The sequence below is a fragment of the Bradyrhizobium sp. HKCCYLS2038 genome, assembly GCF_051167655.1.
Lineage (GTDB): Bacteria > Pseudomonadota > Alphaproteobacteria > Rhizobiales > Xanthobacteraceae > Bradyrhizobium.
In genome coordinates this window covers 224,194-451,012 of record NZ_JBNPTM010000006.1, presented here as the reverse complement: position 1 = coordinate 451,012, position 226,819 = coordinate 224,194, and the positions used below count along the sequence as shown (strand labels likewise).

The 226,819-nt window shown below is 66.1% G+C and carries 201 protein-coding genes and 1 tRNA gene (1 of these 202 cut by a window edge); 96 read left to right on the top strand and 106 right to left on the bottom strand.

Annotation, left to right across the window (positions count from 1 at the left end; translation table 11 throughout):
• Positions 1-101 precede the first annotated feature (101 nt).
• From ACQR1I_RS27225 to ACQR1I_RS27210, 4 genes are all read left to right on the top strand, one after another.
• Complete coding sequence (locus tag ACQR1I_RS27225; RefSeq protein ID WP_434869324.1) at positions 102-362, top strand: PepSY domain-containing protein; 261 nt, start codon at positions 102-104, stop codon at positions 360-362.
• A gap of 8 nt (positions 363-370) precedes the next feature.
• Positions 371-1,162, top strand: coding sequence for a cytochrome b/b6 domain-containing protein (locus ACQR1I_RS27220; RefSeq protein ID WP_434869189.1), 792 nt, complete (start codon positions 371-373; stop codon positions 1,160-1,162).
• A 577-nt stretch (positions 1,163-1,739) separates the two neighbouring features.
• The gene (locus ACQR1I_RS27215; protein ID WP_434869190.1) at positions 1,740-2,081 is read left to right on the top strand and encodes a cupredoxin domain-containing protein; all 342 of its coding nucleotides are present in this window, start codon (positions 1,740-1,742) and stop codon (positions 2,079-2,081) included.
• A gap of 210 nt (positions 2,082-2,291) precedes the next feature.
• Entirely contained in the window at positions 2,292-4,154 is a 1,863-nt protein-coding gene (locus ACQR1I_RS27210) for an outer membrane beta-barrel protein (RefSeq protein WP_434869191.1), read from the top strand.
• Positions 4,155-4,527: 373 nt separating this feature from the next.
• On the opposite strand, the gene ACQR1I_RS27205 is transcribed toward ACQR1I_RS27210, so the two are convergent.
• The 7 genes from ACQR1I_RS27205 to ACQR1I_RS27175 form a co-directional block, all read right to left on the bottom strand.
• The gene (locus ACQR1I_RS27205) at positions 4,528-5,316 is read right to left on the bottom strand and encodes a TonB family protein (protein ID WP_434869192.1); all 789 of its coding nucleotides are present in this window, start codon (positions 5,314-5,316) and stop codon (positions 4,528-4,530) included.
• 26 nt (positions 5,317-5,342) lie between these two features.
• Complete coding sequence (exbD, locus tag ACQR1I_RS27200) at positions 5,343-5,792, bottom strand: TonB system transport protein ExbD (RefSeq protein ID WP_434869193.1); 450 nt, start codon at positions 5,790-5,792, stop codon at positions 5,343-5,345.
• Positions 5,793-5,795: 3 nt separating this feature from the next.
• Positions 5,796-6,950 carry a tonB-system energizer ExbB gene (gene exbB, locus ACQR1I_RS27195; protein ID WP_434869325.1) on the bottom strand — a complete coding sequence of 385 codons (1,155 nt, stop codon included), beginning with the start codon at positions 6,948-6,950 and terminating at the stop codon, positions 5,796-5,798.
• Positions 6,951-7,775: 825 nt separating this feature from the next.
• On the bottom strand, positions 7,776-8,465 hold the full coding sequence (locus tag ACQR1I_RS27190; protein WP_434869194.1) for a Fe2+-dependent dioxygenase: 690 nt from the start codon (positions 8,463-8,465) through the stop codon (positions 7,776-7,778).
• A gap of 45 nt (positions 8,466-8,510) precedes the next feature.
• On the bottom strand, positions 8,511-11,039 hold the full coding sequence (locus ACQR1I_RS27185) for a TonB-dependent receptor (protein ID WP_434869195.1): 2,529 nt from the start codon (positions 11,037-11,039) through the stop codon (positions 8,511-8,513).
• Positions 11,040-11,431: 392 nt separating this feature from the next.
• Positions 11,432-13,825 (bottom strand): TonB-dependent receptor, encoded by a 2,394-nt coding sequence (locus ACQR1I_RS27180; protein WP_434869196.1) that lies wholly within the window; start codon positions 13,823-13,825, stop codon positions 11,432-11,434.
• 297 nt (positions 13,826-14,122) lie between these two features.
• Positions 14,123-15,238, bottom strand: a complete 1,116-nt coding sequence (locus ACQR1I_RS27175) for a ring-opening amidohydrolase (protein ID WP_434869197.1) — start codon at positions 15,236-15,238, stop codon at positions 14,123-14,125.
• 125 nt (positions 15,239-15,363) lie between these two features.
• Between ACQR1I_RS27175 and ACQR1I_RS27170 the strand changes: the two genes are divergently transcribed.
• The 3 genes from ACQR1I_RS27170 (at position 15,364) to ACQR1I_RS27160 (ending at position 17,385) form a co-directional block, all read left to right on the top strand.
• Positions 15,364-16,167 carry an MBL fold metallo-hydrolase gene (locus ACQR1I_RS27170; protein WP_434869198.1) on the top strand — a complete coding sequence of 268 codons (804 nt, stop codon included), beginning with the start codon at positions 15,364-15,366 and terminating at the stop codon, positions 16,165-16,167.
• A 108-nt stretch (positions 16,168-16,275) separates the two neighbouring features.
• A complete protein-coding gene (locus tag ACQR1I_RS27165) occupies positions 16,276-16,764 on the top strand; it encodes a DUF427 domain-containing protein (protein WP_434869199.1) in 489 nt (162 codons plus the stop codon).
• Between the two features lie 138 nt (positions 16,765-16,902).
• Positions 16,903-17,385 (top strand): hypothetical protein, encoded by a 483-nt coding sequence (locus ACQR1I_RS27160; protein WP_434869200.1) that lies wholly within the window; start codon positions 16,903-16,905, stop codon positions 17,383-17,385.
• Positions 17,386-17,666: 281 nt separating this feature from the next.
• On the opposite strand, the gene ACQR1I_RS27155 is transcribed toward ACQR1I_RS27160, so the two are convergent.
• The 7 genes from ACQR1I_RS27155 to ACQR1I_RS27125 form a co-directional block, all read right to left on the bottom strand.
• Positions 17,667-18,320, bottom strand: coding sequence for an HAD family hydrolase (locus ACQR1I_RS27155; protein ID WP_434869201.1), 654 nt, complete (start codon positions 18,318-18,320; stop codon positions 17,667-17,669).
• Positions 18,321-18,384: 64 nt separating this feature from the next.
• The gene (locus tag ACQR1I_RS27150; RefSeq protein WP_434869202.1) at positions 18,385-18,819 is read right to left on the bottom strand and encodes a bleomycin resistance protein; all 435 of its coding nucleotides are present in this window, start codon (positions 18,817-18,819) and stop codon (positions 18,385-18,387) included.
• Positions 18,820-19,443: 624 nt separating this feature from the next.
• Complete coding sequence (locus ACQR1I_RS27145) at positions 19,444-19,854, bottom strand: hypothetical protein (protein ID WP_434869203.1); 411 nt, start codon at positions 19,852-19,854, stop codon at positions 19,444-19,446.
• A gap of 126 nt (positions 19,855-19,980) precedes the next feature.
• Positions 19,981-20,637: a hypothetical protein gene (locus ACQR1I_RS27140; RefSeq protein WP_434869204.1), complete on the bottom strand. Its 657-nt coding sequence runs from the start codon at positions 20,635-20,637 to the stop codon at positions 19,981-19,983.
• Positions 20,638-20,884: 247 nt separating this feature from the next.
• Positions 20,885-21,079, bottom strand: coding sequence for a DUF2783 domain-containing protein (locus tag ACQR1I_RS27135; protein WP_434869205.1), 195 nt, complete (start codon positions 21,077-21,079; stop codon positions 20,885-20,887).
• Entirely contained in the window at positions 21,076-22,713 is a 1,638-nt protein-coding gene (locus ACQR1I_RS27130; protein WP_434869206.1) for an FAD-dependent oxidoreductase, read from the bottom strand. Before ACQR1I_RS27130 ends, ACQR1I_RS27135 begins: the two co-directional genes overlap by 4 nt.
• A gap of 51 nt (positions 22,714-22,764) precedes the next feature.
• Positions 22,765-23,307: a VOC family protein gene (locus ACQR1I_RS27125; RefSeq protein WP_434869207.1), complete on the bottom strand. Its 543-nt coding sequence runs from the start codon at positions 23,305-23,307 to the stop codon at positions 22,765-22,767.
• A 129-nt stretch (positions 23,308-23,436) separates the two neighbouring features.
• Between ACQR1I_RS27125 and ACQR1I_RS27120 the strand changes: the two genes are divergently transcribed.
• Positions 23,437-23,931, top strand: a complete 495-nt coding sequence (locus tag ACQR1I_RS27120) for a MarR family winged helix-turn-helix transcriptional regulator (RefSeq protein ID WP_434869208.1) — start codon at positions 23,437-23,439, stop codon at positions 23,929-23,931.
• Positions 23,932-24,049: 118 nt separating this feature from the next.
• Positions 24,050-25,921, top strand: coding sequence for a molecular chaperone HtpG (htpG, locus tag ACQR1I_RS27115; protein WP_434869209.1), 1,872 nt, complete (start codon positions 24,050-24,052; stop codon positions 25,919-25,921).
• Positions 25,922-25,948: 27 nt separating this feature from the next.
• Here the strand turns inward: htpG and ACQR1I_RS27110 are convergent, their stop codons facing one another.
• Positions 25,949-26,935, bottom strand: a complete 987-nt coding sequence (locus tag ACQR1I_RS27110) for a Bug family tripartite tricarboxylate transporter substrate binding protein (protein WP_434869210.1) — start codon at positions 26,933-26,935, stop codon at positions 25,949-25,951.
• A gap of 176 nt (positions 26,936-27,111) precedes the next feature.
• On the opposite strand from ACQR1I_RS27110, the gene ACQR1I_RS27105 reads away from it, so the two are divergent.
• The 5 genes from ACQR1I_RS27105 (at position 27,112) to ACQR1I_RS27085 (ending at position 33,787) form a co-directional block, all read left to right on the top strand.
• Positions 27,112-28,914, top strand: a complete 1,803-nt coding sequence (locus ACQR1I_RS27105) for a long-chain-acyl-CoA synthetase (protein WP_434869211.1) — start codon at positions 27,112-27,114, stop codon at positions 28,912-28,914.
• A gap of 126 nt (positions 28,915-29,040) precedes the next feature.
• Positions 29,041-29,286: a phosphopantetheine-binding protein gene (locus ACQR1I_RS27100; RefSeq protein WP_434869212.1), complete on the top strand. Its 246-nt coding sequence runs from the start codon at positions 29,041-29,043 to the stop codon at positions 29,284-29,286.
• On the top strand, positions 29,273-30,661 hold the full coding sequence (locus ACQR1I_RS27095) for a class I adenylate-forming enzyme family protein (RefSeq protein ID WP_434869213.1): 1,389 nt from the start codon (positions 29,273-29,275) through the stop codon (positions 30,659-30,661). Before ACQR1I_RS27100 ends, ACQR1I_RS27095 begins: the two co-directional genes overlap by 14 nt.
• On the top strand, positions 30,654-31,385 hold the full coding sequence (locus ACQR1I_RS27090; RefSeq protein ID WP_434869214.1) for an SDR family NAD(P)-dependent oxidoreductase: 732 nt from the start codon (positions 30,654-30,656) through the stop codon (positions 31,383-31,385). Before ACQR1I_RS27095 ends, ACQR1I_RS27090 begins: the two co-directional genes overlap by 8 nt.
• A gap of 107 nt (positions 31,386-31,492) precedes the next feature.
• Positions 31,493-33,787 carry a heavy metal translocating P-type ATPase gene (locus ACQR1I_RS27085; protein ID WP_434869215.1) on the top strand — a complete coding sequence of 765 codons (2,295 nt, stop codon included), beginning with the start codon at positions 31,493-31,495 and terminating at the stop codon, positions 33,785-33,787.
• A 1-nt stretch (position 33,788) separates the two neighbouring features.
• On the opposite strand, the gene ACQR1I_RS27080 is transcribed toward ACQR1I_RS27085, so the two are convergent.
• Positions 33,789-34,178, bottom strand: coding sequence for a hypothetical protein (locus ACQR1I_RS27080; protein WP_434869216.1), 390 nt, complete (start codon positions 34,176-34,178; stop codon positions 33,789-33,791).
• 149 nt (positions 34,179-34,327) lie between these two features.
• Between ACQR1I_RS27080 and ACQR1I_RS27075 the strand changes: the two genes are divergently transcribed.
• Positions 34,328-35,044, top strand: a complete 717-nt coding sequence (locus ACQR1I_RS27075; RefSeq protein ID WP_434869217.1) for an MgtC/SapB family protein — start codon at positions 34,328-34,330, stop codon at positions 35,042-35,044.
• A gap of 277 nt (positions 35,045-35,321) precedes the next feature.
• Positions 35,322-36,470, top strand: coding sequence for a DUF3095 domain-containing protein (locus ACQR1I_RS27070; protein WP_434869218.1), 1,149 nt, complete (start codon positions 35,322-35,324; stop codon positions 36,468-36,470).
• Between the two features lie 7 nt (positions 36,471-36,477).
• Here ACQR1I_RS27070 and ACQR1I_RS27065 read toward each other — a convergent pair whose 3' ends face one another.
• Both ACQR1I_RS27065 and ACQR1I_RS27060 read right to left on the bottom strand, forming a co-directional pair.
• Positions 36,478-36,912, bottom strand: a complete 435-nt coding sequence (locus tag ACQR1I_RS27065; RefSeq protein WP_434869219.1) for a DUF2147 domain-containing protein — start codon at positions 36,910-36,912, stop codon at positions 36,478-36,480.
• Positions 36,913-37,972: 1,060 nt separating this feature from the next.
• A complete protein-coding gene (locus ACQR1I_RS27060; RefSeq protein WP_434869220.1) occupies positions 37,973-38,506 on the bottom strand; it encodes a GNAT family N-acetyltransferase in 534 nt (177 codons plus the stop codon).
• Between the two features lie 105 nt (positions 38,507-38,611).
• Here ACQR1I_RS27060 and ACQR1I_RS27055 point away from each other — a divergent pair, with 105 nt between their 5' ends.
• From ACQR1I_RS27055 to ACQR1I_RS27015, 9 genes are all read left to right on the top strand, one after another.
• On the top strand, positions 38,612-39,211 hold the full coding sequence (locus tag ACQR1I_RS27055) for a superoxide dismutase (RefSeq protein ID WP_434869221.1): 600 nt from the start codon (positions 38,612-38,614) through the stop codon (positions 39,209-39,211).
• 170 nt (positions 39,212-39,381) lie between these two features.
• Complete coding sequence (gene crcB, locus ACQR1I_RS27050) at positions 39,382-39,768, top strand: fluoride efflux transporter CrcB (RefSeq protein ID WP_434869222.1); 387 nt, start codon at positions 39,382-39,384, stop codon at positions 39,766-39,768.
• A gap of 272 nt (positions 39,769-40,040) precedes the next feature.
• Complete coding sequence (locus tag ACQR1I_RS27045) at positions 40,041-40,268, top strand: hypothetical protein (RefSeq protein WP_434869223.1); 228 nt, start codon at positions 40,041-40,043, stop codon at positions 40,266-40,268.
• Positions 40,269-40,276: 8 nt separating this feature from the next.
• Positions 40,277-41,029, top strand: coding sequence for a metal ABC transporter ATP-binding protein (locus ACQR1I_RS27040; protein ID WP_434869224.1), 753 nt, complete (start codon positions 40,277-40,279; stop codon positions 41,027-41,029).
• Positions 41,029-41,898, top strand: a complete 870-nt coding sequence (locus ACQR1I_RS27035; RefSeq protein ID WP_434869225.1) for a metal ABC transporter permease — start codon at positions 41,029-41,031, stop codon at positions 41,896-41,898. The genes ACQR1I_RS27040 and ACQR1I_RS27035 overlap by 1 nt, the downstream gene beginning before the upstream one ends.
• A gap of 11 nt (positions 41,899-41,909) precedes the next feature.
• Entirely contained in the window at positions 41,910-42,785 is an 876-nt protein-coding gene (locus ACQR1I_RS27030; protein WP_434869226.1) for a metal ABC transporter substrate-binding protein, read from the top strand.
• A gap of 69 nt (positions 42,786-42,854) precedes the next feature.
• Positions 42,855-43,895 (top strand): CobW family GTP-binding protein, encoded by a 1,041-nt coding sequence (locus tag ACQR1I_RS27025; RefSeq protein ID WP_434869227.1) that lies wholly within the window; start codon positions 42,855-42,857, stop codon positions 43,893-43,895.
• On the top strand, positions 43,895-44,914 hold the full coding sequence (locus tag ACQR1I_RS27020; RefSeq protein ID WP_434869228.1) for a WD40 repeat domain-containing protein: 1,020 nt from the start codon (positions 43,895-43,897) through the stop codon (positions 44,912-44,914). The genes ACQR1I_RS27025 and ACQR1I_RS27020 overlap by 1 nt, the downstream gene beginning before the upstream one ends.
• 106 nt (positions 44,915-45,020) lie before the next feature.
• Positions 45,021-45,341, top strand: coding sequence for a hypothetical protein (locus tag ACQR1I_RS27015; protein ID WP_434869229.1), 321 nt, complete (start codon positions 45,021-45,023; stop codon positions 45,339-45,341).
• A 190-nt stretch (positions 45,342-45,531) separates the two neighbouring features.
• Here ACQR1I_RS27015 and ACQR1I_RS27010 read toward each other — a convergent pair whose 3' ends face one another.
• The 6 genes from ACQR1I_RS27010 to ACQR1I_RS26985 form a co-directional block, all read right to left on the bottom strand.
• Positions 45,532-46,956 (bottom strand): homospermidine synthase, encoded by a 1,425-nt coding sequence (locus ACQR1I_RS27010; protein WP_434869230.1) that lies wholly within the window; start codon positions 46,954-46,956, stop codon positions 45,532-45,534.
• A gap of 56 nt (positions 46,957-47,012) precedes the next feature.
• Positions 47,013-47,402, bottom strand: coding sequence for a RidA family protein (locus tag ACQR1I_RS27005; protein WP_434869231.1), 390 nt, complete (start codon positions 47,400-47,402; stop codon positions 47,013-47,015).
• A gap of 96 nt (positions 47,403-47,498) precedes the next feature.
• Positions 47,499-47,657 carry a hypothetical protein gene (locus tag ACQR1I_RS27000; RefSeq protein ID WP_434869232.1) on the bottom strand — a complete coding sequence of 53 codons (159 nt, stop codon included), beginning with the start codon at positions 47,655-47,657 and terminating at the stop codon, positions 47,499-47,501.
• A complete protein-coding gene (locus ACQR1I_RS26995; RefSeq protein WP_434869233.1) occupies positions 47,645-48,238 on the bottom strand; it encodes a GNAT family N-acetyltransferase in 594 nt (197 codons plus the stop codon). Before ACQR1I_RS26995 ends, ACQR1I_RS27000 begins: the two co-directional genes overlap by 13 nt.
• 170 nt (positions 48,239-48,408) lie before the next feature.
• Positions 48,409-49,551 carry a type III PLP-dependent enzyme gene (locus ACQR1I_RS26990; RefSeq protein WP_434869234.1) on the bottom strand — a complete coding sequence of 381 codons (1,143 nt, stop codon included), beginning with the start codon at positions 49,549-49,551 and terminating at the stop codon, positions 48,409-48,411.
• Between the two features lie 676 nt (positions 49,552-50,227).
• Positions 50,228-50,488, bottom strand: a complete 261-nt coding sequence (locus ACQR1I_RS26985) for a hypothetical protein (RefSeq protein WP_434869235.1) — start codon at positions 50,486-50,488, stop codon at positions 50,228-50,230.
• A gap of 125 nt (positions 50,489-50,613) precedes the next feature.
• On the opposite strand from ACQR1I_RS26985, the gene ACQR1I_RS26980 reads away from it, so the two are divergent.
• From ACQR1I_RS26980 to ACQR1I_RS26970, 3 genes are read left to right on the top strand one after another with little or no spacing between them, the layout of a single operon-like run.
• Entirely contained in the window at positions 50,614-52,695 is a 2,082-nt protein-coding gene (locus tag ACQR1I_RS26980; protein WP_434869236.1) for a M3 family metallopeptidase, read from the top strand.
• Positions 52,696-52,717: 22 nt separating this feature from the next.
• Positions 52,718-53,347, top strand: a complete 630-nt coding sequence (locus ACQR1I_RS26975; RefSeq protein ID WP_434869237.1) for a DUF1007 family protein — start codon at positions 52,718-52,720, stop codon at positions 53,345-53,347.
• Positions 53,344-54,570 carry a nickel/cobalt transporter gene (locus tag ACQR1I_RS26970; RefSeq protein WP_434869238.1) on the top strand — a complete coding sequence of 409 codons (1,227 nt, stop codon included), beginning with the start codon at positions 53,344-53,346 and terminating at the stop codon, positions 54,568-54,570. Before ACQR1I_RS26975 ends, ACQR1I_RS26970 begins: the two co-directional genes overlap by 4 nt.
• A gap of 258 nt (positions 54,571-54,828) precedes the next feature.
• Here the strand turns inward: ACQR1I_RS26970 and shc are convergent, their stop codons facing one another.
• Together shc and ACQR1I_RS26960 are read right to left on the bottom strand one after the other, a co-directional pair.
• Complete coding sequence (shc, locus tag ACQR1I_RS26965; protein ID WP_434869239.1) at positions 54,829-56,883, bottom strand: squalene--hopene cyclase; 2,055 nt, start codon at positions 56,881-56,883, stop codon at positions 54,829-54,831.
• A gap of 206 nt (positions 56,884-57,089) precedes the next feature.
• Positions 57,090-57,497: an MAPEG family protein gene (locus ACQR1I_RS26960; RefSeq protein WP_434869240.1), complete on the bottom strand. Its 408-nt coding sequence runs from the start codon at positions 57,495-57,497 to the stop codon at positions 57,090-57,092.
• A gap of 95 nt (positions 57,498-57,592) precedes the next feature.
• Here ACQR1I_RS26960 and hemH point away from each other — a divergent pair, with 95 nt between their 5' ends.
• From hemH to ACQR1I_RS26945, 3 genes are all read left to right on the top strand, one after another.
• The gene (gene hemH, locus ACQR1I_RS26955; protein WP_434869241.1) at positions 57,593-58,675 is read left to right on the top strand and encodes a ferrochelatase; all 1,083 of its coding nucleotides are present in this window, start codon (positions 57,593-57,595) and stop codon (positions 58,673-58,675) included.
• A 202-nt stretch (positions 58,676-58,877) separates the two neighbouring features.
• Entirely contained in the window at positions 58,878-59,882 is a 1,005-nt protein-coding gene (locus tag ACQR1I_RS26950) for an SPFH domain-containing protein (protein ID WP_434869242.1), read from the top strand.
• 14 nt (positions 59,883-59,896) lie between these two features.
• On the top strand, positions 59,897-60,343 hold the full coding sequence (locus tag ACQR1I_RS26945) for an NfeD family protein (protein ID WP_434869243.1): 447 nt from the start codon (positions 59,897-59,899) through the stop codon (positions 60,341-60,343).
• Between the two features lie 139 nt (positions 60,344-60,482).
• Here ACQR1I_RS26945 and ACQR1I_RS26940 read toward each other — a convergent pair whose 3' ends face one another.
• Entirely contained in the window at positions 60,483-62,192 is a 1,710-nt protein-coding gene (locus ACQR1I_RS26940) for an outer membrane beta-barrel protein (RefSeq protein WP_434869244.1), read from the bottom strand.
• Between the two features lie 170 nt (positions 62,193-62,362).
• Here ACQR1I_RS26940 and ACQR1I_RS26935 point away from each other — a divergent pair, with 170 nt between their 5' ends.
• Positions 62,363-63,364, top strand: a complete 1,002-nt coding sequence (locus ACQR1I_RS26935) for a KpsF/GutQ family sugar-phosphate isomerase (protein WP_434869245.1) — start codon at positions 62,363-62,365, stop codon at positions 63,362-63,364.
• A 203-nt stretch (positions 63,365-63,567) separates the two neighbouring features.
• Here the strand turns inward: ACQR1I_RS26935 and ACQR1I_RS26930 are convergent, their stop codons facing one another.
• On the bottom strand, positions 63,568-64,122 hold the full coding sequence (locus ACQR1I_RS26930) for a carboxymuconolactone decarboxylase family protein (RefSeq protein WP_434869246.1): 555 nt from the start codon (positions 64,120-64,122) through the stop codon (positions 63,568-63,570).
• Between the two features lie 91 nt (positions 64,123-64,213).
• Here ACQR1I_RS26930 and ACQR1I_RS26925 point away from each other — a divergent pair, with 91 nt between their 5' ends.
• From ACQR1I_RS26925 to ACQR1I_RS26915, 3 genes are all read left to right on the top strand, one after another.
• On the top strand, positions 64,214-64,540 hold the full coding sequence (locus ACQR1I_RS26925) for a winged helix-turn-helix transcriptional regulator (RefSeq protein WP_434869247.1): 327 nt from the start codon (positions 64,214-64,216) through the stop codon (positions 64,538-64,540).
• A gap of 88 nt (positions 64,541-64,628) precedes the next feature.
• Complete coding sequence (locus ACQR1I_RS26920; protein ID WP_434869248.1) at positions 64,629-65,444, top strand: arylamine N-acetyltransferase family protein; 816 nt, start codon at positions 64,629-64,631, stop codon at positions 65,442-65,444.
• Positions 65,445-65,446: 2 nt separating this feature from the next.
• Positions 65,447-66,262 (top strand): arylamine N-acetyltransferase family protein, encoded by an 816-nt coding sequence (locus ACQR1I_RS26915; RefSeq protein WP_434869249.1) that lies wholly within the window; start codon positions 65,447-65,449, stop codon positions 66,260-66,262.
• A gap of 890 nt (positions 66,263-67,152) precedes the next feature.
• Here ACQR1I_RS26915 and ACQR1I_RS26910 read toward each other — a convergent pair.
• Complete coding sequence (locus tag ACQR1I_RS26910; protein WP_434869250.1) at positions 67,153-68,601, bottom strand: glutamate synthase subunit beta; 1,449 nt, start codon at positions 68,599-68,601, stop codon at positions 67,153-67,155.
• Positions 68,602-68,964: 363 nt separating this feature from the next.
• Complete coding sequence (gene gltB / locus ACQR1I_RS26905) at positions 68,965-73,701, bottom strand: glutamate synthase large subunit (protein ID WP_434869251.1); 4,737 nt, start codon at positions 73,699-73,701, stop codon at positions 68,965-68,967.
• Positions 73,702-74,264: 563 nt separating this feature from the next.
• On the opposite strand from gltB, the gene ACQR1I_RS26900 reads away from it, so the two are divergent.
• Entirely contained in the window at positions 74,265-75,305 is a 1,041-nt protein-coding gene (locus tag ACQR1I_RS26900) for a hypothetical protein (protein ID WP_434869252.1), read from the top strand.
• Positions 75,306-75,539: 234 nt separating this feature from the next.
• Here the strand turns inward: ACQR1I_RS26900 and ACQR1I_RS26895 are convergent, their stop codons facing one another.
• Positions 75,540-76,019: an Hsp20 family protein gene (locus tag ACQR1I_RS26895; RefSeq protein ID WP_434869253.1), complete on the bottom strand. Its 480-nt coding sequence runs from the start codon at positions 76,017-76,019 to the stop codon at positions 75,540-75,542.
• A 193-nt stretch (positions 76,020-76,212) separates the two neighbouring features.
• Between ACQR1I_RS26895 and ACQR1I_RS26890 the strand changes: the two genes are divergently transcribed.
• Positions 76,213-77,160 carry an alpha/beta fold hydrolase gene (locus tag ACQR1I_RS26890; RefSeq protein ID WP_434869254.1) on the top strand — a complete coding sequence of 316 codons (948 nt, stop codon included), beginning with the start codon at positions 76,213-76,215 and terminating at the stop codon, positions 77,158-77,160.
• 78 nt (positions 77,161-77,238) lie between these two features.
• On the opposite strand, the gene ACQR1I_RS26885 is transcribed toward ACQR1I_RS26890, so the two are convergent.
• A complete protein-coding gene (locus ACQR1I_RS26885; RefSeq protein WP_434869255.1) occupies positions 77,239-78,438 on the bottom strand; it encodes an ABC transporter substrate-binding protein in 1,200 nt (399 codons plus the stop codon).
• 151 nt (positions 78,439-78,589) lie between these two features.
• Here ACQR1I_RS26885 and ACQR1I_RS26880 point away from each other — a divergent pair, with 151 nt between their 5' ends.
• Positions 78,590-79,264 (top strand): GntR family transcriptional regulator, encoded by a 675-nt coding sequence (locus ACQR1I_RS26880; protein WP_434869256.1) that lies wholly within the window; start codon positions 78,590-78,592, stop codon positions 79,262-79,264.
• 59 nt (positions 79,265-79,323) lie between these two features.
• On the opposite strand, the gene ACQR1I_RS26875 is transcribed toward ACQR1I_RS26880, so the two are convergent.
• Positions 79,324-81,012: a sensor histidine kinase gene (locus tag ACQR1I_RS26875; protein WP_434869257.1), complete on the bottom strand. Its 1,689-nt coding sequence runs from the start codon at positions 81,010-81,012 to the stop codon at positions 79,324-79,326.
• Positions 81,013-81,752: 740 nt separating this feature from the next.
• Between ACQR1I_RS26875 and ACQR1I_RS26870 the strand changes: the two genes are divergently transcribed.
• Positions 81,753-81,902 (top strand): hypothetical protein, encoded by a 150-nt coding sequence (locus ACQR1I_RS26870; protein ID WP_434869258.1) that lies wholly within the window; start codon positions 81,753-81,755, stop codon positions 81,900-81,902.
• Positions 81,903-82,129: 227 nt separating this feature from the next.
• Here the strand turns inward: ACQR1I_RS26870 and ACQR1I_RS26865 are convergent, their stop codons facing one another.
• Positions 82,130-83,017: a LysR family transcriptional regulator gene (locus ACQR1I_RS26865; protein ID WP_434869259.1), complete on the bottom strand. Its 888-nt coding sequence runs from the start codon at positions 83,015-83,017 to the stop codon at positions 82,130-82,132.
• A 111-nt stretch (positions 83,018-83,128) separates the two neighbouring features.
• Between ACQR1I_RS26865 and ACQR1I_RS26860 the strand changes: the two genes are divergently transcribed.
• Both ACQR1I_RS26860 and ACQR1I_RS26855 read left to right on the top strand, forming a co-directional pair.
• Positions 83,129-84,721 carry an NADH-quinone oxidoreductase subunit L gene (locus ACQR1I_RS26860; protein WP_434869260.1) on the top strand — a complete coding sequence of 531 codons (1,593 nt, stop codon included), beginning with the start codon at positions 83,129-83,131 and terminating at the stop codon, positions 84,719-84,721.
• A 13-nt stretch (positions 84,722-84,734) separates the two neighbouring features.
• The gene (locus ACQR1I_RS26855) at positions 84,735-87,275 is read left to right on the top strand and encodes a YbcC family protein (protein WP_434869261.1); all 2,541 of its coding nucleotides are present in this window, start codon (positions 84,735-84,737) and stop codon (positions 87,273-87,275) included.
• Positions 87,276-88,678: 1,403 nt separating this feature from the next.
• Here the strand turns inward: ACQR1I_RS26855 and ACQR1I_RS26850 are convergent.
• From ACQR1I_RS26850 to ACQR1I_RS26840, 3 genes are all read right to left on the bottom strand, one after another.
• Complete coding sequence (locus ACQR1I_RS26850; RefSeq protein ID WP_434869262.1) at positions 88,679-91,486, bottom strand: di-heme-cytochrome C peroxidase; 2,808 nt, start codon at positions 91,484-91,486, stop codon at positions 88,679-88,681.
• Positions 91,487-91,628: 142 nt separating this feature from the next.
• Positions 91,629-93,422, bottom strand: a complete 1,794-nt coding sequence (locus ACQR1I_RS26845) for an adenylate/guanylate cyclase domain-containing protein (RefSeq protein ID WP_434869263.1) — start codon at positions 93,420-93,422, stop codon at positions 91,629-91,631.
• 114 nt (positions 93,423-93,536) lie between these two features.
• Positions 93,537-95,282, bottom strand: coding sequence for an adenylate/guanylate cyclase domain-containing protein (locus tag ACQR1I_RS26840; protein ID WP_434869264.1), 1,746 nt, complete (start codon positions 95,280-95,282; stop codon positions 93,537-93,539).
• A 164-nt stretch (positions 95,283-95,446) separates the two neighbouring features.
• Here ACQR1I_RS26840 and ACQR1I_RS26835 point away from each other — a divergent pair, with 164 nt between their 5' ends.
• A complete protein-coding gene (locus ACQR1I_RS26835; protein WP_434869265.1) occupies positions 95,447-96,091 on the top strand; it encodes a LysE family translocator in 645 nt (214 codons plus the stop codon).
• On the opposite strand, the gene ACQR1I_RS26830 is transcribed toward ACQR1I_RS26835, so the two are convergent.
• Positions 96,092-96,844 (bottom strand): sulfite exporter TauE/SafE family protein, encoded by a 753-nt coding sequence (locus ACQR1I_RS26830; protein WP_434869266.1) that lies wholly within the window; start codon positions 96,842-96,844, stop codon positions 96,092-96,094. It lies immediately after the preceding gene.
• 86 nt (positions 96,845-96,930) lie between these two features.
• Between ACQR1I_RS26830 and ACQR1I_RS26825 the strand changes: the two genes are divergently transcribed.
• Positions 96,931-97,821, top strand: coding sequence for a LysR substrate-binding domain-containing protein (locus ACQR1I_RS26825; RefSeq protein ID WP_434869267.1), 891 nt, complete (start codon positions 96,931-96,933; stop codon positions 97,819-97,821).
• Between the two features lie 2 nt (positions 97,822-97,823).
• On the opposite strand, the gene ACQR1I_RS26820 is transcribed toward ACQR1I_RS26825, so the two are convergent.
• The 3 genes from ACQR1I_RS26820 to ACQR1I_RS26810 all read right to left on the bottom strand — a co-directional run bounded on the left by ACQR1I_RS26820 (position 97,824) and on the right by ACQR1I_RS26810 (position 102,108).
• Entirely contained in the window at positions 97,824-99,794 is a 1,971-nt protein-coding gene (locus ACQR1I_RS26820) for a methyl-accepting chemotaxis protein (RefSeq protein WP_434869268.1), read from the bottom strand.
• 155 nt (positions 99,795-99,949) lie between these two features.
• Entirely contained in the window at positions 99,950-100,738 is a 789-nt protein-coding gene (hisN, locus tag ACQR1I_RS26815; RefSeq protein WP_434869269.1) for a histidinol-phosphatase, read from the bottom strand.
• Between the two features lie 485 nt (positions 100,739-101,223).
• The gene (locus ACQR1I_RS26810; protein ID WP_434869270.1) at positions 101,224-102,108 is read right to left on the bottom strand and encodes an N-formylglutamate amidohydrolase; all 885 of its coding nucleotides are present in this window, start codon (positions 102,106-102,108) and stop codon (positions 101,224-101,226) included.
• A 365-nt stretch (positions 102,109-102,473) separates the two neighbouring features.
• On the opposite strand from ACQR1I_RS26810, the gene cpdR reads away from it, so the two are divergent.
• Positions 102,474-102,833 carry a cell cycle two-component system response regulator CpdR gene (gene cpdR, locus ACQR1I_RS26805; protein WP_006610087.1) on the top strand — a complete coding sequence of 120 codons (360 nt, stop codon included), beginning with the start codon at positions 102,474-102,476 and terminating at the stop codon, positions 102,831-102,833.
• Positions 102,834-102,952: 119 nt separating this feature from the next.
• Positions 102,953-103,027, top strand: a tRNA-Val gene (locus ACQR1I_RS26800).
• A gap of 897 nt (positions 103,028-103,924) precedes the next feature.
• Here the strand turns inward: ACQR1I_RS26800 and ACQR1I_RS26795 are convergent.
• From ACQR1I_RS26795 to ACQR1I_RS26770, 6 genes are all read right to left on the bottom strand, one after another.
• Positions 103,925-104,401: a GNAT family N-acetyltransferase gene (locus ACQR1I_RS26795; protein ID WP_434869271.1), complete on the bottom strand. Its 477-nt coding sequence runs from the start codon at positions 104,399-104,401 to the stop codon at positions 103,925-103,927.
• Between the two features lie 225 nt (positions 104,402-104,626).
• Complete coding sequence (locus ACQR1I_RS26790) at positions 104,627-104,923, bottom strand: DUF7660 family protein (RefSeq protein ID WP_434869272.1); 297 nt, start codon at positions 104,921-104,923, stop codon at positions 104,627-104,629.
• Between the two features lie 105 nt (positions 104,924-105,028).
• Positions 105,029-106,222 (bottom strand): lanthionine synthetase C family protein, encoded by a 1,194-nt coding sequence (locus tag ACQR1I_RS26785; protein ID WP_434869273.1) that lies wholly within the window; start codon positions 106,220-106,222, stop codon positions 105,029-105,031.
• A 179-nt stretch (positions 106,223-106,401) separates the two neighbouring features.
• Positions 106,402-107,070: a GNAT family N-acetyltransferase gene (locus ACQR1I_RS26780; protein WP_434888850.1), complete on the bottom strand. Its 669-nt coding sequence runs from the start codon at positions 107,068-107,070 to the stop codon at positions 106,402-106,404.
• Between the two features lie 362 nt (positions 107,071-107,432).
• Positions 107,433-107,594 (bottom strand): hypothetical protein, encoded by a 162-nt coding sequence (locus tag ACQR1I_RS26775; protein WP_434869275.1) that lies wholly within the window; start codon positions 107,592-107,594, stop codon positions 107,433-107,435.
• 255 nt (positions 107,595-107,849) lie between these two features.
• Positions 107,850-108,404: a hypothetical protein gene (locus tag ACQR1I_RS26770; protein WP_434869276.1), complete on the bottom strand. Its 555-nt coding sequence runs from the start codon at positions 108,402-108,404 to the stop codon at positions 107,850-107,852.
• 345 nt (positions 108,405-108,749) lie between these two features.
• Between ACQR1I_RS26770 and ACQR1I_RS26765 the strand changes: the two genes are divergently transcribed.
• Entirely contained in the window at positions 108,750-109,649 is a 900-nt protein-coding gene (locus ACQR1I_RS26765) for an NAD-dependent epimerase/dehydratase family protein (protein ID WP_434869277.1), read from the top strand.
• A gap of 159 nt (positions 109,650-109,808) precedes the next feature.
• On the opposite strand, the gene ACQR1I_RS26760 is transcribed toward ACQR1I_RS26765, so the two are convergent.
• The 5 genes from ACQR1I_RS26760 to ACQR1I_RS26740 form a co-directional block, all read right to left on the bottom strand.
• The gene (locus ACQR1I_RS26760) at positions 109,809-110,588 is read right to left on the bottom strand and encodes an ABC transporter permease (RefSeq protein WP_434869278.1); all 780 of its coding nucleotides are present in this window, start codon (positions 110,586-110,588) and stop codon (positions 109,809-109,811) included.
• Positions 110,585-111,697 (bottom strand): ABC transporter permease, encoded by a 1,113-nt coding sequence (locus ACQR1I_RS26755; RefSeq protein WP_434869326.1) that lies wholly within the window; start codon positions 111,695-111,697, stop codon positions 110,585-110,587. The genes ACQR1I_RS26760 and ACQR1I_RS26755 overlap by 4 nt, the downstream gene beginning before the upstream one ends.
• A gap of 35 nt (positions 111,698-111,732) precedes the next feature.
• Complete coding sequence (locus ACQR1I_RS26750) at positions 111,733-112,827, bottom strand: ABC transporter ATP-binding protein (protein ID WP_434869279.1); 1,095 nt, start codon at positions 112,825-112,827, stop codon at positions 111,733-111,735.
• A 92-nt stretch (positions 112,828-112,919) separates the two neighbouring features.
• Positions 112,920-113,960 carry an ABC transporter substrate-binding protein gene (locus ACQR1I_RS26745; RefSeq protein ID WP_434869327.1) on the bottom strand — a complete coding sequence of 347 codons (1,041 nt, stop codon included), beginning with the start codon at positions 113,958-113,960 and terminating at the stop codon, positions 112,920-112,922.
• 384 nt (positions 113,961-114,344) lie between these two features.
• A complete protein-coding gene (locus ACQR1I_RS26740; protein WP_434869280.1) occupies positions 114,345-114,776 on the bottom strand; it encodes a winged helix-turn-helix transcriptional regulator in 432 nt (143 codons plus the stop codon).
• Positions 114,777-114,921: 145 nt separating this feature from the next.
• Between ACQR1I_RS26740 and ACQR1I_RS26735 the strand changes: the two genes are divergently transcribed.
• On the top strand, positions 114,922-115,809 hold the full coding sequence (locus tag ACQR1I_RS26735; RefSeq protein WP_434869281.1) for an SDR family oxidoreductase: 888 nt from the start codon (positions 114,922-114,924) through the stop codon (positions 115,807-115,809).
• Positions 115,810-115,873: 64 nt separating this feature from the next.
• Here the strand turns inward: ACQR1I_RS26735 and ACQR1I_RS26730 are convergent, their stop codons facing one another.
• From ACQR1I_RS26730 to ACQR1I_RS26720, 3 genes are all read right to left on the bottom strand, one after another.
• A complete protein-coding gene (locus ACQR1I_RS26730; protein WP_434869282.1) occupies positions 115,874-116,077 on the bottom strand; it encodes a hypothetical protein in 204 nt (67 codons plus the stop codon).
• Positions 116,078-116,320: 243 nt separating this feature from the next.
• A complete protein-coding gene (locus tag ACQR1I_RS26725; RefSeq protein ID WP_434869283.1) occupies positions 116,321-116,497 on the bottom strand; it encodes a hypothetical protein in 177 nt (58 codons plus the stop codon).
• Positions 116,498-116,530: 33 nt separating this feature from the next.
• Positions 116,531-117,388: an adenylate/guanylate cyclase domain-containing protein gene (locus ACQR1I_RS26720; RefSeq protein WP_434869328.1), complete on the bottom strand. Its 858-nt coding sequence runs from the start codon at positions 117,386-117,388 to the stop codon at positions 116,531-116,533.
• 64 nt (positions 117,389-117,452) lie between these two features.
• Between ACQR1I_RS26720 and ACQR1I_RS26715 the strand changes: the two genes are divergently transcribed.
• A complete protein-coding gene (locus ACQR1I_RS26715) occupies positions 117,453-118,928 on the top strand; it encodes a M81 family metallopeptidase (protein ID WP_434869284.1) in 1,476 nt (491 codons plus the stop codon).
• Between the two features lie 246 nt (positions 118,929-119,174).
• On the opposite strand, the gene ACQR1I_RS26710 is transcribed toward ACQR1I_RS26715, so the two are convergent.
• The 3 genes from ACQR1I_RS26710 to ACQR1I_RS26700 form a co-directional block, all read right to left on the bottom strand.
• Positions 119,175-120,767 (bottom strand): OprO/OprP family phosphate-selective porin, encoded by a 1,593-nt coding sequence (locus tag ACQR1I_RS26710; RefSeq protein WP_434869285.1) that lies wholly within the window; start codon positions 120,765-120,767, stop codon positions 119,175-119,177.
• Positions 120,768-121,011: 244 nt separating this feature from the next.
• Positions 121,012-122,637: an MFS transporter gene (locus ACQR1I_RS26705; RefSeq protein WP_434869286.1), complete on the bottom strand. Its 1,626-nt coding sequence runs from the start codon at positions 122,635-122,637 to the stop codon at positions 121,012-121,014.
• Positions 122,624-123,757: an HlyD family secretion protein gene (locus ACQR1I_RS26700; RefSeq protein ID WP_434869287.1), complete on the bottom strand. Its 1,134-nt coding sequence runs from the start codon at positions 123,755-123,757 to the stop codon at positions 122,624-122,626. Before ACQR1I_RS26700 ends, ACQR1I_RS26705 begins: the two co-directional genes overlap by 14 nt.
• 480 nt (positions 123,758-124,237) lie before the next feature.
• Here ACQR1I_RS26700 and galE point away from each other — a divergent pair, with 480 nt between their 5' ends.
• On the top strand, positions 124,238-125,233 hold the full coding sequence (gene galE / locus ACQR1I_RS26695; RefSeq protein WP_434869288.1) for a UDP-glucose 4-epimerase GalE: 996 nt from the start codon (positions 124,238-124,240) through the stop codon (positions 125,231-125,233).
• Positions 125,234-125,261: 28 nt separating this feature from the next.
• Here the strand turns inward: galE and ACQR1I_RS26690 are convergent, their stop codons facing one another.
• The 7 genes from ACQR1I_RS26690 to ACQR1I_RS26660 all read right to left on the bottom strand — a co-directional run bounded on the left by ACQR1I_RS26690 (position 125,262) and on the right by ACQR1I_RS26660 (position 133,648).
• A complete protein-coding gene (locus tag ACQR1I_RS26690; protein ID WP_434869289.1) occupies positions 125,262-125,555 on the bottom strand; it encodes a hypothetical protein in 294 nt (97 codons plus the stop codon).
• 51 nt (positions 125,556-125,606) lie between these two features.
• Positions 125,607-127,061 carry a dihydropyrimidinase gene (hydA, locus tag ACQR1I_RS26685; protein ID WP_434869290.1) on the bottom strand — a complete coding sequence of 485 codons (1,455 nt, stop codon included), beginning with the start codon at positions 127,059-127,061 and terminating at the stop codon, positions 125,607-125,609.
• Between the two features lie 131 nt (positions 127,062-127,192).
• A complete protein-coding gene (locus ACQR1I_RS26680; protein WP_434869291.1) occupies positions 127,193-128,446 on the bottom strand; it encodes an acyltransferase family protein in 1,254 nt (417 codons plus the stop codon).
• Positions 128,447-128,536: 90 nt separating this feature from the next.
• A complete protein-coding gene (locus ACQR1I_RS26675; protein WP_434869292.1) occupies positions 128,537-129,670 on the bottom strand; it encodes a helix-turn-helix domain-containing protein in 1,134 nt (377 codons plus the stop codon).
• A 72-nt stretch (positions 129,671-129,742) separates the two neighbouring features.
• On the bottom strand, positions 129,743-130,762 hold the full coding sequence (trpS, locus tag ACQR1I_RS26670; protein WP_434869293.1) for a tryptophan--tRNA ligase: 1,020 nt from the start codon (positions 130,760-130,762) through the stop codon (positions 129,743-129,745).
• Between the two features lie 258 nt (positions 130,763-131,020).
• Complete coding sequence (locus tag ACQR1I_RS26665; RefSeq protein WP_434869294.1) at positions 131,021-132,649, bottom strand: ABC transporter substrate-binding protein; 1,629 nt, start codon at positions 132,647-132,649, stop codon at positions 131,021-131,023.
• Between the two features lie 381 nt (positions 132,650-133,030).
• Positions 133,031-133,648 carry a TetR/AcrR family transcriptional regulator gene (locus tag ACQR1I_RS26660; protein WP_434869295.1) on the bottom strand — a complete coding sequence of 206 codons (618 nt, stop codon included), beginning with the start codon at positions 133,646-133,648 and terminating at the stop codon, positions 133,031-133,033.
• Between the two features lie 103 nt (positions 133,649-133,751).
• Between ACQR1I_RS26660 and ACQR1I_RS26655 the strand changes: the two genes are divergently transcribed.
• The 4 genes from ACQR1I_RS26655 to ACQR1I_RS26640 all read left to right on the top strand — a co-directional run bounded on the left by ACQR1I_RS26655 (position 133,752) and on the right by ACQR1I_RS26640 (position 137,261).
• Positions 133,752-134,450: a PspA/IM30 family protein gene (locus ACQR1I_RS26655; RefSeq protein ID WP_434869296.1), complete on the top strand. Its 699-nt coding sequence runs from the start codon at positions 133,752-133,754 to the stop codon at positions 134,448-134,450.
• A gap of 51 nt (positions 134,451-134,501) precedes the next feature.
• Positions 134,502-134,777: a YiaA/YiaB family inner membrane protein gene (locus ACQR1I_RS26650; protein WP_434869297.1), complete on the top strand. Its 276-nt coding sequence runs from the start codon at positions 134,502-134,504 to the stop codon at positions 134,775-134,777.
• A gap of 265 nt (positions 134,778-135,042) precedes the next feature.
• On the top strand, positions 135,043-136,047 hold the full coding sequence (locus ACQR1I_RS26645; protein WP_434869298.1) for a hypothetical protein: 1,005 nt from the start codon (positions 135,043-135,045) through the stop codon (positions 136,045-136,047).
• Positions 136,047-137,261 (top strand): hypothetical protein, encoded by a 1,215-nt coding sequence (locus ACQR1I_RS26640; protein ID WP_434869329.1) that lies wholly within the window; start codon positions 136,047-136,049, stop codon positions 137,259-137,261. The genes ACQR1I_RS26645 and ACQR1I_RS26640 overlap by 1 nt, the downstream gene beginning before the upstream one ends.
• On the opposite strand, the gene ACQR1I_RS26635 is transcribed toward ACQR1I_RS26640, so the two are convergent.
• Together ACQR1I_RS26635 and ACQR1I_RS26630 are read right to left on the bottom strand one after the other, a co-directional pair.
• Positions 137,246-138,835: a hypothetical protein gene (locus ACQR1I_RS26635; protein ID WP_434869299.1), complete on the bottom strand. Its 1,590-nt coding sequence runs from the start codon at positions 138,833-138,835 to the stop codon at positions 137,246-137,248. The genes ACQR1I_RS26640 and ACQR1I_RS26635 overlap by 16 nt on opposite strands.
• A 397-nt stretch (positions 138,836-139,232) precedes the next feature.
• The gene (locus ACQR1I_RS26630; protein WP_434869300.1) at positions 139,233-140,084 is read right to left on the bottom strand and encodes an SDR family NAD(P)-dependent oxidoreductase; all 852 of its coding nucleotides are present in this window, start codon (positions 140,082-140,084) and stop codon (positions 139,233-139,235) included.
• A 259-nt stretch (positions 140,085-140,343) separates the two neighbouring features.
• On the opposite strand from ACQR1I_RS26630, the gene ACQR1I_RS26625 reads away from it, so the two are divergent.
• From ACQR1I_RS26625 to ACQR1I_RS26585, 9 genes are all read left to right on the top strand, one after another.
• Entirely contained in the window at positions 140,344-141,465 is a 1,122-nt protein-coding gene (locus tag ACQR1I_RS26625) for an alkene reductase (protein WP_434869301.1), read from the top strand.
• Between the two features lie 215 nt (positions 141,466-141,680).
• A complete protein-coding gene (locus tag ACQR1I_RS26620; protein WP_434869302.1) occupies positions 141,681-143,345 on the top strand; it encodes a thiamine pyrophosphate-binding protein in 1,665 nt (554 codons plus the stop codon).
• 858 nt (positions 143,346-144,203) lie between these two features.
• Entirely contained in the window at positions 144,204-145,586 is a 1,383-nt protein-coding gene (locus ACQR1I_RS26615) for a M20 family metallopeptidase (protein WP_434869303.1), read from the top strand.
• Positions 145,587-146,160: 574 nt separating this feature from the next.
• The gene (locus tag ACQR1I_RS26610; RefSeq protein ID WP_434869304.1) at positions 146,161-147,075 is read left to right on the top strand and encodes an amino acid ABC transporter substrate-binding protein; all 915 of its coding nucleotides are present in this window, start codon (positions 146,161-146,163) and stop codon (positions 147,073-147,075) included.
• 196 nt (positions 147,076-147,271) lie between these two features.
• The gene (locus tag ACQR1I_RS26605; RefSeq protein WP_434869305.1) at positions 147,272-148,003 is read left to right on the top strand and encodes an amino acid ABC transporter permease; all 732 of its coding nucleotides are present in this window, start codon (positions 147,272-147,274) and stop codon (positions 148,001-148,003) included.
• Position 148,004: 1 nt separating this feature from the next.
• Positions 148,005-148,697 (top strand): amino acid ABC transporter permease, encoded by a 693-nt coding sequence (locus ACQR1I_RS26600; RefSeq protein ID WP_434869306.1) that lies wholly within the window; start codon positions 148,005-148,007, stop codon positions 148,695-148,697.
• A gap of 9 nt (positions 148,698-148,706) precedes the next feature.
• The gene (locus ACQR1I_RS26595) at positions 148,707-149,438 is read left to right on the top strand and encodes an amino acid ABC transporter ATP-binding protein (RefSeq protein WP_434869307.1); all 732 of its coding nucleotides are present in this window, start codon (positions 148,707-148,709) and stop codon (positions 149,436-149,438) included.
• Positions 149,439-149,685: 247 nt separating this feature from the next.
• Positions 149,686-150,546 carry a D-amino-acid transaminase gene (locus tag ACQR1I_RS26590; RefSeq protein ID WP_434869308.1) on the top strand — a complete coding sequence of 287 codons (861 nt, stop codon included), beginning with the start codon at positions 149,686-149,688 and terminating at the stop codon, positions 150,544-150,546.
• Positions 150,547-150,644: 98 nt separating this feature from the next.
• Positions 150,645-151,244 carry a 3-keto-disaccharide hydrolase gene (locus ACQR1I_RS26585; RefSeq protein WP_434869309.1) on the top strand — a complete coding sequence of 200 codons (600 nt, stop codon included), beginning with the start codon at positions 150,645-150,647 and terminating at the stop codon, positions 151,242-151,244.
• On the opposite strand, the gene ACQR1I_RS26580 is transcribed toward ACQR1I_RS26585, so the two are convergent.
• The 3 genes from ACQR1I_RS26580 to ACQR1I_RS26570 form a co-directional block, all read right to left on the bottom strand.
• Positions 151,231-151,398: a hypothetical protein gene (locus ACQR1I_RS26580; protein WP_434869310.1), complete on the bottom strand. Its 168-nt coding sequence runs from the start codon at positions 151,396-151,398 to the stop codon at positions 151,231-151,233. The two genes, ACQR1I_RS26585 and ACQR1I_RS26580, sit on opposite strands and share 14 nt — an antisense overlap.
• Positions 151,399-151,469: 71 nt before the next feature.
• On the bottom strand, positions 151,470-152,069 hold the full coding sequence (gene wrbA / locus ACQR1I_RS26575; protein ID WP_434869311.1) for an NAD(P)H:quinone oxidoreductase: 600 nt from the start codon (positions 152,067-152,069) through the stop codon (positions 151,470-151,472).
• A 36-nt stretch (positions 152,070-152,105) separates the two neighbouring features.
• Positions 152,106-152,804, bottom strand: coding sequence for a pirin family protein (locus ACQR1I_RS26570; RefSeq protein ID WP_434869312.1), 699 nt, complete (start codon positions 152,802-152,804; stop codon positions 152,106-152,108).
• Between the two features lie 130 nt (positions 152,805-152,934).
• On the opposite strand from ACQR1I_RS26570, the gene ACQR1I_RS26565 reads away from it, so the two are divergent.
• The gene (locus ACQR1I_RS26565; RefSeq protein ID WP_434869313.1) at positions 152,935-153,843 is read left to right on the top strand and encodes a LysR family transcriptional regulator; all 909 of its coding nucleotides are present in this window, start codon (positions 152,935-152,937) and stop codon (positions 153,841-153,843) included.
• A gap of 132 nt (positions 153,844-153,975) precedes the next feature.
• Positions 153,976-154,965, top strand: a complete 990-nt coding sequence (locus ACQR1I_RS26560) for a tripartite tricarboxylate transporter substrate binding protein (protein ID WP_434869314.1) — start codon at positions 153,976-153,978, stop codon at positions 154,963-154,965.
• A 3-nt stretch (positions 154,966-154,968) separates the two neighbouring features.
• Here ACQR1I_RS26560 and ACQR1I_RS26555 read toward each other — a convergent pair whose 3' ends face one another.
• The 3 genes from ACQR1I_RS26555 to ACQR1I_RS26545 form a co-directional block, all read right to left on the bottom strand.
• Positions 154,969-155,436 (bottom strand): YbaK/EbsC family protein, encoded by a 468-nt coding sequence (locus ACQR1I_RS26555; protein WP_434869315.1) that lies wholly within the window; start codon positions 155,434-155,436, stop codon positions 154,969-154,971.
• On the bottom strand, positions 155,426-156,172 hold the full coding sequence (locus tag ACQR1I_RS26550) for a haloacid dehalogenase type II (RefSeq protein ID WP_434869316.1): 747 nt from the start codon (positions 156,170-156,172) through the stop codon (positions 155,426-155,428). Before ACQR1I_RS26550 ends, ACQR1I_RS26555 begins: the two co-directional genes overlap by 11 nt.
• Positions 156,173-156,252: 80 nt before the next feature.
• The gene (locus tag ACQR1I_RS26545) at positions 156,253-157,137 is read right to left on the bottom strand and encodes an amidohydrolase family protein (protein WP_434869317.1); all 885 of its coding nucleotides are present in this window, start codon (positions 157,135-157,137) and stop codon (positions 156,253-156,255) included.
• Between the two features lie 284 nt (positions 157,138-157,421).
• Here ACQR1I_RS26545 and ykgO point away from each other — a divergent pair, with 284 nt between their 5' ends.
• The 3 genes from ykgO to ACQR1I_RS26530 all read left to right on the top strand — a co-directional run bounded on the left by ykgO (position 157,422) and on the right by ACQR1I_RS26530 (position 158,675).
• Complete coding sequence (ykgO, locus tag ACQR1I_RS26540; RefSeq protein ID WP_006611362.1) at positions 157,422-157,547, top strand: type B 50S ribosomal protein L36; 126 nt, start codon at positions 157,422-157,424, stop codon at positions 157,545-157,547.
• 135 nt (positions 157,548-157,682) lie between these two features.
• Positions 157,683-158,312: a tetratricopeptide repeat protein gene (locus ACQR1I_RS26535; RefSeq protein ID WP_434869318.1), complete on the top strand. Its 630-nt coding sequence runs from the start codon at positions 157,683-157,685 to the stop codon at positions 158,310-158,312.
• A 105-nt stretch (positions 158,313-158,417) separates the two neighbouring features.
• Positions 158,418-158,675 carry a hypothetical protein gene (locus ACQR1I_RS26530; RefSeq protein WP_434869319.1) on the top strand — a complete coding sequence of 86 codons (258 nt, stop codon included), beginning with the start codon at positions 158,418-158,420 and terminating at the stop codon, positions 158,673-158,675.
• A gap of 26 nt (positions 158,676-158,701) precedes the next feature.
• On the opposite strand, the gene ACQR1I_RS26525 is transcribed toward ACQR1I_RS26530, so the two are convergent.
• Complete coding sequence (locus ACQR1I_RS26525) at positions 158,702-158,884, bottom strand: hypothetical protein (protein WP_434869320.1); 183 nt, start codon at positions 158,882-158,884, stop codon at positions 158,702-158,704.
• 251 nt (positions 158,885-159,135) lie between these two features.
• Between ACQR1I_RS26525 and ACQR1I_RS26520 the strand changes: the two genes are divergently transcribed.
• Positions 159,136-160,095: an alpha/beta fold hydrolase gene (locus tag ACQR1I_RS26520; RefSeq protein WP_434869321.1), complete on the top strand. Its 960-nt coding sequence runs from the start codon at positions 159,136-159,138 to the stop codon at positions 160,093-160,095.
• A 68-nt stretch (positions 160,096-160,163) separates the two neighbouring features.
• Here the strand turns inward: ACQR1I_RS26520 and cycA are convergent, their stop codons facing one another.
• A complete protein-coding gene (gene cycA, locus ACQR1I_RS26515; RefSeq protein WP_434869322.1) occupies positions 160,164-160,559 on the bottom strand; it encodes a cytochrome c-550 CycA in 396 nt (131 codons plus the stop codon).
• Positions 160,560-160,770: 211 nt separating this feature from the next.
• Here cycA and ACQR1I_RS26510 point away from each other — a divergent pair, with 211 nt between their 5' ends.
• On the top strand, positions 160,771-162,264 hold the full coding sequence (locus ACQR1I_RS26510) for an FAD-linked oxidase C-terminal domain-containing protein (RefSeq protein WP_434869323.1): 1,494 nt from the start codon (positions 160,771-160,773) through the stop codon (positions 162,262-162,264).
• A 1,485-nt stretch (positions 162,265-163,749) separates the two neighbouring features.
• Here ACQR1I_RS26510 and ACQR1I_RS26505 read toward each other — a convergent pair.
• Entirely contained in the window at positions 163,750-164,760 is a 1,011-nt protein-coding gene (locus ACQR1I_RS26505) for a tetratricopeptide repeat protein (protein WP_434869330.1), read from the bottom strand.
• 496 nt (positions 164,761-165,256) lie between these two features.
• Here ACQR1I_RS26505 and ACQR1I_RS26500 point away from each other — a divergent pair, with 496 nt between their 5' ends.
• The 4 genes from ACQR1I_RS26500 to ACQR1I_RS26485 all read left to right on the top strand — a co-directional run bounded on the left by ACQR1I_RS26500 (position 165,257) and on the right by ACQR1I_RS26485 (position 169,892).
• Positions 165,257-166,489: an FAD-binding protein gene (locus ACQR1I_RS26500; RefSeq protein ID WP_434869331.1), complete on the top strand. Its 1,233-nt coding sequence runs from the start codon at positions 165,257-165,259 to the stop codon at positions 166,487-166,489.
• Positions 166,486-167,805, top strand: coding sequence for a glycolate oxidase subunit GlcF (glcF, locus tag ACQR1I_RS26495; RefSeq protein ID WP_434869332.1), 1,320 nt, complete (start codon positions 166,486-166,488; stop codon positions 167,803-167,805). The genes ACQR1I_RS26500 and glcF overlap by 4 nt, the downstream gene beginning before the upstream one ends.
• Positions 167,806-167,875: 70 nt before the next feature.
• Positions 167,876-168,352, top strand: a complete 477-nt coding sequence (locus ACQR1I_RS26490) for a hypothetical protein (RefSeq protein WP_434869333.1) — start codon at positions 167,876-167,878, stop codon at positions 168,350-168,352.
• Between the two features lie 526 nt (positions 168,353-168,878).
• Positions 168,879-169,892, top strand: coding sequence for a TorF family putative porin (locus ACQR1I_RS26485; RefSeq protein ID WP_434869334.1), 1,014 nt, complete (start codon positions 168,879-168,881; stop codon positions 169,890-169,892).
• A 243-nt stretch (positions 169,893-170,135) separates the two neighbouring features.
• On the opposite strand, the gene ACQR1I_RS26480 is transcribed toward ACQR1I_RS26485, so the two are convergent.
• On the bottom strand, positions 170,136-171,902 hold the full coding sequence (locus ACQR1I_RS26480) for an ABC transporter ATP-binding protein/permease (protein ID WP_434869335.1): 1,767 nt from the start codon (positions 171,900-171,902) through the stop codon (positions 170,136-170,138).
• A gap of 325 nt (positions 171,903-172,227) precedes the next feature.
• On the opposite strand from ACQR1I_RS26480, the gene ACQR1I_RS26475 reads away from it, so the two are divergent.
• Positions 172,228-173,892: an L-lactate permease gene (locus ACQR1I_RS26475; protein ID WP_434869336.1), complete on the top strand. Its 1,665-nt coding sequence runs from the start codon at positions 172,228-172,230 to the stop codon at positions 173,890-173,892.
• 146 nt (positions 173,893-174,038) lie between these two features.
• Positions 174,039-174,446 carry an META domain-containing protein gene (locus tag ACQR1I_RS26470; protein ID WP_434869337.1) on the top strand — a complete coding sequence of 136 codons (408 nt, stop codon included), beginning with the start codon at positions 174,039-174,041 and terminating at the stop codon, positions 174,444-174,446.
• A gap of 244 nt (positions 174,447-174,690) precedes the next feature.
• Here the strand turns inward: ACQR1I_RS26470 and ACQR1I_RS26465 are convergent, their stop codons facing one another.
• The 3 genes from ACQR1I_RS26465 to groES all read right to left on the bottom strand — a co-directional run bounded on the left by ACQR1I_RS26465 (position 174,691) and on the right by groES (position 178,093).
• On the bottom strand, positions 174,691-175,881 hold the full coding sequence (locus ACQR1I_RS26465) for a hypothetical protein (protein WP_434869338.1): 1,191 nt from the start codon (positions 175,879-175,881) through the stop codon (positions 174,691-174,693).
• Between the two features lie 150 nt (positions 175,882-176,031).
• Entirely contained in the window at positions 176,032-177,675 is a 1,644-nt protein-coding gene (gene groL / locus ACQR1I_RS26460; protein WP_434869339.1) for a chaperonin GroEL, read from the bottom strand.
• A 121-nt stretch (positions 177,676-177,796) separates the two neighbouring features.
• On the bottom strand, positions 177,797-178,093 hold the full coding sequence (groES, locus tag ACQR1I_RS26455; RefSeq protein ID WP_008961387.1) for a co-chaperone GroES: 297 nt from the start codon (positions 178,091-178,093) through the stop codon (positions 177,797-177,799).
• 328 nt (positions 178,094-178,421) lie between these two features.
• Here groES and ACQR1I_RS26450 point away from each other — a divergent pair, with 328 nt between their 5' ends.
• Positions 178,422-178,931: a hypothetical protein gene (locus tag ACQR1I_RS26450; RefSeq protein ID WP_434869340.1), complete on the top strand. Its 510-nt coding sequence runs from the start codon at positions 178,422-178,424 to the stop codon at positions 178,929-178,931.
• Between the two features lie 109 nt (positions 178,932-179,040).
• Here ACQR1I_RS26450 and ACQR1I_RS26445 read toward each other — a convergent pair whose 3' ends face one another.
• Entirely contained in the window at positions 179,041-179,829 is a 789-nt protein-coding gene (locus ACQR1I_RS26445) for a protein phosphatase CheZ (protein WP_434869341.1), read from the bottom strand.
• Between the two features lie 307 nt (positions 179,830-180,136).
• Here ACQR1I_RS26445 and ACQR1I_RS26440 point away from each other — a divergent pair, with 307 nt between their 5' ends.
• Positions 180,137-180,922, top strand: a complete 786-nt coding sequence (locus tag ACQR1I_RS26440; RefSeq protein WP_434869342.1) for a L,D-transpeptidase family protein — start codon at positions 180,137-180,139, stop codon at positions 180,920-180,922.
• Positions 180,923-181,027: 105 nt separating this feature from the next.
• Here the strand turns inward: ACQR1I_RS26440 and ACQR1I_RS26435 are convergent, their stop codons facing one another.
• The 6 genes from ACQR1I_RS26435 to ACQR1I_RS26410 form a co-directional block, all read right to left on the bottom strand.
• Complete coding sequence (locus ACQR1I_RS26435; RefSeq protein WP_434869343.1) at positions 181,028-181,822, bottom strand: DUF2076 domain-containing protein; 795 nt, start codon at positions 181,820-181,822, stop codon at positions 181,028-181,030.
• A 207-nt stretch (positions 181,823-182,029) separates the two neighbouring features.
• The gene (locus ACQR1I_RS26430) at positions 182,030-182,872 is read right to left on the bottom strand and encodes a ChbG/HpnK family deacetylase (RefSeq protein WP_434869344.1); all 843 of its coding nucleotides are present in this window, start codon (positions 182,870-182,872) and stop codon (positions 182,030-182,032) included.
• Positions 182,869-183,906, bottom strand: coding sequence for a glycosyltransferase family 2 protein (locus ACQR1I_RS26425; RefSeq protein WP_434869345.1), 1,038 nt, complete (start codon positions 183,904-183,906; stop codon positions 182,869-182,871). Before ACQR1I_RS26425 ends, ACQR1I_RS26430 begins: the two co-directional genes overlap by 4 nt.
• 71 nt (positions 183,907-183,977) lie before the next feature.
• Positions 183,978-184,955: an ATP phosphoribosyltransferase gene (gene hisG / locus ACQR1I_RS26420; RefSeq protein WP_434869346.1), complete on the bottom strand. Its 978-nt coding sequence runs from the start codon at positions 184,953-184,955 to the stop codon at positions 183,978-183,980.
• The gene (locus ACQR1I_RS26415; protein WP_434869347.1) at positions 184,952-186,112 is read right to left on the bottom strand and encodes an ATP phosphoribosyltransferase regulatory subunit; all 1,161 of its coding nucleotides are present in this window, start codon (positions 186,110-186,112) and stop codon (positions 184,952-184,954) included. The genes hisG and ACQR1I_RS26415 overlap by 4 nt, the downstream gene beginning before the upstream one ends.
• A 121-nt stretch (positions 186,113-186,233) precedes the next feature.
• Positions 186,234-186,989 (bottom strand): 16S rRNA (uracil(1498)-N(3))-methyltransferase, encoded by a 756-nt coding sequence (locus ACQR1I_RS26410; protein WP_434869552.1) that lies wholly within the window; start codon positions 186,987-186,989, stop codon positions 186,234-186,236.
• 187 nt (positions 186,990-187,176) lie between these two features.
• On the opposite strand from ACQR1I_RS26410, the gene ACQR1I_RS26405 reads away from it, so the two are divergent.
• From ACQR1I_RS26405 to ubiA, 3 genes are all read left to right on the top strand, one after another.
• On the top strand, positions 187,177-187,632 hold the full coding sequence (locus ACQR1I_RS26405; protein ID WP_434869348.1) for a hypothetical protein: 456 nt from the start codon (positions 187,177-187,179) through the stop codon (positions 187,630-187,632).
• A 246-nt stretch (positions 187,633-187,878) separates the two neighbouring features.
• Positions 187,879-188,544, top strand: coding sequence for a hypothetical protein (locus ACQR1I_RS26400; protein WP_434869349.1), 666 nt, complete (start codon positions 187,879-187,881; stop codon positions 188,542-188,544).
• A complete protein-coding gene (gene ubiA, locus ACQR1I_RS26395; RefSeq protein WP_434869350.1) occupies positions 188,541-189,473 on the top strand; it encodes a 4-hydroxybenzoate octaprenyltransferase in 933 nt (310 codons plus the stop codon). Before ACQR1I_RS26400 ends, ubiA begins: the two co-directional genes overlap by 4 nt.
• On the opposite strand, the gene ACQR1I_RS26390 is transcribed toward ubiA, so the two are convergent.
• Positions 189,474-189,998 carry a DUF6101 family protein gene (locus tag ACQR1I_RS26390; RefSeq protein ID WP_434869351.1) on the bottom strand — a complete coding sequence of 175 codons (525 nt, stop codon included), beginning with the start codon at positions 189,996-189,998 and terminating at the stop codon, positions 189,474-189,476.
• Between the two features lie 281 nt (positions 189,999-190,279).
• Here ACQR1I_RS26390 and ACQR1I_RS26385 point away from each other — a divergent pair, with 281 nt between their 5' ends.
• Genes ACQR1I_RS26385 through lpxK form a run of 6 tightly spaced genes read left to right on the top strand, consistent with a single transcriptional unit; the run spans position 190,280 to position 195,831 of the window.
• The gene (locus ACQR1I_RS26385; RefSeq protein ID WP_434869352.1) at positions 190,280-191,674 is read left to right on the top strand and encodes a TldD/PmbA family protein; all 1,395 of its coding nucleotides are present in this window, start codon (positions 190,280-190,282) and stop codon (positions 191,672-191,674) included.
• Positions 191,661-192,479 carry a 3'(2'),5'-bisphosphate nucleotidase CysQ gene (locus ACQR1I_RS26380; protein WP_434869353.1) on the top strand — a complete coding sequence of 273 codons (819 nt, stop codon included), beginning with the start codon at positions 191,661-191,663 and terminating at the stop codon, positions 192,477-192,479. Before ACQR1I_RS26385 ends, ACQR1I_RS26380 begins: the two co-directional genes overlap by 14 nt.
• Before the next feature lie 57 nt (positions 192,480-192,536).
• Entirely contained in the window at positions 192,537-192,776 is a 240-nt protein-coding gene (locus tag ACQR1I_RS26375; RefSeq protein ID WP_434869354.1) for a DUF4170 domain-containing protein, read from the top strand.
• Between the two features lie 17 nt (positions 192,777-192,793).
• Positions 192,794-193,531 (top strand): lysophospholipid acyltransferase family protein, encoded by a 738-nt coding sequence (locus ACQR1I_RS26370; protein ID WP_434869355.1) that lies wholly within the window; start codon positions 192,794-192,796, stop codon positions 193,529-193,531.
• On the top strand, positions 193,470-194,831 hold the full coding sequence (locus ACQR1I_RS26365; protein ID WP_434869356.1) for a 3-deoxy-D-manno-octulosonic acid transferase: 1,362 nt from the start codon (positions 193,470-193,472) through the stop codon (positions 194,829-194,831). The genes ACQR1I_RS26370 and ACQR1I_RS26365 overlap by 62 nt, the downstream gene beginning before the upstream one ends.
• Complete coding sequence (lpxK, locus tag ACQR1I_RS26360; protein ID WP_434869357.1) at positions 194,824-195,831, top strand: tetraacyldisaccharide 4'-kinase; 1,008 nt, start codon at positions 194,824-194,826, stop codon at positions 195,829-195,831. The genes ACQR1I_RS26365 and lpxK overlap by 8 nt, the downstream gene beginning before the upstream one ends.
• Here the strand turns inward: lpxK and ACQR1I_RS26355 are convergent.
• On the bottom strand, positions 195,828-196,055 hold the full coding sequence (locus ACQR1I_RS26355; RefSeq protein WP_434869358.1) for a DUF2093 domain-containing protein: 228 nt from the start codon (positions 196,053-196,055) through the stop codon (positions 195,828-195,830). The genes lpxK and ACQR1I_RS26355 overlap by 4 nt on opposite strands.
• 179 nt (positions 196,056-196,234) lie before the next feature.
• Between ACQR1I_RS26355 and ACQR1I_RS26350 the strand changes: the two genes are divergently transcribed.
• Positions 196,235-197,059 (top strand): dienelactone hydrolase family protein, encoded by an 825-nt coding sequence (locus ACQR1I_RS26350; protein WP_434869359.1) that lies wholly within the window; start codon positions 196,235-196,237, stop codon positions 197,057-197,059.
• Between the two features lie 7 nt (positions 197,060-197,066).
• On the opposite strand, the gene xseA is transcribed toward ACQR1I_RS26350, so the two are convergent.
• Positions 197,067-198,683, bottom strand: a complete 1,617-nt coding sequence (gene xseA / locus ACQR1I_RS26345; RefSeq protein WP_434869360.1) for an exodeoxyribonuclease VII large subunit — start codon at positions 198,681-198,683, stop codon at positions 197,067-197,069.
• A gap of 137 nt (positions 198,684-198,820) precedes the next feature.
• On the opposite strand from xseA, the gene ACQR1I_RS26340 reads away from it, so the two are divergent.
• From ACQR1I_RS26340 to ACQR1I_RS26320, 5 genes are all read left to right on the top strand, one after another.
• Complete coding sequence (locus tag ACQR1I_RS26340; protein ID WP_434869361.1) at positions 198,821-199,804, top strand: alpha/beta hydrolase; 984 nt, start codon at positions 198,821-198,823, stop codon at positions 199,802-199,804.
• Between the two features lie 14 nt (positions 199,805-199,818).
• A complete protein-coding gene (locus ACQR1I_RS26335; protein ID WP_434869362.1) occupies positions 199,819-200,367 on the top strand; it encodes a hypothetical protein in 549 nt (182 codons plus the stop codon).
• A gap of 5 nt (positions 200,368-200,372) precedes the next feature.
• The gene (locus tag ACQR1I_RS26330; protein WP_434869363.1) at positions 200,373-200,684 is read left to right on the top strand and encodes a winged helix-turn-helix domain-containing protein; all 312 of its coding nucleotides are present in this window, start codon (positions 200,373-200,375) and stop codon (positions 200,682-200,684) included.
• A gap of 70 nt (positions 200,685-200,754) precedes the next feature.
• Positions 200,755-202,038, top strand: coding sequence for a phosphoribosylamine--glycine ligase (gene purD, locus ACQR1I_RS26325; RefSeq protein ID WP_434869364.1), 1,284 nt, complete (start codon positions 200,755-200,757; stop codon positions 202,036-202,038).
• Between the two features lie 105 nt (positions 202,039-202,143).
• A complete protein-coding gene (locus ACQR1I_RS26320; RefSeq protein ID WP_434869365.1) occupies positions 202,144-203,049 on the top strand; it encodes an alpha/beta fold hydrolase in 906 nt (301 codons plus the stop codon).
• A gap of 2 nt (positions 203,050-203,051) precedes the next feature.
• On the opposite strand, the gene ACQR1I_RS26315 is transcribed toward ACQR1I_RS26320, so the two are convergent.
• Positions 203,052-203,498 (bottom strand): nucleoside deaminase, encoded by a 447-nt coding sequence (locus tag ACQR1I_RS26315; protein ID WP_434869366.1) that lies wholly within the window; start codon positions 203,496-203,498, stop codon positions 203,052-203,054.
• Between the two features lie 132 nt (positions 203,499-203,630).
• Here ACQR1I_RS26315 and ACQR1I_RS26310 point away from each other — a divergent pair, with 132 nt between their 5' ends.
• Both ACQR1I_RS26310 and rsmD read left to right on the top strand, forming a co-directional pair.
• Entirely contained in the window at positions 203,631-205,787 is a 2,157-nt protein-coding gene (locus ACQR1I_RS26310; protein ID WP_434869367.1) for a pseudouridine synthase, read from the top strand.
• A 9-nt stretch (positions 205,788-205,796) separates the two neighbouring features.
• A complete protein-coding gene (gene rsmD, locus ACQR1I_RS26305) occupies positions 205,797-206,351 on the top strand; it encodes a 16S rRNA (guanine(966)-N(2))-methyltransferase RsmD (RefSeq protein WP_434869368.1) in 555 nt (184 codons plus the stop codon).
• A 224-nt stretch (positions 206,352-206,575) separates the two neighbouring features.
• Here the strand turns inward: rsmD and mutL are convergent, their stop codons facing one another.
• The gene (mutL, locus tag ACQR1I_RS26300) at positions 206,576-208,432 is read right to left on the bottom strand and encodes a DNA mismatch repair endonuclease MutL (protein WP_434869369.1); all 1,857 of its coding nucleotides are present in this window, start codon (positions 208,430-208,432) and stop codon (positions 206,576-206,578) included.
• 177 nt (positions 208,433-208,609) lie between these two features.
• Here mutL and ACQR1I_RS26295 point away from each other — a divergent pair, with 177 nt between their 5' ends.
• The gene (locus ACQR1I_RS26295) at positions 208,610-208,921 is read left to right on the top strand and encodes a ribbon-helix-helix domain-containing protein (RefSeq protein WP_434869370.1); all 312 of its coding nucleotides are present in this window, start codon (positions 208,610-208,612) and stop codon (positions 208,919-208,921) included.
• A 225-nt stretch (positions 208,922-209,146) separates the two neighbouring features.
• On the opposite strand, the gene ACQR1I_RS26290 is transcribed toward ACQR1I_RS26295, so the two are convergent.
• The 11 genes from ACQR1I_RS26290 to ACQR1I_RS26240 all read right to left on the bottom strand — a co-directional run bounded on the left by ACQR1I_RS26290 (position 209,147) and on the right by ACQR1I_RS26240 (position 222,825).
• The gene (locus tag ACQR1I_RS26290; protein WP_434869371.1) at positions 209,147-210,715 is read right to left on the bottom strand and encodes a GMC family oxidoreductase; all 1,569 of its coding nucleotides are present in this window, start codon (positions 210,713-210,715) and stop codon (positions 209,147-209,149) included.
• Between the two features lie 38 nt (positions 210,716-210,753).
• Positions 210,754-211,302 (bottom strand): gluconate 2-dehydrogenase subunit 3 family protein, encoded by a 549-nt coding sequence (locus tag ACQR1I_RS26285; protein WP_434869372.1) that lies wholly within the window; start codon positions 211,300-211,302, stop codon positions 210,754-210,756.
• Between the two features lie 49 nt (positions 211,303-211,351).
• Positions 211,352-211,747 (bottom strand): VOC family protein, encoded by a 396-nt coding sequence (locus ACQR1I_RS26280; protein ID WP_434869373.1) that lies wholly within the window; start codon positions 211,745-211,747, stop codon positions 211,352-211,354.
• Position 211,748: 1 nt separating this feature from the next.
• Positions 211,749-212,066, bottom strand: coding sequence for a c-type cytochrome (locus ACQR1I_RS26275; protein ID WP_434869553.1), 318 nt, complete (start codon positions 212,064-212,066; stop codon positions 211,749-211,751).
• 346 nt (positions 212,067-212,412) lie between these two features.
• Positions 212,413-212,832 carry an alternative ribosome rescue aminoacyl-tRNA hydrolase ArfB gene (gene arfB, locus ACQR1I_RS26270; RefSeq protein ID WP_434869374.1) on the bottom strand — a complete coding sequence of 140 codons (420 nt, stop codon included), beginning with the start codon at positions 212,830-212,832 and terminating at the stop codon, positions 212,413-212,415.
• Positions 212,833-214,018: 1,186 nt separating this feature from the next.
• Positions 214,019-215,398 (bottom strand): M16 family metallopeptidase, encoded by a 1,380-nt coding sequence (locus ACQR1I_RS26265; protein ID WP_434869375.1) that lies wholly within the window; start codon positions 215,396-215,398, stop codon positions 214,019-214,021.
• The gene (locus ACQR1I_RS26260; protein ID WP_434869376.1) at positions 215,398-216,783 is read right to left on the bottom strand and encodes a M16 family metallopeptidase; all 1,386 of its coding nucleotides are present in this window, start codon (positions 216,781-216,783) and stop codon (positions 215,398-215,400) included. The genes ACQR1I_RS26265 and ACQR1I_RS26260 overlap by 1 nt, the downstream gene beginning before the upstream one ends.
• A 272-nt stretch (positions 216,784-217,055) precedes the next feature.
• Entirely contained in the window at positions 217,056-217,760 is a 705-nt protein-coding gene (locus ACQR1I_RS26255) for a hypothetical protein (RefSeq protein WP_434869377.1), read from the bottom strand.
• Positions 217,761-217,930: 170 nt separating this feature from the next.
• Positions 217,931-218,428, bottom strand: a complete 498-nt coding sequence (gene lspA, locus ACQR1I_RS26250) for a signal peptidase II (protein WP_434869378.1) — start codon at positions 218,426-218,428, stop codon at positions 217,931-217,933.
• A 191-nt stretch (positions 218,429-218,619) separates the two neighbouring features.
• Positions 218,620-221,634: an isoleucine--tRNA ligase gene (ileS, locus tag ACQR1I_RS26245; protein WP_434869379.1), complete on the bottom strand. Its 3,015-nt coding sequence runs from the start codon at positions 221,632-221,634 to the stop codon at positions 218,620-218,622.
• A 210-nt stretch (positions 221,635-221,844) separates the two neighbouring features.
• On the bottom strand, positions 221,845-222,825 hold the full coding sequence (locus ACQR1I_RS26240; protein ID WP_434869380.1) for a bifunctional riboflavin kinase/FAD synthetase: 981 nt from the start codon (positions 222,823-222,825) through the stop codon (positions 221,845-221,847).
• Positions 222,826-223,094: 269 nt separating this feature from the next.
• Here ACQR1I_RS26240 and ACQR1I_RS26235 point away from each other — a divergent pair, with 269 nt between their 5' ends.
• On the top strand, positions 223,095-223,490 hold the full coding sequence (locus tag ACQR1I_RS26235; protein WP_434869381.1) for a response regulator: 396 nt from the start codon (positions 223,095-223,097) through the stop codon (positions 223,488-223,490).
• A gap of 67 nt (positions 223,491-223,557) precedes the next feature.
• Here ACQR1I_RS26235 and ACQR1I_RS26230 read toward each other — a convergent pair whose 3' ends face one another.
• From ACQR1I_RS26230 to ACQR1I_RS26220, 3 genes are all read right to left on the bottom strand, one after another.
• Complete coding sequence (locus ACQR1I_RS26230; RefSeq protein WP_434869382.1) at positions 223,558-224,412, bottom strand: TIGR01459 family HAD-type hydrolase; 855 nt, start codon at positions 224,410-224,412, stop codon at positions 223,558-223,560.
• A 15-nt stretch (positions 224,413-224,427) separates the two neighbouring features.
• Positions 224,428-226,050, bottom strand: a complete 1,623-nt coding sequence (locus ACQR1I_RS26225; RefSeq protein WP_434869383.1) for an EAL domain-containing protein — start codon at positions 226,048-226,050, stop codon at positions 224,428-224,430.
• A 354-nt stretch (positions 226,051-226,404) separates the two neighbouring features.
• Positions 226,405-226,819, bottom strand: partial view of a phage holin family protein gene (locus ACQR1I_RS26220; RefSeq protein ID WP_434869384.1) — the 3' portion only. Its footprint extends 143 nt past the window's final position; only the last 415 of its 558 coding nucleotides appear in the window; its start codon lies off the right edge, out of view; the stop codon is at positions 226,405-226,407.

Sequence of the window (226,819 nt, the reverse complement as noted above, 5' to 3'; positions counted from 1 at the left end):
CGTTGAAATCGCAGTCCTCTTTGTCCGCTCGCGCTCAGCGCGGTGCAGGCGCCATGTGGCGCCGTTTTGGAGGAGATTTGATTGTGAAGGTCATCAAGATCATGGTCGTAGCGCTCGCGGCGGGTATCGCATCGGGCTCCGTTGCCCTGGCAGACGGCTACAAGGATTGCACCAAGCTCGACAAGGCGTCCTGGAAGACCGTTGCCGATGCGGAAGCCAAGGCGAAGGCGGCGGGCTACGAGGTTCGCCAGACCAAGATCGAGGGCACCTGCTACGAAGTCTACGGCGTCAAGGGCGGCAAGCTCTATGAGCTGTTCTACAGCCCCGAGAACCTCGCGCTGAAGCACACGATCGCGAAGTGATCTGAAACATGCGTGACGCAGGACAGGCACAGCGGAGCGTCCGTCCCACGGCGCCGGCGAATTCACGTCCGAAGACCGTCGAGGTCTGGGACATCCCGCTGCGCGTCTGGCACTGGGCCCTCGCCGGCTTCGTGCTGATTGCCTGCGTCACGCCCAACACGTTCGATCCGCTGCATCGGCTGGCAGGCTATGCCGTGATCGGATTGCTGGCGTTCAGGCTGATCTGGGGTGTCATCGGCACCCGCCATTCGCTGTTCGCGCGGATCAGCCTCAAGCTGCGCGCTGCGCCGCGCTACGTGATGAACATCTTCCACGGCGAGACCGGCCGCTATCTCGGCCTCAATCCCGCCGGTGCGGCGATGCTGGTGGCGATGATCGGCCTGCTGGTGATCTCGACCATCAGTGGTGTCATGCAGGTCTCGCTCAGGTTCTTCGGCGTCGGGTGGATCGAGCAAACACATTCGCTGTCGTCCAACGCCATCATCGGCCTGATCGGGATCCATGTTCTCGGGACACTCTGGATGAGCGTCCTGCAACGCGAAAATCTTGCGCGGGCGATGTTGACCGGGCGCAAGCGCGTGCCTGGGGCCGAGCCGGCTGCAATGGCCGCCGAGACACGGCCGACAGTAGTCGCCAAAGAACCCGCGCCGGCAGCAGCCGCGGAGCGTATCTCGGTGGTCCCGGATCTGCCATCCGGTGAGGTCGGTCCTCCGCAGACGACGAAAGCGAAAGCGGCGTATCCGCCACGCATGCCGAGGGGGCTCACCGTTCACGACAGAAAGCTCGGTCTGCGAAGCTGACATCGCGATGCATCTGACCTGCAGGCAGATGCGCGGCCGCGGCAAACTGACGCAGCTTCGATCCATCGAGCTGATGACAGGCGCTGGAGACTTCGGCGTCGCATGGGCGGGCCGATGCTCTTCGGTGGCGTCGATCGTTCTTGTTCAATGAGCGGCGATCTGGGCGATCGTACGATCCTATGGCTGGGGTGTGTGCGCTCGTCCTCGGAGCTGATCGTGCGCATCCGAATGACGATGGGGAGCGGTGTATGCGTGGCCTCGATTGAAGCGGCGCGCGATGTGTGAGCCGATGAATGCGCTAATGATCAAATCGTTCAGTAGACGACAGCAAAATTCGCGCATCGCAACGTGCTCTCACGCGGAAGTTTGTGCCGTGACGCATGAAGTCTTGCCGCGGCGTCCGCGATATCGCGAACTATTTGAGTGCTTCGTCGCAGACAACGATTTCGTCATGTTTCGACACGGTAAATCGCCGCATTCGAAAACTTAAACTGCTTCTACGAAGCGCTCGATGATGGTCGGGGCGGTTGGACGGCGAGCGACATTCGCAACGGGAATCCGGGGAAGGATCGATATCATGACGCTATTTGAGAAAGCGGGAATTGCGGCAGGCGTCGCGCTGATGATGACGGCTTTTGCGCCTCTGGCCAGCGCAGCGGAAGCCACCATCGAGATCTCGGTGAAAGACAACAAATTCCAGCCCGCCGAGCTGAAGGCGCCGGCCGACACGCCGATCGTGTTCAAGATCAAGAATCTCGACGGCTCGCCGGTCGAGTTCGAGAGCGAGCCGCTGCAGTTCGAGACGGTGATCAAGCCGAACATGGAAGGCGTGGTGAAGGTCAAGGCGCAGAAGCCTGGACGCTACGAATTCTTCGACGACTTCCATCAGGGCAACAAGGGCGTCCTGGTCGTAGAATAGCCGATCCGACGGGCGGCTGTCGTGCATCGACTTGGCTCTACGCGACAGCCTCTGACGCGCCATACCCGCCGCCATCGGCGTCAGCCAACCGGCGGGGCCGGCAGTTTGAACGCCATCGAAGGTGGTCTGCGCGAGCGGGCAACCCGAATTACGACGCCTGCCGGTCGCGGTTCGTCGTGTGGTGACGAGCTTGACGGGAGATACGCATTTTTGAAACGGGCTGCACGAGAAACGGCGGGTCTTAAACGGCGCAACGGCTTCGTGCCGCGCCGGGACGAGGCGGCTGCGCTCACGGTGCTGCTCGTGCTGCTCGTTGATGCCGCGCCGTCCTACGGTCAGTCGGCGATCCAGGGGACACAGGCGCGGGCCTATGCCGATCCCGGAGCGATCGATGGCGGCGGTCCGGTCGTCGTCGTGCCCAACCGCAAGCGGCAACCGACGCGGCCCGCGAACGGCAATGGCCCGGTGGTGATTCCGCAGATGATCGTGGCCCCCGGCGGCAACGAACCGGAGCCGAAGGCTGCAGCGGTACAGCCAGAGGAGCCCCCGCCACCGCGCACGAGATCGCCGATCGATCCCGGAGCCGGTGCGCTTCCCCAGGCCGCGCGCCGCGAGCCGGCGCCGCGTCTTGCTCCCGTACGCAACGCCTTCTTCGGTGCGCCCTCGGCCGGCCTTCTGGTCGGCGGCTGCCTGTCGACGCCGGGCCGGCTGTCGGCGACCAACGTTCCCAATCGCTGCCTCGATGCGCTGGCCTTCGCGGTCAGTCCGCCGCCGGCGACGCGCGGCGTGCTGCCGAACAATCTCCCGCCGATTCCACGCCAGGACGCCCAGCCGATTCCCCCCGTCCTGGCGGACAAGCCGAAGATGCGGCTACCGCGGATGAACAAGGGCCAGAAGCCACAGGAGCAGCAGCCGCAGGCGCCGCCGATGATGGAGGAGGACCCTTTCGAGCCCAAAGGCATCACGGTGGGAAACTTCATCCTGAAGCCTGCGTTCGAAATGTCCTCAGGCTTCGACAGCAATCCCGGGCGTGTGCCGAAAGGCGGGGGCTCCGCCTTCGTCAGCGTTGCGCCGGTGCTCCTGGTGCGCTCTCAGTTCGAGCGGCATCTGCTGAACGCCGATGTGCGCGTCGGCTACATCGACTATGCCAAGCTCCGGCAGCTCTCGAGGCCTACCGTCGACGCGAAGGTGAATGGGCGCTACGACATCACCGATACGTTTGCGCTCAACGGCGAGGGCCACGTTGCCGTCGATGCCGATGACCCGGGCACGCCGCGCTTTGCCGGCCGCTTCGCCAGGATCCCGCTCGCTTCGACCGTCGGCGGCTCGGCCGGCGTCACCAAGCGCTTCGAGGATTTCGAGGTCTCGACCAAGGCGGCGATCGATCGCGTGGCGTTCCAGAACGCGCCGCTCGTCACCGGCCAGATCGTCAGCAACGCCGATCGTAACTTCGTCCAATACGGCTCGCAGAGCCGCGTCACCTACAATCTGACGCCGGAGATCCGGCCCTTCGTCGACGTCGCCGTCGATCGCCGCGTTCACGACATCGCGGTCGATGCCGAGGGATTCCGCCGCGACTCCACCGGCACGGCCGTCGAGGCGGGCGTGACCTTCGCCTACGCCGACAAGTTGACCGGCGACGTCGCCGTCGGCTATCTCACCCGCCGTTTTCAAGATCCGCTGCTGAAGCCGGTCGGTGGCTTCATTGCCGACGCCAACCTGACCTGGCAGTACGCCAAGGAGACGGCGATCATGTTCGGCGCCAAGTCGCAGGTCGTCGAGATCACCGAGCCCGGAATCTCCGGCGTGCTCAAGCGCGACGTCACCGTCGGAGTCGAGCATCAGTTCGAGCCCTGGCTCGTCGGCACCCTTCTCGCGGGTTATGGCCAGGACGCGTTCACCGGCACCACGCGCGTGGACAACCGCTACCTCGTCGAGCTCGGCATGCTCTACAAGTTCTCCCGCCTGCTGCAGCTCCGGGCCAGCGTCCGGCGCGAGGAGACGCGGTCGAACTTCCGCGAGAACGACCTGTCCGCCACGGTCGTGCAGGTGGGAGCGCGGGTGCAGTACTGATCGGCAGCGAAGCTCGCACCGTACAACTCAGCCGTCCAGATCGTGCCCAGCCTTGTGAGCACGCTGCTCGTCGCCAATGTGCATCGACGCCCTCCGTCCTAACTCCTCATGGTGAGGAGCGCCGCAGGCGCGTCTCCGGACGATGCTTCGCATCGCCGGGAGAACCATGAGGCCAGATCCGGGCCTCGCCCTTCGAGACGCCCGCCTGCGGCGGGCTCCTCAGGGAGAGGGGAAAGGTCGGTCCGAGATGAACGAGAGTGCGCAATTGGGAAACCGCGACACCCGGGGAAGCCACTCGCAATGAAAAGCAGCGCTCGCGGGAGTGCGAACGCTGCCTAGTCTAGCAGACGCGCGTCCGAACGGATGTGCGCGGCTATTTCTTCTGGTTGAAGTTCACGTCGAGGCTGAAGCTGAACTGATCGTCGGTCAGCCCGGACGGCGGCGCCGGCACCGGATCGGAGCGGCGGATCATCGCGATCGCCGCATCGTCGAACATCGTGTCTCCGCATGATTGCATCACCGAGGCCGACATCACCTTGCCCGCGCGGCTCAGCACCAGCGCGACCTTGACCGTGCCGGCGTGCTTCTTGCCTTCCGGATATTTCTTGTGCAGCTCGAAATAGGCGCTGATCTTGCGGCCCCAATTGTCGGTGAGCTTCTGCTTGTCCTTGCCGAGGCCGACATTCGGCGCCTTCGCCGTCTCGGCCGGCGGTGCGGCTTCGTCGAGCGCCTTTCGGGCCGATTCCTGCTGCGCGGCCGAGGCAACCGAGGCCTCGGCCTGCTGGGTCGCGACCTGCTGCTCTTCCTTCTCCGGCTTCTTCGGCTCGTTCATGGTGACGACGCGATCGGCCTCGTCCTCGGTCTCGGTCGGCTTGTCCTTGACCGCGTCTGACTCCTTGACCTCCGCAGTCTGCTGCATCTGCTCCGGGGCCGCTTCAGCCGCATCACTGTCGGGACCGGGCGGAAGATCGTTGTCCTCCACCTGCGGTGAGGCCATCTCGAGTGCAAACTCCGCACCGGCGGCGCCGAGGCCGCCGTCGGCTTCATGAGCGCTGAGATGAACCACCGCGAGCGCCGCCCCGCCACCGTGCAGCATTAATGCGCCGATGGCGGCTGAGATCCACAAGCGGCGAGTCGCTCCTTGATACTTGTGTTCGACCATTCTTCACTTCCGTCGTTGCACTGGTTTCAATGCGCGGCCGGCGCGGCCGCCTGTGAGACGCCTTCGACCGTGACGAGCTTGATCTTCGGATAGCCGCCGGTGCGCAGCAGCTCCATGACGTCCATCAGTTCGCCATACGCGACGCCCCGGTCGGCGCGCAGGAAGATGAACTTGTCCTTGGCGGCCTCCGGAATGTGCTCGAGCGTGCTGACCAGGCTTGCCCGCTTGACCTGCTCTTCGCCGACGAACAGCGTCAGGTCGGGCTTGATGCTGACATAGATCGGCTTGTCCGGCTTCTTCTGCGGCGTCGCCGTCGATGTCGGAAGGTCGACGGGAACGTCGACCGTGGAGAGCGGCGCGGCCACCATGAAGATGATCAGCAGCACCAGGATGACGTCGATGAACGGCGTGACGTTGATGTCGCTGGACTCGCCGAGATCGTCGTCACCATCGGCTTCAGAAAGAGAGACGGCCATGGGCTACTCCGCCGCGAGCGCCATCGGGGGCGCGGAGTGGACGTGAATCGGCTCGAAGCGTTCGCTGTGGTGGCTGCTCTGGCCGCGATCGAGATCGCGCGACAGCATGCGCGCCGTCGCACCCGACGAACGGTTCACCAGCTCCATGTAGCCTTTGGTCACGCGGGTGAAGTGATTGTAGATGATCACGGCCGGAATGGCGGCGACCAGTCCGATGGCCGTTGCAAGCAGCGCCTCGGCAATACCCGGAGCGACGACCGCGAGGTTCGTGGTCTGCGACTTCGAAATGCCGATGAAGCTGTTCATGATGCCCCAGACTGTGCCGAACAGGCCGACGAACGGCGAGATCGAGCCGATCGTCGCGAGCAGGCCCATGCCGGTGCGGCAACGCCGGCCTTCGGCGCGGACGATCTCCGCGAAACTCGACGCGGCGCGGTCGTTGACGCCATGCGACGGCAGCTCCGAGGACATCCTGATCTCGTGCATCGCCGCGTCGATCAGCGCGGTGAGCACGGTCTCACGCTTGCCGAGCGCGAGCTTCGCTTCCGACAGCCAGCGCACGTCGTCGACCTTGCGCAAGGCGCGGCTGAGCTTGCGGCGGAGGAAGCCGAACTCGATGGTCTTGGCGATGAACACGGTCCAGGTCGCGAGCGAGGCCAGCGCGAGACCCATCATCACGGCTTTGACAAGGATGTCGGCGGCCAGGAACATCGACCATGGCGACAGATCGTGCGGCACGTGAGACGCGGCCTGAGCGCCGGTCTGTCCAGGCTTCTCTGCGGAGTCCTTGGCCTTGTCGGCAGCAGCCGCCGGCTCCGTGACTGTTTCAGCTGCGCTTGATGTCGATGGCTGCGCTTCGGTGGCCGGGGCGCTCGATGCCTGACCGGTCGTCGTTGCCTGCGGCGCCGCTGGAGCAGCGGGCGGCTGAGTCGTCGCTGCCGCCGGTTGTGATGCGGCCTGCAGGGCAGGCGCGGCATTCGCCGGTTTGACGGCGGGCGTTTGCGGCGCGGATGCCGATTGGCCGACTGTCGAAGCGGGAGCCGTGTTCGACGCGGCTGCTGACGTCTGCGACGAAGTCGGGGACTGAGTTGCAGCCGTCGCGGGCTGCGCTTTGCTCGCCGCCGGCGATGACGTTGTTGCTGACGTCTGAGGCGCCATCGCAGCCTGGCCAGGTCTCGGCGAGGTGGTCGCCTGCTCGGCCTGCGCCGCGACGCCGGCCGAGACGATTGCGATCACCGCTCCTGCACGAAGAACGATCCTGAACATCTTGCTGCACACCTCTTGGTAGTTACCTGCCCGTAATGTTTCGAGGCGTAACGGGGCTGTTTTGAGACGACGCGTTGACTCAAAGCGGGACGGTCGATGTCGGCAATCAAGCCGACATGCGCGACCTATGCGCGCAGCATCGAGGCGACGAATGATCGCATCAGGCCGAAAGCCGGTGCGTGCGTTCTAACTGTCTGATAAACCTGATGTGAACCGGCGCGCGTCGCGCACGAGCAACACATCATCCGATGGGCAGACACGCAATTGCCGCCGTTCGGTCTTCCATCAATTCTAATTAGTCGGCGCGTCGGCGTGATCGGATCGTGTCTGATGCAGGACGTTGTGTCGCGCTGTTTCGGAAGCGCAATCGACCAGAAGTGACGGAAGCAGGAGACGCGACGCGAATCGCTGTGTGGCCCCGTCCTTCTCGTGGTGAATGTCACGCATCGCTGCGCACTTGGTCGTGCTCTGTGCAGCTTCGAGTGTCGGGCAACGCTGAGGGCGCGAGACGAATGCGGGAGATCGGCTGCAATCGATGGCTTGGTCGCCATCATCGCCCGGACGCGTCGCCGATGCACAATTGCAGTCAAACGGAATTGAGAGCTGCGACTGCTGCGATCGCTGGCCTTCATTCCTGCTGGCAACGCATCAGCCGTAATTTCGAAGCAGATGCGTGGCCGGAGCGTCGGCGACGTGACGCTCCGGTCGAAGGGCGGATCAGGTCTCGGCCCAGTAGCGGATCAGGTTGTGATAGAGGCCGGTCAGCCGTACCATTTCCGGATCGTCGCGCCCCATCCGTTGCGACAATCCCTGGATCGTCGTGTCGAGATCGAAGATCATGCTGCGCGCAAGGGGATCGCGGATCATGCTCTGCAGCCAGAAGAACGAGGCGACGCGGACGCCGCGCGTCACCGGCGTGACCATGTGCAGGCTGGAGGCGGGATAGAGCACGAGGTCGCCGGCGGGCAGCTTCACCTCGTGCGAACCATAGAGATCCTCGATGACCAGCTCGCCGCCGTCATACTCGTCCGGCTCGGAGAGAAACAGGGTGACCGACAGGTCGGTGCGGATGCGCAGGCCGGTGAGCTTGTCGCCGCGCACGGCGTTGTCGACGTGAATGCCGAAATGATGGCCGGCGTCGGCGGCGTAGCGGTTGAACAGCGGCGGAAAGATCTGCTGCGGAATGGCGGCGGCGAGAAAGCGGGGATTGGCGGTCATCGCCGAGATGATGCGGTGGCCGAGCTTGCGCGCCACTTCGCTGTCGGGCGGCAGCTGCTCGTTGCGCTTGACCATGGCCGACTGGGCGCCGGCGGTCGAGCGGCCGTCCTCCCAGTCGCTGGAGTCCATGATGCGGCGGAAGTCCGCCACATCGTCTTTGCTCAAAATTCCGGGGACACAGATCAGCATGAACTCATCACTTGATGTGTGCCCCCGATGTGGGTGATCAGGCGATCAGAACCGTCCGGACAGGACGATCGACGCGCTTCTTCCCGGACCGACGAGCACGAACGGCGTGGCACTCTGATAGAGAGCGTCGTAGTAGAGCTTGTCGAAGATGTTGGCAACAAACACCTTCGCCGTCCAGTTCTTGTCGAGCTTGGCTTCCGCGAAGGCATCGAACCGCCAGTAGCTCGGCAGCTCCGTGCCCTGGTTCGCCGCCAGCCAAGTGCCGCCGAAGATCTTCGAGCGGTACACCGCCTGGCCGCCGATCTCCCAGGTGTCGTTGAGCTGGTACTTCGTCAGCAGGCTGAACGACTGGTGCGCGGTGTTGGCGAGCTGCAGGCCGACATTGCTGGTGAACAGCCCAAGGTTGGCCGGCGGGATGTTCGACTTGGTCACTTCCGACTGCATCAGCACGATGCCGCCGAAGATGCTCCATTTGTCGGTCAGCTTGCCGCCGGCTTGCATGTCGATGCCGCGGATGCGGTAGGCTGCGCCGGCCGAGAGACACGGCACGTTGCCCGTGGTGTTCGCCGGATACGGGCAGTCCGCGGTCGCCGTCTGCGCGGTGATGTTGCGCGACTCGCGGGCATTCTCCTTTTCGGTCTGGAACAGCGCCGCCGAGACCAGCAGGCGGTTGTCGAGCAGCTCCCATTTGGTGCCGATTTCGATCGAGGTGTTCTTTTCAGGCCCGAAGATCTGGTTGGCACCGCCATTGGTGACCGCCGACAGACCGCCGTACTGAGCGCTCAGACCGTCGAACTCGGCGCCGACCGGGTTGGATGAGGTCGCATAGGCCGCGTAGAAGCTGGCATAGGGCACCGGCTTCAGGGTGAGGCCGAGGTTGAAGTTCGGCAGGCCGCTCGAGGTCCCGGTCCCGCCCGGCACGTTGGCGACGCCATTGACGGTGCCGAAGCCATCGACCCGGACGTCGTACTTGTCGTAGCGGACGCCGCCGTTGAGGATCACGAGGTCACGATAGTTGATGCTGTCGAGCGCATAGACGCTCACGGTGTCGATCTTGATGTTGGTCGGGAACTGACCGAGCGAGGGGATGCCGAACGGCAGGTTGGTGAACTGCGGGTTGAACACGCTCACGCCGGAGAGCGAGCCGGTGCCCGAGAACGGCAGGCCCTGCTGCTCGGAGGTCAGGCCGGTATAGCTGTTGATGATCGCCTTTTCCTGCGAGACTTCGAGGCCGGCGAGGACGGTGTGCCGGAAATTGCCGGTGTTGAACTTGTAGGTCGCCTCGAGCTGGTTGGCGAGCACGTCGGTCTGCTGGAAGCGGCTCTGCGGGTTGGCCCTGACCAATGCGCCCGACGGCGGATTGATGTTGGTCGGACCTTCCGGCAGCGTGCCGATGTAGTTGAGCGTCGAGCGCGACACCCGGACCTTGTCGGAGATGGTCAGGTCCGGCGTGACCTTGATCTCCGTGTTGAACGAGCCGATGTCCTGGCCGATGCGCTGGAAGTCGCGGTTGACGAAGCCGTACCAGGCGTTACGCGGCGAGCCGACCTCCGGGAACGGGGCGCCGGCCGTCAGCGTGCTCGGGCGATAATAGGGCACGCCGAAGTCGGGGCGTCCCGAGACCTCCGTGTGGATGTAGTTGGCCGCCAGCGTCACCGTGTCGAGCGGTGTCCACTTGGTGGCGATGAAGCCGCCATTGCGGTTGTCGGTGACAAAGTCGCGTCCGGCGACGCCGGCATCCTGGAACAGGCCGCCGACACGGGCGGCGAAGGTCGGCGTGATCTTCTGATTGACGTCGATCACCACGCGCTTGGTCTGATCGGTGCCGAGCGTGGCGTCCATGTTGTAGAAGCTGTTCTCGGTCGTGGCCTGCTTGGTCACGATGTTGATCGCGCCGCCTGTGGTGCCGCGGCCGGCGAAGGACGACGCCGGACCGCGCAGGATCTCGACCTGCTCGGTGAAGAAGTTCTCACGCACCGACACGCCGGAGTCGCGCACGCCGTCGATGAAGACGTCGTTGCGGGCGTCGAAGCCGCGGATGAAGAAGCGGTCGCCGAACGCGTTGCCGCCTTCGCCGGTGCCGAGCGTCACGCCGGCGGTCGAGAGCACGGCCGATTTGAGGCTGGTGGAGTTCTTGTCCGCCAGGATCTCCTTGCTCAGGACCGTGACGGTCTTCGGCGTGTTGAGCAGCTTTTCCGGGAACTTGCCCGAAGCCTGCATCCGCTCTCCCTTGTAATCCGAGGCGGGGCTGGAATAGGGGTTGCGGTCCGGCGGCAGGCTGCTCACCGGCGCGGCGGCCTGTTGCTGTTGCGGCTGGCGCGCGGCACGGCGCATCGCGTCGCGGGCGCGGATCTGGTCGGCGGTCGGACGCGAGGCCGACGGCTTCGGGCGCGCCACCGGGGCTTCGACGTTGACGGAAGGCAGCGGTGCCTGCTGGGCTTCGGCGCTGGAGAACGAGGCGACCGCGATGAGGCTCGCGACAGCCGAGACCTTCACGCCTGAAATATCGGCGGACGGTTCCCCTTCATGCCAGCTTGCTCCACGCAAGCTCCTTGGAAAGACTGCCTTACCCATACTCGAACACCCCATTCGTTACGCAAACTTGAGACTTGGGCCCGCAACGGCGCTGGCCTGTTGCGAATGCAAGTCAAGAAGCGGGGGAAAGCGGACCAAAGCTGGTTCCACCCGTGGCCGGAATGGGGAAAGGTTTCAGCTCATTTCTGACATTGACAATTACTCGCAAACTGTCGCGATGCGGCAACAGTTGAAACCTCTTGGTTGCGTTGATCCCGACCATTCAATCGCAAATCGGGGCAAGGTCGGCACATAATACCGTCTAAGGAACTCCGATACCTGCGTCGGAGTGTCTCAGTCTGCGACGTTTCGTCCCATCTTCGCTCCCGCCGCAGCCGTGAGGTGCGGCGGGACTTCGGCAAAATTGCTGCGAGTCCGTGATTCCGTCCGGCTCAGAACTTCGCTGTCGTGATCAGGTAGAAGGCCCGGCCGGGGGCGACTGCGGTGAACGGGATGTTGCTGCGATAGAAGGTGTCATAGTAGAGCCGATTGGTGATGTTCTGGGCGTAGAGCTTCGCGCTCCAGTTCTTGTCGAACTGCTTCTCGACGAACGCATCGAAGCGCCAATAGCTCGGCAGTTCGTTGCCGGTGTTGGCGGCGAACGTCCCGCCGAACACCTTGGAGCGGTACACCGCCTGGCCGCCGATCTCCCAGCCGTCGTCGAACTTGTACTTGGACAGCACGCTGAGGGACTGGTGCGCGATGTTGGCGAGCTGCAGGCCGTTGTTGGAGGCGATGCCGCTCTGCGTGACCTTGGACTGCATCAGCACCAGGCCGCCGAAGATGCTCCAGCGATCGGTGATCTTGCCCTCGGCCTCCAGGTCGAAGCCCTGGATGCGGTAGGCGGCGCCGGAGGTCAGCAGGCCGCTGACGGTCTCGCGGGCGTTGTCCTTGGTGGTCTGGAACAGCGCCCCGGTCAGCAGCAGATGGCGGTCGAACAGCTCCCATTTGGTGCCGATCTCGGCGCCCTTGTTGCGCTCCGGCCCGAGGATAATGGTGCTGTTCGGCGGGATGCCGCCGTAGTCCGTCGCGGTGCCGTCGAGCTCGGAGCCGAACGGATTGGCCGAGGTCGCATAGGCCGCATAGAGGCTGCCGATCGGCAGCGGCTTGTAGACGAGGCCGACATTGTAGTTGATGAGGTCGGAATCGACCGTCGCCGAGGCGGTGTTGTTGGACGAGCGCATCGCGTAGCCGTCATAGCGCAGGCCCCCGGTGAAGATCAGGGTGTCGTGCCAGTTCGCGGTGTCGATGATATAGGCGCTCTTGCTGTCGACGTCGTAGCGGGTCGGATTGCCGGTCAGGTAACCCACGGTCGAGAACGGCAGGTTCGTATAGGCCGGGCTGTACATGTTCTGCAGCGTCAGCGCGCCGCTGCTGGTGCCGGCCGAGCCGAACGCCTCCGAGGTCAGGCCGGCATAGCGGTCGATCGAGATGTTCTCCTTGGAGAACTCCGTGCCCATGACCGTGGTGTGCTTGATCGCGCCGGTGTCGAACTTGATCGTGAGGTCGTTCTGGTTGGCCCAGTTGTCGACCAGCTGATAGCGGCTCTGCGGGCTCGCCGTGAACGTCCATTTGGTCGGATCGGCGCTCGCGGTCTGCGCCACCGTGGTGTTGGGCAGGGTGCCGATATAGTTCAGCTCGGAATGCTCGCCGCGCAGCTTGCTCGTGAAGGTGACGGCCTCACTGAGCTTGACCTCGGCCGCGAGCGTGCCGAAATCCTGCCGCGCCGCCTGGAAGTCGCGGTTCAGAAAACCATACCAGGTGTTGCGCGGAATGCCGGCCGACGTCGCCGGAACGTTGCCCTGCTTGTAGAACGGCACGCCGAAGTCCGGATAGCCGGAGAGATCGGTGTGGACGTAGTTGGTGGTCACCTTGAGTGAGTCGCTCGGTGTCCACTTGGTCGAGATGAAGCCGCCCCAGCGGTCGTCGGTGACGTGGTCGCGGCCCGCCACGTTGGCGTCCTGGAACAGGCCGCCGGTGCGCACCGAGAAGGTTGGCGAGATCGTCTGGTTGACGTCGAGCGTGACGCGCTTGGTCTGGTCGGTGCCGATCGTCGACTCGGCGTTGTAGAAATTGCGGTCGCCGGCCTGCTTGGTGATGATGTTGATGGCGCCGCCGGCGGTGCCGCGGCCGGCATAGGCCGAGGCGGGACCGCGCAGGATCTCGACCTGCTCGGTGAAGAAGTTCTCGCGCACCGACACGGCGGGGTCGCGGATGCCGTCGATGAAGATGTCGTTGCGCGCATCGAAGCCGCGGATGAAGAAGCGGTCGCCGAACGCGTTGCCGCCTTCGCCGGAGCCGAGCGTCACGCCCGCGGTCGAGCGGCCGACCTCCTTCAGGGTAGTGATGTGCTTGTCCTCCATCACCTCCTTGCTCATCACGGTGATGGTCTTCGGCGTATTGACCAGCTTCTCGGTGAACTTTCCGGAGGCGACGCGATCGACCTTGTAGGGCGCGGCGGCGTCCGCATAGGGGTTGGCGTCGGGCGGCGTCTGCGGGCCGGCGGGCGGCTGCTGCTGTTGCGGCTGGCGGGCGGCGCGGCGCATCGCGCTGCGGGCGCGGACCTGGTCCGCCGACGGCCGCGATGGCGCCGGCTTGGCGCGCGCCGCTGGCGCTTCGACGTTGACGGAGGGTAGCGGCGCCTGCTGCGCCTCGGCACCGGAGAACGACGCCACGGCAATCAACCCCGCGACTGCCGAGACCTTGACCCCGGACACGTCAGAGGAGGGATCCCCACGATGCGCGATGCCCCCGCGCAAGCTTGCTGGAAAGACGGCTCGACCCATACTCAACCACCCCAATGGTTACTCAAGGACTGAATTCTTGTTCGTAAGTTCGCGATCGGATCGTTCCAATTGCGAACGGCTCTCAACAAGTCCCCGAATTTGGTCCAAAGGTAGTTGGGTCAGTGACAGGAATAGGAATATATTACCTAATGCATGTGATAATGAGTCGCATCTATAGTTTAGCCCGATTTAAAGGTTTCTAAGTACCTAAAACCTGCGAACTTTAACGCGGGCGGGCACAAGCGGCCCGCCGAGCAGCCTTAGAGGATTCATTCATTACTGGTTCCTGATTACCGCTCAGCGCCGCTCGGCGACGATCGCGATCGGGCCGCCGCCATCCGGACCCTGGTGCTCGGCGCCGCCGGAGACGAACAGGTCGGTGAAACCGAACAGCCCGGCGAGCGCGCCGGCGACGAACGCCCGGGCATGACGGGTCGAGGAGATGTCGCTGTCGTCGAGCATCGTGTGCCGCTGCCCGCGGACCTTGCCGCTCTGCGCCGCCTCCGCCTTGGCAAGCACCGCGGCGATCCGGCCGCGCTCCGCCGTCGGCACCTGGCCCGTCACCTCGAGGCCGAGCCGGGCCAAGGCTGCGCGTGCCGGCTCGATGTCGATGGCGTCACGCATCACGCCGTGCGCAATCGCGAGCGGACCGGTCCAATCGGCGGACATGCCTGCCACCATGATCTCGTGATCGAGCAGCTCGACGCCGCCCGAGGTCGCCGCGCGCTCGCTGTAGCGCGCGTAGTCCGAGCAGATCATTGCATCCGACAGGTCCGAGAGCTGCAACTCACCGAGCGCCACGGCCACGCCGAGCGCCGAGGCGCCGCGCGAAAACCCCATCGACTTCAGCGTGTCGCGCACGGCGGTGCGCGCTCCGCGGGCCTCCGCCGCCTCGATCCGCTCCATCGTCAGCAGCGGGCACTTCACCTGGACGTAGTGCACGTCGGCGGCATCGGAGATGCCGGCATCGGTCATCGCGGCCCGCACGCCCGCGGCGACCTGTTCGACCTGCTGCATCCGGCCGAGATGCTCGCTCGCCAGCACCGGCGTCCGCGCCCGTCCCAGCGCCAGCGACTTGGCATGAGCGCGCGGCGTATCGTCAACGGCTGCGCGCGCTTCGAACACGATCATGTGCGGCGACAGCGCGCCCTCGGTGCCGCCCGACATCACCATGGCGATCTGCGTCACCGCAGCGTCGGGCAGATGCCTGCGCAGCAGCGCCTCCAGCGTGCGCACGGCAAAGGCGCGGGTGAAGTCGTTGACGCAGCCATTGCCCTCGGTCTTGCCGAGGATGGCGACGATGCCGGCCGGATCGATCGCGCCTTCGGCGATGGCGGTCTCGAGCGCGCCGATGTCATCGGGGCTGCGCATCGGCAGGCGGTGAACGGTGGCGCGGCGCAAGGCGGTCGGCATGTCCCGGAGCTCCTGTGGTGGTGTCCCGGGGAACACTAGGCAATCACGAAGCCGCGCGCGACGCTGTTGCGCGATCAGCGCCATGCTAATCTTCATTCTCCACCATTCCGGACCGACGGTGATCCATGCCTCTCTGGACCTGCTTTCAATGCGGCGCGCAGTTCCCCGATACGCCCGCGCCACCTGCGCATTGCGTCGTCTGCGAGGACGAGCGGCAATACGTGAACTGGAACGGCCAGGCCTTCCTCAGCCGCGACGAGCTCGCCGCGCGCCACCAGGTCGTCTGGCGCGAGGATGACGGGTTGACCGGTCTGGCGCTGGAGCCGTCATTTGCGATCGGGCAGCGCGCGCTGCTCGTTCCCGGGCCGGACGGCTGCGTGATGTGGGACTGCATTCCCCAAGCGACGGAGGCTTCGATCGCCCACGTGCGCGCGCTCGGCGGTCTCAAGGCGATCTCGGTGTCGCATCCGCATTATTATGGCGCCGTCGCCGACTGGAGCGCGGCGTTCGGCAACGCTCCGGTCTATCTGCATGGCGACGACGCGGCGTTCGTCACCCGGCCGCATCCGTCCATCGTGCCGTGGACCGGCGACCGCCTTGCCATCTCGGACGATGTCGTGCTGCTGCGAACCGGCGGCCATTTCGCCGGCGCCACCATCCTGCATTGGCGCAACGGCGCCGACGGCAAGGGCGCGCTGCTGACCGGTGACATCGCAATGGTGGCGATGGACCGCCGTCATGTCAGCTTCATGTACTCCTATCCGAACTACATCCCGCTCGGTTCCGCCGCGGTGCGCCGGATCGCCGACGCCGTGGCCCCGCTCGCCTTCGATCGCATCTACGGCGCCTGGTGGCAGAAGAACATCGCCACCGGCGCCAAGGCCGCGTTCGACCGTTCGGTGGCCCGCTATCTCCAGGCGATCGCCTGACCGCCGGCGGCGCCTCGCGCGCCGCTGGGCCCGACTGATCTCCATCGGCGGCCCGATCGTTGTGTTGCCGGGGCGACAGATTGGGTGCTGCGTCCAGGGAGCATCGCCATGCAACGCATCGCGCCGGGACCGGGGCAGGAATCCGTGTGGGACTATCCGCGGCCGCCGCGGCTGGAGCGATGCGCAGCCCGGCTGCGTGTGGTGTTTGCCGGGGGGACGATCGCCGAGACGCGAGACGGCTACCGCGTGCTCGAAACCAGCCATCCGCCGGTCTACTACATCCCGCCGCAGCATGTTGCGATGCAGTTGCTGCGGCCGGCGCCCGGCCGCTCGTTCTGCGAGTTCAAGGGCCTCGCCAGCTACTGGACGATCGAGGCCGCCGGCCGGATCTCGGAGCAGGCTGCCTGGAGCTATCCGCAGCCAACGGCGGCGTTCGCGCCGATCGCGGGATGTCTCGCCTTCTACGCCTCGCGGGTCGACGCCTGCTTCGTCGGCGACGAGCGCGTCGCAGCGCAGCAGGGCGACTTCTACGGCGGCTGGATCACCTCGGCCGTGGTCGGCCCATTCAAGGGCGCGCCGGGCACCCGGCACTGGTAGACGGACGCTCGCGTCCGTGATCCGATCGTGGCCGCTGATCGTATAGGCTGGATCGGCGGCCGCCTGCGTGGCCGGCCACCGTCAGAACACGATGGCCGCCAACGCCAGATCTCATCTTCACGACGTCCGGGGAATGCCATGCGACGGTTGATGAAGTTCCTGCACACGATGGGCGCGATCGGCATGATGGGCGCGATGGCCTGCCTGGTCGTGCTGCTCGGCCTGATCCCGCAGCCGTCGGTGTCGCTGTCGCACTACGCCGAGATGCGCGCGGCGATGGGCGCCATCGTGCGCTACGTGTTCTTTCCCTCGCTCGGCCTGACGCTGGTCGCAGGGCTGCTCGCCATCGCCGTCAACCGCGCGCTGCACAGCGCCGGCTGGGCGCTGGCCAAGCTCGCCTCCGGCATCCTGGTGTTCGAATGGGGCTTCGCCGCGGTGCAGGGCCCGATGCAGGAAGCCGCAGAAGAAGCCGCGCGCGCCGTCGCCGGCCAGATCGATCCGGCAACGCTCGCGCCGAATTTCGGCACCGAGCAGGGCGCCATCTGGGTCATGCTCGGCGTCGCCACGGTCAACGTGATCCTGGGCGTCTGGCGGCCACGGTTTACGAATCTGCCGGACTGAGGCGGCGCGATCGGGGACCGGATCTCTCCACGAGTCATTCCGGGGCATTCGCGCGCAAAAGGCGCAGCCTTTTGGAGCAGCGCGAATGAGCCCGGAATCCATAACCACAGGCCGGCGTTGCCTAAGCGAGGTGCCGAACTGCGCGCGTGCCTCACATCGCATCCTGTGGCTATGGATTCCGGGCTCGCGCTCCGACCCGAGACCGACATGCGTCGGCCTCGGGCTCCGCGCGCCCCGGAATGACCGGATAGGATGTGGCAACGGAAGAAACGGGACCGCTGCTACGGATCTCCTGCAAGACATCCCCGCAGCTCGTCCACCGTACTCACCACGCGGCTCGCGCCCGCCGCCGTCAACTGCTCCGCCGTGTGATAACCCCAGCTCACCCCGATGCTCCTGACACCGGCAGCCCTGGCCATCTGCATGTCGAAGCTGGTATCGCCGATGAAGACGGCCTCATCGGCAGCGGCCTCGCTCGCCGCCAGCGCCTGCAGCAGCATAGCGGGATGCGGTTTCGACGGCGCCATGTCGGCGGCCTGAATGGTGCTGAACCAGTCGTGCCAGCCGAGCGCCTCTAGCGCCGGGAGCACGGCGTTCGACACGTGGCCCGTGGCAATGCCAAGCCATGTGTCGGATCGGCGACTGAGGTCGTGCAGCAGCTCCGCGATGCCGGCGAACGGCGCTTCCGCGAAATGCGGATCGGCGCGCAGCTGCGGCAGCACGCGGCCATAGGCACTCAGCATGTCCCACACCGGCGCGTCGGCACCGGCAAGCTCCGCCAGCACGAGCTCGAGCGAGCGGCCGATCAGCGCGAGGCTGTCCTGCTGCGGCGGTACCGGCAGGCCGAACTCGGTGAACACTCTGCGATGGCATTCCAGGATCAGCGCACGGCTGTCGACCAGCGTGCCGTCGAAATCGAAGATGATGAGCTGCACGCGAGAACCTCAGTTGGGAAACGGCGCCCGATCTCTATTCCGGTCTAGGACCCGGTTGCGCTGCCTACCGCACACCCAGGTCTTGCGCAAAGCGCAGCAGGTAACCGTCGGGATCCTGCACCAGAAACTGGCGCTGTCCTTTTGATTGCTCTCCCACCCGATACCAAGCCTCCCGGCACGGCGCGAACAGTGGCCAACTTGCTCGCGCAAGCCTGTCCAACATGGGACCGAGGTCCTCCACGATGATCTGGAAATTCATGCCGCGGCCGAACGGGCGCGCGAGCAGGCCGGTCTGCCAATTGCCGTTGTGCTGCATGAGCATGACCTGTGCGCCCTGTAATTCAAGGTAAAGGAAGCGATCCTCCGGCCGCTGGTAGGCGATCCGGAAGCCAAGGATATCGCACCAGAAGCTGCGGCTTGCGTCGATGTCGCTGACATCGAGTTCGGGGACCAGCGCTGCGAAGCCGCCGGTTGGTATCGAGTCGGATGAAATGGCCATGGCCGCATCATAGACGGCCCCGCAGCTGGGCAACATCCCATCGGAATTGACTGAAAATCCGAAAAATGTCCTTGCTATTATTCCGAAGCCGTGTATATCTCGCCTCCATCCCGCCTCGAGCAGAGGGACGTACGCGTCGTCACGAAACGTGAGGTGGGCTGCGATGGACGTGTTGGCGGCGCTGGACGAGCGCTTTGGCCGGCGCGGACGGCGAAGTCGTGTGGTCCTGGCCTCTCGACGCTGAGGTCAAGTTCGCGGTCGTTGCTTATGGGCACGCGCGAACGATGGGGGCAAGAACGCCGATCCCCAGGGAGAGCACGAAGGACACCGTAACACCATTGCGCGGGGGAGGCCGCTGTGAGGCCCGACCTGTGGTGACTGCCGCCTGCTTTCCTTGTTGCAGGCGGGCCATGGGCCGCGGCTCGCATGCGGCCTTCCCCGCGCCCTCTCGTTTCGAGAGGGTGATGTCTGCCGCATCACTCGGGCCGGACCGGCCGCGGGATCGCGATTACGCATGCGCACGACTTCGACCCGTAAAATCGACGCCAGGTTTGCGGCAATGCGCGTATGCAACGAGCAGACGACGCCGGCGCCGCTGCGCCGCCGCCATCCTGCTCGAAGCCGTCAGAGCTGTGTCGCGCGCAGCTCGATCGTCACCGGCGTCGCGGTGCGCCTGGTCGCCGGGTCCGCCGGCATCTGCAGCACGCGGGCGCGCTGGCCGGTCGCGAGGTCTGTGACCTTGACGATGCGGCCATTGGCGAATTCGAGCGCGTCGTGGTGCTCGGTCGGCTTGTTGGTGTCGACCTGGCGGAAGCGGGCGAGATGGGCGCCGACCTTGCGGCGGAAGAACAAGCCCTTGATGCGGACGTCGCCTTCGAAGGCGAGCTCGGTGCCCGGACGCAGGCACACCGCCGTCAACGGATCGTCCTTGGTCGAGAAGCCGCGCGTCTCCGTGCCGGGAAAGCGACAGGAGACCAGCACGTCGTCCACCTTGGCATCGCGGGAAGAGACAGTATGGAGGCTGTAGTCACACATGGAAAGCTCCTGAAGGCCACCAGCACTGAGGCCGCAACGGCGCAGCAGACAAGTCGTTCCATGTTGCTGAATGCGAAGCGCAGTTCCACCGCCCGCGCGGCGGGCGGCGGCAGCGCGAGAAGCGCATCAGGTGAGATGCGCGGCCTCCTCAGTGGCGTCGTCGTCGTTCGCGGCGCCCCAGTTCGCGGCGTCCTTGATGGTCGGATCGATCAGCTCGCCGCGCAGCAGCGCCAGCGGCGAGGTCCAGTACAGCGCGATGTTGTGGAACGGGTCGGTCAGCACCTTGAAAGCCCAGATCAAGCCGGTCGCAGCATCCTGCGTCGCAAACAGCTGGATCACCCGGAAGAGACCGCCGCCGATGCCGACCGCCAGCCAGAGCACGCCGACGTGACGGACGAAGTCCAACCGGCTCGCCGGCGCGTCGAACAGCCCGAACAGCGTCGGGACGGCGTACAGCATGACCGGCACCAGTCCCCACACCGTGAGCAGCACGATCTTGCGGGTCTGATTGTAGCCGACCTTGACCGCTTCCTTGTAGTCGTTGGTCACGTCATTGACGTGGTCATAGCCGCTCGGCTCGAAGAAGAAGTGCCCGGTCTGCCGAGTCAGCATCGCCAGCCAGCCGACCAGGCCGGCCATCGCCGGATCCTTGAACAGCAGGGCGTAGCAGACGAGGAAGATCACCGCACTGACCAGGTGCAGCGTCTGATTGATCCGGCTCTGATGATAGTAGCGATAGTCGTCGAAGCGCTGCGTCTGCAGGATCTTGTAGGTGCGCGACATGCGAATCCCCGTGCCGTTGTGGAACGAGACGGAGGCGTAGAGCGCTTCAGTGAAGGTGGCGTGACATGATGATGTTGTCACAATGAAACAGACCGCTGACGGATCAGGAGGGGCTGTGATTGGGAGCACGCCGGTCCGGTGCTGGCGAGCGAGGCGCCTGCGGATCTCTTTTCCTGCCAGAGAACGCGCATGCGCGGCTTTGATCGGCATCAAAACCGCGCCGGGAATCGAGCAAGGGCGGATGACGTCAGCCGCCCGGCGATCGCGCCAGCCGGATCGCCGCGCTCAGGATCGTGCGGTCGCCAATGTGGTTGGCGAGCAGCAGCACGAGTCTCGCATTCATGCGCAGCGCCTCGTCCTCGCTGAGCTCACGCTGGCTGCCGATCAGCTCGGCATAGAAGTCGTCGGGATCGCTGATGTTCGGCGTGAGAGTCAGGCTCATGCGGCAAGCTCCTGCTGGACCGCGCCGGGCTTGCCGCAGGCGCGCTGGACCGCAGCAGTGATCGCGGCCTCGTCGAAATGCGGGAAGCGGGCGGTGACATATTGATCGGGGCGGAACAGATAGGTCGTGCCTGGTGCTGCACCGTAGCGCTCTGCGAGCAGGCCCTTCGCGTCGGCGATGTCGCTGCCGACGACGAGCACGCGCGCCTGAATGCCGTCGATGCTCAGCTCCTTGGCCGTGACGGCGCTGTCGAAGGTCAGCACGGTGAAGCCGTCGCCGAGGCAGTTCAGCAGCCATCCTGGCTGCCCCGCGATGGTCACGGGTGCATCGGCCGCATTGGTGCCCGGCGTCATGGCGCCGGTACCAGGCGCGCCATCGGGTGTGTTCAGCGACGAGGCGACATAGGGCGTCGGCGTCGACAGCCGGCCGCTATTGACCAGCGGCCGCGCGAAGGCGTGATGCTGCGCGAGGTCGAGCGCGGCGTCGCGGAAATGCCGGCTCACCTGCGTCTTCGGCGTGATGAAGTCGGTGGCGCGGGTCGAGTTCAGGATGTTGTCGTCGGCCGCGTAAGCGCGCTCCTCGTGATAGCTGTCGATCAGGCTTTCCGGTGCCTCGCCGCGCAGCACCAGCGCCAGCTTCCAGGCGAGGTTGTCGATGTCCTGCACACCGGTGTTGGCGCCGCGGGCCCCGAACGGCGACACCTGATGCGCCGCGTCGCCGGCGAACAGCACCCGTCCATGCCGGAAATTGTCGATCCGCCGGCACGCGAACTGATAGATCGACACCCATTCGAGCTCGAAATCGGCGCTCGCGCCGAGCATCGCCCGGATGCGCGGGATCACGCGCTCAGGTCTCTTCTCCTCGTCGGGATTGGCGTCCCAGCCGAGCTGGAAGTCGATGCGCCAGATGTTGTCGGACTGGCGATGCAGCAGCACCGACTGCCCGGGATGGAATGGGGGATCGAACCAGAACCAGCGCTCGGTCGGAAACTCCGCCTTCATCTTGACGTCGGCGATCAGGAAGCGGTCCTGAAAGAACTGGCCCTTGAACTCGGCGCCGACCATGCGGCGGGTGTCGGAATTGGCGCCGTCGCAGGCGATCACCCATTGCGCCTCCATGGTGAAGATGCCGTCCGGCGTCTCCACTGCGAGCTGCGCGTGATCGTCGGTCTGCTTGAGGCTGACGAGCCGGTGCTTCCAGCGCAGGTCGATCAGCGGGCTCTTGCTGCAGGCCTCGACCAAGATTTCCTCAAGGTAGTACTGCTGCAGGTTGATCATTGCCGGCCAGCGATGGTCAGGCTCGGGCAGCAGGTCGAACTGATAGGACAGCTGCTCTCGGAAGAACACCTTGCCGATGTTCCAGCTCACGCCTTTCTCGACCATCGGCGTGGCGCAGCCCAGCCGGTCCCAGATCTCGAGCGGCCGCTTGGCGTAGCAGACGGCGCGGGAGCCGATGCTGACGGTGTCGTTGTCGTCGAGCACGACCACCGGCTGGCCGCGGGCGGCGAGATCGAGCGCCGCCGTCAGGCCGATCGGCCCGGCGCCGATCACGACGATCGGATGGCGGCGGATCTCGCCGCTCCTCTGCTCCGCCGAGCAGACATAGGGAAATCGCGGATAGACATAGTTGCTCATGGCTGCCTCGCCTGGCGCGTTACGGTCGGGATGTCCTTGTCGAACGCTTGCTCAGTCGGCGCCGGCGAATTCCTTTTCGTGCATCCAGGCGGTGTGGCGCGGCGGCTTCTTGGTGGTGGCCCATTCGTCGACCATGGCGTGGGCGACCGATTTCATCCGGGTGATCTGCTCGGGCGTGGCGGTCCAGGTCGCGATTTCCAGGCGGTGGCCGCTCGGATCATGGAAATAGATCGACTTGAAGATGGTGTGGTCGGTGATCCCGACGACGTCGAGGCCGGCGGCTTCCGCGCGCGCCTTGGCCTCCTCCAGCTCCTCCATGTCCTTGACCTGGAAGGCGATGTGCTGGGTCCATTCCGGGGTGTTGGGATCGCGGCCCATCGGCGGCGAGTTCGGCAACTCGAAGAAGGCGAGGATGTTGCCGTTCCCGGCATCGAGGAAGATGTGCATGTAGGGATCGGGCGCCTTGGTCGAGGGCACCTTGTCCTCGGCGATGGCGCCGAGCAGGTCCATGTTGAGGACCTTCTTGTAGAACTCGACGGTGGCCTTGGCGTCGACGCAGCGATAGGCGACGTGATGGATCTTCTCGATCTGCATGATGGTCCTCCCATGATCGTTGTTGGCAAGATAGTAACGGATGATACGATCTGCTCGCTTTGATCCAGATCAACCCGGGCGGGATCGGATTGAGGTGGCCAGAGGCGAGTGGACGAGGGCAGGGATGCGATGACGAAGGCGGTCAACGAGACGCGGGACCGGAGGGACGGTGACGGAACGGCCGAGCGCGAACTCCGGCTGCAGCGCTATTTTCCCTATCGGCTGGCGCGGCTTGCCGAGCAGGTGTCGCTGGCGGTGGCGGAGGTCTATGCGGACCGCTTCGCGCTCTCGCGCCAGGAATGGCGGATCCTGGCGGCGCTGGGCGAGCAGCCGCAACTGCCGACCAAGCAGATCGGTCGGCTGACGACGCTCGACAAGATGAACGTCAGCCGGGCCATGCAGGGCCTGGAAGCGCGCGGCATCGTCAGCCGCAGCCGTGATCCCGAGGATGGACGCGAGCGGATCGTGACTTTGACGGCCGCCGGACGGGCGCTGTATCGCAAGATCGTGCCCCATGCGCTGGCGCGGGAGACCGATCTGCTCGACGTGCTGACGCGGGAGGAGGTCGCAACCCTCAATGCCGTCATCGACAAGCTTCTGGGCGCCACGGAGCGGCCGGAATGATGCAGCGCGGCGGCTCCGAACCGGCGTTCGCAAGCCACGATCGAGGCTTGATCGATGCCGTTGCCGCGCTATATCGACGGTCTCCCCTTCATTTTTCAGCATGGGCCAACGCACGACGATGACCGACACCGCGACCGTTAGCCATTCCTTCCAGGCCGAAGTCTCCGAGCTGCTGCATCTGATGGTGCACTCGGTCTACTCCGAGACCGACATCTTCTTGCGCGAATTGATTTCCAACGCCTCCGACGCTTGCGACAAGCTGCGTTATGAGGCCATCGCCAAGCCCGAGCTGCTTGGGGAGGGCGAGCCGCCGCAGATCCGCATCATTCCCGACAAGACCGCGAACACCTTGACGATCGCCGACAGCGGCATCGGCATGGACCGCCAGGAGCTGATCGACCATCTCGGCACCATCGCCCGCTCCGGCACCAAGGCGTTCGTGCAGAAGCTCGCCGAGGCCAAGGACGGCACCGGCCTGATCGGGCAGTTCGGCGTCGGATTCTATTCGGCCTTCATGGTGGCCGACCGCATCACCGTGGTCAGCCGCCGCGCCGGCGGCAGCGAGGTCTGGACCTGGACCTCGTCGGGCGGCGCCGGCTTCGAGGTCGCGCCGGCGTCTGAGGACGACGCCAAGCGGGTGGTGCGCGGCAGCGAGATCGTGCTGCACCTCAAGGACGACGCCAAGAAATATCTCGAACCTTTCGAGATCGAGCGCATCGTCACCGCCTATTCCGACAACATCCAGTTCCCGATCATGCTGGTACAGGCGGAGGGCGAGCCGCGTCAGATCAATTCGGCGAGTGCGCTGTGGCAGCGCTCGAAGTCGGAGCTCTCGGCGGAGGACTACGCGAAGGCCTACAAGTCGATTGCCAACGCCTTCGACGAGCCGGCGATGACGCTGCACTACCGCGCCGAGGGCCGCTATTCCTATGCGGTTCTGCTGTTCGCGCCCTCGACCAAGCCGTTCGACCTGTTCGAGCCGGCGCGCAAGGGCAAGGTCAAGCTCTATGTCCGCCGCGTCTTCATCACCGATGATGCCGACCTGATGCCGGCGTACTTGCGTTTCATCCGCGGTGTGATCGACAGCGAGGACCTGCCGCTCAATCTCTCGCGCGAGATGCTGCAGAACAATCCGCAGCTGGCGCAGATCCGCAAAGCGGTGACGACGCGGGTGATCAGCGAGTTGGAGCAACTGGCGGAGAAAGACGCCGAGAACTTCGAGAAGATCTGGGACTCGTTCGGCGCCGTCATCAAGGAAGGTCTCTATGAGGATTTCGAACGCCGCGACAAGCTGCTGGCGCTGGCGCGGTTCACCACGACGACGGGCGAGAAGCGCTCGCTGAAGCAGTATGTCGAGGGGCTCAAGGAGAACCAGACCGAGATCTACTTCCTGGTCGGCGACAGCATCGAGCGGCTGAAGTCCAATCCGCGGCTCGAGGCGGCCAAGGCGCGCGGCGTCGAGGTGCTCTTGCTGACCGATGCGGTCGATGCGTTCTGGACCTCGGCGCAGCTTTCGTTCGATGGCAAGCCGCTGAAGTCGCTGAGCCAGGGCGACATCAATTTCGATCCGATTCCGGTGACTGAGAAAGAGGCCGAGGACGAGGCCAAGCCGGCGGCCGACGAGGCCAATACGATTGCGCTGATCAAGGCGAGCCTCGGCGACCACGTCACCGACGTGAAGGTCTCGACGCGGCTGACCACCAGCGCCTCGTGCCTCGTGGCGGGCAGCCATGGGCCTGACCGCGAGCTGGAGCGGATCCTGTCGCAGCAGGCGCGCGGCACCCGCACCAAGCCGATCCTGGAGATCAACCTGCGCCATCCGCTGGTGGTGGCCGTGGCCAAGGCGGCGGCCGACAAGCCCAAGGTCGACGACCTGTCGTTCCTGCTGCTCGAGCAGGCACAGATCCTCGACGGCGAATTGCCGGAGGACCCGGCAGCGTTCGCGGCGCGGCTCAACCGCCTGGTGCTGCAGGGCGTAGCGGCTGGCTGATGAAATGGAGCAGGGCGGGCGCCACGCCTATCGGCTGGGGCCTGCTTGCGCTGCGACCAGCTTGCGCCAGCGCATCACCTCAGCGCGATAGGTCGCGGCATAGACTTGGCTGTCGCCGGTGATCGGCGTGGCGCCGGCCTCGGCGAATTCCTTGGCGATCGCGGGATCGGCCAGCGCGGCATTGATCTCGCGGTTGAGCAGATCGACAACGGCCTGCGGCGTCCCCCGCGGCGCGGCGACGCCGTAGAAGCCGGAGGTCTCGAAGCCCGGCAGCAGTTCGGCGACCGGCGGCAGTTGTGGAAAGGTGTCCACGCGCTCGCGCGTCGACACCGCCAGCGCCCGGATCTTGCCGCTGCGCACCAGGTCGACAGCGGAGGCGATGTTGTCGAACATCGCGTGGATGTGCCCGGAGGCGAGATCGGTCAGCGCCGGGCCCGAGCCGCGATAGGCGAGCACGGACCAGCTGATGCCGCCGAGCACCCGGAACAGCTCGGCGGACAGCTGTTGAACGGTGCCGGGGCCGGCCGAGCCGACGCTGAGTTTGCCGGGGTTGGCCCTGGCATAGGCCAGGAATTCGGTCAGCGTCTTGACGGGCAGCTCCTTGTTGACCAGGAGCAGCAGCGGCGTCCGCGCCATGCCGGCAACCGGAACGAGATCGCTGCCATCAGCGTCGGTCGCGGCGCCGGCAGAGGCGTTGATGACGTTGGCGGTCGAGGTCGCCAGGAGCGTATAGCCGTCCGGCGCAGCATGTCCGACGCTGCGGGTCGCGACGGCGCCGCCGGCGCCCGGCCGGTGATCGAGCACGAAGGACTGGCCGAGCCTGCGGGTCAGCCGGTCGCAGATCAGCAGCGACAGGCGCCCCGTGGCGCCGCCCGGTGCGAACGGGATGACCCAGGTGACGGGCCGCGCCGGATAGGGCGCCTCGCCCGCGGCGGCAGGATGTATCGCGGCGATGCCGCTCCAGGCGGCGCATTGCAGCAGCGCACGTCGTGTGATCGTCGTGTCCTTGGTCATGCCGGCCTTTACATGGGCATGTTCTGGGATGCGCAGCTTAGCCGGTATTTGCGATTACTTCGTAAAGGTTCACATTCGCATCAATCAGGAACGACTTCACGCAGGTTAACCGTGCCGGTTAACGCCCGCTCAGGCCGCCCCGCCTATAACGACGCGAACTTGAAGGGGTGGAAGGCATGACCTCCGAGCGCGCGGGCCGATCTGCACAGCCCGTCATAGCCGGCCCGCGGCCGTCGGCAGCGAAGATCTGGCTGAAGGCGATCGAGCTGACAGCGCGCATCGAGGCGGAGCCGACGCGGCTGTTTGCCGATCTGGTCGACGGATGGGCCGCGCAGCAGCCGGACCATCCCGCGTTGATCTCGGATCGCGAGACGCTCAGCTATTCCGCCCTGTCTGCGCGTATCAACCAATATGCCCGCTGGGCACTCGGCAACGGCATTCGGCCCGGCGACACGGTTGCCTTGATGCTGCCGAGCCGGCCCGACTATCTGGCGGCGTGGCTCGGGATCAGCCGGATCGGCGGCGTCGTTGCGCTGATCAACACCAATCTGGTGGGATCGTCGCTCGCGCACTGCATCAACGTCGCCAGGCCGGGCCATGTCATTCTCTCCAACGAGTTTCGAGCGTCCTATGAGGCGGCCGCGCCGCTCATCTCGGACACGCCGCGGGTCTGGGACCATGATGGCGATCTCGGCGCGGCGCTGGCTGAGATGGCCACGCAAGCTCTTGGCCAGGCGGAACGGCCTGACGTCACGATCAACGATCGCGCGCTGCTGATCTACACCTCCGGCACCACGGGCCTGCCGAAAGCCGCCAGCATCAGCCATCGCCGCATCCTTAACTGGGGCGGCTGGTTTGCGGGACTCACGGGCGCAAGTCCCGTCGATCGCCTCTACGATTGCCTGCCGGTGTATCATTCCGTCGGCGGCATCGTCGCGCCCTGCAGCATGCTGCGGGCCGGTGGTGCGGCGGTGCTGGCGGAGAAGTTCTCTGCGCGTCAGTTCTGGCGCGACGTCGTGAGCTACGACTGCACGCTCGTGCAATATATCGGCGAACTCTGCCGCTACCTGCTGGCGGCGCCGCCTACGGAGCTCGATCGCGCCCATCGGCTGCGGCTCGCTTGCGGCAACGGTCTGCGCGGCGATGTCTGGGAGGCGTTCCAGGCGCGCTTTGCGATCCCGCAGATGCTGGAATTCTACGCCGCGACCGAAGGCAATTTCTCGCTCTACAACGTCGAGGGCAAGGTGGGATCAATCGGCCGCGTGCCGTCGCTGCTCGCGCATCGTTTTCCGGCCGCGATCATCCGGCTCGATGACGAGCAGCGCGCGCCGCTGCGCGGCGCGGACGGACTTTGCGTGCCGGCGGCGCGCGGTGAGATCGGCGAGGCCGTTGGCCGCATCGGCAAGGCCGACGAAGGCGGCGGCCGCTTCGAAGGCTACACGGACACGGCGGAGACCGAGAAGAAGATCCTGCGCGATGTTTTCGCCGAGGGAGATGCCTGGTTTCGCACTGGCGATCTGATGCGCCAGGACGAGCAGGGCTTCTTCTACTTCGTCGATCGCGTCGGCGACACGTTCCGCTGGAAAGGCGAGAACGTTGCGACCAGCGAAGTGAACGAAGCGATCCTGCAATGCCCGGGCGTCGCTGAAGCGTCCACCTATGGCGTCGTCATTCCGGGCACCGATGGACGTGCCGGCATGGCGGCGCTGGTGGTCGATGATGATTTCGATCTGGCCAGGCTCTCGACCGAGCTCGCGCGCCGGCTACCGGCCTATGCGCAGCCGGTGGTGCTGCGCCTCACCGCCTCGCTCGATGCGACCGAGACCTTCAAGCAGAAAAAGCAGCAGTTGATGCGCGAAGGCTTTGATCCAGCGGTCGTCGCGGACCCGCTCTATATCCGTGATGGTGCGACGGGTGTCTACCGCCCGCTCGATCGCGACCTGTACGCGCGCATCACGACCGGAGAGGTTCGTTTGTAGATGATTTTAATCATAGGCGGCGAGGTGCATTTACCAACGGGCGCGAAAGATACCGCGAAGCTCCCGGTTCCTTCACCATCTCCCCCTAGGCTCGGCCGCATCGTTTGAACAATGACGGATTTCGCCATGTCGGTACGGTTGAGAATTGTTGCAGCGATCAAGCAGATTGCGGACGAGCAGAAGGTCAAGCTGCCGGCGCTGACCGATGATCTGACGCTGCACGAGACCGGGTTCGATTCACTCGCCTTCGCCATCCTGGTCGCCCGTCTCGAGGACGACCTCGGCGTCGATCCGTTCACGCTGTCGGAGGAGGTCACGTTCCCCAACACGATCGGTGACTTCATCAGGGCCTACGAGAATGTCCCCGCGTGAGATCTTCGCGCTGCGCGATCATCTCGGCACGGCGCTGACCGAGCGGACGATCTCCGATCCGCGCCATGTGGTGTCGCTGGCCGAACTGTCGCGTGGAAGCTGTCTCGGCGGCCGCAGCGGAGAGCTCGATGGCCGCTCGACCCTGCTCGCAACCTCCGGCCAGCTTCTGGCAGGACTCGCGCTGATCGAGATCGATGGCATCGCCCGTCGCATGCTGTTGTGCCCGCCCGACCTGAAGGACGAGCATCTCGGCAGCATCATCACCGATGCCGGCATCGATGCCGTCGTCACCGACGAGCCGGGGCGTTTCGCAGGTTGCGGCGTCGATCTCGTCGTCCCGGTCGGCCTGCCGCAGCCCACGGCCGAGGCCGCGCGGACGGTCCGTGCGACCGAATGGTTGATGCTGACGTCGGGCACCTCGGGCGTGCCGAAGATCGTCGGTCATACGCTGGAGGGCCTGTGCGGCGCCATCGTCGGCGATCGCCCGGTGCCTGGCGAGGCGTCGCCGGTGTGGGCGACGTTCTACGACATCCGCCGCTATGGCGGGCTGCAGATCTTCCTGCGCGCGATCGTCGGCGGCGGCTCGATGGTGCTGTCCGATACCGGCGAGGCACTTGCGGATCACGTCGCGCGCCTCAACGCGCGCGGTGTCTCGCACATCTCGGGCACACCGTCACATTGGCGCAAGCTGCTGATGAGCGGGTCGGCCGAACAATTCTCACCACGTTACGTGCGGCTATCGGGAGAGATCGCCGATCAGGCCGTGCTCGACGGCCTGAATCAGGCGTTTCCGAACGCATCGATCGGCCACGCCTATGCGTCGACCGAGGCCGGCGTCGGATTTGCGGTCAATGATGGACTGGAAGGTTTTCCGGCGGCCTTGCTCGGCGAGGGCCGCGGCGCCGTCGACATGAAGGTCGTCGACGGCTCGCTGCGCATCCGCTCCAAGCGCGCGGCGCATGCCTATGTCGGGCGCGCTGCGGCGGCATTGACGGACGCTGACGGCTATGTCGACACCGGCGACATGGTCGAGCTGCGCGGCGACCGCTACTACTTCGTCGGCCGGCGTAACGGCATCATCAATGTCGGCGGCCTGAAGGTGCATCCCGAAGAGATCGAGGCCGTGATCAATGGCCATCCCGAGGTGCGGATGTCGCGTGCCAAGTCGCGGCGCAGCCCGATCACCGGCGGTATCGTCGTCGCCGAGGTGGTGCTGACGGGGGGCAGCGATCCGGCGCGTGTCGATGCCGTTCGTCAGGAGATCCTCGGCGATTGTCGCGCCCGTCTTGCAGCCCACAAGGTGCCCGCGATGATCCGTTTCGTTCCGGCGCTCGACGTCACCCCGGCCGGCAAACTGGCGCGCACCGATGCGTAACGTCCTCGTCACCGGCGGCAGCCGCGGCATCGGATTGTCGATCGCACGCCGTCTCGCGGGCGCAGGCTTCGACGTCATCGCGGTCGCGCGGCGCGAGAGCGAGGAGCTGCGCGCGGCCATCGCCGAGTTCGGCGCCAGCAGTGCCGGGATTCATTTCCGCGCTTGCGATCTCAGTGCAGTGGATGCGATCCCCGCCTTCGTGAAATCGGTGCGCGACGAGTTCGGTCCGCTCTATGGCCTCGTCAACAACGCCGGCATCGGCACCGAGGGCCTGCTCGCGACCATGCACAATTCGGAGATCGAGGGTCTGGTGCGGCTCAACGTGCTGGCGCCGATGATCCTTACCAAATACGTCGTGCGCCACATGATGGCCGCGGGCGAGGGGCGCATCGTCAACATCTCCTCGATCATCGCCAGCACCGGCTACAACGGCCTCTCGGTGTATGGGGCGACCAAGGCGGCCGCCAACGGCTTCACGCGCTCGCTGGCGCGCGAGGTCGGCAAGGTCGGCATCACCGTCAATGCGATCGCGCCGGGCTTCATCGCCACCGAGCTGACGCAGAGCATGGACGAGGAGCAGCAGCGGCGCATCGCGGGACGCAGCGCCTTGCGCCGGTTGCCGGAGACCTCCGATGTCGCGGCCATGGTCGAGTATCTCCTCGGCGACGGCGGCCGCAACGTCACCGGCACGGTGCTGACGGTGGACGCCGGCAACACCGCCTGAGGCGATTGCGTCCGGCTCGCGGCTCCGGTGGACGCGCCGTTGATTTCGCTCAAGCGTCCGGCTCGGCGTAGCGGCGATAGTGCCGCGGCAATCCGGAACCCTTCTCCATGTTCGAGCGCATCCTGCGGTGGACCCTCGTAGCAATCGCGGTCGCGGGCCTCGCCGCCGGCGGTCTCGCGCATGTGGTCGGCCGCGGCGATCTCGCCGGGATTGCCTTCACGGCCTCGACCGTCCCAGTGATCGCCGGCCTGATCATCTCGATCGTCCGGGACGTGCTCGCCGGCCGCATCGGCGTCGACGCCATCGCCTTGGTGTCGATGAGCGCTGCGATCGTGCTCGGCGAGCCGCTCGCCGGCGCGGTCGTCGCGCTGATGTATTCCGGCGGCAACGTGCTTGAGGACATCGCGGTGGCCCGTGCCGAGCATGATCTGCGCGCGCTGGTGGACCGTGCGCCGCGCCAGGCGCATCGCTGGCGTGACGACCAGATCGAGGATGTCCCGGTTGCCGATGTGATCGTGGGTGATCGACTGATGGTCCGTGCCGGCGAGATCGTCCCGGTCGACGGCGTGGTGGAGACGACCATGGCCGTGGTCGACGAATCCGCGCTGACGGGCGAGCCCATCCCGGTGACGAAGACCCGCGGCATGGCGATCCTGTCGGGCTCGCTGAATGCCGGCGAGACCTTCGAGCTGTCGGTCACGGCGACGGCGGGCGAGAGCACCTATGCTGGCATCGTCAAGCTGGTGACGGCGGCGCAGACCGCGAAGGCGCCGTTCGTGCGGCTGGCCGACCGCTACGCGCTGATCTTCCTCCCGGTGAGCCTTGCCATCGCGGCTGCCGCGTATTTTGCGTCCGGGGATCTGATCCGGGCTCTTGCGGTGATGGTCGCCGCGACGCCCTGTCCGCTGATCCTCGCCGCGCCGGTCGCCTTCATTGCCGGCGTGGCGCGGGCGGCGCGGAGCGGCATCCTGGTCAAGGGCGGCGGCAAGCTCGAGGCGCTGGCGCGGGCCCATACCGTGCTGTTCGACAAGACCGGCACGCTGACCGTCGGCGGCGCGCGGCTGCTGTCGGTCGAAGCGGCCCCGGGTGAGGATGCCGACGATGTGCTTCAGCTCGGCGCCTCGCTGGAGCAGGCGTCCCACCACGTCGTCGCGCATGCGATCGTGCAGGCCGGTCGCGACCGCGGGCTGAGGCTCAAGGTACCGGAGGCGGTGCGCGAGACGATGGGCTCGGGCCTCGAAGGCATGATCGATGGCCGCCGTGTCATCGCCGGCTCGCGTGATCTCGTGCTCGGCAATCGTACGCCGCCGCCATGGGCGGCGCGGGCGATCCGCCGCGCCTCCTGGCGCTCGGCGCTGATCGTCTTCATTGCGCGGGATGACCGTCTCATCGGGGCTCTGCTGCTTGCCGACGAATTGCGCGCCGACACACCGCGAGCGATCCGCTGGCTGCGCGAGGCCGGTATCGCGCGGATGGTGATGGTGACCGGTGATCGTGCCGCGGCGGCGCAGGCGATCGGCGCGGCGCTCGACCTCGATGCCGTGCTGGCCGACCGCGTTCCTGCCGACAAGGTCGACGCCGTCAAGAGCGAGCAGCGGCTGCATCCGACCATCATGGTCGGCGACGGCATCAATGATGCCCCGGCGCTCGCGTCGGCCGATGTTGGCATCGCGCTCGGCGCCCGCGGCGCCAGCGCGTCGTCCGAGGCGGCCGACGTGGTCATCCTGGCGGACCGGCTCGACCGCGTCGGCGAAGCCATCACCATCGCCCAGCGCGCCCGGCGCATCGCGTTGGAAAGCATCATCGCCGGCATGGCGCTGTCTTTCGTCGCGATGGCGGCGGCGGCCTTCGGCCTGCTGCAGCCGGTGCCCGCGGCGCTGGTGCAGGAGGCGATCGACGTCGCCGTCATCCTCAACGCGCTCAGGGCGCTGCTGCCGGCCAGAAGGGGCAGCGCCGGACGCATCACCGCCGAGGACGGTCGCGGCCTCCGGCACGATCACCAGGCGCTGCTGCGCGGGCTGGACCGGCTGCGCGCGATCGTCGATGCGCTCGACGAGGCTGCGCCCGAGCAGGCGGTGGATCTGATCGCGCAGGCCAACGCCGTGGTCCAGGACCAGGTCGTCGCGCATGAGCGCGATGACGAAGGCTCGGTCTATCCGCGGCTGGCGCGCCTGCTGCAGGATGCGCACGGCCTGTCGGCGATGAGCCGGGCGCATCGCGAGATCCTGCATCTGGCGCGGCTGCTCGGGCGCCTGGTCGAGGATCTGCCGTCGGAGCATGTCGACCGCTATCTGATCCGCGACGCCCAGCGGGTGATCGAGGCGATCGAGACGCTGGTCCGCATGCACACCGCCCAGGAGGACGACATCTACGAGGCCGTCGCGGCGCGCTCGGCCGCGTAGCTCAGCCGGTATGCTTGGGCAGGTCGATCCGCTCACGGGCAAATTCGGCGGGGCCGTCGATCAGGCGACGAATGCGCCGCTCGCGCTCGTCCGCCGGCAGGCCCGGATCGAGCATCTGATCAATCTGGTGGATCGCCGTCTGTTCGATCGCCAGCGGATCCCGCTGCGTTGGCTGCGGCATCCCCGTGGGCCTGGAGGCATGCAGGCCGATCATCAGCAACTGGCTGATAGCATCCGAGCGCGTGATCTGATGCATTTCGGCCCACGCATCGACGTCTGCGGTGAGCTGTTGCGACAGCTTCACGGCACTCACCGCATCATGTCCCAGCCGGACGGCGGGACTGTGATCCCTTCGCGTGTCGGGCACTTGCGTCATCTGCCTGTTGATCATGTCAGCCTAGGATACGCTGGAGGGAGTGGGATTTGATTTCGATCAAGGACGGACTAAGAAAGCGGCGCCGTCGCGGCGGCCCGGCCGTGCGTCTGCACGGCTGTCGCCCGATGGCCTCTCCAGCGTGACACAAAGACATCCGGTTGCCCATGCGTTTCCTGCACACCTTTCAGGTCTATGATTTCGCCGACACGCTGGTCAGCCTGTTCGCCGCCTTCGTGCTGGGCACGCTGATCGGCGCCGAGCGGCAATACCGCCAGCGCAGCGCCGGGCTGCGGACCAACGTGCTCGTCGCGGTCGGCGCGGCCGCCTTCGTCGACATCGGCAACCGCCTCACCGGCGCTGATGGCGCGGTGCGGATCATCGCCTATGTCGTGTCGGGCATCGGCTTTCTCGGCGCCGGCACGATCATGAAGGAAGGCATGAACGTGCGCGGGCTCAACACGGCGGCCACGCTGTGGGCGTCGGCCGCGGTCGGCGCCTGCGCCGGCGCAGACCTGATCGCGCAGTCGGTCGCGCTCACGTTGTTCGTGCTCGCCGGCAACACGCTGCTGCGGCCGCTGGTCAACGCCATCGACCGCATTCCGCTCAACGCGCGCACCTCGGAGGCGAACTACAAGATCGTGCTGACCACCGACGCGCTGCATGCGGCCGAGCTGCGCGAGGCGCTCGACGAGCGGCTCGAGGTCGCCAAATATCCGGTGCGGGAGACCGATGTCGTCTATCGCTCCGAGGACATCGTCGAAATCGCTGCGACGCTGGTGCCGCTTGCGGTGGAGACTGCCGAGCTCGACCGCGTCGTTGCGGAGCTGGCGAAGCTGTCTGGCGTACGTCATGCGACCTGGAACGTCAGCGCGCTGGAGTAGGGGGCTCGCCCAGAGCCGCAACGAGGGCTGCATCTGAAGGCCCCGATGGCGCCATGGTTCGACATCCCCCTGCACTGCTCCTCGACCATGGGAGCAATGTTCCATGTCCCCCGTGAACCATGGCTGAACGCAACAGGCCGGTCGTCGACGGCGCCGGGCCGTATGACGCCAGCTGGTATCGCCATGCGGATCGCGGGACGGGCTGGCCGTCTGAACCTGCTTGACAGCCATCTCCGTAGCTCCTCTTTGAGAGCGTAATCTGGATGGATACCTCGCAATGGCGAACACCAGCGCTGCCGATTACTACGCCTCGATCCCGGTGTTTCGCAGCTTCGCGCGGCTGATGGATCCGGCGCTGTACGCGCCGCTGCCCGGCGACTGGATGGTCGGGGTCGCCGATATCGTCGACTCGACGAAGGCGATTGCCGACCGGCGCTACAAGGCGGTCAACATGGCCGGGGCGGCCATCATTGCCGCGGTGACGAATGCGCTCGAGGGGCGCGAATTTCCGTTCGTGTTCGGCGGCGATGGCGCGAGCTTCGCGGTCGGACCCGGCGATGCCGATGCTGCGCGTGACGCGCTGGCGGCCACGGCCAGCTGGGTGGAGGACGATCTCGGCCTGTCGATGCGCATTGCCCTCGTGCCGGTCAGCGCCATCCGCGCACAAGGGCTCGATGTCCGCGTGGCGCGCTATGGCCCGTCGGCCAACCTGTCCTACGCGATGTTCGCCGGCGGCGGATTGGGCTGGGCCGAGGCGGCGATGAAGCGCGGCGAATTTGCGATCCCGAAGGCTGTGCCCGGCGCGCAGCCGGACCTGTCCGGCCTGTCGTGCCGGTTCGAGGAGATGCCGTCGGCGCGCGGTCTCATCCTCTCGGTGCTGGTGCTGCCGGCGGCTGGCGGCGACGCGCATGCGTTCCGCAGGACGATCGAGGACATCATCGCGCTGACCGAGCGCAGTCCCGAGGCCGGTCGTCCGGTGCCTGCGGGCGGACCGGCGCTGACCTGGCCGCCGCAGGGTCTGGGCTACGAGGTGCGCGCGGGGCGCGGACCGACATTCTCGCGCTGGGTCCGCGTGCTCGGGCGCACGCTGTTCGTCTACACCGTCATGCGCTTTGGTATCAGCATCGGCGGGTTCGTGCCCGACCTCTACAAGCAGCAGGTCGTCGAGAATTCCGACTTCCGCAAATACGACGATGCCCTGCGCATGATCCTCGACTGCACCGAGCAGCTCGCCCAGGAACTGGAGCGGCGCCTCAGCGCGGCGGCGTCGAACGGCATCGTCCGCTATGGGCTGCATCGCCAAAGCGCGGCGATGATGACGTGCTTCACGCCATCGGCTATCCGCCCCGACCACGTTCACTTCATCGACGGCGCGCAGGGCGGCTACGCGTCGGCTGCGACCGCGTTGAAGGCCGCGGTCGCCTGACGATTGATCAGCGCGAGCGCGTCCAGGTCTCGCCGCCGCACAGCGCGCCGACGCAACCTTCGACCTTCAGCGTATCCGGGCCGGCGACGGAGATGTGGCTGCTGTAGCTCTGGCCGTCATCGGCATTGTAGATCTTGCCGGACCATTTGTTCGGGCCGTCGGGGTGAACGCCCTCGAACAGCTGCAGTCCGATGATCGGGCGGTTGGCCAGCGCGCGATTGGGATTCTTGCTGTCGGCCGCCGGCTTGCCGGTGTCGGTGTCCATCGGTTCCTTCAGCCACACGACGGTGCCGCAGAGATTGGCGCCGCACTTGGCGACCTTGATCTTGGCGTCGCCGGCCTGGGTGAGCCAGGTGCCCGACGGATCGTCCGCCGCCATGGCCGGCTGCGCGATCAAGAGGGCCGCAAATGCGAGACCAGCCAGACGCAAAATCCAAATCATCTTCACCCCCGTTGAAACCGCGCTTCCATAACAGCAAACGGTGACGTTGCAATCAGGAGAGGTGAAGTTGTCCAGAGTGTCATCATCACGATCGGGTGCATCAGCGGGCGATCGTCTCAAATCCTTGCCGGCCTGTCTCATGGCGCCCGGATCGTGTCTCCGGCGTGGCAACACCGGAGGATCGGGCAACTGCATCAACACACTCCGTTGTCATCCCGGCGAACGCCGGGATCCATATCCACAGGGAGTGGTTTGAGGCAGGCTGGTCATTGGCATTTTGCCCGTCACGTCTGCTGCGGTGTATGGGTCCCGGATCGGCGCTGCGACGCGCTACGCACATCTCAGCTTGTCCGGGACGGCACGTGGAGGGAGGCTTCTTCACATCTCAAACAGCATGGACGTGGCGATATGATCTCGCGGCCTACACGGCCCGAGGTCTGCGATCAGTTCGTCCCTCGCGAGAAGTGCAAGGGCGCAGGGAATGCCGGGTGAAGGCCCCACCCATGGCCCGCCTGCGAAAAGAATGCAGGCGGCAGGTACCACAGGCAAAGCCGGTCATCCGGCATTCCCTGCGCGACAGTCTCACGCTTATACGCAGTCTCCCTGGTGCGCCGGGCTTGTTGGCCACCATCCCCAGCGCAATGCGCTAGCATAGCGCCGAGTTGATACCAGCGTCGGGGTATCAGGACGCTGCGACTTCACGTCCGCAAGCGATCGTTCGTCCGCACCCTCGTTTGAAGAGGATGCTGCGATCTCCCGCGGCCATCGCATCCCCGCCTCGCGTGTCGTGACGATCGCGCGCAACGCCCCTTGCAGTGAGGCGGGATGCGGGGAGGAAATCATGATTTCGGAAAATATGCAAGAGAATTATTTTTTTCGGAAGTAGGTCCCTGCGCTTCGCTGTCGTCCCGGCCTTGAGCCGGGACCCATACTCAGCGGCGGATGTGTCAGGCAAAAGGCCCACTGACACGCGTGCCTCAAACTTCTCCCTGTGGGTATGGGTCCCGGATCGGCGCGCGCGTGCCGCGCGCTTGTCCGGGACGACCACGTAGAGACAGCCTCACCAAGGCAATCCGCAGAGGTCGATGGTGCCGCGGGTGGGGGCGGTGCGTTTGACGTCGTGGACCAGGGCGGACAGCGTGTCGAAGCGGATGCGGCCCTGGTCCGGCTGTTCGGCGTAGACCTCGCCGTCGAATGGAATGAAGCCGCGCGCCGTGTAAAACGGGATGCGGTCGGGCGCGCAGAACAGAAGGGCGTAGTTGATGGTGTCCTCGTGTCGCAGCGTCTGGATCGCGGCGTTGAGGCCCACGGTGGCGAGGCCGCGATTGCGCATATCGGCGCGCGTCAAGACGCCGCCGATGCCGGCGACGTTGACGTTCTGCCCGTTCCATTTCACCAGCCGGCGATAGATCCCGACATGGCACAGCACATCGCCGGCCTCGTCCAGCACCAGCACCCGCAGGTCGGCATGCGCAAATGTGATACCGGCCCAGGGTAGTGTGGCGACGACCTCCGGCGGCCAGATCGCATCATACAGCGGCTTGGCCTGCGGCCAGGAGGCGTTGCCATTCAGGACCTCGATCTCGATGCTCATCAAAACGGCTCGCTTTTTCCAGAATCACAGTGTTTAGGAGTTCGGAACCTTCTATAAGGAGGTCCCGTTAAATCCCGTCTTCCCACAAGTTGCGGAACCGACCCCATGACCTTTACGCTGCCCCCCCTGCCTTACGCCTATGAAGCCCTCGGCCCCTACATGTCCAAGGAGACGCTCGAGTACCACCACGACAAGCATCACCAGGCCTATGTGACCAACGGCAACAATGCGATCAAGGGGACTGAATTCGAAGGCAAGTCCCTCGAGGAGATCGTCAAGGGCTCGTTCGGCAAGAACCCCGCCGTCTTCAACAATGCCGGCCAGCACTTCAACCACATCCATTTCTGGTCGTGGATGAAGCCGAATGGCGGCGGCTCCAAGCTGCCGGGCGCGCTGGAGAAGAAGATCAACGAGGATCTCGGCGGCTTCGAGAAGTTCAAGACCGACTTCGCCGCCGCCGGCGTCGGCCAGTTCGGCTCGGGCTGGTGCTGGCTCTCGGTCAAGAACGGCAAGCTCGAGATCTCCAAGACCCCGAACGGCGAGAACCCGCTGGTGCACGGCGCGACGCCGATCCTCGGCTGCGACGTCTGGGAACACTCCTACTACATCGACTACCGCAACCGCCGTCCCGACTATCTCAAGGCGTTCGTCGAGAACCTGATCAACTGGGAATATGTCGAAGAGCTCTACAGCAAGGCTGTCTGATCTCGCTCGATCGACGGAGCAGGGCGGTGAGCATGGGCTCGCCGCCCTTTTTCGTGGCGGGACAATGAGCGGGCGGTCCTTGCAAGGGACGCGGCATTTCGGCAAGAATTTTGCTCGTGATGGTCAAGGGGCAGGGCGTTCGTTCTCCCGTCGATGCAAGGTCAGGGTCCGTGAATCAGCTGTTCGGCTATTGTCTCGTCTTCGTCGGCGGCGGCTGCGGCGCCTCGCTTCGCCACGCAATCAACATGGCCAGCGCCCGTGCGCTCGGCACCGATTTCCCGTGGGGCACCTTCATCATCAACATCACCGGCTCGACCGTGATGGGCCTGATCGCCGGCTACCTCGCCTTCAAGGGCGGCGCCACCCAGCACTGGCGGCTGTTTTTGATGACCGGCATCCTCGGCGGCTACACGACGTTCTCCGCGTTCTCGCTCGACACCGCGCTGCTCTACGAGCGCGGCGCGCTGGGGCTGGCGGCGCTGTATGTGGTGGGCTCAGTGGGCATCTCGATCGCCGGCCTGTTCGCGGGCCTGGCGCTGGTGCGGGTTTTGAGCTGAGGCGGGGCCGGTCGCTCCTTAAGGCGAGGTTCGACCTTTCACTTGGCCCCTGGATCGCTTCGCTGCGCTCGCGATGACGGAGTTTGTGGTCGCACCCGGTGCCGCCTAACCGGTCATAGGGCAATCCGCCCGAACCTTGCTCCGTCATCGCGAGCGTAGCGAAGCGATCCAGGGGCCGCTCGGGGATAGGGAGTGGCTGGCCCTTCCATTCGGCAAGTCGTTAACCTGCGGCGGTGGACAGGCGTGATGTTATAATGTAACATCATGACGAAATGACGCAGTCCGCCCTCCAGAGCCACGGCCATAGCCATGCGCACGGCGCGCATGGGCACAGCCATGCCCATAACCACGGCCGTGCCCACAGCCACGACCCTGCCGCGCCGCATCCGGCGCAGCCGGCGCCGTGGTCGATCCTGCGGATGCCGGTGGCCGCCCGGCTGGGGGCGGCGCTGGCCGCGAGTGCGGTGCTCTGGGTGATCGTCATCATGGCAATGCGGTGATCACGGCGATGGCGCAGCTGCAATTCCGCGACGTGACCCTGGGCTATGACCGCCATCCGGCCGTGCATCACCTCTCCGGCGAGGTCGCGCCGGGCGCGCTGCTGGCGGTTGTCGGCCCCAACGGCGCCGGCAAGTCGACCCTGTTTCGCGGCATCGTCGGGCTGCTGAAGCCGCTCGCCGGCAGCATCACCGCCGCCGGCCTGAAGCCGCGCGAGATCGCCTATCTGCCGCAGATCGCCGACATCGACCGCACCTTCCCGATCTCGGTGTTCGATTTCGTCAGCACCGGGCTGTGGCGCAGCGTCGGCATCTTCGGCGGCATCGGCGCTGCGGCGCGCGACAAGATCGCCCACGCCATCGCCGCCGTCGGCCTCACCGGCTTCGAGACCCGCGGCATCGGCACGCTGTCCGGCGGCCAGATGCAGCGCCTGCTGTTCGCCCGCGTGCTGCTGCAGGATGCGCGCGTGATCGTGCTCGATGAGCCTTTCAACGCGATGGATACGAAGACGTCGTCCGACCTGCTGCAACTGATCGAGCACTGGCACGGCGAGCAGCGCACCGTGCTGGCGGCGCTGCACGACATGGACATGGTGCGCGCGCACTTTCCGCAGACCCTGCTGCTGGCGCGAGAGGCGGTGGCTTGGGGGCCGACCGCGGACGTGCTGACGTCGGACAATCTCCTGCAGGCGCGGCGGATGTGCGAGGCCTTCGACGATGCGGCCGCGCCCTGCGTGCCCGCGCAAGCCTCGAAGGCGGCCTGATGCTGCGCGAGGTGCTGTTCGCTCCGTTCTCGGAGTTCGAGTTCATGCGCCGCGCGCTCGCCGCGGTCATCGCGCTGTCGCTCGGCTCCGGTCCAATCGGCGTGTTCCTGATGCTTCGGCGCATGAGCCTGGTCGGCGATGCCATGGCGCATGCGATCCTGCCTGGTGCGGCGATCGGCTTCCTGCTGTCGGGCCTCAATCTGTTCGCGATGACCACCGGCGGGCTGATCGCCGGCTTTGCGGTGGCGCTCCTGTCCGGACTGGTGTCACGGTCGACCGGGCTGAAGGAGGACGCGTCGCTCGCGACCTTCTATCTGGCGTCGCTCGCGATCGGCGTCACCATCGTGTCGGTCAAGGGCACCAACATCGATCTGCTGCACGTGCTGTTCGGCAACATCCTGGCGATGGACGACCCGACCTTGCTGATGGTCGCGGCCAACGCGACGCTGACGCTGGTCGTGCTCGCGGTGATCTATCGTCCCCTCGTGGTCGAGAGCGTCGATCCCCTGTTCCTGCGCACCGTCAGCCGGGCCGGTGCGCCGGCGCATCTGATCTTCCTCGGGCTGATCGTGGTCAATCTCGTCAACGGCTTCCAGGCGCTCGGCACCTTGCTCGCGGTCGGGCTGATGATCATGCCCGCCGGCATCGCGCGGTTCTGGTCGCGCGACATCACGCCGATGATCTGCATCGCGGTCGGCTCGGCGATCGTGTCCGGCTACATCGGCCTGGTGCTGTCGTTCCAGACCCGCATTCCCTCCGGCCCCGCGATCATCCTGGTCGCGTCGCTGCTCTATCTCGGCTCGGTGCTGTTCGGACGCGTCGGCGGCGTCGTTCCGCAGCTGTTTCCGGGACGTCATCTCGAAGCGTGAAGTCGATCTGCATGAAGCGCCTGCTGCCTGTCCTGAGCCTGTTGTTCAGCCTCTGCACCGTCGTGCCCGCATCGGCCGAGACGCGGCTGAACGTCGTCACGAGTTTCTCGATCCTCGCCGACTTCGCCCGCCAGGTTGGCGGCGACAAGGTCGAGGTCACCTCGCTGGTCGGGCCGGACAGCGACGTGCACGTCTACACGCCGACGCCGCACGATGCGAAGGACGTCGGCGCCGCGCAGCTTCTGATCGTCAACGGCCTCGGCCTCGAAGGCTGGCTGCCGCGGCTGCAGCAGGCCTCTGGCAGCAAGGCCAGGATCATCACGGCGACCCAGGGCATCGCCCCGCGCAAACGCGGCTCGGATGCCGATCCGCATGCCTGGCAGTCGGTCGGCAACGCGATGGTCTACGTCAAGAACATCCGCGACGCGCTGGTCGCGGCCGATCCCGCCGATGCCGAGACGTTCAAGGCCAATGCCGAGCGCTATCTGGCGGAGCTCGCGGCGCTGGATCGTGAGGTGCGCGTTGAGGCTGACAAGATCCCGGCCGAGCGGCGCAAGGTGATCTCGACCCATGACGCCTTCGGCTATTTCGCCGACGCCTATGGCATCGCCTTCATCGCCCCGCTCGGCGTCTCCACCGAGACCGAGCCGTCGGCGCGCGATGTCGCCGAGATCATCCGTCAGGTGAAAAAAGCCGGGATTCCGGCCGTCTTCCTGGAGAATTTCAACGACGACCGGCTGGTCGGCCGGATCGCGGCCGAGACCGGGGCGAAGATCGGCGGCACGCTGTATTCGGATGCCCTGAGCGGTGAAAAGGGCCCCGTTCCCACTTACATTGCCATGGTCAGGCACAATATAAGGGCCCTGACGAGCGCGCTGGTCCGTTAGGGTTTTCGAGCCCTCGCGGGCCGTGCGCTTTGAGCCATTTTCGACGCGATTTCAGTTTTCGGAGTGAGCATGTCCGACGCGAGCAAGACCCCTGTGACGGTGCTGACCGGCTACCTCGGCGCCGGCAAGACCACGCTTCTCAACCGCATCCTCTCCGAAGACCACGGCAAGAAGTACGCCGTCATCGTCAACGAGTTCGGCGAGATCGGCATCGACAACGACCTCATCGTCGGCGCCGACGAGGAAGTGTTCGAGATGAACAATGGCTGCATCTGCTGCACCGTGCGCGGCGATCTCGTGCGCATCATCTCCGGCCTGATGCGGCGCAAGGGCAAGTTCGACGCCATCATCGTCGAGACCACCGGGCTCGCCGATCCGGCGCCTGTCGCACAGACGTTCTTCGTCGACGAGGACGTGCAGAAGAATGCGCGGCTCGACGCCGTGGTGACGGTCGCCGACGCCAAGTGGCTGTCGGACCGGCTCAAGGATGCGCCCGAGGCCAAGAACCAGATCGCCTTTGCTGACGTCATCGTGCTCAACAAGACCGATCTCGTCACCAAGCCGGAACTCGCCGAGGTCGAGGCGCGTATCCGCGCCATCAATCCTTACGCGCGGCTGCATCGCACCGAGCGCTGCCAGATCGCGATCTCGGACGTGCTCGAGCGCGGCGCGTTCGATCTCGACCGCATCCTGGAGATCGAGCCGGAATTCCTGAACGCCGGCGACGATCACGATCATCACCATCATGATCACGACCACGGCCATGATCATCACCACCACCACGATCACGGCCTGAAGCACTATCACGACGAGGAGATGCAGTCGCTGTCGCTGCGCTCCGACAAGCCGCTCGATCCGTCAAAGTTCATGCCGTGGCTGCAGAACCTGGTGCAGACCGAGGGCGGCAGGATCCTGCGCTCCAAGGGCATCCTGTCGTTCCAGGACGATGACGACCGCTACGTCTTCCAGGGCGTGCACATGATGCTGGAAGGTGATCACCAGCGGAAATGGAAGCCCGACGAGGCGCGGCAGAGCCGCGTCGTCTTCATCGGCCGCGAGCTGCCGGAAGACGCCATCCGTGAAGGCTTCGAGCGCTGCATCGTATCCTGATGAGCAACTTCGATACGGGCGGCGAGGCCGCATCCATCGTCTCCGTCACCGACAAGGTGAAGCCGGTCTCGCTCGGCATGGCGGTCACGGCCGTGCACTATCTCGGCGACCGCGCTGCCTTCGTCGGTACCGAGGAGAGCGTCGCGGTGGTCGACACCGAGGGCGCGGTCAGCAAGGTCGACGTGACAGGCGGCGGCATCCTGTCGGCGGTGTCCGATGGATCGCGCATCCTGTTCGGCGGCGATGACGGCAAGGTCTCGTCGCTCGACAAGGCGGGCACGGTGAGCGTGCTCGCGACCGATCCGAAGCGGCGCTGGATCGACAACGTCGCGGTGCACCCCGATGGCGCGATCGCCTGGTCGGTCGGCAAGACCGCGTTCGTGCGTGCGCCCAAGGGCGAGGAGAAGTCGCTCGAGGTGCCCTCGACCGCGGGCGGGCTGGCGTTCGCGCCAAAGGGCCTGCGGCTCGCGATCGCGCACTACAACGGCGCCACCTTGTGGTTTCCGAACATGGCGGGCGAGCCCGAGTTTCTCGGCTGGGCCGGCTCGCATCTCGGCGTCACCTTCAGCCCGGACAACAAATTCCTGGTGACCTCGATGCACGAGGCGGCGCTGCATGGCTGGCGCCTCGCCGATAGCCGGCATATGCGGATGACCGGCTACCCGTCGCGGGTGAAGTCGATGTCCTGGGGCAGCGGCGGGCGCTTCCTCGCCACGTCGGGCGCCGACATGGTCATCCTCTGGCCGTTCGTCGGCAAGGACGGCCCGATGGGCAAGGAGCCGGCGATGCTGGCGCCGATGAAGGCCAAGGTCACCGCGGTGGCCTGTCATCCCAAGCAGGACATCCTGGCCTGCGGCTACGAGGACGGCACCGTGCTGATGGTGCGCATGCAGGACGGCGCCGAGATTTTGGTGCGGCGGAACGGGACCCCGCCGGTGGTGGCAATTGGCTGGAATGCCGCGGGAACGTGGCTGGCGTTCTCGGATGAAAGCGGCGAAGCGGGGCTATTGCCGCTCTGAGGCGGGTTCCGATCGCTCGTGGGGCATAGCGGCGCAGACCCGAAGGGGGAACCTCGCTGTGATACGGTTGTTGTTTCGCTGCATCAAATGATGCGGAGGACAGCCGATGGCCCCGATCAACAGCAAACGCACCCTGCGCCGCGACCTCTGGCTCGCCGCCGGCCTGCTCGGCCTCGGCGCGCTAATGGCGATCATCTCGCTGACGGAGATCAAGGCCGGCCACCTCGACCAGATGGCGCAGGCAGCACCATCGGCATCCCCCGAGCCGTCCGCGACGCCTGCCGAATCCAAGCCCGGCGGCACCCGCCCGACCACGCCTGCTCCGGAGCCCGCGCGGCCTGATCCCGCCGCCGTTCAGGAAGGCGCAAAGCCGGCCCTGCCGCCGGCCCCCGCGGAGAAGGTCGCGCCGCCGATGGAGAAGAAGTAGGTCGCTGCAGCGAGCGAACACTGCGAGGGGCGCACGCTACTTCCACGCCGTCATGCCCGGGCTTGTCCCGCCTGCGCGGCCGAAGCCGCTTCGGCGCGGCGAAGGCCCGGGCATCCACGTCTTTCCGTCGCGCGGCGCTTGGATGGCCGGGTCGAGCCCGGCCATGACGGAGGAGAGAGCGCGTCCTAAATCACCGCACCAGGATGTTGCGGAACTGCCAGGGATCGCTGGTATCGATATCCTCCGGGAACAGACCCGGGCGATCGTTCAGCGGGGTCCAGTCCGTGTAGTAGCCCTTCACCGGGCCGAGATACGGCGTCTGGATCTCCAGGCAGCGGCGGAAGTCCATCTCGTCGGCTTCGACGATGCCGGCGGTGGGATTCTCCAGCGCCCAGACCATGCCGGCGAGCACGGCGGACGACACCTGCATGCCGGTCGCGTTCTGATACGGCGCGACGCGGCGGGTTTCCTCGATCGAGAGCTGCGAGCCGTACCAATAGGCGTTCTTGCCGTGGCCGTAGAGCAGCACGCCGAGCTCGTCGATGCCGTCGACGATCTCGTTCTCGTCGAGGATGTGCCACTTCTCCTGCATCTTGCCGGTGGCGCCGAAGATCTCGTGCAGCGACAGCACCGCGTCGTTGGCCGGATGATAGGCGTAGTGGCAGGTCGGGCGGTACACCACCTTGTCGCCGTCGCGCACGGTGTAGTAGTCGGCAATCGAGATCGACTCGTTGTGGGTCACCAGGAAGCCGTATTGCGCGCCCGGCGTCGGGCACCACGAGCGCACGCGGGTGTTGGCGCCCGGCTGCAGCAGATAGATCGCGGCGCCGCAGCCTTCGCCGTGGCGGCGGCCATTCTCCGGCATCCAGGTCTCATGCGTGCCCCAGCCGAGTTCGGCCGGCTGCATGCCCTCGGACACGAAACCCTCGACCGACCAGGTGTTGACGAACACGTCCATCGGCTTCGGGTTCCTGGAGCGCTGGGTGTCGCGCTCGGCGATGTGCACGCCCTTGACGCCGAGCTTCTGCATCAGCTGCGCCCAGCCCTCGCGGCTCTTCGGTTCGACGATCTCGGTCTTGGTGTCCTTGGCGATGTCGAGCAGCGCCTGCTTGACGAACCACGAGACCATGCCGGGATTGGCGCCGCAGGTCGAGACCGCGGTCGTGCCGCCCGGGCTCTTGCGGCGCGCGGCCAGCAGCGTCTCGCGCAGCGCGTAGTTGGAGCGCTGCTCGACGCCCATCTGCTTGTCGAAATAGAAGCCGGCCCACGGCTCGACCACGGTGTCGATGTAGAGCGCGCCGATCTCCCGGCACATCGTCATCAGGTCGACCGAGGAGGTGTCGACCGAGAGGTTGACGCAAAAACCCTGGCCGCCTCCGGCGGTGAGCAGCGGCACCAGCAGCTCGCGGTAATTGTCGCGGGTCACGCCCTGCTGGATGAAGCGCACGCCGTGCTTTTTCGCCAGCGCGCCGTCGTCATGCGGATCGATGATGACGAAGCGGCTCTTGTCGTAGTCGAAATGGCGTTCGATCAGGGGCAGGGTGCCCTTGCCGATCGAGCCGAAGCCGATCATCACGATGGGGCCGGTGATCTTCGCGTGGATCTGCGAGCTCATGAGGGGATGGTCTCCGAACAGGTGCTTTCGCGTTCTTTGAATGGATGGCTGAGGCGCTACGCGTTGCGGCGCTTGGCGGTGACTTCGATCTCGACCTTCATCTCGGGCTTGAGCAGCGCCGCGACGACCACCATCGTGGCCGCCGGGCGGATGTCGCCGAGCACCTCGCCGCAGACGGCGAAATGCGCGTCGGCGTCGTTGACGTCGGTCAGGTAGTAGGTCGCGCGGACGATATCGGCCATCTCGAAGCCGCCCTCCTGCAGGGCGGCCGCGATGGTCTTGAAGCAGTTGCGTGACTGGCTCGTGACATCGGCCGGCATCGTCATCGTGCTGTAGTCGTAGCCGGTGGTGCCGGCGACGAAGGCGAAATCGCCGTCGATGACCGCGCGGCTGTAGCCGGCGGTCTTCTCGAACGGTGATCCGGTAGAGATCAAACGGCGGGGCATGGGGCACCTCGTCGGGGGATTTTCGGGGGTTAAAGAGCTTTTGCTGCACCTGCGCAACCCCTGGCGGGGCGGCCGCGGGGCGCAGTTCCGGCATGCCTAACGCAGCCGCGTCACATCGGGTCCCGCGGGCGGGCTGCTCCAGCGCCGGATCATGATGTCGCGGACGATCATGATGCCGAGCAGGATCAGCACCAGCGTCGGCAGCCACGTCCGCCGCCGCGGCGGCGCGGCCGGCTTGGCGCTCACGCCGCGCATGGCAATGGCCGCTCGCGGCGCGCGCGGCGGGCCTTCCGCTCCGGCGCGCCGGTAGCGACGATCATGCCGGCCGCGCCATCCAGCGCACCGTCGACCAGCTCCAGGCCGAGCAGGCGCGCGCGCTCGAATGTGCCGGGCAGCTCGAGCGCGGCCGTCTTGGCGCAGTCGAAGCCGAACCGGGCGTAATAGGGCGCGTCGCCGAGCAGCACCACGGCACCATGGCCGCGCGACGCCGCGATCATCAGCGCGGCATTCATCAGCGCAGCGCCGACGCCAAGGCTGCGCGCCTCGGCCGCGACCGCCAGCGGCCCGAGCATCAGTGCGTCGCGTCCGCCGGCGCTGACGTGCCACAGCCGCAGCGTTCCCACGAGCTGGCCGCCGCGAACCGCCGACAGGGCAAGGCCTGCGGCGGGCGCGCGTCCGTCGCGCAGGCGCTGACAGGTGCGCTCATGGCGATTGTCGCCAAAGCAGGCATCGAGCAGCGTCTCGCGCGCCGGGACGTCGGAGGCTCGTTCCGCACGGATCGCGAACGGAGCGGCAGTCCGATTTGGCGCAGTCATTGGGATGCGAAAAGCGGTCATGGCACGTCAGTCCCCGGCCTGCGCCACGGGCCTTCGCCCGCGCGCAAACACGTGATGTCAGATTGAAGATGACGGTGGATCGCTCCCTCCCCCGCAAGCGGGGAAGGGTCGGGGTGGGCTAACCACCCGGGGCTTCTGATCGCCTCACCGCGGTGAGGCAGCAGGCCGGATCAGATGTGATAGGTCTTCAGCGGCGGAATGCCGTTGAAGGCCACCGACGAGTAGGTCGAGGTATACGCCCCGGTCCCCTCGATCAGCACCTTGTCGCCGATCGAGAGCGTCACCGGCAGCGGATACGGCAGCTTCTCGTACATCACGTCGGCCGAATCGCAGGTCGGGCCGGCGAGCACGCACGGGGTCATGTCCGCACCGTCATGCGGGGTGCGGATGGCGTAGCGGATCGACTCGTCCATCGTCTCGGCGAGGCCGCCGAACTTGCCGATGTCGAGATAGACCCAGCGCAGCTCGTCCTCGTCGCTCTTCTTCGAGATCAGCACCACTTCCGACTCGATGATCCCGGCATTGCCGACCATGCCGCGGCCCGGCTCGATGATCGTCTCCGGGATCTGGTTGCCGAAATGCTTGCGCAGCGCACGGAAGATCGAGCGGCCGTACTGCACGACCGGCGGCACGTCCTTCAGGTACTTGGTCGGGAAGCCCCCGCCCATGTTCACCATGGTCAGGTTGATGCCGCGCTCGGCGCAGTCGCGGAACACCGTCGAGGCCATTGCCAGCGCGCGGTCCCACGCCTTCACCTTGCGCTGCTGCGAACCGACATGGAACGAGATGCCGCACGGCTCCAGCCCCAGGCGCTTCGCCAGGTCCAGCACTTCCACCGCCATCTCCGGATCGCAGCCGAACTTGCGCGACAGCGGCCACTCGGCGCCGGCGCAATCGTACAGGATGCGGCAGAACACCTTCGCGCCCGGCGCTGCGCGCGAGATCTTCTCGACCTCGGCGGCGCAGTCGACCGCGAACAGGCGGATGCCGAGCGCATAGGCGCGCGCGATGTCCCGCTCCTTCTTGATGGTGTTGCCATAGGAGATGCGGTCCGGCGTCGCACCGGCGGCCAGCGCCATCTCGATCTCGGCGACCGTTGCCGTGTCGAACGACGAGCCGAGCGAGGCGAGCAGCGACAGCACTTCCGGCGCCGGGTTGGCCTTGACCGCGTAGAACACGCGGCTGTCCGGCAGCGCCCGAGCGAAGCTCATGTAGTTGTCGCGCACGATGTCGAGGTCGACGACGAGACAGGGCTCGTGGTCCAGACCTTCCTCGCGGCGGTTGCGCAGGAATTCCCGGATACGTTCGGTCATAGCACCCTCCAAACGGCCCGTTTGCGACGTGGCCCGTTCAAAATGATCCCGACACGGCTGCCTTGGCGTCGCCGCCCGATGGAAAGGCGACAAAACCTCAGACCCGTAGCCGAATTGTGCTGCCGTGGATTGGTTGGGAATTTCCCGCCCGCACACCTGGCAATGAAGGACAAGCCTTTTCAGTAGCCCGCGCCGGCTTTGGACTGCCGGTAGAGACCAAAAAAGCCCGATCCGTCGTTGCTTTAAGTCGCGTCCCCCGTTGAGAGCGGGGTGCGCCGGTTCGCCTCCGGCTGCCAGTCACGGTTGCAAAAGATGGGGTGACCTTCAGCGGCATCTCTTGAGAGAGATGCTGGGCTCTTGGAGCATGACGATGTCGATCGAACTGATCTTGATCGCAACGATCCGAGGGCCCCTCGGTTCCTCATCCCTTGGCGGCTGTCCGGCCTCTTGTCCGGATACCTACCGACTGACACACGACCACAGGCACGTGCGAAATTGGGCAGAACGGGAAATATGCGTTTTGAATTTCGTTCGCAAGGCATTTTTCGACGCGGGGAAAGATTTCCCTAATCTGTGCTTGCGCGACACACAGAGCGGCGCCGATGTCTGAACGGACGTTAAGCGAGCTTAAACTTTCGTAACGCGTTCACGCTTGCAGGACAGTGTTTCCTGCGACTCAGGCGCGCTTGGTGAACGGCTCGACGCGCTGTGCGCCGCGGATGAAGCCAATCATCACGAACACGCCGAGCGCGAACAGCACGGCCTGCAGGATGTGCGCGCCCTGGTCGCCGAGCCCGAACAGAATCGCCAGCGCCCAGCCGCCAGCGAAGGCCGCGCCGAACACTTCCGCGCCGATCAGGATCGCCGCCGAGACCACGGTGATCACGGTCTGCCAGGCGATCTGGCGGGCGGGCTTCGAGGTGCTGTCTGCGCTCATGGTCCGGGGTCCTTTTGAGGGGCGCAATCTCTCCGAAATGGCTCCGGCCTTCAAGGGGAAATGACCCAAAAAGGACCCTCTCCGTGGTAAGAGGGGCGCCTGTTTGATCCGGAGAGCAAGAGCCGATGTCCGATACGACCGCCTCGATCGACGCCCAGAGCAATCCGCTGCTCGGAGCCTGGGAGACCCCGCACCAGACACCGCCCTTCGACGCGATCAAGCCCGAGCACTTCCTGCCGGCCTTCGAGCGCGCTTTCGCCGATCACACCGCTGAAATCACCGCAATTACCCACGATCCGGCGGAGCCCGACTTCGCCAACACCATCACAGCGCTGGAGCGCTCGGGCAAGCTGCTGTCGAAGGTCGCGGCCGTGTTCTACGACCTCGTCTCGGCGCATTCCAACCCGGCGATCCTGGAGATCGACAAGGAGGTGTCGCTGCGGATGGCGCGGCACTGGAACCCAATCATGATGAACGCCGTGCTGTTTGGCCGCATCGCGCTGCTGCACGACAACCGCAAGACGCTCAAGATCACGGGCGAGGAGCAGCGGCTGCTCGAGCGCACCTACACCCGCTTCCACCGCGCCGGCGCCGGCCTCAAGGACGAGGCCAAGGCGCGCATGGCCGAGATCAACGAGCAACTCGCCCAGCTCGGCACTACCTTCAGCCATCACGTGCTCGGCGACGAGCAGGACTGGTTCCTGGAGCTCGGCGAGGATGACCGCGCCGGCCTGTCCGACAGCTTCGTCGCTGCCGCCAAGGCAGCCGCCGAGGAGCGCGGCAAGCCCGGCAAGGCGATCGTGACCCTGTCGCGCTCCTCGGTCGAGCCGTTCCTGCAGAGCTCCGCCCGCCGCGACCTGCGCGAGAAGGTGTTCAAGGCCTTCACCGCGCGGGGCGACAATGGCAATTCCAACGACAACAACGCCGTCATTGGCGACATCCTCAGGCTCCGCGAGGAAGCCGCCCAGATCATGGGCTTCCCGAACTTCGCGGCCTATCGCCTGGAGGACTCCATGGCGAAGACGCCGGAGGCCGTGCGCGGCCTCTTGGAGCGGGTGTGGAAGCCGGCGCGCGCCAAGGCGCTGGCCGATCGCGACCAGCTGCAGGAGATGATCACGGCGGAGGGCGGCAACTTCAAGCTCGAGGCCTGGGACTGGCGCTATTACGCCGAGAAGCTGCGCCAGGCGAAGGCGAACTTCGACGACGCGTCGATCAAGCCGTATTTGTCGCTCGACAACATGATCGCAGCCGCCTTCGACTGCGCGACGCGGCTGTTCGGCATCACCTTCGCCGAGCGCAAGGACATCCCGGTCTGGCACCCGGACGTGCGGGTGTGGGAGATCAAGGCGGCCGATGGCAGCCACAAGGCGCTGTTCTATGGCGACTACTTCGCGCGGCCCTCAAAGCGCTCCGGCGCCTGGATGACCTCCCTGCGTGACCAGCAGAAGCTCGACGGTGACATCGCGCCGCTGATCATCAACGTCTGCAACTTCGCCAAGGGCGCCGACGGCCAGCCCTCGCTGCTGTCGCCGGACGATGCCCGCACGCTGTTCCACGAGTTCGGCCATGGCCTGCACGGCATCCTGTCCAACGTGACCTATCCGTCGCTTTCGGGCACGTCGGTGTTCACCGACTTCGTCGAGCTGCCGTCGCAGCTTTACGAGCATTGGCAGGAGCGGCCCGAGGTACTGCAGACCTTCGCGCGGCACTACCAGACCGGCGAGCCGCTGCCGCAGGATCTGCTCGATCGCTTCCTCGCGGCACGCCGCTTCAACCAGGGCTTTGCCACTGTCGAGTTCGTCTCCTCGGCGCTGATCGATCTCGAATTCCACACTCAGCCGGCGTCGGCGTCGAAGGACGTGCGCGCGTTCGAGAAGGCCGAGCTGGAGAAGATCGGCATGCCCCAGGAGATCGCGCTGCGCCACCGGCCGACCCAATTCGGCCACATCTTCTCGGGAGACCATTATGCGGCGGGCTATTACAGCTACATGTGGTCGGAGGTGATGGATGCGGATGCCTTCGGGGCCTTCGAGGAAGCCGGCAACATCTTCGATCCCGCCGTCGCCAAGCGACTCCACGACAACGTCTACTCCTCGGGCGGCTCGCTCGATCCGGAAGCGGCTTATGTCGCGTTTCGCGGCCGCGAGCCCGAGCCCGACGCGCTGCTGCGCCGGCGCGGCCTGCTCGACGTTCCCAAGGCGGCTTGAAAAGCGGCGTGACGCGGTGAGGATGCTCAGGACCGTTCTTGCTGTGCTCGCGCTGATGCTCGGCGCCGGCGCAGCTCACGCCCATCCGCATGTCTGGGTCACCGCCACCAGCGAGCTGCTCTACGCGGCCGACGGCACGGTGACCGGCGTGCGCCATGCCTGGACCTTCGACGACATGTTCGCGACCTACGCGCTGCAGGGTCTCGAGACCAAGCAGAAGGGCGTCTACACCCGCGAGGAGCTGGCGCCGCTGGCGCAGACCAACGCCGAGTCGCTGAAGGAGTATGCCTACTTCACCTTCGTCAAGGCCGACGGCCGCAAGCAGAAGCTGGTCGATCCCGTCGACTACTATCTCGAATACAAGGACACCAAGCTGACCTTGCACTTCACCTTGCCGCTGAAGGCCCCGGTGAAGCCGAGGGAGCTCCAGGTCGAGGTCTACGATCCGAGCTACTTCATCGATTTCCAGATGGCGGAGAAGGATCCGGTCAAGCTGGTCAGCGCTCCCCAGGGCTGCAAGTTCGGCCTGGTCAGACCGAACGACGGCGGCTCTGTCGCCCAGACGATGAACGAGCAGACGTTCCTGAGCGGCGGGGCGAACGCCAATTTCGGCATGAACTTCGCCAACAAGATCTCGGTGGACTGCCCATGAAGCCGCATCGCTCCAGCTCCGCCCGGCCGCTCCTGACCTGTGCTGCGATTCTCGCCGCGCTGGTTGCTGCCGACGCCGCCTCACACGTGCTGTTCGCCAAGCCGCCGTTCGGCGCGCCCGCGGCCGAGCCGCAGGTCGGTGGCATCGTCGGCTGGCTGCTCGCCAAGCAGTCGGAGTTCTACCGGCAGATGTCGGGCGCGATCCGCGCCGCCAAGGAGGACGGCTCGGCGGTGTGGTGGCTGCTCGCGATCTCGTTCGCCTACGGCATTTTCCATGCGGCCGGTCCCGGTCATGGCAAGGCGGTCATCGCGTCGTATCTCGTCGCCAACCAGGAGACGGCGAAGCGCGGCATCGTGCTGTCGTTCGCGTCGGGCCTGATGCAGGCGTTGGTGGCGGTGGCCATCGTCGGCATCGGCGCCGTGCTGCTGAATGCCACGGCGGCCAGCATGTGCAGCGCCGAGAAGGTGGTGGAGATCGCCAGCTACGGCCTGATCGCGCTGCTCGGCGCGCGGCTGGTCTGGGTCAAGGGCGCGGCGTTCCTGCGGACGTGGCAGCCGGCGGCGCCAGCGCTGGCAATGGCCGGAGCGCCAGCGGCGGTGGTGGGGCCGTCGGGGCATGATCACGGCCACGCGCATGATCATCAGCATCGCGCGCCTCATGATCATTATGGTCACGACCACCATCATGGTCACGACCACCATGGTCATGACCATCATCACGGCCACGATCACCACGGTCATGATCATCACAACGGTCACGCTCACGCCCAGGCGGCGGCGCACGGTCATGCCGGTGATGACCACGTGCATCACGATCACGTCCACGGCGACGATTGCGGCTGCGGCCATTCCCACGGCCCGGCACCGAGCGAGCTCGCCGGCCCCGGCGGCTGGCAGCGCGGTTTTCAGGCGATCTTCGCCGCCGGCATCCGCCCGTGCTCGGGCGCGATCCTGGTGCTGGTGTTCGCCTTGGCCCAGGGCCTGTTCTGGGCCGGTGTCGCCGCCACCATCGTGATGGGCATGGGCACCGCGATCACCGTCGCCACCATCGCGGTCATCGCCGTCGCCGCCAAGGACATCGCCCGCCGCCTCAGCGCCGGCCGCGACGGCGGCGGCGCGTTGATCATGCGCGGCCTTGAATTCGGCGCGGCGGGCCTGGTGCTGTTGTTCGGCGTGGGACTGCTGCTCGGCTACATGGCGGCGGAACGCACGACTTGTTTCTGAAGACCTATTCACTGTCGCAGCAAATACGCTGCGCGATACAGCGCCCTCGCCCCTTGTGGGAGAGGGCATCGTTGGCCCATCCGCGTATGCGGTTGGGTGAGGGGTATCTCTCGGCGTGCGACGCTCGTGGAGAGATACCCCTCACCCAACCGAGTTTGCGGCGCTTTCCTACATGCCCTCTCCCACAAGGGGAGAGGGCGCATTAATTGGCACCGCGCGGAGGTGATTATTACGACGTAGCGGTGTCACCGCTCGCCGCTACCCATGCCCCTGCGGCCGCAGCGCGCGTCCCAGCGCCATCAGTGGGAAGTAGTGGCGGTACATGCCGTAGCGGAGCATGAAGGCGCGGGAGAGTTCGGGGCCCTGCATCAAGCGCTCCTGCAGAGCGGGGTCGTTCAGCTTGATGGTCTGGCCGACGCCGTAGCCGGGGAAACCGGTGCCGGTGAATTCGGGCTCGTCCCAGGTGCCGGCGGACTGGCGCTCGACCAGCCACATGCAGCCGCGCTCGATCGCGTCCTTATCTTGAGGACGGTTGGCGGCGAGCAGCGCCATCAGCGCCCACGCCGTCTGCGACGCCGTGGTGGTGCCGCGGCCGACCGCGCTGATGTCCATGTAGGAGGCGCAGCTCTCGCCCCAGCCGCCATCGGCCTGCTGGTGCTGAAGCAGCCAGTCGCAGGCTTGGCCGATATAGGGCTGGGTCATGTCCTCGCCGATCGCGGCGAGCGCCGGCAGCACTGCGCCGGTGCCATAGACGTAGTTGACGCCCCAGCGGCCGAACCATGGGCCGCTCGGCTCCTGTTCCTTCCGGATATAGTCGAGTGCGCGCACCATCGACGGGTGGTTGCGCGAGATGCCGAGCTTGCCGAACGCCTCGACGATGTGCGCGGTGACGTCGACCGAGGGCGGATCGAGCGCCTCGCCATAGTCGCAGAACGGAATCTTGGTCAGGATCGTCTGGTTGTTGTCCTTGTCGAACGCGCCCCAGCCGCCGCCCTGGCTCTGCATGCCGATCAGCCAGTCGACGCCGAGCGCAATGGCCTCGTCGATGCCCTTGGTCTTCCACTTGGGATCATGGCGCAGCGGCGCCAGCGCGATCAGCGCCACAGCCGTGTCGTCCGTGTCGGGATAGTAGTTGTTGGCGTATTCGAACGCCCAGCCGCCCGGCTTGACGTGCGGCAGCTTCATCGACCAGTCGCCGGGCACGCGCACCTGGCGGTCGAGCACCCAGTTGACGGCCTTGTCGACCGCATCAGGATAGTCGCCGAGCACGCCGGAATCGTCGAAGGCGAGCAAAGTGAGGATCGTGTCCCACACCGGGCTGTTGGTGGCCTGGATGAAGGTGGCGTCGCCGACATCGACGCGCCAGCCGGGGTCGTTCAGCGCGTCGAGACCCTTGGCGACCACGGGATGATTGAGCGGATAGCCTTCCGAGTAGAGCGCCATCAGGCCGTAGATCCAGGGCGGCTGGATGCCGCCCCAGGCGCCGTCGAAATCCTGGTGACGGATCATCCATTCCAGCACGCGGCTGGTCGCCGCCGGGCGGAACAGGCCGAGATTGAGCCTGTTGCCGAGGTTCTGCAGGGCATGCAGCACCTTGTCGGCGCCGCGGAAGAACTTGTCCCAGCCGCCGGCATTGGCCTTCACCGGCAGCTCATAGTCGAACGCGTCGCGCCCGCGCGGAAACAGCGCATCGAGCCGGTTCTCCGGCGGCAGCGGCCGGCTCGGCCGCTTCGCCGACAGCACCGCGATCGGCATCAGCGTCGCGCGCGCCCATTGCGCAAAATTGTAGATCGAGAACGGAAACCACAGCGGAAACCAGATCACCTCGGGCGGGATGTTCGGCGTCTTCTCCCACGGCCATTCGCCGATCAGCGCGAGCCAATAGCGGGTGAAGACGCGGATGTTGCGCAGGCCGCCCTTGGCCTCGATCCATTCCCGGGCGCGGCGCACCGCCGGCTCGTCGTCACGGAAACCGAGCGAGCGGAGCGCGGCGTAGCCCTCGACGGTCGCATTGATGTCGCCATTGGGCGCGCCGAAATAGACCTGCCAGGCGCCGTCGGGGCGCTGGCTGTCGAGCAGCGACTGGCCCAGGCGCTTGCGCAGTGGATGGTCCTCGAGCCCCAGGAACCACAGCGCGAGGCACCATTGCGCCTCCATGCAGGCGTTGGACTCGGCCCGGCCGACCCAATGGCCGTCCGGCTTCTGGTTGGCGATCAGCCAGTCCGCCGCCGCCCGCACCGTCGATTGCAGGGCAGTCTGGTAATTTCCCGGGTCGCGCGGCGCGCGCGCGGAGGCCGAGCTGGTCACAGTCATCACAATCCCTCTGGCGGCCTGAGAGCGCCGCGACAGCCGTCGAATTCACCCCGCCCTATAGGGAATTTCGCCGCCAAATCCAATCAACTGGCCGTAGCCGACCGGATCAAAGCGGAAACAAAAAGGGTGCAGACGGGGAAGTGTCGGAGGTTGTGGTTAGCATGCTCTGGGGCGCGCAGATGTGACGCCGCTCACGGCCAGGCCGTTCAAACCGGCAGGTAGCTGCGCAGCAGGGGGAGAAAGAAGATCCCGACCGTGATCAGGAACCCGATGGTCCACAGGATCGAGCGCAGCGACGGCCGGTCGCCGATGTAAGTCAGGACGTAGGCGATGCGCACGATCACGAACAGCACCGACAGCTCGTTGATCAGGTTCTGGGGCGCCGCGCGGAACTCGGCCAGCAGGACGGCTGCGGCGAAGAACGGGAACGCCTCGATGCCGTTCTGGTGGGCGCCCAGCGCCCGCTCGCGGAGGCCGCCCTGATAAAAGGCGGGATCGCGGGGCCGGGCATTGTCAAAGCGGCCGGTGCCGTCGACGCTGATCCACTTCGCCGGCACGATCGTTAAGAGGTAGAGCATTACGCTGGCGAAAATGCACAATTCTGCAATCGTCATGGCTCCTCCGGCCCGATGACATCGGTGAAATGGCCCTTATCTTGACAATGTCGAAACAAGCCGCCAAGCCACGCCCTTCACCAGTCACGGGCATCATGACCGCCGCCATCTCTCGGGACAATGCCAGGCCTGCAGAAACCAAGGCTGCAGAAATCAAGCCTGTCGATGCCAAGCCGTTGCCGGTCGCGCCCACGTCGCGCGTCGGTGTGCTGCTGGTCAATCTGGGAACGCCCGACACCGCCGACGCGGCCGGCGTGCGCGTCTATCTGAAGGAATTCCTGTCCGACCGCCGCGTGATCGAGGACCAGGGCCTGCTGTGGAAGATCATCCTCAACGGCATCATCCTCAACGTCCGGCCGCGAAAGAAGGCCAAGGATTACCAGTCGATCTGGAACAACGAGAAGAACGAATCGCCGCTGAAGACGATCACGCGGGCGCAGAGCGAGAAGCTTGCGGCCGCGATCGCCGACCGCAGCCACGTCATCGTCGACTGGGCGATGCGCTATGGCAATCCATCGATCAAGGCCGGCGTCGATGGCCTGATGGCCAAAGGCTGCGACCGCATCCTGGTCGTGCCGCTGTATCCGCAATATTCGGCGGCGACCTCGGCGACCGTCTGCGACGAGGCGTTCCGCGTGCTGACCGAGCTGCGCGCGCAGCCGACGCTGCGGGTGACGCCACCTTACTACAACGACGATTTCTACATCGAGGCGCTGGCGGTCTCGATCGAGGATCACCTCAAGACGCTGTCCTATAAGCCCGAGCTGATCGTCGCCTCGTTCCACGGCATGCCGAAGGAATATGTCGACAAGGGCGATCCGTATCGCGAGCAATGCGTGGCGACCACCGAACTCTTGCGCAAGCGGCTCGGCATGGACGACACCCAGCTGCTGCTGACGTTCCAGTCGCGCTTCGGTTTCTCGGAGTGGCTGCAGCCCTACACCGACAAGACGATCGAGAAGCTCGCCAAGGACGGCGTCAAGCGCATCGCGGTTGTCATGCCGGGCTTCGCCGCCGACTGCCTCGAGACGCTGGAGGAGATCTCCGGCGAGAACTGCGAGATCTTCAAGCACAATGGCGGCGAGGAATTCTCCGCCGTGCCTTGCCTGAACGACAGCGCCCCGGGCATGGAGGTGCTGCGGCAATTGGTGCTGCGCGAGCTGCAAGGCTGGCTGTAACGGGCTGGCTGGCTCTGAGCCGCCGCTCCTTCCGCTCGCTAGGTGAGCTGTGCGGCGGCGCAAGGTTAATACCGCTGCAACCTTCGAAAATACTTTCCTGAACCGCGACCATCGGACCCCCGACAAAATCATGTAGCAATCCCTAGATTGTGATGGCTGCGGAGGCTGGTGAGGAGACGCTGTCTCCTTCCTTGGAGGATCCATGAGCGGTTTCGACATTTTCGCCATAGCGCTGGTGCTGCTGGTCATCTTCACCCTGTATTCCGGCGTGAAGACCGTGCCGCAGGGGTTCGACTGGACCGTGGAGCGGTTCGGCAAATACACCCGCACGCTGTCGCCGGGCCTCAACATCATCGTGCCCTTCTTCGATCGCATCGGCCGCAAGATCAACATGATGGAGCAGGTGATCGACATCCCCGAGCAGGAGGTCATCACCAAGGACAACGCCACCGTTACGGTGGACGGCGTCGCGTTCTACCAGGTGTTCGACGCGGCGAAGGCGAGCTACGAGGTCGCCAACCTGAACCAGGCGATCATCACGCTGACCATGACCAACATCCGCTCGGTGATGGGATCGATGGATCTCGACCAGGTGCTGTCGCATCGCGACGAGATCAACGAGCGGCTCTTGCGCGTCGTCGACGCCGCGGTGTCGCCCTGGGGTCTCAAGGTCAACCGCATCGAGATCAAGGACATCGTGCCCCCTGCGGATCTCGTCGAGGCGATGGGCCGGCAGATGAAGGCCGAGCGCGTCAAGCGCGCCGACATCCTGCAGGCCGAGGGCCAGCGCCAGTCCGAGATTCTCCGCGCGGAAGGCGCCAAGCAGAGCCAGATCCTGCAGGCCGAAGGTCGCCGGCAGTCGGCGTTCCTCGATGCCGAGGCGCGCGAGCGCGCCGCCGAGGCCGAGGCCAAGGCGACGCAGATGGTGTCGGACGCGATCGGCAAGGGCGACGTCGCGGCGCTCAACTACTTCATCGCCGACAAATACATCAAGGCGTTCGGCCAGCTCGCTGATTCCCCGAACCAGAAGGTGATCATGCTGCCGATCGAGGCGACCGGCATGCTCGGCTCGCTGGCCGGCATCGGCGAGATCGCCAAGGCGACGTTCGGCGAGAGCGCGGCGTCAGCCGTTGCGGCCGCGCGCCGCGGCGGCTCGGTGCCATCAGCGGGCACGCCGCCGAAGCCGCCCGTGTCGCCGCAGGCCTGAGGACGGAGGTCATTATGAGCGACATGTTCGTGACGCTCGGCACCTGGAACTGGCTGATCTTCGGCATCATCCTGATGGCGCTGGAGCTGCTCGCGCCGGGCGTGTTCCTGATCTGGCTCGGCCTAGCCGCACTCGTGGTCGGCCTGCTGTCGTTTGTGTTTGCGCCCGGATGGCAGCTGCAGATCCTGCTGTTCGCGCTGTTCTCGCTCGCCGCCGTGCCGCTGTGGCGGCGGCTCGCACGCGCCAATGCGGCGCCGTCACAGGACAACCCATTCCTCAACCGCCGCTCCGCGGCGCTGGTGGGCCGCGAGTTCACGCTGGAGAAGCCGATCATCGACGGCAACGGCACCGTCCGCATCGACGACACCGTCTGGCGCGTCGCCGGCCCCGACACCCCCGCCGGCAGCCGCGTCCGCATCGTGCAAGCCGACGGCGCACATCTGACGGTGACCGCGGCGTAGCGCTGTGGTGATGTCGCTCGACCGATGCGATGGCCTCACCGCGTCATTGCGAGCGGAGCGAAGCAATCCAGGGCCGCGCGCGCGACTCTGGATTGCTTCGTCGCTTCGCTCCTCGCAATGACGGGGAGAGAGCAGGGGCTCAATTCTGCAGCCGCACGCCCAGCATCACCACGGTGCCGGACGATCCCGCGCCCGTGATGTTCGAATCCAGCTTGTCATAGCGCAGCGAGCCCTTGACCCAGAGTTCGCGCGTCATCTTGTAGACGAGGTTGCCTTCGGCCGAATAGGTGCGGTCGTTGCGGTTGTAGCCCTGATAGTCCAGCGTGCCGAAGGTGAACTTGCCGATGCCGGTCAGCCAGCGCCGGAAGTCGTGGTCGACCTGCACCGTGTAGGTGCGCACCAGCACCCCGGAGGCGCCGGCGACCGTGGTCTCGGCGACCTGCGTGTCGGACAGGAACCGCGCCGTCGTCAGCGGCGTCACCGACCACACCAGCGAGGCCGAGGTCAAAAATCCCTGCAGCCGGTTGAGCCGCGGATCGGTGTAGCTGCGCGTCGCGTAGCCGAGCGAGAGCTCGCCGGTCAGAAGCCGCGTGAACTCGAACGAGGTGCCGGCCTTGGCGTAGCCGCCCGCCGAATCGCGCTGATAGCCGGAGCGGTCGAGCCGCAGGTCGTAGGTCCGGGTGTTGCCCTGGACCTCCGCGAACGGCTTCAGCCCGGGCGTGACCTCGTAGGACACCCGGCCGATGCCGCCGAACTGGTTGTAGTTGCGGTCGTCGTTCGAGGTCGTCGTGCCGTCGGTCAGCTTGCTCTCTTGATAGGTGGTGCGGTCGGCGGTGGCGCCGGCCGAGACCTGCAGCCGGTTGAAGCGCTGGTCGAAGCCGACGGTGGTCCCGAGCGTCGTGTAGATCGGATAGCGGGCGAGGCCGGCCTGCACGCTCGGGCTGCCGGGATTGTCGGTCGCCGCGCGCAGCCGCAGTTGCGCGCCGACCGAGGTGTCGCGCGTGATATCGAGACGGCCATCGACATGGCCGGTGAAATCGGGCCGATCGAGCGTGGTCGGCGCTGAATTGATGCCGCCGTCCATCGTCGCCGGCAGGGTGCTGCCATAGCCGGTGAACGAGCCGCGCAGGTCGGCGACGAAAGCGTGGCGGTCCCAGTTCGACACCGCGAGGAATTCCGGCGCGACCATCCAGGCCGGCATGCCGCGTGGATTGCCGAGCCGCGCCGGGTTGCTGTCGTAGCCGGCGGACAATTCCACCGCGCCCTTGATCAGGAACGGGCCGACATAGTCGCCGACCGCGCCGAACGGGTCGTCGTCGATCCTGAGCCGTTTGCGCGGCGGCTGGCCGGGCACGGTGCCCGCGATCGCAGCCGGCACCGGCGGCCGGGCGGCGCTGGCCGAGGGCGGTAGGGTGGGGCGCAACTGCCCGGTCAACTCCCCGGAGGGACGCGTGCCGGGGCCCGGCGGCGGCTTCGGCCGCGCCTGGGCGGGATAGTATTTCGGCTTCTTGCGCGTCCGGTTCAGCGAATCATAGCCGACATCGGCGGCGCCGCTGGCGGCCGGTACGCCGGGCAGCGGAGCCCGTGTTGGGCGCACGGCGGAGCCGGCGGGAGCGGGCGGGGCGGGCTGGCCGGGGGCCGCCACGGCGTCCGACAGGCCACTGACAGCGGTTCGCCGCAGCGGCGAGTCCTGCGGGGCGAGAAAGCCGTCGCGCACCGGACGGAACACGTCGAGGGTCTGCGCCTGCACCGCGCCCGGGCCGAGTGCGCCGAGCAGCAGGCACGCCGCGGAGGCACCGCGCCATCGTCGCATGCGCGCCGCGCGGCCGCTGTCAGGCCTCCACCCCACGATCTGAAAACTCCAACAAAATCATTCATTTCGCCGAGCGGCCGAGCGCCGCCGGCAAACGCCGTCATTAAGGGAGTAAAAACAAATATGGTTAATGGGCTGTTGATGACGCCTTGCTGCCTTACCCATGCTAAAGAGCGGCGCCTGACTGTCTCAGCCTTGGAAGCCGAATGCCGAGATCGAAGCCGTTGCAACAAGCCCTTCCCGCCAACGCGGACATTCAATCGGCGCTGCGCACGCTTGACGCCGGCAGCAACGGCATCGCCGCGATCTCCGCCGCCTTGCGCGGCCCGCTGGGCCCGGCCTTCGCCGCCGCCGTCGAGCTGATCCGCCAGGCCAAGGGCCGCGCGATCCTCACCGGGCTCGGCAAGTCGGGCCACGTCGCCCGCAAGATGGCGGCGACGCTGGCCTCGACCGGGACGCCCGCCTTCTTCGTGCACTCCGCCGAGGCCGGCCACGGCGATCTCGGCATGATCACCTCCGACGACGTCGTCATCGCGCTGTCGTGGTCCGGCGAGCAGCCGGAGATGAAGACGCTGGTCAACTACACCAAGCGCTTTGCCATCCCGATGATCGCGATCACCTCGAACGCGCAGTCGTCGCTGGGACAGGCGGCGCGCATCGTGCTGGAGCTGCCGAAGGCGCGCGAGGCCTGCCCGCACAATCTGGCGCCGACCACCTCGACCCTGATGCAGGCCGCGATCGGCGACGCGCTGGCGATCGCGCTGCTCGAGGGCCGCGGCTTCACCGCACTGGAATTCGCCAATTTCCATCCCGGCGGCAAGCTCGGCGCCATGCTCAAGCACATCTCCGACCTGATGCGCTCCGGCGACGCGGTGCCGCTGAAGCCGCTCGGCACCGGCATGGCGGATGCGCTGACCGAGATGTCGGCCAAGGGACTCGGCTGCGTCATCATCGTCGACGGCCGCGGCCATGTCGCAGGCATCATCACCGACGGCGATCTGCGCCGGAAGATGCGGGCCGATCTGCTGTCGGTCTCGGTCGACGAGATCATGACCGCCAACCCGCGCACCGTCCGCCGCGAGGCGCTCGCCTCCGAGGCGCTGGAGATCCTCAACTCCGCCAAGATCACGACGCTGATCGTGACCGATGGCTTAAAGCCCGTCGGCATCCTGCACATGCACGACCTGCTGCGGGCCGGGGTGGCGTGATCGACTGGACGCCGTTTCCAAAGTCCTGGCACATTGATTATGCCGGCCCCGCTGTCATCGTCCGCGAAAGCGGACGATCCAGTACGCCGTGACGCCTCGGTGCAATATCCTCTGCTGCGGAGTACTGGATGCTCCGCCTTCGCAGAGCATGACAGTTGCGGGGATGGCGGAAGCTCGATCGCCGGTTCTAAGGAAGCGCTCGTCTAGATCGCCTCGGCGGCGCGCGGGAAGCGCGTCGCGCCGGGTTCCAGCGGAAGTGCGAGCGCGTTGGCCAGGCAGGAGACCGTGCGGTAGAAGCCGCACAGCAGTATGACTTCGAGCACCTGGTCGTCGTCGTAGCAGGCGCTCAATTCGGCAAACTCGTTCTCATCCAGGCTCGCCCGCGCATGCAGCGCGTCCACCGCTGCAATCAGCGTCTGCTCCTGCTTCGACCAGCATGACGCATCGGCCCGGCCGAGCACCGTCGCATCGATCTGCTGCGCCGTCAGGCCGGCCGCGGCTGCAAAAGTTGCGACGTGGACGCCCCATTCATATTCGCAAGAATTGAGGGCGCAGGTCCGGTCGATGACGATTTCGCGCTCGCGCAACGACAGCGGGCCGCGATCGAGCAGGCTGCCGCTGCGGAATTTGTCCCAGGCGCGGGCGTGGCCGGCCATGACGCGGAACAGAATCAAGGGTGGCGCGCCGCGCATGATCTGATCGAACTGGGCCTGAACATCGGCCGGGTAGGGCGGCTGCAGGGCGGCAATGCGGGGCATGATGGCGTCCTTCCGGCTGGTGTGCTACATATATCGTAGCGGTACGCTACACTTTGTGTAGCAATCCGCAAGACCCCAGGGAGATCGCACAATGACTCGCCTCTCCAAGCCGCTTCGGGCGCGCGGCTCGCGCACGGGCCGGCCGATCATGGCGCTGCTCGATCTGCTCGGCCGCCGCTGGTCGCTGCGCATCCTGTGGGAGCTGCGCCAAAGCGAGCTCACCTCACGGGCGCTGCGTGCGGCCTGCGATGATGCGTCCCCGACCGTGCTGCAGACCCGGCTGGATGAGCTGCGCGGTGCCGGCTTTCTGCAGCTCGGCGACGACGGCTATGGCCTGACGCCGCTCGGACGCGAGCTGCTGGAGACCTTTCTCCCGCTGCACCGCTTCGCCGATCGCTGGAGCAAGCAGGTGCAATGAGCGGCAGAGCAGGGCCTCCATGCGGGCGTTCGACTGTCTGTCGTCCGTGCGGCATGGTATGGCTCGGGCAGTGACTGAGAGGGGAGCGATGCCTGAGCAATTCGATCTCGACAAGTATCTCGCGCGCATCGGCTATCGCGGGCCGCGGACGCCGAGCTTCGAGACGCTGGCCGGCTTGCAGGCCGCGCATGTCGACGCTGTCGCGTTCGAGGGCATCGATCCCTTGCTCGCCCGTCCCGTGAACATCGATCTCGCCGCGGTGCAGGCCAAGATCGTCGACGGCCGCCGTGGCGGCTATTGCTTCGAGCAGAACGCGCTGTTCAGGGCGGCGCTGGAGGCGATCGGCTTTGCGGTGACGCCGCTGTCGGCGCGGGTGCGCTGGCGGCTCGACGCCGACGCGCCGCTGACGCCGCGCACGCACATGATGCTCAAGGTCGACCTGCCGGAGGGGCCTTATCTCGCCGATGTCGGCTTCGGCTCCTGCCTGCTCGATACGCCGCTGCGTCTGCTGCCGGACGTGGAACAGGCGACGGCGATGGGCACCTTCCGCCTCACCATCTCCGATGGGCTGCATTGGCTCGCGGCGAAGCAGCCGACCGGCTGGCGCATGATGTACGTGTTCGACCTCGTTCCGCAGATTCATGCCGACTACGTGCTCGGCAACTGGTTCACCTCCACCAGTCCGCTGACGCCGTTCACCTCGGTGCTGATCCTCGAGCGGCTGACAGCAGAGGTACGCTACAAGCTCGTCAATCGCCGCCTGGTCATCGAGGCCCGTGATGGCGAGGTCAGGAGCGAGCAGGTCATCGAGACGCCGGAAGCGCTGGGCCGTGTGATCGACGAGGTGTTCGGCGTCTCGCCACCGGTGACGGCCGAGCAGATCTGGGCACGCATCGAGAGCTGATCATGCAGGACGCGTTAGACCTGGAGTCATACCTCGCACGCATCGGCCATCGCGGTCCGCTGGCGCCGGACATGGCGACACTGGCGGCGCTGCAGGCCGCGCATGTCGACGCCATCACGTTCGAGGCACTCGATCCGCTGCTGGGCCGGCCGGTTCACGTCGACCTGCCGTCGGTGCAGCAGAAGCTGGTGCATAGCCGCCGCGGCGGCTACTGCTTCGAGCAGAACGTGCTGTTCAAGGCGGTGCTGGAGGACATCGGTTTCCACGTCACCGGCCTGACAGGACGCGTGCGCTGGCGCTCGGCACCGGAGGATCCGCTCGGGCCGCGCCAGCACATGATGCTGCTGGTCGAGATCGACGGCCATCCGCATCTGGTCGATGTCGGCTTCGGCATCTGCATGATGGACGCGCCGGTTCGTCTGGAGATCGGGCCCGAGCAGCAGACGCCGATGGGAACGTTCCGGATCGGAACGTGGAATAACCTCACTACGGTGAGTGCTAAGCAGCCGGCCGGCTGGCGCATGATGTATGCGTTCGATCTCGCGCCGCAGATCCACGCCGACTACGTGTTGGGCAACTGGTACACCTCCACAAACCCGACCGTGCCGGCCACGCATACGCTGATGATGGAGCGCGTGCAGCCCGGCGAACGGCACAAGCTGGTCGGCCGCCGCTACCAGCGGCAGGCGCGTGACGGCGAGGTTATCGCGGAGCGCATCATCGAGAGCGCGGCCGAACTCGGCCGCGTCATGGACGAGATCTTCCGCGTAACGCCGCCCGTGGCGATCGAAGACATCTGGGCACGGACGACGATCTGATCCCCCGCTCGTCTCGTTGGGAGATGGTCGAGTCGCTCGAGTTTTTGCGGCTTCCCGCTTTGTTTATGCAAATGCCGACGGTTTCATTGTGATTATCTTAAGAGTCGCACTTCTAGGTTGAGGGAACTTGATGAAGCTCGCGGTGTCCGGATGCTGAAAATGCGGAACATCCAGCACGACGGAACATCACGACGCACGCGATGCGGGTAATTTTTGAGGGCATTTTGAAAACGGGCAATTCTCGCGAACGACAGTCTGACCCCTCCTGAAATCAGAGCTGCGCATTCAGCGGCTCATCCGAGCTGGCCTCCCGGCCAGGACGGGTGGGGGCTTCACGGTGAAACGTCGACTCTGACGCTTCGACGCTCATCCAATCGAACATGAACCACGGCCTGACCTGCCACTTCAGGCCGCGCGACAACTCATGCCGAGGAAGCTCCCACCCTTTTTTTCCGTGATGTTTGCGGAATGAAATTCATCTCGATCGCGCAGATGGTGCGCTCCCCTCCCCCTTGCGGGGAGGGGTCGGGGGTGGGGGTCCACGAGTCCCGCTCTCCGCGGCGAGAGCTCGGCTATAGGCAGCGGGCGAAGCTTTCGTGGGAGTTCACGATTTCACCGCGTCATTGCGAGCGAAGCGAAACAATCCAGGGCTGAGCAAGCGACTCTGGATTGCTTCGCTTCGCTCGCAATGACGGAAGTCGCTAAGAGGGAGAGCGTCGGCGAGAGTTGCGACTGGCGCTGGCTAATACAGGGCCAGCGAACTCCACGTCGTTCGGCGCCCGGAGACCCCCACCCCCGACCCCTCCCCGCAAGGGGGAGGGGAGCGCACCGGCGCCGGGGTGAGCAGTCCGCTGTCTAACGATGATCTATTCAACTACGCACTACCGCGCTCAGCGCGGCAGCTCGGTCTTGCCCATCAGGAACTTGTCGACGGCTTGGGCGCAGAGGCGGCCCTCGCGGATCGCCCACACCACCAGAGACTGGCCGCGGCGCATGTCGCCGGCGGAGAACACTTTTGGCAGCGAGGTCTGGTAGTCCGACAGGTTGGCCTTGACGTTGCCGCGCGGGTCGAGGTCGACGCCGAGGCTCTTGAGCAGGCCCTCGTGCACCGGATGCACGAAGCCCATCGCCAGCAGCACGAGGTCGGCATCGAGCACGAACTCGGTGCCGGGGATCGGCTTGAACTGGGCATCGACGCGCACGCAGTGCATCTTCTTGACCGCGCCGTTCTCGCCTTCGAACTTCTGCGTCAGCACGGCGAATTCACGCACCGCGCCTTCGGCCTGGCTCGACGAGGTCCGCATCTTCAGCGGCCAGTTCGGCCAAGTCAGCTCCTTGTTCTCGCGCTCCGGCGGGGCCGGCATGATCTCGAGCTGCGTCACCGACAGCGCGCCCTGGCGCAGCGAGGTGCCGATGCAGTCGCTGCCGGTGTCGCCGCCGCCGATCACGACGACATGCTTGCCGCCGGCGAGGATGTCGGTGGCGTTGACCGGCTCGTTGCCGACGCGGCGGTTCTGCTGCGGCAGGAAGTCCATCGCGTAGTGGATGCCGGCGAGATCACGGCCGGGGATCGGCAGGTCGCGCGGGGCTTCCGCGCCGCCGGTCAGCGCCACGGCGTCGTAGTCCTTCAGCAGCGTCTTGGCATCGAGGCCGTCCTTGCCGCCGACATGGGTGCCGTAGTGGAAGACGACGCCTTCGCCTTCCATCTGCGCGATGCGGCGATCGATGATGCCCTTCTCCATCTTGAAGTCGGGAATGCCATAGCGAAGAAGTCCGCCGGCCTTGGCGTTCTTCTCAAAGACATGGACGTCGTGACCGGCGCGCGCCAGCTGCTGCGCGGCAGCGAGCCCGGCGGGACCGGCGCCGACGACCGCGATCTTCTTGCCGGTCTTGACCGCGGCGGGCTCCGGCTTCAGCCAGCCGTTCTCCCAGGCCTTGTCGACGATGGCGCATTCGATCGTCTTGATGGTCACCGGATTGTCGTCGATGTTCAGCGTGCACGACGCCTCGCACGGGGCGGGGCAGATGCGGCCGGTGAACTCCGGGAAGTTGTTGGTCGAGTGCAGGTTGCGCGACGCCTCTTCCCAGTTGCCGTTGTAGATCAGGTCGTTCCAGTCGGGGATCTGGTTGTTGACCGGGCAGCCGGTGGTGCCCGGCGCGGCCGAGCCGGTGCCGTGGCAATAGGGGATGCCGCAGTTCATGCAGCGCGCCGCCTGGTCGCGCAGCTCCTTCTCGGAGAGCGGCACCACGAACTCGTTGAAGTTCTTCAGCCGTTCGGCAACCGGCGCGTACTTGCGATCGTGCCGCTCGATTTCGAGAAAACCTGTGACCTTGCCCATGACCTACGACGTCCCTGACTGCTCGGGCCTCATGGTTCGAGACGGCGCCTTCGCGCCTCCTCACCATGAGGGATCAACATTCTGCTCTTTATCCTTATCCCCGGTGAGCAGCGTCTTCGCCGCGTCTCGAAGGATGAGGCCCGTTCGCTTCTCACTTCGTCATTGCGAGGAGCCGGAGGCGACGAAGCAATCCAGACTTTCTTCTTGGCCCTGGATTGCTTCGCTGCGCTCGCAATGACGTCTCACTCTTCACCCTCACCCTGAGGAGCGGCGCTTGCGCCGCGTCTCGAAGGGCGAGGCCCCGCTCTCGGCCTCATGGTTCGAGACGGCGCTCTCGCGCCTCCTCACCATGAGGGTTCGATATCAAGCCCCGATCGCGATCTTCGGCTCGGCATCCGTCTTGGCCGCGAGCTCGCGAAGGGCGCGGCGGTACTCGACCGGCATCACCTTGCGGAACTTCGGCGCAAAATCCTTCCAGTTCGCCAGGATGTCGGCGGCGCGCTTGGAGCCCGTCGCCTTGGCGTGGCGCGAGATCAGGACGTGCAGGCGCTCGACGTCGGACGCCAGCAGGTTCTTGAACACGTCGACGCGGCCATGCGCCTCGAGGTCACCCATCTGGTGATAGGTGTCCTCCGCGATCATCTCCTCCGACAGCACCGGCTCGAGCTCGACCATCGCCATGTTGCAATGCTTGTCGAAGTCGCCGGCCTCGTCGAGCACATAGGCGACGCCGCCGGACATGCCGGCCGCGAAGTTGCGCCCGGTCTTGCCGAGCACGACGACGATGCCGCCGGTCATGTACTCGCAGCAATGATCGCCCGCGCCCTCGACGACCGCGACGGCGCCGGAGTTACGCACCGCGAAGCGTTCGCCGGCGATGCCGCGGAAGAAGCACTCGCCGGAGATGGCGCCGTACATCACGGTGTTGCCGACGATGATCGACTCCTCCGGCACGATGCCGGAGTTGCGCGGCGGCTTGACGATGATGCGGCCGCCCGACAGGCCCTTGCCGACATAGTCGTTGCCTTCGCCTTCGAGCTCGAAGGTGACGCCGTTGGCGAGCCAGGCGCCGAAGGCCTGGCCAGCGGTGCCCTTCAGGCTGACATGGATCGTGTCCTGCGGCAGGCCGGCATGGCCGTAGATCTTGGCCACCGCGCCGGAGAGCATCGCGCCCGCCGAACGGTCGGTGTTGTTGATCTCAGCCTCGATCTTCACGGGCGCGCCGCGGTCGAGCGCGGGCCTGGCCTGCTCGATCAGCTTGCGGTCGAGCACGGCGTCGAGGTGATGGTCCTGCTTCTCGGCGTGATGGATCTTCTGGCCCGGCTCCTCCTTCTGCTTCACGAACAGCTTGGAGAAATCGAGGCCCTTGGCCTTCCAATGCGCCACCAGCTTGCTCTGGTCGAGCATCTGCACCTGGCCGATCATCTCGTTGAACGAGCGGTAGCCGAGGGCTGCCATGATCTCGCGGACTTCCTCGGCGACGAAGAAGAAGAAGTTGATGACGTGCTCGGGCTGGCCGGTGAAGCGCTTGCGCAGCACCGGGTCCTGGGTGGCGACGCCCACAGGACAGGTGTTGAGATGGCACTTGCGCATCATGATGCAGCCGGCGGCGATCAAGGGCGCGGTGGCGAAGCCGAACTCGTCGGCACCGAGCAGCGCGCCGATGACGACGTCACGGCCGGTGCGGAAGCCGCCATCGACCTGGACAACGATGCGGCTGCGCAGCCGCTCGCGCACCAGGGTCTGGTGCGTCTCGGCAAGGCCGATCTCCCACGGCGAGCCCGCATGCTTGATCGAGGTGAGGGGAGAGGCACCGGTGCCGCCCTCGAAGCCCGCGATCGTCACATGGTCGGCGCGTGCCTTGGCGACGCCGGCGGCAACCGTGCCGACGCCCACTTCGGACACGAGCTTGACCGAGACCTGACCGTCGGGATTGACGTTCTTCAGGTCGTAGATCAGCTGCGCGAGATCCTCGATCGAGTAGATGTCGTGATGCGGCGGCGGCGAGATCAGGCCGACGCCGGGGGTCGAGTGACGCACCTTGGCGATGGTGGCGTCGACCTTGTGGCCGGGCAGCTGGCCGCCTTCGCCGGGCTTCGCACCCTGCGCCATCTTGATCTGCATCATGTCGGAATTGACGAGGTATTCCGTCGTCACGCCGAACCGGCCCGAGGCGACCTGCTTGATCGCCGAGCGCATGGAATCGCCGTTGGGCAGCGGCTTGAAGCGGTCGGCTTCCTCGCCACCCTCGCCGGTGTTCGACTTGCCGCCGATGCGGTTCATGGCGATCGCCAAGGTCGTGTGGGCCTCGCGCGAGATCGAGCCGAAGCTCATCGCGCCGGTGGCGAAACGCTTGACGATGTCCTTGGCCGGCTCGACTTCGTCGAGCGGCACCGGCTTGCGCTTGTCGTCCTCGGCCGACTTGATCCGGAACAGGCCGCGCAGGGTCAGCAGCCGCTCCGACTGCTCGTTGAGCAGCTTGGCGAACGCCTGGTAGCGCTCGCGCGAATTGCCGCGCACCGCATGCTGCAAGGTCGCGACCGACTCGGCCGTCCAGGCATGGTCCTCGCCGCGGGTGCGGAAGGCGTATTCGCCGCCGACGTCGAGCGCCGACTTGTAGACCAGCGCATCGCCGAACGCATCGCGGTGGCGGCGCGTGGTCTCTTCGGCGATCTCGGCGAGGCCGACGCCTTCGATGCGGCTGTGGGTGCCGGCGAAGAACTTCTGCACGAATTCGCCGCGCAGGCCGACCGCGTCGAAGATCTGCGCGCCGCAATACGACTGGTAGGTCGAGATGCCCATCTTCGACATGACCTTGAGCAGGCCCTTGCCGATCGACTTGATGTAGCGCTTGACCACCTCGTAGTCGCTCAGCGCGCCCGGCAGCTTGTCCTTGAGCGCGATGATCGTCTCGAAGGCGAGATACGGGTTGATCGCTTCGGCGCCGTAGCCGGCCAGGCACGCAAAGTGATGCACCTCGCGAGGCTCGCCGCTCTCGACGACCAGGCCGACCGACGTCCGCAGGCCGGTGCGGATCAGATGATGATGCACGGCGGCGCAGGCGAGCAGCGACGGGATCGGGATCCGGTCGCTCGACACCATGCGGTCAGACAGGATGATGATGTTGACGCCCTCGCGCACGGCAGCTTCGGCGCGGCCGCAGAGATCGTCGAGCACCTGCTCGAAGCCGGCGGCGCCCAGGCTCGCATCGAACGTGGTGTCGAGCGTGCGCGACACGAAGTGGCTGTCGGAGACCTGCGAGATCGAGCGGATCTTCTCGAGGTCGGCGTCGGTCAGGATCGGCTGATGCACCTCGAGCCGCTTGGTCGAGGCGACGCCTTCGAGGTCGAACAGGTTCGGCCTGGGACCGATGATCGAGACCAGGCTCATCACCAGTTCCTCGCGGATCGGGTCGATCGGCGGGTTGGTGACCTGCGCGAAGTTCTGCTTGAAGTAGGTGAACAAGAGCTTCGGCTTGTTCGACAGCGCCGAGATCGGCGTGTCGTTGCCCATCGAGCCCGTGGCCTCCTCGCCGGTGGCGGCCATCGGGGTCATCAGGATCGCGATGTCTTCCTGGCTGTAGCCGAACGCCTGCTGCCGATCGAGCAACGGCAAATTGGTGCGCGCGCCCTTGGTTGGCGCGTCCGGCAGCTTCTCGACCTGGATCTGGGTGCGCGTCAGCCACTCGGTGTAGGGATGGCTGGCGGCAAGCTGCGCCTTGATCTCGTCGTCCGGAATCAGGCGGCCCTGCTCGAGATCGACCAGCAGCATCTTGCCGGGCTGCAGCCGCCACTTGGTGACGATCTGGTCCTCCGGAATCTTCAGCACGCCCATCTCGGACGCCATCACGATGCGGTCATCCTTGGTGACGAGATAGCGCGCCGGCCGCAGGCCGTTGCGGTCGAGCGTGGCGCCGATCTGGCGACCGTCGGTGAAGGCGATCGCGGCCGGGCCGTCCCACGGCTCCATCAGCGCGGCATGATATTCGTAGAACGAGCGGCGCTCCTCGGTCATCAGCGGATTGCCGGCCCACGCCTCCGGGATCATCATCATGACCGCGTGCGGCAGCGAGTAGCCGCCCTGCACCAGGAATTCGAGCGCGTTGTCGAAGCAGGCGGTGTCGGACTGGCCTTCATAGGAGATCGGCCAGAGCCGGCTGATGTCCTTGCCGAACAGCTCCGACGACACCGACGCCTGGCGCGCCGCCATCCAGTTGACGTTGCCGCGCAGCGTGTTGATCTCGCCGTTATGCGCGATCATCCGGTACGGGTGCGCCAGCGACCAGGTCGGGAAGGTGTTGGTCGAGAAGCGCTGATGCACCAGCGCCAGCGCGCTCTCGAAGTCCGGCTCGTGCAGATCGGCGTAGTACTTGCCGAGCTGGTCGGCCAGGAACATGCCCTTGTAGATCACGGTCCGGCACGACATCGAGCACGGATAATAGCCCGACATGCCGCGGTCGCGGCGCTGATAGATCGCCTGCGAGATCGACTTGCGGAGAATGTAGAGCCTGCGCTCGAACTCGTCCTCGCTCTTGGCGGCGCCGTTGCGGCCGATGAACACCTGCATGCTGCGCGGCTCGGTCGGCTTGACCGTCTCGCCCAGCGAGGAGTTGTCGGTCGGCACGTCGCGCCAGCCGAGCAGCACCAGACCCTCGTCCTCGATCTGGTCGGCGATGATGCTCTTGATGACGTTCCGCCACGCCTCGTCGCGCGGCATGAACAGCGCGCCGATGGCGTATTCGCCGGGGGCGGGCAGGGTGAAGCCGAGCTCCTTCGCCTTGCGCGAGAAGAAGGCGTGCGGGATCTGCACCAGGATGCCGGCGCCGTCGCCGAAGCGCGGGTCGGCGCCGACCGCGCCACGATGCTCGAGATTGCAGAGGATGCTCAGCGCATCCGAGACGATCTGATGCGACTTCTGGCCCTTGATGTTGGCGATGAAGCCGACGCCGCAGGAATCCTTCTCCTGCGAGGGGTCGTAGAGGCCCTCGGCTTCCGGGCGCCACGTATGCAATTCGCGGGCGATCTCGGCCGGTTTTTCGTGCGAATCCACAGCCAGCACCGCGCCGCCCAACTTTCCGTGCTCGACCTTCGATCCGCTCATATCCGTCCCCATCAGTTATTGGTCAGGGCCTTCACCACAGTCCGGTACACAGTCCGGCGCACCCCGGGCGCTGCGCGGGCCCCTCTCCGGAGCCAACGCTCGTCCTTCTCAGCGAGCCGCATTTGCAGAATTCAGGCCAGCCGCCGGGGGACCAAGTCCCCTCTGGACGATCACGGCCTGTTCATGTCGCAGCGCCCATGTCTTGAGGTCATTGGGCGCCGTAACATCATTGCAAAGTCTCGGTCACCTTTGCAACGAAATTTTAGACAGCATTTCTGTCCTAAACCGCAAGATGCCAAACTTTAACCTATCACACAAGCGCATCGGAGTCCCCGGTTCAGGCTCCGCAATAGCCTCATTCTCCCGGCAAATCTTCCGTTTCTGCCGCTGACCGAACGACGCGGCCGGGCGGGCCGATCACGTGCTGCGCGCGATTTTGAAACTCAACGCCCCGATCCCGCCCACTCTCCGACGCAGGGCCGCCGGAATCACGGCAGAACTTCCGCCCCACTAAGGAATGAAGCGACAGCTTCACGTGCGGGGGCATGCAGGAGCTTTGAGCCATGAAGTTGCTAGTTGGAGCCGTCTCAGCCGCCTTGATCGCGACATTTGCCGCCGCGCAGGCCGAGCCGCTGCCACCGTCGGGTTTGCGCGTTCCGTATCGGGCGGTCTCCGATTTCGATGCGCCTTATTCCGAGGCGCCACCGCCAGCCGTGATCCCGGCACCGCCGCCGCGTTACGGCTACGGACCGGGCCCTGACTACGGCTATCGCGGCGAGCGCTATGCGCCGCCGCCGGCGCCGGTCTACCGCCAGGACACCTATCGGGACACTTATCGGGACGGCTACCAGCAGGACTATGGCTATGCGCCGGCCTACCTGCCGGTGCATGAGGTCTACGCCATCCTCCGCGACAACGGCTTCTCGCCGCTGGGGGCGCCGCGCCAGCGTGGCAACGTCTATGTCGTGGCGGTGCTCGATCGCGACGGCGAGGACGGCAAGCTCGTGGTCGATGCCCGCTCGGGCCGCATCCTCCGCTTCGTGCGCGCCTCCCAATGGGGCGAGGACTACGAGCGCATGCGCTTCGAGCCGCGCGGCGGTCTCGACCGGCTGCCGCCGCCAACGGTGATCCGCGCCGATCCGCGCGTCGTGCCGCCATCCCCGGTCGCGCCGCGGGTGGCCAATGCGATGCCGGCCCAGTCGCCAAAGGTTCCGACGCCAGCAGCCCGGCCGGTGGCGCCGGCACCGCAGACCGCGGCGCTCAACCCAAAGCCCGTCGAGGCGGCCAAGGCGGTCGCGCCCAAGGCTGCGGATATCAAGCCCGCAGAGGTCAAGCCTGTCGACGTGAAGCCCGTCGAGACGAAGCCGGTCGAGGCCAAGGCGGAGCCGCCAAAGGCGGATGACGCGAAGCCGGCGGAGGCAAAAGCCTCGGAGGCCAAGCCGGCTGAGGCCAAGGCGCCGGAAGCGAAGCCGGCAGACGCCAAGCCGGTTCAATCGGCTGCGGCCGCGGCGCAGACGACCGGCTCCGTGACCCCGCCGGTCGCGAAGCCGGCGCCGCAGATCCTGCCAACGGCGAAGATGCCGCCGGCCCAGGGGCTGGACTGACGATTGCGAGCAGTTGCTGCCGCCCCCCACAGTTCATCGCCCGGCTTGACCGGGCGATCCAGTACTCTCCGGCATCTCGGTTCATCACGACCGCCGCGGCGTACTGGATGCCCGCCTTCGCGGGAATGACAGCGTGCTTGGAGCGGCTGCAATCGCATCAGAGCAGGCCGATCAATCGCACAAAAAAACGCCCCGGCTGCCCGGGGCGTTTGCAATCCTGGAGGGACGTGCCGGTTACGCTGCGGCCTTCTCGGCGGTGCCTTCGATCACCGGCTGCTCGGAGCCCTGCGCATTGGTCGCGATCGGAATCGACCGCGGCTTCTTGGCCTCGGGGATCTCGCGGACGAGGTCGACGTGGAGCAGGCCGTTCTCGAGGCTGGCGTTCTTCACCACCACGTGGTCGGCGAGCTGGAAGGAGCGCTCGAAGGCGCGGGCGGCGATGCCGCGATACAGCACCTCGCTCTTCTTGCCGTTCTCGTTGGCGGCCTTCTCGCCCTTGATCGTCAGCGTGTTTTCCTTCGCGACGAGGGAGAGCTCATCCTTGCCAAAGCCGGAGACGGCGACGGTGATGCGGTAGGCGTTCTCACCGGTGCGCTCGATATTGTAGGGCGGATAGCCGGGGCTGGGCTCGGCGGTGGCCTGGTCGAGCATCGAGAACAGACGGTCGAAACCGACGGTGGAACGGTAGAACGGGGTGAGGTCGTAGGTACGCATGGTCAAAGTCCTCCATTGAGCGACTATTGGCAAACCCGCCCGCCATCGGGCCGGGCTGTCGTGCAGCCTGATGCGGCCTGCACGATTTCGATATGGGGCAGACGTTTCGACGTTCAAGAGGGGCCAAAACCGGCTCTTTTTGCCGTTCCGCCTCTTGATTCCCGCTGCCTTTCACCTATTCGATGGGCGCCTCATGACGCTAGTCTCGATTCCCGCCAATCCCGTCCCCGAAAACGCCACGGCCGGCACCATCAAGACTCCCGATGGCGCCGAGCTGCGCTTTGCGCGCTGGGCGCCGCCTTCTGGCCGCAAGGGCACCGTCTGCGTGTTCACCGGCCGCAGCGAGATGATCGAGAAGTATTTCGAGACCGTGCGCGACCTGCGCGACCGCGGCTTTGCGGTCGCCATCATCGACTGGCGCGGCCAGGGCCATTCGTCGCGGCGGCTGCGCGATTCCCGCAAGGGTTACGTGCGCTCGTTCTCCGACTACGAGCTCGACGTCGAGACCTTCGTGACGCAGGTGGTGCTGCCGGATTGTCCGCCGCCCTACTTCGCGCTGGCGCATTCGATGGGCGGCACCGTGCTGCTGCGGCTCGCGCATGGCGGGAAGCGCTGGTTCGACCGCGTGGTGCTGTCGGCGCCGATGATCGACCTGCCGGGCAAGCGCACCTCGCTGCCGGCGCGGCTGTTGCTGCGCGCCATGCGGGCTGCGGGGCAGGGCGGCCGCACCGTGCCCGGCGGCAATGACGAGATCAGCGGGCTGGCGCCGTTCGTCAACAATCCGCTGACCTCGGATCCCGTCCGCTATGCCCGCAACGCCGCGATCCTCGAGGAGGACCCGACGCTCGGCATCGCCTCGCCCACCGTCGCCTGGGCCGATGCGGCGTTCTCGGCGATGATGACCTTCCGCGGCGCCAGCTATCCCTTGCAGATCCGCCAGCCGATCCTGATGCTGGCCGCCTCGAGTGACACCGTGGTGTCGACCGCCGCCATCGAGGAATTCGCCTATCATCTGCGCGCCGGCTCGCATCTCGTCATCGCCGGCGCCAAGCACGAGATCCTGCAGGAGCAGGATCGCTATCGCTCGCAGTTCTGGGCCGCCTTCGACGCCTTCGTTCCGGGCACGCCGCTGTTCGGCTGAGGCGGCTTCGCCGAGCCTCGCGAGGTTCAGCCGCCGTCGTGCACGCCGCGGCGCAAGAAGTGCGAGAACCCTGCCGTTTTACTTGGTCGAGAGCACCTCGCCGAAGCGTTCCCACTGCTTGCCGGTGAAGCGCATGAACTGCACCTGCTCGACCGGAAGATGGTCGCTCTCCGATGTGTTGACCTTGATGCCCGGCAGCAGCATGGGCAGCTCCAGATCCTTGATCGAGAGCGCCTGCTTGAGGATGTTCTCGCGCGACAGGTCGTTGCCGGCGGCCTTCAGCACGTGCTCCAGCACCATGCCGTTGTTGTAGCCGTTGACGTAGTTGGAATCGCGGATGTCGCCATCCGGCACGTATTTGGCCATGTAGTCGCGCCAGCCCTTGACGCCGGGATCGTCCGCCCATGCCGGATCGAGCGGATCCTTGACGTAAGCGGTCGAGATGATGCCGGTGCCGGCCTCCAGTCCCGCCGGCTCCATCACCGAGGACATCCACACCGAGACGTTGGTCAGGAACGTCATCGGACGCCAGTTGATCTCAAAGGTCTTGCGGATCGCCTGCGCGGCGAATTTCGGCGTCGCCGCGATGACGAGCGCATCGGCCCCGGTCGATTTCAATTTCACCAACTGCGAGTCGATGGTCGGTTCGGTGGGCTCGTAGGTCGCGACGCTGACCGCGCTGTCGAACCGCTCGCCGAGCACGTCCTTCAGCCCGGCCAGATAGTCGCGGCCGAAATCATCGTTCTGCGCCAGCACGGCGAAGGTCGCATCCGGCTTCTTCTGCAGCGCGTAGCGCGCATACATCCGCGCCTCGTTGCGGAACGGCGCCATGACGCCCATCAGCGCCAGCGGAAACTGGGCGGGGTCGCCGAACTTCGAGGCGCCGGAGGCGACGAACAGTTGCGGCACTTGCTTGCCCTGCAGATATTTGGCGATCGCGGTGTTGTGCGCCGTGCCCATGGTCGAGAAGATGAAGGAGACCTCGTCGCTCTCGACCAGGCGCCGCGTCTGCTCCACAGTTTTCGGCGGCACGTAGCTGTCGTCGAGCGAAATCAGGCTGACCTTGCGGCCGTTGATGCCCCCGCTGTCGTTGACCATCTTGAAATAGGCGACCTCGCCCTTGCCAAGGATGCCGAAGGCCGACACCGGGCCGCTGTAAGGCATGGTCTGCCCAATCCGGATTTCGCCGGCGGTGATGCCGGGCTGATCCGCGGCGCGTGCGGATAATCCGATGACCGACGAGACGACGAGCAGTCCGGCGGCGAGGACGCTGCGCATGAGAACCTCCCTGATGGCCGAACGTCTCGTCGGCCCGTTGATGGCGAGCATAGGGAGGGACCGACGGCCCGGCAACAAAAATATATTTTCTTAGAAAAATATACTTTCGGCTTCTGCTAAGGTGCGCACACCCGACCCGAGACGTGAGTCGATGTCCGCAAGCGCCACCCACACCGTCTACGAACAGCTGCGAGCCAACCTGCTCGCCGGCCTCTACCAGCCCGAGGAAAGGCTGAAGATCAGCGAGCTCGGGTCGGCCTTTTCGGTCAGCACGGGGGCAATCCGGGAAGCGCTGGCGCGGTTGACGGCGGAAGGGCTGGTCATCGCGATGCCCCAGCGAGGCTTTCGCGTCGCGCCGGTCTCGGTCGGCGATTTGCGCGATCTCACCGACATGCGCATCGAGATCGAGACCAAGTGCCTGCGCCGCGCCATCGCCAACGGCGACCTGGCGTGGGAGACGTCCGTGGTGGCCGCCCATCACCGGATGGCCGCGACGCCGATCGCTGCCACCGACGGCAGCTTCTCCTCGGCCTGGAGCGTCGCGCACGACAATTTTCATGCGGCACTGGTCCAGGCTTGCGGCAGTGCCTGGATGATGCGGGTGCGCGCGCTCCTGTTTGCGCACAACGAGCGCTATCTCGATCTCGCGCGCAAGGCCGACGGTGGCAACCGCGATGTCGCGCGCGAGCACCGCGAGTTGCTGGAGGCGGCGTTGGCGCGCGACGCCGACAGCGCGGCCGCCCTGATGACGGCGCATCTCTGCAGGACCCGGGACACGATCGAAGCCGCGCTGCTCGCCACGGCGGCGATGAACGTGCCACGATGAATTTCGGTTGCGGTCCTGCCCGCGCATGAGCGCAGGCGAGCGTCAACCGTGGCACGCGCTCAACCCGTCAGCCTCACCTCGGTCCGGTCCGCGTCCGCCACCCCGAGCCGCATCGTGCAGCGCAGGCCGGCCGGGTCGAAATCGAGTTCGACCGACCAGCCGGTCTCGGAGCCGAACATGCCTGTGATCATCCTGGTGCCGAAGCCGCGCCGGGTCGGCTTGCGGACCGATGGTCCGTCGCGCTCGATCCAGGACAGGCGGACGATGCCGCGTTCCTGCCCGGTCCAGGAGATGTCCAGCTTTCCGGACGGCGTCGAGAACGCACCGTATTTGGCGGCATTGGTGCTGAGCTCCTGGATCGCCGCCGACAGCGCCAGCGTCGGCTTGGGCGGCAGCAGCAGACTCGGGCCGCTGATGGTCAGGCGATCGGGACCCGCATAGGGAGCGAGCGTGCGCTCGACGATCGCCCTGACGTCGGCGCCGACCCAGTTGTTCTCCGTCAGGAGATTGTAGGCCTCGGACAGCGCGAGAATGCGCCCTTCGAAAGCGGCGACGTAGTCGTCGACTTCGCTGGCGCTCGCGCGCGACAGCCGCGCGATCGACTGCACGGTGCCCAGCGTGTTCTTGACGCGGTGATTGATCTCGTCGAGCAGATCACGCTGCTGGCGGAGCGCGCTCGCCAGCTCGCCGCCGACCTTGAACAGCACCCGCTTCATGCGATTGACCTCGGCGATCCGTCCCATGTTCGGCGCTGTGGCGCCGGCCTGCAGCCCCGACACGTAGCGCTCCAGGTCAGCGAATTCGGCGACGAAGCGGTGCGTGAGCAGCCGCGCCAGCAGCATGCTGAGCGCAAAGGTGAGGACGGTGAGTGCGACGATCCATTCGACGGTCCGGTGCAATGGTCCGTCGATGACGTCGCGGGGGACCGCGAGGTTGACGGTCCAGCCGCTCTGGTCGGAGCGTAGCAGCGACGTGTAGGTGGCGACGCCGGACCGCGACACGGCCTTGATCCACCAGCCGGAGGCCTGTCCGATGTGGGCTCGCACCGCCGGAATGGTCGGCTGCCCGATCAGATCGTCGTTGCCGAGCAATGGGCGCCGGGCCAGCAGCAGTCCCTGCGGGTCGATGATGCTGCCGACCAGCCCTGACGAGACGTAGTCGTCGAGCAGGGTCGACAGATAGCGGGGCGACAGTCCGACGTTGAGGGCGTAGCGGACTTGGCCGTCGATCCGCACTGGCACCGCGATCGTGACGATGGGCTGGCCGTCGACCACCGCCTTCTGCAGGCCGGAGACCTGCGGACGCCCGGTGTCGATCGCCCGCCGCTCGGCGTCGAAGGCGACCCGCTTCGGCAGCGGGGTCCCTGGATCCAGGCGGGTGTTGACGAGTTGCTGGCCGTCGGGCGTGTACAATGCGATCGCCACGCCGCCGATCAGCTTCACGGAATCGATCGCGTGCGACCTGAATTCGTCGAAGCGGCCGTTTGCGAGCAGCGGCGACAGTGCCAGGATCTGCAGATCCTCGATGATGTTGGCGACCCGGAGCTCGGTCGCGTTGCGCATCAGCCGGAGCCGGTCCTCATACTCGACCTTGCGATTCTGCGAGGACTCCGCGACGAAGTGATAGGCGAGGAACGCCGCGCAGGCCGCAATCGGGATGGAGGCCGCGATCGCCAGAATGAGGAGATAGGCCGAGATCGGCCAGGTGCCGGACCTGGCAGCCCTCCGCAATGCTCCACGAAAAACCACGTCTCCTCCCTGCTGCGTCGTTCACCGCTTCCGGCCGCGCGTCGTCGGTTCTGCCCTGCAAGGAAAGCTGCTGCCTGCCACGATACCCGAACTCTGATGCGGAACTTTTGTTCCAGCGAGTCTGACGCGCTTCAGCCGCTGCTCACAAATTGCGTTGTCGTGCGCGTCTGTCAACAGCACCGTCGCGGGCCAGCTCGCCTTGGTACGGTCGGCATGTGCACGCGCCGCGCGGCCCGCGCGGCCCGCGCGCTGCGCTGGTTCGATGTTGCGAGCGTGTTCGCATCATCGGTCCGTCCTCTTCCGATCGGGTTCATGTGCGCGACTAATGAGTTCGAATGCGGTCTGTTAGTTGGCTTGCTATCATCGATGCATCGATGCTGCTACGGAGGGGACCGCAGTCGGATCGTCGGCGCTCCACAGCCTCTTGTCTGTGGCCACGTCATGCCGCCGGGTGTCACGTATTCGATCGCGCCAAACGTGAAAATGACGATATGGAGCCGCAAAAATTGCGCTTCGTAGGGCGGGTGTGTGGAGCAGGACTCAACTTTCTGGTGAGTAAGAGCGGTCGCATTCTCGAAGTAATACAGCACCGTCGTCAGCGTTAAGCGAACTTCATGCCGAAACGGCGGAAGGCTCAAGGATGCGTTCACCACGCGGTCATCTGTTCACATCTGGAAACCAGCCAGTAACGCGCCGTCTCCTCTAGTGCTGCCACTAAGAACATTCACGAGGAGACATTCATGGTCATGATAATCGCACGTAAGCTTGTTGGACCTCACGCACTCAATTCCGGTTTTGGCCTGGTGACGATGTTCACTTTGACGGGCGTCGTCGCTTCTCTCGTGCTGGCTCAGCACGGTGTGAATCTCAGTCCGCCGGCGATGTTCTGATCACTGTGCCCCGACGACATGCCTCGCTCCCGATTCGAACGATGGATTGGGGGCAGGCCATTTGTGAAGCCTCGCGGGTGGGCGCCGCGCAAGACATTTCCCTGACGCAAGCGGCCGCATCCTCCCGGCGCATGATTGGCCGGCGCACCTCGTCTTCGACCGATGCGCGCGAGCAGAATGAAGCTCGGTCCAGCCACCCCCGCGTTTATCTGTAACGCTGATCCTGCCTAAGCCGTCTTCCTGCCCCGCGATCCGATCAGTTCGGCCACCAGCGGGTTGGGATAGCGGCGCTGCTGGCTGACGGCGAAGAACTGCTCCTTCAGTGCGCTGAGGCGGGCGCGCTCGACCAGGACGCCCGACCTGAGCTCGTCGATCACGACGATCGACGGCACCAGCGTGACGCTGCCGCTCTCGCGCGCCATCAGGCGCAGCATCGCCATGTCATCGACTTCAGCGGCGATCACCGGGCGAATGCCGCTGGCGCCGACCAGCGCGTCGAAGGCGGAGCGCAGCGCACTGCCCCGGCCAGGCAGGATGATCGGCGTCGTCGCCAGATCCTGCGGGAAGCGAAAGCGGGCGGGCTTGGGCTGCTTGCGGCCGACCAGGCTGACGCGCTGCTCGTCGATCAGTGCATTTTCGAAATTGCTGCGCGTGTCCGGCGCCGCCGGATGGTTGGCGAGCACGAGGTCGAGCTTGTGGGCGTCGAGCTGCTCCAGCAGATCATTGAACAGGCCGGTGCGGATGATCAGCTCGACGTCGCCGCGGCCGATCAGCGGCTTCAGGAACGCGATCTGGAAGTTGCGCGACAGGTTCGCCGCCGCGCCGACCCGCAGCAATTGCCGTCCCGGGCGTAGGCCGGACAGCGTCTCGATCAGCTCGTGGCCGGACTTGAACACGCTGCCGGCATAGTCGAGCGCGATGCGTCCGGCCTCGGTGAGCTGCAGGGTGCGGCCGACGCGCTCGAACAGCTTCTGTCCGAGCTGATCCTCCAGCGCCTTGACCTGCACGGAGAGCGAGGACGGCGAGACGTTGAGCCGCCGTGCCGCCCGGCTCATGCTGCCTTCGCTGGCGATGATCCAGAAATAGCGCAGATGATGGTAGTTCAGGTGCGGCATGGCATCGTTCTATATTTTATAACGATCAGGTTCAATGATTGAAATTTTAGGAAGGCTCCGGGGCGGCTAAGAACGGCGGCCGTCTCATTTGATCGAACCGTCCGGGCCGCCATGAACCAGCTCCTTCCTTGCCTTGCGGCGCTCGCGCCGCTGACGCTCGCCGTGACAGCGCTTGCCGGCACCGGTCCCGCGGCCGATGTCCGGACGGTCACCCGACGCGCCATCCTGGCAGCGGCGGCCGCCTTCGGCGTCGCGACGGCGGCGAGCCTCGCAGCCGCCGTGCTCGGGGCCGGACGGACGCCGCTGCTCGGCGCCTACGGGCTCGGGCTGTCGCTGCAGCTCGACGCGCTCGGCGCGATCATGATCGTGCTGGTCGGCTTCATCGGGCTGGTCGTCGTCCGCTACAGCCGCAACTATCTCGACGGCGACCCCGGACATGTCCGGTTCACGCGCTGGCTGCTGCTGACCGTGGCCGCGGTGCTGACGGTGCTGATCTCGGGCAATCTGGTGCTGCTGCTCGCCGCCTGGGTCGCGACCAGCCTGGCGCTCGGCAGGCTGCTGCTGTTCTACGATACACGGCCGGCCGCGATCCGCGCCTCGCGCAAGAAGTTCGTCGCCAGCCGGCTCGGCGATGCCTGCCTCGCACTCGCTTCGCTGCTGCTCTACATCCGCTTCGGCACGCTGGAGATCGGCGCTCTCGCGGCGCAGGCCCACGGCGGCGCGGCCGGCTCGGGGCTCGTCACGATGGCGGCGCTGCTGATTGTTGCGACGGCGATGCTCAAATCCGCGCAGCTGCCGCTGCACGGCTGGCTGATCGAGGTGATGGAGACGCCGACGCCGGTGTCGGCGCTGCTGCATGCCGGCATCATCAATGCCGGCGGCTTCCTGGTGCTCCGGCTCAGCGACGTGCTGCTGCTGGCGACGCCCGCGCTCGACGTGCTCGCGCTGGTCGGCGGCGCCACCGCGCTGTTCGGCTCGCTGGTCATGCTGACGCAGAGTTCGGTGAAGGTGCAGCTGGCCTATTCGACCGTCGCGCAGATGGGCTTCATGCTGCTGCAATGCGGGCTCGGCGCGTTCTCGGCGGCGCTGCTGCACATCGTGGCGCATTCGCTCTACAAGGCGCATGCCTTCCTGTCGTCCGGCAGCATCATCGATCTCGCCCGCGCGTCGTGGACGCCGAGCCCCGGCGGCCAGCCGCATCCCGCCCGGCTCGTCCTGGCGCTCGCCGCCGTGATCGGCCTGGCGCTGCTGACCGGGTTCGCCTTCGGCATGACCCTGCGCAGCAATCCGGCGCAGATCGCGCTCGGCTCGGTGCTGCTGATGGGGCTGGTGCACCTGATGGCCAATGCCATCGACGAGCGGCCGAACGCCTTCGTCGTCGCCCGCGCCGCGGTGACCGCGGTCGGCGTCGCGTTGATCTACTTCGCGCTGCAGGCTGCGACGGCGTGGCTGGTCCGTGGCAGCATCTCCGCGGCACGGCCGGTCGACGGCATCGTGCCGATGCTGATCGCGGTGGCCGTCGTGATCTCGTTCGCCGCCGTCACATTGTTCCAGAACCAGATGATGCGCCGTGCCGACGCGCCGTTCTGGATCGCCGCCTACGTCCACCTCCGCAACGGCCTCTATCTCAACACGCTCGCCAACCGCCTCGTCCTGACGCTGTGGCCGCGCCGGTCCGCCGTGCGCCTCCCGTCCAACCCGTGATCCGAGATCTGTCATGACCCGAGCCGCCCTCGCCCTGTCTACGATCGAGCCGATCGATGCTCCCGCCGATGCCGGGCTGATGGCCCGGATCGATGCAGCCTGCCGGCGCGTCGCGCCGCTGTGGCCGCTGAAGCACTTCGTCGCGGTCAACCCGTTTCTCGGCTTCACCGGCCAGAGTTTTGCTGCGACAGCCGCGACGTTCGACCGTGTGGTTCGGACTCGCATGCTGATGCCGCGGGCGTTCTATCGCGGGGCGATCGAGGATGGCCGGATCGACGATGCCGCGCTGGCGCAGGCACTCGGTGCTCACCCGTCGACGGGACTCGATGTCGATCAGTTGAAGCAGAAGGCGCAGGCGCAGCCCGTGCCGTCGTCGCCGCCTGCGGTCGTGGCGACGGTCGCGGAGGTGCTGGACCGGCTGGCCAAGGGTGATCGCGACGTCTCGCTGGTCACGTTCATGATCGACGAGATCTCGGCGTTCTGCGCCAGCTATTTCGACGAAGGCCAGGCGAGCTGGCCGAATCCGGTGCGCAAGCTCAAGCCTTACGCGGCCTGGCGCAAGCTCACTGCTTATGATCGCAATCCCGAGGTCATGGGGCTCGCCGGCTTCCGCAAGGCGATCGCCGAGCTGCCGACCGATCCGGTGGACGCGATCGGCCTCATCATCGACCGGCTCGGCATTCCCGAGCGGGCGGTCGAGGACTATCTGGTGCGGGCGCTGTTCGACATCGGCGGCTGGTCGGCCTATGCGCGCTACATCGGCTGGAGCGTCGAGCTGGACGGCGGACGCGACGACACCTTGCTGGAACTGCTCGCCATCCGGCTCGCCTGGGGTTTTGCGCTGTTTCAGGCGCGCACCGACGAGGCGTTCACGGCGGCCTGGGCGCAGGCGATGGCGGAGGCGGCCAGGCTGCCGGCCGATCACCGGCTCGACGAGACGCCCGAGCTCGCCATCGATCTCATCCTGCACGAAGCCTATGAGATCGCCTTCCGGCGCAAGCTGATTGCGCAGCTCGCGCAGCACGGTTCGCGAACCGCCGTCGCGCCGACGCCAGCGCGCCCGCCGGTGCAGGCGGCCTTCTGCATCGATGTGCGCTCGGAGATCTTCCGGCGGGCGCTGGAGACGGCCTATCCGGACGCCGAGACCATCGGCTTTGCCGGCTTCTTCGGCTTCCCGATCGAGTACGTCCCGATCGGCCATACCAAAGGCGGCGCGCAGTGCCCGGTTCTGCTCAAGCCGGCCTTCATCGTCTGCGAAGCCGTCAGGGATGCCGACGGCGTCGAGGAGGCCGAGGTGCTCGGCCTGCGGCTGTTGCGGCGGCGGGCCGCGAAGGCCTGGAAGTCGTTCAAGGTCTCGGCCGTCTCATCGTTCTCCTTCGTCGAGACCGCGGGCCTTGGCTTCGCCGCCAAGATCGCAACCGACAGTGCCGGCGTGACGCGGCCGGTGCCGTCGCCGGTCGTCGACGGTCTCGATCCGGAGATCGCCGCGCGCGTGCAGCCGCGGCTCACGCCGGGCGAGCTCGGCGGCCGCGTCACCGGCTTCGACGACGCCCAGCGCGTCGCGATGGCCGAGGCGGTGCTGAAGGCGATGTCGCTGACCGGGCCGTTTGCGCGGCTCGTGCTGCTCGCCGGTCACGGCAGTACCACGGTCAACAATCCGCATGCGTCGGGGCTCGATTGCGGCGCCTGCGGCGGCCACACCGGCGAAGCCAATGCGCGCGTCGCCGCGGCCGTTCTGAATGACTGGCGGGTGCGCGAGGGACTGCGCGCCAAGGGCATCGACATCCCGGCCGACTGCTGGTTCATCGGCGCGCTGCACGATACGACGACCGACGCGGTGACGCTGTTCGATGAGAGCGACGTTCCGGCCGTTCTCGCGCCGGATCTCGCGCGGCTGAACGTGAAGCTCGCCGACGCCGCGCGGCTGGCGCGGCTCGAGCGCAGCGTGCTCCTTGGCATCCGCGACACGTCCGGCGTCGATGACGCCGTGATCGCGCGCAGCCGCGACTGGTCGCAGGTGCGGCCGGAATGGGGACTCGCCGGCAACGCCGCCTTCATCGCCGCGCCCCGCGCCTTCACGTGCGGCCTCGACTTCGGCGGCCGCGCCTTCCTGCACTCCTACGACGTCGCGCGCGACGAGGGCTTCCGCACGCTCGAGCTGATCATGACGGCGCCGATGGTGGTCGCGAGCTGGATCAATCTGCAGTATTTCGGCTCGTCGGTGAACAACGCCGCGTTCGGCAGCGGCAACAAGGTGCTGCACAATGTGGTCGGCCAGCTCGGTGTGCTCGAGGGCAATGCCGGCGATCTCAGGACCGGATTGCCCTGGCAATCGGTGCATGACGGCACCAGCTTCATCCACGAGCCGATCCGCCTCAACGTTGTGATCGCCGCGCCGGAGAGCGCGATGGACACGGTCATGCAGCGCCATCAGGGTGTGCGCGACCTCGTCAGCAATGGCTGGGTCATGCTGTATTCCTTGGATGAACGGGGGACGGTCCGGCGCTGCCTCCGGCCCGGTGTTTGGACCGACGCGGGGGCTGGCGGCTGGTAGTTCGAAGCTGGACTATGACACCGGTCGGTTCATCTCCGCGACGGCGCCATCGTAGCTTGTGGTATTCGACTAAGCGAATGAGCGCTGTCGAGAGTCCAATTAAGCAAAAAGTCATCGCGCGGTCGCTGCGCATCCAACCCGGCATTCACCAAGCGCGGCGCTTTCCATTTTCTGAAACTTTGTCGTAATCATCCGCCTCCCATGGTTCCATCGGTTCAATCAGGAGGAGCCTCGAGTGATTACGTTAGCGACCAATCTGTCGGTGAGCAGCACCCGTGAATCCGGATTCGTCTGGGTTGCTCTGTTCGGATTAGTAGGCTTGGTGGCCTCTCTCATGCTCGCTCAGCAGGGCGTGGACATCAGCCCGGCGATGTTCTGACCATCCGGGGATCGGGCCTTCCCGCCTTGCCTTCGAGAGGCGCGGCGGAGGCCCGTCCCCCTGAGTTGCCCCTTGCGGCAACACGCGGACGCATTGCTGATTTGCCCGTCGGCCACGCCCGGCGAGAGGCTGTCCAGCTCCCGCGCAAAAAATATTCCCATTTACGAATTTCGGAATTCGTGTAGTCTGCGCGTCGTCCGGCTTCTGCGAGGAGGGGCGTATCGCGGTCGTCACGAACGTCGGAGGCTGGATGCGGTGGGCGCGACGGGTCGCAGCGTGAGTCAATCATGCCGACGAACGATCCGGTGCGCACGGCGAAATCGCGTGGTCCTGGCGCCCCGATGCTGGCGTCAAGCCTGCTGCGCTCTCTTGACGAAGCGCGCGGGCGACGGTGGCGAAAAGCCTGGTACACCGGGGAGAGCGCGTATAAGTCGTAAAGCTATCGCGCGGGGAGGGCCGGGTCGTCCGGCTGACCTGTGGTTCCTGCCGCCTGCATTTTTTTCGCAGGCGGGCCACGGGCCTCAGTCGAGGTCCGGCCTTCCCTGCGCCCTCCCGTTATTGTCGAGGGCGATCGCCGACAAAGCTCGGACCTCCAGGCCGCGAGAGCGCGATCGCATGGTTGTGCGGTTGTTTGTTCGTTGAACAGGCGGATTGGCAAGCTACCGCTGACAGTGCCGCCAAACGTACATGTCGCTGACGAGGTAGTGCATGGTGCTCGATCTCTTAGAACCACGAGCGGTGCGCTCCCCTCCCCCTCTTGCGGGGAGGGGTCGGGGGTGGGGGACCACGAGTCGAAATCTCTCGATGAGAACTAAGTCCCTACACGACAGCCGCGTTGAACCTGCAGTTCAAATTACAGTCGGTGGAACTCACCGGGCTCCAATGCAGCGCATCGCCCGGGGGACCCCCACCCCCGACCCCTCCCCGCAAGGGGGAGGGGAGCGCACCGGCTTCGTGGTCGAGATCTCGCCTATGCAACGGCGTTGCTCATTTCGTCCCGAGAAAGACCCGCCGTCTCGTATCCTCACAGCGTCTTCAGGTACTCGATCAGGTCCCAGCGGTCCTGCTCGGAGAAGGCGCCGCCGATGATGCCGTTCGGGTAGTCCTTGTTGGGCTTGGCGGGACCTTCGAAGGAATGACCGAGCGTGCTGTTGCCCTTGATCGGCTTGCCGCTGGAATCCTTGGTCCTGAACAGCGTCTGGCCGACCTTGCAATCGCTTTCGCCGCCCGAGGCGACGGCGAAGCCGACCTGCTTCGGGTCGTAGTCGCGGGCGCCCTGGCAGAACGAGGTCGGCCGCTCCGCGGCCGGTGTCAGCATCCAGTACAGCGAGGGCACCGAGCCGTTGTGCAGATAGGGGGCGGTGGCCCAGACGCCGTTGAGCGGGCGGGCGCGATAGCTCTTGCCGGCGGGGTTGGGACAGTTCTTGCGGTCGCCCCAGAGCGCGGTCCGCTCGGCCTCGGAGAGATTGCGGTCCTCCATCCACTTGTCGCCGGTCTTCTGCACGACCGTCATCAATGCCAGCGCGTAGGGCATCTCGGTGGTCGACCCCTGCGGCAGGCCGCAGCCCTTGAGGTCTTCGGCGGGGTCGACCTCGAGGAAGCCGGCCACCGTGACCTTGCGGGTGGCGAGAATGCTGGCCTGTCCGGGATCGGTCTGCATCGCCTCGACCGGTTTCTGCACGAGATCGAGCAGCGGGCCCTTGGCATTCCAGCCCTTGCTCTCCCAATCCTCGGCCGGCTTGATCTTCCAGAAGCTCTTGTCCGGATAGGTCTTGTCGAACACCGGATCGGCGACCGGGCCGAGATGGCATTCGACGCAGATGGCGGCGTAGAGCTTGCGGCCGCGCTCGATGCGTCCGGCATCGAGCTTCCACGCATCGTCGTCGGCGAACAGCTTCTCCGGCCATTTCGGCGAAGTCAGGCCGCCAAAAGCGGGGGTCGTCGTTGCGAACGGATCCGGGCCGCGCAGCATGTCCTCGATGTGCAGCAGGTTCTCGATCGCGATCGACGAGCGCCACAGTCTGTCGCTGGCTGGCTCGGGCGAGACGTTGAGCAGTGCGGAGACGCCGAGCGCCTCGCCGGCGTTGCGGATCAGGGGCTGCGCGATCGAGCCGTCATACTGCGCCCACGAGAACCAGGGCACGGTCCAGATCGGCGGATAGGACACCGGAGCATCGATGGCCTCCTGGTTGCCGAGCATGTTCGGCAGCCCGCTCACGGCCATGTCGAGGTAGAACACCTGATTGCCGATGCGGTTGAGCGCGTCGAGCCGGCCGAAGCCTTCCTCCGTCTCGGTCTGGCCCTTGGCGGCGATCGTGTTCTTGTAGTTGTTGGCCTGCATGTTGAGCGCGAAGTCGGTCGCGGCCTTCAATCCCTTCTTCAGCGCCTCGCGATCGGCATCGGAGGCATTCGGCCCGAGCACGCGGTCCGCAAAGCGGCTGAAGCGGCCGGGCACGTATTGCGTGAAGATCATCGCAAAGCCCATGGCCTCTTCCAGCTTGCGCAGGTCGACCATGCCGGGGCCGCCGTCGAAGCGGACGCTGACACCCTTGTAGTGAATGCTGCCGGAGTGACAGGCTGCACAGGTCAGGCCGATCTTGTCGGATTGCGCGGCGCCGGTGCCGGGATCGGTTACGCCGGAGAGTTTTGCGAAGCCGACCGGCAGGCCGCCTTCATTGCCGGCCGGTGTCGGCTTCAGTCCTGCGGGCAACGCCGGAGCGATGGCCGTCTTGGCGATGGTATTGGCCGCATAGCCGAATGGACGGAGTGCACTGGGGTCGCCATCGACGCTCTTGGGGCTCGGAATGAAACCGAAGCGTTCGAGATAGGCGGTGTCGGAGATCAGACCGGGCGTGCCGAACAGCGACAGATAAGGCTGCTCCATCGCCATGAACCAGGTGTAGGGAATCGGAAACGTCGCTGTGCCCTGCGTCACGTGATGGAACCAGTGCCGGTCCTTGGTGGTCCAGCCCTGGTCGAGCCAGTACGCCGCCTTGGTCGGCTCGACCGTGGGCAGGGCGGGTGGGATGAACGCGGCGGCCTTCGCGGGCAGGATCTTGCTGAGCTTGTCGCTGACCGGGTCGGGCGCAACCATCCAGGCCAGCAACAAGGCGACCGCTGCGACGATCGCGCCGCCAACCAGCGCCTTGCCGATGCGAACGATGAGGTTGGCGGGCTTCGGCTTCGTCATCAGCCGCGCCATGATCCGCTGCGGGAAACGGCGCTCGACGAACAGGGTGCGGACCTCGGTCACGGAGAGATAGCGGCCGTCACCGTCGCCCTTGCCGAAAATCTTCAGCAGGACCGGCCACTCGCCCTCCATCAGCTTTGGATAGTACCAGCGGGCCTCGTCGCCGGCGCGCGTCATATTGGCCGCCATGAAGGTGTCGATCTGCCTGGCGTTCAGGCCTCGCTCGGTGCCGCCATTGGGATCGGGATAGTCGGAGCCGAAGCTTGCCAGCCGCTCGATTTCCTCGGGATGCACCTTGGCCTCTGCATCGAGGATGCGCGAGCCCGCGCCATGCTTGTCGAGTGGCCCGTTGCGCAGCTGGTCGAGATCGGCCCCGGAGAACAGGCTCTTCAGCAGACGCAGCGGCGACAGACCGTTGGCGATCAGCGCGACGCCGAAGGTCTGGAACCCGACCACCCGCTTCTTGAATCCGGTTTCGCCGCTCGCAGCCTCGATCCGGCCGGCGATCGTCTTCAGCGGAACGCTGTGGCCGTCGACGAGGCCGCCGGCCACCAGGGCACGCAGGAACGGGCAGGGATTGTCGGACGAGACCGGGATCGGTCCCGGCAGGGCGTCACGGACGCGGGCGCTGTCTTCTTGCATGGAAAAACATCCTTGGAATGCAGCGAGTCATGAAAAACGAACGAGAGAAACGAGATCGCGGCAGGCCGGCGCTAAGGCGCAGGCCGAGCAAGCGTTATCAATACAACCGTAGACGATGAAGTACCCCTGTCCGGTGTCAACCTCAAGTCGTCGTGCCGAATTTGGCCCTCGGTTCGACGAGCGTCAGCTTCGTCGGGGGGATGCCGGCCTTGCCAAGCCCGTCGCGATAATGCGCCACGTCGGCCGGATTGCTCCAACGCAGATTGCTGATCAGCCGCTCGACCGTCATCCACGGATAGACGCGCAGCAGGGCGGCGACGGCGTCGGCGGCCTCCGCGGTGCGGCCGAGCTGGGCCAGGGCAGCGGCCTGGATGGACAGGCACTGCAAATGGTTGGGGTTCTGGTAGTGCGATTCCCGTGCCCAGGACAGTGACGCGTCGTACTGCCCGAGCAGGTAATGGCTGAAGGCGCTCAGCACCGACCATTGATAACGCGGATCGCTGTTGCCGCGCTGGGCGGCGATCGAGAACAGGTCGATCGCCTCGCGATGACTGCCCTTGACGAAATGACAGACGCCGAGCACGCCGCGCGCGCCCATGTCGTAGGAATTGAGCCGCAGCGCCTTCTCGGCGGCCTCCATCCCGGCCTCGACCTGTCCCTGCATCGCGTGGACGTAGGCCAGCAGCGAATAGGAGAACGACGCGCGCGGGTCGAGACGGACGCCGGCCTCTGCGAGCGTCATCGCCTCGTCCCACAACAGGCTCGTGTTCCTGATCCAGCCGAAATGAATGCCCTGCAGCAGGATGGTGCCGAGATAGGTATGGGCAATCGCCAGGCCCGGATCGAGCGCGATGGCTTCCCGGAACAGCGTAATCGAGGTTTCGTAGTCGGCCTTGGTCGGCCGGTAGTAGTGCGAAAGCCCGCGCAGAAAGCGGTCCCACGCGGTCAGGTCGGTATTCACGAAGCGGACAGGCACCGAGGCTTCCGCGCGGTAGATCTCCGGAATGAGGGCCGTGCAGAGATTGGCGGTGATGTCGTCCTGGACGGCGAACAGATCGCCGATATCGCGGTCGTAGCGGCCGACCCACAGCTGCTCGCCGCTTTCCGGGGTCACCAATTCCGCGGTCACCCTGACCTTGTTGCCGGAGCGCCGGACCGATCCCTGGATCAGATAGCTCGCATCGATTTCCCGGGCGATCAGCCGGCCGCTCAGCCCGGCATTCTTGAACACGAAGGTCGAGTTCCGGCTCAGCACCCGGAAGAACGATTGCAGCGAGAGTGCATGGATCAGGTCCTCGGCCAGTCCATCCGAGAAATAGTCGTCGGCCTCGTCGCTGAGGTTGACGAACGGGAGCACGCCGACGATCGCAGTGCGATACTGCCCCGGCAGCCCCGCAGCCGAACGCGGCTCGCGGCCCTTGTCGGCCCCGGGCGACCAGGTCCAGACGTGAATGGTTTCCTCGATGTTCTTGAAGCGGAACGGGCCGCCATTAACGAAAGCAACCTTCAGGTGCTTGTTGGCTTCGAGGTAGGCTTTCTCGGACACCGCGATTCCGCCGGGCTGAGCCGCCGCCTCGAGACGAACCGCGGTATTCACGCCGTCACCGAACACTTCGCCTTCGTCGAAGATGACGTCGCCCATGTTGACGCCGACGCGGAACTCCATGACGCGGTCAGCCGGAAGATGGGAGTTGCGCTCCGCCATCAGCAGCTGCATCTCGATGGCGGATTCGATCGCTCCGACCACGCTCGGGAACTCAATCAGAAACCCGTCGCCCGTGCTTTTCACCACACGGCCGCCGTGATTGAGGATGATCGGGTGAATGGCGCTGCGATGGGCCTTGAAGGCGGCGTGGGTGCCCGCTTCGTCGGCGCCCATCATCCGCGCGTAACCGGCCACATCTGCACAGACAATGGCGGCCAGCCGTCTCTCCATCGTTATCTTGCTCCCGGATTGGGCGATACCACGGCAGTCCTACTGAAATCCATGTTTTTGGGTCAAGAATGTGCGGGACATATGGCCGCGCAATGGCTCCGCTGGCAATTAGACCTATTGCAAGCCTGCCTTGAGCAGCCCGTCGCGATAATGGGCAACGTCCTCGGGGCGCCTCCAACGGATATTCTTGATATGGCGGTCGAGCGTCAGCCAGGGATATTGCTCGATCAGGTCGGCGACGGCCGCCTGCGCCAGGGTCGTTTCGCCCAGTTGCGCCAGCGTCGCGGCGCGGATCGTCAGCGCCTGCAGGTGATTTGGATAGAGGAACAGCTCCTCGCGCGCCCAGGACAGCGCAGGGCCATAGCGGCCAAGCAGATAATGGCTGTAGGCGTTCAGCGCCGGCCATTGATAGCGGGGATCGCTGTTGCCGCGTTGTGCCGCAATCGAGAACAGCTCGATCGCCTTCGGATGCTCTCCCGCCACGAGATGGCAAAGACCGAGCACCCCGCGCGCGCCCATGTCGTAGGCGTTGAGCTCGGTGGCCTTGCGCGCCGCCTTCATGCCGTCGTCATGCGCCCCTCCCATGGCGTGGACGAAGGCAAGAATCGAATAGGCAAACGACGACCGCGGATCGAGCCTCACGCTGGCCAGCGCCAGCCCCAGGGCCTCGCTCCACAGTTCGCGCGAGCCCTTGATCCAGCCGAAGCTGATGCCCTGCATCAGGATCGTTGCCAGATAGGCGTGCGCAATGCCGAGCGCCGGATCGAGCGCGATGGCTTCACGGAACAAGGCGATCGAACTCTCATAGTCGGCCTTGGTGGAACGATAATAATGCGACAGGCCGCGCAGGAACCGGTCCCAGGCCGTTGCGTCGGTCGTCTGCGAGCGCAGCGGCACCGACGCCTCGGCGCGGTAGATCTCGGGCATCAGCGCGGCGCAGAGACTCGTGGTGATCTCGTCCTGCATCGCGAACAGATCGCTGATGTGACGGTCATAGCGGCCGGCCCAGAGCTGCGCGCCGGTTTCCGGGGCGATCAATTCCGCGGTCACGCGGATCTTGGCATCGGACCGACGGAGGGTACCTTGGATCAGGTAGGTGGCGTCGATCTCGCGCGCGATCAGGCGGGGGCTGAGGCCGAGGCCTCGGAAGGCGAAGGTCGAGGTCCGGCTGAGAACGCGGAAGAAGGATTGCAGCGACAGCGCGTGGATGAGGTCGTCGGCCACGCCATCGGCGAGATATTCGTCGGCGCTGTCGGCAAGATTCACGAACGGCAGCACGCCAACCACCGCGGTCCGATAATTGGGCAGCCCGGCGCCGCTCCTCGGCTCAAGGGCCTCCTTGAGCTCACCAGGGGCGTTCCAACTCCACACCTGCATCGGCTCGTCGATGTTCTTGAACCGGAAGACGCCGGCATCGGCGAGGCTCACGGACAGATGTCTGCCGGCTTCCTGGTGGGCCTTTGCGGAGACCGCGATTCCTCCGGGTGTCGCAACCGATTCGAGGCGAACGGCGATGTTGACGCCGTCACCGAACACCTCATCCTCGTCGATGATCACGTCGCCCATGTGGATGCCGACGCGGAAGCGCATGTTGCGGTCGGCCGGCAGATGGGCGTTGCGGTCGGCCATCAGCTGCTGCATCTCGATCCCGAATTGGATCGCGCTGACGATGCTCGCGAACTCGAGAAGGAAACCGTCGCCGGTGTGTTTGACGATCCGCCCGGCGTGGTTGAGGATGAGGGGATGGATGGCGGCGCGATGGGCCTTGAAGGCGGCGTGGGTGCCGGCCTCGTCGATCCCCATCATGCGCGAATAGCCGGCGACATCAGCGCAAACGATGGCGGCCAGGCGTCTATCCATCACGTCTTGCTCCCGCCTCCGCGCATACCACGCCGCAGGCGGCCAAATCCAATTCTTTTCCGGCGCCCAGGTGTGTACCGTGAACCTCGCCTGCACGCAGAGGATCGAGCGGCGTATCCCACCGCCCGTATCATTAGAGCCGAACTGTTAGGAAACGTTCAACCATGCTTGGAATTCACGATCCGCTGCTGTTCCTGGTGTCCGGCCTGCTGCTGAACATGACGCCTGGGCCGGACACGGCCTATATCGTCGGCCGGAGCGCCCAGATGGGGTGGCGTGGCGGCGCAGCAGCCGCGCTCGGCATCAGCACGGGTTGTCTCGCTCATGTGCTGGCGAGCGCGGTCGGGCTGTCGGCGCTGCTGATGGCATCGGCGACGGCGTTCGCCGCCGTGAAATGGGCGGGTGCCGCCTATCTCGTGTATCTCGGGATCACGCAATTGTTTGCGCGCGCGCAGCCCGCGGCTGCCCAGCCGGACGCCGACACGGCTGTCAGGCAGGCTTCGCTGCGTCAGGTGTTCTGGCAGGGCGCGCTCACCAACGTTCTGAATCCGAAGGTCGCGATGTTCTTCCTGGCCTTCATCCCGCAATTCGTCGCGGCCGACGCGCCCCACAAGGCGCTCGCCTTCCTGCTGCTCGGCATGGTCTTCATCCTCAACTCGACGCTGTGGTGTCTCGGCGTCGCGGCAGTGGCCGCGCGGACGGCGCGGCGCGTGAGAGGCTCATCCGCCGCGTTGCTCTGGGTCAATCGCGTGATCGGCGGCCTGTTCATCTATCTGGGTGTCCGGATCGCCATGCTGGAGGCGCGGTGATCACCACATCAGCTCGATCGCGGCGCTTCCGGCCAGATAGAGCCCGAGCAGGATCATCGCGATCAGGAACACGCGGCGGAAGGCCGCGGCGGGCAGCCGTGCCCGCGCCGCTTGCCCTGCGAACATGCCGAGAAAGGCACACGCCATCGCGACGGCGCCGGGCAGGGCGATCGCCGTGCTGAGCAGGCCGGCATTCGTGAGGTTGAAGGCGAGCGTGACGGTCGCCACCGTGAAGAAGACGCCGAGCGCTTGCACGAGCTCGTCCTTTTCGAGCCCGATCGCCTGCATGTAGGGCAGCGACGGCACCACCTGCACGCCGGTCGCGGCGGAGATCAGGCCGGTCACCAGGCCAACGATGCCGCCGACCCACTTCTCGTGCCGGCGCGCCACCGTGAAGGCCAGCCGGGTCAGCCCGAGCACGGCATAGACCATCAGCAGCACGCCGAGCGCGATGTTGCCCCAGCGGGTCGATGCATGGCTGAGGGCGCCGGCATTGAGGCAGATGCCGATCGCCGTGCCGAGCATCAGCGGCCAGAGACGCTTGGCGATGTCGCGCAAATAGGGGCCTGCGAAGGTCTGCCAGATGTTGGTGATGACGGCAGGCAGGATGACGATCGCCAGCGCCCGGCCGGGCGGCATGGCGATCGCGAGCAGGCCGACTGAGATGGTCGGCAGGCCCAGCCCGAGCGCGCCCTTGACGAAGCCGGCAAGGGTCAGCGCGAAGGCAATGAAGATGAGGAGCGGATCGATCATGGCGGCGACATTGACCAAACCGGGCCGGCGGCACAATGTGGAGCTTGCGGAGCCAGCCTTCGCCCTGGCCTGAGGCACAAGCCGACATGCGGTTCGATCTCGTCGATCTGAAGCTGCTCATCGCCGTTGCCGAAGCGCACAGCATTACCGGCGGCGCCGAGCGGGCGCATCTGGCGCTCGCGTCCGCCAGCGCCCGGATCAAGGGCCTGGAACAGACGTTTGGCGTTGAACTGTTCAAGCGCGGGCGCCGCGGCGTCGTGCTGACGGCGGCCGGCGAAAGCCTGCTCGACCATGCCCGCATCATCATCGCCAATGTCGAGATCATGCAGGGCGATCTCGCGACCTTCGCCTCCGGCTTGCGGGCGAACGTGCAGCTGCTCGCCAACACGGTGGGGCTTGCCGAGCATCTGCCGCAGGCACTGGCTGCGTTCCTGCGCGAGCATCGCGACATCAATGTCGATGTGGAGGAGCGCGAGAGCACCGACATCGCGGAGGCCGTCGCGGCGGGCCGCGCCGATCTCGGCTTCGCGGCCGAGCACGCGCTGCCCGACATGCTCGAGCGCTTCGTTTTCGGTGAGGATCGCCTGATCCTCGTCGCCGGCCGCCGCGGCCCGTTTGCGGGCCGCCGGCAGGTCGATTTCGCCGAGACCGCCGGGCAGGACTTCATCGGGCTGACGCAGGGGACTGCCCTCAACGTCCACATCGGAAAGCATGCCGCGCGGCTCGGCATTCGCCAGCATGTCCGCGCTCGCCTGCGTGACTTCGATGCCATCTGTCAGATGGTCGCGGCGGGTGTCGGGATCGCCATCGTTCCGGAGGCGGCCGCGCGGCGTTGTGCGCGGTCGATGTCGATCAGCCTGATTGCGCTGCGCGACGCCTGGGCCAGCCGCAGGCTCGTGATCTGCGCGCGCAGCTTCAAGGCGCTGCCCCGTCCTGCGAAACTGCTCGTCGATCATCTGCGCCGGGCGGCCTCGTGAATCTACGCGGCGCGGACCGTCTCGAGGAAGCGGCCGACCTCGAGCTTGAGGCGGTTGCTCTCCTCCGACAGCGACTGGGCTGCCGACAGTACCTGAGCGGACGCGGACCCGGTTTCGGTGGCGCCGTGCTGGACCTCGACGATGTTGTCGGAGACCCGCTGCGTGCCCTGCGCCGTGTGCTGCACGTTGCGGGAGATGTCCTGGGTAGCGGCACCCTGCTCCTCGATCGCTGCCGCGATGGTCGAGCTAATATGCGACAGCCGCTCGATCGTTCCCGAGACCTCACGAATGTTGTCGACGGATTCGGCAGTGGCTGACTGGATGCTCGCGATCTGCTGGCCGATCTCGCCGGTGGCCTTGGCAGTCTGCTCGGCCAGCGCCTTGACCTCCGAGGCGACGACGGCAAAGCCGCGGCCGGCGTCACCGGCGCGGGCGGCCTCGATCGTGGCGTTCAGCGCGAGCAGGTTGGTCTGGCCGGCGATGGTGTTGATGAGCTCGACGACGTCGCCGATGCGCGTCGCAGCCTTCGACAGCTCGCTGACGCGCTCATTGGTGCGGCGCGCCTGTCCGACCGCCTCGCCGGCGATGCGCGCCGATTCCTGCACCTGGCGGCTGATCTCGTTGACGGAGGCCGAGAGCTCCTCGGTCGCCGAGGCGACGGACTGCACGCCCGCCGCAGCCTCTTCGGAGGCGGACGCAACCGTGGTGGCGAGCGACTGGCCGTGCTGGGCATTTCGCGTCAGGGTCGTCGCGGAGGCTTCGAGCTCCGTCGAGGCGGAGGAGACCGTCTCGATGATCTCTCCAACCGCGGTTTCGAAGCCGTCGGCGAGGGCCGCCATGTCCGCCTTGCGCTGCTGAAGCTGCCGCTGCTCGACCTCGGCCTGCTCGGCACGCAGCCGCTCGGCCTCGATCATGTTGGTCTTGAACACTTCCACGGCGCCGGCCATCTCGCCGATCTCGTCGCGGCGGCCGAGGCCCGGAATCCGGATGGAGGAGTCTCCGCCCGCCAAACGTGTCATGGCCTGCACCATGCTGCGGATCGCGTTGGAAATCCCGCGGCCGATCAGGAACGATGCGCCGCCGACCAGCAGAAGCGAGATGCCCAGCGTCACCAGCATGCCCTGCTTGACGGTGTTGCTGGTCTCGGCCGCTGCAGTCTGAGCCATCGAATATTGCCGTCCAACGGTCTTGCCGATCTCGGCGATGACCGGCTCGATCTCGGCGAAAGCCTTGGACATCGCCGCACTGTGGCGGGCGGCGTCCTGCGATCCGTCGGTCCAGGACAGGAAGTCCTTCTGGTACTTGTCGAGCTTCTGGCCGATGTCGGCCTTGGTCGAAGGCGCAAGATCGGCACCGGCGATGGCCTTGCCGAACTCGGCGGCGGCCGCCTTGAGCTCGGTGATATATTTCGGATCACGCCGCAGCATGAAGTCCTTCTCGTGCCGGCGCAGCGTCAGCATTCCGCTCGTCAGCCGGGGATCATTGACCTCCTTCAGCTTGGCCTCGATGTCGTGGACGGCGGAGCGCAGCGAGCCGGACAGGCCGAGCGTCTCGTTCAGGCCGAGGCGGTTTTCGGCCTGTTCGGTGGCGCTGAACTCCGTGTTGTAGGTCGCGAACCCTTTCACGACAGTAGCGATGCGATCGCCAAGGGCGGCCTGCTCGAACGATCGGCTTATCGCGCCGAGTTCGTCGAGCTCGCGTTTGATCGCGGTGCTCAATTCCGCGTGCCGGGCTGCGTATTTCTGATCGCGCCGCAGCAGGAAATCCTTTTCCGCGCGCCGGGCCTCGAGCAGATCGGTGAGCAGCTTCTGATTGAGATCGGCGGCGGCGCGGGCATTGTCGGCGAGCTGGCGCGAGGTCTCCTGCGACCGGTTTCCGACCAGATAGATGGTGCCGAACGCCGCGAGCGCGGACACTCCGATCAGCGCGATGGCCATGATCTTATGAGTGAGTCGGAAGCTGATTTGACCCATCGAACGCGCCCTCCAGACAGACATGCAGCGACGAAAATGCGAAGCGCTCTCGTCAATTGCCTGCAATCTAGTCAGGCGCAGTCAACCCGCCGTTAACAATGTGTCCTATGTTACTTTTACCGTAGTTCTACTGGCGCCAGGACTTCCCTTGAACATCATCCTCCCGCTGCGAGCAGCTTCAGCGCCGCCTCGTGCACGCGCTTGTCGCCGGCGGCGATGATCCGTCCGCCGTTCTGCGCCGGGCCGCCATCCCAGTCGGTGACGACGCCGCCGGCGCCGTTGATGATCGGGATCAACGCCGCGATGTCGTACGGCTTGAGCTCGGTCTCGATCACCAGATCGAGGTGACCCGCCGCGAGCATGCAATAGGAGTAGCAGTCGCCGCCATAGCGCGACAGCCGGACCTCGGATTCGGCGCGCGAGAAGGCGGCGCGGTCGGTCTCGTTCATCAACAGCGGCGACGTCGTGTAGCAGACGGCGTCCTGCAGCCGCTCGCAGCGGCGCACCGACAGGCGGCGCTCACCGGCCGAATTCTTGTAATTTGCGAAGCCATTGTCGCCGGAGAAGCGCTCGCCGATGAACGGCTGATGCATCATGCCGAACACCGGCATGCCCTTGTGCAGCAGCGCGATCAGCGTGCCCCAGATCGGGAATCCGGCAATGAAGGATTTGGTGCCGTCGATCGGGTCGAGCACCCAGACGTAATCGGCGTCCTCGCGCTCGTTGCCGAACTCCTCGCCGACGATGCCGTGCTGCGGGAAGTTCGCCTTGATCAGGCGGCGCATCACGGCCTCGGCGGCGCGGTCGGCCTCGGTCACCGGGTCGAAATCATGCCGGCTGCTCTTGTTGTCGACCGACAGCGAGGTGCGGAAGAACGGCAGGATGGTTTCGCCCGAGGCGGTGGCGAGGCGACCGATAAAGGCTGAGAAGTCGATGACCGTCACAACGCGTCCTTCGGTGAGGGAATCGGATGGCAAAGCCGTTCATGCCTATCGCAAAGCGGTCTGGCGTGCATCCTGATATGGAACAGGCACTTGGCATCTTGGATATCGTTTCGTCACCGCCGAGCAGGACGAGAGGTTCTGCGACGCGCAATCATTCGAAAGTGAAAGCGAAACCGGCCGGTCCAGCCCATCAATCAGACTTTTTGATCAACCCATTGGCAGTCCTGATGGATTTTGATCGGACACGCGCTGTATGCAACCCCGCCAATGCTTTTTTGCATGGGATTCGACGGAAAAACCCTTGCGCTTTGTGCAGCGCGGCCGCATATTGTTGCGGTGCGGTAGCGCTTCGCGTTATCGCTGCCCTCCTTGGGCGTTTCCTCCCTAGACTTGGGCCGCTTGTCATTCAAGCGGCCCTTTTTTTTGCGCCTCGCGCGCCTCGGCGCTGCCGACAGGGGAGCGCGGACGAATCCCGAAAAGAGCCTCTATTCGGCAGCGGCCTGGAACGGGCCCAGGTCGCCGAGCGGCACCGTCGCCAGCACCTCGGCGAGCACCGTGAGATCGGACGCGACCTGCGTAAAGCGCGGCCCGCGCTCGCGCCGGCGCTCATCCATGTAGATGGCGCGGTTGAGCTCGATCTGGATCGCATGCAGCCCGCTGGCCGGATTGCCGTAATGCTCGGTGATGAAGCCGCCGGCATAGGGCTTGTTGCGGCCCACCGAGTAGCCGAGACGGCCGAGCACGTCCTCGAACAGGTTCGGCAGCAGCGCCGCGCAGCTGGTGCCATAGCGATCGCCGATCACCATGTCGGGCCGCCGCGGCTCGTCGCGGGATACGCCGACCGAGGGCATCGAGTGGCAATCGACCAGGATCACGGTGCCGAACTGCTGATGCACCCGGTTGATCAGTCGCCGCAGTGCGCGGTGATAGGGCTTATACAGCGTCTCGATGCGGTGCAGGGCGTCGTCGACGACGAGCCGGTCGCGATAGATCTCCTGGCCGTCGCCGACCACGCGCGGGATGGTGCCGAGGCCGCCGGCGACGCGCATCGAACGGGTGTTGGCGAAGCTCGGCAGCCGGCCGGTGAACATCCGCGGATCGAGCTCATAGGGCTCGCGGTTGACGTCGACATAGCAGCGCGGGAAATTCACCCGCACGGTCGGAAAGCCGCGCGCCAGCAGGTCGGCGATCAATTCGTCCATGAACGAATCTTCCGACCGCCGCAGCGTCGGCAGATCGATTCGCGACGCCCTGAGGAAATCGTCGGGATAGACCGAGCCCGAGTGCGGCGAATTGAAGATGATGGGCGCGCGCCATTCGGCCGGCTCCATGATCTCGAACGGCGGCAACTCGCCTTCAAAGTCCGTCATCTCTGGGCGCCGTTTCCTCGGGTCACGTCCGTTGAAGCGCCGGTATCCTCCGGCCGTGGAGCGCTGGACAACGCAGGCACTGCTTGTTCGCCAAGTTCTTGCGCCAAGGTTTCGCCAAGTCGTTCGCCAAGCCGCATCTTCGATAATCCGGGTCGTTCTGCCAAGCGAAAAGCAATGAAAAAGTTCAACCGCGATTTGGAACAACTCTGAGCAGTTGGGTCGCTTCGGGCGGAGAGTGCACGCTCGGCCCTCAAATTGCCTTGCCGATGTCGGATCAAAAGGCGCAATCTTTCACCCGAAATTTACCGCCCGTCAGGCTTAGTGGCGGCAACGCTCCGCCTCTCACCGGACCACGATCCCTCGCCATGCACAAAATCCTGCTCGCCGAAGACGACAACGACATGCGCCGCTTCCTGGTCAAGGCATTGGAAAATGCCGGGTTCCAGGTCTCGCCCCACGACAACGGCATGTCGGCCTACCAGCGGCTGCGCGAGGAGCCGTTCGAGATGCTCCTGACCGACATCGTGATGCCGGAGATGGACGGCATCGAGCTGGCGCGCCGCGCCTCCGAGCTCGACCCGGACATCAAGATCATGTTCATCACCGGCTTCGCCGCGGTCGCGCTCAACTCCGATTCGGAGGCGCCCAAGAACGCCAAGGTGCTGTCCAAGCCGGTGCACCTCCGCGAGCTCGTCAGCGAAGTCAACAAGATGCTGGCGGCCTGAGCCGCCGGGAACGGTGTCTGCGAAAACGCGGATTATTCCCAATTTCGGCATTTTGCGTCCTTGCCTGCCTGCGTGGGAGCCGATATAGGGACGCCCACCCGAACGGACTTTCTGGATTAGGGCACGTAGCTCAGCGGGAGAGCACTACCTTGACATGGTAGGGGTCACAGGTTCGATCCCTGTCGTGCCCACCATCGGCCGAAAAGGCCGGTGACCCAGCCTCGTCCATCTCACGTTCATTGAAGATCCCTCTGTATCGGCGCCGTTGAGGAGCCGTGGCCTCGCGCGGGACTTTGGCGCGGCAAACGCGATCATGGCGGCGAGCGGCCCTTCTGCCTCCGAATCGCCGCGGCCAGGCGGCGTCCCAGCCATCCACGTCTGAAGGGCTTGGCGCAGTGGACGGGTTCCCTTTAACGCTTCGCCAACTCTCTTCGTCGTGCGTCGACCGTCGCGTCGGCCAGATGCTGCAAACATGGCTTCGCTGTCTCGCGGCGCGCTGTCGCGTCCGAGCTGTGCTGATCGACCGCCCTCTCTCGAGAAGAGGGCACGGGGAATGCCGGGCGCCGGCCGCACCCATGGCCCGCCTGCAGAAAAAAAGCAGGCGGCAGTCACCACAGGTTCAGCCGAGATCACCCGGCATTCCCCGCGCAATGGTTTTAACGGCTGCTTCGCGTGCTCCCCGGTGCGCCGGGCTTTCTGGCCACCGTTGCCCGCACAGCGCGTGAGCGCCGGCGCAGGCGTGACACCAGCGTCGGGGTGTCAGGACCACGCGACTTGACCGTGCGCATCGCCATCGTTCGTCGGCGCAGAAAACCACGCTGCGACAGCAACACGCCCACCGCATCCCGCCTCGACGTTCGTGACGACCGCGAAGCGCCCCTCTTGTGAGTCGGGATGCGCAGAGTAGAGCATGAATTCTGGAAAAAAGAAATAAAAAACTTGTGGTGGCAGATCCGGAAAGCAGGATGGCGTTGAATCGGCTTGAGAAAAAATTCTTTCCGCGCGCACCGCTCGGGCCGACCGATTCCGTCCAGATGTTACTCAAGCAGATCATCGGCTGGCTCAGCCCGGCTTGCCAGCGGCGATTGCCATCAAGCTTTGTCCGGCTCGAGGTGCTTGGTCATGAAGAGACTAAGCGGGTCAGCTTTATAGTCCCCAAACGGAGGACAATCTCGATAACCAGACGCGCGATAGAGTCCTATTGCAGCCGGCTGCTCTATACCCGTCTCGAGACTGATACGTCTGACGTTTCGATCGCGCGCGACATCTTCCAGCGCGTGCAATAATTTCTTGCCCAACCCCAGTCCGCGCGCTTTCGTGAGCACGAACATCCGCTTCATCTCGGCGTGTTCTGGGGCAATCACACGAAAAGCGATCGATCCGAGAAGCTCTCCATCGCGGCGCGCCGTAAGAAATGCAGCATCTTGCGCTGCCAGATCGTCAGCTCCAACCAGATGATTGCTCTCTGCGGGGTATAGCGCTTGAAAGTATGCGTCCGCTTCCGCCAGGAGACTGAGCACATCCGGCCGTCTCGGGTCTTCGGAGACGATGTCGATGTTCCTGGTCATGATGCTGCATTCCACTTAAAGTCTTGTCATGCGAGAATAGCGAATCTGCGAAGGCGCAACAACGAAGGACGGCAGCTTCTGGTCCATCTCGAACCACCCGAACCGGTGCGGAGAATGTGCGGCTCAACCCGCAGCACGAGAACTGTTTCAGTTGGTCGTCTCTGTCAAAGCATATCCGGAGTGCGATGGCTGTTGGTCGCAGTGGATGCGGCCACTTCCGTGAGATCATTCGTAAAACGCTCCAGCAACAACGATCTGCGCAGCGCGGCGCCAGATGTCGGACGGAGCTGACTCGACATGGGATGCGTGTTGCGTGGCTTCGGCCCACGCTGCCGCAGCTTCCAGAAAATCGGTTAGGTAGCTGTTTTCCCAACCGTTGGCTCCGGTTCCATATGGCGAGCTTGGAGTCGCCAGTTCCTTCTGCTGTTCATCCTGCCGATCGAGTGCCATCAATCGCAGAAGTCGAATGAACCCTTGCTCGTCAATCACTGCATCGGCTGCCGACATCAGATCGTAGATCACTCGCTCCCCCAGATTGACTAGCTCATGGCTAACCGCTTTAGGCCTTATCGTTGCCGCTCGCCGCGCATGTCCTGGCTGTTCTGATGCTGGACCGGGTACCTGCGCTCAGAACACATCGATCGTCGGAAACCGCGCGTCGCCCGTGATGCAGTCCCACAAGTAGATGGCAAGGCCGATGTCGCCGGTCCACAGCGAATAGCGGCCGCGGCCGACGACCATCTGGGCGCCGCGAACCTGGGTGATGGCGGTCATCGCGAACTGGCGCGCGCGGTCGAGCCAGACCGGGTCCTTCGTGCGGCGATAGAGCTTGAGGAAGGCGTAGCCGTTTCCTCCGGTGCCGTGGCAGAGATTCGAGCCCTTGGTCAGCGGGCCAGCGGCCCAGCTGAAGCGTGCGCCATCCAGAAGCAATGTCTCGAAATCCGGCGTCGTGAACGGTGCGTCGGCAAAGGTCGTCACCATGCCCGGTGCGCCGTGACAGTGCTGGCAGAGGAACAGCCGCTGCTCACGCTTGCTGCGCGGGCCCCAGTTGGTGCCGATATCGTAGCGCCACGCATTCGCGTCGAGCGCCTTCGGCACGAAGTCGGCCACATGCACTTGCTGCGCCGGCGTCAACCAGTCCCACCCGAGCAACAGCGGGATGACGTTGCCGGCGAAGCCATGCACGGGTCCGAGAAAGCGGTCCTTGGCGCCATACAGATCCTGGGTCCAGAGCGGGCCCTGCGGGGTGTCCTCCAGCTCGGACAGCAACCGTGCCGCCTGACCCTCGAACAGGCGGCGCCAACGCGGCTCTCCGGTCATCCCGGCCATGTGGACCGCTGCGACTATCGACCCCGGCAGGCCCCACATCAGCTCGCGGATCGGCAGCTCGTTGTTCTTCTCGGCGTGCCAATAGACCAGGTCGGCGAGGCTCGACATCGGCGTGAGCCGCATGGCGAGTAGGGCCGCGCCCATTTCGCCACGGAGCAGCGAGCCGTGCTTCTCGTAGTCGGCCGGCGAACTGGCCGCGTGGTCGATGACCGTCCGCTCCATCAGGCTTGGCAGCACGGCGCGAAAATCCCTGGTGACGTGGGTTGCCCCGATGCGATGCAAGTAGTCCAGGGCCCAGATGACGCCCGCCGCGCCCTTGTAGAAGCTTGGATCGCCGTCTGCTGTCCCGTCGTCGCTGGGGTGGGCTGGCCAGAACGTGTCAGGATCGAATTGCGCGACCGCATCCGCGGCAATGTCGTCGATCGCGACACGAACGGCCGCTTCGTCCCAGGGAGTCTGAACCAGCGGCCGATGGCGTCCGTAGGTGATCATCGCATCGCGCTCCCGGGTCACCGTCGCCTGCACGTCGGATGAGATCAGGATCGCACGATTTTTGACGGAAGCTCAATACGCGCGTCAGCCGCGAGGTCGTGATCTGTTTGCCAACCCTCGTCCGTGCCGAAAATCGCCGGGCACAAGGTTGTGTGGTGTCCAACCTCCGACTTCGGCTCCTAGAAAGCGTCTGGCTTACGACCGAAGTCGAGCATCATGTGCGCTTCGTCGTAATAGTGGTCGCCGAGTTTCGAGGCCTTCGGCTCCATCCCGAATTCAACAAAGCCCAGGCTGTCATAGAGCCGCCGCGCGGGCTGGTTGGTTGTGACGACGGTCAGTTGCACGATCTCGAGCCGCGCGCGGGCGACATCGAGCAGGGCGCTGACAAGCAGGCGCCCGATTCCGAGCCGCCTCGCGCGGGATTGAACATACATGCCCCACACTCTTCCCTTGTGGGCATTCTTCGGACCGTGCTGGACGGAGAAGCCGGCCGTGCCGGCCAGCACACCCGCGCGAAATGCACCCAGCACATGGGACTCCTCCAGCCGGCCCGCAAACCACGTCACATCCAGCTCGTTATCGAACTCGAACGTGCTGCCTAACAATTCCGGGCTTGCCTGCAGCGCTTCCAGGCGGATGGCTTTGAAGTTCGCGGCATCATCGGCCCTCAGGCGCCGCAGCATCACATCGGAGCTCAATGAAGGTTTTTCGTCAGACATTCGCCACCTGTCCTCGTCGCGTTGTTGGACCACGCAACGATCGCGATCGCAAGCTACGACGCGCCCGGCCTTGTCGATCGGGCACCATTCTCGCAAGTCAGGAAGCCTGGTTTGGTCGACGAGCACCACGAGCGCGGTGCGCTCCCTCTCCCGTTCTTCACGGAGCCGCGACGAGCTTCGCTCGCGCCAAGAGAGTTGGGGTGAGGGGCAGCGGCGCGGGTGGTTCAGCTGCGGTGCATTGAAGCAAATCGCGGTTCTGCTCTGCATTCTAATTAGTCACGATACTCTCCATCGATGCGCGTTCGTTGTGCTCGTCCGATGGACCGCGCTTTTGGCTCCGCATGTGCCATGCCCCTCACCCGGATTGCTGCGCAATCCGACCTTTCAGCGCGAGCGAAGCTCGTCGCGCCCCCCCAAAAAAAGCGCGGAGAGGTCGCCGCGCGCGTGTCGGCGCGAAGATTGCCCGACCGTCAGCCTGCATTGGGCCGTGATCAGAACAGGCCGGGGCTCAAATCTAGCCCGTAGGTCATCACCAGCATCGCCACGAACGAGAGCGCGGCACAAAACAGCAAAGAATGTTTGAGCAATGCAGCGTTGGTATTGCCTTCAGTATCGGTAAACGCCCTCGAAATCGCGCGGGCCAAAGTCGTCATTGTCGCCTCTATCTCCTCCTGCCCTCAGGTGGGTCAGCGGAAGGAGGCGAACGGTTCATTGGCGGCGGAGCCGCGGATCATCAGACGTCGATTGTTCCGTCGTGGTCGCGCAGCAACTTCGCTGCAAAGCTCTGCAAGAAGCTCCCAGCCGAGGCGGTAACAATGAACGAGAGACGCCTCAAAGGATCGCAGGCACCTGCGGCTGCGCAGGTGCCTGCGGAGATTAAACCGACTGGAGCGGGACGCCTGCCGGATTTAGTTCTTCAGGCGCTTGATTTCCGCGACCTTGAACTTTCCGCCGGCCAGCAGGCTCGTGCAATGCCAAAAGACCTTGTTGCGATCCCAGCCGAGGAAACGCTTGGTGTCGTGGCAGTCATCGTAGCTGGTGTAGGTGAGCGTGTCGGTGCAGTGCGCGTCCACCTTCACGGATTCGTGGCCGTCCAGGCTGCATCCGACCCATGGGGCATTGCCCTTCGGGAGGCTGGTCTCGCAGCCGCCATTGCAGCTGCTGGCGGACTTCTCGAGCTGGATGAACTTGCCCTGGATGGCCGCGGCCTGGGCCGACATCTTCATTTCCGCGCCCAGGGGGATGAAGTCGTTGGCCTTCGGCGCAGCGACCGCGGCCGTGCGAGCGGTCGCCGGACCCACTGATTCATGGTGCCGATATGGCTTCGCCGCCTGCTTCGGCACGTCGACGGTGACGCTGGGGATCGAGGTGGCGGGGGCGACTTGCGATACTGCCGGGCCGCACAGCAGCACGGCTGCCAACCCAGCGACAGCTGAGGGCACGACGACGCTCAACAATTTCATGACGAGGTCCTTTCCAGGGGAGGCCGGGGCCCCCAATGCGTATACCACACGATGCTACCTATCACGATTTCGGGAACTTGGCCACGGATCGTTGAGAAAAATTCATGGGACGCCCTGCCTTCCTCGGCTGGAAGAATTGCCAGTCGTGTCCGACTTGACGTTGGTTGGACAGCGGGCACCTGGCGCCTGTCTCGGTCAACCGGGGCCTGCCGGCAGTGGTCCAGGCCATCCGCCTGAGCGTTTCCAGCCGCCTGCGTCGCAAGGGCGAGCTGGAAGTTCCTATGGATCGCGCGTCAGCGAAGCTGATAGAAGCGCCTCCACGCACTCAGAAGGATCACAAGAACAATGACAGCCAAGCGCGTGGTGTTCACCGGGGGGACAGGCAAGGCCGGCAGGCACGTGCTGCCGCATCTGCAGAGCAAGGGTTATCGGCTGCTCAATGTGGATCTCAAACCGTTCGATCACCCCGGCATCAACACCCTGATCGCCGATCTCACGGACAACGGTCAGGCCTTCAACGCGCTGACCACGCATGACGGTTTCGGCGGCTTCAACGCCGGCCGGCCGCCGTCGCCGCCCGATGCCGTGGTGCATTTCGCCGCCATCCCGCGGGTGCTGATCGAGCCCGACAACGAGACCTTCCGCGTCAACACGGTCTCGACCTACAACGTCATCGAGGCCGCGGCGAAGCTCGGCGTGCGCAAGATCATCATCGCCTCCAGCGAGACCACCTACGGCGTCTGCTTCACGGAGGGCGACAAGGACTTCCATAGCTTCCCGCTTGAGGAGGACTACGACACCGACCCGATGGACTCCTACGGCCTGTCCAAGGTCGTCAACGAGAAGACCGCGCGGGCCTTCGCGATGCGCTACGGCATCGACATCTATGCCTTGCGCATCGGCAACGTCATCGAACCGCACGAATACGACATGTTCCCGCGCTTCCTCGCCGACCCGCCGTCGCGCAAGCGCAATGCATGGTCGTACATCGACGCTCGTGACCTCGGCGAGATCGTGCATCTGGCGATCCAGAAGGACGGGCTCGGCTTCCAGGTGTTCAACGCCGTCAATGATACGGTGACGGCGAACATCCCGACACACGAATTGCTGAAGCGCTATTGCCCGAACGTTCCGATCACCCGCGAGCTCGGCGAGCGCGAGGCCCCGCTGTCGAACCGCAAGACGCGCGAGGTGCTCGGCTTCAAGGAGGCGCACGACTGGCGGAAGTACGTGAAGGCGGGGTAGGGCGCGCGATCGCGAGACGGTTTGGACTCTCTCAACGACGTCATGGCCGGGCTTGTCCCGGCCATCCACGTCGCACCGCTTGTGAAGCACCACGTGGATGCCCGGGACAAGCCCGGGCATGACGAGTAACCCAGTTGACTTGCGTGCCTGCCGCGCGCTTCACGCCATCCGCCGCCGGATCGCCAGCATCGCGAGCGACAGCACGATTGTGCCGACGATGAATACGGCGGCCGCCGAGACGATCGCCGGGCTGATGTTCTCGCGGATGGTGGCGAACATCTGCCGCGCCAAAGTGCGCTGGTTGGGGCCGGCGACGAACAGGGTCAGCACGACCTCGTCGAGCGAGGTCGCGAATGCGAACAGCGCGCCGGAGATGATGCCGGGCAGGGCGATCGGCAGGGTGACCGACGACAGCACCACGAACGGGGTGGCGCCGAGGCTTGCCGCGGCGCGTTCGAGCTGCATGTCGACGCCCTGCAGCGCCGAGGACACGTTGACCAGCACGAACGGCACGGCCACCACGGTGTGGGCGATGATGACGCCGAGATAGGTGTTGGTGAGGCCGTAGCGCGCGAACATCAGCTGCATGCCGACGCCGAGCACCACGGCGGGCACGACCATCGGCAGCAGGAACACCGTTCGCAGCGTCGCGAACAGCAGCGAGGCGCGCTTGCCGCGCAGGCCGAGCGCGGCCAGCGTGCCCAGCGCCGTCGCCAGCACCGTGGTGCCGGAGCCGATCAGGAGGCTGTTGACGATCGACAGCCGCCAGGAGTCGGCGGTGACCAGCTCGCGGAACCAGCGCGTCGAATAGCCGGGGATCGGATAGTTCAGGAACACGCTGTCGGTGAGCGACAGCGGCAGCACGGCGATGAGCGGGCCGAGCAGGAAGATCACGACGAGCGCGGCAAACACGGCCTTGAGGATCGGTAGCGGCCTCATGCGCGCTGCTCCTCGGCCGAGGTCAGGCGGATGTAGACGGCGTAGAGCAGGATGGTCATCGCCAGCAGCACGAGGCCGAGCGCGCCGGCCATGCCCCAGTTCGCCGCCGCCGTGGCGTAGTAGGCGATGACCGAGGAGATCATCTGGTCATTGGCGCCGCCGATCAGCGCCGGCGTGATGTAGTAGCCGAGGGCGGCCATGAACACCAGCAGCGCGCCGGAGACGACGCCGCGCATCGACAGCGGCAGCAGCACGTGCAGGAAGGCGCGCAGCGGATGCGCGCCGAGCGAGGCGGCCGCCGGCATCAGATTGCGCGGGATCGCGATCAGTACGCTGAAGATCGGCAGCACCATGAACGGCAGCAGCACGTGGGTCATCGCGATGACCACGCCGAGCCGGTTGAACATCAGCGGCACCGGCCCCGAGGTCAGGCCGAGCCCTTTCAAGGTCGCGTTGATCAGGCCATTGTCCTGCAGCACGACGTACCAGGCGGCGGTGCGCACCAAGAGCGAGGTCCACAGCGGCAGCAGCACGGCGCCGAGCAGGATCTGCCGGCGCCAGCCCTCGACCGAGGCGGCGACCATCGCATAGGGCAGGCCGATCAGGATGCAGGCGAGCGTGACCAGCGCCGAGGTGACGAAGGTCCGGATCATGATCAGCCGGTTGGCCGAGGCGCCCTCGGGCATCGCAGCGATGTGGCCGGATGCGTTGCGCTCGAGATCGACGGCGGCGAGCAGGTTCTTGTCGGTCCAGGGCGAGGCGACGGCGTCGGCGATGGTCGTCCACCAGGAGGTCTCGCTCCAGCGCTGATCAATCGCAGTGAGGTCGATCGTAGCGGTGCCGTCCAGCGCGCGGCGGGTCTTGCCGAGCAGGCTGCGAAAGCCGGACTGGGCGCTGTTGAGGCGGCGGACGAGATCGCCGAACTGCTCGTCATTCTTCAGCGCGCGGATGTCCTCGGCGAAGGCCGCCTGCGCCTGCGCCGCTGGCACGCTCGCGCGGTCCCAGCCGGCTAGCGCGCGCGCCGTGCGCGGCAGCGCCTCGGTCGCAACCGGGTCCGACACCGCCGACTTCATCATCGTCACCAGCGGCACGACGAAGAACGACAGCATGAACGCCAACAACGGCGCCAGCAGCAGGGCTGCCTTCAGGCGGTGGCTGAGGTCTGGTCGCATGATCCCACCACCCAGACATCCGACGCGGCAAAGGACAGCGCCACCTCGCGGCCGACCTCCGCCGCCTCGCTCGTGCGGTCGCCCTTGATGATCAGCCGCTGCTCGCCGACGGACGCCACGAGGCGCATGTGATCGCCGAAATACACCGCGTCCAGCACACGCGCCGTGAGGCGATTGGCCGTCGCCGCCGCGTGATCGTTGATCCGGATGGCCTCGGGGCGGATCGAGACCCGCACCTTGCCGCCATCGAGGCGACCAGCGTCGGCATGCGCCGCCAGCGAAAGGCCCGACTCCGTCGTCAGCCGCACCGCTTCGCCGGCCTGCGCGTCGACCTTGCAGGTGAGCAGATTGGTCTCGCCGATGAACTCGGCGACGAACGGCGTGCGCGGCAGCTCATAGATCTCGCGCGGCGTGCCGATCTGCTCGATCCTGCCGTGGTTGAACACGGCGATGCGGTCGGACATCGTCAGCGCCTCGTCCTGGTCGTGGGTCACGAACACGATGGTGAGGCCCAGCCGCCGATGCAGATCGCGGATGTCGAGCTGCATCTGCTCGCGCAGCTTCTTGTCGAGCGCGCCGAGCGGCTCGTCCATCAGCACCACCTGCGGCTCGAACACCAGCGCGCGCGCCAGTGCGACGCGCTGCTGCTGGCCGCCGGAGAGCTGTGCCGGCTTGCGCTCGGCCATCGTCGACAGCTTGACCATGTCGAGCACGCGGGCGACGCGCGCCGCGATCTCGTCCTTCGGCGTGCCGCGCATCTTGAGCGGAAAGGCGATGTTGTCGCGCACGTTCATATGCGGGAACAGCGCGTAGTTCTGGAACACCACGCCCATGTTGCGCTTGTGCGGCGGCAGCCCGTCGACCCTGACGCCATCGACCGCGATCGTGCCGCTGCTCGGCTGCTCGAACCCGGCCAGCATCATCAGGAGGGTCGTCTTGCCTGAGCCTGACGGACCGAGCAGGGCGATGAACTCGCCGCGGGCGATGTCGAGGTCGAGGTGATCGACCACGGTCAGCGCGGCGAAGCGCTTGACCACCTGCCGGAACGAGATGAAGGGGGTGTCCATGACGGAGGCTTTCGGCGCCGACCACGCCGGAACTCATGCACGAGGAGGGACGCGCGCCACGAAGGCCGCGCGTCCGAAGGGTCTTTGCGGCCTCAGCGCGCCAGCCAGGCGTTGAAGCGCTTCGAAAGCTCTTCCGAATTGTCGGTCCAGAAGCCGACGTCGAGCGCGGTCGCCTGCTTCAGATTGTCGGGCGTGGTCGGCAGCTCCGCGGCGTACTTCTCCGGCACCAGCTTGGCGGCGGCGATGTTCGGCAGGCCGTAGGCGATGTACTCCGGCAGCTTGGCCTGGTTGTCCGCCTGGCTCGCGAAGGCGATGAAGTTCATCGCGGCGTCCTTGTTCGGCGAGCCCTTCAGCACCACCCAGCTGTCGACAGCATAGATGCTGCCCGGGAAGACGAAGCTGAAATGCTTGCCCTCGCTGCGGTTGATGGCGGTGATGCGGCCGTTGTAGACCGAGGTCATCGCGACCTGGCCCGACGACAGCAGCTGCAGCGGCTGCGCGCCGGCCTCCCACCAGACGATGTCGGGCTTGAGCGCATCGAGCTTCTTGAAGGCGCGCTCGACGCCGTCCTTGGTCTTCAGCGCCTTGTAGACGTCGGCGATCGGCACGCCGTCGGCCAGCAGCGCGAATTCCAGCGTGTACTTGGCGCCTTTGCGCAGGCCGCGCTTGCCCGGAAACTTCGTCGTATCCCAGAAATCGGCCCAGGTCTTCGGCCCGTCCTTGATCTTGTCGCCGTCGAACGCCATGCCCGTGGACCAGACGATGGCGCCGACGCCGCAATCGTTCACGCCGGCCGGGATGAAGCCGTCCTTGCCGCCGAGCTTGCTCCAGTCGATCTTCTCGTAGATGCCATCGCTGCAGCCGAGCTCGAGCTCCTCGGCCTCCACCTGCACCGCATCCCAGTTCGGCACGCCCGCCTTCACCTTGGCCTGCAGCACGCCATAGCCGCCGTCCCAGCTCTCGTCGAGCACGGTCGCGCCGAGCTTGGCCGCGAACGGCTGGAAATAGATCTTGCGCTGGGCGTCCTGATAGTTGCCGCCCCAGGACACGACGGTGAGATCGCGCGCCTCTGCCGCGGCAACGAGGCCGAGCATTGCGGCAGCCGCCACCAGCACCGTCTTCGAGACGCTCATCGGCGCGCGTGAGGCCCGATCCGTCGTGTTCGACATTGTTGCCGTCGAGAGGCTGGTCCGCAGGGAAAACATGCTCGATAATCCGTCGCACAATGAGAGGGTGCGAAAAGGCTATCGGTTGAAAATCGGGCTGGCAAGCGCGAGTTTTGATCGCGAGCCGGCGTACTCTCGGCACTAGGCGCTGCGTCATCGGCATTGCAGCATGGTGATCCCAAGCCTGCGCGAAGCTGCGATCTTCTGCGGGGAATTGCAGCGATCCATGACGCGATCGCTAGGCCGCCTGCAGCTGCAAACCCGCTCCATGCAGACGACAAGCGTGCGCGGCGGCGCAATCGGCGGGCAGTCTGATGAGGGATTGAGCCGTGTGAGGCGGCGCGCCACGAGTCAGGTCGGCGTGCCCGAGCCGGCGTCGAAGCGCTGCCGCGACAGCTTGATCTCGCTCTGGTGGCGTTCGGCCCAGCCGATCAGGCTGCGCATCGGCTCGAGCAGGCTGTGGCCGAGCGGCGTCAGGCTGTATTCGACGCTCGGCGGCACCGTCGGCAGCACGCGGCGCGCGATCAAGCCGTCGCGCTGCAGGTCGCGCAGCGTCTGCGTGAGCATCCGCTGCGAGATGTCGTTGATCTCACGCCGCAGCTCGCCGAAGCGGTGCGGCCGCCAGCCGAGCACCGCGAGGATCAGCACCGACCATTTGTCGCCGATCTGGTTGACCACGGTGCGGATCGGGCAGTCATCGAAGGACGCGAACTTCTCCTTCCAATCCGCGGGACCGGAGGCCGTCGCGTCGTCGGCCACCGCCTTGGCGACAGTTCCCTTCATGTGCCTATCTCCCAGAAAACTGCCTTCTTTCGGCTGATACCACTAGTTCCTAATCTAGAGCAGGTCTCAAAATGAGACCATAAGGCCGCGGCGGCTGAATGCCAATGCCCTTATGTGCCCTCAGCCTCTCAACCGAAGGTCAACAATGTCCGACACTCTCCTCGTGACCGGCGCCGCCGGCCAGCTTGGCCGCGCCGTGATCCGTCACCTCCTGACCACCTTGAACGTCCCGGCCGCCCGCATCATCGCGACCACGCGCAAGCCGGAACAGTTGCAGGATCTCGCGGCGCAGGGCGTCGCCGTCCGTGCGGCCGATTTCGATGCGCCGGAGACGCTGGCTGCGGCCTTTGCCGGGGCGAACCGGATGCTGCTGATCAGCACCGACAAGCTCGATCGTCCCGGCTATCGCGCCGAGCAGCATGGCCGTGCGATCGCCGCCGCCGAGCAGGCCGGCATCGGTCACGTCATCTACACCTCGATGCCGAAGCCAGACAACTCGCCGCTGCTGATCTCGCCGGATCATGCCCTGACCGAGCAGGCGCTCCGCGACAGCGGGCTCGCGGGCTGGACCGTGCTGCGTCACCATTGGTATTTCGAGAACCTGTTCGCCTCGCTGCCGCACATTCTCGGCTCGGGACGCTGGTTCACGGCGGATGAGGGCGGGGCCAGCGCGGACATCGCGCGTGATGATCTGGCGCGGGCCGCGGCCACGGTGCTGGCGAACGGCGGGGGCGGCAAGACGGTTCATACGCTGAGCGGGGCGCAGGCGCTCACCAAGGTCGAGATGGCGCGAATCCTCTCCGCCGCAACGGGCAAGCCGATCGAGGTGGTGCAGGTGCCGCTGGAGGGCTTGATCCAGGGCATGGTCGGCGCCGGGCTGCCGCGGCCGGTGGCCGAGGTGTTCGCCTCGTTCGATACGAACACTGCGCAGGGCCGTGTCGCCGACGTGACGGGTGACTACCAGGCCATCACCGGCGTGGCCCCGCAGAGCTTTGCCGACTGGGTGCAGGCGGCCAAAGCCGCCTTTGCGTAAGGCTGATGTAGCGCAAGGCAGCTGTGGCGGGCCGCGTGCCCGCTACATGGCCGCCGTGGCATCGTCAGGCGCCGTACCCGTCGCCGCCCGTGCAGCATGTCCGCACCGTCGGCTCATGATCCACGACCAGCGCCAGCGACGTCGGTGGCGTTCTCGGGCGCGGGGCGGGCGCGGCCAGCTGATGGGTCACGCGGAGGCCGCCGATGCGCTCAAGACCCTGCGCGGTCGTCATCAGCCTGGTGGCAACGAGATGATTCAAGAAATCCATCTTGCAACTCCTTTGGTCAAATGACCCGGCGGCTCTTGCGGAACGGCCGCCGGGGTGGCGCAACGTGCTACAGTTGGCGTCGTCCTCCATTCCGCTGCGCTGGTCTGTGATCCGGTTCACAGTCGGTCAGATTTGACCTTGCCGGGCCGGATCGTTCCTCGTGCGTGGCGGGCGACGCCGATCGTCTTTCGCTTCTACGGACAATGAGACGATTCAGTTTCGCGCGTTCGACATCACGGATTATCAACTGGTCTCCACCCAGCGGGGGGCGATGCCGGTGCCATGGTTGCCGCGCCGGGTGAGCGGCGTCATCTCGGTCAGCGTCCGCAGCAGCGCGTCGAACACGAGCGTCAGGACCGAGCCGGCCGCCAAGTGCTCGCACAGGTCGCGGCCGTGGCGGTCAAGACGATGGGGGATCATTCGGTGCGCGTGTCGTGCCTGATCGCCCGCCGCTCAGTCCCGGCGTGTCCGATCCTGCTCACGCGCATCGGAAGGCCTGCTCTGGAGCACCGTCCGCATGATGCCGCCGAACAGCAAGGCTGCGGCCGGCCAATGAAACCAGATCTTGTGCATGCCGGTGAAAACATTGATCAGGAACAGAAAGCCCGAGACCGTGATGGCCACTGCAAGCGGACGAGGCAGGCCTGCGAAGTGATCCGAGACCAAGCTGAGGAAAGAGGATCGCCCATCGCCATCGCGGGAAGGGGGCCGAGCGTTCGAGGCTGCGAACGTCCGCGCATGCAGCGCGCCGTCGTCAAACGGGATGTCCGGTCGCTGGCCGGAACGGCCGCCGACCGAGACACGATAGCTCGTGACGGGAGCGACGTTCTTGAGCTGCTGCTGGCCGAGACAGTCGAAGCCGATCGATAGCTTGTTATGCACCTGATCGTAGACGGGAGCAGAGACAACGATGCCGCCGGGCTCGGCCACTTCCTGCAGCCGCGCGGCGATATTGACTCCGTCGCCAAAGATATCGGAGCCGTCCACCATCACATCGCCGAGATTGATGCCGATGCGAAATTGCATGTGCTGCGCGTCAGGTGCGTTGGATGTCTGACTCGAGATTTCCTGCTGAATCTCGACCGCGCATTGCACGGCCTCGACGACGCTGGGGAACTCGGCGATCACGGCATCGCCCCAGGTGTTGACGATGCGCCCCTCATGGCGCTCCACCAATCCCGCGATGGCGGCGCGATAGCGGCGCAGCGTCTCCAGCGTGCCGGCTTCGTCCGTCCCCATGAGGCGGGAATAGCCGTGCACATCCGCGCACAGCACTGTCGTCAACCGCCGTTTCAATTTATCGTCCGTCATCGACCGCATGGTAGCCTCCCTGGCGGCCAAATGCATCAGGCATCACCGAACGGATCAGCTTTTCATGCGTGTGTTCTCTGCCGCTCTCGCTACTGAGACCAATACGTTCGCGCCGATGCCGACCGGCCTCGCGACCTTCCACGAGCGCGCCTACTTCCCTGCCGGAACGCATCCCGACAAGATGCAGATGCATGGCGGGCCGCTGTGGGCGGCGCGGCTGGTCGGGCCGTCGAAGGGCTGGACGCTGATCGAAGGGATGGTTGCAGCGGCCGTGCCGAACGGCCTCGTCACCCGTGCTGCGTTCGAGACCTTGCGCGACCAGATCCTCGCCGACCTCAAGGCGGCACTGCCGATCGACATGGCGCTGATCGGCCTGCACGGCGCGATGATCGCCGACGGCTACGATGACTGCGAGGGCGAGCTGCTGTCGCGGATACGCGAGATCACAGGCCCCGATGTCGTCATCGGCGCGACGCTCGATCCGCATGCGCATATGAGCGAGCTGATGGTGAGCAGCGCCGATCTGCTGATCTGCTGGAAGGAATATCCGCACACGGACATCCTGGAGCGTGCGCAGGACTTGGTGAAGCATTGCACCGAGCTGGCCGAGAAGCGGCTGAAGCTTCGCTCCGCGCTGGTCGATACCGACATGATCGTGACGCTGCACACCACGCGCGAGCCGGTGCGCAGCTTCGTCGACCGCATCACCGCGCTGGAAGGCAGGGACGGCATCGTCTCGGCCTCGATCGTGCACGGCTTCGGCTGGGGCGATACGCCCGCGATGGGCACCAAGGTGCTGGTCTATAGCGACGCGGCCGTCGATCCCGATGGCGCGAAAGCGCAAGGCTTGGCGCTGACACTCGCGGACGAACTGATCGGCATGCGCGACGCGGTCACCGAGCGGATGCCCGGCGTCGATGCCGCGCTCGACCAGGCGCTCGCCAAGGATGGCACCATCGTGCTCGGCGACGCCAGCGACAATCCCGGCGGCGGCGCGCCCGGCGATTCCACCTTCATCCTGCGCCGGCTGCTCGATCGCAACATCGGCAATGCCTGCCTCGGCCCGCTGTGGGATCCGATCGCGGTGCGCATCGCCTTCGATGCCGGGGTCGGGGCCAAGCTCCCGTTGCGGATCGGCGGCAAGATCGGGCCGTTGTCCGGCGATCCCGTCGATGCGACCTGGGAGATCAAGGCGCTGAAGGAGAACATGGTGATGACCGGGCTGGCCGGCACGCCGGCCAAGCTCGGCGATTGCGCGCTGATCGAGACCGGCGGTGTCGAGGTCGTGATCACGACGTTCCGTTGCCAGGCGTTTGGCCGGGACTTCTTCACCCAGCTCGGCTGCGATCCTTCGACGCGCAAGCTCGTCGTGGTGAAGTCAGCGCAGCATTTTCGCGCGTCGTTTGCGCCCATTGCGGCCGACATCATCATGGTCGATGCGCCCGGCGTCGTCGCCCGCGACGTGACGACGTTGCCCTATCAGAAGATCAAGCGTCCGAAATGGCCGCTGGATGAACTGCCGCAACCATCGCGGGCATGATGTCCCAGATTGCGACGGTGGTCGCACGGGCGTTAACGTTCGGAACGCGGCTGGAACGAACCGCGTCCGAATCAGCTGCGACTCACGGTTTGAAATCTGTTCACGGCTAGATGTCGTGTCCTGCCGCCAACACTCACCAGATGCAGTCGACGTATCTGCCGGCACGATTCATCGCACCCTGCAAATCGTAAATGAAGAGGCCCGGCATGTGCCGGGCCTCTCGTCGGCGAGACTTGCCGTGGTCGGTCAGAACGCGACCTGGGTGCGGAGGCCGAGGGCGTCGAATTTCGAGCCTGTGTTGACCGTGCTGGTCGCGCTCGCCTGCCGCGCGATGTCGCCGTGCAGATAATTGAGCATGAAGCGGATGTTGCTGCTGACGTACCAATTGAGGCCGGCCGTATAGATGTTCTGCCGGCCACCGGCGATGCCGGCGGCGGTCGCGAGCTGATCGTTGAGATCGACCGTCGAGAAGCGCGCGGCGATCTCCCATGCGCCCCAATCGCCGGACTGCCATGCGAACGGCCGCGCCGGCGTGATGCCGCCATAGGAGGCCGACGCCGGATTGTACTTGTGCCGCTCGCCAGTCAGCACGTAGCTCGCTTCGGCATAGCCGCCATCGAATTTGAGGCTGCGCGCGCCAACCGGCGGCAGGCCGGTATTGGCGCCGCGCTCGACATTGTACCAGAAATACTCGCCCTGGAAGAAGAACGAGCCGTAGGTCGCCGCCGCTTCGATGCCATAGACCTGGGCGCTGGAGACGTTGGCGATCGCGCCGGTCGAGACCAGCGTCGTTGGATCGATGCGCAACTCCGGACGGTCGCTCAGGGTCAGAGTCTGTGCGCCGGTGACCGTGTTGCGGGCAGGCTGGATCAGGTTCTCATAGTTGCCGCCGAGATGCAGGGAGTAGTCGGGGCCGCTGACGATCTGGCCGGCCGCACGTGCGACCACGCCATATTGCTCGGTCATGCCGTTGGGCGTGACGCTGGAATAGGAATGGATCTGGCCGGTCGTCGGTCCGGTGACATAGGCGCCAGCCCAGAACGTGTCGTTCCACCAGCGGCTGCCGATCGCGGAGCGGAAATCGCCGGCCGCGATGCCGGTCGCGATCACCTGCGACGACGCGCGCTCCATGAACAGGATGTCGTTGGAGCTCGTCGCCTCGTTGAGAGTCCACGGGACGTCCATGATGCCGCCCTCGATTGCCATCTTGCCGCCGAACGGCCGGATGCCCGTGTAGCTCAGATAGGCATTCTCGACCCCGGACACGCCACCTCCGGGCAGCGAGCCGGCAGCAGCGCCGCCGAAACCGTCGGACGTGCCGCCGAAATCGTAGACCAGCGCGTAGTTCCAGTCGCCGAGGAACTTGCCGAGTATGCCGATGCGGGCACGGCGGACATTCTCGCCGCTGTCCAGTTTTTGCGGCACCGTTGCCGCGCTGTTGGGACGGAAGTCGTAGCCGCCGAGATCCCAATGCACGCGGCTCGTCAGCGAGATGCAGTTCTGCTCGTCGGCGGTGCAGATGGTCGGCCGGTTGTTCGGCATGGTCACGACCACGCCCGACGGCGCCACCGGGCCTTTTACGGGGATCGCCGCGTGGGCGTTGGCCACGGCCGTCTTGATCTCCGCCTTGGCCGTCTCGGCTTTCGCACTCGCCGTCGCGGCGGCCTGCGCGTTCGCCGATGTCTGCTTCTGCAGTTTGTCGAGCTTCTGCTCGAGCAGCTTCAACTGTTGCTTCAGCAGCGCGATTTCCGCCTCGCTGCTGCTCCCGGATTGCGCCTGTGCCGACGTCGCCATCAGCAGCCCCATCACGGCCACCGCCGTTGCCGTTGTCTTGCCCATGAGTCCAGATCCCCGATCCTGTTCGATCCACACGTCACCGGCGACCTTAAGAATCGCAGGTGAACATCGTGCGACAACCTATCGGCGACTGATAACTCCACCCATGTCAATTCGGGACGACCACGGGGAAAACGTTGCATGATCACCGTCATGTGTTCGGGATCGGACGCGGCGAGCCGAGATCCGGGTGCCGCATCGCTGCAACTGCTGATTAGTTCCCGGTCAGCCTGGACGTCGGACTGTCTTATGTTAACGGCGCATTCGTGCGCTGGAGGAAGCGCGGTCGCAGGCTGACCGGGGTCGGCGAGAACGGACCAGTGGGTGCGCGCGTGATCAGGGCGACCAGCACCAGGGCCGCGATCGCCAGCCAGAAGCACAGCCAGAACGCATCGAGATAGGCGAGCACGTTGGCCTCGCGCTGCACCTGTGCGGCGAGCGTCCCCACGGCGCGGGCCTTGGCCTGGCCTGCGCCATGCGCGGCGAAATGGCCGGTCAGCCGTTGCAGCGCGCGGGCGACGTCGACGTCACCGCTCTGGATGTTGAGGCCGAGATAGGCCGAATGCACCTGCTCGCGGACGCGCAGCCACGTCCCCATCAGCGCGACGCCGATCTCGGCGCCGCCGAGCCGCATGACCTGGATGTAGGCGGCAAACGACGTCGCGCGCGCGGGATCGGAATTCGACAGCGCGAGGATGATGATCGGCAGCAGGGTCAACGCCTGTCCGACCGACTGCAGCAGCACGATGACGATGAAGTCCTCGCGCGCCCACGCATGCGTGATCTGCGTGCCCATCAGATTGGCCGCGGCGAAGGCGCTGAGGCCGAGCACGACGACGATGCGGGCATCGAGATGGCGCAGCATCCAGATCGACAGCGGTACCAGCACGATCAACGGCAGCGCGCCGTAGACCAGCAGCAGCGAGCCGCTCTGCTCGGGCCGCAGCTGCGTGATGGTGGCGAGGAAATTCGGCACCAGCGATGCGTTCGACAGGCTGGTCAGCGTGTACAGCAGGATGACCGCCAGCGACAGCCCGATGTTGCGCGAGAACAGCACGTTGAAATGCGCCCAGGGCTGCGGGACGAGGGCCTCGTTGATCAGGAACAGCACGAACAGCACGGCGCCACCTGACAGCAGCGCCATGACCGTGCCGGACTGCAGCCAGTCGAGCCGGTTGCCCTGGTCGAGTCCGGCGTAGATCATCGACACCGCACAGCCGAGCAGCAGCATGCCGCCCCAGTCGGCCTTCTCGAGCAGCGCGCGATTGACCGGTTCGGCAGGGGTGCCCAGATAGACCATCAGCGCCATCAGCGGCGCCAGCACGACGCCCTGCCAGTACAGCCATTGCCAGCCGAGATGCTCGACATAGAAGCCGACCAGCGAGGTCGAGGTGTCCAGCGCAAAACCGACGCGGATTGCGTAGATCGAGATCGCCGGCAGCCACCAGCGGATCGGCAGGTTGCGGAAGACGATCATCAAGGTCGCCGGCACGAAGGTGCCGAGCAGCATGCCGTGCAGGATCGCGAGCGTGATCAGGGTCGGATAGTCGTGCACGAACGGGATGATCAGCGACACCAGCGCATAGATCAGGCTGGGGATGCCGAGCACGCGGCGCAGCCCGAACACGGTCGCAAGCCAGGCCACGGTGGGCGCGATCAGGATCTGTGAGCCGATCGCAGCCGTCGACAGCCACGCGCCTTCGTCGAAGCCGAGCGAGAACGCGCCGCGCAGGTCGGGCAGGCCGACCGAGGTCAGACGGCTGTCGAAGTTCGCCAGGAACGAGCCGAGCAGGACGGCGCCGACGGCAAACAGCGGCTGCGCCGCCTGGCCGCCGCGCGACAGCGGCCCGCGATCGGTCTCACTTGTCGCCATCGGCCTGGCCGGCGGTGCGGATATGGGTCACGACCGACATCCCCGGCAGCAGCCGCGTGAGCAGCGGCTGGTTGCCGTCGAGCGCGATGCGCACCGGGATGCGCTGCACGACCTTGGTGAAATTGCCGGTCGCATTGTCCGGCGGCAGCAGTGCGAATTGCGAACCGGAGGCTGGCGCGATCCGCTCGACCCGGCCGTGCAGCCTCTCGCCCGGGAACGAGTCGACGGTCAGGTCGACCGGCTGGCCGGGCGCGACATGGGTGAGCTGCGTTTCCTTGTAGTTGGCGATCACGAACACCTGCGGCAGCGGCACGACGGCGATCAGGCTGCTGCCGACGTTGACGTAGTCGCCGGTCTGCACCTGACGCTGTCCGACCACGCCGTCGAATGGCGCGGTGATTTTGGTGTAGCCGAGCTTGAGCCGCGCCGCCGCGAGCGCGGCCTTGGCGCCGGCGAGATCGGCGCCGCGCTGCGTCTTGGTGCCGCTGAGCACCTCGAGCTGATGGCGCTGCGCGGCGATGACGGCGCGGCTCGCGCGCACGTCGGCCTGCGCCTTGGCATAGGCGGCGGTGGCCTGCTCGAGCCGCTGCTTGGTGCCGGCCTCGCTCTGCGACAGCGACTGCTGGCGCTCCTCTTCCTGGCGCGCCTGCACCTCGGCCGCGCCCGCCGAAACCTGCTGCGCCTCGGCCTGCGCGATGGTCGCATATTGCAGCTCGACCTGGTTGCTCAGATTGTCGAGCGCGGCCTGCGCCGCGGCGACATTCGCTTCGGCCTGGGAGACCTGGGCCGCGTAGTCGGCCGGATCGATCTCGATCAGAAGGTCGCCGGCCTTGACCCGCTGGAAGTCGCTGACGGCGACCTGGAGCACCTCGCCGGCGACGCGGCTCGACAGCTGGGTCAGGTCGGCGCGGACGTAGGCGTCGTTGGTGGTCTGCGTCGTGGCGTTGCCGGTCCAGGCATTCCAGCGCGTCGTCGCGAGCGCCACGAAGACCAGCGCGACGATCACGGCGAACAACGGAATGCCGAGCCGCGCCCAGGTGCCGGGCGCCGATGCGGGGGATGGTGGTGGCGGAGATGCCGCGCGAGACGCCGTATCGGCCTGGCTCGACGTTTCACTCAAGATGCGCCTCCTGCGTCGCGCGATGATTTCAACGCCGGACCATTGCTACCGCATTCTGCGCCGCTCGCCATCCGGACTCTGCGCCTGAGGCATGCGCTGGCGCGCGGCAACCCGCCGTGCAGCGAATGGAACCGGCATCGACCATGCGCAGGCAAGCGCCCGCAATGCGTCCGCGCGATGTTCCGGAATGCGACGCCTACCGCTCCGACGTTAACGTTCGGAACGCTGCTGGAACGGACCGGGTCCGAATCGCTGGCGAAGTCCGGTACGACACTTGTTCACCGCCAGATCTTGTCGCGTAGCGTCGTGCGGCGCTAGATCCGGCGTCTGCCTGCTCTACTGGCCCGACAGATCACGGCGTAATGGTTAATCGCTGCGGCAGGCAGTTGCATTTGCTCAGGCCGCAACGCTGGCCTATGCTGCTCCGCATTGGAAGCTTCGCCTCATTCATTGATTGCAGAACGAAAGACATCACGACAGATGAGCACGAGAGGCGCGATCCTGATTGCCGGCGGCGCCGGCTACATCGGAGCTCATTGCAGCAAAGCGATTGCGGAGGCGGGGTTCACGCCGATCGTTTACGACAATCTGACGACGGGGCATCGCAGCTTCGCGCAATGGGGGCCGCTGGTGGTCGGCGACGTCGCCGACAGCATCAAGGTGGCGAGCACCATCCGCCAACACGACGTCAAGGCGGTGATGCACTTCGCGGCGTCGAGCGCCGTCGGTGAATCGGTTGCCGACCCGCAGAAATATTATCTCAACAACGTCGCCGGAACGCTCGGACTGCTGCAGGGCATGCGGGAGGCCGGCTGCACGCGGCTGGTGTTCTCCTCGACCGGCGCGGTCTATGGCAATGCCGGGCGCGAGCCGATTCCGGAGAGCGCGGCGGGGCCGACCGTCAATCCCTATGGCCGCTCGAAATACATGATCGAGCAGATGCTGTCGGACTATCGCGCCGCCTACGGCTTCTCCGCGACGGCGCTGCGCTATTTCAACGCCTGCGGCGCCGATGCCTCAGGCGCGATCGGCGAGCTGCGCGATCCGGAGACGCATCTCATCCCGCGCGCGCTGATGGCGATCCTCGGCCATGTGCCTGACTTCGCGATCTTCGGCACCGACTATGAGACGCCCGACGGCACCGCGGTGCGCGACTACATCCATGTCGACGACCTCGCCGCGGCCCATATCGCCGCGCTCGGGCGGCTGCTGGAGGGTCATCGCGGCGGCGCCTACAATCTCGGGACCGGCAGCGGCTATTCGGTGCGCGAGATCGTCGATGCGATCCGGCAGGAGACCGGCGAGCAGGTGCCGCTGGTGGTTCGCGAGCGCCGCGCCGGCGATCCGCCGATCCTGGTCGCCGATGTCAGCCTCGCCGAGCGCGAGCTCGGCTTCAAGGCGCGTCGCTCGGATCTCGGCAACGTCATCCGCTCGGCGTGGGCGTGGCACCAGACGGCGCATCCGCGCATCGTCTGAGCGGCAGGATCTCTCGACGAGGACGGTGCTAGGCCGCGGCCGGCGGCGTTTCCGCGAACGCGTCCATCACCATCATCTCCACGTGCTCATCCTCGACCGACCAGCGGCCGATCTCGGCCGCGTCGCGGAAGAAGTGGATGCTGTTGACCGGTGAGCGGGCGTCGTCGCCGCGGATCATCCGGAGCAGGTTCTGCGCCACGCGGCAATGATCGCCGGGCAGCCTGAGGTCGAAGAATGCATCGCCATAGCCCGGCAGCGGGGTGCCGGACGAATCACGAACTTCCATGCGCAACTGTGCCATACTCGCATTCAACGCCAGCAACGGTTTCCGCCCGGTAAATGTCGCCGGGTCGCGTGTAGTTTCTCGCGATGATCACGGCGTAATCATGTCGCGCGCGACGGCGCGCGGCGCGGTGATCTCCTTCCAGGTGGCGTTGGCGACGTGCACGGGCGGGAAGGCGGGCCGCTCGACATAGCGGCCGTCGCCGGCTTCGGCGCGCAGCTCGCCGCTGCGCCAGGCGACGCGGCCGCGCGACACCGTGATCGCCGGCCCGCCGGTGCAGGCAAAGCCCTCGAACACGTTGTAGTCGATGCGGCTGACCTGTTTGCTCGCGCTGATGGTGTTGTGCGCATCCGGGTCCCACACCACGAGGTCCGCATCGGCGCCGGCCATGACCGCGCCCTTGCGCGGGAAGATGTTGAGGATGCGCGCGATGTTGGCCGAGGTGACGGCGACGAACTCCTCCTTCGTCAGCCGTCCGGTGCCGACACCCGCGGTCCACAGCAGCGGCATGCGGTCTTCCAGACCGCCGGTGCCGTTCGGGATCTTGCGGAAGTCACCGCGGCCGAGCCGCTTCTGCGCCAGCGTGAAGGCGCAATGGTCGGTCGCGACCACCTGCAGCGAGCCGGACTGCAGCCCCGCCCACAGGCTGTCCTGGTGCGCCTTGTCGCGGAACGGCGGCGACATCACACGTGCGGCGGCATGGTCCCAGTCGTCGGACCGATATTCGCCGGCGTCGAGCAGCAGGTGCTGGATCAGCGGCTCGCCATAGACGCGCAGGCCGGCGGCGCGGGCGCGCGCGATCGCCTCGTGCGATTGGCGGCAGCTGGTGTGCACGACATAGAGTGGCGCGCCGGTCATGTCGGCGATCATGATGGCGCGGCTGGTCGCCTCGCCCTCGACCTCCGGCGGCCGCGAGAAGGCATGGCCCTCCGGTCCGTCGATGCCGCGCGCCAGCATCGCCTCCTGCATCCGCGCGACGACGTCGCCGTTCTCGGCATGGACCAGCGGCATCGCGCCGAGCTCGGCGCACCGCGCGAACGAGTTGTAGAGCTCGTCGTCATCCACCATCAGTGCGCCCTTGTAGGCCATGAAGTGCTTGAAGGTGTTGATGCCGTAGGTCTTGACGACGGTCTCCATCTCCTCGAACACCTGCCTGGACCAGGACGTCACGGCCATGTGGAAGCCGTAGTCGGCGGCCGCCTTCTCGGACTTGCGCCGCCAGTCCTGATAGGCCGCGAGCATCGACTGGCCGGGGTCGGGGATGCAGAAGTCCACCACCATCGTGGTGCCGCCCGCGAGCCCCGCCTTGGTGCCCCATTCGAAATCGTCCGCCGAGACCGTGCCCATGAAGCCGAGCTCGAGATGGGTGTGCGGATCGATCCCGCCGGGCATCACGTAGCAGCCGTCGGCATCGATCACCTCGGCCGACAGCGGCGGCTCGATCGCGGTGCCCACCGCCAGGATGGTTCCGCCTTGGATCAGGACGTCGGCGCGCCGGGAGTGGTCGTGGTTCACCACCGTGCCGCCGCGGATGAACAATGACATGGGCCGCCTCGCTCGTCGCGGCGCCGTTCAGCGCGCCGCAGGCGGCAAATTTAGCGCGAGCAGGCCGGGTGGGGCTGATGAAATTTTGATCAGCAGCGGCGCGGCCAGGAGGCACCCATGGTGTGCGGCCGCTATGTGCGAACGGACTCGCCGACGACGGACATCGGCTCCGCCGCCCGCCCGATGCGCTTGCCGTTCAGCACCCGGCCGATGAAGGTGTCGCGAACGAGCCAATGATAGCTCGCCAGCATGGCGGGGATCGCCACCAGCAGGATCAGCACGTATTTGGCCGGCCAAGGCCAGTCGCGCTGCGACACCGCGACCTGCAGCGCCATCACGACCGGCAGGTGGACCAGATAGAGCCAATAGGAGGCATCGGCGAGATAGCGCCGGGTGCGGCTGAAGCCCGCCATGAAGCGCAACGCCAGCCCGATCGCCGCGAAGCTCGTGGTCCAGATCGCCAGCGCATAGACGATCGCGCCCGCGAGCCTGATGGTGGCGAGATCGACCGGCGCAGCCCAGACCCGGCCTGCCACCAGCATCACCCCGAGGGCCAGCGCGAAACTCAGCCCGATCAAGCCGACGGAGCAGAGGCTGTTGAGCAGCCAGCGCTGCTCCAGCACGCGCAGCAAGGCGATCTGCCGGTGCAGCATCCAGCCGACGGCAAACGCGCTGCCGAAGCCGATCCAGGCCTGGTGGTTGGTGATCAGCGACTGGTCGGGCGTGCGCACGCCGATGAAGCCGATCCAGGTGCGATCGAGGCTGAGTGCGATCAGGATCGGCAGCGCGAGCAGCCCCGGCGCGAGCCGGCTCTGCATGATCAGCGCGAACAGCCGATCGGCGCGCATGCGCAGCCGGCCCTCGGTATCGATCATCGTCACGAGCCAGCGCAGCAGCAGCGCCGCGGCGTAGAGCTCGATCAGCACGTACAGAAACCACAGATGCGCCAGTGGAAACCGCGGCAGGACCGGCGGCCAGCCGGCGCCACCGGGGATCGGTCCGCCATGCGGAAACCGGCTTGCCCACATCACCACCGCGACCATCGGCGCAAACACGACCGGCCAGCCGACCACCAGAGGCAGCGCAATCCGCAGCAGGCGGTCCTTGACGAACCCGGTCGTGCCGCGCCGGTGCAGGCTCATGCGCGCGAACAGGCCGGCCATCATGAAGAAGGTCGTCATCCGGAACACATGGATGACGAAAGTGGTCACGCCGAGAACGGCGCTGGGATGGGTGTCCTCGATGAACCAGATCCGGCTCGGCCCCGGCGGCAGGAACGAGATCGCCGCGTGCAGCACGATGCCGAGCAGCAGGGCATAGGCCCTGACCGCGTCGAGCGCATGCAGCCGTTCGACGCCGGAGGCTGGGAATAGGGTGCTGGGCATGGCGTCCTCGGGAGCTTGAGATCACGCCTCTCTCTGCGCTCGTGCGCCGCGCGGTGCTGGCCGGATCGCGAATTCGGCCAGCCGATGTCTTCAGTCGGCTTGCCGAATTCTCAAATTGCCGGCGTCGTCAGGCGATGACGCCAGCGCTTGCCGGCGAAATTCGGTCGGTGTCACGCCGGTCGCCGCCTTGAAGGCCCGGTTGAACGGGCCGATCGACTGGAAGCCGGCATCGATCGCGATCGTCAGCACCGGCACGTCGCGCTGGCTCGGGTCGGACAGTGCCGCCTTGGCGTCATCGATCCGGTAGCGGTTGAGGAAGGCGTTGAAGTTGCGATGGCCGAGGCCTTCATTGATCGCCTGCCGCAGCCGATATTCCGGCACGTTGAGCTGTGCCGCGAGCCCGCCGATCGACAGCCCTTCCTGCCGATAGATGCGCTCGACGGTCATGAGCTGATCGAGCCGGCGCAGCAGCAGCGGCGCGATCGCGGGTCGCGCGTCGACGGCCTTGGTGTCCTGCGGTGCTTCAACCCCCGCCAGCACCGCCGGCGTCGGCAGCGCCACGGCCGTGTTGGCGCCGAACAGATTCCAGCTCGCCAGCACCGCAAGCACGCAAAGCGTGAGCGCGCTGATGAAGCTGTCGAGGCCGCCGAGATTGGCCTTCACGCCGAGCGGCGCAGCCGGCAGCGGCAGCAAGGCCGGTCCCGCGACCAGGGCAATGAAGCCGAGGTTCAGGATCACGACGGCCATGCGCAGCAGCCGGCGCCGCGCGACGAGATCGTCGCGCCAGGTCGTCACCGTCTGCACGATCGCGAGCAGCGCGAAGCCCAGTGCGAGCACCGACAGGGTCTTGGCGCAGGCTTTGGTGACATCAGGCCACATCGGCCAGCTCAGCGACGCGGTGAAGCCAATGATGACGACAGCCAGCCACACCAGGCCGTGCCAGCGCCGGAGCGCGAAATCGTCGTCGAAGGCGGCGCGGGCCCACAGCCAGAAAACGACCGGCTGTGCCGACAGGATCGGCAGCGTCCACCAGAACGTGGTCGTTGGAATGAACGGCGCGGTGGCAATCGCAAACCCGGCGCCGCCGGCCGACATCACCAGGCCGAGAATGGCCTGGCAATTGGTCAGGCGCGCGCGCAGCAGCACGAGCACCATCATCATGAACAGGCCGCTCGCCGCGCCGCGCAGCCCGAGATCCAGCGCCGTGAGACCGATGTCCTGCACCTGTACCGAGCCCCACCCTTCTGCCGTTCCGGATATTGCATCCTGAGCGTGTCAAGGACAATGGTCGCCCGGCTACTGCAGCGAGAACAATCCCAGCGCATTACGCACGTCGCGTAAGGTCGCCTCCGTCACGGCTCGCGCCTGCGCCGTGCCGCGCCTGACCGTCGCGAGGACATGGTCGGGATCGCGTTCGAGTGCGATCCGGCGCGTGCGGATCGGTGCAACGATGGCCTGCAGCACATCCTCCAGGCGCTTCTTCACCGTAGTATCGCCAAGTCCACCCCGGACGTAGTGCGCCTTCAGTTCGTCGACAGCGGCCTGATCCGGGTCGAATGCGTCGAGATAGGTGAAGACGACATTGCCCTCGACCCGACCGGGATCGGTGGCCCTGACATGGCCGGGATCGGTGAACATGCGCCGGACTGCGTCGCGGATCTGGTCCTCGGTGGCGGATAATGAAATCGCATTGCCCCGCGACTTGCTCATCTTGGCCTTGCCGTCGATGCCGGGCAGCCGTCCGACGCTTGGAATCAGCGCGCGCGCTTCCTTCAGCACCGCCGTGCCGGTCTGCCGGTTGATGCGGCGAACGATCTCGTTGGTCTGCTCGATCAGCGGCGCCTGATCGTCGCCGACCGGCACGATGGTCGCCTTGAAGGCGGTGATGTCGGCGGCCTGCGCGACGGGATAACACAGGAAGCCAGCCGGAATGTCGCGGCCGAAGCCGCGCGCCAAGATCTCGTCCTTGATGGTCGGGTTGCGCTCTAGCCGGGCCACGGTGACGAAGTTCATGTAGAGCAGCGTGAGATCGGCCAGCGCGGGCAGATGCGACTGCAGGCAGATGGTGGTGAGATCGGGATCGATGCCGACGGCGAGATAGTCGGTGGCAATCTCCAGGATGTTGCGGCTCACTTTGGCCGGATCATGCGCGTTGTCGGTCAGCGCCTGCGTATCGGCCAGCAGCAGGAACTGCCGATGCGTGGATTGCAGCGCAACCCGGTTCTTAAGTGAGCCGGCATAATGGCCGAGGTGCAGGGGACCGGTGGTTCTGTCGCCGGTCAGGATGACGGGGCGGTCTAGCAATGAGGAGTGCATCATGGTTCTCCAGGGGACTGAGAACCGCCGTTCGACCGGACACTTCGAGGCTGTCGAGGACTCACACCAACGTCGCGGGCCGATGAACGGCGGCGACGGTTGCGAAATGACGAGGCCGTGCCGCTCCTAGAAGGAGCGCCACCACGAGATCGTAGGGATGGTTTGGGCCTTGATCATGCGCAAGATATGACCGATCCGATCAGGCAAGACAATCGCTTTGTCCTGCCAGATCCGGCGGCCATGCCGACTGGTGCCGGCTCATTCCAGATCAATCGCGTGATACTGGCCGGTCTTGTCGAGCTGCGTGCCCCAGACCTTGTGCAGCGCTTGGTGATCGGACGGGCTGAAACGCACCTTCGATCCCACGCCAAGCTCGTAGTCCTGCATCGTCTCCAGATTGTTGACCAGAGATTCCGTATCGAGCGCGGGACCGGTGCGCCGCAATCCCTCGATCAGGACATTGGCCGTGAGATAGGCCTCCAGCGAGGTGTAGTCCGCGGGCTCTCCCGGGAAATACTTCGCGAGGGCCTTCTTGTAGTTCAGCGTGACGGACGCGTAGCCATCGACGGCAGGCGTGACCTGGGTGCAGATGACGCCGTCGGCATAGCGCGGGCCGAGCACCATCAGCTCGCTGGCAAGCCCGGTGCTGCCGACGCCGGAGATCGTCGCGTAGATCATGTCCGGGTAGAGGTCGCGCGTCTTCTCGATGAACTTCGCCGCCGCGCGGAAGGTGGCCACCAGCACGACCGCCTTGATCGCGGGGCGTTGCCGCTTCAATTGCGCGATGGCGTCGTCGACATTGACGGTGTTGCGGTTGTAGGTCATGCGGAAGACCTCGCCGTTGCCGCCGCGCAGCCCGCGCATCGCCTTGGCGACACCGTCCCATCCGGCGTCACCATAGGCGTCCTGCTGGGTGAGAACGCCGATGTCCTGCGGACGCAGCCGGCGGTTCTTGACGAGATAGCGCACCAGCGCGTCGGCCTCCTCGGCATAGCCGGCCCGGTAGTTGAACACGTAGCGATCGGGCGGATCGCGCCGCAGCGAGGGCGCGCCGGTGAAGGCTCCGAAATACAGCGCGTGACGCTCGAGCGCGTAGGGCACCGAGACCAGGGCGGTCGGACTGCCGTAGTTCTCGACGAAGCCGAACACCTTGTGCTGCTCGTAGAGCTCCTTCATCGCGTTCAGCGTCCGCGTCGGCTCATAGGCATCGTCGGCCGTGGTGAGCTTGAGCTGACGGCCATGCACGCCGCCGTCCTCGTTGGCCTGCGCGAAGGCGAGCTCGATGCCGAGCTTGAGCTGATGACCCATCTCCCTGGCCGGCCCCGAGAACGGAGCCGCCATGCCGAAGCGAATCTCGGTGTCTGTCACGCCCTGGACTGCGGGCTGAGCGCTGGCCTGCGGAACTGCGGCTGCGGCGACCATCCGCGTGTCGAATGCCGGGAGGCGATCCTCATCCCTCAAGCGCATGCTCTGCTCGGGCATGGCGGGCGTGGCGCCCGTAACGGTTCCCGTCGGCAGCGTGTCCGGCGCGGCCGCAACGGCCTGCGGGACCCGCGTGGCCGACGAGGGCGGCGTCGAGGCCGCTGCGACGTCGGCACTGCTGCTGGCGGACAGTGCCGCGGCCCAGCGGGTCGGCAAATTGCTGAATGCGAGGGCTGCCATGGCCGCCGCCACAGCGACGAGGCCGAGCGTGCTCGGCACGCCGCGAAATCGCCGCTCGCGCGGCGGCGGGAGCACATCCTGGATGCCGAAACGTGACGCAAATTCGGCCGGGGTGGGTCGGTCGTTCTCGTCGCGCCAGGCCTGCTCGTACGGCGGACGCCGGCCTTCGTCGTAGGCCGACTTGTATGGCGGATCCCTGTCGTTGGGCGCACGCAAATGTCTCACGACTTCCCCCTTGCCACGCACGCTCCGGTCATCATTGGAGTTGTTGTCTCGGATCGCGCGGCGGCCCTACGATGCTGCCGGCCAGATGAGCGTGACCATGCGCCATGTGCGCCAGGTCCCACCGAACTAACACTCACCGTCGAGTGTTCGTTGATCGGCCGTTCCCGACATGTTGTCTGGAACACGTCCGAACCTCGGCATGATACTGCGAACCAATGCGGCGGTAGTTTGTTCGCTCGATCAAACGTGACCAAAGCCTGATGAAGCGTCCCCTGCTACGAGACGTCGATCAGCAAAGACGCAGACGCGGAGGTATTTGTAGCGCGCGGCAGCAATGTCCTACTTTGTAGGATCGCGTGGCCCGCCCGGGTTCCATTCGTTTCAACTGTTCGTTTTCTCCGCCACGACCAGCCCGGTCACCATCGCCTTCACCATCGTCGCGATCTGCTGCCGCAAGGCGGCGAGCGGCACGGCGATCAGCTTCTGCTCCAGGCCGAGTGCGACCATGCCGTGGACCGCCGAGAACAGGCTGCGCGCGGTGACGCTGATGTCGTCGAAGGTGCGGTTCGGAAACAGCGCCGCCAGGGGCTGATGAATGTGGCGGAACAAATGCATCTGGTCGGCAACCGCCCAATCGGGCAGCGGCTTCTCGGCCGGCATGCGGTGTTCGAACAGCGCGCGCCACAGTTCGAGATTGTGGGCGGCGAAGTCGCAATAGGCGATCGCGATGCGCACCAGGGCGGTCTCCGGTCCCGGCGGACCGGCGCTTTCAGCCGCCGACAGATCGGCGTCGAGCCGCGCCAAGGTGCGCGATCCGACCATCAGCACCAGGTCGTCGACATCGGCGACGAGATTGTAGACCGCCCCATTCGCGACGCCGATCTCCTGGGCGAGATCGCGCGTCTTCAGGCCGGCCAGACCGCGGGTCTTGATCATCCGCTCGGCCGCCTCGATCAGGGCCTCGCGCTGTTTTGCCCGCCGTTCCAATGTTTTAGACATCGTTAACCATCCCGATGAGCAACGCTCAACATTTCTCTTGAGCGACGCTCAAGATTGCGCTAGAAGAATGTTCATGAGCGATGCTCATAGCAGGGAGTTCACAATGTTCAAGACCGTTCTGACGCTGTTTCGGGGTACCGTGGCCGTCGCGGAGGAGGAGCTGCAGGATCGGACCGCGCTGGTGATCCTGGATCAGCAGATGCGTGACGCGGCTTCGGCCGTCGAGCGAAGCAAGCGCGCGCTGGCGCTGGCCATCGCGCAGGACCAGCAGGAGGGCCGGCGGCTCGAGGCGACGCTCGGACGCATCACCGACCTCGAAGTGCGGGCCACGGCCGCCCTCGACGGCGGCCGGGAGGATCTGGCGCGCGAAGCCGCGCAGGCGATCGCCGGCCTGGAGGCCGAGCGCGATGCAGCCAAGACGGCCCGGGCGCTGTTCGCCACCGAGATCAACCGGCTGAAGAAGCACGTCACCAGTGCGGAAGCGCGCATCGCCGAGCTCGACCGCGGCCGCCGCATCGCCCGCGCTTCGGAAGCCGTGCGCAATCTGCGCCGCGGCGGCATCGAGGCGGCGCGCCCCTACGAATGCACGCTGCCCGAGGCCGAGGCGACGTTGAGGCGGCTGCGCGAGCGGCAGATCGAGGCGCAGGCCGCCGACGAGGCGCTGATGGAGCTCGACGCCGCCACCGGTCCGATCACGACCGCCGAGAAGCTCGCCGAGCAGGGCTTTGGCCCGCGCATCAAGACCACCGCCGACGACGTGCTGGCCCGGCTGAAGGCCGGCCGCGCTGCTACGGCGAACTGACATCCATCCTCACCACCGACATCAACTCAACCGCCACCATAGGAGCCGACCATGAACCAGAACGTCCAGCCGCACTCCGGCGCATTCATCACCTTCTCCTACGCTTCGTTCGGCGCATCCGCCTTCCTCGTCGCGCTCGGCGTGTTCTTCATGCCGATCGATCTCTGGATGAAGGGCTATCTGACGATGGGTATCGTCATGCTGGTGCAGACCTGCGTCACCCTGACCAAGACGCTGCGCGACCGCCACGAGAGCAGCAAGCTCGTCAACCGCATCGAAGACGCCCGCGCCGAGCGCCTGCTGATGGAGGTGTCGAAGGCGGCATAAGCCCGGCTGCGTTCCCTCTCCCCGTGAAGAACGGGGAGAGGGAGCAGACCGGTGTTGCGGTTCGCCGGAGAGTCAAATTATCAGCGAGTCACGCAAGCGGTGGCTGCAAGTGCAGCCGCCGTTTGCCGTCATTCAAGCTGCGTTTACCGTGACTGCGTCTCCGCTTTTCGTCGTGGTGCGCGCATTAACGTCCGCGGAGCATATGTCGTGAACGGCGGGGCAGGGCCGCCGCGAGCCGTTTCCGGTGCGCCGAGTGGATGAGGGCATGAACATCGTCGCAGCGTTGGGCCGCATCAGACGCAACGTCGGCTTCTGGCTGACAGCGCTGGGGCAGGAGACGATGGACCTGTCGCTGCGCACCCATGCGGATCTGCGCACGCGCATCGTCGAAAGCCCGGGCCGCACGCTGGATGATGCGGCACTGGCCGCGCTCGTCGCCGATCTCCGCGTCGTCGCCGGCAAGACGCTGCCCGCGGGCGATCTCACCTATGGCATCTTCTCGGGGACGCGCGAGGCGCTCGCCCGCGCGATCATCACGCTCGTCTCCGACGCCGCCACCGGCCGGCCGATCGCTTTCAATGCGCTGGCGGTGATGCAGGTCGCGCGCGACGGCGAGATGCAGGAGGTGGTCCATCTCGGCCTGGTGATGGTCGATCCGGAGGCGCGCGGCAAGGGCCTGTCCGGCGTGCTCTACGGCCTGACCACGCTGCTCCTGTTTATCCGCGACGGCCTGCGTCCGAAGTGGATCTCCAATGTCACCCAGGTGCCGGCGGTGGCCGGGATGGTGTGCGAGACGTTCTCCGACGTCTACCCGTCGCCGCAGCCCGAAGCGCGGCAGAGCTTTGCGCATCTGGAGCTCGCGCGCGGCATCATGCGCGCGCATCGCGCGGTGTTCGGGGTCGGTGACGAGGCCGGCTTCGACGAACGGCGCTTCGTCATCACCAATGCCTACACCGGCGGCTCCGATGCGTTAAAGAAGACCTATGATGATGCGCCCAAGCATCGCGACGAGGTCTATAACGGCTTCTGCGCCCGGGAGCTGGACTACGTCAGGGGCGACGACCTGCTGCAGCTCGGGCGCATCGATCTCGCCGCCGCGCGCCGCTATTTGCTGCGCGAGATTCCCTCCGGCTCGCTGCCGGCGCTGCTGGCCACCTCGGCGGTGCTGGCGCTGCAGCGCATGGTGCTGCCGCTGCTGCATTGGCTCGATGACACCAGGGCCTTCGGCACCTTGCGGCCGCATCTGCCGAACGGCGAGACCCCGCCATGATGCCTGGCGTTATTGCGGATTCCGTCGTCAACCTGTGTGGCGCGATCGGCCTCGCGGTCGCCGCCGCGATGCTTCATCGCCGCGATCCCAGGGGACCGCTGACGACGCGGCTGGTGGCACTGCTGGCGGTCGTCGCCGCTCTGTTCCTGCTGCGCGGCGTTGCCTGGTGGACCGACAGCACAACGCTGGACCGCATCTCGCTGATCCCGGCGGCACTGATCCCGCTCGGCGCCGTGGTCGTGACCGAGGGCCTGCTGCGCCGGCATGTCCATCGCTGGCTGAAGCTCGCGGCGCTGATTGGCGGCATCGTGCTGGCGCTCGCCGGTGCGTTTGGCCCGGTCGAGCTCGAAAATCACCATACGATCGTGCTGTCGGCGTTCCAGCTCGCTGGCTTTGCCATGTGCGCTCTTGTGCTGCTTCGCCGCGATCGCACCAGCCTGCTGGCCTGGGAGAACCGCGCGATCGATCGCGTCGCCTTCGGCGCGCTCGTCGTCATTCCTTTCATCATCACCGACTTTCGCGTGCTGGCGCCCGACATGCCGGTGCGGCTCGGCGCGCTCGGCGCGCTGCTCGCGGTGACCGCGATCCTGATTGCCGGCGCCAGCGCCGAGGCGCAGCGCCAGGGCGTGTGGCTGACGTTGCTCCGCGTCACCGGCGCGGCCGTGCTCGGTGCGGCCGCAGCGGCGCTGTCGCCCGACGCCGATGCGGCGCAGCTGACGCGCCTTTGCGCGGTGGCCATCGCGGGCGTCCTCACGATCGGCCTGATGGGTGATGCGTTGCGCGCGGTGCTGGAAGCCCGGCAGCCCGGCGTGCTCGATTCGATCAGCGTCTCGACCGGCGCCACGCGCGACGAACTGATCGCCGAGCTGACGCGACAGCCGATCTTCGAGAGCGCGCGGCGCTGTCGCGCGGCGGAGCTCGCAAATTACGATCCGCCGCTGCTGCGCGACTTTCTTGCACCACGCCGCGTGCTGCGCCGGGCCGATGCGCCGTGGGGCCTCGCGCCGACCGATCCTGCGGTCGAGCGCATGACGGCGCTGATGGCGGCGCGCCACGCCACGCATGTGATCGTGCTGTCGCACGATCCGGTCGACATCATCGTGCTCGCGGTCTCCGTGATCGCGGCCGATCCGGCCACAGAAACGGCACTCGCGCTGGTCCGGCGCCTGCTGGTGCAGGCGCCGGACGTGCCGTCGGATCACGCCCACATGTGATGGTGCGCGTGCTGATGATGCTGTGACATGTCGATCTGCGGCACGTCGACCTGCGGCGGCTCGATTGCCGGCGCCGCGCCGGCGTGCGCGGCCGCTGCGACGTGGGGCAGCATGATAACGTTCGCCGCCGGGGCGGCCATGATGGCTGCCAGCAGCGCCGCGGAGTCGGCACTGCCGCCGCCGGTGGTTGCCAGCACCTGGGCGGCCGTGGTGCCGTCGACATTGTAGGCGCCGCCGGTGATGGGGATGTTGTTGCCGCCGACGTCGGCCGCGTTCTGATGCATCTGATCGGCGGCGGCTGCCACCAGCGCCTTGTTGCCGGTCTGGAAGCCTTCGAGGATCTTGGCGATCTCGGCGCCGAGCGTGCTCTGGTCGCCGAGCAGCTCGTTGTCGAAGCGCGCCTGGAAGATGCCGCCCTGCGCCGCGTCGAAATCGGTGACGTCCTTCTTGAACGTCATCAGGTCGGCGGTGATCTTCGCCATCGCCGCCGCATCGCCGGCATTGACCGCCGCGATCGCGGCCTTTCCGAGCGCGTTCGACTGGGCGATGAACATGGCCCAGAAATCGGTCTGCGCCTGGTTGTCCTGATAGGCCGGCGTCGGGTTGAGGAAGTCGCCGAAGCCGGTCCATCCCTTGAGACCGTTCTGCTGCGCCATGTTGGCGAGGTTGGTGTCGCCGGCGACGATGTCGATGATGTCGAGGAAGTCGTCGTTCAGCGCGCGGCCGATGTCGACATTGCCGGCCGCGCCGTTGATGTGGGTGTTGATGAGCGCGAGCTGATCGATGATGGCGAGCGCGTGCACGCCGGTCAGGCCGCCGAACTGCAAGGGATTTGCCGCAACCAGCGCGTTCAGGCCGGCGATCAGCGCGTCGACGTCGTTCTGGATGACGTCGACATTGCTGTCGTTGACGCCGCCGAGCAGGCGGTTGGTTGCGTCGTTGAAGATCAGGCCGAGTTCGGCCAGCGTGCCCTTGGCGGCGGTTGCGGCCGTCACGCCGTCCGGCAGCAGCGCTGGCGCTTGCAGGAAGCCGGTGACGCCGTCGGCATTGGTGGCCTTGCCGGCGAGAGTGGGATCGTTGTTGACGATGTTGAGAATGTCGAGATGCGCGTTGCGCAACGCCGTCTCTGCCGCGGCGATGCTGCCGAACGCACCGCCGCCGGTCACTGAGGCCATTGCGGCATCCTGCGCGACGGTGATGTCGCAGAGGATCCTGTTGACGTGGGCGAGCGTCTGGCCGGTGAACTGGCCGGCTGCGACCATCGCCTTCAGGCCGTCCTGAATCACGGTGAGGTCGCCGGTGTAGTTGAAGACGCTGCCGAGTCCCTGGCCGCCTTCGTCGACCACGTTGCGCCACAGCCCGCCTTCAAGAAAGCGCGTGGCGTCGTTGAACACGACGCCGAGATCGGCAAAGCCGAGTGCGGGCGGCGTGGGTGTGGGTGGCGTCGGAACGGGCGGCGTCGGGGTGGGCGCCGGCTGGCAATGATGGTTGTGATGATGATTGGCGTGATGATGGTGGTGATCGTGATGATGATGGTGGTGGCTGTCGTGATGGTGACGGTGATGGCGCGTCATGTCCGACGTACTCCCCAATGCTGCGCACGCTTGCAGATCGGCCGACGCTATCAAGGTCCGCTGATCGGGTGCGGTGATCGGGCCATCTGGGGCATGCTTCGTGGCCGCTTCGCGCAAGGTTTGTGGAATGTGTCTGCGTCAGATTGTCGTGCGGCGCGCGAGCAGCGTGGCAATGGAACTGCGACACCGCAGCGCTTGACGTCGGCCGGATCGCCGGCCCGCCGTGGCTGAGTGCGAAGCAACGCCGCTCAGCGACCTGACACGTCGCAAAGGGTTCCCGCGCGACGCCTCCTTCAGCCGCCTCCGCCGGCGACGCGCGCGCGGCCCGGCTGCGACGATCCGACACGCCGGCAGTGCAGCAGATCCTATGAGGGGCCGCGATCCGGACGTGGCGGGATCATGGCGATTTCTTCACGAACTCCGCGAACGCATCGGCGTAGTCGGCGTGCCAGCGCGACAGCGGCGGCCGGTTCTCGACGATGTCGCCGGCTGCCCACAGGATGCGCCGCTCGTCGAGGGCGCGCGGCACGTCGTTGTCGGGACACAGCACGTAGAAGTCGCCGGCCGCGACGCGCTCCAGCATGAAGTCGACGGTCTGCTCCGGCGTCCACGCGGCGGCCGGCTTCTCGACGCGGCCGTTCGCCGTGAGCGGCGTGAACACGAAGCCGGGGATGAACAGATGCGCCGTGACCTGGCAACCGGGCGTGTTGCGCAGCTCGTGCTGCAGCGCCTCGGTGAACGCCTTCACGCCGGCCTTGGAGACGTTGTAGGCGGGATCGCCGGGCGGCGTGGTGATGCCCTGCTTGGAGCCGGTGTTGATGATCAGCGCCGGCTTGCCTTGCGCGATCATGTTGGCTGCGAACACCTGCGAGCCGTGGATGATGCCCCACAGGTTGACGCCGAGGATGCGCTGCCAGTTGCTCTCGGCGAGCATCTTGCTGCCCGGCTGGATGCCGGCATTGTTCATCAGCACGTCGATGGCGCCGAACCGCGCGCGCACAGCAGCTTCGAGCGCGACCACGCTCTCCCGGCTGCTGACATCGACCGTCGCCGTCATGACCGCCGCCTCGCCGCGCTTGGCCTCAGCGCCGATCTGCGCGGCGGCCTCCCGCAGGCGCGCCTCGTCGACATCGGCGATACAGACATTCATGCCGAGTGCGGCGAACCGCCTCGCGGCGGCGAGGCCGATGCCGGAGGCACCTCCGGTGACGACGGCGGTGTGGTCGGCGGACAGGGCAGGGTGGGACACGGCTGGTTCTCCGGCTGGACGAGAAAACATCTGTCGAGGGGCATCTGTCTATGACGTCTGGGCATAGACGCAAGATCATCCGGCTCGCGGAATTGCAGGTATTTCAGGCTGCAACGCGAGAGGCGGCCCGCGGTTGCAGGGCGTCCGCTTTCGGCATGGAGGGTCTGCTCATGCGGAGGTGGTGCCGACATTGCCACCGTCATGTTTTACGAACAAGATGATCCCAACCGACGATCACAACGATATCTCTGGGGGAGAAATGCCGGCACTGTTTTCACCGCTCACGATCGGTCCCTATCACCTGAAGCATCGCGTCGTGATGGCGCCGCTGACCCGCATGCGCGCCGACCCGGCGACGCTCGCGCCGCGCCAGCTCAACGCCGACTATTATGCGCAGCGCGCGACGCCGGGCGGGCTGATCATCGCCGAGGCCTCGCCGGTCTTGCCGACTGCCGCTGGAAACCCGAACGTGCCGGGTATCTACAGCGATGCGCAGGTCGCCGGCTGGACGCGGGTCGTCGATGCCGTCCATGCCAAGGGCGGCTTGATCTTCCTGCAGCTCTGGCACGTCGGCCGCGTGTCGCACTCCTCGTTCCAGCCCGGCGGTGCGCTGCCGGTGGCACCGTCGGCGATCGCGATCGGCGATGATCTCAAGGCGATGACGGCGGACGGCAAGGGCGCGGCCTACGAGACGCCGCGCGCGCTCGAGACCGACGAGATCCCCGGCCTCGTCGCCGCCTATGGCCAGGCGGCGCGCAACGCCATGGCCGCCGGCTTCGACGGTGTCGAGGTGCACGGCGCGAACGGCTATCTGATCGAGCAGTTCCTGCAGACCCGCAGCAACCAGCGCACCGACCGCTACGGCGGCTCCATCGAGAACCGCTGCCGCTTCCTGCTCGAGGTGACGCAGGCGGTGATCGATGTCTGCGGCGCCGGCAAGGTCGGGGTGCGGCTGTCGCCCTATGGCATCGCCAACGGCTCCGGCGAGGCGGATCCGATGCCGCTCTACACTTACGCGATCGAGGCGCTCAACCGGCTCGGCATCGCCTATCTGCACGTGATCGAGCCGCGCTCCTCTGGCGCCGGCCGCGCCGATGTCAACTGGCAGAACGTGCCGTCGGCAATCGCGCTGTTCCGGCCGGTCTGGAAGGGCGTGCTGATCGGCGCCGGCGGCTTCACCGGCGAGCCGGCGGAAGCGGCGATTGCGAGCGGCCAGGCCGACGCCATTGCCTTCGGCCGCTACTTCATCTCCAACCCCGACCTGCCGGCGCGCCTGCAGCACGGCTGGCCGCTGACGCCGTATCATCGCCCGACGTTCTACGGTGGCGAGGAGAAGGGATATACGGACTATCCGGCCTATGACGCCACGGTGGACGCGTAGCCCGCTTTCTCCGCCGTCATTGCGAGCAGCGCAGCGTAGAGAACGATGCGAGCTTTTCGCGCGACTGCCTCAACGTCGTCATGCCCGGGCTCGTCCCGGGCATCCACGTCCTTCCGAGAATGCCGACCGACGTGGATGGCCGGGACAAGCCCGGCCATGACGCGGCGAGATAACGCAATTACAAACAACACCGCAGCGCCGGAGGAATCGCCGCCATGAAGAACCGCACCACCGGACGCTCGGCGTTTCTCGCGCTGCTCAAGGACGAGGGCGTCACGCATCTGTTCGGCAATCCGGGCACCACCGAGCTGCCGGTCATGCATGCGCTGAAGGACCATCCTGATCTCACCTATGTGATGGCGATGCAGGAGAGCCTGGTGGTGGCGATTGCCGACGGCTTCAGCCGTGCGTCGGGACGCCTCGTCGCCTGCAACGTCCATGTCGCGCCCGGCCTCGGCAATGCGATGGGCTCGCTCTACAACGCGCAGTTCACGGGCACGCCGATGATCCTCACCGCCGGCCAACAGGAGCAGGGCCACGGGCTGATGGAGCCGCTGCTCTATGGCCCGCTGGTGCGCATGGCCGAGCCGCTGGTGAAATGGGCGGTCGAGGTGACGAGGCTCGAGGACCTGCCGCGCATCGTCAGGCGCGCCGCCAAGGTTGCGACCACGCCGCCGACCGGCCCGGTCTTCATCTCGCTGCCCGGCGACATCCTCAATGCCGAGGCCGGCATCGAGCTCGGCCGCTCCACGCGGGTCGATGCGCGCGTGCCGCCATCGGCGGAGGCGCTGCAGGCGCTGGCGCAGCGCATCCTCAAGGCGCAGCGGCCGGTGATCATCACGGGCGACGAGATCGTCAAGAGCGATGCGTTGCAGGCCGCCGCTGAATTTGCGTCGGCGATCGGCGCGCCGGTGCATCAGCAGTCCGCGCCCTACGGCGCGCATTTCCTCTCCGAGCATCCCTGCTACATCGGCTCGCTGTCACGCGCGCAGAAACAGGTGCGCGATCTGCTCGCGCCGCATGATCTCTTGATCGTGCTCGGCGCCGATCCGCTGCGGATGTCGGTCCATAGCGAGATTGAGCCGCTCCCCGATGGCCTGCCGATCGTTCAAGTCGGTCTGGTCGATTGGGAGCTGGGCAAGAACTTCGGCGCCGAGATAGCGCTCAAGGCCGACGTCCGCGAGACGCTCGCACAGCTGACGCCACTGCTGTGCGAGCTTGGCGGCGCGGCGCTGAAAGCCAAGGCGCAAGAACGGATCGCCGAGCTGTCGTCGAAGAACTGGACTGCGCGGCGCCGCACGCTGACATCGCAGATCGAAACGTCGCGCGACAAGGCGCCAATCGATCCCGACTACCTGGCCCTGCAGGTCGCACAGGCCATGCCCGAGCATGGCATCCTCGTCGATGAGGGCCTGACCTCGGCGCGCTACATGACGGCGCTGTTTCCCTATCGCGACCGCTACAATTATCACGGCCTGGCCTCGGGCGGCATCGGCTGGGGCCTGCCGGCCTCGGTCGGCGTCAGCCTCGCCAATCCCGACCGTCCGGTGGTGTGCTACTCCGGCGACGGCAGCGCGATGTATTCGATCCAGGCGCTGTGGACCGCCGCCCATCACAAGCTGCCGCTCTCGGTCGTCATCGTCAACAATGGCGGCTACCGCATCATCAAGCAGCGGCTGCTGTCGTTCCACGGCGACGACAACTACATCGGCATGGATTTCGTCGACCCGCCGGTGGATTTCGCCGGGCTCGCACGCTCGCTCGGTTGCGAAGCGCTGCGCGTCAGCGATCCCAGCGAGTTGAAGTCGGTGCTGTCGGAGGCCTTTCGGCGGCCGGGCACCAAGCTCATCGAGGTGATGGTGAGCAACGCGGTGAATTGACAGGCGAGTGGATTGAGGGGCGGCCCTGTCCCCACCCACCGCCGTCATTCCGGGGCACGCGGGTCCACGACCCGCGTGAGCCCGGAATCCATAGCCACAGGCGGACGTTGTGGCGCGAGTTCGTCATGGCCATCCGTTTCTCCCCACAGCCGGCTGTGGTTATGGATTCCGGGCTCAGCCGAGTACAGGACGGCTTCGCCATCCTGCACTCGGCTGCCCCGGAATGACGACCTCATGAGCAGCCTCCAAGAAAACACTTTACGAATATCCGAATGTGTGCTTTATTCCCGAAATCCCGCCTCGACACGGAGGGGCGTTGCGCGCGATCGTCACGACACGCGGGGCGGGGAGCGATGGCTGCTGACAGGCCGCAGCGTGGGGAAGCCCGCGCCGACGAACGGCAGGTGGCAGACGCGAAGGCGTGTGGTCCTGGCGCCCCGATGCTGGCGCCAAGTCGACGGGTGATGATCCCGCTGACGACGGTGGCTATCGAGCCGGACACCGGGGAGAGCGCGCTATAAGCGTAAATCCATCGCGCGGGGAATGCCGGATGTTCGGCTGAGCCTGTGGTGACTGCCGCCTGCTTTTCTTTCTGCAGGCGGGCCATGGGTGAGGCCCTCACCCGGCATTCCCCGCGCCCTTCGTTTTGCGAGGGCGTTCAAAGGTCATGGCTCGGGTGCCGATTGCACCGCGAGAACGAAAGCGCATATTTGCGAGCCTGTTGCCCAGCGCTGACAGCGCGATCCGGTTCCGAATCCCGAGACCGCCATCGCGGGCCCCATTGAATTCAAACCAGCCCCTTCCGCTGGCCGCCCGATCCCGATATGACGCCGCCTTCGTTGTGACTGGAAAAGCGCCATGACCAGGATTGATGCAATCGCCCGAGCCCGCCAGAACCTGACGAGTGGTGACTTCTTGGCCGAGCTCGGCCGCCGGGTCGCCTACCGCACCGAGAGCCTCAATCCGGAGCGCAAGGACGTGCTCGCGTCCTACCTCACCGACGAACTGACGCCGTCCTTCGCCGCGCTCGGCTTCTCGTCCGAGCTCGTGGCCTCGCCGAGCGGCAAGTCGCCGTTCCTGATCGCGACCTATCACGAGAGCGACGATGCCCCGACCGTGCTGAGCTACGGCCATGGCGACACGGTCGACGGCATGACCGGCGAGTGGCGCGACGGGCGCGACCCGTGGGCGGTGACGCCAGCGGGCAACCGCGTCTATGGCCGCGGCACCGCCGACAACAAGGGCCAGCACAGCATCAACCTGGCGGCGCTGCGCGCCGTGCGCGAGGCCCGCGGCGGCAAGCTCGGCTTCAATGCCAAATTCATCATCGAGATGGGCGAGGAGATCGGCTCGCCCGACCTCGCCAAGGTGGCCGACCTGCATCGCGAGGCGCTGAAGGCCGACGTCTTCATCGGCTCGGACGGCCCCCGGCTGTCGACCGCGCGGCCCACCATCTTTCTCGGTTGCCGTGGCGGCATCCGGCTGCATCTCGACGTCGCCTTGCGCGACGGCGGCAACCATTCCGGCAATTGGGGCGGCGTGCTGGCCAACCCCGCGACGATCCTCGCCAATGCCATCGCCACGCTGGTCGACGGCCACGGCCGCATCAAGCTGGACTCGCTGAAGCCGCCACGCCTCACCAACGCGATCCGCGCCATCCTGGCCGACGTGAAGGTCGAGCCGACCGCGGACGAGCCGGCGCTGTCGGACAATTGGGGCGAGGACGGCCTCACTCCGGCGGAGCGGCTCTATGCCTGGAACACGCTCGAGGTGCTGGCGATCTCCTCCGGCAACATCGACAAGCCGGCGAATGCGATTCCGGGCCGCGCCCGCGCCGTGCTGCAGCTGCGCTTCGTGGTCGGCACCAAGGTCGACACGATCGTCGAGGACGTGAAGGCCCATCTCGTTGCGCACGGCTTCCCGATGATCGAGGTCAGCATGACGCAAGGCTTCGCGGCCTCGCGCGCCGACATCGACAGCCCCTGGATCAAATGGGCCGCCGACTCGATCAAGATGAGCACCGGCAAGGCGCCCGCCGTGCTGCCGAACTTCGGCGGCTCGCTGCCGAACGACGTCTTTGCCGACGTGCTGAAGATGCCGACAATGTGGGTTCCGCATTCCTATCCCGGCTGCTCGCAGCACGCGCCGGACGAGCACATTCTTCTGGACGTCACGGAGGAGGCGTTGGGCCTGATGGCCGGGCTGTTCTGGGATCTGGGTGAGTTGCGGAAGCCGTTGTGAGGACGCTTGACCGATAGTGAGCACACATCTCGCGGCTGGCTCGGTCAGCGCCTCTCCCCGTTTGCGGGGGCGCGACGAGCTTCGCTCGCGCTGAGAGGTCGGATCGCATCGCAAGATGCGATCCGGGTGAGGGGGTACAGGTCTCTCCACGAACACCTCCCGCGCGGCTGCCCCTCACCCCAACCCTCTCCCCGTGAAGAACGGGGAGAGGGAGCGCATCGCCGCCGGGGCGATGGCGTGGGCTAACAGGAAAAGTGCGCTCGCACGCAATGGAACCGGATCGAGCTGATCAACAAATGCCGTGTCCCACTGCAACTTTTGTCGGGTCGTCCGACCGCTGCGGCCCTCGTAGTTTACCATCACCGCGTTTGGCGCTGCGGCATGGGTTCGTGAGACTTGTCGACCTGGACACCCGGCAGGCAATTTGTCGCAAGCGTCCGAGAACTTCCCGCCGCGGGGCGGTCTATGGTGCCCGCGCTCTCCCGGTCGCAAGACCATCCAGGCCGGGAGGCATTTTGAGTTCGCTCTGGTTTATGCAAGCATCCGGCGATCAGCCGGATCGAGGAGATCACATATGAAGCAGCTTCGCCTATTCGGTCTTGCCGTCGCCGCCGCGCTTTGCGCGGGTCAGGCGCAGGCCGAGGACCTGACGGGGACGTTGAAGAACATCAAGGAGACCGGTGCCATCACGCTCGGCGTCCGCGACTCCTCGATTCCGTTCTCCTATCTCGACGACAATCAGAAGCCGATCGGCTTCGCGATCGACATCTGCATGGGCATCGTCGATGCCGTGAAGAAGGAGCTGAAGCTCGACAAGCTCGAGGTCAAGCTCAACCCGGTGACGTCGTCGACCCGCATCCCGCTGCTCGCCAACGGCACCATCGATCTCGAATGCGGCTCGACGACCAACAATGCCGAGCGCCAGAAGCAGATCTCCTTCACCAACACGCACTTCCTGACGGCAAGCCGCTACGTCTCGAAGAAGGCGAGCAACATCACAAAGATCGATGATCTGAAGGGCAAGACGGTCGTATCGACCGCCGGCACCACCAATATCAAGCAGCTCACCGAAGCCAATGCCGCGCGCAGCCTCGGCATTAACATCATCCCGGCCAAGGATCACGCCGAGGCCTTCCTGATGGTCGAGACCGACCGCGCGGTGGCGTTCGTGATGGACGACATCCTGCTGTCGAGCCTCGTCGCCGGCTCGAAGGATCCGGCCGCCTACGTCATCTCCAGCGACGCGTTCTCCAAGCCCGAGCCCTACGGCATCATGCTGCGCAAGGACGATCCGCAGTTCAAAAAGGTCGTCGATGCCGCGACCGCCAAGATCTACACCAGCGGCGAGGGCGCCAAGCTGTACGACAAATGGTTCATGCAGAAGGTCCCGCCGAAGGGCCTCAATCTCAATACCCCGATGTCGGCCGAGCTGAAGGCCGAGTTCGCCAAGCCGTCGGACTCGCCGGACCCGGAGTCGTATAAGCCGTAAGCTGGGCGCGACTCGCGCGGCGACCTCGCTGCGCTCCTCTCCCCCTTGCGGGGAGGGGTCGGGGGTGGGGGTCTCAGCAAAGACTGCCCGTGTGGACCCCCCACCCCGACCCTCCCCCGCAAGGGGGGAGGGAGCACACCGAACCCGTGGCAAGACTATCAATGCGACCAGCGAGCCACTCCCTCAGGACACCCCCGTGAACTACACTTGGAACTGGCACATCTTCCTGGAGCCCAACCCGACCGGGGCCGGCACCTATCTCGACATGCTGCTGGCGGGGCTGAAGGTCACCATCGTGACCTCGCTGTTGGCCTGGGTGATCGCGCTGATGTTCGGCACCATCGTCGGCATCCTGCGCACCCTGCCGTCCAAGCTCGCGACCTGGATCGGCTTTCTCTACGTTGAATTCTTCCGCAACATGCCGCTGCTGGTGCAGCTGTTCCTGTGGTTTTTCGTGCTGCCGGAGCTGCTGCCACGCGCAGCGGGGCTGTGGCTGAAGCAAATGCCGAACGCGCCGTTCTATACGGCGGCGGTCGGCGTCGGGCTGTTCATGTCGGCGCGCGTCGCCGTGCAACTGGGCGCAGGCATCGGCTCGCTGCCGCGCGGCCAGAAGATGGCCGCCACCGCGCTCGGCCTCACCACCTTGCAGACCTACCGCTACGTGCTGCTGCCGATGGCCTTCCGCATCATCCTGCCGCCATTGACCTCGGAGTTTCTCAACACGGTCAAGAACAGCGCGGTGGCGATCACCATCGGCCTGATCGAGCTGACGGGCGCCGCGCGCGCCATGCAGGAGTTCTCGTTCCAGGTGTTCGAGGCGTTCAGCGCCGCGACCCTGATGTATCTCGTCATCAACATCATCGTCGTGATCGGCATGCGGCTCCTGGAGCGCGCGGTGGCGATCCCTGGCTACATCACGGGCAAATGAGATGCTGGCCAATTTCGATTTCGACGTCATCCGCCGCTCGCTGAGCTATCTGTTCATCGACGGCATGACCTTCACGCTGACGCTGACGGCGCTGTCGGCGACCGGCGGCCTCGTCTTCGGCACGCTGATCGCGCTGATGCGTCTCTCCGGCTATCGCGTGATGGGCTGGATCGCCGGGCTCTATGTCGACTTCATGCGCTCGCTGCCGCTGGTGCTGGTGATCTTCTGGTTCTATTTCCTGGTCCCCTATATCGGGCAGTGGATCACCGGCTCTTCCAGGCCGATCAAGGTCGGCGCCTTCGCCTCGTCGCTGATCACCTTCATCATGTTCGAGGCGGCGTATTTCTCCGAGATCATGCGTGCCGGCATCCAGTCGATCTCGCGCGGCCAGCCCGCCGCCGCCTCGGCACTCGGCCTGACCTATGCGCAGACCATGCGCTACGTCGTGCTGCCGCAGGCCTTCCGCAACATGCTGCCGGTGCTGCTGACCCAGACCATCGTGCTGTTCCAGGACACCTCGCTGGTCTACGTGCTGTCGATCCCGGACTTTCTCGGCGCGGCCTCGAAGGTCGCGCAGCGTGACGGCCGCCTGGTCGAGATGTACCTGTTTGCGGCCGTGATCTACTTCTCCGTTTCCAGCATCGCGTCCTACGGCGTCCGCCGCCTGCAGTCGCGCATTGCCATCATCAGGTAGTCGGCTCCCATGATCGAAATCAGCCACGTCAACAAATGGTACAGCCCGGCCTTCCAGGTTCTGAAGGACTGCACCACCTCCGTCGCCAAGGGCGAGGTGGTGGTGGTCTGCGGTCCCTCGGGCTCCGGCAAGTCGACCCTGATCAAATGCGTCAATGCGCTGGAGCCGTTCCAGGACGGCGCGATCACGATCGACGGCCTCAAAGTCAATGATTCCAAGACCAATCTGCCGAAGCTGCGCTCGCGCGTCGGCATGGTGTTCCAGCACTTCGAGCTGTTTCCGCACCTGAAGATCATCGACAATCTCTGCCTCGCCCAGCAGAAGGTGCTGGGACGCGGCCAGGAGGAGGCGACCGCCAAGGGCATGAAGCTGCTGGACCGCGTCGGCCTCAAGGAGCAGGCGCAGAAATTCCCGGCGCAGCTCTCCGGCGGCCAGCAGCAGCGCGTCGCCATCGCGCGGGCGCTGGCGATGGACCCGATCGCGATGCTGTTCGACGAGCCGACCTCGGCGCTCGACCCGGAGATGATCAGCGAGGTGCTCGACGTCATGGTCGATCTCGCCCGCGAGGGCATGACCATGATGGTCGTCACCCACGAAATGGGTTTTGCCAAGAAGGTCGCCCACCGCGTCATCTTCATGGACCGCGGCGAGATCGTCGAGGACGCCAAGAAGGAGGAGTTCTTCGGCCAGCCCCGCAGCGAGCGCGCGCAGCAGTTCCTGTCGAAGATTTTGTCGCACTAGGAGGGATGCTGTTTGTCGGCTGCGCCCCTGCTGCAGCACATATGTCGGTGGAGTTTGTGCCCACGTCTCTCCGCGCCGTCATGGCCGGGCTTGTCCCGGCTATCCACGTGGTCCGTCTGGGGAAGAACGACGTGGATGCCCGGGACAAGCCCGGGCATGACGGAGTAACTCATCGGCATACGTGCTCTGGGCTGAATAGCGCGCAGCCGATGTCCTGAATGTGCCGTAACCTATAGGAGATACCGCCTTGGACCCCATCGCTTACGTCAACGGCGCCTTCGTGCCGCTCTCCGAGGCCAAGGTCTCGGTGCTCGATCGCGGCTTCCTGTTCGCCGACGGCATCTATGAGGTCGCCGCGGTGCTCGACGGCAAGTTGATCGACAGCGCCTCGCACCTCGCCCGCCTGGAGCGCTCGGTCGGCGAGATCGGGCTGGCGCTGCCGGAGAGTCTTTCGCGCATCGAGGAGCTGCAGAAGGAGCTGGTCGCGCGCAACCAGCTCGACCAGGGCATGGTCTATCTGCAGGTCACCCGCGGCGCCGACAAGGGCCGCGACTTCCCGTTTCCGAAGGGCGATGTCAAGCCGACGCTGGTGATGTTCGTCACCGCCAAGAACATCGTCGATGCGCCCTCGGCCAAGACCGGCATCGGCGTCATCACCGTGCCGGACATCCGCTGGGCGCGGCGTGACATCAAGAGCGTGGCGCTGCTGGCGCAGGTGCTGGCCAAGCAGGCGGCGGCCGCCGCAGGCGCCAGCGAGGCCTGGATGGTCGAGGACGGCCACGTCACCGAGGGCGGCTCGTCGTCGACCTTCATCCTGACCCAGGACGACGTTATCGTCGTCAGGCCGAACTCCAACGCCATCTTGCCGGGCTGCACCCGCAAGGCGGTGGTCAAGCTCGCCGAGGAGCGCCAGCTCAAGGTCGAGGAGCGGTTGTTCACGGTCGACGAGGCGCTGGCGGCGAAGGAGGCCTTCATCACCAGCGCGAGCTCGTTCGTGCAACCGGTGGTCACGATCGACGGCAAGCCGGTCGGTGGCGGCAAGGTCGGGCCGGTGGCAACGCGGCTGCGCGAGATCTATGTCGAATTTGCGCGCGCGACCGCGGTGTAGTTCGAACGACAGAGCAGGTGCAGCATCGAAACTCGTTTGCATTATCCAGCGCTTTGCTATCGTGGCGGACCAACAGAAAATCGCAGGGAGGAGTTTCGATGCGTTATCGCTGGGGTGTGCTCGCGGCCGGATTGGTGATGACAGGCGCGGCGTTGAATGGGATCGGGGCGGCGTCGGCCGATGACGGCTGGGTCACCCTGGTCGACGGCGACAAGAAGGTCGAGTTCACCGAGGTGGGCAAGGCCAATTGGGAGGCCAAGGACGGCACCCTGATGGCCGACAAGCTCGACGGCAAGGATCCGTCCTATCTGGTCACCAAGACCAGCTACAAGGATTTCCAGATCAAGGCCGAGTTCTGGGTCGACGACGCCGCCAACAGCGGCATCTTCATCCGCTGCGACCAGGCGGCGAAGATCGATTCCAACATCTGCTACGAGGTCAACATCTTCGACAAGCGGCCCGACCCGAAATACGGCACCGGCGCGATCGTCGACGTATCCAAGGTCGATCCGATGCCGAAGGCCGGCGGCAAGTGGAATACCTACGAGATCACCGCCAAGGGCACGCGGCTGACCGTGATCCTCAATGGCGAGAAGACCGCCGATGTCGACGACAGCAAACACGCGGCCGGCCCGATCGCCCTGCAATACGGCTCCGGGATCGTGAAGTTCAAGAAGGTGCAGATCAAGCCGCTGTAACGGACTTCGCCGCTGTCGCGGCTGCGCATTCCGGGCAGCGGCGCTGGCCGCGGCTCGCGCGGTAGAGGCTCTTGCAGTACCAGTGGCGCGCCATCATCTGCAGAGGATGGCGGGCCAGCCGGGCCAGCGTCACCAGTTCGAGCATGGCGGGCATTGCGGACTCCTTTACATTCTTCCAACGACATGGGGCGGCACTTCCGAGACAGGAGTGCCGCCCCAGTCGCATCAGCCATGCAGCTTCTTTGCGGTCTCGGCGATCGCGCGGCCCTGATAGCGCGCCCCCGCCAGCTCGTTCTCGCTCGGCTGGCGGCTGCCGTCGCCGCCGGTGATGGTCGTGGCACCGTAGGGCGAGCCGCCGGTGACCTCGTCGAGCTTCATCTGGCCGGCGAAGCCGTAGTTGAGGCCGACGATGGTCATGCCGAAGTGCAGCAGGTTGGTGATGATCGAGAACAGCGTCACTTCCTGGCCGCCGTGCTGGGTCGCGGTCGCGGTGAAGGCGCCGCCGACCTTGCCGTTCAGCGCACCCTTGGCCCACAGGCCGCCGGCCTGATCGAGGAAGTTGGCCATCTGCGAGGCCATGCGGCCGAAGCGGGTGCCGGTGCCGACGATGATCGCATCGTAATCCGCGAGCTCCTCGATCTTGGCGATCGGCGCGGCCTGGTCGAGCTTGTAGTAGGACGCCTTGGCGACGTCGGCGGGCACGAGCTCCGGCACGCGCTTAATGTCGACGGTGGCGCCGGCCTCGCGGGCGCCTTCGGCGACAGCATTGGCCATCGCTTCGATGTGGCCGTAGGCAGAGTAGTAGAGGACGAGAACCTTGGTCATGGCAGTCTCCGTGGGGATGAGGGGGAGCGGAACGGGTTACGCAGCGTCGACCAGCACCAGTTCGGAATCTTCGAGCGCGGTGATCTTGAGCGTCGCCTCGTCGCGGATGGCGGCGCCGTCACGGGCGTTCACACGGACGCCGTTGACTTCGACGCTGCCGGCGGCGGGTACGAGATAGATGTGGCGGGCCTTGTCGGCCGCGTACTCGGCGGTCTCGCCGGCCTTCAGCGTGGTGCCGAGCACGCGCGCCTTGGCACGGATCGGCAGCGCGTCGGTGTCATCGGCAAAGCCGCTCGCCAGCGTCACGAGCTTGCCGGAGCGATCCGATTTCGGGAACGGCTTGGCGCCCCAGGTCGGCTGGCCGCCGTCGGTGGTCGGCTCGATCCAGATCTGGAAGATCCGCGTCGTGGTCGGCTCGAGATTGTACTCGGAGTGGCGGATGCCGCTGCCCGCGCTCATCACCTGCACGTCGCCGGCCTCGGTGCGGCCCTTGTTGCCGAGGCTGTCCTGATGGCTGATCGCGCCTTCGCGGACATAGGTGATGATCTCCATGTTCTGATGCGGGTGCGGCGGGAAGCCGGTGTTCGGCGCGATCTCGTCGTCGTTCCAGACGCGCAGGGCGCCGTGGCCCATGTTCCTGGGGTCGTAATAGCTCGCGAACGAGAAATGGTGCTTGGCCTTGAGCCAGCCGTGGTCGGCGCCGCCCAGCGCCGCAAAGGGCTTCAGTTCGATCATGGGTCTGCTCCTGATGCTGCAACGGGCGGCTGGAGCCGCCGTGCTGTTGGGCATTGGAATAAGGGAGCGGCCGGAGTATATAAATAGAAACTATTGAAACCTATTGTTTCCAAAATCGAGATTTGAGCCGATGGCCCGACTTCCGGATTTCGAGGCGATGGCGATCTTCGCCAAGGTCGTCGAGCTGCGCTCCTTTGCCGGGGCAGCGCAGGAGCTGAGCCTCTCCAAGGCGTCAGTCTCGAAGGCCGTCAGCCGGCTGGAGGAGCGCCTGGGCACGCGGCTGTTCAACCGCACCTCGCGGCGGCTGGCGCTGACCGACGCCGGCCAGCGCCTCTCCGAGCGCGCCGCCCAACTGCTCGCCGACGGCGAGGCGGCGGAGACCGAGGCGCTGGCGCAGTCGCTGACGCCACGTGGCCTGGTGCGCTTCGCCGTGCCGATGACCTTCGGCGTCAAGAAGATCGCGCCGCTGCTGCCGGCGTTCCTGGAGCAATATCCGGAGGTCTCGATCGACCTGCACATGAGCGACGCCACCGTCGACCTGATCGGTGAGGGCTTTGATCTCGCGCTGCGCATCGCCCGGCTGCCGGATTCGTCGCTGGTCGCGCGCCGGCTCTGCGCGATGCCGCGCTACACCGTGGCGGCGCCGTCCTATCTGAAGCGCCACGGGCGGCCGACGCATCCGATGCATCTCGCCGAGCACAAATGCTTCGGATACGCCTATCTCTCCACCGCCGGCGTCTGGCACTACACCAACGCGGCCGGCGAGCAGGCGAGTGTACGTCCCGCCGGACAGCTGCGCGTCAACAATGGCGAGGCGCTGTTGCCGGCGGTGCTCGCAGGCCTGGGGATCGCCGACCTGCCGGATTTCATCGTCGCCGACGCGATTGCCTCAGGCGAGGTCGAGGTGGTGCTCAAAGGGTGGAGCCAGCCGGAAGGCGCGATGCATCTGGTGCTGCCGCCCGGCGGCCCGCGGCCCGCGCGCGTCGAGGTGCTCTCGGAGTTTCTGGTGAAGGAACTCGCGAAGGGAAAGAAGCGGTGATCGCGCCGAACTCTCTGGACGCAGTGCAACTCAGTGGCGAAGCACGCGCGATGAAATGTTGCTTTGCCCGCATGCCGCGGTTCGCGCTAGGCTCCTCCACAAAGAAGACCTGTGCCAAGGGGAGAGCTGCCGATGAATCGCCGCCGGTTCCTGCGGACCGCTGCCGCTCTGCCGCTTCTTCAAGGTCCGCTGACGACGCTCGCCTCCGCCGAGGAAGCTTATCCCACCCGCAACATCACGATGATCGTGCCATTTCCGGCCGGCGGCCAGGCCGATCTCGCCGCGCGCCCCGTCGCAGCGGCGCTCGAGCAGATCCTCGGCAGACCGGTGATCGTCGACAACCGCGCTGGCGGAGGCGGGGGCTCGGTCGGCAATGCACAGGCCGCACGTGCGGCGCCGGACGGCTACACGTTGCTGATGACGCTGTCGTCGCTCGCGGTGCTGCCTGAGGCCGACCGGCTGTTCGATCGTCCCGTGGCTTACGAAGTGACGCAGTTCGCGCCGATCGCGCGCGTGCTCGCGGATCCGACCCTGCTGGCGGTGCCGGCCTCGGCGCCGTGGCGGACGCTGCAGGATCTGATCGACGATGCGCGCAAGCGTCCCGGCGAAATTCCCTACGGCTCCTCGGGGCCGTATGGCACGCTGCACGTGGCCATGGAGATGTTTACCTCGAGTGCCGGCATCAAGCTGCTCCACGTCCCGTTCCGCGGGGCCGGCCCGGCGCTGACGGCGCTGCTCGGCGGGACCGTGCAGGCGCTCGCGGCGGCTCCGGGCACGCTGAAACCGCAGGTCGATGACGGCCGGCTGCGGGTGCTGGCCAACTGGGGCGCGGCGCGCGTGCCGAGCTTTCCCGACGTGCCGACCTTCATCGAGCTCGGCTACAAGGATGTCGAGATGTACATCTGGGCGGGCCTGTTCGGCCAGCAGGCGCTGCCTCCGAGCGTGATGAGGCGGCTTCGCGAGGCGATGGCCAGGGCGGCGGCGAGCCCGGAGGTGGTGAAGCCGCTCGCGGCCGTCGGCAGTGTCGTGGCCTATCAGGACGCGCCGGAGTTCACCCAGTTCATGCAAGCCGACAGCGCGCGCCTGATTGCCGCCGTGAAGCGGATCGGCAGGGTCGAGTAGCTGCTATTGGCTCACCTCGCAGACGTCGACCCATTCGGCCGATGTCAGCTCGGCCATCCGCTCCGGCGTGATCTTCACCGCGCTGTGGGTCGAGCCCGCCGCGGGCACGACGATGTCGAAGGCCTTCAGCGAGACGTCGCAATACACCGGCAGCGGCGCCTTCAGTCCGAACGGACAGACGCCGCCGACCTCATGGCCGGTGATGTCGGCGACCTCGTCGAGCCCGAGCATCTTCGGCTTGCCGCCGAACTGCGCCTTGACCTTCTTGTTGTCCATCCGCGCATGGCCGGCGGCAACGATCAGGATGACGCGCTCGCCGACGCGCAGCGACAGCGTCTTGGCAATGCGGGCGGGCTCGACGCCATACGCCTCCGCCGCGAGCGCCACGGTTGCGGAGCTCTGGCTGGAGACGAGGACATCGATGTCGGGAGCTTTCGCGGCAAAAAAGGCGCGGACGGTTTCAAGGCTCATGCGTGGTGACGATCTCAGTCAATTCGGAGAGTGCAGCAATACGATAATCGGGCGCAAAACCCAACTCGTCCATCTGGGTCCGTAGCGCCTTGAATAGGGTGAGCGGCGCGACCAGGTCCGTGCTGACAAACGCCGCCGCCATCGCCTCCGGCGTGACGCGCTCGATCCACGCGACATTCAGGCCGAACGCCTTGGCGCCGCAGACGTCCCAGGGGTTGGAGGAGACGAACAGCACGTCGGCCGGAGCAAGGCCGAGGGTCTCCTGGATCAAAGCATACGCCTGGGGACTCGGCTTGAAGATCTTGCGCGCATCGACGCTGATGACTGCATCCAGCAGAGCATCGAAGCCGCTGGCCCTGACCAGGCCGTCGAGCATCGCGGGGCTGCCGTTGGAGAGGATCGCGAGCTGATGATCCTTCATCGCCGCGAGCGCCGCCCGCGCGTCGGGGTAGGGATCGAGATCGAGGTACTTGGCAACGATGCGATCCAGAGTGGCCATGTCGGCCTGCAGCCCGAGTGCGCGAAGCGTGTAGATCAGCGAGTCGCGGGTGACGACCGCAAAGTCCTCGTAGCGCTGCATCAGCGAGCGCAGCCAGGTGTATTCGAGCTGCTTGATGCGCCAGACCTGCGTGATGATGTCGCCACGGCCCGGAAAGGCCTGCTCGGTGACCGCCGCCACCGACTGGATGTCGTACAGCGTGCCATAGGCGTCGAAGATCACGGCTTTGAACGGCACGGCGACAACCTACCTTTCAAACCAGGCGCGATGGCCGATGGCACCGCGCCCGCGGATGACGGCACGATCCTCGAACGATCTCAGATCCCGAGCAGCTTACGCGCGTTGGCCTTCAGCACCTTCGGGCGGATCTCGTCGCGGATGTCGAGCTTGGCGAAATCCGCCAACCAACGGTCCGGCGTGATGACCGGCCAGTCCGAGCCGAACAGCATCTTGTCCTGCAGGATCGAGTTGATGTAGCGCACCAGGATCGGCGGGAAATATTTCGGCGACCAGCCGGAGAGGTCGATGTAGACGTTCGGCTTGTGGGTCGCCACCGACAGCGCCTCCTCCTGCCAGGGGAAGGAGGGGTGCGCGAGGATGATCTTGAGGTCCGGGAAATCGGCCGCGACGTCGTCCATGTACATCGGGTTGGAGTATTTCAGCCGCATCCCCATGCCGCCCGGCATGCCCGAGCCGACGCCGGTCTGGCCGGTGTGGAACAGCGCGATCGCGCCGCCATCGTTGATGGCTTCGTACAGCGGATAGGCGAGGCGGTCGTTGGCGTAGAAGCCCTGCATGGTCGGGTGGAACTTGAAGCCGCGGACGCCATACTCCTCCATCAGCCTGCGTGCCTCGCGCACGCCGAGCTTGCCCTTGTGCGGATCGATCGAGACGAATGGGATCAGCACATCGAGATGCTCGGAAGCGATCTCCAGCATCTCCTCGTTCTTGTAGCGGCGGAAGCCGGTCTCGCGCTCGGCGTCGACCGGGAAGATCACGGCCGCGATGTTCTTGGAGCGGTAGTAGGCCGCGGTCTCCGGCACGGTCGGCGGGTGCTTGTGCGGCGACTTGAAATACTCGGCCATCTGGGCCTGGAAATCGTCGTAGCCGTCATCCGCATGCATGCCGCACGGCTCCTCGGCATGGGTATGGATGTCGATGGCGACGACGTCGTCGATCTTGGGCAGAGCGAGCTTGGGCATGGGCGTTCCCGGCGGTTGGTTCTTGGCCTTAGGTCTCTTGGCTTTGCAAAATTGATTATACCATATAACGAATTTGGCAATCGCCAATTGGGCCGATGGCCGAGTTTCCTCTGTTACCCCTCGGACGCCGGGCTCTGTTGAAGCCGGCGCCACAATCGTTGACATCTGCCGGGTCGGTGGTTAGAAACCGGCCAATCCGGGCGGCTCGGTCGCTTGCGGAACTCCCTTTCTATTTGCCACTTCCGGCCTGTCCAACACGGCCTTTCAACGTATCAGGATGTCCCATGAAGGTCCGTAACTCGCTGAAGTCGCTCCGTGGCCGTCACCGTGCCAACCGCCTGGTCCGCCGCAAGGGCCGCGTCTACGTGATCAACAAGGTCCAGCGCCGCTTCAAGGCCCGCCAAGGCTGATCGACCCAAGCCTGATCGCCCCCGGGCTGATCGACCCAGGGCTGATCGACGCGCGGGTCCCAAGCCGCTCCGCTCACGGGTCTTTGACGCGCGTGCTGCTTTGCAGGACGCGCGGACTGCGGCTACACTTGCCGCATGGCCAAGCGCTTCTTCCGGGCAATCCTGCTCGCCACCGCCGTCGTGTCCCTGCCGCACCTCGCGTTCGCGCAGGGTGAACCGCGGTCCGGCGTCAAGCCGAAGCCGCCCGAGGCGCCGTCGAAGCTGCCGAAGGTTGGTGCCGACAAGACCAAAGGCCTGGATTTCCTGTTCGGTGCGCTCAAGGCCGCGCCCGACGAGGTCAGCGCCAAGCATGTCGAGGCGCGGATCTGGGCGATCTGGATGCAGACCCCGAGCGACACCGTCGCCCTGCTGATGTCGCGCTCGAAAGCCGCCATGGATGCGCGGCAGAACGAGGTGGCGCTCAAGCTGCTCGATTCGGTCATCAAGCTCCGGCCCGACTATGTCGAGGCCTGGAACCGCCGGGCGACCATCTACTACCTCCAGAACGACTATGGCCGGTCGCTCGCCGACATCCAGCAGGTGCTGCTGCGCGAGCCGCGGCACTTCGGCGCGCTCGCCGGTCTCGGCATGATCATGCAGGACCTCGGCGAGGAGAAGCGGGCGCTGGATGCGTTCCGCAAGGCGCTCGACGTCAATCCGCACCTCGACAAGGTGCCCGAGCTGGTCAAAACCCTGACCGAAAAGGTCGAAGGGCGCGACATCTGAGCCTTTACGTCTGATTAACCATGTTGCGACGGCGGTCCTTGCCGGCAGAACCGCGTGCTCCCAGCTGCCGTTTGGGTGCAGGATAGCAAGCCAGGAGACGACGCAATGAAGCGTGCACTGCTGACGGCAGCGCTGATCGGAGCGACAGGGCTGGGAGTGACGGCGACGGCCGCCTGGGCGGACGATCTGTTCTGGGTGGTCGGCAACCGCGCCACCGATCGGTGCGAGATCGTGACCAGCAATCCCGTCATCATCGGGGACATCTGGTTTGCCTCGGGTCCGTTCAAGTCGAAGGACGACGCCAAGCTGGCGCGCTCGACGATCAACGCATGCCCGAACAAGGATCTGACGGCCGAGGACTGATCGGCGGAAGCCGCCGGTCGGGCCGCTCAGTGGAACGCGGTGCTGCGGCGGTCCGGCAGGCCGTACTGCGCGGCTGCGGCATACAGCTGCGCGATCTCGGCCTCGAGATGCTCGTTGACCAGCAGCAGGGCCTTCAGCGCGCCGCGGAGGTCGCCATTGCAGCTCGCGACGATCTCGTCGATGGCTGTCTCGCTCGAACGAATACTCATTGGTAACCCCCTCCCAAAACACCAAACTAAACGCGGGGCCGGTCATCGTGCGTCGTCTGCGCAACGACCTGACCGCAAGTAATTCACGGTCATCAGCCAATTGCGAGGAAAAGTCCCGACCATGGTTATAAAATGGCCGACGACGCGGTGATGACAGGATTTCAAGGCGAAACGGCCAGACACGCCGGCTGGATTTGCAACTCCTGCCGATCCATGCCGTAACTGTCCGTGTGACAGGCAGAAAACTCCCAATGATTTCAATGTTTGTGGTGGGCACTCTGGCCCTCCTGGCGGTGCTGACCCAAACCGGCGCCGCGGTAATCGAGCGCCGGTACCCGGCCCGCGGGCAGGCCATCGATGTCAATGGCGCGAGCATCAATCTTGTGGATATCGGTCCCCGCGACCGGCAAGGCCCGCCGCTGCTGCTGATTCATGGCGCCAGCTCGAACCTGGAGGCGATGCGCCGGCCGCTCGGCGATCTCCTGGCGGAACGGCATCGGGTGCTGCTGGTGGACCGTCCCGGCCACGGCTGGAGCCCGCGCGAGCGCGCCGACGATTCCACTCCGGCCGCCCAGGCGCGCATGCTGAACGAGGCGCTCGACCGGCACGGGACCGGTCCCGTGATCCTGGTCGTGCATTCCTGGAGCGGCGCGCTCGGGCTGCGCATGGCGCTCGACTTTCCCGACCGGGTGGCGGGCCTCGTCCTGCTGGCGCCGGTCGCCTATCCCTGGCCAGGCGGGGTCGGGCAGTACAACGCGGCCGTCGCGACCCCCGTGCTCGGGCCGCTGCTGGCCCACACCATCACCCTGCCGCTCGGCCTCGCCTTGATGGGCCCGGGGGCGCGCGGCGTGTTCGCGCCGCAGGCGATGCCGGACGATTTTGTCGATGCCTCGGCGACGCCGCTGCTGCTGCGCCCCAGCGAATTCATCGCCAATGCCCGCGATCTCGTCACCCTGAAGCAGGCCGTGACCGAGCAGGCGCCGCGCTATGGCGAGATCAAGATCCCCGTGACCATCGTGGCGGGCGATGCCGACAAGACCGTGTCCACGAACATCCATGCCCGCCCGCTGGCTCAGGTGGTGCCGCAGGCCCGCCTGGTCGTGCTGCCCGATCTCGGGCACATGGTCCAGAACGCGGTCCCGGAGCTGGTGGCCAGCGAGGTCGACCGCATCGTCGCTGAGCTCGCACCGGCCGAGGCCGTCGAGCCCTGAAAATGAAGAAAGCCCCGCTGCCGGGGCTTTCGCAAGTCTGAGCAGGCCGCCGTGCAGCCGGCGGCGGCTTACTGCTTCTGCTTGCCGTCCTTGTCGAACGACGAGACATACGCCCAGAGGTTGTTGATCTCGGTTTCGTTCTTGATGCCGGCGAAGGTCATCTTGGTGCCCGGGATCTTGGCCTTCGGGTCCTTGATGTATTCCTTGAACACGGCCTCGTTCCAGGTGATGCCCGAGTTCTTGTTCGCGTCCGAATAATTGTAGTCCGCCACGGTGCCCGACTTGCGGCCGTCGAGGCCGTTCAGTTCCGGGCCGACCTTGTTCTTCGCACCTTCGCCGATCGCATGGCAGGGCAGGCACTTGTTGAAGGAGGTCTTGCCGGCGGCGGCGTCCTGGGCCAGCGCGGCCGAGGCCAGCGACGACGAGGCGACAATGATGAACGTGGTCAAAGTCAGTTTCTTCATGGATCAGGCTCTGGGGTTTCGAGACAAAAATCGTGCGCAGGTTTGTGGCATGACCTCCGCGCTCACACAAGTCGCCCGTCCCGATTGGGTTCAGTACAATTGACGAGATATTTGTGCGGCGACAAACAGCGAACCGGCCTTGTCCGCCTACCCAAAGCGCCGCTGTTGTGATTGATATGGCGGCGGAAATCGACTTCAGGAGACGCTTGCAATGGCCATCATGATGCCGGAAGCCGATCAGGCGGTGCTGGCGCGCCGCGGCGAGATCGTTGCTGCATTGCGCGCGATCGTGCCGGGGGAGGGCGTCATCGACAGCGCCGCCGAGATGCTGCCTTACGAGTCCGACGGGTTGATGGCCTATCGCCAGCCGCCGATGGTCGTGGTGCTGCCCGAGACCACCGCGCAGGTGTCGCAAGTGCTGAAATATTGCCACGGGCAAGGCATCAAGGTGGTTCCGCGCGGCTCCGGCACGTCGCTGTCCGGCGGCGCGCTGCCGCTGGCGGATGGCGTGCTGCTCGGGCTCGGCAAGTTCAAGCGCATCCGCGAGATCGACTTCGACAACCGCGTCGTCGTCACCGAGCCGGGGGTCACCAACCTCGCCATCAGCCAAGCCGTCGCGCATGCCGGCTTCTACTACGCACCCGATCCGTCGTCGCAGATCGCCTGCTCGATCGGCGGCAACGTCGCGGAGAATTCCGGCGGCGTGCACTGCCTCAAATACGGCATGACCACCAACAACGTGCTCGGCTGCGAGCTCGTGCTGATGAACGGTGAGGTGTTGCGTATCGGAGGCAAGTGCGCCGAGAACGCCGGCTATGATCTGATGGGCCTGATCACCGGATCGGAAGGCCTGCTCGGCGTCGTCACCGAGGTCACCGTGCGCATCCTGCAGAAGCCGGAGACGGCGCGCGCGCTGATGGTCGGCTTCGCGCAAGTCGAGGCCGCCGGCGAATGCGTCGCGCGCATCATCGGCGCCGGCATCATCCCCGGCGGCATGGAGATGATGGACAAGCCCGCGATCCACGCCGCCGAGGCCTTCGTCCATGCCGGCTATCCGCTCGACGTCGAGGCGCTCCTGATCATCGAGCTCGACGGCCCCGGCGTCGAGGTCGACGAACTGATCGGCCGCGTCGAAACCATTGCCAATGGCTGCGGCTCGACCACCTGCCGGATCTCGACCTCGGAGGCCGAGCGCAATCTGTTCTGGGCCGGCCGCAAGGCGGCGTTCCCCGCCGTCGGCCGCATCTCTCCGGACTATCTCTGCATGGACGGCACCATCCCGCGCGGCGCGCTGCCAAAGGCGCTGGCGCGCATCCGCGAGCTGTCGGAAAAGTATCAGCTCGGCTGTGCCAACGTGTTCCATGCCGGCGACGGCAACCTGCATCCGCTGATCCTCTACGATGCCAACAAGCCCGGCGAGATGGAGCGCGCCGAAGCCTTCGGCGCCGACATCCTGCGCTGCTGCGTCGAACTCGGCGGCGTGCTGACCGGCGAGCACGGCGTCGGCATCGAGAAGCGCGACCTGATGCCGGACATGTTCACCGAGATCGACCTCAACCAGCAGCAGCGCGTGAAGTGCGCCTTCGACAGCCAGGGCCTGCTCAATCCGGGCAAGGTGTTCCCGACGCTGCACCGCTGCGCGGAGCTCGGGCGGATGCACGTGCATGCGGGCAAACTGGCGTTTCCGGATCTGCCGCGGTTCTGAAAAGGCCACAGGCCTCTCCACGTCATTGCGAGCGAAGCGAAGCAATCCAGAGTCGTGGGCGGGACCCTGGATTGCTTCCGCCTTCGCTCTTCGAGCTACGGCGGACAAGTCGCTCCGCTCGCAATGAGAGAGTCGTCCGCATCGCATCCACTTTGTCCTGCAGACACACGTCGGGTGATCGATACATCCAACGCTCTCTCCCCACGTCATTCCGGGGCGCCCGCAGGGCGAGCCCGGAATCCATAACCACAGGCCGGTGTGTGGGGCAGGCCAGCCGCTCCATCTCGCTCCACCAACATCCGTTCGGGAGTATGGATTCCGGGCTCGTGCTGCGCACGCCCCGGAATGACGACGGAGAGAATCTTCCTCCCATCCCCATGATCTTAGACACACGTCCGCATCCCCGCGGCGCATCGCGCCCGGATTATTCAATCGACACCGCCCTCCAAACCATCGAGAGGGCGCAGGGAATGCCGGGTGAAGGCCTCACCCATGGCCCGCCTGCGAAAAAAATGCAGGCGGCAGGTACCACAGGTTCAGCCGAACATCCGGCATTCCCTGCGCGGCAGTCTTAACGCTTATACGTGCTCGCCCCGGGGATCGGCGTTCTTGTCCCCGTCATCGACGCCGTGCCCTGAAGCATCCTCGCCGACTTGGCCTCAGCACCGGGAGGCCAGACCCACACGACTTCACGTCCGCATCGCGATCGTTCGTCGGCGCGGCCAAAGCCACGCTGCGACCCGACACGGCCACCGCATCCCCACCCCACGTATCGTGACGACCGCGCGTACGCCCCTCTCGACGGGGTGGGATGGGGGGAGTTATACATGATTTCCGGAAAAGCGAAAGAGAAAAGTTTGCATCCGGGGCGCGCTGGCCGTTCGCGTTGAAATTGTTCCCAGAATGAGTTTTCCGGGGAAGCGCACGGTGCGCTCCCTCTCCACGTTCTTCACGGGGAGAGGGTCGGGGTGAGGGGCAGCCGCACGGGCGGTGCAGCATCAAGGCGCTTGATTTACGAGTCCGATGGAGCTGGGTAGACTCCGACTCCAAGAATGAGTTCTGAGGGCAGGCCATCGAGATGGAAAAAGTAGCGAGATTCCATGAGCGACGACTTGCTGCATATTGTTGCGGACACGTGTTTCGACGAGAGCGACCCATAAAGCTGGTTGGGCGTCCAGATGGACCTGATTGGCAATTCACTTGCGGTGGAGCTGATCATTCCGATTCTAGTTCTAGCGAGCCGTACCATGTCAGCATCGGCGCACTCCTCGACCTTGATCAAACTCTTCACGAAATTGCAGACCTGCCAGTCTACTGGGAAGCAGAAAGAGAGATGGTTGGATCTCCATGGATCCGAACTGACGGGCGTGGGCTAAAGACATAGCAGTGCGTAGTCCGGATTGCCGAAGGCGTAATTCGCCCTGTGCATCGAGCGCCGGTGGGTTACGCTTCGCTAACCGCGCCCTGCGGACTGGCTCTATCAATTTAGGGCGAAGGCCCCATGCGTTCGGTCAATTCTGGAATCCACTTCAGGTCCTTCTGCCATTTTTGAGCGAGCTGATGCCCTTCAGTTAATTGGTCCGGCGAGAGGAGCGCTCTTATTCTTTGAAAGTCGTTGGTGGCGAATTTGTTTCCGTCAGCAGCTGCATGGCCAACAAGCACGTAGGCCAAGGTCAGATCCTTTCGATAACCAAAAGAACCAGTTGCGTACATGATGCCAAGGCTATGTTGAGCATTGGCGTTGCCTTGTTCGGCTGCCTGGCGGAATAAACGTACGGCTTTGATCTCGTCTTTTTCAACTCCGTGCCCACGGGCATACATGTGTGCAAGCATGTTTTGAGCATCCGTGTAATTTCGCTCGGCGGCGCGGCGATACCACTCGGCCGCCTGTCGATCATCTTGCGGGAAACCCGCAACTCCCGTCTCGTACATTTGACCAAGGTTGAATTGGATCTTGGCTCCGTCGGTCGCGTCAGTTGAACAGGGGCGCCGGTGTAGCTGTCCATTGCTGAGCTGGGCAACGAACGTGAGACGAAACCTGGTCGTAGGCTTCATCTTCATCGCAAAGAACTTCTTTCTGCCCTCATCTGTTATTTGCTTTGAAAGCAGCAGCCAGGTTGCAGCGTCGACGTCGCCCTGATCAGCCGCCCGCTGGAGCCACTCATCCGCCAGGGCCTTGTTCTCCGCGACGCCTTCGCCGCGAAGATAGAGGCACCCAAGATTATATTGGGCGTCAAGATCGCCCTGTTCGGCCGCACCGCTCCACTCCTTGAAGGCGCCGGCATAGTTTCCAGATCGATAGTCCGACACACCTTCATCAAAGCCGCTGAGAGCGGTTGTCGACCAAAGGATCAGAATTGCGAGCGCAGCAGGAATTGACGGTGGCATATTCAAGCGCCCTGGTGTGTGCATCACAAGACAGCATAGCAAAATCGCCCAACGAAAGGCGCTGTGTTTCCGGCGTCGTTTAGAATCGTAGATTGAGGCGTTGCTCAAGAATTTGTCCGCTGGTCCATCGCCACACGGTGCGACGCGACGCAAGCTTTTTCAGCGCGTAGGGCGGATTGGCCGAAGGCGCAATCCGCCCTGTGTCGCGAGAGGTCGGCGGGGTACGCTTCGGCAACCGCCCTACGGATTGAGACAGATCGCGGGAAGAAGAGATCGGGTTGCATCAAGTGTGCAGGCCGGGTGAGGCGGTACGGGTCTCTCCACTCCTACTTCCCGTGCGGCTGCCCCTCACCCCGACCCTCTCCCCGTGAAGGACGGGGAGAGGGGGCGCACCGCGCCTGATGGGCGCGATGGGGGAACGGCTCGGCCTGTTTCGGCGGCGCTCGATGCGATGGAACTGCTGCGGGCGGAGTGCGATGCAGATCGCTCCCGCGGGGGCAGTCCCGCCCGCCCTTGTGTCCCGCCCGCAACGCTTTAGAAAGGCTCCAACGCCGGTGGCCGCGCCTTCGCTCGTCCATCGGCATCATCAACAAAGGCAGCAGTGGTGGACGCCCTCAAAGTACGCAATGCAGGCGATGTCGAGGAGGTGGTTCGCTCGGCGATCGCGAGCGAGCAGCCGCTCGACATCATCGGGCATGGGTCGAAGCGGCGGATCGGGCAGTTGACGGCGACCAATGCCGTGCTCGACCTGTCGGCGCTGAATGCGGTCGTGTCCTATGAGCCGAACGAGCTCATCGTGACCGCGCAGGCCGGGGCGCCGCTCGGCGACCTCTTGTCGCTGATCGATTCGAAGAGCCAGCAATTCGCGTTCGAGCCCTTGGACACCGGGCCGCTGCTGGGGACCTCGGGGCGGGGGACGGTCGGCGGCATGATCGCGGCCGGACTGGCCGGGCCGCGCCGCATCCGCGCCGGCGGGGTGCGTGACCATCTGCTCGGGGCGCATGCCGTGTCCGGCTTCGGCGAGAGCTTCAAGACCGGCGGCAAGGTGGTCAAGAACGTCACCGGCTACGATCTCTGCAAGCTCCTGGCGGGCTCCTGGGGCACGCTGGCGGTGATGACCGAGGCGACCCTGAAGGTGATGCCGCGGCCGGAGGCGGAGCGCACGCTGGTGCTGCGCGGGCTCGATGACATCAGGGCCAACCGGGCGATGACGGCGGCGCTGGGCTCGCCGTTCGACGTGTCGGGCGCCGCCCATCTGCCGGCCTCGTCGCTGCGCCCCGAGGTCGACGGGCTCGGCTCGCCGCGCGAGGCGGTCACGGTGATCAGGCTCGAGGGCATCACGGCCTCTGCCGCGCATCGCGCGGCGTCTCTCGCCAAGCAGCTTTCGACATTCGGCACGGTTGACATCATCGAGGATGACGCCTCCGCCAAGGTGTGGAGCGCGGTCCGGGACATCATGCCGTTCGCGGCCAACGGGCCGCTCGGCGCCTGGCCGGTGTGGCGGATCGTCTGTCCGCCGGTCTCGGGCGGAGCGATCGGGCAGGCGCTGACGCGCCAGACTGGCGGCGAGGTGATCTACGACTGGGGCGGCGGCCTGATCTGGGCGGCGCTGCCGCCGCAGCCCGACGCATCCGCGAGCGTCGTGCGCAAGCAGGTCGATGCCGTCGGCGGCCACGCGACCCTGCTGCGGGCCTGGGACGAGATGCGCCACGTGGTCGACGTGTTTCATCCGCAGGCGCCGGGCGTCGCCGCCCTGGAGGAGCGGGTGCGCGTGTCCTTCGATCCCAGGGCCATTTTCAACCGCGGCCGGATGCGTCGGAGCGTTGCGTCATCATGAAGACCGAATTCACCCTGGCGCAGCTCGCCGATCCCGACATCGCGGTCGCCGACAAGATCCTGCGCGCCTGCGTTCATTGCGGCTTCTGCACCGCGACCTGTCCGACCTATGTGCTGCTCGGCGACGAGCTCGACAGCCCGCGCGGCCGCATCTACCTGATCAAGCAGATGCTGGAGAAGGACCAGGCGCCGACATCGGATGTCGTCAAGCACATCGACCGCTGCCTCTCCTGCCTGTCCTGCATGACGACCTGCCCCTCGGGCGTGCACTACATGCACCTCGTCGACCAGGCGCGGGTGCGAATCGAGCAGACCTATCAGCGCCCGCTGACCGACCGGCTGCTGCGCGCCGTGCTGGCCTTCGTGCTGCCGCGGCCGCGTGAGTTTCGCCTCGCCATGACGCTGGCCCGGCTCGGCCGTCCCCTGAAGGCGCTGCTGCCGTCGACCTCCGCTGCATCAGGGCCGTCGCCCGGCCTGTTGCGCCGCGTCAGGGCGATGCTGGAGCTCGCGCCCGCGGCCTTGCCGGCGCCGGGACCCACGGGCGGCTCGCTGTTTGCGGCGCAGGGCGCACGGCGCGGCCGGGTCGCGCTGCTGCAGGGCTGCGCCCAGCAGGTGCTGGCGCCGCGCATCAACCAGGCTGCGATCAATTTGCTGACGCGGCACGGCGTCGAGGTGGTGCTGGTGCAGGACGAACAATGCTGCGGTGCGCTGACCCATCACATGGGGCAGGACCAGGACGCGCTGTCGCGCGCTCGCGCCAATGTCGATGCATGGGGCCGCGAGGCGAATCGCGGCGGGCTCGATGCGATCCTGGTGACCACGTCGGGCTGCGGCACCGTCATCAAGGACTATGGTCACATGCTGCGCGAAGACCCGCAATATGCAGCACCTGCGGCCGCCATTTCGGCGATGGCGAAGGACATCAGCGAGTACGTTGCGGGCCTGAATCTGCAGCCGAAGGCGGCGCAAGCCGACATGGTCGTCGCCTATCACTCCGCCTGCTCGCTGCAACATGGGCAGAAAATCACGAGCCTTCCGAAAGAATTGCTTTCCAACTTCGGATTCGTGGTGAAAGATATACCGGAGAGTCATTTGTGTTGCGGTTCGGCGGGGACCTACAACATTCTCCAGCCTGACCTCGCGATGAAGCTGCGCGATCGCAAGGTCGCCAACATCGCGACCGTCAAGCCGAATGTGATCGCGGCAGGCAATATCGGCTGCATGATGCAGATTGCCAGCGGCACCACCACCCCCGTCGTGCACACCGTTGAGCTTCTCGACTGGGCGACGGGTGGTCCGCGGCCAGGAATGATTTGACGGATGGGCGCGTGCGGACTGCCGGCCCGTCCCGCCGGGGACATCATCGGCGGCAACTGGAGGGTTTCTGATGGCGAAAGACAAGACGGCCAAGGACGACAAGAAGGACAAGAGCAAGGTGATGGCGCAAGCCAAGTCGACCAAGGGGTCGGCTAAGAAGTCGGCGAAGAAGGCCGCCAAGAAGGCCGCAAAGAAATCTGCCAAGAAGGCGGCGAAGAAGGCTGCGAAGGCTCCCGCCAAGAAGGCGAAGAAGACCGTGAAGAAGGCGGCCAAGAAGGCCGCAAAGGCACCTGCCAAGAAGGCCGCTGCGAAGAAGGCCGCCAAGTCGGCGGCGAAGGCGCCGGCTGCCAAGGCTCCCGCTGCAAAGGCTGCTGCAAAGGCTCCGGCTGCGCCGAAGAAGAAGGCGGCCAAGAAGCGCGCTCCCAAGATGGCGCCGCTGGTCGAGACCCCGCATGTCAACGAAGCCGAGACGGCTGCCGAGACCAGCTGGGCGACGCCGAGCGCAGCCGAGGAGCACGGCGACGAGGCGACCTCGTCCGAGAGCTGATTGCTCGGGATCAATCCGGGCCTCGACCGAATCAGCGGCGTCTCATCGCCTTGAGCGATCGATGTGACAGCCTGTTTGACCGATCCATTCGACAGGGCCGCAGCCTCGATGCTGCGGCCTTGTTCGTTGGTGCGGTCCGTCCCGCTGCGGTGGTCGTCCAAGGGAATCAGCGGTGCCCAGCGTGCCGCGGAGTCGATCCCCCGCAAATTCCACGTCCGTGCGAATCCTGCCTCGGATTTCAGCGCTTTTCCGCTGCGAAAACGCTGTTCCCGGCGCTTCGGGACAGCCGAACCGCCCCCTGACAAGCCGCTGCGACACGTAAATTTGTTGTTCAAATGCAACAGCTGCTGACAACCTGCCGTAGAATTGCCTGATCGCCCAAAAAGGCGGCAGATGACGCGCTTTTTTGCTTCACCTGCGGCGAGACCCTGGCACAAATTGCGTCTGGATGACGCAGCCTGTCGCGATGTGCCCTGGGGGGCCGAAGTCGGGGCAGGCTCTTTGAAATAGGGTTATGGGGATCGTCATGAAAAAGTGGGCTTTGTTGGCAACGGCGCTGGCAATGTTTTCGGGATCGGCTTCGGCTGCTGATATGGCTTTGAAGGCCGTGAAGGCGCCGCCGCCTGTGGCGTTCGATCCCTGGGACATCGCGTTCGGCGCCGCCATCATGAACGACTACGTGTTCCGCGGCATCACCCAGTCGAACCACAAGCCGTCGGTCGCGGCCTATTTCGAGCCGCGCTTCAACGTCAACAAGGACCTGCAGTTCTACGTCGGCGTCGCCGGCGAGAGCATCTCGTTCCCGAACCGCGCCGCGGCCGAGATCGACGTCTACGGCGGTATCCGCCCGACCTTCGGCGCCTTCGCCTTCGACATCGGCGTGTGGGGCTATCTGTATCCGGGCGGCACCTGCTACGCCGGCGCTGCCTTCGATCCGGCTGGCCAGCCGCTGAGCGCCGAGTGCGCCGCGAACGCGCTGCTCAACGGCAACGTGATCAAGAAGGACCTGTCGTTCTTCGAAGTCTTCGGCAAGATGAACTACACGGTGAACGACAACTGGCAGTTCGGCATCACCGAGTTCTACACTCCGAGCTTCCTGCACTCCGGCGCCTGGGGTAACTACGCCTCGGTCACCGGCAAGTGGACCGCGCCGAGCACGATCTTCGGCTCCAGCGGCGTCGGCATGTATGTGTCGGGTGAGTTCGGCCGTCAGTGGCTCGGCACCTCCGACTCGTTCTACGGCACGGCGATTGCCAGCCCGACCGGCGGCGGACCGTTCCCTAACGGCATCAAGTACGCCGACTACAACACCTGGAACATCGGCGTCGGCTTCACCTACAAGGTCATGACCCTCGACCTGCGCTACTCCGACACCAACCTGTCGAAGGCCAACTGCAACGCCTTCACCAGCGACTACACCGCCGTCGCGAATGGCAGCTTCTCGCCGATCAACCCGACCGGTGTCGGCTCGAAGTGGTGCGGCGCGACCGGCATCGCCAAGCTCTCCTTCGACCTGACCGCGATGACCAACCTGAAGTAATCGTCGCAAGGCGGATCGAAATCTCCAAAGCAAAGGGCGGCAGAGCAATCTGCCGCCCTTCTGCATTTCCGCTCTCTTTGCCGAGAGCATCATCCGATTCCACGGAGTCGGATAATGGTGGTCTCGTGCGGTCCCGAGCCGGCACACGCAGCTCGGAGCTCAGCCCCGCTGTCACCCTCCCCCTCCAGGGGAGGGTGAGATCGAGATCGCGGCGCCTGATGCGGCTGCCAAGTCTTGACTGCCTTACTCCGCCCCGCCTGCCGTGGCATCCGCCGCCGCGGCCTGTCCGGTCGGCCGCAGCGTGAAGCGGTCGCCGTCGCGGGTCAGCTCGACCTTGCGGTCGTGGAAGTCGTGCAGGGTTGAGCGGTGGCCGATCGAGACCACCGTGGTCTGCGGCAGGCGCTCGGCGATGACCTGATAGAGCCTGGCCTCGCTCGGCTCGTCCAGCGACGCAGTGGCCTCGTCCAGGAACAGATATTGCGGGCCATGGAGCAGCGCCCGGGCGATCCCCAGCCGCTGCTGCTCGCCGAGCGAGAGCATCCGGTTCCAATGGCCGTCCTCGTCGAGCCGATCGGCCAGTTGCGGCAGGCCCACCGCGACCAGCGCGTCCTTGACCTGCTCGGCACTGAAGGCATCCGCCGCGGCCGGATAGAGAATGGCCGCCTTGAGCGCGCCGATCGGGAAGTACGGCCGTTGCGGCAGCATCATCAGCTTGGCATGCGACGGCACCTTGATCGCGCCGCTGCCGAACGGCCAGACCCCGGCGATGGCCCGGAACAGCGTCGACTTGCCGGCGCCGGAGGGACCGGTGAGCAGGGTGCTCTGGCCATTGCTGATGCTGAACCCGTCGGCGGCGATCAGAGGCAGGCCGTTCGGCAGCTTGAGCAGCAGCTGGGCGAGATCGATGTTGTCGCCGGCATGATCGACGACGTCGATGGTCTGCGGCTCGCCGGACAGATGCTCGGCGCTCTCGATCGACATGTCGAAGCCGTCCAGTCGGGCAACTGTCGAGCGCCAGTCGGCCAGGGTGCGGTAGGTCGTCACGAAGAACGACAGCGCGCCCTGGACCTGCGAGAACGCCGAGGCGGTCTGCATAATGCCGCCCATCTGGATCGACTTGGCGAAGTAGGCGGGGGCAACCAGAACATACGGGAAGATCACCGCGGCCTGCGAGTAACTGGCGGTGAAGGCGGTGAGCCGCTTGGTCCGGCTCATGATGTGGTACCAGTTCTGGACCACGCGGCCGAACCTCGTGCCGAGATGGCCCTGTTCAGCGCCTTCACCCCGCAGCAGCGCGATCTGTTCCGAGCTCTCGCGGACCCGCACCAGGTTGAAGCGGAAATCGGCCTCGAAACGCTGCTGCTCGAAATTGAGGTTCACCAGCGGCGAGCCGATCCAGTGCGTCAGGACGGTGCCGAAGATGGCGTAGACCAGCGCAATCCACACCAGATAGCCGGGGATCGCGATCTGCGTTCCGAATATCTGCAGCGGCGCCTCGTTCGACAGCGCCCAGAGCACGACCATGAACGATGCCAGCGTCACGATCGAGCTGAGCAGGCCGACGGTGATGTTGAGCGTCTTGTCGATGAACATCTGCACGTCATCGGCGATGCGCTGGTCCGGGTTGTCGGCGATGTCGCCCTTCAGCTGCATGCGGTAATGCGTGGCGTTGCTCAGCCACCGGCGCAGATAGACGTCGGTCATCCAGCGCCGCCAGCGGATCTGCAGCCATTGGTTGAGATACAGCTGGTAGATCGAGAGCACGATGAACACGGTCGCGAGCCCGGCGAACACGCCGATTTCCCAGATGAAGCTGTCCCAGTCGTACTGCTGCAGCGCGTTGAAGAACCGATTCTGCCACTGGTTCACCAGGACCTGGATCGCGACCAGCGACAGCTCGATCGCAATCACGGCTGCGAGCAGGGAGCGGCCGGCGAGCTTGTCCTCGGAGCGGAAGTAGGGAATGGCGATCCGCCAGACGATGGCGAGGGTCGAGCGGAGATTGTTCACAGAGGGGCTGCTCCTGAGAAAGCGTCTTAACAGGCTGACTTAGATCAAGAATTTGTCAGTTTTGGTCGCCTGTCTAGACTAAAGTCGCAATGGACCCGGCGACCACCGGCTTGTGGGTCGCCTGCGGCAAACCGTAGCATGCGGCTGGGGAGAGGGACCGCGGTCGGCGCCAGATTTCGCGAGAATTTGAGCAGAGTTTGGCAGTGCCGGTGTTGTGATCCGCTTTCCCGGTGGACCTGCCCGGGTGAGCCGCGGGGCAGGGCAGACCTGATCCGCGCCTCGCCGGAGCGGGTCCAACAACAAGAACTTGGGGGGAGACGTCACAATGTGGAATCAAATCTACGACCCGCTGGGAAGCCCGGCGCTGTCGACGCTGGCCGCTGCCGTACCGGTGGTGACGCTGCTGGTGCTGATCGCCAGCGGCAAGGTCAAGGCGCACATCGCCGCAATCATCGCGGTGGTCCTGACCAACATCATCACCATCTTCGTCTTCACGATGCCGGCCAACATGTCGATCCGCGCGACGTTCCTCGGCGTCGTCACCGGCTTCTTCCCGATCGGCTGGATCGTGCTGAACGTCATCTTCCTCTACCAGGTCACGGTCTCGACCGGCCGCTTCGAGCTGTTGAAGCGCGCCATCGGCGGCGTCACCGAGGACCGCCGGCTGCAGCTGCTGCTGGTCGCGTTCTCGTTCGGCGCGTTCTTCGAGGGTGCGTCCGGCTTCGGCACGCCGGTGGCCATCACCGGCGCCGTGCTGATCGGCCTCGGCTTCTCGCCGCTCGCCGCCTCCGGCCTGTCGCTGATCGCCAATACCGCGCCGGTCGCCTATGGCGCGCTGGGCACGCCGATCCAGGGCCTCGCCTCGGTCACGGGCATCGACCCCTATTTGCTCGGCGCGATGGTCGGCCGGCAGCTGCCGGTGTTCTCGCTGATCGTGCCGTTCTGGGTGATCTGGGCCTTCGCAGGCTGGAAGGGCATGAAGGATGTCTGGCCGGCGATCCTGGTCACCGGCGTGACCTTCGCCGTGCCGCAGTTCCTGATCTCGAACTACGTCAATCCGTGGATCGTCGACATCGGCGCCTCCTTGATCTCGATGGGCGCGCTGATCCTGTTCCTGAAGGTCTGGCAGCCGAAGCAGCTGTGGCTGTCGCCGGCGCTGCGCGGCCGCGACGAATCGGCCGCGACGATGGCGGCGGCCAAGCCGCTGGACCGCACGCCGCTGACGCAGAGTGAGCTCTGGGGCGCGCTGCTGCCCTGGATCATCGTCTGCATCATCATGCTGATCTGGGGCAACGGCGCCTTCAAGTCCTGGGCGAACTCGATCTTCACCTATAGCTATCCGGTGCCCGAGCTCGACAAGCTGATCAACAAGATGCCCCCGGTGGCCGCGAAGGCGACGCCGGAAGGCGCGGTGTTCTCGTTCACCTATCTGACCTTCACCGGCACCGGCATGCTGATCGCGGCGATCATCTCCGGCTTCCTGATGGGCGTCGGACCGGGCAAGCTGATCGCCGAATATGGCCGCACCATCCGGCTCTGCGCGATCTCGCTGATCACGATCTCGGCGATGCTCGCGATCGGCACGCTGACGCGCCTCTCCGGCGTCGACGCGACGCTCGGCCTCGCCTTCGCCGCGACCGGCGTGCTGTATCCCTTCTTCGGCACCCTGCTCGGCTGGTTGGGCGTGGCGCTGACGGGATCGGACACCGCCTCCAACGTGCTGTTCGGCAACCTGCAGAAGATCACCTCCGAGCAGCTCGGCCTGTCGCCGGTCCTGATGGCCGCGGCCAACTCGTCCGGCGGCGTGATGGGCAAGATGATCGACGCGCAATCGATCGTCGTCGCCTCGACCGCCACCAACTGGTACGGCCATGAGAGCTCGATCCTGCGCTACGTCTTCCTGCACTCGATCGTGCTCGCCTGTCTGGTCGGCCTGTTCGTCACCTTGCAGGCCTATGTCTATCCGTTCACCGCGATGGTGCTGAAATAGCACCACTGCTCGCGACAAAGCCCCGCGTCGCCCGGGCGACGCGGGGTTTGCTATGTTTGGGTCACATTTGTGCGGGAGCCGTGCTCGCGGCAGTGGTCATCGCCGCGGAGGCGAGCGCTGCGCGTGAGGACGATCGAGGGGGAACGATGCGAGACGTGAAGCGAGCCGTCGCCGCCATGGTGGCGGCGCTGATGATGTCGGGCGTGCCGCTCGCTGCGGCGTCGGCCGAGGAATTCCCCTTCGGCATGGAGATGACGCTCGACGCTCCGCCGCTGCCCGGATCGAAGCGGGTGCCGGATCTCGACATCGGCGACAATGGTGACACCGTGCTCGAGCTCTGGTGCAAGGGCGGCAAGGGCCAGTTCTCGGTCGCCGGCAACACCATCGTGTTCATTGCCGGCAAGATCGAGGATCGCAACTGCCCGGCAGCGCGCGCCCAGGCCGACGATGAGCTGATCGCCGCGCTGAGCGCCGTGACCAATTGGAAGCGCCAGGGCGACCTGATCATCTTCGTCGGCCCGAAGACGCTGCGCTTCCGGCTGAATACGAATTGAGGGCCAACGCATATCAAGATAAGAGGCTGCTGAGACCAGCAACCCTTGTTCGTTAGTTACTCCGTCATGCCCGGGCTTGTCCCGGGCATCCACGTCGGTCTCAGGATGCCGAACGACGTGGATGGCCGGGACAAGTCCGGCCATGACGACCTGGAGAGAGTGAGCGCACAACTCCGGTCGTCATACGCAATCGCCCTCCCAATGGAGTAAGGGGCGCACATCGATCGACTGCGCCCCCGCTACTTCACTTCCACACCGAGTTGTCCGCGTCCCAGCGCTTGGCCTTGAAGGCCTTGGCCAGCTCGTCGATGGCGCCGCCATCGTCCCGCGTATCGCTTTCCTCGTCGCCCGAGGACTCGTCGGACAGGATCAGCTTGGCGGCGGAGCTCTCGTCGATGGTGGTGGTCGTCGGGCTGCTGATCCACAACACCAGCGCGTCCGCGCCGCCGGGCTTGTCGGGCGAGACGAGGCCGGTGACCTCGATCACGTCGGTGAGCTCGAGCGAGGGCATCAACTGGCTCGGCCGCTTCAGGGTCAGCTTCAGCTTGCCGGTCACCGGATTCCAGGCCGTGCTGGTCGGCTTGGCGTTGTAAGTCTTGGCCAGCACGTCGGAGATCGCGTTCGCCAGCTTGTCGCGGTTGATCTTGTCTCCGTCGCGCCAGTCGGCCGCCGCGAAGCGGATGGTGCGGTCCATCTCCACCGTGCCGGCGGTCCAGCCGGCGGTGACGACGCCGGTCGTCGCGCGTGCCTTGGCGATCAGGGCGCCGGCGCGCTCCGGATCGACGGTCATGCTGACCGTCTGCTCGCCGGCGCGCAGCGCATCACAGCCCACGATCAGGCTCGACAGCGAGACCTCGACGTTCTCGCCCTTCAGGCTCTTCAGGAAGTCGGCGACCGCTTCCAGCTTCAGGCGGACGGAGATCGCCTCGGGCGAAACGTCGGTGAAGTCCTTCGGCTGGGCGCTGATGCCATCGTCGCTCGACTGGCTTTCCTGGAATTCCTTTTCGCTGACGTCCGAATTGTCGGTCGACGCCACCTCGGTGACCGTCTTGCCGATCGTGATCTGGCCGCGGAACTCGAAGGTGTCGCCGTTCGCCTTGCGGTTTAGCTTCACCGTGACCGGCTCCTTGGCGCCGTTGCTCTGGGTCGCGCCGGTCATGGTCTGGCCGTTGACGGTGAGATTGACCACGAACCGGTCCTTGCGGTCCGAGTTCTTCGCGACGGGATAGCAGACGTCGAGCGTCGCCGCGGTGACGGTCTTGCCCTGGCGTGTTTCCTTGAGGATCACGTCGGCATTGCCGTCCATCAGGCCATCGATCGCGGTGAAATACCGGGTTTCGTTGGCGGGGGCCTTGGTGCCGCTCTTGCTCTGGGCCCAACCGAGTTCCGGCGCGGCCGCAGCAATCACGGCCAACGCCACCAAAATCGCGCGCATCTGAAAATCCTTGTGGAGGCGGAATCGGCGCTAGCTGTAGCGCCGATTTGCGCCCGCTGCATCCCTGGTGCGGACGCTCGGTCAAAAAGAAGGCCGCCCGGAGGCGGCCTTCCTGAAGTGTTGGTGATGAAGGCAGGGCTTAGAACGGGCTCAGAAGCCCATGCCGCCCATGCCACCCATACCGCCGCCGGCTGGCATCGACGGAGCCGCGTCCTTCGGCAGCTCGGCGACCATGGCCTCGGTGGTGACCAGGAGACCGGCAACCGACGAGGCGTCCTGCAGCGCGGTGCGGACGACCTTGGCCGGGTCGATAATGCCCTTGGCGACCATGTCGACATAGTCCTCGGTCTGGGCGTCGAAGCCGAAGGTCTCGGACTTCTCGTCCAGGATCTTGCCGACCACTATCGAGCCCTCGACGCCAGCGTTCTCGGCGATCTGACGGATCGGAGCCTCGAGCGCCTTCAGCACGATGTTGATGCCGGCCTGGACGTCCGAGTTCGGGTTGGTGATGCGGCCGACCGCCTTCTTGGCGCGCAGCAGAGCCACGCCGCCGCCGGGGACGATGCCTTCCTGCACCGCGGCGCGGGTCGCGTTGAGGGCGTCCTCGACGCGGTCCTTCTTTTCCTTGACCTCGATCTCGGTCGCGCCGCCGACGCGGATCACCGCGACGCCGCCGGCGAGTTTGGCCAGCCGCTCCTGCAGCTTCTCACGGTCGTAGTCCGAGGTGGTCTCCTCGATCTGCGCCTTGATCTGACCGACGCGCGCCTCGATGTCGGCCTTCTTGCCGGCGCCGTTGACGATCGTGGTGTTCTCCTTGTCGATCACGACCTTCTTGGCGCGGCCGAGCATCTTCACCGTGACGTTCTCGAGCTTCATGCCGAGGTCGTCCGAGATCAACTGACCACCGGTCAGGATCGCGATGTCCTCGAGCATGGCCTTGCGGCGATCACCGAAGCCCGGCGCCTTGACGGCCGCGACCTTGAGGCCGCCACGCAGGCGGTTGACGACCAGGGTGGCCAGCGCTTCGCCTTCGACGTCCTCGGCGATGATCAGGAGCGGACGGCCCGACTGCACCACGGCTTCGAGCACCGGCAGCATGGCCTGCAGGCCCGACAGCTTCTTCTCGTGCAGCAGCACGTAGACGTCGTCGAGCTCGGCGGTCATCTTCTCGGCGTTGGTCACGAAGTAGGGCGAGAGATAGCCGCGGTCGAACTTCATGCCCTCGACGATGTCGACCTCGGTCTCGAGCGACTTGTTCTCCTCGACCGTGATGACGCCCTCGTTGCCGACCTTCTGCATCGCCTGGGCGATCATCTTGCCGATCGCGGCGTCGCCGTTGGCGGAAATGGTGCCGACCTGGGCAACCTCGGAGGACGCGGCGACCGGCTTGGCGCGCTTCTCGATGTCCTTGATGACGGCGGCGACGGCGATGTCGATGCCGCGCTTGAGGTCCATCGGGTTCATGCCGGCGGCAACCGCCTTGGCGCCCTCGCGCACGATGGCCTGGGCCAGCACGGTCGCGGTGGTGGTGCCGTCACCGGCGGTGTCGTTGGTCTTGGAGGCGACCTCGCGCAGCATCTGCGCGCCCATGTTCTCGAACTTGTCCTCCAGCTCGATCTCCTTGGCGACGGTGACGCCGTCCTTGGTGATGCGCGGAGCGCCGAAGCTCTTCTCGATGACGACGTTGCGGCCCTTCGGGCCGAGCGTCACCTTGACGGCGTTGGCGAGAATGTCGACGCCGCGCAACATGCGGTCGCGCGCGTCGCCAGCGAATTTGACGTCCTTGGCTGCCATGTAAATCTCTCCTGGAGTGGGCCGCGACGGCCAGCGGCGTGATCGCCTGCCTGTCGCCTGAACGAGGTGGAAAAGTGCTGGTCGCCAGGGGCGGCGGAAGGCCGCCCCTCAGCGGGTCGGATCAGGCGACGACGCCCATGATGTCGGACTCCTTCATGATGAGGAGTTCCTCGCCGTCCAGCTTGACCTCGGTGCCCGACCACTTGCCGAACAGCACGCGGTCGCCGACCTTGACGTCGATCGGAATCAGCTTGCCGCTCTCGTCGCGGCCGCCCGGGCCGACGGCGACGACCTCGCCCTGCGAGGGCTTTTCCTTGGCGCTGTCGGGGATGATGATGCCGCCCTTGGTCTTCTCTTCGGCGTCGATGCGCTTAACCACGACGCGATCATGCAGGGGACGAAACTTCGATTTGGCCATGACGGATCCCTTTTGGGGTGCTTCAATAACGGTTGCTGGCGGAGGAATTTCTGATTGCGGCCACATTTGGCGCCAACGTGGCACCAACTGACTCGCGGCTTTAGCAATCGTGCCCTCCGAGTGCTAAAGACCGTTCCGGGAAATATGGCTTGCCGCTGATCCTGTCAAGCAAGCCAGTCAAGCCGTTCCTGAGGCTGTTAGGGGATGTCGTGCGAAGCCAGACATGTTAGTGGAGCGGCGCCGTCCCTCCGACGTCGTTGCTCTTGCGCGCGTTTTGCGCTTGGTTGCCGGACGGGGCAACCATGATCTTGTTCCTTAAGGGGATGCCATGACGAGTTCACGGTGCGCGCGGCCGATCGCCAATCTGGGTATCGTGTCGGCGCTCACATTGTTCCTGGGCGCGTGCGGAGGCGGCTTAAGCCTGTCGCCGACGAGCCCGCAGCCGCAGGAGATGGCGGTCGAGCCCGAGCGGCCGGCGACCATCCGCCCGGACGAAATCGTCGGCAAATGGGGCCTCGCCTCGTATCAGAACCCGAACGATCGCGCGCGCACCGAGAAAATGGCGCTGGCGCAGTGCAAGCAGCCGTACACGATCGGCCCCGGAACCGCCGGCGGTGTTGTGATGCATCTGGCCGACCAGGCAACGCCACAGGAGCTGCGCCTGAAGGGCTCGGCCAGCGGCAAGAACTTCATTGGACCTGAAGGTCCTCCCGGCGGCGAGCAGGACCGCGAGGTCGTCTCCTTCGACGGCCGTGTGCTGATCACCCGGTTCGTCGACAAGGATGCCGGAACGCGCTACGGCAACATGGTTTACGTGCGCTGCGGGCCGCGGGCCTGACGTCGCGCCGGAATACCGCTATCTCGAACGACAAACGCCGGCGGAAACGCCGGCGTTTCGTTTTGAGTCTGCACCTGCGGGAGCTGTCGCCCGCCGTAGGCCGGCTCGATCAGTTGAACATCGCGTCGATGTCGTCCTGGGAGGCGTGGCCAGCTTCGTCCGCCGCCTTCGGGCCGTTCAGCAGCCTCGCGTCGCCCTCGCGGGTGTCGACGATCGGCGGCACATGCGCCTTGATGGCGTCGACGCCGCCCCAGATGTCCATCATCACCACGATGTGGTGCTCGATGAACTTCATGGTCGTCATGACCTTGTTGATGCGCTGGCCAGTCAAGTCCTGGAAGTTGCACGCCTCGAAGATCGAGACGACGCGCTCCTGGATGTCCTCGCTGAGGATCTTCTGCTGGTCGGCCGAGTCCACCTTGGCCATCGCGCTGGCGGCCTGGTCGATCGCCTCGGCGGCCTCGAGGATCTGCTGGGTCGCCTGCTCGGTACCGCCGACGACCGCGCCGAGCTCGCCGTTGACCTTGGCCATCTCCTCGCCGTTGAAGCTCTTGGCGTGGAGCGTCGCGATCTCGCCCTTGGTGCGGTTGATCGCGTCGTGGATCAGGTCCAGCTCGACCTTGAGCTTCTCGCACTGTTCGATCTGGGCGCGATAGGTCTCGAGCAGCGCGCGTGCCTCGGCGACTTCCTTGGCAGCCGATTCCTGGATGGCGGCATTTGCCGTGCTGCTACCACCGCCACCTCCACCGCGCATGGCATTGGCCATCTGGGCGCGGATCGCGCGCAGCTCGTCCATGATTTCCTTGTGGTTGGGGCCGATCTCGCCGCCGACGAAGTCGGGCTCCGGCATATGGCCGACGATGGCTTCTTCGATACGGAAACGCTTGCGAACCGGCATGAGAGTGTCCCTGACCTTTTACTCAAGCTACTTCTACTCGGATGCTATTTAACATCGCGTTCACGCCAGGAACCGCGATCCGCAACGCCCGCGTGCGCCGTGCATCAACGATTAACCATGCGCCTGCGGCCTTCACGCAAAATAAACGCTAGCGATCAATTCCGCCGCGCTCTGCGGCAATGGTGAATCCCGGCGCCGTTCTCGTTTACCAAAGCGATCGAGTTTTGCTCTTTATTGACGATACGCGAGCCGCCTGTTGGCGTCGTGCGACGAACAGTCTCCAGACGAAACAGTACAGAGTACGTCGATGTTCAAATCATTCTCCACAGCGCTGCTGGCCGGCGCATGCATCTTCCATGCAGGTCTGGATCGGGCTGCGGCCCAGGGATTTCAGCAGCCGACCGTGATCTACAGCGGTCCGCCGCAACAGAGCGCGCCGGTGCGCACGGCCTATGTCGAACGCTCGCGGATGGGCGGCGGCTTCATCGAATTCCTGTTCGGCGATCCGCAGGGCGGCCGCGGCGCACCGCCGTCGGGACAGCCGATGTACCAGCAGCAGCCGTCCACCTACGAGCCACAGCGTCCGGGACTTCCCGGTACGGCGCCGCAGCCGGACGAGCAGGCCTACGAGCAGACGCAGCGGCCGCTCGATCCGAAATACGAGAAACAGATCGTTGACTATGACGGCAGAGAAAGGGCCGGCACCATCGTCATCGATACACCCAACAAGTTCCTGTATCTCGTGCAGGGCGAGGGCAGGGCGTTGCGCTACGGCATCGGTGTCGGCCGTCCGGGCTTCACCTGGTCGGGCGTGAAGACGATCTCGGCCAAGCGCGAATGGCCGGACTGGACGCCGCCGCCGGAGATGCTGGCGCGCCGGCCGGATCTGCCGCGCCACATGGAGGGCGGGCCGGAAAACCCGCTCGGCGCCCGCGCGATGTATCTTGGCTCCTCGCTCTATCGCATCCACGGATCGAACGAGCCGTGGACGATCGGGACCAACGTGTCGTCGGGCTGCATCAGGATGCGCAACGAGGACGTCATCGATCTCTACAGCCGGGTGAACGTCGGGACGCGCGTGATCGTGCTCTGACGGGCACGCTCCGGTTGACGGCCCCATTGATGTGATGAGCATGCAAAACGGCCGCCCGAACGGGCGGCCGTTTGACTTCAATTTCTTGCTGACGACGGTCGTGCGTCAGGCGTAGTCGCTGCCGCCGTCGTCATCGTTGTCGTAGCCGTCGTCTGAATCGAAATCCGTCGGGTCGCCGTCATTGCCGCTGTCGTCGTAGGAGGCCTGGTCGAACAACCCAGCGCGGCTGCCGCCGTCGCCGGAGCGGCCGATGTCGTCGAGCCCGGCATCCCGCGCCAACGAGCCGCCGGACTGATCGCTCCACGGGCTGCCGCCGCCGCCACGCTCCTCGATGATGGTGGTGTCGCCGAACGCCTGGTGCGAGCCGCCGCCCATCATCGACCGGATGCCGCCGAGCAGCAGCGAGCCGCCGACCATGCCGGCCGCCGCGGCTGCCGCCGTTCCGAGGAACGAGCCGCCGCCGCCGCCGAACATGCCGCCGCGCGGCTGGCCGAAGCCGCCCTGGTCATACGGACCAGGTTGGGGGCCGGGCTGGTTCTGATAGGCCGGCGGCATCGCCTGGCCGCTGTTCCAGACCGGACGGCTGGCAGGCGGCGGGACGTTGGGAACCGAGCCACGGCTGCCACTGGTGCCGAAGATGCTGTCGCGCATCGAATCGAGGAAGCCGCCGGACTGGGCCTGCGGGGCCTGGGCGTGCTGCAACTCCTCGATGCGGGCATTGGCGCGCTTCAGAGCCTCGTCCTGCACCAGCACCGTCTGGACCAGCGCATAAACGGCATTGGGGGCCCGCTGCAGCGCCTGCGAGATCGCAGTGGCGGCCTCCGGATCACGTGGCGCACTCTCCAACCTGGCGAGCCGGTCGAACAGATCGTCGATGAGTTGGCGTTCTTGCGGTGTCATGTGCTTCTCCTGCTGCCTGCCGGTTCCGGCGAAGCGCGGCCAAGACGTAGGGATGGTTTGTGGTCGGGCCAGTCGGGCCGCGGATTAAATTTCCGTATGCGACAAAGCGTCGTCGGACGTTCAGAGCGATCGCGACGTCCATGCCGGCGCGATCGCGAATGGAAACGCCAGCCCTGGGCGTTTTGTTCGCTGCGGGACGTGATCGGTTCAGGCCAGCGTCACCCGGCGGCGGTCGAGCAGGCCGGGGAAGTGCTCGCCGGCGAGATAAGCGTGCTCATGCTCGCGCTGCACCGTCAGAGGGTCGAGCTCGACCAGGACGTCGTCGACGAAGCCGGGATGGCACATCACGAGACCGTTCTCGGGCAGCTCGTTCAGGAAGCCGTCCATCAGGGCCCCGAAATCCGCCGTCTTGGTGAAGTCGTAGGCGCCGGCGAAAGCAGGGTTGAAGGCGATCCCGGCGCGCGCCGCATGACGGCGGAATTGCGCGCTCAGCGCATCGAGCAGCAGCGCCTTCGGCGCTGACAGCCGTTGCCGCAGCGGCAGATTGCGACCGCCCTGGCGGACCCAGGCGGAGGGCGCAGTTTCCTTCACCGCGGCAAGGAAGCCCTCGCGCACCTGCGGATAAAGTTGCGCGTGCTGGTGGCCGTCGACGAAATCGGGAGCGCGACCGAACAGCTCGCCGAACGCCGCCAGTTGGACCAGCACCTCGGCACGAATCATTTCGGGATCGAGCCGCCGCGTCAGCCCGGCGCGCAGCAGCTTGGGAAACGGCAGGAACATGCCGCCTTCGGCGGGACGAAAATGCATCGTCAGCGGCCGGAACGGCGCCGTGAGCGTGACGTGCAGGCCGATGGCGCAGCGCGGACTGTCGGCGGCGACCTTGGTGAGCTCGGCGACCTCGTCACGGCCGATCGCCGCGCCCACCGTCATCACCGACGTCGCGTTCAGACGGCCGCGCGCGATCAGGTCGCGGATCGCTTTGTTGACCCCGGGACTGATGCCGTAATCATCCGCGCACAGCCAGATTCGCCGGTGCGGCGCCTCGCTCATTCGGCGGCAGTCCTCTCGTCGCTGCGCGCTTCGAGCGCCGCGCGCTTCTCGCTGTGCTCGGCGACGAAGTAGATCGGCCGCGCCTTCAGCTCGGACAGGATCTTGCCGATATACTCGCCCATGATGCCGATCATGATCAGCTGCACGCCGCCGATCGTCATCAGGCCGACCATCAGCGACGGATAGCCGGGCACCGACTTGCCGCTCACGACGGTCTCCCACAGGATGGAGAGGCCGAACAGGAAGGCGGCCGTAGCGAGCAGGATGCCAAGCAGGCTGGCGAAGCGCAGCGGCGCCACCGAGAACGACGTCAGCCCCTCGATCGACAGGCCGAGCAGGCTCGTCACGTTGAAGGTCGTGACGCCGTGCGCGCGGGCTGCCGGCTCGTAGTCGACGCGGATCTGACGGAAGCCGATCCAGCTCGCCAAGCCCTTGAAGAAGCGGTTGCGCTCGGGAAGCTGGCGCAGCGCGGCGACCGCGCGCGGCGACAGCAGGCGGAAGTCGCCGGCGTCCTCCGGAATCTTCTGCCGCGCGCCCCAATTGATCAGCGAATAGAAGCCGTGAACCGCGACGCGGCGCAGGAACGGCTCGTTGTCGCGGTGCGCCTTGGCCGTGTAGACGACATCGTAGCCGTCCTTGATCCAGTGCGAGACCAGCTGCTCGACCAGGGCCGGCGGATGCTGGCCGTCGCCATCCATGAACATCACGGCACCGCGCCGCGCATGATCGAGGCCGGCCATCAGCGCCGCCTCCTTGCCGAAATTGCGCGACAGCGAGACGAGCTGGATGTCGAGCGCATCCGCCTGCAGCGTGCGCGCAACCGCGAGCGTATTGTCGCGGCTGCCGTCGTCGACATAGACGAGTTCGCAGGCGAGGCCGAAGCGCTGCCGCAGGGTGCGTGCGAGATCGTTCAGCCGCGCATGCAGCGCCGCCAGTCCCGCGCCCTCATTGTAGACGGGGATAACGATCGACAGTCCCTGCGACGCGGCATCGGCCGCGGTCGTGGTCAGGTCGGACACGTCAGTTCCCAGCATCGCTTTCGAGTCCTCGTTCTCATACCAACATATGGTAGCCGCAGCCGCCTGTCGCTACGATGAACGGCGATTTATGATCGCAGGAAGGCCTCGAGGCGGGCAAACAGCGGATTCTCGCGGTCGAGCACGTAGTCGAGCGACGCGACGGACACCGTCTCGGCGCCATGCGTTCGCAAGAAGCTGCCGAGCGCGTAGATCTGCGCCGGTGGGCAGTGCAGGGTCAGCATCCCCGACGAGGTCGGACCACCGAATGGCGCCACCACTCCGAAGCGGTTGTGCGCCTCCGTCAGCATTGCTGCGTCGCACCCTTTGAAGCGGGTGCGGACCTCGCGGTATTTGCTGGCGCGGGCGCGGGCATGGATGTGGTCGAGAATGATGCGCGCGCTTTCGCGCGGGCCTTCCGACCAATCGGCATCACGCGAGGCGACCAGATTGGCCTGGCTGCGCAGGATCACGCCGTCGTCCAGCACCTTCAGCCCGTTGGCGACCAAGGTCGAGCCGGTGCTGGTGATGTCGACGATCAGCTCGGCGGTGCCGACGGCGGGCGCGCCCTCGGTGGCGCCGGCGCTCTCGACGATGCGGTAATCGACGATGCCATGGGCGGCGAAATAGGCGCGCGTCAGGTTGATGTATTTGGTCGCCACGCGCATGCGCCGATTGTGCTGGGCGCGGAAGCCGGTGGTGACGTCGTCGAGATCGGCCATGGTGCGGACGTCGATCCAGGCCTGCGGCACCGCGACCACGACATTGGCGCCGCCGAAGCCGAGCGAGTCGATCAGGAGCACGCGCTGGTCGGCATCGGCGATGCCCTCGCGCACGAGGTCCTCGCCGGTGACGCCGAGATGCACGGTGCCGCGCGCCAGTTGCGAGACGATCTCACTCGCAGAGAGATAGGCGATCTCGACATTGTCGAGGCCGGAAATCGTGCCGCGATAGTCGCGCGCGCCGCCCGGCTTGGAAAGGTTCAGCCCGGCACGTCCGAAGAACGCCTCGGCATTCTCCTGCAGGCGTCCCTTGGAGGGGACGGCGAGGACGAGGGGGCCGCTCATGATGCTCTCCCGCGCGCGGCCTTGCCCGCGGCGCTGCTCTGGGCCAGGCGCTCGATCCAGATCGAGAAGCCGACGGCCGGAATGGACGAGGCGGCGCCGAGCTGGATCAGCAGGCTGTCATAGCGGCCGCCGGCGACCAGCGGCTCGTCGCCATTGCCGGGATGATGCAGCTCGAACTCGAAGCCGGTGTAGTAGTCGAGGCCGCGCCCGAACGATGTGGCGAAGCGCACTTTCGCGAGGTCGATGCCACGCTTGGCCATGAAGCCGGCGCGCGCCTCCAGCGCATCGATCGCCACGGAGATGTCCAGCCTGGCGTCGGCGGCGAGCGCGCGAAGCTGTTTGACAGCCTCCGTTGGCGTGCCGGCGATGAGCAGGAAGCGCTTGATCAGATCGAGCGCGTCGCGCGGCAGAGCGCCGCTCTTCAAGGTGGATTGCTCCAGGAAACGATCGGCGATCTCCGCGACCGTGCGGCCGCCGACCGCGGTCGCGCCGGCGATCGACATCAGGTCGGTGACGAGCGCGAGCGCCGCCTTGCGGTCGGAGCCGGCCAGCGCCGCGAGGACGCCCTCATATTCGTTGCGCGGCGCCACCTCGGCGATCGCCAGCCGCTCGAGGTCCTGCGCCAGCGTGCGCTTGCGGTTGAAGTCCTTGATCAGCCGGCGCCGCCAGACCGGATACAGGTCAAGCGCGTCGATCAGCGCGGTGAACAGCGCGACGTCGCCGGTGCGAATGTCGATCTCGGCGAGGCCCGCCGTTGCCGTCGCCTCGATCGCCAGGGCCAGCATCTCGGCGTCGGCCGCCGGATGATCCTTGCGCCCGAACGATTCGATGCCGGCCTGCTGGAACTCGCTGGGGCGACCGCCGCGGTAACGAAATACGGGGCCGAGATAGCTGAATCCGGCCGGCTGGCCCGCCCGGGACGAGGCCAGATAGTCGCGGGCGACGGGAATGGTGAGGTCGGGGCGCAGGCAGAGCTCCTCCCCGCCGGGGTCCGTCGTCAGATACAGGCTCTTGCGGATGTCCTCGCCGGAGAGGTCCAGGAACGGCTCGGCGGGCTGCAGGATCGCCGGCTGGGCGCGTTCATAGCCGGCGTCGGCGAGCGACTGCAGCAGCGTGTCCGCCCACGCGGCGGGTCCGGTTGGAGCGGGTCCGGTCATGTCGATGTCGGTTCCAAATGGGGATGCGCGCCGCCCCGGAGGGCAGCGGCAGCCCCTTAGCATGGCCATTCCGCGGTTTCGACTGGCAATGGGCGGGACGCGGCAGAATCGGTGCGGGGTCTTAACGGCCCGGTTCGCGCCAGTCCCCCAGGGTGGCCTGCACCACGGCAAGCGCCGCGACGGCGGCGGTGTCGGCCCGCAGGATGCGTGGTCCGAGCGCCAGCCGGACCACGCGCGGCTGGCGCAGCAGCAGATCGCGCTCGTCGGCGGCAAAGCCGCCCTCGGGGCCGATCAGGATGTCGATGCCGGCGTGTCCGGCCTCGACGCCCCGCAGCGCCTGCAGCGGGTCGGTGACGTCCGCGGCTTCATCGCAGAACACCATCAGCCGGGTCGGCGCGCGCTGGGCGAGAAAGCGCTCCAGCGGCACCGGCTCCTTCACCTCGGCAAGGCTGAGAATGCCGCATTGCTCGGCGGCCTCGATCACATTCGCGCGCATCCGCTCGCCGTTCACGCGGGAGACCTGGGTGTGGCGGGTGAGGATCGGGGCAAGGCACGACACGCCCATCTCGACCGCCTTCTGCACCATGTAGTCGAGGCGTGCGTGCTTGAGGGGCGCGAACACGTAGGCGATGTCGGCGAGCCGGTCCTGCGGCCGGACCTGGTGCTCGAGAATGAGGATGTCGGGCCGCTTGCGGCCGCCGATCACGCCCTGCCATTCGCCGTCGCGGCCGTTGAAGACGAGCACGTGATCGTCGGCGCCGAGCCGCAGCACGTTGCCGAGATAGTTGCTCTGGCTGCGGTCCAGCGCGACCGGGCTCGCGGCCTGCAGGGGCGCGTCGACGAACAGGCGCGGGGCGTTGAAATCATATTCGGGCATGGGGCGACGAGGGATCAGGGGGACGACGAGCGGCGGAACGCACAAGGCGCGCCGCCGGCTGCATTGGCGATGGCCGGTTTTGGTCGCGCTGTCGACAGATTTCACCGGTTGACTGTTCTCGACGTGGCGGCCGTCGGTTCGGGCGGGATCCGGGGCGGTGCCGGAAACCTTCGCGTGGAGAACAGCCGTGATCAACAACAACTGGACCTGGGCGTGCGCCGCCGTCATCGCGGTGACGCTCACGGGCGCATGCTTGGCCAATGACAAGGCCGCCGCACCGAATGCCGATCCGGTGTCGCCTCCCGCCGCCGGGACGGCTGCCGGCTTCAGGCCTCCCGAAAGCTGCCTGAAGGAGTTTACGCCGCTTCGCGACGAGACCACCCGCCGCGCCAAGCTGATCAAGGCGGCGAAGGAACGGCGCTTCGGGCCCGGCGAGGCCTGCCAACTCGTCCACGACTATGAACTGGCTCAGACAAAGATGATCGAATACGCGGTCGCGCACGCGTCGATGTGCGGAATTCCCCCCACGATCACCGATCAGCTGAAGGTCCATCACGAAAACACCCTGGCGCTGATGCGCAAGGTCTGCACGGCGACCCACAACATCGACCGCTCGAATCGCCTCGGTCCGGGGAACGGGTAAAGATGAACAAGGCGACGGAACCGCGCCGCGGGCTGCCGGCGCCGTTGCCATCAACTCGCATCAAGGTACGAAGACCGGCCGCGGGGCGCAGCCGCGGGCATTTCAAGGCAATGCTGCGTCCCTGCGCCGCAGAGGTGCCAAATTCCGCGGTTGTGCGGGACGGGCGGGAATCGTAAAAGCCCCTGATCGGATCGTGCTTTCGTCCGGAAGTGTTGATGAATCCCTGGTCTTGCCGGAGAACCAGCCTTGATCGTCCGTCATTCATTCTTGTCGCTCGCCATCGTGATCGGCCTCTCGTCGGGGCCGGCGCTGGCGCAAAGCGCGTTCCCGGCGCTGCCGGGTGAGAGCCGCGGCAACGCCTCGGCGTTTCCGCCAATTGGCGGCGGCTCCGCGCCGACGGCCACTGCCGCCGCGCCCAGCGCCGGGTTTCCAGCCGCCGCTGCGCCGCTCGGCGGAGGTGGCGGTTTCGCGCCGCCGGCGATGGCCGCGCCCGGCGGCGGCGCGGCAGACGCCTGCATGAAAGAGTTCGTGCCGCTGCGTGAGGAGGCCGAGCGCCGCGGTAAGCGGCTTCAGGCCGCGGGCAAGGGAAAAACCACGCCGATTGAGGCCTGCAAGCTGTTCAAGAGCTTCAGCGAGGCCGAGGTCAAGATGATCAAATATGTCGAGGCCAACGCGGCACGCTGCGGCATTCCCAGTCAGATCGGCGATCAGATGAAGACGAACCACAAGGGCACCGAAGGCGTCCAGCAGAAGGTCTGCAACGCCGCCGAGCAGATGCAGAAGGGCGGTGGCCCGGCCGCTCCCAGCCTCAGCGATGTCCTGGGCTCGTCGGCCGCGCTGCCCGAGGCCAATACCGCCAAGAAGGGCGGCTCGGCGTTCGACACCATGACCGGCAACGTGCTCACCCGATGAGCGACACCGCCGTCCGCGTTGCTGACGCGACCGGCAATTGGGTCGACACGCTGGCCCCGGGCTGGAGCCGGCCCTATCTGCGGCTCGCCCGTTACGATCGCCCGATCGGATCCTGGCTGCTGCTGATGCCATGCTGGTGGTCGGCCGCGCTCGCGGCCGGTATCTCGGGACAGCTGTCCATGCTGCCGGCCTGGGTCGCGCTCTATTTCGTCGGCGCCTTTGCCATGCGTGGTGCCGGCTGCACCTGGAACGACATCACCGACCGTGACCTCGACGCCAAGGTGGAGCGCACGCGCTCACGGCCGATTCCGGCCGGGCAGGTCGGCGTCAAGCAGGCGCTGGCGTTTCTGGTGGCGCAGGCTCTGGTCGGCCTCGTCGTGCTGCTGCAGTTCAACCGCTTTGCGATCGGCACCGGAATCGCCTCACTGGTGATCGTCGCGATCTACCCGTTCATGAAGCGCATCACCTGGTGGCCGCAGACGGTGCTCGGGCTCGCCTTCTCCTGGGGCGCGCTGATGGGATTTGCCGTCGCCTTCGGCCGGCTCGATGCTACCGCGCTGCTGCTCTACGCTGGCTCGATCTGCTGGGTGATCGCCTACGACACGATCTACGCGCATCAGGACGCGGAGGATGATGCGCTGATCGGCATCAAGTCGACCGCGCGGCTGTTTGCCGAGCGCACCCATCTGGCGCTGGTCATCTTCTACGGGCTGGCTGTGGTCTTGATTGGAGCCGCGTTCCTGACGGCTCACGTGCATGTCGCGGCGTGGCTCGGGCTTGGCTGTTTCGCCGCCCATCTGGGCTGGCAGGTCCGCCGGCTGGATATCGCCGATCCCGCGCTGTGTCTGCGGATCTTCAAGTCGAACCGCGACGCCGGACTGCTGCTGTTCGTCGCTCTTGTCGTCGATGCCGTGCTGCGCACAACCTGATCAGTTGCGCGCGATGATCTCGCGCTCACCGCGATAGATCGATGCCGGATTGAGCAGGTGCCCGACCCGGCGCCGCATCAGAAAACGTGGACGGCGTGAGCGGATCGCATTGCGTCGGCGGCGGCGCGGCGCGGCGTCGCGCTTGGGCTCTTGAAGCTGGGGCAGCGCGAAGGTTTCGCTCCACATCGCCCAGGCGGCGATGATCTCGTCCTGGTCCTCGCTGACGCACAAGGGAATGCTCAGCGAAGGGTCGCGATGAAGCAGTATCAGCATCATCTGCGTGTCGTCGATCTCACGCAGCGCGATGCCGAGGAAATCGCTGACCCGGAGGTTCAGGGCCATGCGCATGCCGCTGACGGCACGGCGCAGCACCACGCGCTCCCGGTGCAATTCGACCTGCCGGATACCGCCATCGGCACGGGTGTCGTGCGCGCTGAACGAGACGGGCAGGGAAAGAGGGTCGAGCCGCACTGCGCGGCCCGACCCAGCGGAATTGCTTCCGCCTGTTGCTGTTTGACGCCTCACGGCCTGGTCTCCCCGCCGGGATTATGTGCCCGGTCGATACGTGAGACCTTGCCACGCGCCACGCCCGTATCAGCTTAAGAAGGCTGGTTAATCAGCCCTAACGCATGATCCTCTTACCGTCATGATTGACAATCGCTTGCCCCGCATGATTGACGAGACCTTGCCGATTTGCCGACAATCCAACGCGCCTCCGCCGTCCTGCTTGAAGTTGGCGTGAGCAGGTCACATTTCGTGTGGATTGAGCCGTCCTGCCGCCACCTGCCATCGATCGGAATCTGTTCGTGACATCCTCCCCCTCAGCTCCTGCTTCATCGACATCCGCCCATTCCGATCTGCTCGATCAATCCGCCCTCACCGCGCTCGCGGAGCGGCTGGTTGACGCGGCACGCAAGGCGGGAGCCGATGCCGCCGATGCGATCGCGGTGCGCGGCATCTCGCAGGGCGTCGAGGTCCGCGACGGCCGCGTCGAGGAATCCGAGCGCTCGGAAGGCGACGATGTCGGGTTGCGGGTGTTGGTCGGCAAGCGCCAGGCGGTGGTCTCGACCAACGACGTCAGCGGTGACGGCGTCGCGCGGCTCGCCGAACGCGCCGTGGCGATGGCGCGCGTGGCGCCCGACGACAAATTCGTCGGCCTCGCCGACCCGGCGTTGCTGGCGCGCGAGATTCCCGAGCTCGACCTGCTCGATCCGAACATTCCCGCGACCGCCGAGCTGGAGCGGCGCGCGCAGGAGGCCGAGGCTGCGGCGATGGCCGTGAAGGGCGTCACCAAATCCGGCGGGGCATCGGCCTCGGCCGGCATCGGCGGCATGGTGCTGGTGACCAGCGGCGGCTTCCGCGGCGCCTATCTGCGTTCGAGCCAGAGCATCTCGACCACCGCGATCTCAGGCGAAGGCACCGGCATGGAGCGCGACTACGACTACACGGCGGCGCCGCACGGCGCCGATCTGCTGTCACCCGCCGCGGTCGGACGTAGCGCCGGCGAGCGCGCGGTGGCGCGCGCCAATCCGCGCAAGGTCGCCACCTGCCAGGTGCCGGTGGTGTTCGATCCGCGCGTGTCGGGCTCGCTGGTCGGCCATCTGGTCGGGGCCATCAACGGCGCATCGATCGCGCGCAAGACGTCCTTCCTGAAGGACAAGCTCGGCGCGCAGCTGTTCGCCAAGGGCATCCGCATCATCGACGATCCGCTGCGGAAGCGCGGTCTGCGCTCGCAGCCGTTCGACGCCGAAGGCGTCAAGGTGAAGCAGACCGCGCTGGTCGATGATGGCGTGTTGACGACGTGGCTGCTGGATTCGGGCACCGCCCGCGAGCTCGGCATGGTGACCACCGGCCACGCGCATCGCGGCGTGTCTTCGTCGCCCTCGCCGGGTCCCTTCAATCTGCATCTCGAGGCGGGCGTGGTCACCGCCAAGGAGCTCATCTCGGACATCAAGCAGGGCTTCTACGTCACCGACCTGATCGGCTCCGGTGTGAACGGCGTGACCGGCGACTACAGCCGCGGCGCCTCCGGCTTCTGGATCGAGAATGGCGAGATCGGCTATGCGGTCAGCGAGGTGACGATCGCCGGCCACCTGTTCGAGATCTTCAAGTCGATGACGCCCGCGAGCGATCTGGAATTCCGCTATGGCGTCAATGCGCCGACGGTGCGCATCGAAGGATTGACGCTTGGCGGACGCTGAGATCGACAAACCGAGCACGACCGGCCCGGCGGCCGATGCCGGGCTTCTGAAGCAGGCGGTGCGCGAGGCGGGCGAGCTGGCGCATGCGATGTTCGGCACCGAGCTGCGCAAATGGACCAAGGGCGCATCATCGCCGGTGTCCGAAGCCGACATGGCCGTCAACGACCTGCTGGAGCGCCGGCTGAGATCGGCGACGCCCGATTACGGCTGGCTGTCGGAGGAGAGCGCTGACGATGCCGCCCGGCTCGGCCGGTCGCGGACATGGATCGTCGACCCGATCGACGGCACGCGCTCCTATCTCGGCGGTCGCCACGACTGGTGCGTAAGCGTCGCGCTGGTCGAGGACAACGCGCCGGTGCTGGCTGCGGTCTATGCCCCCGTGACCGGCGAGTTCTTTTTTGCCGCGCAGGGCCAGGGGACCACGCTCAACGCGCAGTCCGTCCGCGCGGCCGAGGGGACGGCATGGGACTTTTCCCGGGTGGCCGGACCCAAGCCGCTGGTCGAACGGCTGGCACCGGATTCCACGGGGCTCGAGCTGCATCCGCGAATCGGCTCGTTGGCGCTACGACTGTGTCGTGTCGCGCACGGTGCGCTCGATGCCGCTTTTGCAGGCGGGCAAAGCCGCGATTGGGATCTTGCGGCGGCGCATCTGATCGTGCAGGAAGCGGGAGGTAAAATGACCGCGTTGTCCGGCGAGACGATCCTCTATAATCGTCCGGAAGTGGTGCACGGGGTGCTGGTGGCAGCGGGCCGCGACCGACATGCTGAGATCGTCGCGCAATACCGCAGATTGCCGCCGGCCTGAACGGTCCCCGATCGCCGCTTCACGTCGCCTGCAAGGCGCTGATTAGGAACGATACCGATGACAGAAAGCGCCTCGCAGCAGCTCCTTCACCTCGTGATCGGCGGCGAGCTGATCAACCTCGAAAAGAACGAGTTCAAGGATCTCGACAAGGTCGATATCGTTGGGGTCTATCCCAACTACGCATCGGCCCACGCCGCCTGGCGGGCCAAGGCGCAGATGACGGTCGACAACGCCCATATGCGCTACTTCATCGTGCACCTGCACCGGCTGCTCGATCCCGCTCACGACGCGAAGTAAGACGTAAAGCGCCCGACTTGAAACATCTCGTCCGCAATATGCTGCGTAGCGGCTGGTTCCAGCGCGCCGTCGGGTTCCTCGCGGCCGAGTACCTGCGCCTGGTGTGGCTCACCAACCGCTTCACCTATGAGCCGCCCGAGGTTTACGACATCGTCGAGCCGCAGATGCCGGCGATCTTCGCGTTCTGGCATGGCCAGCATCTGCTGACACCGTTCATCAGGAACAAGCCGAGCTATCGTGCCAAGGTGCTGATCTCCAGGCATCGCGACGGCGAGTTCAACGCGATTGCGGCCGAGCGGCTCGGCATTGGAACCATCCGCGGCTCGGGTGACCATGGCGGCTCCTTCCACCGGAAAGGCGGAGTTGGCGCGTTCAGGGAGATGGTGCAGGCGCTCGAAGACAACTATAACGTGGCGTCGACAGCCGATGTGCCGAAGCGCGCGCGTATTGCGGGTCTCGGCATCATCATGCTCGCGCGCGAGTCAGGACGTCCGATCATGCCGTTCGCAATGGTCACGAGCCGCTTCATCCGCCTGAAGAACTGGGACAGCACCACCATCAATTTGCCATTCGGCCGCGGCGCATTGGTGGGGATCAAGGAAATCAGCGTGCCGCGCGATGCCAACGCCGCTGTCATGGAGCAGGCGCGCCTCGACCTCGAGGCGACGCTGAACGAATGCATGCGCCGCGCCTATGAGATCGTCGGCCGTCCCGAGGCCTGTCCGCCACCGATCGCGGGAGCGTCCGGTGCCTAACACGCTCCCGATGGCCCTGCGCGTGTACCGCGGGTTGTCCTCGGCTGCGGTGCCGCTTGCGCCGGCCTTGATCCGGCAGCGGCTCAAGCACGGCAAGGAAGATCCGGAGCGCACCGATGAGCGGCGCGGTCTGAGCCATGACACGCGCCCGCTCGGGCCGCTGGTCTGGATCCACGGCGCGAGCGTGGGTGAGGTGCTGGCGGCGGCGGCGCTGATCGAACGGTTGCGCGCGCTGAACATCCGCATCCTGATCACCTCTGGCACGGTCACGTCGGCCGCGATTGTGGCCAAGCGCTTCCCGCCCGACGTCATCCACCAATACGTGCCGTATGACACGCCGCGCTTCGTGGAGCGGTTTCTCGACCATTGGCGGCCTTCGCTCGGGCTGTTCATCGAATCCGACCTGTGGCCCAATCTGATCCTTGCCGGCGCATCGCGGCGGGTGCCGATGGTCGTGATCAACGGCCGGATGTCGCCGCGCTCGTTTCCGCGCTGGCAGCGGATGTCGGCCACGATCTCGGCGCTGCTCGGCCGCTTCGACCTCTGCCTGGCCCAGTCGCAGGCGGATGCCGAGCGGTTTTCGGCGCTGGGCGCCCGGGACGTCATCACCACCGGCAACCTCAAGCTCGATGTGCCCGCCCCGCCGGCCGATGCGGTCAAGCTCGAGCGCCTGATGGCGATGACGCGGGGCCGTCCTGTGATCGTGGCAGCCTCGACGCATCCGGGCGAGGACGAGTTGCTGATCGCGGCTCACAAGGCTCTCGCCGGCTCGTACCCCTCGCTTCTCACTGTCATCGTCCCGCGGCATCCGCATCGCGGTGCTGACGTCGCTGGCCTCGTCGCAAGCGCAGGGCCGCAGGCCGGGTTGCGTTCGCGCGAGGATCAGCCGATGGCTGCGACCGACGTCTATGTCGCCGACACGATGGGCGAGCTCGGGCTGTTCTACCGGCTCGCGTCGGTCGTGTTCATGGGCGGCTCGCTGGTCGAGCATGGCGGTCAGAATCCGATCGAGGCGATCAAGCTCGGCGCGGCCATCGTGCATGGCCCGCACGTCTTCAATTTCACCGAGGTCTATGAGGCGCTCGACAAGGCGGGCGGGGCTCGGCTCGCCCACGATCAGGAGGCCTTGATCCGGCAGCTCAGGCAATTGCTCGCCGAGCCTGCGGCGATCAAAGCCGTTGCTGATGCAGGCGCCCGCGTGGTTGACCAGCTCGGGGGTGCGCTGGAGCGGACGCTTTCGGCGCTCGAGCCGTATCTGCTGCAGATCAGGCTGGAGATGGGGGCTGCCGGCGATGCGTGAGCCGGCCTTCTGGCATCGGCCTCCCTCCTGGCAATCGCGTCTGCTGTTCCCGCTGTCGATGCTGTACGGCGCGGTAGCCGCACGCCGCATGGCGCAGGGCGGCATCGATGCCGGCGTGCCGGTGATCTGCGTCGGCAACTACCATGTCGGCGGTGCCGGCAAGACGCCGACGGTTCTGGCCCTGACGAGTCTGCTGCGCGAGCAGGGCGAGCAGCCGGTGGTGCTGAGCCGCGGCTATGGCGGCCGGCTGCCCGGGCCGGTTCTGGTCGATCCGGTCGCTCACGCGGCGGCCGATGTCGGTGACGAGCCGCTGATGATGGCCGCGCATGTGCCGGTGGTGGTGTCGCGCGCGCGCGCCGACGGTGTCGGGCTCGCCAAGGCCCAGGGCGCATCGCTCATCCTGATGGATGATGGCTTTCAGAATCCATCGATCACCAAGGATCTGGCGCTGATCGTGATCGATGGCGCGCGCGGGCTCGGCAACGAACAGGTGTTTCCCGCCGGGCCGCTGCGGGCGCCATTGCCGCCGCAGCTGGCGCGCACGGATGCGCTGATCATCGTCGGCAGCGGTGACGCCGGCGATGCGGTCGCAGCGCGCGTAGGGGACGCAGGAAAGCCGGTTTTCAGAGCCCGGCTGCAGCCCGACGCGCAGGCCGTGGCCGCCCTTGCGGGACGGCCGCTGCTCGCCTTTGCCGGGATCGGCGATCCCCAGCGCTTCTTTCGGACGCTGCACGCCAGCGGGCTCGAGGTCAAAGCGGAGCGGGCATTTCCTGATCATCATCCGTTTTCGAACGATGAGATCGCAGCCCTGGCGGCGCAGGCTGCGCGCGAGGGCTTGACCCTGGTCACGACCGAGAAGGATCTCGCACGGCTACGCCGCGCTCCTTCGGGGCGGCACGAGGCTGCCGTTTCGGCCTTTCCGGTGACGCTGCAATTCGATGATGTGGCGGCGTTGCGCGGCGTCGTCGCGCAACGGCTGTCCGCAGCGCGAACGTCTTAGCCGCTCGTCTTCAGCGCGCCTGGATAGTGCCGCTGCAGCACGGCGCTCGGCACCGCATAGGCTTCCTGCAGGTCGACGCTCCAGTATTTCAGCTCGTCAAGCGGGATGCGCGCATCGGTCACCGCGCAGCGCACATAGCTTCCCGGAGAAATCACGCGGAAATCGCCATCCAGATACTGCACCTGCGCTTCCCCCTGACCCGAGGGACCGAACTTGTTGAGCACGTCCGCGATCTCCACTCCATGCACGCCGCCGCGCGCGCACCTGACGATGTCCGGCGGTTGCGTAGCATAGATAGGGGGGACTGTCCCCTCCGCAAACCCACTGATTTGTGATGCGGCGTGCCAAAGGACCGTGCTAGCTAGGTTTTCAGGTCTCCGCCGCTTGTCTCCCGGCTGGTTTGATGCGCTTCCTCGCTACCGTCGCCGTCTTTCTGCTCTGCGCCACGGCATCGGCGGCCGCTACGGAGCCGTTGCCGATGCCGGTCGAGATTCCGGCTGGCAGCTACGTGCTGCACGCTCAGCTCTATTTGCCGGCAGCAAAAGGACGTTTTCCAACCGTGATAGCGCTGCATGGCTGCGGCGGACTCGGTGGCCGCTCCGAGCCGGTCCAGCCGCGCTACCGCGACTGGGCGTTGGACCTCCTCAAGGGCGGCAAGGCCGTGCTGCTGCCGGACAGCTACGGCTCGCGCGGGCTGGGGCCGCAATGCCGCGTCAAGGATCGTCGCATCAGCGGCCGCCGCGAGCGTGTCGCCGACATCGTTGCCGCGCAGAAATGGCTGACGCAGCAATCCTGGGCCATGCCGGACCGCGTCAGCCTGATGGGTTGGGCCTCTGGCGCCAGCGCGCTGCTGTGGGCGGTACGGCCGCAATTGCCGGACCATATTGCGCCGGACTTCCGTTCGGCGGTCGCGTTCTATCCGGATTGCCGGGCGTCATCGGGGCTCGGCTGGAGCGCGCGCGTTCCCACCCTGGTCCTGATCGGCGGCATGGACGACGTCTATTCGCCGCCGGCCTGCCGGCAGATGGTCGATGGCGCACGCGGCCGCAGCGCGCTGACGCGCATCGTCGTCTATCCCGACGCCTACCACGATTTCGATCGGGTCAATCTGCCGGTGCACGCGGTGGCGGGCGCCGATGCGGGGGCGCCCGAGCGCGGCCATGTCGGCTCCGATCCGGAAGCGCGCGCGGACGCGCAGAAGCTGGTGTCGGACTGGCTGGCGCGCTGAGACGTCGTCAGAACAGGCTGCCCTGATCGGCGGGATCGGGCGTGCGCTTCGCGGCCGCCGGCTTGGTTTCGCGCCCGGCCTTCGGAGGCGTCGGCGCCGCCGTGGGAACAGGGCGGCCGGCACCGGCCGTCGCCGCAACGGTGCCATCGGCGAACTCGATCGACAGCGCTGCATTCGGCCCGATGCTCGCCGCCTGATGCAGCGGGTGACCGGCCTCGTCACGCACCAGCGCGAAGCCGCGCGCCAGCACGCTGCGATAGGACAGCGCGGCCAGCAACTGGCCGGCGTGATCGACGCGCGCCGACAGCCGCGAGATCGACGTCGCCAGCGCGCGACTGGCGCGGTCCGCCAGCCGTTCGGTGCGGTCGCGTTCGCGCGCGATCGCCTGGCGCTTGGCCTGCGCATAGGCGTGGCGCGAGGCCTTGAAGCGCGCATCGAGCGTCTCGAAGCGCTCGCGCCGCCGGTGCAGCAGCGCGCGCGCCGACAGCGACAGCCGCTCGGACGATACGACGAGACGATGGTCGGCCTGCGCGATCTGCCCATGCAGCACGCGCAGCGTGAGCTTGGCGCTGGCCGCTGCGAACTGACGGAAATGCACGTGCGTGTTGGTCTTGAGCGCGCGCGGCAGGCTCGCCGTCGCCGAATCCAGCCGCTGCCGCGGGATCGCCAGCAGTTCGGTCGCGCCGGGCAGGGCGCGCACGGCGGCGCGCAATTCGTTGCGGCGGCTCTCGTGACCGCGCTGCCAGCACACGCTGACGCGCCGCGCGAGGCTCGCGAGCTCCTGCATCAGCTCGCTGCGCACCGGCACGGCCATTTCGGCGGCCGCCGTCGGCGTCGGCGCGCGCTTGTCGGCGGCGAAATCGATCAGCGTCACGTCGGTCTCATGGCCGACCGCTGAGATCAGCGGGATCATGCTCTCGGCCGCAGCGCGGACCACGATCTCCTCGTTGAACGACCAGAGATCCTCCAGCGAGCCGCCGCCGCGCGCGACGATCAGCACGTCGGGTCGCGGGATCGGGCCGTCCTCTGGCAGATCATTGAAGCCGCGGATCGCGGCGGCGACCTGCTCGGCCGAGCCGTCGCCCTGCACCTTGACCGGCCAGACCAGCACATGGCGCGGAAAGCGGTCCTCGAGCCGGTGCAGGATGTCGCGGATGACGGCGCCGGTCGGCGAGGTGACGACGCCGATCACCTCCGGCAGCCACGGCAGCAGCTGCTTGCGCGCGGGATCGAACAGGCCTTCGGCGCCGAGCTTGCGCTTGCGCTCCTCCATCAGCGCCATCAGCGCGCCGATGCCGGCCGGCTCGAGCGCCTCGATGACGATCTGATACTTGGACGAGTTCGGATAGGTCGTGAGCTTGCCGGTCGCGATGACCTCGAGCCCTTCCTGCGGCTTGAAGCGCATGCGGCCGTGCACGCCCTTCCAGATCACAGCCTCGATCTTGGCGCTCTCGTCCTTGAGCGCGAAATAGCAGTGCCCCGACGAATGCGGACCGCGGAAACCCGTGATCTCGCCACGCACGCGGACATGCCCGAACTGGTCCTCGACCGTGCGCTTGAGCGCGGAGGACAGCTCGGAAACGGTGAATTCGGGCGCGTTGGGCAGAGCTTCCGCGGGCGGCATCGCTGACTGATTCGGGTGTGGGAGCAGCTGCCAAGGTAGGGGCTTTCCACCTCCGCCGCCAATCAAGCCGTTGCCTTTTCGATAACTCTGTTATACAGAGTACTCTATAAATGGTCTGGCGGCTGGAGGGAGCACCGATGAAGGGTCTCAAGATCATGTTTCGGCTCGTGGGGTTGGGGCTTGGCCTCGCGGGAGCGCTGGCCGTGATCCTGGGGGTGATGCTGGCCACGCCCCTGGTGCGGCCGCCTGAGCTCAAATCGATCTCGGAGACTGTCGGCCGGGTCGACCGCAGCACCATGCCGGCCTTGCAGCGCTTCAGCGCCCGCGACGGCACCGAGCTCGCCTATCGCCACTACCCGGCGCGGACGGCGCCGGTCGGCAAGATCGCCATCCTGGTGCACGGCTCCTCCGGCTCCAGCGTGGCGGTGCATGCGCTCGCCGATGGGCTGGCCGCACGCGGCATCGAAACCTTCGCGCCCGACATTCGCGGCCATGGCGGCTCCGGCACCCGCGGCGACATCGGCTATCTCGGCCAGCTCGAGGATGATCTCGCCGACCTCGTCGCCGAGGTCAGGAGGTCCTTGCCGACCCAGCCGATCGTGCTGCTCGGGCATTCGGCGGGAGGCGGCTTCGCGCTGCGCGCCAGTGGCGCGCCGATCCAGGATCTGTTCGCGCGCACCGTGCTGCTCTCGCCCTATCTCGGCTACGACGCGCCGACCAATCGCGACAATTCGGGCGGCTGGGCCAGCCCCGACATTCCGCGCATTCTCGCGCTCACGGTCCTGCGGCGGATCGGTTTGCCGTGCTGCGAGGCGCTGCCCGCGCTTGCCTTTGCGGTCCGGCCGAACTCGGAAAAATACGTCGCTTCGACCTACAGTTATCGCCTGCTGCGCAATTTCGCGACCGCCGGCTACAAGGCCGATCTCACCGCGGCAAAGCATCCGGTGACCCTGATCGCGGGCGCCGACGACGAACTGATGCTCGCCGACAAATATGCCGACGCCATGCGTGCGGTTGCGCCTGCTGTTGACGTGAAGCTGATCGCAGGCGTCAATCACATGGAGATCGTGTCGGCGCAACAGGCCGTCAGCGCGATCGCAGAGGACGTGGCCACGCGCTAGAGGTTCAATCCCGCATGATCGACAGCCTGGAAGCCGCGCGCGCGCTCGATGACATCGAGGAGATGACCAGGCGCGTGCGCCAATCGCAGATCTACCGGCTCTCCAGCCTGATGATGATCCTGTGGGGCGCGCTCGTCTTTGCCGGCAATCTCGTGACTTATCTGACGCCGCGCTATGCCGACAAGGCGTGGCTCTCGGTCTATGTGCTCGGCATCGCCGGATCCGTTGTGCTGGGTGCGGCGGAAAGGTCCCGATCGGGGGTGAGCAGCTTCGATCTGCGAACGGTGCTCGCCTTCGTCATGTTCTTCGCCTTCGGCTTCTTCGTCGAGACGATCGGCCATTTCGGGCCGCGCGAGATGGGGGCGTTCTGGCCGATCTACTTCATGCTGTTCTATGGCTTGGCCGGCCTGTGGTTCGGCATCGCCTATACGGTGTTCGGTCTCGGCGTCACCGCCCTGACTCTGATCGGTTATGCCTTCATCGGTCCGGCGTTCCCGTTGTGGATGGCTTTCGTCAATGGCGCCGGCCTGATCCTCGGCGGGCTGTGGATGCGGCGGAGCTAGCGACGTTGGCGGAGCTCGACGAGATCATCCATCAGCCGCTGCGGCTCAAGATCATGGCGGCCCTGAACGCACTGACCGCGGGCGGCCTCGATTTCGCCCGGCTGAAGAAGCTGACCGGCGCCACCGACGGTAATCTCGGCGCCCATATCGAGACGCTGTCGCGCGCCGGCTACGTCGCCGTGGACAAGGCGTTCGTCGGCAAGAAGCCGCAGACCACCGTGACATTGTCCCCCGCCGGCCGTGCGGCGTTCGCCCGCCACGTCGCCAGCCTGCAGGAAATCATCGCCGGCGCCGCCGCGAAACCGCCCGAGCCATGATTTGACTCTGTTGCAAGGGCCGGGCAATTGGGGCCTCCGAATTGGCCCACCCCCTGCGACGGCAACGACGATGCACATTCTACTCATTGGTTCCGGCGGCCGCGAGCACGCGCTCGCCTGGAAGATCGCCGGCTCTCCGCTGCTCACCAAGCTGTGGTGCGCCCCGGGCAATGCTGGCATCGCCAAGGAGGCGGAATGCGTCGCGCTCGACGTGACCAACCATGCAGCAGTGATTGAATTCTGTCGGGCCAACAAGGTCGATCTGGTCGTGGTCGGGCCGGAGACGCCGCTCGCGGCCGGCGTCGTCGACGATGTCAGCGCCGCCGGCATCAAGATCTTCGGGCCGAGCAGGCTCGCCGCGCAGCTCGAAGGCTCCAAGGGCTTCACCAAGGATCTGTGTGCCGAATACGGCATTCCTACCGGCGCCTATTGCCGCTTCGACAATGCGCCGGAAGCGCTCGCCTATGTCCGCGAGCACGGCGCGCCGATCGTGGTGAAGGCCGATGGCTTGGCGGCCGGCAAGGGTGTCGTCGTCGCCAAGACCCTGGCCGAGGCCGAGGACGCCGTCCGCATGATGTTCGACGGTGGCTTCGGGGTGGCCGGCGCCGAGGTCGTCATCGAGGAGTTTCTCGAGGGCCGCGAGGTCTCGTTCTTCGCGCTGTGCGATGGCCAGACGGCGATTCCGCTGGCCTCTGCGCAGGATCACAAGCGGGTGTTCGATCACGACCAGGGCCCGAACACCGGCGGCATGGGCGCCTATTCGCCGACGCCTTTCGTGACGCCTGACATCCACGATCAGATCATGTCGCGGATCATTCTGCCGACGATCGACGGCATGAATGCGCGCGGCGCACCGTTCAAGGGCATCCTCTATGCCGGCCTGATGCTGACGGCGCAGGGACCGAAACTGTTCGAATACAACGTTCGCTTCGGCGATCCCGAATGCCAGGTGCTGATGCTGCGCATGATGTCCGACCTGGTGCCCGCGCTGCTCGCTGCCTGCGACGGGCAGTTGAAGAACTTCGATCTGCGCTGGTTCCCGGACGCGGCGGTCACCGTGGTCATGGCGGCCAAGGGCTATCCCGGCGACTACCAGAAGGGCAGCGTGATCCGGGGTCTCGACGCGGCCGCCAAGGTCGAGGGCGCGGAGATCTTCCACGCCGGAACGGTGCTCAAGGACGGCGCCGTCATCGCCAATGGCGGCCGCGTGCTCAACGTCTGCGCCAGCGGCAAGACGGTCACTGAAGCCCAGGCGCGGGCCTATCAGGCCGTCGATCTGATCACCTGGCCGGACGGCTTCTGCCGCCGCGACATCGCCTGGCAGGCCTTGGCGCAGGAGCAGGGGACGGGCTAGCTCAGCCGCAGCGGACTGCGGGGCTGCAGTCGCCGCGCGCGGCTGCTCTTGGGTGGATGCGGCGCCTGTCGTATCGTGGCGGATACCCTCGTCGTGGGAGCCGCCATGTCCGATCTCGCCGACCTGTTTCCAGGCTACGCGTCCGAATGGATCCACACCTCGGCGGGCCGCATCTTCGCCCGCGTCGGCGGCAAGGGACCGCCGCTGCTGCTGCTGCACGGCTTCTCCGAGACGCACGTGATGTGGCACCGCGTGGCGCCGGAACTCGCGGAGCAGTTCACGCTGATCATCGCCGACCTGCCCGGTTATGGCTGGTCCGACATGCCCGACAGCGACGCCGACCACACGCCCTACACCAAGCGCGCGATGGCGCGGGTGATGATCGAGGCGATGGAGCAACTCGGCCATGTGCATTTCGCGCTCGCCGGCCACGACCGCGGCGGCCGCGTCGCCTACCGGCTCGCGCTCGATCATCCCGGCCGGCTGTCGAAGCTCGCCGTGCTCGATATCCTGCCGACCTATGAGTATTGGGAGCGCATGAACCGCGCTTACGCGCTCAAGATCTATCACTGGGCCTTCCTGGCGCAGCCGGCGCCGCTGCCGGAGACCCTGATTGCGTCCAATGGCGAGTTCTTCCTGAGGCAGAAGATGGCGAGCCAGACCAAGTCCAAGACGCTGGACGCGATCGATCCGCGCGCGCTTCAACACTATCTCGCGCCGTTCCGCGATCCCGCCCGCGTGCATGCGATGTGCGAGGATTATCGCGCCGGCGCCTATGCCGACTATGAGATCGACAAGGCCGATTTCGCGGCGGGCAGGAAGATCACGATTCCGATGCTCGCGCTGTGGGGCGATGCGGGCATCGCCAGCGCCGCGGCGACGCCGCTCGACACCTGGCAGACATGGGCGACGAACGTTCGCGGCGCGCCCATCGACTCCGGGCACTTCCCCACCGAGGAGAACCCGCAGGCGACGGTGAAGCTGCTGCGGGAGTTTTTCGCCGCAGACTGAGATCAACGGCGCGCCTTGAAGAACTCCCTCAGCATCTGCGCGGCCTGCTGTTCACCAACCGCGGAATACACCTCCGGTGCGTGATGGCAGGTCGGCGCCGCGAAGAAGCGGACGCCGGACTCCACCGCGCCACCCTTGGGGTCGGCCGCCCCGTAATACAGCCGCCGGATCCGGGCGAAGGAAATGGCGCCGGCGCACATCGTGCAGGGCTCCAGCGTGACGTAGAGATCGCAATCGACCAGCCGCTCGCTGCCGACCGCCTGCGCAGCCTGGCGCAGCGCCAGGATCTCGGCATGGGCGGTCGGATCACGGTCGGTCAGGGTGCGGTTGGCGGCGGTGGCAATGACCACGTTGTCGCGGACGACGACGCACCCGATCGGTACCTCGCCGGAAATTGCGGCCGATTCGGCCGCTTTCAGCGCCAAATCCATGAAAGAAGGGCTGTTCATGGCTCGTCATACCCGCCCAAGTCTGCTACTGCATCGCCCTTCAGCAAAACCGGACCCCGATTTCCCGCGTGACATGCGCTGCTCGAAAGCGCGCGTATCACCCCGCGTCCTGCACCTCGAAGTGAGACCTTCATGCCCCGCGATACCGACAAAGACAACGATTCCCGCGGCCGCCGCGGCGGCGCCCCGCGGGGGCGGTCCGAGGGGGCCAAGGGGACCAAGGGACGCTCGGGCGCCGCGCGCGGGCCGGAGAAGAAGTTCGCCAAGCGCGGCTTCGGCGACAAGGACGGCGGCGGCAAGAGCTTTGCCAAGCGCGACGGTGGCAAGCGCTCGTTCGACGAGGGCCGCGCCCCGCGCCGCCGCGAGGAGGGTGAAGGCCCGCGCAAATCCTATGGCGACAAGCCGCGCTTCAATCGCGACGAACGTCCGCGCGGCGATCGGCCGTATGCCGCGCGTCCCGCCCGGGACGGCGACGGCGAGAAGCGCGCTTTCAAGCCGCGCGGCGACCGGCCGAAATTCGACCGCGACGAGCGCGGCGGCGAGAAGCGTCCGTACACGCCCCGCGCTGGCCGTGACGACGCCCGTCCGGCTGGGCGGTCGTCCGAGCGCAAGTTCGGCGAGCGCAAGCCCTACGCGCCGCGTGATCGCGATGGTGAGAAGCGCCCCTATACGCCACGCGGCGAGGGCGCGCGTGATCGTGGCGACCGGCCGCGCCCCGAGCGCAGCTTCGGTGACCGTCCGCCGCGGACCGGGGATCGCCCTGAGCGCAAGTTTGGTGGCGAGCGGAAGTTCTCGCGTGGTGCCGAAGGCGATCGCGCCGAGCGCAAGTTCGGTGCTGGCCCGCGCGGGCCGCGCAAGGAGTTCGGCGATCGGCCGCCGCGGGGCGAGAGCAAGCCGTGGCAGAAGCGCGGCGCTGATGGCGATCGCGCCGAGCGCAGCCCGCGTCCGCCGCGCGAAGGCGGCCGCAGCTTCGATCGCCCGCGCACCGAGCGCAGCGGCGAGGATCGTCCGAGATTCGACAGGCCCAAATTCGATAAGCCCAAATTCGACAGGCCGAAATTCGATCGCCCCCGTGATCGCGGCGACGACCGCGGCTTCGACAAGCCGCGTCGCCGTCCCGAGGGACGCACCGATTGGCAGGAGCATCCGCGCAGCGAGAAGCGCGGCGAGGGCTTCTCCGAGCGGCCGCGCCGCGACAATGAGGACGACACCCAGATCTTCGCCAAGCGTCCGGCGTTCGGCGGCCGTGGCCCCTACCGCGAGCGCAAGCCCGAGCCCGACAAGCGCAGCAAGCGCGTCGTGCCCGACGAGGCGCCGAAGCCGGGCAAGACCGGCGAGCGCATCGCCAAGGTGCTGGCGCGTGCGGGGCTTGCCTCGCGCCGCGACGCCGAGGAGATGGTGACGCAGGGCCGCGTCAGCGTGAATGGCCGCGTCATCAACTCGCCGGCGCTCGACGTCACCGAGAACGACGTCATCCAGGTCGACGGCGCGCCGTTGCCGGAGCGCGAGCGGACACGGCTGTTTTTGTATCACAAGCCGCGCGGGCTGATGACGACGCACAGCGACCCCGAGGGACGGCCGACGGTGTTCGACAATCTGCCCGAGGGCCTGCCGCGGCTGATCTCGATCGGCCGGCTCGACTTCAACACCGAGGGCTTGCTGCTGCTCACCAATGACGGTGGCCTCGCGCGCGTGCTCGAGCTGCCGGACACCGGCTGGACGCGGCGCTATCGCGTCCGCGCCCATGGCGAGATCACGCAGGCCCAGCTCGATCAGCTCGCGGCCGGCGTCGAGGTCGACGGCGTGAAGTACGGACCGATCGAGGCGACGCTCGAGCGCGACCAGGGCGCCAATGTCTGGCTCGTCGTGGCGATCCGCGAGGGCAAGAACCGCGAGGTGCGCAACGTGCTCGCGCATCTCGGGCTCGAGGTGAACCGCCTGATCCGTGTCTCCTACGGTCCGTTCCAATTGCTGGAGCTGCCCGAAGGCGAGGTGCAGGAGGTCAAGACGCGGGTGCTGCGTGAGCAACTCGGCGAGAAGGTGATCGCGCAGTCCGGCGCCGATCTCGGCCCGGCCGGCAAGGGCAACCGCGAGCCGCTGCCGGATCCGAAGCCCAAGCCGAAGCGCGAGGTGGTCGCCGACCGCAAGGGCCGCCGCGTGCTGGTCCAGCGCACCGGCAGCGAGGAGGCGCGCGAGCGCCACGAGGCCGAGGCGCGCTTCCCCGGCCCGCCGCGGCGGCCGAAGCGCGGCTATCACGGCAAGCGCGATATCACGCCGCAGGACGAGTAGGGTGCGGCGATGCGTGTCGTCGGTGGACGGCTGAAGGGCCGCAACATCGCTTCGCCTGCGTCGCGCGACATCCGGCCGACGCAGGACCGGCTGCGCGAGGCGCTGTTCAACATCCTCGTGCACGCTTACGACAATCCGATCGAGGGCGCGCGCGTGCTCGACCTGTTTGCCGGCACCGGTGCACTCGGCATCGAGGCGGTGTCGCGCGGCGCGGAGTTCACCTTGTTCGTCGACAACGGCGCCGAGGCGCGGGCGCTGTTGCGCAACAATGTCGAGGCGCTCGGACTCGGCGGCGTCACCAAGGTGTACCGCCGCGATGCCACCGATCTCGGCCCAGCGCATCCGGTCGAGCCGTTTGCGCTGGTGTTTCTCGATCCGCCCTATGGCAAGGGGCTGGCCGAGACGGCGCTGGCGTCGCTGCGCGACGGCGGCTGGTTGGTGCCAGGGGCGCTGCTGGTCGTCGAGGAGTCCAAGGCCGCGGCGTTCAAGGCGCCCGATGGGTTCGAAGAGCTCGAACGCCGCGCTTACGACGACACCGAGTTTGTTTTCCTGCGACGCTCGTGATCCACACTCGGTGGCGCCCCTGCGAACGCAGGGGCCCATAACCACAGGATCCAGTGAGGAGGCAGGCTGATCGCCACGCCGTTCTTGTCCCTTACGTCTGCTGCGGCGTATGGGTCCCGGATCGGCGCCTCCGCGGCGCGTTGCGCCGCTGCGGCTTGTCCGGGACGACAGCGAATCTGGAACTGACGTCGTTCTCCCTATCGTCGATATCCGGGCCGTCGGCGCTATCTCCTCCCGAACAGCTTCTCGACGTCGGCGAGCTTGAGCTCGACATAGGTCGGGCGGCCGTGGTTGCACTGGCCGGAGTTCGGCGTCTCCTCCATCTCGCGCAAGAGCGCGTTCATCTCCTCCGGCTTGAGGCGGCGGCCGGCGCGGACGGAGCCGTGGCAGGCCATGGTGGCGGCGACGTGCATCAGTCGGCGCTCCAGCGGCAGCGCTTCGCCCCATTCCTCCATGTGCTCGGCGAGATCGCGCAGCAGTGCGGAGGCGTTGATCTTGCCGAGCAGCGACGGCGTCTCGCGCACGGCCACGGCGCCGGGGCCGAAGGATTCGATGGCGAGGCCGAACGAGGCCAGCTCATCGGTCCGCGCGAGCAGCGACTCGACGGTGGCCTCGTCCAGTTCGACGATGTCGGGGATCAGCAGGATCTGCCGCTGCACGCCATGCGCGGCGAGTGAAGCCTTGAGCCGCTCATAGACGATGCGCTCGTGCGCGGCATGCTGGTCGACGATGACGAGACCGTCGCGCGTCTGCGCCACGATGTAGGTGTCGTGGATCTGCGTGCGCGCTGCGCCCAGCGGACGGTCGAGCAGGTCGGGCGCCGCCGGCTGCTCGTGCAGGCGCAGATCAGCGCGCGGTCCGCCAACGTCAAACGCCGCCTGCATCGGCTCGGCGAAGGCCGCGGGTGAGATGGCCGCAGCGCTGGGCATGGCGGCCGCGTCGTCGTAGCGCGGCATCGGCGCAACGGGCGCCGACGGCGAGCGTTGCCAATCCCAATTCATCGGACCGGGGTTGGGCCGCGGTGGCGCGAACGCCGGGCGGAACGCCGCGATCGTCGCGCCGCCGTCGTTGGCGGCGGTGCGGCGGCCTTCGCGTGCCAAGCCCTCCTTCAGCGCGTGAATGATCAGCGCGCGCACCAGGCCAGCGTTGCGGAAGCGCACCTCGGTCTTGGCCGGATGCACGTTGGCGTCGACCTCGCGCGGATCGAGCGTCACGAACAGCGCCACCACGGGATGGCGGTCGCGCGGCAAATAGTCGGCATAGGCGGCGCGGACCGCGCCGAGAATCAGCTTGTCGCGCACCGGGCGGCCGTTGACGAACAGGTATTGCCCGAGCGCATTGGCGCGGGTCAGCGCCGGCGCAGCAGCGAAGCCTTCGACAACAACATGCTCGCGCTCGCTGCGCACCGCGATCGCGTGGCTGCGGAAGTCGGCGCCCAGGATATCGCCGAGCCGCGTCAATTGTCCCGGCGCGCCGGGCAGCGCAGCGGCCCAGGTCACCGGCGCGCGCTCCTCGCCGGCGAGCGTGAAGGCGATGTCCGGCCGCGCCATCGCCAGCCGCCGCACCACCTCGCGGATCGCCTCGGCCTCGGTGCGGTCGGTCTTGAGGAATTTCAGCCGTGCCGGTGTCGCATGGAAGAGATCGGCGACCTCGACGCGGGTGCCTTGATTCAGCGCCGCCGGCACGATCGGAGATTTGTCGCCGCAATCGACCGTAAGCCCCCACGCATGCGGCTCGCTCTTGTGCCGCGTCGTGATCGACAGCCGCGCCACCGAGCCGATCGAGGGCAGCGCCTCGCCGCGGAACCCGAGCGTGCGGATCTGCAGGAGATCCTCGTCGTCGAGCTTCGAGGTCGCGTGGCGCTCGACCGCAAGCGCGACATCGGCCGCGGTCATGCCGCCGCCGTCATCGGTGATGGCGATCTTCCGCCGCCCGCCGCCGTCGGTGAAAATGTCGATACGGCTGGCGCCGGCGTCGATCGCGTTCTCGACCAGTTCCTTGACCACGCTCGCGGGCCGTTCCACCACCTCGCCGGCGGCGATGCGGTTGATGACCTGTTCGGGAAGCTGGCGGACGGGCATGCGGGATCGGCTCGAAACGTTGAACGGCGGCGCTGTCGCGGCGCCACAATCGTGGCCGGGAGAATAGGCGTTTTTTACGCAGTGCGGCAGGCGAATGCCGCGTTCTCCAACGGGATTGTGAGGCTGGCGGCGGCGGTATATCGTTTCTCCAAAATGACAATCAGCCGGAGGAAGCCCATGTGCCGCCTGTTCGCACACCAGCCTCAGCGCGATTATGCATCGCAGACCCGCTCGTTGCGGATCGGCGGGCATAGCACGTCGATCCGGCTCGAAATGGCGTTCTGGGACACGCTCGAGGAGATCGCCGCCAAGGAAGGCATGAGCCTCGGCAAGTTCGTGACCACGCTCTACGCCGAGGTGCTCGACCATCACGGCGAGGTGAAGAACTTCGCCTCGCTGCTGCGCTGCTCGTGCCTGATCTACCGCGCCAAGGCCACCGCCGCGATGCCGGACTTTGCTGCGGCGGCGATCATGGATGCGGCGGAGTAGCTTGCGGCCACACATCGAGACCCCCGCATGCGGCGGGCTCCTCAGGGTGTGGACCTTCTTCGCAGAGCCCCGGTTGTTTGGACCCATAAGCCTCCGCGCCGTCATGGCCGGGCTTGTCCCGGCCATCCACGTCGTGCGGCATTCGCGGAAGCGCGTGGATGCCCGGGACAAGCCCGGCCATGACGAGCAACAAATTGATACGCGGAAGCTACGCGGCAAGCAGCCCTAGATCTCCTTCTTCTGCATCGCGCCGGCGATGTAGTCGGCTTGGCGGATCGCCAGCGCCACGATGGTCAGCGTCGGATTACACGCCGCGCCTGTCGTGAACTGGCTGCCGTCGGAGACGAACAGGTTCTTCACGTCGTGGGTCTGGCCGAACTTGTTGACGACGCCGTCCTTGGCCTTTTCGCTCATCCGGTTGGTGCCGAGATTGTGCGTCGAGGGATAGGGCGTGGTCGGATAGGTGACGGTAGCGCCGACCGCCTCGTAGATCGCCGAGCCCTGCTTGTAGGCGTGGGCGCGCATCGCGACGTCGTTGGGATGATCGTCGAAATGCACTGAGGCGACCGGCATGCCGAACTTGTCCTTGGCGACCGGGTCGAGCGTGATGCGGTTGGTCTCCTGCGGCATGTCCTCGCCGACCAGCCACATGCCGGCCATGCGCGGATAGGTCTCCATCGCCGCGGTGAAGCTGCGGCCCCAGGCGCCGGGATTGAGGAACGCCGCCATGAACGGTAGGCCGAGCGACAAGGTCTCCATCTCGTAGCCGCCGACGAAGCCGCGCTTCGGATTGAACGCCGCCTCGTCGCGGACGATGCCGGCCATCGTGGTGCCGCGATACATGTGCACCGGGTTTTCGAACGTCGCATAGACGCTGCCGGTCATGTGCCGCATGTAGTTGCGGCCGACCTGGCCGGAGGAGTTGGCGAGACCGTCCGGGAACATGTTCGACGCGCTGTTGAGCAGCAGCCGCGGGCTCTCGATCGAGTTGCCGGCGACCGCGACGATGCGGGCCTTCTGCAGCTGCATCTTGCCCTGGCTGTCGGCATAGACGACGCCGGTCACCTTGCCCGAGGCGTCATGCTCGATCTTGATCGCCATGCTGCCGGAGCGGACTTCGAGATTGCCGGTGGCCTCGCCCTTCGGAATCTCGGTGTAGAGCGTCGACCATTTCGCACCGGACTTGCAGCCCTGGAAGCAGAAGCCGATCTGCTGGCAGGCGCCGCGGCCGTCGCGCGGCTGCGAGTTGATCGCCATGTTGCCGGTGTGCACGGTCTTGTAGCCGAGTTTGCGGGCGCCGGCTTCGAGGACCTTGAAGTTGTTGTTGCCGGGCAAACCGGGAATGTCGTTGGTGCGCGTCACGCCCATCTTGAACTCGGCCTTGGCGTACCACGGCTCCATCTCGGAGAGCGTCACCGGCCAGTCCAACAGGCTCGTGCCGGGCACGCCGCCATAGGTGGTACGCGCCTTGAACTCGTGCTCGTCAAAGCGCAGCGAGGCGCCGGCCCAGTGCACGGTCGAGCCGCCGACCGCCTTGACGATCCAGGCCGGCAGATTGGCGAAGTCCTTGGCGACGCGCCAGGTGCCGGACGTGGTGCGCATGTCGGTCCAGGCGAGCTGGGTGAAGCTCTCCCATTCGTCATTGATGAAGTCGGGAATCTCGTAGCGATTGCCGGCTTCGAGAATGACGACCTTGATGCCCTTCTGCGCGAGCTCGTTGCCGAGCGTGCCGCCGCCGGCGCCCGAGCCGATGATGACGACGACGCTCGAATCGTTCTGATCGAATTTTGCCATGGTGGTTTCCTCCGTGTTCTCTTTGTTGTTCGCCGGCGTCAGGCTTTTGGCAGCCAGTCGATGTCGGAGAAGCCACGGTTGATGTAGCCGCCATGCTCGGCGGAGGAGCCCTCGTAGCCGAACTTCGGCCAGAGCTCTTTCTGATTGTAGAGCGACACCACGAGGTCGCCGCGCAGCGTCTTGAAGAAGGTGGTCTGCTCGATGCCCTGCAGCAGCGCGACGCGGTCGGTCTCCCACGGCACCTGCGCATAGGGTACCTTGTGGCGGTCCTTCGCGTCCTGGTCGAGCCGGGCCACGCCGTCAGTGATCATGGCCTTGATCGCGGCATCTTCCGCCGCCTTGCCATCCCACGGCTTGACCGCGGCGATGTAGTAACGGTCGGCGAGGAAGTCGTGCGGATAGATGTCGCGCGCGACCTTGACCAGGGTCTTCAGCGTCTCCGGCGTCAGCGCCTTGGCATCCTCGGCCCAGGCCTCGGTGATCCCGACGCCGGTCGCGGAGGCGACGGCGGCGGCCGGCACGGTCGCGGCCGCGCCCTTGAGAAAGATGCGGCGGTCGTATTTGTTGCGGCGATCGACTTCTCTCATGGCACTTTCCTCCGTGATTTTTGTTTGTGTCGTTGCGTCGTTCTGCGGCTCAGCCGAAGCGGCCGCCGCGCTGGATGACCTCGATCTTGTAGCCGTCGGGATCGCTGACGAAGAAGAAGCGCGCCAAGGTCGCGCCATTGTGCTTGAAGTCGCGCAACGGTCCGGGCGCCAGCTTCTCGCGCTCGAAGCGGGCATGCTCGGCGTCGAGATCGTCGACCACGACTGCGAGGTGGCCGTAGCCGTCACCGAGCGTGTACGGCTCCTTGCGATCGAAATTGACGGTCAGCTCGACCTCGAACGGCGACGACGGGTGACGCAGATAGATTAGCGCGAAGCCGTCGAAGCGCAGATTGTCGGCGATCTCCAGGCCGAACGCGCGCTTGTAGAAGTCCAGCGCCTTGGCCTCGTCGAACACGCGGATCATCGAATGCACGGGCTTTGCCATCTCAATTGTCCTTCAGGTAGTTGATGATCGCGGCGCGAACGTCGGGCTTGGCCTGGCGGTAGGCCATCACGGCGCCGGGGATCAGCTCTTGCGGATTGCTCAGCCAGGCGTCGAGCTTGGCCTCGTCCCAGGTGAAGTCGGCCTTGGCGAAGCCGGCCGAGTAACGGAAACCTTCGACGGAGCCGGCGCGGCGGCCGACGACCTTGGACAGCGGTGGCCCCTGCCGCACTGGCTCGCTGCTGCTCAGCGTGTGGCAGACGCCGCATTGCTGCTTGAACAAGGTCGCGCCGTCGGCGGGCTTGGGTGAGGGCAGCGCCATCTGCGCCGATGTCAGCGTGCTGCTCAGCACCGCGCAAGCCATCAGCCCGCAGACAACAAGCGCATATTGCGCCGCACGCCGTCCCGACATCTTTCCTCGCTCTCGTCGTTTTTTATGAGCGTAGGTCGCAGCCGATGCACGGTGGTAGTAGCCGGCTGTTTCAGCGAGAACAAAGCGGGCGCAGGTGGTTGCAGCGCGGCAGGTGCGTCAGCAACACAGACTGATCGTCGTGTGATCGATCGTCGAGCGCGCGGCACGAGATTTGAAGGTGATTGCGATCACGTGCGGGCTTGGGGGTGCCACGCGTCCCCTGCCAACGTTTTCGCTGGATCGCGATGATATCGATCTAATCGTCGAAACGGCGCGCGCCGCGGCCCGCTTTGACGTCGCTGCGGAGCTTCTTGCCTTCGAGCCGGCGCTGCTTGGAGCCGAAGGTCGGCTTGGTCGGACGGCGCACCTTCGGCCTGATCATCGCTTCCTTCAGCAGAGCCACCAGACGGTCGATGGCGTCAGCCTTGTTGCGCTCCTGGGTGCGGAAGCGTTCGGCCTGGATCACGATCACGCCGTTCTTGGTCATGCGCTGTCCGGCGAGACGGGCCAGCCGTGCGGCGGCATCCTCGGGCAGCGTGATGCGGCTGGTGTCGAAGCGCAGCTGCGCCGCCGTCGACAGCTTGTTGACGTTCTGGCCGCCGGGGCCGGAGGCGCGGACGAACGAGATCTCGATGTCGTTCTCGTCGATGGCAAGGTCGCGGGAAATCCGCAGCATGGGGCACCAGGGTGGAATCGAAAGCTGAGTGCACCATAGCGGGTTTGGCGGCGGAGTGCTCGGGGGGACATCGACCGCGTAGGGTTAGCCGGGGAAGGTCCCAAAATCTCCGCTGTCATCCCGGCGAACGCCGGGATCCATCACCCCGGGGAGTGGTTTGGGGCAGGCTGGTCATGATCAGCTCGCACCTCAAGACTGCTGCGGAGTATGGGTCCCGGATCGGCGCATCGACGCGCTGGCGCGCCTCGATGCTTGTCCGGGACGACGGCGGTGAGGATGTCGGACTATACGGTTCAAATAGCGTGCTGATCGGTCAGAGACACGGCTCAGCCAATGACATGATTTCGCGCTCTCGCGGCATCTGATGCCCGAGCTTTGCATCGTCATGGCCCTCGCAAACAGTGCAGAGGGCGCGGGGAATGCCGGGCGCTGGCCGCACCCATGGCCCGCCTGCGAAAAAAATGCAGGCGGCAGGTACCACAGGTTCAGCCGAGACATCCCGGCATTCCCCGCGCGATGGGTTTCACGCTTATACGCAGTCTCCCTGGTGCGCCGGGCTTGTTGGCCACCATCACCACGCGGCGCATTGGCGCCATGCGGCTTGATACCAGCGTCGGGGTATCAGGACCCTGCGACTTCACGTCCGCGCCAAGCCGTTCGTCGGCGCATCACAAGGACACGCTGCGGCTCCATCGCGGCCATCGCTTCCCCACCTCGCGTGTCGTGACGATCGCGCGCAACGCCCCTCTGCGGTAAGGCGGGATGCGCGGAGATGATCATGATTTCCGAAAAATAGCAAGAAATTTATTTTAATCGGAAGTTGCGCCGCTGCTCTCCGCTGTCGTCCCGGGCAAGCCGTCAGCCACGCGAAGCGTTGCTGATGGCGCCGACCCGGGACCCATACGCCGCAGCAGGCGTGATGAGCAAAATGCCAATGACCAGCCGGCCCCAAACCTCTCCCTGGGGTATGGGTCCCGGCTCAAGGCCGGGACGACACCATTTTTGTGGCGGCTGCGGTTGTCTGCAACAATCAATTCGTCATTGCCGCGCTTGTGTCGCCAGCGCGGCGAAGGCCTCGGCATCGACGTCGATCGGGGACCCCCCAAAACGCAAATGCCCGGGACAAGCCCGGGCATGAGGTGCAACTAACAGCGGTGTGCTTGGGGCGGGACGAGCCCCCGTCCGCTCAGTTCGTCTTCGTCACCGGCGCCGTGACCGGCGCCTGCGCCGGCTCGGCGGCCGCCTGCGGCGCGCGGCCGACCACCGCGGTCAGGAGGCCCTGGCTCCAGAGCTGCTTGGCGGCCTTCTTGGCGTCGTCGAGCGTCACGGCGTTGACGATCTCGCTGCGCTTCTCGATGTAGTCGATCGGCATCTTGTCGAGCTGGTATTGCAGCATCGCCTGCGCCAGCTTGGAGGAGGTGTCGAGCGCCAGCATCTGCGAGCCGTTGATGTAGGACTTGGCCTCGTCGAGCTCCTGCTGGGTCGGGCCTTCCTCGCCGATGCGGCGAATCTCCTGCTCGACGGCGGCGATGGTCTCGCCGGCGCGGTCGAAGCGGGTGGCGGTGTTGCCGATGAACAGCGCCGAATGATCCATCCACAGCAGCGCGTCATAGACCGAGTAGGCGAGGCCGCGCTTCTCGCGGACTTCCTTGTACAGCCGCGACGACAGGCCGCCGCCGCCGAGGATGTGGTTCACCACATAGGCCGCCATGAAGTTCGGGTCGTGGCGGCGGATGCCGGGGCCGCCGAAGGTGATGACGGTCTGCGGCACGTCGAGCGGCACGAGCACGCGCTGCGGCGGCTTGGTGGCGATCACGTCGGGCACCGGCGTCAGCTGAGCCTTGGCCGGCAGGCTGCCAAACGTCTGGTCGAGCAGCTTGCCGAGCGTCGCCGGATCGACGTCGCCGACGACGGCGACCTTCAGCGTGTCCTTGGCAAGGATGCGCTTCGTGTACTCCTTGAGGTCGTCGATCGTGATGCTCGGCACACTGTCGAGCGTGCCGTTGGCGGGACGGCCATAGGGATGGTTGGGGAAGGCGAGCTCGAGGAACTTGCGGCCCGCCAGCGAGCTCGGATTGGTCGTCTCGCGGCGCAGGCCGGACAGCACCTGCGACTTGATGCGCTCGACGTCGGCGCTGTCGAAATGCGGCGAGGTCAGCGCCGTGCGCAGCAGCTCGAACGCCTCGTCCTTGTTGTCGCGCAGCATGCGCAAGGAGCCGCGGAAATTGTCGCGCGCCACCTGGAAGGAAAGCTCGATGGCGCGGCGATCGAGCCGCTCATGGAAGGTCTTGGAGTCGAGATCGCCGGAGCCCTCGTCGAGCAGATCGGCGACGAGGTTGCCGACGCCGGGCTTGCCCTGCGGATCCTGCGAGGCGCCGCCCTGGAAGGCGTATTCCATCGCGATCAAGGGCACGGTCGCGTCCTGCACGAACCAGGCCTCGATGCCGCCCGGAGAAACCAGGCGCTGGATCTTGGTTGCGGCCTGGGCGGACGGGGCGATCGTGAGCGCGGCAGCAGCGACGGCGAGGGTGCAGGCGAAACGGCGGGCGAAGCTCAAAGTGTTCATCACGACCGCTTCTCCTCGCGCTTGGCGGCATTGTCCTTGATCAGATAGCCGGTGACCGAGCGCTTCTTCTGCAGCCAGGTCTGCGCGGCAGCGCGGACCTGCTCGGCGGTGACGGCGCGGATGCGGTCCGGCCAACTCCTGATGTCCTCGATGCTGAGCCCGGTGGTGAGCCCGCCGCCATACCAGCGCGCCATCGTGGCCTGGTTGTCCTGGGCGTAGATCGCTTCCGCGATCAGCTGCGTCTTGACGCGTTCGAGGTCCTCGGCACGCACCGGATTCTGCGCGATCTCGGCGATGACGCTGTCGACGACCGCCTCGACCTGGGCGAACTCGACGCCGGGCCGCGGCGACGCCGCGATCGAGAACTGCGTCGGATCGAGCGAGGTGCCCTGATAGGACGCGCTGGCGTTGATCGCGAGCGGCTTGTCGATGACGAGTGCGCGGTAGAGGTAGGAGTTGCTGCCGCTCCCCATCAGCTGCGCCAGAACGTCCAGCGCGGCCGACTGGCCGGGCGCGGCCGTCGTGGCCGAGGGCACCAGATAGGAGCGGCGCATCGAGGGCTGCTCGACATGCGGGTCGGCCAGGGTAACCGTGCGCGGCGCCACCGGCTCGGGCTCCTGCGGCCGCAGCCGGCGGCCGGCGATGTCGGGCTGCGCGGGGATCTTGGCAAAGGTCTGCTCGACCAGCGGCCGCACTTCCTTGGCGTCGGTGTCGCCGGCGATCACCAGGATCGCGTTGTTGGGCGCATAGAAGCGGCGATAGAACGCCAGCGCGTCCTCGCGGCTGAGCTTCTCGATCTCCGGCTTCCAGCCGATCACCGGCCGGCCGTAGGGATGGTTGACGTACAGCGCCGCCATGATCTGCTCGTTGAGGCGAGCTTCCGGCGAGTTGGCGACGCGCATGTTGTACTCTTCGAGCACGACGTCGCGCTCGGGCAGCACGTTCTCGTCCTTGAGCACCAGGCCAGTCATGCGGTCGGCCTCGAACTCCATCATCTTCGGCAGCTGGTCGCGCGGCACGCGCTGGAAGTAGCCGGTGTAGTCGACGGAGGTGAAGGCGTTCTCGTTGCCGCCGATCTTCAGCACGGTCTTGGAGAACTCGCCGGCCGGGTGCTTCTCGGTGCCCTTGAACATCAGATGCTCGAGGAAATGCGCCAGCCCCGATTTGCCGGGCGTCTCGTCGGCCGAGCCGACCTTGTACCAGATCATCTGGGTAACGACCGGCGTGCGGTGATCCTGGATCACGACGACCTGCAGGCCGTTGGGCAATGTGAAGCTGGCCGGGGGCTCGGAGGTGAAGGTCGTTTGCGCCGAAGCGCCGGCCGTGAACGCGACGAGGGAGACGAGCGCGGCAGCGACGGAAAAGAACCGGTGCGAGGACATCATGATCCTTCTGAGGGCCCGGGGACGGGCGATCGGGTTTGGGCGCGGCATGCTACACCGCGCGTGACGGACCCCGGCGTCACAAAACGGCGACGGCATCGTGCCGCGACAAAACGTCAGAGCGTGATGCGCCTCCAGGGAGTAGCATCATGCTCTCGTCTTCTGCTGGAGCATGGCGGTTTCGGACAGCCGGTTCCGACTTTTCCGGATCATGATCTCCGATCCGCTAACGCTGCCGCAGCGGAAGATCCAGGTGAACAGCGGCCGGACGGGCGTCACCGTTCCTTGCCGGTCAGAACGTCGAACTGCTTGCCCCCCACTGGCTGCATGGTACCGCCGGTGCCATAGATCTGATTCGGCGACGGTGTCTGGTAGCCGGCGGGCGGCTGGACCAGGCTCTCGCGCGGCGGTTCGCTGGTGAAGGTGGCGACTTCCTTGTCGTTGCCGCCCTTGAACAGGCCGAACAGGGTCCCCTTGAATCCGAGCTGGGACGGGCTGAGCGTCGGGTTGTTGGGGGTGACGCCCGGCTGCTTCGTGTCGATCGTCTTTGAAGACGCGACCCGGCCCGCCTTGAGTTCGGCCGGGGTCAGCAGCCGCGACGCCGCGACCGGGTCCTTGTTTTCCTTCTTGCGCGCGGCAGCGGCGGCGCGGCGCTGCTGCTCGTCGGGATCCCTCGGCCAGTTCGGTGCCTCGGCCTTTTCGGTGCCCGCCGGCGGCGGCAGATCAAGCTTCGGCGGCACGACCAGCGGCGAGCGCTCGCGGTAATTGATGGTCGGCGTCTCCATGTTGGTGCCGCCGAGGCCGCGCATCAGATTGTCGATGATCTTCTCTTCGAAGGTCTTGTCGTCCTCTTCGCCGTCCTCGGCACGGGCGACGCCGCCCGCCATGATCAGGCCGATGCCGAGCGCGACGGCGGACAGCCGCAGGGTTCGGAGGGCGGTGTGGGTCACGATCCGGCCGCTGACATCGGTCTTGCGCATGGCTTTCCTGTCCTCGCTCGTCCAGTGCTCGTGTTCCGATCGGCGGCTTTCGATCCCACCGATTTCAGGCCCGCGCGCAGCGCGCCGTCGGGGGCTTGGCGCCGATCGCCAAAACGTGAACAACCTCAGGCTCTTGGCCGTAGATCGACAAAGGCCCGTATCGACCCCGATCAGGGCGCTTTTGCGGCATGGCTGCCGAAGAAGGAGTCATACAGCAGGCCCGCCACCCCGGCAACGATCGCCACGTCGGCCAGGTTAAAGATGTACCAGTTGTAGACGGTGCCGCCGACCTCGATGTGGAACAGCGCGAAGTCGACCACCGCGCCATAGGCCAGCCGGTCGATGCCGTTGCCGATGGCGCCGCCGATGATCAGGCCGAGCGCCGCCGTCGCCAGCTTGGTCTCCGACCTGATCATCCAGATCGCCAGCGCCACCACCGCCACGACCTTCACCGCCATCAGCCCATATTGTGCCAGCGGGCTGTCGTTCTGCAGCCAGCCGAAGCTGATGCCGATGTTCCAGGCGAGCACGAGGTCGAAGAACGGCGTGACCTTGACCGTGCCGCGGTTGGGCAGGTCGAAGCCGAACAGCAGCCACAGCTTGGAGGCCTGGTCGAGCACCAGCGTGACGAGACCGGCGACGAGGCCGAGGCGGAGGCGGGGGGTCATTGCAAAGAGGCGATCATGCCGGGAGGCCGGCGTTAAACACAGCTGTCGTCCCGGCGAACGCCGGGACCCATACCGCGTGATGCGTGTTGGCGGAGAAGGTCTGGGTCATCTTTCTTCGTCACCACCAAGGCCGGGGCTATGGGTCCCGGCGTTCGCCGGGACGACATTTTTGAGTGTGGCGCGATCGCGCATCACACTCCCACCCCCAGCGCCTTCCATTCGCGCAGCGCCAGCGCGTCGCGCGGGGACACGTCTGGGTATTCGGCGTCCTCGCCGACGCTCTCCAGGATCTTCCAGGAGCGGGCGCACTTCCGGCCGACGGCCTTTTCCACGACCACCGCGACACCCGGCACCGCATCGAGCCGGAACGCCTCCGCCGGCGCGTCGCCCTCGCGGACCTCGTAGTTCGAGGTGATGCAGACCTCGGCGAGATCCGTGTCGAACAGCGTGCCGAGCAGGGCACGGTCGGCGACATAGATGACCGGCGAGGCCTCGAGCGAGGAGCCGATGGTCTTGGCGGCACGCGCCAGCTCCAGCGCGCCGGTGACGACCCGGCGGACATTCCGGATGGTCTCCCATTTCGCCGCGAGCGCGTCGTCGCGATAGTCGTCCATCGCATCCGGGAACAGCGTCAGATGCACTGACGGCTCGGCGTCCGGGCGATACATCCGCCAGGCCTCGTCCGTGGTGAAGGACAGCACCGGCGCCAGCCATTTCAGGATCGCATCGCAGATCAGGTCGATCGCGGTCAACGCCGCCTTGCGCGTCACCGAGGACGGCGGGTCGCAATACAGCGTGTCCTTGCGGACGTCGACATAGAACGCCGATAGCTCGGTGTTCATGAACGCCGCAAGCGAGGAGATCACCGTCTTGTAGTCGAACGTGGCGTAGGCGCGGCGGATCACTTCGGCCTGCTGCGACAGCTTGTGCAGCATCAGCCGCTCGAGCTCCGGCATGTCGGCAAAGGCGACCGCCTCGCTGCGCTTGTAGTGGCCGAGCGAGCCGAGCATCCAGCGGATGGTGTTGCGCAGCTTGCGATAGGTCTCGATGGTGTTCTTCAGGATCTCCGGGCCGATGCGCTGGTCGTCGGCGTAGTCGGTGGCGCACACCCACAGGCGCAGGATATCGGCGCCGGAGTCCTTGATGACCTTCTGCGGCTCGACGGTGTTGCCGAGCGACTTCGACATCTTGCGGCCGTTCTCGTCGAGCGTAAAGCCGTGCGTCAGCACGACGTCATACGGCGCGCGGCCGCGCGTGCCGCAGCTCTCCAGCAGCGACGAGTGGAACCAGCCGCGATGTTGGTCCGAACCTTCGAGATACATCACCGTATCCCGGCCGCCGTCGACCTTGCGCTTGATGCCGGCGAGGCCGGGGAAGTGCACGGGGTCCTCGAGCACGAACGCATGGGTCGAGCCGGAGTCGAACCAAACGTCGCAGATGTCGTCGACCTTCTTCCAATCCTCGTTGGCCTTGGGGCCGAGGAAACGTTCGCGCGCACCGTCGGCGTACCAGGCGTCGGCGCCCTCCTTGGCGAAGGCATCCGCGATGCGGGTGTTGACGGTCTCGTCGTGCAGGATCTCGGCGGAGCCGTCGCCCTTCTCACGCACGAACACGGCGATCGGCACGCCCCAGGCGCGCTGGCGCGAGATCACCCAGTCGGGACGATTGGCGATCATGCCGTTGATGCGGTTCTGGCCGGCGGCCGGCACCCATTGCGTGACGGAGATCGCGCGCAGCGCGCGGGCGCGCAAGGTGTCGCCGGACTTGGCTTTCCCATCGTCCGCGATGTCCTTGTCCATCGCGATGAACCATTGCGGCGTGTTGCGGAAGATCACCGGCTTCTTGGAGCGCCAGGAATGCGGGTATTGATGCTTCAGCCGGCCGCGCGCGAGCAACTGGCCTGCGTCGGTCAGCGCCTTGATGACGGCCTCGTTGGCGTCGCCCTTCTCGCCCTTGTCGTTGATGACGCGCTTGCCGGTGAAGCCCGGGGCGTGATCGGTCAGCGCGCCGTTCTCGTCGACGGTGTAGGGGATCGTGGTCGCGATGCCCCTGCCGTCGAGCTCGCGCGCATTGGCCATCCAGACGTCGAAGTCCTCGCGGCCGTGGCCGGGCGCGGTGTGCACGAAGCCGGTGCCGGTGTCGTCGGTGACGTGGTCGCCGGATAGCAGCGGCACGACGAAAGTGTAGCCGCCGGCGAGACCCTTGAATGGGTGCGCGCATTCGACCGCATCCAGCGTGTCGCCGGGGATGTCGCGCAGCTTGTTGTAGCTCGTCACGCGCGCCTGCTTGAACACGCTGTCGGCGAGCGCTTCGGCCAGGATCAGCTTGTCGCCGGTCTTGGCCCAGTTGTCGGCCGGTGCGTCGGTGACTTCATAGAGGCCGTAGGCGATCTTCGGCGAGAACGAGATGGCGCGGTTGCCGGGAAGGGTCCAGGGCGTGGTGGTCCAGATCACGACCGCAGCGCCCGCGAGCGCGCCATGCGCCGGCGAGGTCACCGGAAACTTCACCCACACCGTGTCGGACTGATAGTCCTCGTACTCGACCTCGGCCTCGGCCAGCGCGGTCTTCTCGACCACGCTCCACATCACGGGCTTGGAGCCGCGATACAGCGTGCCGTTGGCGGCGAACTTCATCAGCTCGCGGGCGATCTGCGCTTCCGCCGGATAGGTCATGGTGGCGTAGGGATGGTCCCAATCGCCGATCACGCCGAGCCGCTTGAACTCCTCGCGCTGCACGTTGAGCCAGTGCTCGGCATAGGCGCGACATTCCCGGCGGAACGCGACCATGGCGGCGGAATCGCGGAAGTCGGGCTTGGTCTTGCCCTTCTTGCGATAGTTCTCCTCCTCGATCTTCCACTCGATCGGCAGGCCGTGGCAGTCCCAGCCCGGCACGTAGTTGGAGTCGTGGCCGAGCATCTGCTGGCTCTTGGTCACGACGTCCTTGAGGATCTTGTTCAGCGCGTGCCCGATATGGATGTTGCCGTTGGCGTAAGGCGGGCCGTCATGCAGGACGAATTTCGGCCTGTCCTTCGCGGTCTCGCGCAGCTTGCCGTAGAGATCGATGTCGTTCCAGTACTTCAGGAGCTCCGGCTCGCGCTGCGGCAGGCCGGCGCGCATCGGGAAGTCCGTCTGCGGCAGGTACAGGGTTTTCGAATAGTCGTTGGCGTCGGCTTTTTGGGCGTCGGACTTTTGCGGCTTCTCGGACATCGTGATCTGGCTTGCTGAGCTAAAGAGGGCGCGGGGGCGCGATTGGAATCGCGGGCGGCGGAACGAGCAGAGACATCCCGGTCTTGCGCCGAGCTCGAAAAGCTCAGGCGGAAGCCGGGCCGCTAATGCCGATGGTGCGCCGTATCAACATGGGGCTCCCTCATAGCAGGGGGCCTGCGGAATCGCAAAGTCATCCTGCGGTCGCCCGGACTAGCGGATCTCGCCGAGCCGGGGGAAGAGGCCCGGATCGGCGGCGAGCAGGGCCCGGGCCTGGGCGCTGTCGTCGTCCATCTGCCGGATCAGGGCCTCGATCGAGGTGAATTTGGCCTCCTCGCGGATGAAGCCGATGAAGGCGACGTCCAGGACCTCGCCATAGAGGCTGTCCTTGAAATCGAATAGGAAGCTCTCCAGCAGCGGCGCGCCGTTGTCGAAAGTCGGGCGGCGGCCGAAATTGGCGACGCCGTCGATCAGCACCCGGTTCGCCCCGCGGCCGCGGCCGACCCGGACGGCATAGATGCCGTGGCGCAGCCCGCAATCGCGGTCGAGCCGCATGTTGGCGGTGGGGTAGCCGAGGTCGCGGCCGCGCTTCTCGCCGTGGATGACCTCCGAGGTCACGAACCAGGGGCCGCCGAGCATGGCGGTGGCTTCCGCGACCTGGCCCTCGGCCAGCGCCATCCGGATCGCGGTCGAGGACACCGGCCGCTCGTCGATGTCGACATGGGCCTGGACATCGACCTCGATGCCGAGCTTGGGCGCCTCGTTGGCGAGCAGGCTGGGCGAGCCGACCCGGCCCTTGCCGAAATGGAAGTCGTAGCCGACGGCGATCCCGGACACGCCGAGCCGGCCGATCAGATCGTGGTGAATGAAGTCCTGCGCCGAGGTCTGGGCGCGGCCCTTGTCGAAGGTCATGACGACGGCGCCGGCGAGCCCGGTTCCCGCCAGCAGCCGCAGCTTGGCGGTCTCGTCGGTCAGCCGGAACTGCGGCGTATTAGGGCTGAAGAAGCGCCGCGGATGCGGCTCGAAGGTCAGCGCCAGCGCCGGCCGGCCATGGGCCCGGCCCATCTCGATGGCCGCCTCGATCACGGCCCGGTGGCCGAGATGGACGCCGTCGAAATTGCCCATCGCGACCACCGCGCCCTTCAGGATGTCCGACGGCGGGGTGGAATCGCGGATCACGGTGAAAGCAGGCATGTTACGGAAATATCTCGCAGATTTCTCAAGGCCGGCAACCGGCCCATGTTGCCCCTGACCGTGTGCGGCCGGCCCCGTGAAGTCAAGACAAAGGGGGACCCGCCGCATGCAGCGCAGCAATAGCGACATGCGGCCGCAGCGCAGTTAACGCGCTGTTTAACGGCTGATGCTACTTCTGGACGCGGATGGCGGAGGTCGTTCCGACCTGAGCCGAAAAGAGCGTTTTGGGTAACAGTCTGCGCGTCGTGTTCGCGTGTGGGGGAGTCAAGATGGCGGTTGATTTGACGATGTCGGTGCTGGTCGTCGACGATTACAGCACCATGATCCGAATCATCAGGAATCTTCTGAAGCAGATCGGCTTCGAGCACATCGACGATGCGAGCGACGGCTCGATGGCGCTCAACAAGATGCGCGCCAAGAAGTACGGCCTCGTGATCTCCGATTGGAACATGGAGCCGATGACCGGCTACGACCTGCTGCGCGAGGTCCGCGCCGATCCGAACCTGGCGACCACGCCGTTCATCATGATCACGGCGGAGTCCAAGACCGAGAACGTGATCGCGGCCAAGAAGGCCGGCGTGAACAATTACATCGTCAAGCCGTTCAACGCCGCGACCTTGAAGACCAAGATCGACGCGGTGTTCCCGGACATGGCGACGGCCTGATCGGCTGCACATCGCCGCTCGAAAAAATACGCCCGGCATCGCCGGGCGTTTTCATTTCAGGGCTGCGTCACCACTTCAATTCGCGCATCAGCGCGCGTGGTGGATGGCCGAACAGCTCCTTCACCGAGGCCGGATCGAGCTGGTCGACGCCGGCGAATTCCTCGGAATGGATGCCGCGGGTGACGAACAGGCAGTCGATGCCGAAGCCGTGCGCGCCGGCGAGATCGGTGCGGACGGAATCCCCGATTGCCAGCACCTGGTCGCGGGTGACCGCACGGCCCGCATGCTGCTCGGCGAGCGCCATCGCCCGTTCGTAGATCGGCCGATGCGGCTTGCCGTAGAAGATCACCTCGCCACCGAGCTCGCGATACAGCTCGGCGATGGCGCCGGCGCAGTAGATCAGCCGGTCGCCGCGTTCGACCACGATGTCCGGATTGGCGCAGATCAGCGGCAGCTTGCGCGCCAGCGCCTGCAGCAGCATCGGCCGGTAGTCCTCGGCCGTCTCGGTCTCGTCGTCATAGAGGCCGGTGCAGATGATGTAGGACGCGTCCTCCAGCGGCGACAGCGTGACGTCGAGGCCGCGATAGATCGAATTGTCGCGCTCGGGGCCGAGCCAGAACACCTTGCTGCCGGGATGGTCGGCGACGTAGTGGCGGGTCAGGTCGCCGGAGGAGACGATGGCGCTGTAGACCTCGTCCGGCACGCCGAGCTTGCGCAATTGCCGCTGCACCGAATCCGCCGGCCGTGGCGCGTTGGTGATCAGGATGACCGTACCGCCCTGGCTTCGAAACCGGTGCAAGGCCTCGCAGGCCTCGGGGAAGGATTCCAGCCCGTTATGGACCACGCCCCAGATGTCGCTCAGCACGACCTGCTTGCGGCCGACGAGATCGCGCAGCCGCTCTTCGAAGTGCAGTGCCGTCATGACAGGCGTCGCGGATCAGGCCGGCCCGGCGACACGGCGGGCCAGCGCGGCGTTGCCGACGCTGCGCGGTGCGCTGGCGGAGGAGGCGTCGGATGCATGGGGGCCGGCGGCATTGGGATCCTGAATTTTGATGTCCTGCCCGCCTCCGGGCGAGGCCGCGGCGGCCACGCCGGTAGCAGATGAGCCCTCGGGCCGCAATGGCCGCGGCGGGGCGAACAGGAAGCCCTGGCCGAAGCGGACGTCGTAATCGAGCAGGTCGATGACGCTGCGCTCGCCCTCGATGCGCTCAGCGATCAGGTCGATGCCGAAGCGGCCGAGCAGGTCGGACAGGTCGGTTGGATGGATGTCGGAGACCGAGCCCTGCCGGGGATCGAGCAGCAGCGCGGCGGGCACCTTGATGAAGCGGACGCCGCGGTCGGCGAGCTCGCGCGGCTCGAACCTAAGGTCGGTGACGTGATCGATCGAGAAGCGGTAGCCGCGCTGGGCCAGTGCGGCGAGATGCTCCGTCTCGGTCGGCCCGAGGCCGCGCAGGGTCGCCTGCTTGAACTCAAGCACGAACGAAGGCGCGAGCGCGCGGTTGGCCTCGAGGAAGTCCAGGCAGTGCGAGAAGTTCGACGGGCTGCTCAAGGTCGCGGCCGAGACGTTGCAGAAGATCCCGACCTCCTTGTTGCGCACCATCAGCCGGCGCAGCACCTGCACGCAGCGGAGCATCACCATGTGGTCGATACGCCCGACCAGGCCGGCGGCCTCGGCCGTGCCGATGAAGTCCTCGGCCGCGAGCACCTGGTCGCGGTCGTCACGCAGCCGGGTCACCGCCTCGTAGAACCGCACCTTGCGTTGCGGCAGCGTCACCAGCGGCTGCAGGTAGATGTCGAGGCGGTTCTCCTCGATCGCGCCCTTCACTGCGGCCAGGATCTGCGGCTGGCTGCGCGGAACCGCCGGGGCGGCAGCGGGCGCCGAGGCCGTGGTGACCGGCGCCGGAGAGAAGCCCGCATTCGACGCCCCGGCACCCGCCTGACCGATGGGCGGCAAAGCGGGGCTCATGGACATCGTCGGCCCGGGGGCGATGGCGGCGCTGGTCGTCGGCGCCGGAGCGGGCCTCGGTTCGGGGACCTTGATGTCCGGGACCTGCGGCGCCGCAGCCTTGATCTCCGGCAGCGCGATCGGCGCCACGGGCGCCTGCGCCGGGCGTGCGGGCTCGACAGCCGCGGCCGCGACGGGCTGGGAGGGGATCGCCGCGATCAGATCCTCATGCTGCGCCACCGTCACGGCGAGTTGCTTCATCAATCCACCGAGCTCGTTGATCTCGCCGATGACGCCCTGCAGGCGGTCGGCGCTGACCGAGTTGGACGAGACCACGCGGCCTTCGATGGCGGACAACCTGCGACCGAATTCGGCGACCTGGCGCGCGAGATCCGCAGTGCCGCGCGACAGATCGGCGATCTGGCTGCCGACGTCGGAGCGGTCGCGCAGCCGCATCGAGACGGCGTTGTAGAGGATGAGGAAGGTGAGGGCGGCCAGCGCAACGATCGCAGATTCCGAGCCACTGATACCGGCCATCGAATACAGGATCAGGCCGAGCGACGCTGCGACCAGAACCATGCAGATGGCGATGAAAATCGTGGAAATACGAATCATGCGGCGCGACGCTCCCAACCAACGCAACCTTAGCACTTCTGTTGATTCGCGAGGATAGTCGGCAGGATTCAAATACCGGGACAGGCCGACGAATTCCCTGCCGCGTGTCATTTACGCAATTTCATGCGGACAGGCGGAGTGTCATCGTACTGTATCGATCCCGTAGAACAACGGATGGGTCTCGCGCGTTAGACACGTTTGGACATGAAGGATGCGCGGACGATCGTGGAGGGCAGGCGCGAGCTGATCAGCACGCACCGGATGTCAGGCATGGGCCTGCGAACGGCTGTACGCTGAGACCTTGATGTCACGGTTCGATGCGCGTCGAACCGAGGCACCGCTGTCAGGCCGGCTTTACGCCTCGGCGTCGCGGCGGTGACGCCGGCGCAGCGCTGCGACCCCGAGCAGGAGGGCGGCGACGGCCACGCCGACCGGGACATTGACGCGACCAAGTCCGCCATTGTTGTGTGACGTTGCCGCCGTCGGCGCGAGAGGGATCGTGTCGGGATCGATGTGATCGGCATCGGGTTCCCGCGCCACCGGCGCGGCGATCGCCACGCGTAGCCGGCTGCCGAGCGAGGGATAGTGCGGCGTCGGACTGCGCAGCTTCATCGCCGCGGCTACGGCGCAGATCACCGCCACTGCAACCAGGATGCCGCCGACGACGGCGAACGCGGTGAACAGGCCGTAGGTCATCTCCACCCAGCGGAACAGCGCCGTCAGTCCGACGATGCAGGCCGCGATCAGGAAAATGCCCGCCGTCGCGAAC

Excerpts from the sequence above, each read along its gene's own strand:
- ACQR1I_RS27060 (WP_434869220.1), bottom strand. The coding sequence starts at position 38,506 with ATGAGCATCGAGATCGAGGTCCTGAATGGCAACGCCTCCTGGCCGCAG.
- ACQR1I_RS26225 (WP_434869383.1), bottom strand. The coding sequence starts at position 226,050 with ATGATTCGTATTTCCACGATTTTCATCGCCATCTGCATGGTTCTGGTC.
- ACQR1I_RS26545 (WP_434869317.1), bottom strand. The coding sequence starts at position 157,137 with ATGCCCAAGCTCGCTCTGCCCAAGATCGACGACGTCGTCGCCATCGAC.
- ACQR1I_RS26235 (WP_434869381.1), top strand. The coding sequence starts at position 223,095 with ATGGCGGTTGATTTGACGATGTCGGTGCTGGTCGTCGACGATTACAGC.
- ACQR1I_RS27095 (WP_434869213.1), top strand. The coding sequence starts at position 29,273 with ATGTCCCCGCGTGAGATCTTCGCGCTGCGCGATCATCTCGGCACGGCG.
- ACQR1I_RS26470 (WP_434869337.1), top strand. The coding sequence starts at position 174,039 with ATGCGAGACGTGAAGCGAGCCGTCGCCGCCATGGTGGCGGCGCTGATG.
- ACQR1I_RS27085 (WP_434869215.1), top strand. The coding sequence starts at position 31,493 with ATGTTCGAGCGCATCCTGCGGTGGACCCTCGTAGCAATCGCGGTCGCG.
- ACQR1I_RS26290 (WP_434869371.1), bottom strand. The coding sequence starts at position 210,715 with ATGGCAAAATTCGATCAGAACGATTCGAGCGTCGTCGTCATCATCGGC.
- ACQR1I_RS27140 (WP_434869204.1), bottom strand. The coding sequence starts at position 20,637 with ATGTCGCGCACCTACAAGATCCTGCAGACGCAGCGCTTCGACGACTAT.
- ACQR1I_RS26660 (WP_434869295.1), bottom strand. The coding sequence starts at position 133,648 with ATGTCTAAAACATTGGAACGGCGGGCAAAACAGCGCGAGGCCCTGATC.
- ACQR1I_RS26645 (WP_434869298.1), top strand. The coding sequence starts at position 135,043 with ATGAACATCGTCGCAGCGTTGGGCCGCATCAGACGCAACGTCGGCTTC.
- ACQR1I_RS27080 (WP_434869216.1), bottom strand. The coding sequence starts at position 34,178 with ATGATCAACAGGCAGATGACGCAAGTGCCCGACACGCGAAGGGATCAC.
- glcF (WP_434869332.1), top strand. The coding sequence starts at position 166,486 with ATGAAGACCGAATTCACCCTGGCGCAGCTCGCCGATCCCGACATCGCG.
- ACQR1I_RS26625 (WP_434869301.1), top strand. The coding sequence starts at position 140,344 with ATGCCGGCACTGTTTTCACCGCTCACGATCGGTCCCTATCACCTGAAG.
- rsmD (WP_434869368.1), top strand. The coding sequence starts at position 205,797 with ATGCGTGTCGTCGGTGGACGGCTGAAGGGCCGCAACATCGCTTCGCCT.
- ACQR1I_RS26840 (WP_434869264.1), bottom strand. The coding sequence starts at position 95,282 with ATGGATAGACGCCTGGCCGCCATCGTTTGCGCTGATGTCGCCGGCTAT.
- ACQR1I_RS27070 (WP_434869218.1), top strand. The coding sequence starts at position 35,322 with ATGGCGAACACCAGCGCTGCCGATTACTACGCCTCGATCCCGGTGTTT.
- ACQR1I_RS26855 (WP_434869261.1), top strand. The coding sequence starts at position 84,735 with ATGACCCGAGCCGCCCTCGCCCTGTCTACGATCGAGCCGATCGATGCT.
- ACQR1I_RS26485 (WP_434869334.1), top strand. The coding sequence starts at position 168,879 with ATGAAAAAGTGGGCTTTGTTGGCAACGGCGCTGGCAATGTTTTCGGGA.
- ACQR1I_RS26230 (WP_434869382.1), bottom strand. The coding sequence starts at position 224,412 with ATGACGGCACTGCACTTCGAAGAGCGGCTGCGCGATCTCGTCGGCCGC.
- ACQR1I_RS27075 (WP_434869217.1), top strand. The coding sequence starts at position 34,328 with ATGCGTTTCCTGCACACCTTTCAGGTCTATGATTTCGCCGACACGCTG.
- ACQR1I_RS27175 (WP_434869197.1), bottom strand. The coding sequence starts at position 15,238 with ATGCCGACCGCCTTGCGCCGCGCCACCGTTCACCGCCTGCCGATGCGC.
- ACQR1I_RS26990 (WP_434869234.1), bottom strand. The coding sequence starts at position 49,551 with ATGACCGAACGTATCCGGGAATTCCTGCGCAACCGCCGCGAGGAAGGT.
- ubiA (WP_434869350.1), top strand. The coding sequence starts at position 188,541 with ATGAGCGACACCGCCGTCCGCGTTGCTGACGCGACCGGCAATTGGGTC.
- gltB (WP_434869251.1), bottom strand. The coding sequence starts at position 73,701 with ATGAGCGGATCGAAGGTCGAGCACGGAAAGTTGGGCGGCGCGGTGCTG.
- ACQR1I_RS26465 (WP_434869338.1), bottom strand. The coding sequence starts at position 175,881 with ATGCGCGCGATTTTGGTGGCGTTGGCCGTGATTGCTGCGGCCGCGCCG.
- ACQR1I_RS26930 (WP_434869246.1), bottom strand. The coding sequence starts at position 64,122 with ATGCCCCGCATTGCCGCCCTGCAGCCGCCCTACCCGGCCGATGTTCAG.
- ACQR1I_RS26810 (WP_434869270.1), bottom strand. The coding sequence starts at position 102,108 with ATGACGGACTTTGAAGGCGAGTTGCCGCCGTTCGAGATCATGGAGCCG.
- ACQR1I_RS27010 (WP_434869230.1), bottom strand. The coding sequence starts at position 46,956 with ATGAGCTCGCAGATCCACGCGAAGATCACCGGCCCCATCGTGATGATC.
- ACQR1I_RS27190 (WP_434869194.1), bottom strand. The coding sequence starts at position 8,465 with ATGCTGATCTGTGTCCCCGGAATTTTGAGCAAAGACGATGTGGCGGAC.
- ACQR1I_RS27160 (WP_434869200.1), top strand. The coding sequence starts at position 16,903 with ATGCGACGGTTGATGAAGTTCCTGCACACGATGGGCGCGATCGGCATG.
- ykgO (WP_006611362.1), top strand. The coding sequence starts at position 157,422 with ATGAAGGTCCGTAACTCGCTGAAGTCGCTCCGTGGCCGTCACCGTGCC.
- ACQR1I_RS27165 (WP_434869199.1), top strand. The coding sequence starts at position 16,276 with ATGCAACGCATCGCGCCGGGACCGGGGCAGGAATCCGTGTGGGACTAT.
- ACQR1I_RS27100 (WP_434869212.1), top strand. The coding sequence starts at position 29,041 with ATGTCGGTACGGTTGAGAATTGTTGCAGCGATCAAGCAGATTGCGGAC.
- ACQR1I_RS26920 (WP_434869248.1), top strand. The coding sequence starts at position 64,629 with ATGCCTGAGCAATTCGATCTCGACAAGTATCTCGCGCGCATCGGCTAT.
- exbB (WP_434869325.1), bottom strand. The coding sequence starts at position 6,950 with ATGGCGCCTCAGACGTCAGCAACAACGTCATCGCCGGCGGCGAGCAAA.
- ACQR1I_RS26340 (WP_434869361.1), top strand. The coding sequence starts at position 198,821 with ATGAAGGGTCTCAAGATCATGTTTCGGCTCGTGGGGTTGGGGCTTGGC.
- ACQR1I_RS26565 (WP_434869313.1), top strand. The coding sequence starts at position 152,935 with ATGGCCCGACTTCCGGATTTCGAGGCGATGGCGATCTTCGCCAAGGTC.
- ACQR1I_RS26900 (WP_434869252.1), top strand. The coding sequence starts at position 74,265 with ATGAAGTTGCTAGTTGGAGCCGTCTCAGCCGCCTTGATCGCGACATTT.
- ACQR1I_RS27065 (WP_434869219.1), bottom strand. The coding sequence starts at position 36,912 with ATGATTTGGATTTTGCGTCTGGCTGGTCTCGCATTTGCGGCCCTCTTG.
- ACQR1I_RS26285 (WP_434869372.1), bottom strand. The coding sequence starts at position 211,302 with ATGAGAGAAGTCGATCGCCGCAACAAATACGACCGCCGCATCTTTCTC.
- hemH (WP_434869241.1), top strand. The coding sequence starts at position 57,593 with ATGACCGCCGCCATCTCTCGGGACAATGCCAGGCCTGCAGAAACCAAG.
- hisG (WP_434869346.1), bottom strand. The coding sequence starts at position 184,955 with ATGAGCGGCCCCCTCGTCCTCGCCGTCCCCTCCAAGGGACGCCTGCAG.
- ACQR1I_RS26640 (WP_434869329.1), top strand. The coding sequence starts at position 136,047 with ATGCCTGGCGTTATTGCGGATTCCGTCGTCAACCTGTGTGGCGCGATC.
- ACQR1I_RS26980 (WP_434869236.1), top strand. The coding sequence starts at position 50,614 with ATGTCCGATACGACCGCCTCGATCGACGCCCAGAGCAATCCGCTGCTC.
- ACQR1I_RS26740 (WP_434869280.1), bottom strand. The coding sequence starts at position 114,776 with ATGAAGGGAACTGTCGCCAAGGCGGTGGCCGACGACGCGACGGCCTCC.
- ACQR1I_RS26530 (WP_434869319.1), top strand. The coding sequence starts at position 158,418 with ATGAAGCGTGCACTGCTGACGGCAGCGCTGATCGGAGCGACAGGGCTG.
- ACQR1I_RS26655 (WP_434869296.1), top strand. The coding sequence starts at position 133,752 with ATGTTCAAGACCGTTCTGACGCTGTTTCGGGGTACCGTGGCCGTCGCG.
- lpxK (WP_434869357.1), top strand. The coding sequence starts at position 194,824 with ATGCGTGAGCCGGCCTTCTGGCATCGGCCTCCCTCCTGGCAATCGCGT.
- ACQR1I_RS26975 (WP_434869237.1), top strand. The coding sequence starts at position 52,718 with ATGCTCAGGACCGTTCTTGCTGTGCTCGCGCTGATGCTCGGCGCCGGC.
- ACQR1I_RS26745 (WP_434869327.1), bottom strand. The coding sequence starts at position 113,960 with ATGAGCGTCTCGAAGACGGTGCTGGTGGCGGCTGCCGCAATGCTCGGC.
- ACQR1I_RS26915 (WP_434869249.1), top strand. The coding sequence starts at position 65,447 with ATGCAGGACGCGTTAGACCTGGAGTCATACCTCGCACGCATCGGCCAT.
- ACQR1I_RS26945 (WP_434869243.1), top strand. The coding sequence starts at position 59,897 with ATGAGCGACATGTTCGTGACGCTCGGCACCTGGAACTGGCTGATCTTC.
- ACQR1I_RS26265 (WP_434869375.1), bottom strand. The coding sequence starts at position 215,398 with ATGAACACTTTGAGCTTCGCCCGCCGTTTCGCCTGCACCCTCGCCGTC.
- ACQR1I_RS26710 (WP_434869285.1), bottom strand. The coding sequence starts at position 120,767 with ATGGGCAAGACAACGGCAACGGCGGTGGCCGTGATGGGGCTGCTGATG.
- ACQR1I_RS26795 (WP_434869271.1), bottom strand. The coding sequence starts at position 104,401 with ATGACCAGGAACATCGACATCGTCTCCGAAGACCCGAGACGGCCGGAT.
- ACQR1I_RS26680 (WP_434869291.1), bottom strand. The coding sequence starts at position 128,446 with ATGCCCAGCACCCTATTCCCAGCCTCCGGCGTCGAACGGCTGCATGCG.
- ACQR1I_RS26365 (WP_434869356.1), top strand. The coding sequence starts at position 193,470 with ATGAGATCGTCGGCCGTCCCGAGGCCTGTCCGCCACCGATCGCGGGAG.
- wrbA (WP_434869311.1), bottom strand. The coding sequence starts at position 152,069 with ATGACCAAGGTTCTCGTCCTCTACTACTCTGCCTACGGCCACATCGAA.
- ACQR1I_RS27220 (WP_434869189.1), top strand. The coding sequence starts at position 371 with ATGCGTGACGCAGGACAGGCACAGCGGAGCGTCCGTCCCACGGCGCCG.
- ACQR1I_RS27205 (WP_434869192.1), bottom strand. The coding sequence starts at position 5,316 with ATGGTCGAACACAAGTATCAAGGAGCGACTCGCCGCTTGTGGATCTCA.
- ACQR1I_RS26510 (WP_434869323.1), top strand. The coding sequence starts at position 160,771 with ATGGCCATCATGATGCCGGAAGCCGATCAGGCGGTGCTGGCGCGCCGC.
- ACQR1I_RS27045 (WP_434869223.1), top strand. The coding sequence starts at position 40,041 with ATGACGCAGTCCGCCCTCCAGAGCCACGGCCATAGCCATGCGCACGGC.
- ACQR1I_RS26520 (WP_434869321.1), top strand. The coding sequence starts at position 159,136 with ATGATTTCAATGTTTGTGGTGGGCACTCTGGCCCTCCTGGCGGTGCTG.
- ACQR1I_RS26760 (WP_434869278.1), bottom strand. The coding sequence starts at position 110,588 with ATGAGGCCGCTACCGATCCTCAAGGCCGTGTTTGCCGCGCTCGTCGTG.
- ACQR1I_RS26615 (WP_434869303.1), top strand. The coding sequence starts at position 144,204 with ATGACCAGGATTGATGCAATCGCCCGAGCCCGCCAGAACCTGACGAGT.
- ACQR1I_RS27185 (WP_434869195.1), bottom strand. The coding sequence starts at position 11,039 with ATGGGTAAGGCAGTCTTTCCAAGGAGCTTGCGTGGAGCAAGCTGGCAT.
- ACQR1I_RS27215 (WP_434869190.1), top strand. The coding sequence starts at position 1,740 with ATGACGCTATTTGAGAAAGCGGGAATTGCGGCAGGCGTCGCGCTGATG.
- ACQR1I_RS26970 (WP_434869238.1), top strand. The coding sequence starts at position 53,344 with ATGAAGCCGCATCGCTCCAGCTCCGCCCGGCCGCTCCTGACCTGTGCT.
- ACQR1I_RS26445 (WP_434869341.1), bottom strand. The coding sequence starts at position 179,829 with ATGCCGGTTCGCAAGCGTTTCCGTATCGAAGAAGCCATCGTCGGCCAT.
- ACQR1I_RS27055 (WP_434869221.1), top strand. The coding sequence starts at position 38,612 with ATGACCTTTACGCTGCCCCCCCTGCCTTACGCCTATGAAGCCCTCGGC.
- ACQR1I_RS26650 (WP_434869297.1), top strand. The coding sequence starts at position 134,502 with ATGAACCAGAACGTCCAGCCGCACTCCGGCGCATTCATCACCTTCTCC.
- hydA (WP_434869290.1), bottom strand. The coding sequence starts at position 127,061 with ATGTCATTGTTCATCCGCGGCGGCACGGTGGTGAACCACGACCACTCC.
- ACQR1I_RS26335 (WP_434869362.1), top strand. The coding sequence starts at position 199,819 with ATGATCGACAGCCTGGAAGCCGCGCGCGCGCTCGATGACATCGAGGAG.
- ACQR1I_RS26715 (WP_434869284.1), top strand. The coding sequence starts at position 117,453 with ATGCGTGTGTTCTCTGCCGCTCTCGCTACTGAGACCAATACGTTCGCG.
- exbD (WP_434869193.1), bottom strand. The coding sequence starts at position 5,792 with ATGGCCGTCTCTCTTTCTGAAGCCGATGGTGACGACGATCTCGGCGAG.
- ACQR1I_RS26570 (WP_434869312.1), bottom strand. The coding sequence starts at position 152,804 with ATGATCGAACTGAAGCCCTTTGCGGCGCTGGGCGGCGCCGACCACGGC.
- ACQR1I_RS26435 (WP_434869343.1), bottom strand. The coding sequence starts at position 181,822 with ATGACACCGCAAGAACGCCAACTCATCGACGATCTGTTCGACCGGCTC.
- cycA (WP_434869322.1), bottom strand. The coding sequence starts at position 160,559 with ATGAAGAAACTGACTTTGACCACGTTCATCATTGTCGCCTCGTCGTCG.
- ACQR1I_RS26275 (WP_434869553.1), bottom strand. The coding sequence starts at position 212,066 with ATGGCGCTGCCCTCACCCAAGCCCGCCGACGGCGCGACCTTGTTCAAG.
- ACQR1I_RS26950 (WP_434869242.1), top strand. The coding sequence starts at position 58,878 with ATGAGCGGTTTCGACATTTTCGCCATAGCGCTGGTGCTGCTGGTCATC.
- ACQR1I_RS27005 (WP_434869231.1), bottom strand. The coding sequence starts at position 47,402 with ATGCCCCGCCGTTTGATCTCTACCGGATCACCGTTCGAGAAGACCGCC.
- ACQR1I_RS27020 (WP_434869228.1), top strand. The coding sequence starts at position 43,895 with ATGAGCAACTTCGATACGGGCGGCGAGGCCGCATCCATCGTCTCCGTC.
- ACQR1I_RS26845 (WP_434869263.1), bottom strand. The coding sequence starts at position 93,422 with ATGGAGAGACGGCTGGCCGCCATTGTCTGTGCAGATGTGGCCGGTTAC.
- shc (WP_434869239.1), bottom strand. The coding sequence starts at position 56,883 with ATGACTGTGACCAGCTCGGCCTCCGCGCGCGCGCCGCGCGACCCGGGA.
- ACQR1I_RS26620 (WP_434869302.1), top strand. The coding sequence starts at position 141,681 with ATGAAGAACCGCACCACCGGACGCTCGGCGTTTCTCGCGCTGCTCAAG.
- ACQR1I_RS26705 (WP_434869286.1), bottom strand. The coding sequence starts at position 122,637 with ATGGCGACAAGTGAGACCGATCGCGGGCCGCTGTCGCGCGGCGGCCAG.
- arfB (WP_434869374.1), bottom strand. The coding sequence starts at position 212,832 with ATGCTGCGGATTTCCCGCGACCTTGCCATCGACGAGAACGACATCGAG.
- ACQR1I_RS27145 (WP_434869203.1), bottom strand. The coding sequence starts at position 19,854 with ATGTGTGACTACAGCCTCCATACTGTCTCTTCCCGCGATGCCAAGGTG.
- ACQR1I_RS26830 (WP_434869266.1), bottom strand. The coding sequence starts at position 96,844 with ATGATCGATCCGCTCCTCATCTTCATTGCCTTCGCGCTGACCCTTGCC.
- ACQR1I_RS27025 (WP_434869227.1), top strand. The coding sequence starts at position 42,855 with ATGTCCGACGCGAGCAAGACCCCTGTGACGGTGCTGACCGGCTACCTC.
- ACQR1I_RS26260 (WP_434869376.1), bottom strand. The coding sequence starts at position 216,783 with ATGATGTCCTCGCACCGGTTCTTTTCCGTCGCTGCCGCGCTCGTCTCC.
- ACQR1I_RS26720 (WP_434869328.1), bottom strand. The coding sequence starts at position 117,388 with ATGACGGACGATAAATTGAAACGGCGGTTGACGACAGTGCTGTGCGCG.
- ACQR1I_RS26475 (WP_434869336.1), top strand. The coding sequence starts at position 172,228 with ATGTGGAATCAAATCTACGACCCGCTGGGAAGCCCGGCGCTGTCGACG.
- htpG (WP_434869209.1), top strand. The coding sequence starts at position 24,050 with ATGACCGACACCGCGACCGTTAGCCATTCCTTCCAGGCCGAAGTCTCC.
- ACQR1I_RS26440 (WP_434869342.1), top strand. The coding sequence starts at position 180,137 with ATGTTCAAATCATTCTCCACAGCGCTGCTGGCCGGCGCATGCATCTTC.
- ACQR1I_RS26895 (WP_434869253.1), bottom strand. The coding sequence starts at position 76,019 with ATGCGTACCTACGACCTCACCCCGTTCTACCGTTCCACCGTCGGTTTC.
- groL (WP_434869339.1), bottom strand. The coding sequence starts at position 177,675 with ATGGCAGCCAAGGACGTCAAATTCGCTGGCGACGCGCGCGACCGCATG.
- ACQR1I_RS26880 (WP_434869256.1), top strand. The coding sequence starts at position 78,590 with ATGTCCGCAAGCGCCACCCACACCGTCTACGAACAGCTGCGAGCCAAC.
- ACQR1I_RS26585 (WP_434869309.1), top strand. The coding sequence starts at position 150,645 with ATGCGTTATCGCTGGGGTGTGCTCGCGGCCGGATTGGTGATGACAGGC.
- ACQR1I_RS26775 (WP_434869275.1), bottom strand. The coding sequence starts at position 107,594 with ATGACGACTTTGGCCCGCGCGATTTCGAGGGCGTTTACCGATACTGAA.
- ACQR1I_RS26425 (WP_434869345.1), bottom strand. The coding sequence starts at position 183,906 with ATGCTGGGAACTGACGTGTCCGACCTGACCACGACCGCGGCCGATGCC.
- ACQR1I_RS26560 (WP_434869314.1), top strand. The coding sequence starts at position 153,976 with ATGAATCGCCGCCGGTTCCTGCGGACCGCTGCCGCTCTGCCGCTTCTT.
- ACQR1I_RS26765 (WP_434869277.1), top strand. The coding sequence starts at position 108,750 with ATGACAGCCAAGCGCGTGGTGTTCACCGGGGGGACAGGCAAGGCCGGC.
- ACQR1I_RS26280 (WP_434869373.1), bottom strand. The coding sequence starts at position 211,747 with ATGGCAAAGCCCGTGCATTCGATGATCCGCGTGTTCGACGAGGCCAAG.
- ACQR1I_RS26375 (WP_434869354.1), top strand. The coding sequence starts at position 192,537 with ATGACAGAAAGCGCCTCGCAGCAGCTCCTTCACCTCGTGATCGGCGGC.
- ACQR1I_RS26935 (WP_434869245.1), top strand. The coding sequence starts at position 62,363 with ATGCCGAGATCGAAGCCGTTGCAACAAGCCCTTCCCGCCAACGCGGAC.
- ACQR1I_RS26730 (WP_434869282.1), bottom strand. The coding sequence starts at position 116,077 with ATGGATTTCTTGAATCATCTCGTTGCCACCAGGCTGATGACGACCGCG.
- lspA (WP_434869378.1), bottom strand. The coding sequence starts at position 218,428 with ATGACCCCCCGCCTCCGCCTCGGCCTCGTCGCCGGTCTCGTCACGCTG.
- ACQR1I_RS27135 (WP_434869205.1), bottom strand. The coding sequence starts at position 21,079 with ATGAGCCTGACTCTCACGCCGAACATCAGCGATCCCGACGACTTCTAT.
- ACQR1I_RS26295 (WP_434869370.1), top strand. The coding sequence starts at position 208,610 with ATGTGCCGCCTGTTCGCACACCAGCCTCAGCGCGATTATGCATCGCAG.
- ACQR1I_RS26535 (WP_434869318.1), top strand. The coding sequence starts at position 157,683 with ATGGCCAAGCGCTTCTTCCGGGCAATCCTGCTCGCCACCGCCGTCGTG.
- xseA (WP_434869360.1), bottom strand. The coding sequence starts at position 198,683 with ATGCCGCCCGCGGAAGCTCTGCCCAACGCGCCCGAATTCACCGTTTCC.
- ACQR1I_RS27110 (WP_434869210.1), bottom strand. The coding sequence starts at position 26,935 with ATGACCAAGGACACGACGATCACACGACGTGCGCTGCTGCAATGCGCC.
- ACQR1I_RS26430 (WP_434869344.1), bottom strand. The coding sequence starts at position 182,872 with ATGAGCGAGGCGCCGCACCGGCGAATCTGGCTGTGCGCGGATGATTAC.
- cpdR (WP_006610087.1), top strand. The coding sequence starts at position 102,474 with ATGCACAAAATCCTGCTCGCCGAAGACGACAACGACATGCGCCGCTTC.
- ACQR1I_RS26415 (WP_434869347.1), bottom strand. The coding sequence starts at position 186,112 with ATGACCGGACCCGCTCCAACCGGACCCGCCGCGTGGGCGGACACGCTG.
- ACQR1I_RS27040 (WP_434869224.1), top strand. The coding sequence starts at position 40,277 with ATGGCGCAGCTGCAATTCCGCGACGTGACCCTGGGCTATGACCGCCAT.
- ACQR1I_RS26735 (WP_434869281.1), top strand. The coding sequence starts at position 114,922 with ATGTCCGACACTCTCCTCGTGACCGGCGCCGCCGGCCAGCTTGGCCGC.
- ACQR1I_RS26450 (WP_434869340.1), top strand. The coding sequence starts at position 178,422 with ATGACGAGTTCACGGTGCGCGCGGCCGATCGCCAATCTGGGTATCGTG.
- ACQR1I_RS26825 (WP_434869267.1), top strand. The coding sequence starts at position 96,931 with ATGCGGTTCGATCTCGTCGATCTGAAGCTGCTCATCGCCGTTGCCGAA.
- ACQR1I_RS26315 (WP_434869366.1), bottom strand. The coding sequence starts at position 203,498 with ATGAACAGCCCTTCTTTCATGGATTTGGCGCTGAAAGCGGCCGAATCG.
- ACQR1I_RS27000 (WP_434869232.1), bottom strand. The coding sequence starts at position 47,657 with ATGCGCGGCGTGAGCGCCAAGCCGGCCGCGCCGCCGCGGCGGCGGACG.
- ACQR1I_RS26555 (WP_434869315.1), bottom strand. The coding sequence starts at position 155,436 with ATGAGCCTTGAAACCGTCCGCGCCTTTTTTGCCGCGAAAGCTCCCGAC.
- ACQR1I_RS27105 (WP_434869211.1), top strand. The coding sequence starts at position 27,112 with ATGACCTCCGAGCGCGCGGGCCGATCTGCACAGCCCGTCATAGCCGGC.
- ileS (WP_434869379.1), bottom strand. The coding sequence starts at position 221,634 with ATGTCCGAGAAGCCGCAAAAGTCCGACGCCCAAAAAGCCGACGCCAAC.
- ACQR1I_RS26835 (WP_434869265.1), top strand. The coding sequence starts at position 95,447 with ATGCTTGGAATTCACGATCCGCTGCTGTTCCTGGTGTCCGGCCTGCTG.
- ACQR1I_RS27170 (WP_434869198.1), top strand. The coding sequence starts at position 15,364 with ATGCCTCTCTGGACCTGCTTTCAATGCGGCGCGCAGTTCCCCGATACG.
- ACQR1I_RS27015 (WP_434869229.1), top strand. The coding sequence starts at position 45,021 with ATGGCCCCGATCAACAGCAAACGCACCCTGCGCCGCGACCTCTGGCTC.
- ACQR1I_RS26635 (WP_434869299.1), bottom strand. The coding sequence starts at position 138,835 with ATGACGCGCCATCACCGTCACCATCACGACAGCCACCACCATCATCAT.
- ACQR1I_RS26595 (WP_434869307.1), top strand. The coding sequence starts at position 148,707 with ATGATCGAAATCAGCCACGTCAACAAATGGTACAGCCCGGCCTTCCAG.
- ACQR1I_RS26755 (WP_434869326.1), bottom strand. The coding sequence starts at position 111,697 with ATGCTGTCGTTCTTCGTCGTGCCGCTGGTGACGATGATGAAGTCGGCG.
- ACQR1I_RS27125 (WP_434869207.1), bottom strand. The coding sequence starts at position 23,307 with ATGCAGATCGAGAAGATCCATCACGTCGCCTATCGCTGCGTCGACGCC.
- ACQR1I_RS26610 (WP_434869304.1), top strand. The coding sequence starts at position 146,161 with ATGAAGCAGCTTCGCCTATTCGGTCTTGCCGTCGCCGCCGCGCTTTGC.
- ACQR1I_RS26750 (WP_434869279.1), bottom strand. The coding sequence starts at position 112,827 with ATGGACACCCCCTTCATCTCGTTCCGGCAGGTGGTCAAGCGCTTCGCC.
- ACQR1I_RS27120 (WP_434869208.1), top strand. The coding sequence starts at position 23,437 with ATGACGAAGGCGGTCAACGAGACGCGGGACCGGAGGGACGGTGACGGA.
- ACQR1I_RS27030 (WP_434869226.1), top strand. The coding sequence starts at position 41,910 with ATGAAGCGCCTGCTGCCTGTCCTGAGCCTGTTGTTCAGCCTCTGCACC.
- ACQR1I_RS26490 (WP_434869333.1), top strand. The coding sequence starts at position 167,876 with ATGGCGAAAGACAAGACGGCCAAGGACGACAAGAAGGACAAGAGCAAG.
- ACQR1I_RS26320 (WP_434869365.1), top strand. The coding sequence starts at position 202,144 with ATGTCCGATCTCGCCGACCTGTTTCCAGGCTACGCGTCCGAATGGATC.
- ACQR1I_RS26580 (WP_434869310.1), bottom strand. The coding sequence starts at position 151,398 with ATGCCCGCCATGCTCGAACTGGTGACGCTGGCCCGGCTGGCCCGCCAT.
- ACQR1I_RS26910 (WP_434869250.1), bottom strand. The coding sequence starts at position 68,601 with ATGGGCAAGGTCACAGGTTTTCTCGAAATCGAGCGGCACGATCGCAAG.
- ACQR1I_RS26985 (WP_434869235.1), bottom strand. The coding sequence starts at position 50,488 with ATGAGCGCAGACAGCACCTCGAAGCCCGCCCGCCAGATCGCCTGGCAG.
- ACQR1I_RS26255 (WP_434869377.1), bottom strand. The coding sequence starts at position 217,760 with ATGCGCAAGACCGATGTCAGCGGCCGGATCGTGACCCACACCGCCCTC.
- groES (WP_008961387.1), bottom strand. The coding sequence starts at position 178,093 with ATGGCCAAATCGAAGTTTCGTCCCCTGCATGATCGCGTCGTGGTTAAG.
- trpS (WP_434869293.1), bottom strand. The coding sequence starts at position 130,762 with ATGCACTCCTCATTGCTAGACCGCCCCGTCATCCTGACCGGCGACAGA.
- ACQR1I_RS27180 (WP_434869196.1), bottom strand. The coding sequence starts at position 13,825 with ATGGGTCGAGCCGTCTTTCCAGCAAGCTTGCGCGGGGGCATCGCGCAT.
- ACQR1I_RS26820 (WP_434869268.1), bottom strand. The coding sequence starts at position 99,794 with ATGGGTCAAATCAGCTTCCGACTCACTCATAAGATCATGGCCATCGCG.
- ACQR1I_RS26350 (WP_434869359.1), top strand. The coding sequence starts at position 196,235 with ATGCGCTTCCTCGCTACCGTCGCCGTCTTTCTGCTCTGCGCCACGGCA.
- ACQR1I_RS26410 (WP_434869552.1), bottom strand. The coding sequence starts at position 186,989 with ATGCCCGAATATGATTTCAACGCCCCGCGCCTGTTCGTCGACGCGCCC.
- ACQR1I_RS26870 (WP_434869258.1), top strand. The coding sequence starts at position 81,753 with ATGGTCATGATAATCGCACGTAAGCTTGTTGGACCTCACGCACTCAAT.
- ACQR1I_RS27150 (WP_434869202.1), bottom strand. The coding sequence starts at position 18,819 with ATGGCCATTTCATCCGACTCGATACCAACCGGCGGCTTCGCAGCGCTG.
- ACQR1I_RS26525 (WP_434869320.1), bottom strand. The coding sequence starts at position 158,884 with ATGAGTATTCGTTCGAGCGAGACAGCCATCGACGAGATCGTCGCGAGC.
- ACQR1I_RS26925 (WP_434869247.1), top strand. The coding sequence starts at position 64,214 with ATGACTCGCCTCTCCAAGCCGCTTCGGGCGCGCGGCTCGCGCACGGGC.
- ACQR1I_RS26850 (WP_434869262.1), bottom strand. The coding sequence starts at position 91,486 with ATGCAAGAAGACAGCGCCCGCGTCCGTGACGCCCTGCCGGGACCGATC.
- ACQR1I_RS26770 (WP_434869276.1), bottom strand. The coding sequence starts at position 108,404 with ATGAAATTGTTGAGCGTCGTCGTGCCCTCAGCTGTCGCTGGGTTGGCA.
- ACQR1I_RS26600 (WP_434869306.1), top strand. The coding sequence starts at position 148,005 with ATGCTGGCCAATTTCGATTTCGACGTCATCCGCCGCTCGCTGAGCTAT.
- ACQR1I_RS26885 (WP_434869255.1), bottom strand. The coding sequence starts at position 78,438 with ATGCGCAGCGTCCTCGCCGCCGGACTGCTCGTCGTCTCGTCGGTCATC.
- ACQR1I_RS26725 (WP_434869283.1), bottom strand. The coding sequence starts at position 116,497 with ATGATCCCCCATCGTCTTGACCGCCACGGCCGCGACCTGTGCGAGCAC.
- ACQR1I_RS26240 (WP_434869380.1), bottom strand. The coding sequence starts at position 222,825 with ATGCCTGCTTTCACCGTGATCCGCGATTCCACCCCGCCGTCGGACATC.
- ACQR1I_RS26960 (WP_434869240.1), bottom strand. The coding sequence starts at position 57,497 with ATGACGATTGCAGAATTGTGCATTTTCGCCAGCGTAATGCTCTACCTC.
- ACQR1I_RS26865 (WP_434869259.1), bottom strand. The coding sequence starts at position 83,017 with ATGCCGCACCTGAACTACCATCATCTGCGCTATTTCTGGATCATCGCC.
- ACQR1I_RS27035 (WP_434869225.1), top strand. The coding sequence starts at position 41,029 with ATGCTGCGCGAGGTGCTGTTCGCTCCGTTCTCGGAGTTCGAGTTCATG.
- ACQR1I_RS27090 (WP_434869214.1), top strand. The coding sequence starts at position 30,654 with ATGCGTAACGTCCTCGTCACCGGCGGCAGCCGCGGCATCGGATTGTCG.
- ACQR1I_RS27225 (WP_434869324.1), top strand. The coding sequence starts at position 102 with ATGGTCGTAGCGCTCGCGGCGGGTATCGCATCGGGCTCCGTTGCCCTG.
- ACQR1I_RS26995 (WP_434869233.1), bottom strand. The coding sequence starts at position 48,238 with ATGACCGCTTTTCGCATCCCAATGACTGCGCCAAATCGGACTGCCGCT.
- ACQR1I_RS26785 (WP_434869273.1), bottom strand. The coding sequence starts at position 106,222 with ATGATCACCTACGGACGCCATCGGCCGCTGGTTCAGACTCCCTGGGAC.
- ACQR1I_RS26310 (WP_434869367.1), top strand. The coding sequence starts at position 203,631 with ATGCCCCGCGATACCGACAAAGACAACGATTCCCGCGGCCGCCGCGGC.
- mutL (WP_434869369.1), bottom strand. The coding sequence starts at position 208,432 with ATGCCCGTCCGCCAGCTTCCCGAACAGGTCATCAACCGCATCGCCGCC.
- purD (WP_434869364.1), top strand. The coding sequence starts at position 200,755 with ATGCACATTCTACTCATTGGTTCCGGCGGCCGCGAGCACGCGCTCGCC.
- galE (WP_434869288.1), top strand. The coding sequence starts at position 124,238 with ATGAGCACGAGAGGCGCGATCCTGATTGCCGGCGGCGCCGGCTACATC.
- ACQR1I_RS26860 (WP_434869260.1), top strand. The coding sequence starts at position 83,129 with ATGAACCAGCTCCTTCCTTGCCTTGCGGCGCTCGCGCCGCTGACGCTC.
- ACQR1I_RS27130 (WP_434869206.1), bottom strand. The coding sequence starts at position 22,713 with ATGAGCAACTATGTCTATCCGCGATTTCCCTATGTCTGCTCGGCGGAG.
- ACQR1I_RS26890 (WP_434869254.1), top strand. The coding sequence starts at position 76,213 with ATGACGCTAGTCTCGATTCCCGCCAATCCCGTCCCCGAAAACGCCACG.